This window comes from Halostagnicola sp. A56 (genome assembly GCF_000691505.1).
GTDB lineage: Archaea > Halobacteriota > Halobacteria > Halobacteriales > Natrialbaceae > Halostagnicola.
This window is the reverse complement of the sequence record NZ_JMIP02000014.1, coordinates 55,976-280,639: the sequence shown is the minus strand read 5'-3', so window position 1 is coordinate 280,639 and position 224,664 is coordinate 55,976. Positions and strand designations below refer to the sequence as shown.

Below are 224,664 nucleotides of genomic sequence, written 5' to 3'. Positions count from 1 at the left end.
ATCCGCGCGCCGTCCGCGAGATCGAATCCCGCGACCCCACAGCCGAGGGCGGGGATCACGAGCGACTCGCAGGCGAGGTCGTCGGCGGCCTCGAGGCTGTTTTGGGTCGCGTTCCGAACGCTCTCTGCGGTCGCCTGCCCGTCGCCGTAGTGGGGCATCGCGGCGGCGTGGATCACGTACTCGGCGTCGAGGTCGTAGCGTCTGTGATGGCCGTGTCGCCGAGGTCGGCGGGGCCGTTGGCTTTCGCTTCTCGGTTCAGGTCTTCGCCGCCACCCCGGTGCAGCGCGCCCGCGACGCCGGAGCCCATCTCGAGGCTCGTGCCCGCAGCGTTGATCAGCGCATCGGCGGACTGGCTGGCGATATCTCCCTGAACGATGTCGAATTCCATGGGCGAGGGGCGGACGGCCAGCCGTTTGAAAGTGGGCCACGCGAATCACGGTCGAGCCGACCACGATCTTAGGCCGACCAAAACCTTTTTAGATTTAGGGTCGCCTAACTCCACGTGATGGACGCCCCCGTTCCAGAACAGGATACTGACACCGAACGCGTCGAGGCCGAATCGCCGACGGTTATCTCATCTCACGAGCCCCGACCAGGCAAGCTAGTCGTCACCGAACGAAACAACACGGACGGCTGGATCGCGAGCGATACAGCCGTCGATCTCGAGCCGTAGTTGATCGGTCGGTAGTTTCGGTCGATCGATCGATACTGTACCAATCGGGACCGACTCCCCGGAAGGCTTCACCGACTGCTGAGTTCGGTATCTCTGTCTTACGGACACGATCGGCAACAAAAAACGCTCGTAGAATCTGCGACCGTTGGTTCTTCGCAGGCGTTTAGTGGGTCGCTTCTTCTAAGACCAGCGTGTCGTCCTCGAGGTAGTGTTCGAAGTGGTGGCCGTCGTCTTCGAGTTCCACTAGGATCTCTCGGAGGATCTCGGCCGTCGCGTAGTCGCCGAGGTTCTCCGCGAGTTCGATGCTATCGCGCATCGACTCGATGATGTCACCGTACATCTCGAGGTCGTTCTCGAACATCGTTCGGATGTCATAGACGTCCTCGCCCTCGAACTCGACGGTCGCACGCTCCTCGAGGTTCGTCGGCCCCGATACCGGAACGCCGCCGAGGGCCTGTGCGCGCTCTGCCATCTCGTCTGCGCCCTCTTCTGCGTGCTCGTAGGCTTCCTCGAGGAAGACGTGGAGGTCAAGGAACTCCGCACCCTCGACGACCCAGTGGTGTTTCTTGAGCTGGTGATACAGGACGTACGCGTTCGCGAGTTCCGTGTTCAACGCGTCGACGACCTGTTCGGCTTTCTCACGGTCAAGTCGAAGCTCGTTCTCCTCGACGTGATCTGCCTGCTGTCGGACGGTCTTTTGGGTGCTCATCTCGTTTCTACATACAGGAGCATTCCACTTAAAGCTTCCCCATGGAGGAATTTTTCTTTGGGTAGCCAAAACTTATGTTGTCTATTGCCGACCGATGGTTCGGGTAACCCCCTCTCGAACGTGACTTCTCGGTTAGACAGACTGTAACGGACAGATTGCCGTTTTTTCACGCTTGAGTAAATATTTTCAAGGTGGAGGTCCTAGAGGGAGGTATGGCAACGAGGACAGCACAGCGGACGGAGCGGATCTACGTCGACGGCGACTGGCTCGAGACCGGCGCATCGATTTCGGTCTCGGACCTCGCCGACGGCGGGACGTTCGCAAACGTCGCCGCAGCGGGGCCGGCCGAAGCGCGTAACGCACTCGCGGCCGCACACGAGGTGAAACCGACGATGCGTCAGACGACCGTCGTCGAGCGCGCCGAGTGGTGTGAAACCATCGCGGATGGCTTGCGCGAGCGCGAGGAAGAACTCGCAGAGATTATCGTTCGCGAGGCGGGCAAGCCGATCTCCTCGGCGCGCGGCGAAGTTGGTTCGGCCGCGGAACGCTTCGACCGGGCCGCGGAGGAAGCTCGAAACATCGTCAGCAAAGGCGAATTCCGCGAGGGCTCGACGGCGGGCCACGAGGGCTGGCAGGCGATCGTCAAACACGAGCCGATTGGCTCGGTCCTCTGTATCACCCCGTACAATTACCCCCTCGCGACGACCGCGCTACAGGTCGCGCCGGCGCTTGCGGCGGGCAACAGCGTGTTGCTCAAGCCTGCGAGCAAGACGCCGATTTCGGCCGCGATCCTCGCGGAAGTCATCGCCGACGTCGACGGCATTCCCGAGGGCGCGTTCAACTTCGTCCCCGGCGAGGCGAGCGTCATCGGCGACATCCTCACTGGCGACGACCGCATCAACGCCATCGCGATGACCGGTTCGTCGGGCGCGGGCAAACACGTCGCAAAGGAAAGCGGCATGGTCAACCTCCACATGGAACTCGGCGGAAACGCCCCCGCCATCGTCTTCGACGACGCCGATCTCGAGGAGGTCGCCGGGGCCTGTACGTCGGGCTCGCTCAAGTACGCCGGCCAGCGCTGTTCGGCTGTCTCGCGCGTCCTCGTCGAGGAGTCGGCCCACGACGACCTCGTCGAGCGCATCGACTACAACATGAGCACGTGGCAGGCCGGCGACCTCTTCGACGAGGACACCGCCTTCGGGCCGCTGATCTCCGAGGACCAGGCCGAGTGGGTCGAGGAACTCGTCGAGGACGCCGTCGAGAAGGGCGCGGATCTGGTCCGGGGCGGCACCAGAGAAGCACCCGACGGCGTTCCGGACGAACTCGGCAGCCAGTTCTTCGAGCCGACGCTGCTGGCGAACGTCCCCCACGATGCCCGGATCGTCGACGAAGAGCAGTTCGGTCCGGTCGCCGTCGTAACCACCTTCGAGGGCCGCGAGGAGGCCCTCGAGATCGCCAACGGCTCCGACCTCGCGCTCGACGCCGCCGTGTTCACGAGCGACTACAACCGTGCGATGGACGTCGCAGAGCGCGTCGACGCCGGCGGTGTCCGAATCAACGGCGCACCGAGCCACGGACTTGGTGACGTCCCCTTCGGCGGCAACAAGGATTCGGGCATCGGCCGCGAAGGCATCGACGCCTCGATCCACGAGATGATGCGCAAGAAGAGCATCGTCCTCTAAGCCGGATCGCGCCCGCGAAACGCCGCTGTCGCTGTCTTTTCTCAAGGTTTCTCGAGGGTTCGTTCAGAGTCTGAAATACATGAGACAAACTACGACCGACCATCCGCCCCGGTGGCGCGCGCTGGTGGGCCGCTCGCGGCCCACCGAAGCCGCGCGAGGGCGGCGGTGAACGGCGAGGGCTTCACTTCGTTCAGCCCTCGACCAGTGAGCGGTGAGCGAAGCGATCCGCGAACGGCGTGAACCGCCGCGGCTGGGGAGGACGAGGTCGTGACGAGTGAGAAGGTGTGATTGATCTACTAGTTGGTGTTCGTCACAAACGGACAAGCGGACCACATCACACATCCGCTCGAGAGACTAAACTGTCACCGAGAGCCGCTCGAATCGTCACCAAAGACCGCTCGGTTCGCCGTATCTACTCGCTTCGAAGTTCCGCGACGTGGTCGATTCGCCGTTGAACCAGCTCGGCTTTGCCGATGTCGTGGCGCATGTGCAGTCCCTCCTCACCGGCGACGGCGAGTGCGTCCTCGGCGATTTCCTCCGCTTCGCTGATCGAGTCCGCGACGCCGACGAGCGCGAACGACCGCGAGGTCGTCGTGTAAATGCCGTCCTCGCGTTCGTCCACGCTCGCGTAGTACAGCAGAGCGTCGCCAGCGCTCTCCTCGTCGACCTGCACCTTGGCTCCGGCGGATGGGTCAGTCGGGTACCCCTCCGGAACCGCGTACTTACAGACTGTCGCCTGCGCTGCGAACTCGAGTGCCGGCGGCTCGTCGCCGTCTCGAGCGGCCACGAGGATATCAAGCAGATCCGTCTCGAGCACCGGCAGCGTGTTCATCGCCTCCGGGTCGCCGAATCGGGCGTTGAACTCGATGACTTTCGGCCCCTCGGCGGTCAGCATGAACTGGCCGTAGAGAATGCCGCGATAGTCCTCGAGGGCGTCGACCGTCGCCTCGATGATCTCGACGGCGTCGGCGTAGTCGGCGTCGGTCATGAACGGCAGTTCGAACGTCGCGTCGGTGTAGGATCCCATCCCGCCGGTGTTCGGCCCCTCGTCGCCCTCGTAGGCGCGCTTGTGGTCCTGGACAGCCGGGGCGGTCTCGAGGCCGCCGTTGGCGACGAACGCCTGGACTGTGAACTCCTCGCCAATCAGGCGCTCCTCGAGGACGATCCGGTCGTACTCCGACTCGCGGATGTACGCCTTGCCCTCCTCGGAAGTCACCTGATCGCCGATGACTTTCACGCCCTTTCCGCCCGTGAGCCCGGCGGGTTTGATCGCGAGGTCGCCGTCGTATTCGTCGATGAATTCGCACGCGGCGTCCATGTCCTCGAACGTCTCGAAGTCGGGACAGCCGGGGATGTCGTTGTCCGCCATGAACCGGCGCTGGAACGCTTTGTCCGTCTCGATTTTCGCGTCGGCTTGCTTCGGCCCGAAGGCGTAGACGCCGACGTCCTCGAGCGCGTCCGAAACGCCCGCGTCAAGGGGCGCTTCGGGACCCACGACGGCGATCGTGGCTTCGATTTCCTCGGCATAGTCTGCGACCGCCGCCGGGTCGGTCGTCTCGAGCGTTTCGAACTCGGCCGCGAGTCGAGCGATACCCGGGTTCTTGTTCCCCGCGCAGGCGGAGAGCTTCGCCTCGCTTTCCGCGAGTTCGCGAGCGATCGCGTGTTCGCGCCCGCCGCCGCCGATCAGCAACACGTGTTCGCGCATGTTCGATAGCCGGACGCACGAACCTGTAAGCGTTGCTCTTTTCGCGGCGGCAATATCGACACGTTTGTGCACAATCCAGCCGGCGGCGCGTACACCACGGCCGGCAGCGTTCCGCGGGGCGGTGTCCGTCGCGGTCGGATCGAACGCTGTGACAATCACAATCTACTAACAACATCGTCGCGTATTCGCGCTCGTGATGCGCGTATGAGCCGGTGGAAGCGTGACTTCGCGAGCGGACTCATCGTCCTGGGTCCGATCCTCGCGACTCTGTTCATCTGTTACGTGCTGTATTCGTTCATCGCGAACCTCCTGCCCGGCGTCCTGATCAACGCGGAGTTCCTCGAGGGATTCTTCCCGACCGTCGGAGAGCCGGCCCGGCAAGAACTCGCGCGCTTTCTGCGAGTCGTGGTCTTTCTGGTGCTCCTCACCGCCGTGATGATCGTCGTCGGCCCGCTGGTCAGAACGAAACTCGGAGCGCTGTTCGAGGACCTCGTCGATTACGGCGCCAATCGCGTTCCGGGCCTGCGGCTGGTCTACAACGCGTCGAAAACCGCGACGGAAACGACCGTCGGCGAGAACGACGCGTTGCAGACGCCGGTCAAAGTCGAAACGTGGAAGGGGGCCCGCATGACTGCGTTCAAAACGGGTCGAAACACCGAGAGCGGGAACATGCGGCTTTTCGTTCCGACGTCGCCGAACATCGCGAGCGGCTTCGTCGTCGAGGTCTCGCCGGAGCAGGTGACGACGCTCGACGAATCCCTCGAATCGGCGCTCACTCGAGTCGTCAGCGCCGGCTTCGGGGACGCCGACAGCGCCAATACGAAACTGCGGGAGGGAACCGAGATTAGGGTCATCGACGAGATGAACATGGATCGCGACGAGAAGTGAGCGGCAGCGCGGTATCGAGCGTGAGCGGTGCTACGACGACGGGTGGTGGACAATAGCGCCAGCCCAAGTCGCCATACTCGCGGAATCGCCTCGGCCGACCTACGCGAAAAACAGCGGCGGCCGTCGCTGATCATCACGCTCGTCCGAATCCGCACCGGATTCGACGGCCTCGCCCGAACCGGTGTGATCGGGAGTCCCACTCGAGTCGCCAGCGGCGTCGAGCAGCCGATCGAGTACGTCGATCGCCACACCGCGGTGTAAGGGCTGGTTGTCGTTCCCGCACTGTTCGTCCATCACGCAGGCCGGACAGCCGTCGATTCGCCCGCACTCACAGTCGGTGATGTGTTCGCGCGCACGCCGTGCGATCCGCTCGAAATTCTCGTAGATCGAGCGCGAGAAGCCCAGGCCACCCTCGATTCCGTCGTAGATGAACCAGCCGCTCGAGGGCGTCTCCTCGAGTCGGGCCGCGGTCGCCCGAACCGTCGCCCGCGCCGCGGCGAGGTTCTTGGGTTCGTCGTCGGTCGACGCGCCTGCGTGGGCGGCTTCGGACGGGGAAACGGACCGGTCGTCCGCCGCCTCGGGATCGAGGTGCGAGTCGATCGTCAGCGTCGCGAGCCCCCCGAGGTCGCGTTTGTCGACCATGAGCTCGAGCGGCGCGACGCCGATCGTGGCGTGTTCCGCCGCGTGGAGCCCGGCGGCGTAGCCCAGATGCGGGCTGTCGGCGAGCTCCGAGTCGAGCCCGGGGACAGCGAAGTCGCGGTATTTCTCGACGAGCTGTCGTTCGACCCTCCTGGGGACCTCGAGCCAACACAGTTGGGTCTTCATCGAGAGCGGCGGGTTATCGGTCGGAACGCCCTGCGCCCGACGCTTACCGCCGTGCACCCCGACCTCGTCGTAAGTGCCGTGGTAGACCAGTACCCGACCGCGCCCGTAGTGGAGCGTAAAGTCGCCGACGTCGCGGCTTTCTTCAGAGACGGCGTCCAGCACCGTCACGTCGCTTCGCGTGACCGTGTAGTAGTCCACGTCGGTCGGCCGCACCGTGACGTGCGGAGTGGGGCCGTCGTGAACCACGTCAGTGACTTCGTACTGGCGTCCCTCGTGGAGTCTGACAGCACCCTCGTGAAAGTCCCTGTAGACGCGTTCGCGCGCGAGCGGTTCCATCTCCGGATCGTGTTCCTCGTCGACACCCTCGGCGAGTCGAACCTCGTACTCCTCGCCGCGAGTCGCGTAGAGCGAGATCGTCGACTGGGGACGGGGTGGCCCGCAGTAGGAGATGCCCGTCTCGAGCGCGCCGGTCACCTTCCCCGCTCGCCGCCACATCTCGAGGCCGCGCTCGATACGCTCGCGATCGGCGAACGACCCGACGTCCCTTTCGGCGATCGCGAGTTCGTCCGCCGAACACAGCAGGTGCTGGGCGAAGACCGCGTCGTTCTCGATGTCCGCGACGGCGTCCTCGATGTCTGACTCGAGCAGGAACTCGGGATTCGAGACCACGTACTGATCGAGCGTTCGGTGCTCGGCGACGAGTACCGAGAGCGCTCGGTCCGTTCCCCGCCCCGCGCGGCCGATCTGCTGCCAAAAGGACTGGCGCTGGCCGGGATACCCCATCTGGACCGTCGCGTCGATCTCGCCGACGTTGATCCCGAGTTCGAGCGCGTTCGTCGAGGCGACGCCGTCGAGCAGCCCGTTCTTTAGCTGGTGTTCGGTCCCGTGGCGTTTCGGCCTCGAGTGGCCCGCGTGGTAGGGTTCGATTGCGTTTCCCCGTTCGGGGTCCGTGTAGTACCGACTGCGGTCGGTCCGGTGCTTGCTCGCTCGCTTGACCGAGAGTTCGGCGAGCTTTCTCGAGGGCGTAAATAGGAGCGTCTGGGCGTCGTGATACGCGAGGTGCGAGAGGAGTTTCGGGGCCTCGACGGTCGCCGGAACGCGTTCGAGGACGCCCGAATCCGAGTTGGACCCGTCGTCGGGAACAGTGCTCGAATCCTCGCTATCGTCGGGAACGGCGTCAACGTCCGCACCGTCCTCGAGACCGTCAGTTTTGTCTTCGCGCGGTCGAGGCGGCGGGTTCCAGAGGACGATATCGCGCGGGCCCCGCGGTGAGCCGTCCTCGTCGACGACCGTCACCGGTTCGTCGATCAGCGTCTCGGAGTGTTCTCTAGGATTGCCGATCGTCGCGCTCGTCAGGGCAAACTGCGGCTCCGAGCCGTAGTACTCGAGAACCCGCCGAAGCCGCCGGAGGATCCAGGCGACGTGCATACCGTGGACGCCCGTATAGGTGTGAGATTCGTCGATGACGACCAGATCGCACGCCGAGAGGAATCGCGCCCAGCGGTCGTGGTCGTGGAGGTACGTGTTCACCCCCGCGAAGTTCGAGATGATGACGTCCGCCTCCTCGCGGATCTGCCGTCGCTCGCTCCCGCGTTCGGTGTCCCCGTCGTAGACCCGCACCGTGATGTCCAGGCCCAACTGGTCGTAGAAATCGTTGAGTTCGCGCTCCTGATCCCGCGAGAGAGCCTTCGTCGGGTAGAGAACGTACGCCGTCGAATCGGTCGATTCGGAACCCGTCGGCTCGCTCTGGGCCTCGAGATAGTTCCGAGCGATCTGAAGCGCGTAGATCCGCGTTTTGCCCGAGGACGTACTCGTCGCGATGCAGACGTTCTCGCCGCGCTCGAGCGCCTCGAGGGCCGCGGCCTGGTGGGTATAACAGTCGTTCTCGAGCGGCGCAGCGAGTTCGGGTCGTAGGAGGGTTTCGTTCGGGACCGTCTCCGGGTCGCGCCCCGGCCGCTCGAGGACGGTCGCGTCCGCCGAGTCGCGATACCGCGGAAACGTCTCGTGGACCTCGTCGCCCGTTATCGTCCCGTCGATGCGCGTCCCGCCCGTTCCGTGCTCGGGGTTCGTCATTTGGCTTCTCCCCGCCCTGTGACTTCCCACCGTACTGGAGTTCCCTCTCTCCATTGCCCTCGAGCGGTGTCTCTCGAGCGCTCTCGAACCGCTCTGGCACGGGGCGTTCGATACGATTCTGACGATCGCGTTCGGTCCGCTCCGAACGATCGCGTTCGATCCGTCCCCGACGCTCGCGTCTTCGCGGTTCGCATCAGAAATCACCGAGTCCGGTCTGTGACCCGCCTCGAGAGCGGTCGTTCGTCGTCGCGATCCCGTCTGCACCCGCGGTTCCTGCGAGTTCGGCGGCCGTCGGAGCGTCGCGGAGCCGCTCGTAGACGTGCCACAACGCCCGGCAGTCGTCCTCGCAGTAGGCCTCGTGGCGGTCCCACTCGAGTTCCGCGCCGCTTCGAATAAACCGCTGGTACGCGGCGGCGGTTCGTGCGCCGTCGAGGCCGGTGGCCGCATCTTCGTAGCCGAGCGCCGCCGAAACGTCCTCGAGCGCGTTCGTCCGACCGGGGAGGACGGCGTTGTCGTCGCGGACGGTCCACCCGTAGAGATCCAGCTTCGGAACATCACCCCACGTATCGAGGAATTGGGGGACGTATCGAGCGAGAAACGACTCGAGGTGCCGGTAGTCAAAGCGCCAGCCGTTCCAGGTGAGAAGCGCCCGGTCCGGGTGGACGCCGAACAGCCAGTCGCAAAACGACTCGAGAACGGCGCTCGGGTCCGTCGGGTCCGAGCGCTCGACGAAGGCGCGGTGCTCGTCGGTCGCGGGATCGTACGCGCCGATCTGCCAGATGATCGTTGGCGAGAGGCCGTCAGTTTCGATGTCGAGACACAGCGGCGGCCGCGGGCGATCCTCGGCGGGGAGGGGTTCGTCCGAAAGTCGACGCGGCGCTCCCGACTCGAGAACCGTCGCGTGCTGGTGCATCCGCACCGCCGTTTGCCGGCCGATCCCCGACATCGACGCGAGCGTTTCGATCGACGTCTCGAGGAGGTCGGACCGATTCGTTACGCCGCGGCCCTCGAGTTTGTCGACGGTTTTCGGGCCGACGCCGGAGACGGCCTCGAGCCCGAATTCGTCCGCCGCGAGCGTCTCGATCGGCCCTATGTTGCGGTTCTCGAGATCCCCATCGGGACCGGCGCCGACGGCTATCGACGAGAGCGACCCCGCGGATCCGTACCCCCTCTCGGGAGCCGGTTCCGACGATTCGGACGCCGACCGTGGTGTCTACCGTCGATTCCGTTTTCGAATTCCCGCCGTCGACCCCGACGCCGACGACAGCACCATCGTCCGCCACGAGCCGCCAGCGTTCGTCGTAGCCGGCGGGGAGTCCGCCGGTTAGCACGGTCGTCGTTTCGCCGGCGGGCAACGCTGCGGACAGTTCGCTTCGGCGGGCGAGGTCGGTCTCGAGCGCCGTCGGGCGAACCGTCGTCGTCACGTCGTCACAGACCACGGCGGCGACCGAGGGATCGGTCTCGAGGCGGCGTTCGAGTGCCGGTTCGGCGTCGACCAGCGCATCGGCTCCGCGTGCGGTGAGGAGCGACTTCGAGCCGATATCGTGTCGTCGAACCGGCTCGGCGGCGTCCGCCAGCGGGGGGTGGACGACCGGCACCTCGAACACGTGGCGGGCGCGCGCGTCGGCTTGCGGCGCTCGAGAGGGGCCGGGGACGAGCACGAGGTCCGGGGCGAAGTACGCTCGAGCGTCCTGTAACGCAGCGAGCGATCGCCTCGAGAGCACCTCGGGCGAAATCGAGAGCACGCGGGACCCGTCTCGGTTGCTCATTGGTCGCCGGAAGACGGGCCGCAAGTATGAGCGTTGTGAGACCGCGGTGAAAGTAACCCACGAGCATCCCGCCTCTCTAGTGTCCCGCTCTTCGAGCGTCCCGTCCGAAACCGAAGCGTCGATCCTCGACCGCCGGAACCGAATCGATTTTGGGATCCCCGCCGAAACGGAGGGACAATGCGTCAGTACCTCGAGCTGGTCGAGTCGGTCCTCTCGGGCGGGACACACAAGCCGAATCGGACCGGCGTCGACACAATTTCGTCGTTTAGCGAGCACTACGAGGTCGATCTGCAGGCGGGCTACCCGCTGTTGACGACCAAGGCGATGGACGGCTACCGCTGGAACTCGATGATCCACGAGGTCTGCTGGTACCTCTCCGGCGAGGAACACGTCAGAAACCTCCGCGAGGAGACGAAGATCTGGAACGCGTGGGCCGACGACGCCGGACATCTCGACACCGCTTACGGTCGTTTCTGGCGACGATATCCGGTCCCGGACGAGACGGGACAGCTCGAGGGCGAGTCCTGGCCCGAGGACGGCCATCAGTGGGTAACCGAAGAAGCAGACGGGCGGCGAACGTTCGATCAACTGCAGTACGTGATCGACACGCTCTCTGAGAACCCGAACTCGCGACGGCTCGTCGTCAACGCCTGGCACCCGGCGAACGCGGCGGTCTCGACGCTCCCGCCGTGTCACTACACCTTCGTCTTCAACGTGCAGGGAGACCGGCTCAACTGCCACCTCACGCAGCGCTCGGGCGACATCGCGCTGGGGGTGCCCTTCAACATCGCCGCGTACGCGCTCCTGACGAAGGTTGTCGCCTCCCAGACCGGCTTCGAACCCGGGACCTTCGCCCACACGGTCGTCGACTCGCACGTCTACTGCGGTCGCGGCGAGCGCGGGGAGTGGTACGCAGACAACCTCGAGGCGCTGCAGTCGCGACTGGCAACTGTTGACGAGCCCGAAGAGTACCGGGACGTGAAATCGTGGCTCGAGTCGACCGCTCCGGCCGAGGCCGAGGGAGACGAGCGCCTCGACCACGTTCCCGGACTGCTCGAGCAACTCGCCCGCGAACCGCTCGAGCGACCGACGCTCTCCGTCGCCGATGTCTCGATCGATGAACTCACCGCCGAGGACGTCACGCTCGAGGACTACGAGTCCCACGACGGACTCGAGTTCGCGGTCGCCGAATGAGCGGGGAAGACGGACGGGCCGCCGAGAGCACCGCCGCGACGAACGGAACAGATTCGAACGGCGCGGGCGCGCTCGAGACCGACCGCGAACTCGTCGGCATCGTGGCCGTCGCGGACAACGGCGTCATCGGCAGGGACGGCGACATGCCGTGGCACATCCCAGCGGACCTCGAGCACTTCAAGGAGACGACGATGGACCACCCGGTCATCATGGGTCGGGTCACCTACGGGGGGATTCTCGAGGCGCTGGGCGAACCGCTCCCCGGCCGGACGACGGTCATTCTGACGAGCCAGGATCTCGAGACGCCCGAGAACGCCGTCACGGCCGCCGGACTCGAGGCGGCACTCGAGGCGGCCGAGACCGCCGCGCGAGAGCGTCACGACGACGCCGACCGGATCTTCGTCGCGGGTGGGGCGACCGTCTACGGGCAGTTCCTGCCCGCGCTCGACCGGTTGATCGTCACGGAGGTACACGAGGAGCCGACGGGCGACACCACCTTCCCGTCGTGGGACCGGGCGGCGTGGGACGAACTCGCTCGAGACGAACGCGACGGGTTCGTGTTCGTGGAGTACGGCCGACGAGCGCGCGAAACCGGCCAGCAGAGACGATAGCCTGTCAGGAGGAGGTCGGGCGTCGTATCGTCGACGAGGTCAAATCCGTCGGATTCGTTTCGAGGTGGTCGTCGTGTTCGTTTCAGCGTGGTAATCGGTAATTTGGCGCTCCGCTGCAGGCCGTTTGCCTCGCGGTTGGCCCCGTCCACCGACTCGATCACTGTCGAGGTGGGCGACCGTTCCGGCGAATCGAATCATCCGTCGGAACCTCGAGAGGGAGACCACCATCGGCTGGCCACGACGGTCAGGTCGGTCGGTCAGTGACGCGATTCGACCGGTTCCGGGTGGTGATTTCCGGACGAACAGTCCGCGTAAATCGTCTGTTTTGTTGTGAGAACGTTCCGGACCAAGTCACGGTTGTCGCGTGGAGGGTGTTTACGGCGTCTATCGCGGCCGAATCGTCGGCTCTCGAGGGTCGTTCGCCGTCGATAACTCGCCCGTCTTCGTTCGTTCAAGCGAACGACGAGGGCCGCGTCGAAACAGGTACCTACAGTCCAGTTTCGACCGACAAACGATCGTTGCTCGTCGCCGCCGTTGTCGAGTCACGAATCGGCGTAATACGGAGGAAGAAACGCCAACGAAACTGTCTCGGGAGAGAAAGCGAGCGTAGACGGTGAAACGATAGCCCGCACTTATGCGAAAATTGGGTCAAGAACCGTCTACCCCGAAGAGGGGAACTCAGAGTGAGAGACATGACAGACCAACCAGATAGCGGACTGTTCGACGACACGCGACGATCGTTCATGAAAAAAGGAGCCCTCGCGGCGGGCGCGGTCGCGCTCGGAACCGCAGGTGCGAGTACCGCGGCCGCCCAGGACGACAGTGACGGCGAAGTAATCGTCCACGCTGAAGATTACAACCCCGGCGTCGAATTCACCGTCGCCGCGTCGCTGACCGACAGTGCGAGAGACGATCTGCTCGATGAGACCGGAGCGGCCGACGAGTTCGACACCCCAGACGACTGGGACGCGTACATCATCAACTACGACCTCGGTGGATCCGCTCCATCGATGGGGGTCATAATGTCGGAGAATGCCGACCTCAGTCAGGGTGATAGTGATACGATGGGTGAGGACGGTGAGTTCCGTAACCCGTCGCTCGCGATGGTCGAAGCGACTCTCGGAGCCTCCGGTAATGGCGGTAACAGTAACGGTGGCAACGGAGGCAATGGCGACACTGGTACCGACGGCGGTGACTCCGGCGCTGGTAACGAGAGCGACGGCGGAATGGATGGCGACGGCGGTGGCGGCGGTGGCGGCGGCAACTAGCTCCACCACTCGTCCAGTTCTTTTCGTCTCGCTTCTTTTTATGGGGTACCGCCGCGCTCGAGAGCCCTGATGCTGAAGCACTGCCATTCCTCTCTGTTCGTGGCATCCAGTAACGCGTCCCCGATATCCGATCACCCGTTTCTTTTATCCACGTCGACCGTAGCCTCGACTATGACGACCCCAACCCGCCGGAACCGGCTCGAGGACGAACAGAGCCCGTATCTGCGCCAGCACGCGGACAACCCCGTCAACTGGCAGCCGTGGGACGAGCAGGCTCTCGAGACTGCACGCGAACACGACGTGCCGATCTTCCTCTCGATCGGCTACTCGGCGTGTCACTGGTGTCACGTCATGGAAGACGAGAGTTTTTCCGACGATGAAGTCGCCGAAGTTCTCAACGAGAACTTCGTTCCGATCAAGGTTGACCGCGAGGAGCGCCCGGACGTCGACAGCGTCTACATGACCGTCTCCCAGGTCGTCACCGGCCGCGGCGGCTGGCCGCTCTCGGCGTGGCTCACGCCCGACGGAAAACCGTTCTACGTCGGGACCTACTTTCCGAAGGAACAAAAGCGAGGTATGCCGGGCTTTCTCAACTTACTCGAGAAGACGAGCGAGTCGTGGGCCCAAGACCGGGAGGCGATCGAAAACCGGGCCGAAAAGTGGACCGACGCGGCCAGAGACCAACTCGAGGGGACGACGAGCGGCGAGCGGGCCGACACGGGCGAATCGACGCCGCCCTCGAGCGACACGCTCGAGAGCGCGGCGCGGACGGCCCTGCGGAGCGTCGACCGAGAGTTCGGCGGCTTCGGCTCCGACGGCCCGAAGTTCCCGCAACCGGGTCGACTCCACATCCTCGCTCAAGCGGCCGATCGGACCGACCGGGACGGCTACCGCGACGCCCTCGAGAAGACCCTCGACGCGATGGCCGCGGGCGGACTCTACGACCACGTCGGCGGCGGGTTCCACCGCTATTGCGTCGACCGCGACTGGACGGTACCCCACTTCGAGAAGATGCTCTACGACAACGCCGAAATTCCGCGCGCGTTCCTCGCGGGCTACCAGCTGACCGGCACCGAGCGCTACGCCGAGGTCGTCGAGGAGACGCTCGGGTTCGTCGAACGCGAACTAACCCACGACGAGGGCGGCTTCTTCAGCACGCTCGACGCCCAGAGTCTCGACGAGGACGGCGATACGGAAGAGGGCGCGTTCTACGTCTGGACCCCCGAAGAAGTCGAAGCCGTGCTCGAGGACGAACGCACCGCGGAACTCGTCTGTGCGGCCTACGACATCACCGCGTCGGGGAACTTCGAGGGATCGAACGTGCTGAACCGCAACGCGACCCTCGAGGAACTCGCCGAGGAGTTCGACCTGGACGAACGGGAGGTCGGCCGGCGACTCGAGAGCGCGCTCGAAACGCTGTTCGACGCGCGCGAGGAACGGCCCCGTCCGAACCGCGACGAGAAGGTCCTCGCCGGCTGGAACGGGATGATGATCTCCGCGTTCGCCGAATCCGCGCTCGTCCTCGGCGAGGATTCCGACGCCGACGCGGCGATCGATGCCCTCGAGTTCGTCCGCGAAACCCTCTGGGACGAGGAGACGGGTCGGCTCTCGAGGCGGTACAAAGACGGGGATGTCGCCGTCGACGGCTACCTCGAGGACTACGCGTTTCTCGCTCGCGGGGCGCTTCACTGCTACGAGGCGACCGGTGACGTAGATCACCTCGCATTCGCGCTCGAACTGGCCGAGACCGTCGAGGCCGAGTTCTGGGACGCGGATCGAGAGACGCTGTATTTCACCCCCGAACACGGCGAGTCGCTGGTGGCACGACCCCAGGAACTCGACGACAGTTCGACGCCGTCGTCGATGGGCGTCGCCATCGAAACGCTGCTCGCACTGGACGGCTTTACCGATTCGCCGTTCGAGGAGATCGCGGCCGGCGCGCTCGAGACCCACGCCGACACGATCGAATCGAACCCGCTCCAGTACGCAACGCTGTGTCTCGCCGCCGACCGACTCGAGAACGGCCTGCTCGAGATCACGGTCGCCGCCGAGGAACTGCCCGACGCGTGGCTCGATCGGCTCGGCGATCGGTACCTCCCCGAGAAACTCATCGCGCAGCGACCGGCCACCGATGCCGAACTCGAGTCGTGGCTCGACCGCCTCGGTCTTGCGGACGCGCCGCCGATCTGGGCCGCCCGCGAGGCTCGAGACGGCGAACCGACGCTGTACGTCTGTCGAGATCGGGCGTGCTCGCCGCCGACGACAGATATCGAGGAGGCGCTCGAAGTCCTGGCGGAGAAACGCCGAGAGACAGAACTAGACGGTATCGACGAGGACGACGTTCCGTTCTGAGCGGCCGGTCTGATTTCGTCGCGGACGATCACGCGGCGGTGAAAATCAGTCGGCTCGAGTGTCGACTTAAGACTAATTTGCGGGCTCGAGCCTCTCGAGCGATTAGTTCGCCGGCTCGAGCGTCGCCTCGAGTTGCTCGGCGAGCCAGACCGCAGGCGGTTGGTCTTCCGATTCGACGAACCGGGTGACTTCCTCGCCGTCGTCGTCGAACACGACGATCGTCGGGATGAACTCGATGTCGTACTCGTCGACGCCGGGACCCTGCTTGTCCTCGTCGAGAGCGATTTCGTCGATCCGGTCGTCGGGGACATCCGCAGCCTCGAGGGCCGCGCCGAAGTCGGGCAAGAGCGCGCGACAGTCCTTACACCAGTCGCCGCCCCAGACTTTGTAGGTCAGTTCGTCGCGGTAGGATTCGAGCGTTTCGACGGTCCCCTCGTAGGACGGCGCGTCCCACGTCGGGTTCGGTTCCATGGTCTCGAGACTCATGGGCACACGTTGTGGATCGGGACGCTTAACCGCCGTGTTTCTGGCAGGCGTTTCCAGTTACTGTTCGATCCACTTGATCGAACAGCCCTGCGAGGGCTTCCACTCGAGGTCGACGGACTCGCCGGCAAGTACGGCGTCGATCGCCTCGCGGATCTGGAATCTGGTCGGTTCGTCCTCGGGGTTCAACGCGTCGTCGAGTCGCCCCTGATAGGCGAGGCGGAACTCGCCGTCCCGATTCTCGAACAGGAACGGATCGGGGGTACAGACCGCGCCGTAGGCCTCGGCCACCGACTGGCTCTCGTCCCGCAGGTAGGCGTCGAAGTCGATCGGCCCCTCGCCCGCGTACTCGCGCATCTTCTCGAGTGAATCCTCGGGGTACTCCTCGGCGTCGTTCGGGTTGATGCCGACGACGGCGACGTCGTCGTACTCGGCGGCCAGTTCGTTCAACAGGTCGAACTTGGCCTGGGCGTACGGACAGTGGTTGCACGTAAAGACGACCAACAGCGCCTCGTTGTCGGCGAAGGACTCGAGCGAGTACGTCCCGCCGTCGGCTCCCTCGAGTTCGAACGACGGGGCGGTGTCGCCTTCGTCCAGTTCGGTCTCGGATTCTTTCAGGACCATATCCGGAGGGTATTACTCGTCGGGCCTTAAGCGTCGGGTTCGTCGCTTCTGCGGGTTGGGTCGACAGGTTGAAATCACCGAGCTACTCGCTGATAGTGACCCTGCGAAGTCGTCTGCAGGCGAAGGAGGCCGAACGCCTCGAGGAACCCTTCGAAGGAATTCACCGCAGTCGCCAAGTGTAAACCCGAACTCGGTCACGTTTCTGTATGCATGCGTCCCCCACTGAGTACTCTCCGCGAGCGCTCTACGCGGAGGCCGATGCCTTCGTCCGTGCGTGTTACGCAGAACTCGGCCGCGAGTCCGAGATCGAGGACCGACTCGACGAGATAGCCGATGAGATCGAGCGGCGAGGCCGGTACGAGCACACGTCTTTCGAGCTCGAGCACGGCGCGAAGATGGCCTGGCGCAACAGCAACCGCTGTGTGGGCCGCCTGTTCTGGCAGCAGCTGAACGTCGCCGACGCGCGCGATTGTGGGACGGCTCGAGCGGTACACGAGGCCTGTTGTAGACACCTCGAGCGGGCGCGCAATGGGGGCAACATCAGACCGCTGATCACGGTGTTCAAACCGATGATCGACGGGGAACACCAGGTCAGGCTCTGGAACTACGAACTGTTACGGTACGCCGGATATCGAACGGAAGATGGCATCGTCGGCGATCCCGACGAAATCGAGCTGACCGAGTACTGCCAATCGCGCGGCTGGGAGGGCGAAGGAACTCGATTCGACATTTTGCCCCACGTGATACAGGTTCGAGACGAGCAACCGGAGCTGTTCGAGGTTCCCGAGTCGGTCGTCGGCGAGGTGCGACTTCGCCACCCCGAGTACGAGTGGTTCGAGGATCTCGGCCTCAAGTGGTACGACGTCCCCGTCGTCACGAACATGCGCTTGGAAATTGGCGGCATACACTACACGGCCGCCCCGTTCAGCGGCTGGTACGTGTCGACGGAGATCGGAGCGCGAAATCTCGCGGACCGCGATCGCTACGATATGCTGCCGGCCGTCGCCGAGCGGCTCGGGCTCGATACGCGCAACGACCGGACCCTCTGGAAAGACGAGACGTTAGTCGAGTTGAACCGCGCGGTGTTACACTCCTTCGCCGAAGACGGTGTCCAGATCGTCGATCACCACACAGTGACCGACCAGTTCGAGCGGTTCGAGGAAAACGAAGCCGCGGCCGGACGGGCCGTGACTGGCGATCGATCGTGGTTGTTGCCACCGATGAGTCCGGCGACGACGCACGTGTTCGAGAACGACTACGATAACACCGTCGAGAAACCGAACTTCTTCTATCAGGACCCTCCTGCGGGACTAACCGAGCGACGGGAATCGCTCGGTCGGTGAGCGGGATCGACCACGGGCGCATCGCCTCCGTGGAACTCCTGGGGGATTCGCATCTGCGACCGGGGCGTGCCGCCGCGGTTTCGAACGGATGCCTGTTGACGACGACTCACATATTTGTATCCCCCACGACATTCACGACGTATGAAGTCACTCGAGGTCACCGACGAACAGTACGCCTTCGTACAGCACCTCCGCGAGGAAATATCCGAACAGGTCGTCGGGAAATACGGTCACGTTCGCGAGAAAGACGCCGTCCAGTTTCTGATCGACAATCTCGACGGCGACCTCGAGATCGAGGGCGAGTTCGACGCGGCGGACGTCTCGGCGGATCCACTCGAGGACGCCAGCGAGGGCGACCGGCTCGAGGAAGTCTCCTACGACGAGAGCGATGCCGACGCCGAAGCGGACGGCGACGGCGCTGAATCCGATGGAGGAGACGGCGAATCGGACGGTGAAGACGACGCCGGACCGGACGCCGAGGACGACGAATCGGCGGACGGAGACGACGCCGAATCGGACGACGACGAGATCGACGAAAACGACGATGAATCCGACGAGGGCGACGGCGCGGCCGACGACGACGAGATGCTAGACGAGATGATGAGTCTGCTCGAGACCCACGACGACAAGTGGGAGGAGTCAGATTCCGGCGACCACCGCTACAGCGTCGAACTGCCGGACGGGTCGACCGAGGACGTCCAGACCAAAGACGACGTGCGAGCAATTTTGTTCAAGAACTACCGCTGAGCGCGGGTGGGTCGGGTCCGGAACACGTCGAGCCGTCCGTGTATGTGAACCACCGACACGAGTCCGGAAGAAATTTACTCGCGCTCGCGCATCCGTCCGTATGAGCGAACGCGAAGTTCTCGAGTTGCTCCGTGAGAACGCGCGATACAGTACCGCGGATATCGCGCGAATGACCGACCTCGAGGAGTCGGCGGTCGAGGCGACGATCGAATCGCTCGAGGAGGCGGGCGTAATTTGTGGCTACCAGCCCGTCGTCGACTGGGACGAACTCGAGGACGAACGGGTCCGCGCGGAAGTCGAGTTGAACGTCATGCTCGACCGGGAGACGGGCTACGGCGACATCGCGGAACGGCTCGCGCGATTCCCGCAGGTGACGGCCCTGCGACTGGTCAGCGGCGACTACGACTTCGACATGGAAGTCGAGGGCGACTCGATCCGCGAGGTGTCTCAGTTCATCAGCGAGAAGGTCGCGCCCGTCCCCGAGATCACCCAGACGGTCACCCACTACGTGATGACCTCCTACAAGGAAAACGGGATCGAACTCGGCGACGGCGACGACGACGACCGGCTGTCTGTGTCCCCATGACGATCGACCTATCCGAACGCGTCGAGTCGGTGGGCCCCTCCGGGATCCGCCGCTTTTTCGAGATCGCAGAAGAGCGCGACGACGTCATCTCACTCGGCGTCGGCGAACCAGACTTCTCGACCCCGTGGGCCGCCCGAGACGCCGCGATCGCCTCCCTCGAGCAGGGGAAAACCTCCTACACCGCGAATCGGGGGAAACGCGAGCTTCGCGAAGCCATCTCAGGGTACGTCGACGATCGCTTCGACCTCGAGTACGGCGCAGACGAGGAGATACTCGTGACGGCCGGCGCGAGCGAGGCGGTCGATCTGGCGTTTCGGGCCGTCGTCGATCCCGGCGACACGGTGGCGATCGCCCAGCCGTCGTACATCTCCTACGAGCCTGGCGTGATCTTCGCCGGCGGCGAGGTGCTCCCGGTTCCGACCCGCGAGGAAGACGACTTCCGGCTCACCGTCTCCCAACTCGAGGCCGCCGGGGCGGCCGACGCGGACGTGCTCGTCATCTGTTATCCCAACAATCCGACGGGAGCGATCATGACGCGCGAGGACCTCGAGCCGGTCGCGGCCTTCGCGCGAGAAAACGACCTGACGGTGCTTGCCGACGAGATCTACGCCGAGTTGACCTACGACGGAGAACACACCTCGATCGCCACTCTCGAGGGGATGCGCGAGCGGACCATCGTCTTCAACGGGTTCTCGAAGGCCCACGCGATGACGGGGCTTCGACTGGGCTACGCGCTCGGTCCCGCCGAGACGATCGGCGCGATGAACCGGATCCACCAGTACACGATGCTTTCGGCGCCGACGACGCCCCAGTACGCCGCCCTCGAGGCGCTCGACACCTGCGCGGACGACGTGCGGGAGATGGTCGAGCAGTACGACCGGCGGCGACGATTCGTCCTCTCGCGCTTCCGTGAGATCGGCATGCCCTGTTTCGAAGCCAAGGGCGCGTTCTACGTCTTCCCCGAGGTGCCGTCTGGCTGGAGTTCGGAGGAGTTCGCCGAGACGCTGCTTGAGGAACAGGGCGTCGCGGCCGTTCCGGGCGACGTGTTCGGCGAAGGTGCTGCGGGTCACCTCCGAGTATCCTACGCGACGGGACTCGAGGACCTGAAGGAGGCGCTGAATCGGATCGAGGCGTTCCTCGAGGAACACGAGCCGATCGCGAGCAGCGCCGATCCGTAGCAAACCCGGCAAGTCGCCACGTTATTGCGCGTTCGATCCGTTCGCGGGAGTATGGCCGAGTATCGTCCCCTGCCGGAGGACGGAATGGAGACCTTTTTCGAGTACACGAACTACGCGTTCGCCCCGCAACGGGGACCGATAGCGTACGATCCGGACGAGCACGAGACGCCGCGGTTGTCCCTCGGATCGCCGCGCGGCCTCTACGAGGGTGGCGACCGCGACGGCAAGCCGAGCGTCGTCTGCCGGCAATACTGGCTCGAGGCGACCGTCCGCGGTGAACCGCACCCGGTCGCCGGACTCGCGTCGGTCGCGTCACCCCCGGAATCGCGTCGAAAGGGCATGGTCCGGATGCTGCTCGAGCGCTCGCTCGAGGAGTACCGCGAGCGGAATCGGATCCTATCGGTCCTTTGGCCGTTTCAGTACGATTTCTACCGGAAATACGGCTGGGAGACAGCCAACAAGCGCGTGCGCTACGCGTGTCCACCGAACGCGCTCGCGTTCGCGACTGCGGCGGTCGACGACCCGGAGTTCGTTGCCGTCAGTTCCGACTCGTACGACGCACTCGATGACGTGTACCAGCGACACGCGAGCGAGTACGCCCTCTCGATCGAACGCGACGAGGCGTGGTGGCGCCACCGCGTGCTCTCGAACGACGGTCCGGATCCGTTCGTCTACGTCCTCGAGCGCGACGGCTCACCCGCTGGATACCTCGTGTACACGGTCGACGGCGAGGAACAAGGCTCTCGAACGATGTCCGTACAGGAACTCGCTGCGGACGACCACGATGCCTACCTTTCCCTGCTTTCGTTCTGTCACACGCACGATTCGCAAGTCGACGCCGTCGAACTCCCCGGACCGACCGATTCCTCGCTGCTCGATCTGACGCCGAACCCGGAGGCGGTCGACTGTACCGTCGAAACCGGGCCGATGGTCCGAATCGTCGACGTCGAGTCGGCGCTCTCGAGCGTCGCGTATCCGGACGCAGGCGTATCCGAGCGACCCCGTCGACTGACGCTCTCCGTCTCGGACCCGCTTATCGAGTGGAACGACGGGACCTTCTCCCTCGAGGTCTCGAGCGGAGAAGCGACCTGCGAACGAACCGTCGGCGAAGCCACCGTCGAACTCGATGTGGGCGCGCTCTCGCAACTGCTGGTCGGAACTCGGTCTGCCGCCGACCTCGAGCGGGTCGGGCGGCTTCGAGCGGAGTCTGCGAACGAACTCGAAGTGCTCGAGTCGCTCTTTCCCGAAACCGAGGTCTATCTCCGGGAGCACTTCTGAGCCGGCTTCGGAGCGATACGGATATCGTCGTCGCTCGAGCAGAACTGTCAGAATCCGTGTAGAAAACGATCTCGTGCTCGAGTCGAACCGTTCGAGACCGAATCCGCCTCGAACGGACACCAGGACGGAGCCGAATCAGTCGTCCGACTCGTAGTGGTCCCCGGCGGACGAGGGCATCTGGGTCTTTCCGACGAAGACGAGCACGACGAGTACGATCACGTAGGGGAGCACTCCGACCAGTCTCGTGGGAATTCCGATGTCAGAGGTCCGTTGAATACTGAGCTGGATCACCTCGAGGCCGCCGAACAGGAACGACGCGAAGAAGGCGCCGATCGGATTGTAGTTGCCGATCAGGTACGCGGTGAGGCCGATGAAGCCGCGTCCGTTCACCATCGTTTCGCCGCCGCCGGTGAATTGGCCGACTCTGAGAGCCAGTGCAGCGCCGCCGATCCCGCAGTACACGCCGGAGAGAACGGTTCCGACGTACCGAACCAGTTGCACGTCGACGCCCGCCGTATCGAGCGCTTTCGGGTCTTCGCCGCTCGCTTCGATCCACAGCCCGAATCGCGTTCGATTGAGGACGTACCACGTGAGCGGGCCCGCTACGATGAGCAACATGACGGGCGGCCGCATCACGAATATGTCCCCGAAAACGGGGAGATCTGCGAGACCCGGAATCGCCCATTTTGAGAACCCGTCGACGCTGGGACTGTTCACTTGGCCCCAGACGATGGTGCTCGCGAACGGGGCGAATCCGAGCGCGATCAGCCAGACCGCGAGCCCCGCGATGACCTGATCGGCCTTGAATTCGATGCAGGCGATCGCGAACAGGAGCGCGACCACCGCGCTGGCGACGATCGCGAACCCGAACGCCAGCCAGACGTTCGCGCCGATCGGCGTCAGCGACAGCGCGTACATGCTCGCGACCGCGCTGAACGCGCCGATGATGAGCAGTCCCTCGAGACCGATGTTGATGATACCCGCTTTTTCGGAGAAGATTCCGCCCAGCGCGGCGAACCCGATCGGGACCGTAAACCGCAACGCCATCGCTATCGACGACGCGTCCACCGGCCCGAAAAGCCAGAGACAGGCCACGGCCACGACGGCGAGACCGGCCCCGGCGTACAGCATTTCCTGTCTGGAGACCGAGACGCTCGAGACGTTCACGCTTGCTCACCTCCGCTGGTTGCGGGGGTGTCGGAGCCGAAGCCGGATCGTTTTCCGATCAGTCGGAAGAACTCGGGCATCGCGATGAAGAGGATGATCAGGCCCTGTATGACCTCGACGAGTTCGGTCGGCACGCCGAGCGAGAGATTGATCGCGAGGCTCCCGCTTTTGAGCGTCCCGAACAGGAGCGACGTCGGAATGATACCGATCGGATTGTTTCCGGCGAGGATCGAGACCGCGATGCCGTCGAAACCGAGCGACGGGATACCGGTTTGCCAGCGGTACTGGGCCATCATGACGTACATCGCGCCGGCGACGCCGCCGAGCGCGCCCGAGAGCGTCATGCTCGTCACGATGTTTCGTTCGGCGTTGACGCCGCTGTACTCGGCCGCAGTCTCCTGTATTCCGCTCGTGCGTAGTTCGTACCCTATCACGGTCTGCGTGTACAGGAGCGTGATCCCGATCGCGACAAGGAGTCCGGCGCCGAGCGCGAAGAAAGAGAAGCGCGAGCCGTCGATAGCCGCAGGGAACTGCGCAACCGCCGGAATCGTCTCGGTCAGGACCGAGTCGGACGAGGGGTCACCGACGTGGTTGTTGACGAGATAGAACGCGATGGCGGTCGCGATGAAGTTGAGCATGATCGTCGTGATCACCTCGTGTGCGTCCGCGTAGGCTTTCATCACGCCGGGAATCATCCCCCAGAAGCCGCCGACGACAGCGCCCGCGGCGATGCCGGCCGGAATCACGACGATCGTTCCGATCGCGTTGTTGGGAACGAACGGACCGAGCCAGAGAACGGTCACGGCGGTCGCCAGCGCGCCCAGTACCATCTGTCCCTGCGTCCCGATGTTGAACAGGCCGGCCCGGAACGCCACGGCGACCGAGAGGCCGGTAAACAGTAGCAGCGTCGTTTCCTGTAAGGTCTGTCCGAGGCTGATCGGGGAGCCGAACGCGCCCTGGAGCATCGTCGAATACACCTCGATCGGATTGTAACAGCCGTATCCGACCCCCGGAATGAAGACGACGGGGCTGTTACAGGTGGCGACGAACCCGGAGACGAAAATCAACACTGCGCCGAGTACGAGCGCGAAAACCAGCGACGCGACGCTGATGAGAAGGCGCTCGAGCGGCGAGGCGTCGACGAGTCGATCGAGCGTCCCGGCGAGCCGATCACGAAGCCCGCTCATGCGGACTCTCCTCCTCGAACGCGCGCGCTCTCGGCGGTGATCCCGGCGGGCTGCTCGCCGGCCATCAGGAGGCCGAGTTCCTCTTCGCTGACCGCGTCGGGATCGACGACAGCCACGATTTCGCCGTCGTGCATCACCGCGAGTCGATCAGAGAGCTGTCTCACTTCGTCGAGTTTCGAGGACACCAGCAAGATCGCCGTCCCGTCCGCCCGAAGGTCGAGCAGTCGGTCGTGGATGAACTCGATGCTGCCGATGTCAACGCCGCGAGTCGGTTGGGACGCGACCACCAGCGAGGGGTCACGCTCGAACTCGCGGCCGACGATGAACTTCTGCTGGTTGCCGCCCGAGAACGAGTGTGCGTCCGCGCTGGGGTCCGGCGGCCGGACGTCGTATTCGTCGATCACGTCGTCGACGTACTCCTCGGTGCTCTCCCAGTCGATTCGAAACCCGTTCGAGAATTCGGGCAGGCGTTGACAGCCGAGCAGCCCGTTTCGCCTGAGATCGTAGTCCATGACGAGGCTGCGCTTTTGTCTGTCCTCCGCGATGTAAGCCATTCCCATCCCGATTCGGTCGCTGCGCGAGGCGGTGGTAATCTGCGAGCCGTCGAACGTGATCGTCCCGCTCGAGGGCTGGTGCAGTCCCGTGATCGCTTCGATGAGTTCGGACTGTCCGTTTCCGTCGACTCCGGCGATCCCGAACACCTCGCCCTCGTGGACGGCGAAGTCGACGTCCGAAACCGCCGTCACACCGCGGTCGTCCTCGACGCTCATTTCCTCGACTTCGAGGATCGGGTCGCCGCGTTGAGCCGCTGGTTTCTCGAGGTCGAGTAGCACGTCTCGCCCGACCATCATCCGCGCGAGTTCTTCCTGGGAGGCCGCTGCCGACGAGACGGTTCCCACGAGTTTTCCGTCGCGCAAAACGCTAATCTCGTCGGCCGCTTCGAGCGCCTCGCCGAGTTTGTGCGTGATGAAGATTATCGTCTTCCCCTCGGCGATCAACTCCTCGAGGATGTCGAACAGGCCCTCGACCTCCTGTGGGGTGAGCACCGCCGTCGGTTCGTCGAGGATCAGAATCTCGGCGCCGCGGTAGAGCGCCTTGAGGATCTCGACGCGCTGTTGTTCGCCGATGCTGATCTCGTCGATCTGTGCGGTCGGGTCGAGGTCGAAGCCGTACCGCTCTGCGAGGGCTTTGGTCTCCTCGATGGCTTGTGCACGATCGGTCGCGAATCCGCCCCATTTCGTGGGTTCGTTTCCCAGCACGACGTTCTCGGCGACGGTCATCGTATCCACGAGCATGAAGTGCTGGTGAATCATGCCGATACCAGCGTCCATCGCGTCGCTGGGCCCGTCGAACTCGTGGCGGACGCCGTCGATGCGTACGGATCCCTCGGTCGGTTCGTACAACCCGTACAGTACGTTCATCAGCGTCGTCTTGCCGGCTCCGTTCTCGCCGACGAGGGCGTGGACGGTCCCCCGATCGACGGCGAAATCGATGTCGTCGTTCGCGACGACGCCAGGAAACCGCTTCGTGATTCCGTCCATGTGGACGGCGGCTGCACCGGGTCTCGCTCCGTCGGCCGACTCGTCGTCAGCAGACATGGTCTCTAGGAATCGTCAGTCGTCGTCGGAACGTCTATTTCGCCGTCGATGATCTGCTGACGGGACTCCTCGAGCGAACTGGTGACGTCTTCGGGGAGTTCGCCCTCGAAGTCCTGTCCGATCACCGCGGCGACGCCCTCTTCCTCGAGACCGAGATCGTTGGTCGTTCCGCCTTCGAACGAATCCTCGACGACCGACTGGATCGATTCGTAGACGGCGTTGTCGACTCGTTTGACCATGCTGGCGACGATCACGTCGCTGAACGATTCGGAGCTGATCGACTGATCGTCGTCGACGCCGATCGCGAATCGGCCGTTGGACTGGGCCGACTCGAAGACGCCGCCGCCCGTGTTGCCCGCGGAGTGGTAGACGACGTCGGCCCCGTCGTTGTACATCCCGTTTGCGATCTCCTGTCCCGTCGAGGAATCGTTGAAACTCCCCGCGTAAGCCCTCTGGACATCAATGCCCTCGACGGCGTGTTCCGCACCCGCGATGTATCCCGCCTCGAAGCGCTCGATGAGCGACGATTCTCGGCCGCCGACGAAGCCGACGACCGATTCGTCGGGGTTTGACTCGCCGCCGCCGTGTGCGTACTCGATTTCGGTCAACATTCCAGCGAGCTGCCCGACGAGGAACGAACCTTCGTGTTCGCGGAAGACGTAACTGATGACGTTGTCAGCGTCGACCGTCGAGTCGACGATCATGAACTGCTGATCGCTAAACTCCGCAGCGTTCTGTTCCAGATCTGTTTGGTGATCGAAACCGATACAGCAGACGAGGTCGATGTCCTCCTGGCGCGCGAACTGCCGTTGCATCTCGTTCATATCGCCGACCTCCTCGGGTTCGGCATCCTCGTAGGCGATGTCGAACTCCGACACCGCCTGCTCGACGCCCGCATTCGCCATGTCGTTGAACGATTCGTCGCCCAGTCCCCCCGTTGAGTAGACGATACCGATGGTGACGTCGGCCTCGCCTGAGCCGTTTCCATCGTTCACGAGGCAACCGGCAAGCCCCGAAGTTGCGCCCACGCCGACCGACGTCAGGAATGTTCGTCGTCGCATACTGAATACGGATTAAACGGAACCATCTTATACTTTCTGGACCAGCTGTTGTTCATCTAAACTCGTATTCGCGATTACAGTTGACGTATCCGCAACGAGCCGAAGTGAGATTCGGAAAATACATTATTAAATGTGGATAATTGTGTGGTTTCGGCACAAATCCCGCATACGATCGTGGATATAGCACAGAGATGATGGTTTTATAATTTGTTCTCGTTTTGCCCAGACTGGAGACACTTCAAAACGAACGCAACCGTCCCGACGGCTACGAGAACTCCATCGAATCCATCCGCCGACGGACCGAAGAACACGGGCGACCGAGAGCTAGTTGTTCGTGACAGGAAACGCCACGGTAAACACCGACCCGGTACCGGGTTCCGAATCGACGTCGATCCACCCGCCGTGGCGCTCGACGATGCGCTTACAGAGCGCGAGGCCGATTCCGCTGCCGCTCTCCTCTTCGGCGTCGTGTACCCGTTGAAACACCTGAAAAATTCTGTTTTCGTTCGTCGATTCGATTCCGATCCCGTTGTCTCGAACGCGAAGTAGCCACTCGTCTCCGTCCCGCGTCGCCGAGACATCGATGCGGGGCGGCGACTCGCCCGAGTACTCGAGCGCGTTGCTCAGGAGGTTCTGAAACACCTGTCGTAACTGGTTGCCGTCCCCCTCGATGACGGGGAGCGAACCCACGGAGATCTCCGCGTCGGTCTCTTCGATCTGAACCATCAGGTCTTGCCGTGCGTCCGCGAAGACATCGTTCAGATCGACGAGATCGAACGAATCACCGTGCGTCTCGACGCGTGAGTACTCGAGGAGCCCGTCGATCATCTCGCGCATCCGTTCGGCACCGTCGACGGCGAACGCGAGAAACTCCTGTGCGTCGTCTTCGAGATCGTCTCCGTACCGTCTATCGATCAGGTTCAGATAACTCGTGACCATCCGAAGCGGTTCCTGCAGGTCGTGACTCGCCGCGTAGGCGAACTGCTCTAGGCGCTCGTTCGAGCGCTCGAGTCGCTGCTGGTACTCCTTGCGCTCGGTAATGTCACGAAAGTACACCGAAACGCCAGTGTCCGAGGGGTAGATGTTCCCCTCGATCCAGTTCCCCAGCGGTTCGTGGTAGTGCTGGTAACTCGTCGGTTCGTTGGTTTCGATGGCGGTCTCGAAGCTCTCGCGGACATCCGGATCGTCGGTCGCCTCGGGAAACATCTCCCAGAGCGTGTTGCCGAGCAGTTCGGCTTCGGAGTGTTCGAGGAGTTCCTCCGCGCGGTCGTTGACGAGCGTGTACCGAAGGTCCTCGTCGAACGCACAGAACGCGTCGTCGATCCGGCCGAGGATCTCCTCGAGTTTCCCCTCGAGTTGCTTGCGGTCGGTGACATCCGTGAGCGCACAGATAGCGCCCTCGAACGAGTCGTCGTCGAACACGGGCAGACAGTCGACCGACAACCAGACCCGGTTCCCGTCGTCGTTCGTGATGCCGAGCAGTTCCTCGGTGACCGGTTCGCCGGTTCGTTTCACACGGGTGTAGGGAAGTTCGCTCACCGAAACGGCGTCCCCGTCCGGGCCCGCGAACCGCCACGATTCCTCGTCGACGCATCCCGGAAGGTCACTCGCGGGACCACCGAGAGCGTCCGCGGCGTACTCGTTTGCGAACACGATCCGACCGTCCGCGTCGATCGCCGTGATTCCGACCGGGCACATCTCGAGGATTTGCTCGTCCGTCAATACTCCACCACGTTTCGACTTCGATTCTCCATCCGCGAGCGCCGACGCGAGGACCCGTGCGACGTTCTCGAGAAAGCGGGCGTCGCGTTCGGTGAAGGCTCGTGGCTCGGTCGCGTACGTGCCCAGAACACCCCACGGTTCGGAGCTCGAACCGATTCGAACGGCGAGCGCGCTCGCGATGTCACGGTCGACGAGACGTACAGGGGCAGAAAAACGCTCCTCGAGTTCGAACTCGGGGACGAGGACCGGCTCGACAGCACACAGCGTATAGCCGACGTAGGAATCGGGCGTCGTCGAGAGCATCGTCGGATCGACCAGTTCGGGGCCCGGCCCGATATCGACGCGAGAGCGCAACTGCCCGACATCCGAGCGAAACTCGAGGACGTGACAGTGATCAGCATCGAGTGACGCACGAATTGCGTCCGCCGCGTGCTCGAGCAACCGACCCGGATCGTCGGTTTCGATGGCGCGCGAGCCGAGTCGCGAGAGAACGTCCTGCTGTTGAACTCGTGTCTCGAGTTCCGTACCAGCCACAGATGAAGAACCCATTTTGGACACAATACAAGCCGGTTGCGGTAAAGTATTTCCACTATCAAACAGAATATCCAAAATTTGTACCATATGTGTTCAAATTTCTCCATATACGTGAAATATATAATGCCAATCCACTTCTGAGCAGGGCGGTCGACGACCGATCGAATAATTAGGTTCGTTCTAACTCCTCGATCGGCTGTCCGCGAAGGCGCTGAATTCGTCGCCACTCGAAGTACGATTCGTTCCTGCTGAACAGATCGGGTGATTCGCCGTCCTGCGTTATCATTCCGATTTCGGCGAACCACTTCAGGTACTCTCGAGCGGTCTCCTTAGAAACGTCTGCATCTTCCGCAACGGTAGCGACGCGTGTCGGTTCGTACAGTTGAATAGCGACGGCGTAGACACGATCCTTGGTCGATTCCGTCGTTCGCTGTTCCGTCCACTCAGTCGCGACCGATGGAGGCTCCCTACCGGACTCGTCTCGATTCATTCCGTGAGCAACATACGACCGTTCGCAGTATATAATTTGTGGTCGCTTCATATAATATGCGTATCCGGGGAAGGGTGGTGAGCGGTGATATTCGCACGGGACTCCAAGCCAGTGAACGACCCCGGCCACAAGGGCCGGGACCTCTTCATGGTTCCATCAGAGTAAGGAGACGATCCTCACCGGAGTCGACGATACGCTCGAAGGAGGACCGAAGCGGCGGTCCCCACGCCGGGAATTCGCGAAGAAAGGGCGGCGGCGCCGAGCAGTACGAGGCCGCCAGCCCGCCGGCCCTTCGCAAATTCGGCCATCGCGTCGATTACTGTCGTGACGGTGCTCGCTTTCTTGAGCGTCTCCGCTCGAGTATCGGCAGTAGACATCAGTACGGATTATCCAAAGCGTCTCCCAGAAAAACGCCCTTGGCCTGCACACGCAAGGTATCTCGACGGTAACGCTGTCCCGATTTGTCGACCAGTGCTCTCGGACACGACTGCGAGGAGCCGTGCTTGACTCCAGTGCCCAGCCCGCAAACGCTACTCGCTGCCGGTCTCGAGCACGCCGTCCGCGGCGATCCACTCGGTGAGGCTCCCCTCGTAAAATCCGATATTCTCGTAGCCGAGCGCCCGGAGGACGACGTAGGTGTGGCTGATCCGCCGCGCCGTGTTACAGTAGAGGATAATCTCACGATCGGGCGTGATGCCGTGCTCGGAGAGTAGCTCCTCGAGTTCAGCCTCGGGCTTGAGTCGCCGCGTCTCGTCGTCGACGACCTCCCGCCAGTCGAACCGAACCGCGCCGGGCAGGCGAGCCTCCTCGTACTCGTCTTGTTCGCGGGTGTCGACAAAGATTGCGTCGCGCTCGAGCGCGGCTTCGACTCCCTCGAGGTCGATCAACGGGCTCTCCTCGGTGGAGAGTGGATCCGGCTCGTAGCTCGAGGGCTCGAATTCGGGCTCGTCGCTCGTCGTCTCTCGCTCCCGATTCCACGCGCTGAAGTCGCCGTCTAAGAGCCGAACGTCCTCGTGGCCGTAGACTCGTGCGGTCAGCACGAATCGGGCGGCGAACACGCCGTGCATGTCGTCGTAGGCGACGATGGCGTCGTCGGGTTCGATGCCGGCGGCCTCGAGGAGGTCGGCGAACGCCGCCGCGCCGGGGAGCGTGCCCGGCTCGTCGCTGTCCTCGTCGCGATAGCTGTCGAACGGAACGTTGACGGCACCCGGAAGGTGTCCGATAGCGTCGAACTCCCAGGCGTCTCGCACGTCGACGAGGCGAACGGACGGATCCTCGAGGTGCGCTTCGGTCCACTCCGGCGAAACGACGTAGGCGTCGTCCATTAAGGAAACCATCTCGACGCAGACTCGAGAGGTCACCGGTTCCGGCACCGCTCTCATCGGTGCCGAGGTTGTGGCAAATATATCCGCATCAGTGGTCGACCGATTCATCGTCTCTCCGGTTGCAGAGAGACGAAGGGCTGAAAACATCGAATACGGTCGTTTCAACCGCATACGATCGTTCGTCGCAGACCAATCCGGCAAAATATTCCTGTAAAATGAAGCGGTGACTGCATTATCCGGTTAGAAGGGGAACTATGTGGGGCAGGTTCCTACGGGTGTGTATGGCAACAGAATACGCCAACGACGTACTCGTAACGGCTGGCTGGGTCGAGGACCGACTCGACCAGTTCGAAAGTGACGATTCCGACCTTCGACTGGTCGAAGTCGATGTCGACACTGAAGCGTACGACGACGCCCACGCGCCGGGCGCGGTCGGCTTCAACTGGGAGACCCAGCTTCAGGACCAGACGCGACGGGACATCCTCGAGAAGGAAGACTTCGAGGACCTACTGGGCAGTCACGGCATCTCCGAGGACTCGACCGTCGTCCTCTATGGCGACAACTCGAACTGGTTCGCCGCCTACACCTACTGGCAGTTCAAGTACTACGGCCACGACGAGGTCTATCTGCTCGATGGCGGCCGCGAGTACTGGCTCGAGAACGACTACCCGACGACCGACGAGGAGCCGGACTTGTCGGCCGTCGAGTACGACGCGGCCGGCCCGCGCGAGAGCATTCGCGCCTACCGCGAAGACGTCGAGAACGCGATCGAGCGCGGCGTTCCGCTCGTCGACGTTCGCTCGCCCGAGGAGTTCCGCGGGGACATCCTCGCGCCGCCAGGACTCCAGGAGACGGCCCAGCGCGGCGGCCACGTCCCCGGCGCCCAGAACATTTCCTGGGCGGCGGTCACCGACGACGACGGCCTGTTCAAGAGCCAGGAGGAGCTCGAGGAACTGTACGCCGAGAAGGGCATCGACGGCGACGAGACGACCGTCGCCTACTGCCGAATCGGCGAGCGCTCGTCCGTCGCCTGGTTCGCACTGCACGAACTGCTCGGCTACGAGGACGCCGTCAACTACGACGGATCCTGGACTGAGTGGGGTAATCTCGTCAACGCGCCGGTAGAGACAGGCGAGGCCGAGTAACCAACGGGAACGAGGCCTCGAGAAGTCGAACGGGGAACGAAGTGACCCGTGAGACAGGCGAAGCCGACAACTGAGCGAAGCGAAGGCGTTCGCCTCGAGGCGAAGCGGTGACCGAGAGGGAATCGCGGACCGGACGAAGCCGACTCGCGTCTGGTAACGCCTAGAACACGTATTTTTCTTCGACGTCGCTCGGGAGAACGACTTTGAGGTCGCCGTCCGATTCCATCTCGCTGAGCGTTGCCATCGTCTCTTCGAACGAGTCGAGACGGTCGTCGTCGAGTTCGGTGTAGTAGATGGTCGTGAGTCCGTTCATCTCGGCGGTTCGCTCGAGCAACTGTTCTGCATCGTCTGTATCCGGGTTGCCGACGCGCGGACAGAGGGCCGTGTTGGTGACCTCGCCGCCGACGCCGTATCCGTTCGCGAACCCGAGATCGTGATGGCTCTTGACGGCATCGACGGCGGCTTCGTCGAAGCGGCCGAGCGGGTACGCGAAGTAGCCCGCGCCGTCCTCGAATCCGTTCTCCTCGAGCCACTCGACGCCCGACTGGATCTGGCCGGCCGGATCGTCGGACTCGGTCAAGTCTGCGGTCGTCGCCGACTGGCTAGCGATGGTCCAGCCGTCGTCGTGGAGTTCCTCGAGCTGTCCCAGATCCATGCGACCGTCGCCTCCGACGTAATCGGTGTTGACGAACGCTGTCGCCGGAATGTCGTACTCCTCGAGGACCGAGTAACCCTCGGTGTAAATCGTCTCGTGGCCGTAGTCGAACTGCACCAGCACCGTCCCTGTCTCGAGGCGCGGTACGAAGTAGAGGTCGTCACACCAGAACGTCCGCTCTTTCTCGGTGCCTGTCCAGGTCGTGATCTGAATGGAGGTGATCTCGGAGAGCGTCGGGTCGCCAACGATCTTGCTGACGCCGAAGTTGTACCGAACCAACGGAAGGTCGGGATCGACGCGTCCGCGATACTCGATCCGGTCACCGCTGTCGTCCGACAGCTGAATAATCGGGTTCAACTCGACCTCCGAGGCGACCGCCATACCGGGAACCATATCGGAGAAGTCCTGCGGGGAGTCGAACGTTCGCGAGATCATCACGCCCTCGTCGGACATGGACGCCTCGAGCTTGACCGACTGGGAACCGACAGCCGATCGGTCTTCGTCGGCGGACATGGTTCCTTGCTTCGTGAACCAGTACTCGAGGTCCTCGAAGTCGTCGAAGGTTCCGGTCTCGTCGTCGGGGCCGTCGCCGCCGTGGTCTTCGGGCGTATCGTCGTTCGGATCGTCCTCGCTTTCGTCGTCCGAGTCGTTTCCCGAACCCGCACAGCCTGCGAGTGCGACCGCACCGGCCGCCGTCACGAGATACGTTCGTCGTTTCATTGTGCATTCGAGAATAGTTTTGATAAGGTGATTGTTATCGCGTCGTTACTGTCCCCGAAGCCAATTAAAGGAGGTGCGTACCGGACGGTAGGGTCCGCAAAACGACGGCGGTACGTTACGGCACCTGCGTGGAAAAACGACGGCGGCGCGTACGGCACCTGCGTGGAATCGACACGACACACCTAACTCGCCGCCGGTCGAAACGGGAGCCATGACGGATGCCGAGACAGTCCTCGACCGCGTTCGCGAACACAACCAGACAGCCCTATCCCGACTGGGATCCTCGAAGTCGCTGTATGCAAGCACGGACGGCGACATCGACACCGAGCCCGTTCTCGAGGCGACCGCCGACGCCGAGTACGCCGCGTGGCAGACCTTCGACGAGTGGGCGGCCGATGAGTCGGACGAGCAAGCACGCGAGGCGTTCGAAACGACGGCCGACGAGGAACGAAACCACTACGAAACCGTCTCTGAGCGACTCGAGGAGTACGACCCGGACGAAGTCCCCGCGCTCCACGAGTACCTCCGCGGGCTCGAGTCGACGATCCCTCGCGCCGGCGCGTTCGCCGGCCGCATCCTCGCGAGCAAGCGCTCGAAAGAGCAGGTCGTCGGCTTCTTCGTCGGTAACGCCGACCCACAGAGCGCACAGCTGTTTCGCGAGTTCGGCGACGATCTGGACGACCAACTCGAGCGGGTAAGCGACCTGCTCGAGGCAGTCTGTGACGGCGACGACGACTGGGATCGAGCAGAAGAGGCCGCGACCGACGCAATCGAGGCCGCCTACGGCGAGTACGTCGAGAGCCTCGAGGCGATGGGCGCGAACCCGAAGCCCGTCTGCTGATTCGAAACCGATTCGATCGTTTTTCGCCCGCTCAGACGCCTTCGAGCGTCTCTCGGAACTCGTGGATCGAGTCGAGGGCGTCCTCGACGCGGTCCGCGACCGTACCGCCTTGCTCGTCGGCGATTTCGTTGAGGATGTGTTCGTGACGAGCGAGTCGGCCGTGGTCGGGGCCGCGGTCGGCCGTCGCGAGCTGTTCGAGTTTCGTCGATTGCGTTTCCAGTCGGTCGCTGGCTTCGTCGCTATCTGCCGCATCCGCCGCATCCGATAGTGACTGGGCCGCCGCTTCGAGTGCAGTTCGTGTCATTGGTACAGAGTAGCGTTCTCGCTCGAGGGACATAGCTGTTGGAGACTTCGATCGATCGAAGTGACGTACGCGAACCGCGTCACTCGAGTCGAACCGACCGAGCGCCACTCGAGACCGCACACTCGACGTCGAGTCAACGAGTCGGATCGCCGAACTCTCACTCGAGTCGCGTCACCCGGCCCTCGAGATCGATCTCATCGACGATCGCAGGGGAGAATTCGGCGACGGAATCGAGGAAGTTCGTTTTGTAGCTCGCCGGACCGTTGTACGACAGATCGGTCGCGCGTTCGCCGGCGAGTCCGAACGCGAGCGTCCCGAAAAGCGCTCCCGCGCGGTTGTCTTCGAGTGCGCCGCAGAACGCGGCGAGGGTCGCGCCGAGCATACAGCCGGTGCCGACGACCTCGCCCATCATCTCGTGGCCCGCGGCGACGCCGACGGCGCGATGGTGGTCTACGACGATATCTTCGACGCCGGAGGCGACGACGACCGCGCCCGTCGAATCCGCGAGCGAGCGAGCCGTCTCGTCGATGTCGTCGTAGTCGCCGATCGATTCGACGCCCTTGACGTCCGCCTCGACGCCCGAGAGCGCGCTGATCTCGCCGTAGTTCCCCTTGATCGCGGCGAAGTCGACTTCCGAGAGGAGTCGCTCGGCGACGGCCTTTCGGGACGACGTCGACCCGACGCCGACCGGATCGAGGACGACGGGGATTCCGCGGTCGTTCGCCGCCCGTCCGGCCTCGATCATCGCCTCAACTTTGTACTCCTCGATCTGCCCGGCGTTGATGAGAACCCCGCCCGCTATCTGGGCCATCTCGCCCGCGTCGCCGGGCGAATCGGCCATGACCGGCAGCGCGCCCCAGTGGAGGATGAGGTTCGCCACGTCGTTCATCGTCACCTGATTCGTCAGCGCCTGGACGAGCGGTTCCGCCTCCTGGAGTCGCTCGAGTGTCCGCCCGAGGTCCGTACTCGTCGCAGTACCGAGTTCGGTCATCGAGTATCACCTCCATCGACGGCCGCCGGTCCGTTTCCCGGCGGGCCGTCGGTCGTCCGGGCCGACTCGACGGCTTCAGAGAGCGATTCGGTCGCCGCGCGCGGGTCGGCGGCCGCCGTGATCTGGCTGATGACCGCGACGCCCGCCGCGCCCGATCGCACGACCGGCCCCGCGTTCTCGGCGGTTATGCCGCCGATGCCGACGACCGGAATCGACACCGCGTCGACGACATCGCGAATCCGATCGGGGCCGACGCCGTCTTTTGACTCCTCGACGTCCTTCGAAGACGTACCGTAGATCGAACCGACGCCGAGATAATCCGCGCCGTCGGCTTCCGCTTTCGTCGCCTCCGCAACCGTCGAGGCCGAACAGCCCACGATCGCGTCGGGTCCGAGCAGGTCTCGAGCGACCGCGATCGGGAGATCGGACTGGCCGAGGTGGACGCCATCGGCGTCGATCGCCCGCGCGAGGTCGACACGGTCGTTGACGATCAGATCGACGCCCGCCGCGTCGGTGAGTTCCCTGCACTCGAGGCCGATCTCGTATCGATCCCGCGCCTCGAGGCCCTTGTCTCGGAGCTGGACGGCGTCGATCCCGCCGTCGATCGCAGCCCGGACGATCTCGGGTGTCGATCGGCCCTCAGACAGCGACGACTGGGTGACGAGGTAGGTTCGCCACATCGATTGATTCATGGGAGATATCATGAGGTGGTCGGGTAAATCGCTTTGGACGGCACGCGGCGGCGGGTAGCAAGTCGGAGCGGGACCGTTAGGCCGACTCGAGGTGCGTTTCACCCGTCGCAACCAGTTCCGCCCAGTCGGGCGAGTCGCGAACGTCTGGAAGCGGGGTTGGACGGGAGGGGGTCTCGGGTTTCGTCGCAATCGGCCGTCGCCACCAGCGCACGTCGTGCCACTCGCCCTGCGTGTATCCGATCCGCGGGAAGTCGACTAACCGCTCGAAGCCGAGGCGTTCGTGAAATCGGACCGTCTCCGGGTTCGGCAGCGTCGTCACGGCGTAGGCGTCACAGACGCCCTGGCGCTCGAGAATCGCGAACAGCGACGCGTACAGTCCGCGGCCGACCCCGTCGCCGCGAGCACCGTCGGCGACGTAGACGGAGAGTTCGACGACCCACTCGTAGGCCCGACGCGGGCGCAACGCGCTCGCGTAGGCGTAGCCGACGACCTCGTCGCGTTCGCAGACGAGCCACGGATAGCGCTCGAGCGTCGACTCGACGCGCGCTGCCACCTCGGCTTCGGTGGGGACCGTTTCCTCGAACGTCACCGCCGACTCCTCGCAGAACGGGGCGTAGATGTCGCGAATCGCGTCAGCGTCAGCGAGCGTCGCGATTCGAATTGTAGACGCCATACCCTCACTTCCGCCCGTCCGTCGATAAGTCCACTGCACGGGAGGTTGGACCGGTCAGCGTGGGCAGGAGAAACGCGGCAAAACCGAAGAAATCGAACGGAAGCGGACCGATTAGTGACCGTAGTCGTGCGGATTCAACTCGGTGCCGTAGTTCTCCGCGTGATCCGTATAGTCGATGAACCGAGGCGCGTCGGGATCGAACGGTCGTTCGAGGCTCTCGAAGGCCTTTTTCTTGTCCCAGCCCTGGAGCTTACCGACCGCGGACTTGTCCTCCAGATCGTGGTAGTCCAGATCGGGTTCGGTGATCTCCCAGGCTTTCATGCCCTGTTCGGTTCGAACGATAACGCTCGAGTACTCGTCGGAAGAACCGACCGAGCCGACGGTGAGGTCGGCACAGAAGCCGGTGAAGTCCGCACACTCGTCACAGCCTTTGAGCGCGGCGTCGTGGAAGTTCTCGATGTCCTCGTCTAAGATCATCTCGCCGTCGTGGTCGTAGACCATGAGCTTGCCGTGGAGGACGTCCATCTTGCCGATCTCGTCGGGGGAGATGCCGCGCTGGTCCTCCAACTGCTCGCCCATGAGGCTGTAGTAGTTGAAGTTCTTCGTACACATCAGCGCGATTGTGTAATCGACCGCGCGGATGCCCTCGTTTTGGGCCTGATAGTCCCACTCGAAGTCCTGCAGCGCGCGGATCCCCTCGATCTCACACGGCGTTCCGACGAGCGCGAGGCTAAGTTCGTCGAACGGCTTGTCCGGGAGCTTATGCTCCCACTGCTCGAGGTCGAGGTTGCCGAGCGCCAGCGTCTGGTTGTATATCGTGCCGGCGTTCTCGATCAGATCCTCGTGGCTCGTCGCGAGGTAGCTTTCGGCCTTCCAGGCTTCCTCGTCGCTCTCGGTCGCGATGAGCGCGCCGTCGATCTCGCCAGCCTCGAGGAGGTGCGAGAGGACGGTCGTGACGACGCCGCCGTCCTGTGCACCCTCGGTCCAGTCCTCGTCGACCCGGGCGGAGAACTCCGTGATCGGGTCGCCGGCGCCCTTGACGTTGTCGTCGCCGCCGGTGATCTTCCACTGGCGCTCGTAGCGCATGCCGCCGCGGGGACAGAAGTCCCAACAGAGCGAACAGCCCGTACACATCTTGACCAGTTCCGGCAGGCCGTCGTCGCCGACGCCGATCGAGTCCGATGGACAGGCGGCGACACAGGTTCCACACTGGATACAGCGGCCGTCGTCGATGACTGCCTCGTCCAGTTCCATGAACCAGGTCTTCTCGTCCGGCGTCTCGATGTCGTTCATCTCCGAGCGGATCGAGTACTCGGGCGTCTCAAGGTCGACGCCGTCGGGAACGCCGACGCGCTCGTCTGGCGAACCGTTGTCGACGTCCTGACTGATCCCCTCCGCGGGGTCGGTGAACTCGAGGTCGCCGAGTTCGCCCATCTCGTCGACGTTCGCGACACCCGCACCGTCGGTCGCGACGGTCTTTTCCTGCGTTTTCTCGCCGCAGGTACAGGTGTTGGGTGAGCAACTGCCACCAGCGCCATCGGAATGGCCGCTTGCACCATCGGCTGCGGGCTGAATCGCACCCTCTCGAGCGTTGTCGGTGACGGCTCGCGACCGCGGCGCGTGGCCGGTGGTCTCGGGAACGATTACGTCTTTGTCGCCGTCGTCACTGTCCGATTCGGGAACGCCCGGGAACGGCTGGTCCTCGCCGCTCGTTCGCTCCGAGGACTCGCTTCGCTCGTTCTCGCCATCAGTCCCCATGGGCAACACCTCCTGCAACGGGAGCGTCGGCCTGTTGCATGATCGAGCGTAGCCGGTCGTTGTCGACGCGGCGACACCAGGCGTAGAACTGCTCGTCGTCGTACTTTTCGTCGGCGTAGGCGTCGAACAGTCGCTCGAGCGCCGGAATCACCGAATCGGCCGGAACCGCGTGTTCGATCCAGTCGAGGAACTCGTTGTCCGTACCGAGCGAACCGCCGAGGCCGAAGTCCATCCCTTCGACGAGGTTGTCGCCCTCTTCGTTGGGTGAGTCGTCGCCCTCGAGTTTGACGGTCTCGCCGCGGAAGCCGATGTCCGCGATCTGGGGCTGTGCACAGGAAGCCGAGCAGCCCGACATGTGCATCCGGACGACCTCGAGGTCGTCGGGCGTGTCGATGCGCTCGTCGAGTTCTCGAGCCCAGCGCTTGGTACGCTTTTTCGTCTCGATGATCGCGTAGTTACAGAACTCGTTGCCCGTACAGCCGACCGCACCGCGGGAGAACGGGCCGGGATCCGGCTGGTAGTCTGCGGCGAAGGGCTCTGCGAGCAGATCCTCGACGTTCTCCTCGGGGATGTGCGTGATGAGGAAGTTCTGGTCGGTCGCGAGGCGAACGGAGGCCTCCTCGGTGCCGTATTTCTCCGCTGCGCGGGCGGCTTGGGCGAACTCGTCGCCACCCATCCGGCCAGCGATTACGTTGAAGCCGACGTACTGCAGACCGTCCTGTTTCTGGTCGTGGACGCCGACGTGGTCGCCCTTGTAGCCGACGGTCAGGTTCTCGCCAGCGGTAGGCAGGTCGATCGTACAGCGGTCGCGGATGGCTTCCTCGAACTTTTCCGGACCGAGTTGCTGGACCAGATACCGCATGCGGCAGACGCCGCGGTTGTTGCGGTCACCGATCTCCTTGAACGTCTGGGCGACGGCGCGACAGAACTCGACGGCGTCTTCGGGTCGGATGAAGGCGTCGAGTTCCGATCCCATCCGCGGGCCGTCGGAGAGGCCGCCGCCGACGCGGGCGTGGAATCCGTAGAGGTACTCGCCGTCTATTTCCTTTTTCGCGGGGACGAGTCCGATGTCGTTGATCTGGGACTGTGCGCAGTCGTGGGCACAGCCGGTGATCGTCATTTTGAACTTCCGCGGGAGGTTGGCGTACTCGCGGTTCCCGGTGAAGTAGTCCGAGACCGCGTCGATAACCGGCTGTGCGTTAAAGCACTCGTGATCGTCGAGTCCGGCCGCGGGGCAGCCGAGGACGTTTCGAGCGCCGTCGCCACAGCCCTGTACCGTCGTCAGGCCGACCTCGTCGTACCGGTCCCACATCTCCGGGACGTCCTCGACGCGGATCCAGTGTTTCTGGATGTCCTGTCGGGTCGTGATGTCGAGGTACGCGTCGCCCCAGAGTTCGTTCTGCTCTTCGCCGCCGTACTCCTCGGGAGCGACAGCGAGGTCGTCGGTGACCTCGCCGATGACCTCGGCCTGCTCCGGCGTGAGTTTTCCACCGGGGACCTTCGTTCGGATCATGAAGTAGCCCTGCTGCTTCTGGGCGTACATGCCGGCCCACTTCAGCCGTTCCCACTCACCGTCGCCCGCTCGCTCTTCGATCTCCTCGAAGGTGAGTTCGTCCTCGGCGTACTCGTAGACGTCGTCGATGACATCGAGGGGGTGTTTATTCTGTTTGTATTGCTCTGTCGTGTTCACGCAAACCACCGCCGTGTCAGAAGACGAGTAGCCGCTACCGTACTCGAGATAACTGTCGCGCTCATCGGGTATCGGAGACTAGCACCCGACTCCTATACCCTTCCGCAATCAGGCGAACCCTGACGGGGCTAGGCTAATCAGGAAAATGTTGCCACATCCGGCCGCCGGGTGAACGAACGGAATCCTCGAGGCAAACGCGACGAGTTCGGTGGTGATCGGTGTCGGCCCGAGTTTAGACCGATTCCCGGACGAATTTTCCGGTAAATGCTACGGGTCGGCGTGTCGACTCGAGAGACGGTCGTCTGCGGAATCACGTCCGTCAGCGTACACAGCGGTTACTCGAGCCACTCTCGCTCGAGGTAGGTCTCGAGGCGATTGAACGAAACGTCGAACTCCGCCCGGAGGTCGTCGATCGGCGACTCGTAGCCCGCGTCGTTGAACCACTCGAACATCACGGCGAACTCCTCGCCCTGGCTCTCCTCGACGTCGTCGATCGAAAGGTGCTGGGCGCGAACGGGTCGCTCGAGCGCGTCGGCGAATCGAATCGCCATCGCGCGAAGCGGGAGTTCGTCGCTCGCTAGTTCGTAGGATTCACCCTCGTGTTCGCCGGGGTCTGAAAACACCGCCGCGACGAACGCCCCCAGATCTTCGATGTCGAGGATTTGGAGGGGGTTCGAGGGTTCGAGACCCATCGCGAGCGTGCCGTCTTCGATGGCGTCACGAAAGCCCTCGAAGTTCTGGGCGAAGAAGACCGGACGGACGACCGTCGCTGGAATACCGTGGTCGTCGATCAGCCCCTCGATCTCCCACTTAGAGTCGAAGTGCGAGATTCCGGTGTCGCGGTCGGCCCCGCCGACCGACGAGAAGACGAGATGCTCGACGCCTACTTCGTCGATCAACTCGACCGCGTTTCGTCCCTGGGCGACCTCGTCGTCGTAGCCGTGCTCCCAGTAGTTAGTCATCAGAAAGACGCCATCGGCCTCCTCGACCAGCGGCTCGATGGTGTTTTTCTCCGCGAGCGACCCTTCGACGAGTTCGGCCCCCCGCTCGGCGAGGTGGTGAGACTGATGCTTGTCCTTGTCTCGAGTCAGCGCGAGGACCTCGAAATCCCGCTCGAGGAGGTGCCGGGCGACGGCACCGCCTTGCGTTCCCGTCGCTCCCACGACGAGGACTGTGTCGATAGCCATGGCGGGCGAGGTACACCGCTCGAGAGTAAGAAGCTACGCCGGGCGCTTGCAACCACGGCCTCGAGCGAAAGGAAGAGCAGGAAAACGAATAGAGAACCCCTGTGATCCAATGGAACGAACCGAAGTTGTCACACTGTGCCGGCGAAGCCACGTGCGGTGGCGCGCGCTCTATCGCGGGTCGCGATAGCGATCCGCGACAGAAAGCCGTGCGAGGGATGAGCGAACGAGGGAACGAGTGAGCGAATCGGCTGGGGAGGGTGTGGAAATCAGTGTTGCCAGCGATAGTAGTGTTCAAGACTCTAGCAGCAATCCGTGTCGAACAACTCGAGACACCTCCTACTCATTCGAGGAGACATTATTCCCGGGCTGAAACAGTAGTTATATGACACTACAAATCATTGCAGCAAATGGAAGCCAAAACTCCACGGAAGGGGGCGTTTCGTATTGAAATGCCCCGGGTGGTAGTGACACCCGAGACGTGGCTTCCAACCCCTTAGAGGATCGGTTGCCATGATTGGATATCTTCTCCGCGGGCTTAAACATCCCGTCCGACACATGGCCCGTTACGAACAGGCCCACCCCTCACACACCCAGTCGATCGACGAAGTGCTCTATCTCGCGCTCGGGGGCAAACGCATCGAGCGACGGCAACTCGCTCACTGCTACCAAATCGCAAATCACATGAAAGACATCTACGCCGACGACATCACCCTCTCTGTAGGTCCCGGCGAGAAACTGCTTTCCTTCCTCGAGTCGTCGCTCGCGGCTGCTGTCGCGGATCGGCCGGAAACGCCCTCGAGGCCCGGCCTCGAGCGAATATCGTCGAGTTCCGACCCCGAAATCACGGCCGTAAACGCCGCGTTCGCACTAGCGCTGACCGAACGCCACGACCTCCTCGAGGGCGACCACCGACTGTACGACCTCGCCCACGCCGCCGCGATGGACGCACCGAGAGTCGATTTCGAGGGGTTCAGACGGCGCTTTCGCGAACTCGCCGAGGAACCCGACTCGAGCGCCTACAAGCAGGTGCTGGTGGACGCGACTCGATCCTATGTCGGCGACGAGCAGAAGGCAGCGGACTAGTTCGTCGTCTGTAATAGTGCGCTATTGTCCGCAACACCGTACTGCGAAGACGACGCGTTCGTGAAGACCAGTCGGTGGAACGCGAACGCAGTCGCTCCGCGCCATGAAAAATCGAAAAAGACGTCTCGAGCGTTAGCGTGCGGCGGCCGCGACGCGCTCTTTCTCTTCTTTCTGACTGATCGCGTACGTCTGGACGTCGTAGTCTGCAGCGCCGATGAGTTGGCTCGCGATCGCCTCTTCGGCGGGCGTCGAGGTCTTGAAGGAGTTGCTCTGAACGCCGTCTGCGATGAACTTCAGCGCCTGGTCGACGCGGCGCTGGGGCGCGACATCGACTGCCTTCGGGACGGAGATGCCACCGTATTTCAGGCGAACGGTCTCCTCTCGAGGTGCGGCGTTTTCGACGGCCGAGACGAGCACCTGGACCGGGTTCTCCTCGGTTCGGTCGTGGACGATGTCGAAGGCGTCACGGACGAGGTTCAGCGTCTGCTGTTTCTTGCCCGTGTTCTCTTCGGTCTGCATCAATCGGTTGATAAAGCGCTCGACGATCGAGATCTGGGACTTCTGGAACTGCTTGCTCGCGTGACGGCCGGCAGTGTGTGCGACCGGCGTGACGTTGATGTATCGCTCGGTCGAGGGGTCGCCGTACTCGATCTCGGTGACACTCCACGTGCCGAAAAGCTGCGCCGAAACGTCGGAACCGCCCGCAGGGGCGTCCGGATCGGGTTGGTCTTCTGCGGCCATGATTATCGCACCGGTTTCTCCGCGTTTCCGCGAACGAGTTCTTTCATCGCGACGCCGTTTACCTTGTTGACCTTGTAGTTGACACCCGAGAGGTCGCCCATCGCACGACCCTTCGCGCCACCGATACCGGCGATGGTCACTTCGTCGTGCTCGTCGATGAACGAGATGGCACCGTCACCGGGACAGAACGCGGTGACCTGCTTGCCGTTCTTGATGAGCTGGACTCGGACGCACTTTCGGATCGCCGAGTTGGGCTGTTTCGCCTCGATACCGACCTTCTCGAGGACGATCCCGCGAGCCTGCGGGGCACCCTCGAGGGGGTCCGACTTCTCACGAAGTCCGCGTGCACGACGCGCGTAGTCAGAGTCGGACCACCGCTGGTTCTGGCGGTCCTTCTTGAGCTTGCGCGCGGCGTATTTGCCGTTTGCCATGTACGTCGGTATCCGACGGAGGCACTTAAGCATCCCCTTTTGGAGTCAGCGTTACGCCTCGAGAACGCTCGACGTACCCCCCTCGCGGATTCTGAGCGCGTTTCGGGGGGCGAACTGGACGGAGAAGACGCAGTTTTCGTCCTGGCTCGGACACCACACTCGAGCGATTGGAGAACCGAGCGACGGAATCGACCACGACGGAGAAAACGAGGAAGTCGGACCTGGAGACCGATTACAGCAACTGCACGTCGTCGAACTCGTAGTGACGAGCCGCCAGGGTTCGCGCCCGATCGATCGTCTCGCCGTCCGAACCGATCGCGACGCCGCGGTCTTCGTCTGCGACCTCGACGTAGGCGACGCGGTCGTCGTTCTCGCTGACGGTCACGTTGTACACCGAGGCGGGTGCCAGCGTGTTCGCGACGAAGGTCTCGGGGTCGTCTGCGTCCTCGACGAGTCGAACCGATTTCCCGATTCGCTCCTCGAACCGCGTCACGTTCCGGCCGCCGGGACCGATCGCCTCGCCGAGTTCGCCGCTCGCGACGACGACTACCACCGTTCCGTCGTCGATGAGACAGTCCTCGCCCGGCGCCCCGGTTACGTCTTCGAAGATCGAGAGGTATCGACGTGGCTCGTCCTCGAGAGGGCGGGCCATCAGTCGGCCTTGCTACTGGGCCCTGTCGATCCCATCCGGAGCTCGACGTCCCCGGTGCCGAGCTTGATCGGCTTGCCGACGATGACGTTCTCGGTAACCCCGTCGAGTTCGTCGATCTCGCCGTGGATCGCCGCGTTCAGGAGGTGGTTGACCGTGACCTCGAACGCCGCGCGGGCGAGCACGGAGTCTTTCGACCCGGAGATGCCGTGCCGGCCGATCGACTCGATGGTTCCCTCGTTGGTCATCATGTCGGCGACGAGCATCAGGTGACGGACGTTCACGTCGTCGAGACCCTGCTCGGCGAGCGTGTTGTTCGTCTCCTCGATGATCGTCTCGCGTGCGGCCTCGATACCGAGATTGCGATGGATCTCGTGGATGTTGTTACACGTGGTTCTCGAGGCGTCGACACCCTCGATCGCGAGCGCGTCGCCGAAGGCCGATCCCTCGGTGTAGAGGATAAACTCCTCGCTGCCGTCGTCGAGTTCCTCACGGCGGATGACGACGCGAGAGACCTCTTCGATGCCCTTAAACGTGATGTCCCGAAGCTCCTCGACGAGTTGCAGGAGATCACGGTAGGAGGGCTCTTCGGGACCGAACTCGATCGTCGTTCCCTGCTGAATCGCCTTCACGCCGAGGTTGTCCTCGATGATCTCTGCAACTTCTTCGGCCGTGATCATCCGTTCCTCGAGCGTGTCCTGGTTCAGCGAAATCTGGACGCGCATGTCCGCGACGTTCGTCGAGACGTCACCGAGTGCGAGGATCTTCGTCGCCTCGAGCTTCCAGACGACCTCGTGGGCCTTCTCTCGCTCCGTGGCGTACTCGTCCTCGAGGTACACCGTCATCATCGGCGTATCCGGCGTCTTCCGGGCGTCGACGAGTTCGATGAGCCGGGGCAGGCCCTGAGTCACGTCGATCTCTGCGACACCCGCGTAGTGGAACGTGTTCATCGTCAGCTGCGTTCCGGGTTCGCCGATCGACTGCGCGGAGACGGTGCCGACGGGGTCGAGCGGCTCGACCCGCGTATCGACGTACTTGTTCTCGACCGCGGTGACGATGTCGTTTATCTGCTCGTTCGTGAGCGCGTCTCGCGCCTCGAGCGTCTCGTAGACGTTGTCCTTGAGCCGGCGAGGCAGATCCGAATCCTCGACGAGAACGATCGTATCCTCGCTCACGTCGTAGGTGATTTCAGTCATCGGAGGTCACCTCCGCGCCGTCGAGCAATCGACGACTGTCCGCGTGCTCGGAGAGGTTCGTCGTCTCCTGTTTCGGGCCGATGAACGCCGCCTTCTCGGCGTCGTCCTCGAACTCGGCCTCGACGATACGATCGGCGATGCCCTCAACGTCGACGGCGTGTTCCTCGCCGGAGCCGACCTTGACCGGCGAGGTGCCGTCCTCGCCGAACTCGAACTGCACGATCGTATCGCTCGTGTCGCGAACAGTCCCGTCGTACTGTGCCTCCAGTTCCGAGAGCGCGTTGATGAGCCGGCGCTGGAGGTAGCCGGACTTCGACGTCCGGACTGCCGTATCGACCAGCCCCTCGCGGCCACCCATCGCGTGGAAGAAGAACTCACGCGGCGTGAGTCCCGCAGTGTAGGAGTTTTCGACGAAGCCGTGTGCCTCCGCGGAGAGGTCGTTCGGCTCGTAGTGGCTGAGGGTCCGATCCTCGTAACCGCGGTTGATCCGCTCGCCCCGAACCGCCTGCTGGCCGACACAGCCGGCCATCTGCGTGAGGTTGAGCATCGAACCACGCGCACCGGAGTTGGCCATGACCACGGCGGGATTGTCCTCCGTGAAGTGCTCTTCGGCGATATTACCAGCGTTGTCACGCGCCCGCGAGAGCGTCTGCATGATCTTCATTTCGAGGGTCTCGTCGATCGTCCGGCCGGGCAGACTCTCGAGTTCGCCCGCCTCGTAGGCGTCGATGAGTTCCTCGACGCGGTCGTTTGCGTCGAGGATCGTCTCGTCGATGCGATCCTGAGCCTCCGACGGAATCGTCTCGTCGTCGATCCCGATAGAGAACCCGAAGTGCATGATCGCACGCATCGCCAGCGTCGAAATCTCGTTGATGAAGACGCGAGCGCGGGTGTTTCCGTACTGCTTCGTGATGGTGTCGACGATCTCGCCACCGAACTCGCCGACCTCGTCTTCGGCGATGGTTCCCTCGATGAGCTGTCCGTCCTCGATGATGACGTCCTCGCCGATCGTTCCGATGAACTCGAGATCGAGATCGTTCGGCAGGAGTTCGGAGAAGACGTCCCTCGGACGCTTCCACCCATGGACGTACCCATTTTCAAATCTACTATCGAAATCGACGACTCGAAAATCGCTGCAGTTCCGGCGACAATTCGAGCGCAAGTAGCCGAGTACGAGCGTGGCGATCGACAAGCGTTCGACCTCGAGATCGCCACACCCGACGGAATCCTCGGCGATGTAATGGACGCGATGGCAGAAATCCCATACGGGGAGACGCGATCCTACGGCGACCTCGCGGCGGCCCTCGAGACCAGTCCGATCGCCGTCGGGCAGGCCTGCGGGCGAAATCCCGTGCCGATACTCGTCCCCTGTCACCGTGTCGTCGGGAGCGACGGAAGCCTCAACGGCTACTCGGCGGCCGACGGCGTCGCGACGAAACGGCGACTGCTCGAGCACGAGGCTCGAGGCCAGGAGACGGTACAAACGCGATTATCGAACGATTCGTAGAAATCGCGGGTCAGTCGGCGACGAGGTGCGGCCGGTCTGAAAGCCAGCCAGTTGCTACCGGTGCGAAACCGACCGGTTGCTACCGGTAGGAAAGCTCGAGCTCGCGTGCGCGCTCGAGTAAGTCGGCCTCGTAGTAGTCCTCTGTCTGTGCCGGACGCGTGCTATCGATCGCTCGCACCTGCTGGACGGTGTTGCGGAAGGTTTTGAACGTCGCCTCGTCGACCATCTGCCCGTCGATGGTGACCGCGCCGGTGCCCTCGCGTTTTGCCTCGTTGAACCGCTCGATCTTGTGGACGTCGCGCTCGAGTTCCTCGGGCGTCGGCATGTGGATCGTGTTGGCCTGAACGGTCTGTTTCGGATAGAGCGACCAGGAGCCGTCCAGCCCGAGTTTGGCCTCGTGTTCGACCTGATCCGCGTAGGCGTCGGCGTTGTAGTAGGTCAGCCCGGCGCGTTCTTTGAACAGGTCGTCGAACGGGCCGCCGATCGAGAGCAGGTCGCCGGCGCTGGCTTCGTTCGAGAGCGCCTCGAGGAGACCGTCCCAGCGGGGCATGCCGTCGCCCAAATTCCGGCCGCCGAGTTCGGCCGCGTAGTCGACGGGGCCGAAGATCAGCGCGGTGAGTCTCGAGTCCGCACCGAATTTCGCGATTTCGCGCAGGTCCGAGCGAGCGCGGCCGGTCTCGACGATGATCGAGAGCCCGATCGAGCCGTCCGCGTAGCCGTGTTCGGCTTCGGCCTCCGCGACGACTTCCGCGGCGCGTTTCACGTCCTCGAGGCGACCGACCTTCGGCACGACGACGCCGTCGATCTCGTCGCCGATCTCGGCGACCAGCCGGTCGATCTGGTCGCGCCCCTTCTCGCAGTACTCCTCGTCCTCGTAGCTCCACTCGACGCGCGGCCAGATCTCGCCGGGGAACTCGTACTCGGGGACCAGTTCGATCGTGTTCTCGAGGCCCTCCGCTTTCATGTCCGGCGCGGTCCCGTCTTCCATGTCGGGGACCAGCCAGTCCGGTGCCTGGAACCCCTCGGACTCGAGGGCCGAGACGAGGTACTTCGCCGAGTCGTCTTTCGGAACGGCGGCCGGTGCGGTCTGGAACGTACGGCAGAGTCGGATGTCGTCTGTCATGTTTGTGGTATGTCTGTGTGGGATTTCGGGAGCCATCGACAGGCTCGGTTAGTTACCGGATCGCTTCTGAATCTCCGCGGTTCGGGTGCCGGAGTAGACCGGTTCGTCGTCCTGATTGAACGCGATGTGCTCGAAGCGGACGGTGCCCGCCTCGGGCGAGTCGGCGTCGTCTTCGGCCTCGAGCACGCGCGTGAACGCGTAGATGGTGTCGCCGCTGGCGACGAACGTGTGGAACCGTTCGTCGTCGAAGCCGACCTCGCGCCAGGTCCGCTCGTCCGAGCGGGCGTGCCCGAGCGCGGTCGAGCGCGTGACGTCGCCGTAGGTGACGATGCCGCCCGATGGCGAGTCGCCCATCACGTCCGCGTTGTGGTGTTGCTTTGCCGTGTTGAGCGTCGCAAGCGGCAACGACGCGACGGTCACGTCGTCCTGCGTGCGGCCGCGCTCGTGGCGATACGCGACCGCCGCGTCGCGGCCGTCGGCGTCCTCGAGCGCCGCGGCGAAGTCCTCGAAGTAGCCCCCTTCGGGCGTCACGAACTCGGCGGGGAGCCCGTCGTCGGGGTCGTCGTCCGTCGACGTGGCCCCTGCTGAGCCGCCGTCGGTTTCGACAGGCTGACGACGCGGGATCATGTTCGTGCGCTCGTACGAACAGAACACGTCGCCGGTTTCGGCGTCGAGGCCGCGCGTTCGCCAGGTGACGATCCCGTACTGCGGACGGGAACTCGAGGTGACCCTCTCGAGGACCTCGCTCTCGACGCGGAGCTCGGTGCCGGGATAGACCGGGGCTTCCGGAAACCGAACGTTTGTCCGCCCGAGGAAGTACCCGCCCTTCTCGCTCAGGTCCTCGACGGTGATCCCGAGCGTCGCGGCGGTGAGGTAGTCGGGGTGGATCGGCGGTTCGTCGAATCCGCGAGCGGCCGCGGCGTCGGTCCGCCAGTAGGCCGGGTCGTGGTTCAGCGTCTGGCTCATCCACGACTCGTTGCCCCACCTTGTCAGCGTGAGGCCGGGATCGTGCTCGATGCGGTCGCCCTCGGAGAAATCCTCGAAGCAGTTGCCCTTCTCCTTGGTTTCGGCCCGCTCGAGCGCCCGTGCGAACGTCTCGGCGTCGGTCCACTCAGTCATTGGCGGTCACCTCGTCGACGGGAACATCGGGATCAGCATCCGCCCGCGTCGCCCGCTCCCGTCGCGCGATCGTTCGGCGCATCTCGTTCTCGACGATCATGTAGCCCTCGTCGAAGCCCATACCGGGCTTTGCCAGCACCTGTGCGGCGTTCGTCGCGAGCGCGACGTGCGCGCAGGCTCGAGCGGAGGTCTCGGTCTCGTTGCAGGTGCCTCCGAGATAGGCTCGCGTCTCGGTTCCCTCGCAGTACCGAACCGCTTGTCCGCTGCGATGGATGCCACCTAGGTCGGGCGTCTTGATCTGGACCACGTCAGCCGCCTCGGCGTCGACGAACGCCCGCACGTCCTCGAAGGTGTTACACCACTCGTCGGCGACGATGTCGACGTCGACGCCGGCGTCCGCCAGTCCGTCGCGCAGCTCGGCCATCGCGTCGATCTGGCTCGCGCGGTCACCCGCGTCCATCGGCCCCTCGATCTGAATCGGGTACGGGGCCGCAGCGTCCTCGAGCGCCCCGAAGTACTCGATCACCTCGTCGCGGTCGTAGGGCGCGTCGAATATCTCGCCGATCATGCCGTAGACGTCGATGTGGAATCGAGGATCGTAGTCCGCGGGCCCCAACTTTTGGGACCGCTCGACGAGCCACTCGACGTACTCGAGCAGGGTCTCGCCGTCCTCGCCGATCTTCTCGACGCTGTTGATCAGCGCGTGGGGCAGGACGGGGACGCCCTTGATGAACATCTTCTCCGTGTTCGTGTACCGATCGTCGCCGGACTGTCCGAAGACGGGAACGGGTTCGGTCGCCGGTTCCGTCTCGAGCGCGTCGGCTAGCACGTCGGTCCGCGTGGTTCCAGCCGCGTGTGCAGCCGCACCGAGCAACGCCTGCGAGACGCCGTATCGAATGGCGGTGTGGAGCCGATCGCCGCCGATCTCGAGTTCCTCGAGGCGTTCTGCGTTCTCGAGGAACCGACTCGCGTCCCGACCCTCGAGGATATCCGCGACTGGGCCCTCGATGACGTCGGCGTACGCGTCGGCCCGAAACAATGGATCGCGGCCGCCGGCACCCGAGTACTGCACCGCCGCGCAATCCCCCCGAATTTCGGTGCCGTCGGCGAGTTCCACGTCGACGATGATCGACTCGCCCGCCTGCCGGATCTCGTCGAACCCTTCGGTCACGGGCTCGCCGTCGTAGGTGAACCCGTCGTGTTCGGCTCCGGCCTTGATCGCCCGCTGGTCGTCGAAGAAAAAGCCCGAGTAGCCGGGCGTCGCGTGGACGGCGTCGATCTCCATCTCAGGCACCCCCCTGTGGCCGGCCGATGAGTTTGCCGTCGCTGATCGCGTCGACGTCGTCGGCGACCATCCGGAACGACTGGTCGCGCCCTTCGGTGTCGGCGCGCTGTGAGAGCCGGGCCTTGTGGATCTCCTTGATGTCGTCGTCCATCGCGAGGTCTGCCCACTCGAAGATTCGCACCCGGCCATCGTCGTCGCGGGCTGGCAGCACCGCGCCCGCCGCGCTGTCGCTGGGCGCAAAGGGCACGTCGAGCGCGCCCGAGTCGAACGCTTGTATCGTTCCCTGCACGACGTCGCCGTCGCCGTGTTCGAAGATGGTGTCCATCAGACACCGCGTCTCTCGCTCGATGAGGTCCTGTTCCTCCTCGATACCGTCGATGTCGATTTGTTGCTCGATAGCCATGTCGATGACCTGTCGCGTGGTTCGCAGCCCCGCGGAGTTGGCCTCCTTCGTCGGAACGCCTTGGAACTCCTGGGGCGACTTCGTGATGACCTTGTCCGGTTGTGCGATCGAGGCCGTCATACCGCCGAGACTGATGACGCCGTTAGCCCGCGCCTCGTCGGGCGGGAACCCGCCCATCCACTCGTGGAAGACGGTCGTGACGACCACCTCGTCGGGGAGGTACTCGTTGCCCAGCTTCTTCAGGGCGTTCAGCGCCGCCACGTCCTGGACGATGTTTCCGACCTGCCCGTAGCCGAGGGTGATCGATCGCACGCCCTGCGTGGCGGCGAGTTTCCCCTCGACCAGCATGATCGCGATCGCGATCGACGGCGGCACGAGCGTTCCCGTCAGCGGGCCGAACGGCTCGCGGTTGATCCGAACGCCGCGCTCGGTGTAGGCCCCCGCGATCCGGTCGACGAACTGCCACTTCTCGATGGTCTCCTCGAGCCCGTGGCGTTTCGTGTATGGGATGTTGTAGGAGATCGGCCCGCCCTCGAAACTCTGGAAGCCGCCGGCGAAGGTGATCGCCGCGAGCAGCCGCGCGTCGGGCGTGCCGTGGCGGACCTCGATCGGCGCGTCGATGGCGTCGATGAGTTCCCGGCAGCCCTCGACGCCGTGGTTGACCGCCGGGAAGCCGTTGAGCGTATCCTCGCCGGTATCTCTGGCTTTCTCGAGGCCCTCCTGGGCCTTCTCGTACTCGTTGTCGCGTGTGTACGAGTCGATGGTCGTTGGGAGGAGGTCCGCCTTCCCCTCCCCATGGAGGTACTCGAGGAGTTCGACCTGATCGTCGAGTCGGGGAACGCCGGCTCGGGGCTGCAAGAGCGGTTTGTCCGCAGACTCGAGGACGTCCGCGAACCGCTTTTTGGGGGGCAGCGATTCGTGGTAGTCGATCGCTTCCTCGAAGTCGACGGCGTCGCCGGTCGACCAGTTCGATCTGATTTCGTCGTCGATGCGCCGTAGCTCGTCGGCCGAAATTCGTTCGTCTCGTATCATTTACCAACGGATCATTAGGAGCTGATAGTCGCTCGTTCCGTCTCCGGCGTCTGCTGTCTGAGATCCCGCGTCAGGGCCGCGACCGCCTCCTCGGTGTCGGTTTCCGAATCGAAGACGCGGTCGAACCCGAGTGCCTCGAAGGTCGCTCGCGTCTCCTCGAAGTCGTCCTGGCCGACCGCGAGGTTGCCGCCGATGTACGTCGTCGCGTCGATGTCGGCGGACTCGAGCGTCTCGTGGAATCCCTGGCAGTCCTGCTCGGCGTGCCCGTAGAGCGAGGATACGAGTACGGCCGCCGCGTCGTGCTCGAGTGCGGCCTCGGCGAACTCCTCCTGGGAGGTCTGTACGCCGAGGTTGATGACGTCGAATCCCGCTGCGTCGAATGCCTGCTCGAGTATCGTGATGCCGACGACGTGGGCGTCGGAGCCGATCACGCCGAGGACGACCGTTTGGGACATCGTACCCGGATCGATGGGACACCGGGACATAAACTTAATGATCTTCCATGATAATATTCTTTAAACATCCTTTCATCGTCCCCGTGTGACACAACCACAACATCATGATTAATAGCAAAGGTTATTGGGGCGTGCCGGAAAGACCGACGTATGGGAGCGCTGTCACACCTTCGCGTGTTGGATCTCACGCAGGTCCTCGCAGGCCCGTACTGTACGATGTTGCTCGCGGACATGGGAGCCGACGTCGTCAAAGTAGAGCGTCCGGGCGGGGATATGATCCGCTCGAATCCCCCGTTCGTCGACGACGGAAACGAGGAAGCCTACGGCGGGTACTTCCAGAGCGTCAACCGGGGCAAGCGGAGTATCGAACTGAATCTGGGTGACGACGCCGATCGAGCGGACTTCCTCTCGCTCGTCGAAGAAGCCGACGTCGTCGTCGAGAACTACCGATCGGGGACGATGGAGAAGTACGACCTCGGCTACGAAACCCTCCGAAAGTACAACCCGGAGCTGATCTACTCCTCGATCCGCGGCTTCGGCGACCCGCGAACGGGTGAATCCCACCGACAGGGCCAACCCTCCTTCGATCTGATCGCGCAGGCACTGGGCGGGGTCATGGAGACCACCGGTCAACCCGACGGCCCGCCGACGAAAACCGGCCCCGGCGTCGGCGACCTCTTTACGGCGACGCTGAACTGCATCGGCATCCTCGCGGCGGTCACCCACCGCGAACAGACCGGCGAGGGCCAGTACGTCGACACGGCGATGTACGACTCGATGATCAGTTTCACCGAGCGCGCCGTCTACCAGCAGTCGTACTCCGGGGACGCGCCGACCCGCCGCGGGAACGCCCATCCGACGCTGTTTCCCTACGACGCGTTCGAGACCGACGACGGCTACGCCGTCATCGCCGCGTTCAACGACAACCACTGGGCGGCCCTCTGTGACGTGATGGACCGCGAGGACCTCGCCGACGCGTATCCGACCGCCGGCGAACGCCTCGAGAACCGCGAGGCGCTTCGCGAGGAAATCGCCGACTGGGCGCTCGAGCAGACCAACGACGAACTCGTCGGAAAACTCGAGGGAAGCGTTCCGGCCGCACCCGTCCAGACCACCGAGGAGATCTTCGACGATCCGCACGTCCACGCGCGAGACATGCTCGTACCGGTCGAACAGCCCGGCGCCGACCGCGAGGTCGAGATCGCGGGTAACCCGATCAAAATGAGCGAGACGAACCCGGCGCCGCACGGTCGCGCACCGCTGCTCGACGAGCACCGCGAGGAAGTGTTGAGCGAAACGGCCGACGCCACGGCTGCCGACGACTGAGCGGTGAATGCTTCGTTTTCGTTCCCAACCGGACTGTAAAGCGATAGCTCTCCGGCCTCGAGGGCCGGACCGACGGCGTCGCGACGGAGACGGAGAGTAATCCTTTTGCGGGTCCCCCGCACACGGTCGGGTATGAGCGACAACTGGCCGGTCGATCCCGACGGCGAGGAGGGAAGCGACGGAATGCGCAAGTACGACATGCGGATCATCGCGGACAAGGTCGACGAGGAGGCGGACTTCCCGATGGACCCAGACGAGTTCGTCGCGGAGTACGGCGAGTACCCGATTCGGATCAACTACAGGACGGTCGTCCCGATGAGCGACATCTTCGAGTACGTCGACGCCGAGGAGTTCGATACCATCGTCGACATGCACAAGGCGGTCGGGAACGCGATGCGCGCCGGCGGCTTCTGGGAGTACCACCCGAAGGGATCCTCTCCGGAGAAGAAACACGCGTGAGCCAGCGGCCGACGCGGGCGAGGTGACCATCGCCGACGACCGAGCGGACGACATGGGCGGAGTGGCCCTCGCCAACGAACGACAGATCACGCGGTCGACGATCCCCATCACGGATCTGGATTACGTATCACTTATACGAACAGGTTCGAAACAACGGACACAGTGACTAATACGCAGGTTACGCTCGTTCAGATCGATAACTACGGCCCGTGGACGGTGACGCCCGAACCTCGCCGCGAAGCCGACCTGCAGACGATGCAGTCCCGGCTGTACGCGGATATCTCGCAATTCGTCGGCAACCACGGCGGCTACACCTTCTTCACGCGCTTTGACAACATGATCGCCGTGACGAACGGCCTTTCGCTCGAGGACCACGCCGTCTTACAGGAGTCCGTCGGCAACCGATACCCGGTCACGCTCAGCCTCGGCGTCGCGACGGGGACCAGCCCGATTCAGGCCCTTTCCGACGCGACGGAACTGGTTCAGGACGCGGGCAGCGCACAGGACAAACACCGCCGGGAAATCCTCGACGGCCGCGCCGTCGCGGACGAGCACGGAACCGACGACGACGTCCAGATCGCCCACTTCGACGTGATCAACGCGACGGGAAACTACACGGACGAACTCAACGCCTTCGACACCTTCATCGAGATCGAACAGGGCTACGCAGAACTCATGCGACACATGCGATACGCCCACGACAGCATCTCGTTTTTCGTCGGCGGCGACAACATCATCGTCGTCTGTCCTGATCTCGAGCGACCCGACTACCGCGAGGCGATCGGTCACGTCGAGGCGGAAGCCGGCGTCGAACTCCAGGTCGGCGTTGGCCGAGGAACGTACGCCCACGAGGCGGGAATGGGAGCGAAACACGCCCTCGAGACCTGTCGGGCCGACGGAACGCGCGTCGAACTCGAGTGGGAGTAGTCGCCTTCGACACGTATCGGACGGGAAGCGAGCCTGCGATGGTCGTTCGGACGAGAAACGGGCCCGCGATGCTCGTTCGGAGGGCGAATCGAGTACCAACCTGAATCGTTCGCTCGCGCCGCGATTAAATGTGGCGGAGGTAGCTTTTAGAGTCGCTATGCGTATTGTTCACACATGGAACCGGAACTATCGGTCTCGGAGGTTCTGACGACGGAGTACGTGGGCGTCAGCGAGTCAGACACCGTTCTCGGGGCGGTTCGACTCATGCGCGAGGAGCGAGTCGGGTGCGTGCTCGTCCTCCGCGGGTCGGAGCCGGTCGGCATCGTCACCGAGTGGGACGTGCTCGGACTCGTCGCCGCGGAGGAAGCCGTCGGGGAGACGACCGTCGACACCGTGATGTCGACGCCCGTCATCTCCGTCGCGGGCGATCGACCCCTCACCGACGCCGCCGATCTCATGGCTCGAGAGAACATTCGAAACCTCCTCGTCGAAGCGGAGACGGACGTCCTCGGCGTCCTCACCCAGCGGGACGTCATCGCGGCGGCCGGATCGTTTCAGGCCACCACGTCGCGATCGGTGAGTGAATCTCGACCGGCGGACGAGTCGCTTACCGGTGGCGCGTCGATCACCGAATCGATGGCGTCGCAATCGGGAGCTGACACGGAGATCCGCCCGAACGGCGGGGACGAGTACTCGACGCAAGGCATCTGTGAAGCCTGTGGATCGCTCGCGGACTCGCTGTGGGAAACCAACGGCCAACTCGTCTGTGCGGACTGTCGGTCCGTCTGAGGACGACCGGTTCGATCCCGACGGCGACTGCGAAGAGCTGTCAACCACAATCACACTCTCAGACCGATAGAAAGACCTTTCGGGGGAGACGATGGAGGGTCGATAATGATCGAGACCCTCGACGATCTGGACGTCGAAGGGACGACCGTGGGCGTCCGCGTCGACATCAACAGCCCGATCGGCGACGACGGCTCGCTCGCTGACGATGCGCGGTTGCAGGCCCACGTCGATACCCTCTCGGAACTACTGGACCGCGGCGGTCGCGTCGCGGTTCTGGCCCACCAGGGCCGACCCGGAAGCGACGATTTTACCGGACTCGAAACCCACGCGTCACATCTCGCGGATCTGCTCGAGCGTCCCGTCGGCTACGCCGACGTCACCTTCAGCGACGCCGCCTGCGAGCTGGTCGAGTCGCTCGAGAACGGCGACTGCGTCGTCCTCGAGAACACCCGCTTCTACAGCGAGGAGTACATGGAGTTCGAACCCGAGCGCGCGGCGCGGACCCATCTCGTCGAGGGGCTGTCGTCGGTTCTCGACGCGTACGTAAACGACGCGTTCGCCGCCGCACACCGCTCCCAGCCGTCGCTGGTCGGCTTTCCGATGGTACTACCGAGCTACGCCGGGCGCGTGATGGAGAGCGAACTCGAGGTTCTCGGTTCGATCGAAGAGACGCCGGAACCCCGAGTCTACGTGCTCGGCGGGGCCAAAGTCTCGGACTCGATCGACGTCGCCTGGAGCGTCCTCGAGAAGGACCTCGCCGACCACGTGCTGACCGCGGGCGTCGTGGGCAACGTCTTTCTGATCGCCGACGGCGTCGACCTCGGCGACGAGAGCTCCGATTTCATCTACGACGAAGGCTACTGGGACGAGATCGACCGCGCTCGAGACCTCCTCGACGCCTACGGCGAGCGGATCGCGCTGCCACGCGACGTTGCAATCGACCGAGACGGAAAGCGCTACGAACTGGGGATCAACGCGCTCCCACCCAAGAACGACGAGGGGGCGCTCGACATCGGCAGTTCGACGCTCGCGTATTACGAGCGCATCCTCTCGGACGCCGGAACCGTCATCCTCAACGGACCGGCCGGCGTCTTCGAGGACGAGCGGTTCGAGACCGGCACGCGCGGACTGTACGAAGCGGCGACCGATGTCGACACCAGCATCGTCGGCGGCGGCGATACCGCCTCGGCGCTGCGATCGCTCGGGATCGACGGCTTCTCGCACGTCAGCACCGGCGGCGGCGCCGCCCTTCGGATGCTCACCGCCGAACCGCTCCCCGCCGTCTCGGCGCTCGAGCACGACGAGCGAGTCAGTGAATGACCGCGGACGAACCGGTCGTCGAACCCGCGACGACGGCCGACCTCGAGTCGATCGTCGCCCACTGGGTCGCCCTCGCCCGCGACCAGCGCGAGTACGGCTCCTACATTCTCCCCGACCAGAACCGGGACGCGATGCGCGAGATTCTGGCGGCCCACAGCTTCGACGGCCGATTGCTCGTCGCTCGAGTCGACGACACCGTCGCCGGGTTCGCGTCGTTCTCGATCGAGGAGGGAGCACTGTCGCTTTCCTCGAGTCGCGCGTTCCTCTCGAATCTGTACGTTCGACCGGCCTATCGCGATCGGGGAATCGGAACCCAACTGCTTCGGACCGTCGAGAACGCTGCCGCAGCACGCGGAGCCGACGACCTGATTCTCGAGACGATGGCGGGCAACGAGGCGGCGCGGCGGTTCTATCGTCGAGCCGGCTACGAACCGTTTCGCGTCGCGATGGAGCGATCCCTCTCCGATCGAACCGAAAACGATACACACTCAAAGGGGGACGAATAACCACGTGATAGGGCCAGGGGAGCATGGGTGGTTCATGCACTCGACTTGTAATCGAGACTCCCGGGGTTCAAATCCCTGCTCTGGCTTGCTGGTGCCGGTCAATGGCTCTGTCTGGCTTACGATGATTTCGATGCTGGTATCGCTTCTTCCCGAGTCCGACGCAGTTTCGCCGAGAATCGTCTTTGCGGTCAACTATCCCCCGATATCGGTCCGCTGCGTTTTCAATACGCATGAAATTGCGGATCGAGGCGAGTCTGTGTGCGAGGGAAATAGTTATTAGGTATTACCGTTAATAACTAATTGCCCATCCAGATTTCCCCCGATCTGGAGGCTACACAACTCCCCCTACACTCTTCCCCACTTTTCTGCCGAAGCAGACGAGTAACCGACAGCGCGAAAGTCCGTCCGGACTCGAGCGTTGGGTACTATCCCAGCCTCTCAGTTCCGTGCGATCATTCGATACCGGAAGGCGAGATAGCCCAATACGAGCACGAACGCACCGGCGTACAGCCACGAGCCGGTCATGCCCGCGTACACCAATGCGCAAGCGTTGAGAACGATCCCGAAGAGATAGATCGGTTTGAGTCGGTTTAGGTCCATTGAATAGACCGTCACACCGGAGAGACGAGTCTTTGTCGGAACGTCTCGTCCAGCCGGCCAGCCGAGCAAATCCGGTACTAACAGCCGAGTTGACGTTCTCTGTCCTAGTTCTGACGGGATTGCAAATTAACGTCCGGGTAGACACATACGTACACTAGCGAACAGAATCATCCACTGGGGCCGGGTACAGGCCACAGGATTTATACCGGATCGTGGTAAGGGTGGGTTCAATGCTGCTTTCAGTCGATCGGTCTAACGAACGAACGGGGCAATCACTGAGCTTCGAGATTATCGCTGCGATCGCGGAGAAAGAGGGCGTCGAGCCGACGGCGATCGAGCCGCCAGAGTACGAGCCGCTGTACGAGGTTCTCAATCCGGAAGCGCTCGACGCGCTGTTCGCTCCTCGAGAAGACGGAACCCCGCGTTCGAAGGGCCGAGTCGAATTTCCCTACTGTGGATATCGGGTAACGGTCTCGAGCGACGGCGAAATAACCGTCTGCGAGTAGTCACCGTCTACAACCCTCTGAGGCACGGTACGGGTGAATTCTCGTTCCGGCTCAGTTTACGAGGGATCGCTCTCGAGGCGGGTCCGCAGCGCCGGTGGTATCGGACTCGCCTGCCCGCTCTCGCGGTCGACGAAGACTTGAACCGACCGGGCGGTCGCCGCTCGCGACCCGTCCGCGTTCAGTTCGTACTCGATCGGGATGCTCGAGGTGCCGAGATCGGCGACCGTCAGACCGACTGTCACGGCCTGTCCCGCCTCGATCGGCGTTTCGTATTCGATCTCGAGCGACGCCAGGACCGTATCGAGGTCGACGAGCGACCGTCCGACGACATCGGTGAAGTACGCCTCGCGGGCTTGCTCGAGGTACGTCGCGTAGATCGCGTTGTTTACGTGACCCATGAAATCGACGTCGCGGAGCCGGACGTCGACGGCCGTCTCGTAGGCGTACTCGCTCATTCTACTCCACGATACGGACCGCGGGGAGCTATAGGCACCGATCTATCTCACACGCTAACAGTTCGCCTCGAAGACGGTTTCGTGGAGGCGGGAGGAAACGATCTCCATCAACGGCTCGAGATTCGCCGTGTCGTCGCGGTTGTACTCGATCAGCGTCTCGAGGGCTGCCTCGTCGCCGCGTTCGTACTCGTGCCAGAGGCGAACGGCGTCCCGCCCGGAGAGGTCGGGTTTGTCCCGGTCGATGCCGAGATCCCGTTCGATCTCCTTGAGGCCGCCGTCGAACCCGAGTTTCTTGCACGGATACATGAGGTCGACGTGCGGAAGCGAGACATCGACGTCGTAGCAGGTCTCGAGAAACGGCACGTCGAATCGCTTTCCGTTGAACGTGACCAAAAGCGAAGCCGCCTCGAGTTCGGTCTGCAGTCTGCCGGCAGTGAGATCGTCGCCGTTGACGAACGTCTTCGTCTCGCCGCCGCGGTGGACGCTGACCGTCGTCACGTCGTCGGTCGCCGAACTCAGTCCGGTCGTCTCGATGTCCAGAAAACACGCCTCGTCCACGACGTTCTCGTAGAGCCGCCAGTGACTCGAGTCGGGGAACGCGTCCGCGAAAAACGACATGTCGCCGCGGGACAGGTGCGTCGTTCCCTCGTCGATAAACGACTCGATCCGATCCGCGAGGGTGTCGCCCACGACCTCGCCCTCGAATTCGTCCCAGTGGGTGACGCCGTTGGCCCAGAGTCGCCGTTCGGTCGCCTCGCCGACTCCCTGAACCGGGATGAAACTGTTCTCGATTTGCACGTCTGTGCAGGGGGGTGGAGGGGACAAAAACGCTTGGATCGCCGGCCTCGCGACTCGAGGGCGGCCTCGAGGAGTCGACGCGTCGGTTCCACTGGAACGTCCCGGTCGTCAGTTCGTCTCCGCCTCAATCCTCCGCTGTCCCCTCTTCGATGCTCCCGCGTTCTCGCATCATCGACGTGCCGCGATCGATCCAGCGTCGGCGATAGTAGATCGCGCCGAGGTAGATAACCCGGAAGACGAAATCGAGGACGATGGCGACGTAGGCCGCGACGACGCCGTACTCGAGGACGACGCCGAACGCGTAGGTGACCCCGAGCAGGAAGACGAAGGTGCCGATCACGCGGGCGATAAACGGAGGGACGGTTTCGCTTCCGCCCCGGAGCGATCCGGCGAGCGCGAGGTAAGCGGCGATCAGGACCGCGGCGATCGCGTAGGCCCGCGCGAACTCGCTCGCATAGGCCACCGTCCCCGGATCGTCCGTGAACACGAGGACGAACTGCTCCGCGAAGAAAAACAGCACCAGACAGAACCCGCCGACCGTCAGCGTGCTGAGGGCGGTCGCGGCCAGACCGTTGTAAAACGCCGTCTCGGGTTCGCCGCGGCCGAGCGACTGGCCCACCAGGATATTCGACGCGACGCCGTAGCCGCGCGCGAGCGGCGAGGCGACCTGCTGGTACATCCGTCGACCGATGTGGTAGGCGGCGTTGACTTCGGTACCGAACGCAAGCAGGATCGCGTTGAACGGGAACTCGGCGAACATCTCGGTGAGTCCCTCGGCGATTCGCGGCCAGCTGATGCGGAGAAGCTGTTTCGTGATGACCAACTGACTCGGAACGACGTACTGAATCGGGCTGTGCGGCGATCGGAGTATCACCAGAAACGTGAGCGCACCGAGCGTATCCGAGACCGCGGTCGCGAGCGCGATGCCGACGACGCCGAGTTCCGGAAACGGCCCGAGACCGAGCGCGAGTCCGACGGTCACGACGATGTTGATCGCGTTGACGGCCCCGTTGACGTACATCGGCGTCGTTGTGTCGCCGGTGCCGTGGATCGACCGGGCGGCGATGAAGTTGACGTGAATCGCCGGCGCCGAGAGCATGACGATCAGCAGATAGGTACTCCCGTACTCGATCACGTCCGCGAACGCTCCCTCCTCGGCGAGCGAGCCGAGAATCGAGATCGCGAACTCGTTTCCGAGGAGACCAAACACCACGAAGGGGATTCCACCGAGGATCCCGATCAATAGCGCCTGCGACACCGCCTGATCCCTGTTCGCGTCCGCCTCGGCGCCGGTGTCCTGACTCGAGAGGGCGATCGCGCCGTCGCCGATGCCGATCCCGAATCGAAGGGGGAGGCGAGCGTAGATGTCCGCGAGGCCGACCGCGGTGATCGCGGCGGGCGAAAACAGGCCCGCGACGATCAGGTCCGTCGTCCGCATCAACGTCCGGAGGACCTGCTCTGCCATCACCGGCCACGATAGGCCGAACACGCGCTTCCAGACCCGAAAGAGCCGTCGGCTGATCACCGAGAGGACGACGAACACGCGTTCGAGTTCAAACGGTCGAAAAGTAAGTATTGAGTTGGCGGAAACGTGACCCGGAAGCGCGTCGCCCCGAGCGCGGATTCGACGCCCGTTCCGTGGGCCGGCGCGGTCAGCCGGACTCGTTCTCGAGCGTCTCGGCGTCGGCAGCGGACGATTCCGCGTCCGATCCCGTTCGTTCGGACGCCCGGCTGTGATCGTCGGTTCCGAAGATCCGCTCGCGAATGCTTCGTGTGTGACTCTTCTCCGCGAGGAGTACCGAACACTCGACTTCGTCCAGCACATCGATGACGAGCGACCCGCGGATGAGACGCGAGACGAGGCCCTGTTCGGTCGCGCCGATCAAGAGCATCGTCGCGTCGGCAGCGGCCTCGGTGATGCGCGTCTGAATGTCGCCGGTTTCGACCCGGATCTCGGCGTCTGCGAGGTCGTGATCGGTGGCCCACGCCCTGAGGAACTCCTTGCCGTGTTCGCGGTCCTCGGCGACGTGAAACAGCGTCACCTCGGCGTCGAACTGGTCGCGCAGGGTGTGTGCGACCGCCGCCGCCAGGTCCGAGTCCGGTCCGCCGGCAGTCGGCAGGAGCACTCGAGACGGATCGAAGCCGCGGTCTCGGAACACGAGGAAATCGCTCGGAAGCGAGTGGGCGAGTTCGTCGATGGCACCCTCGGCACGCCCGGGCGCACCGTGGGAGTCCGGACCCCAGCCCATGACCGTCATGTCCACACCGTAACGGCTCGCGGTGTCGAACACCTCCTCGAACGCGCGGTGAGAGAGGACGACGTGGGTTTCGATGTCCGCTCCGTAGGTCTCCGCGTCGGCCTGTGCCTGCTCTAAGAGTTGCTCCGCGGCCTCGTAATCGCCCTGCTCTCGAGCGCTCTGGAGCGAGGTCTGATCCGGAATCTTCTCGATGTTCACGGCGACGACGGTTCCGTCGCGCTCGTTCGCGATGGCCGAGGCCAGCGTTATCAGGTGGGTTTCGTTGCTCGGGTTCGCAAGCGGGACGAGCACGCGGTAATCGCTCTTGTCGGGCTGGACTGACGTGGCGGCCGAGACGGCCGCGTCGGGAAGTTCGTCGGATCGGTCGAGAATCCAGCCGGCGAGGACGCCGGCGGATTCGACCTTCTGACGGGCGTAGACGAGATACCAGACCGCCGCAAAGACTACGAACAGCATCGACAGGAGGACGATCTGTGGATTGATGTACACGATCAGTGCGAACGAGGTAACCGCTCCACTACTCATGGTGGATCACCGTCCGTACTTGAGCGACCGCTGGTACCGACTCCGCCCGCGGGGACGATTGCCGTCCGCCACGTTCGATGGCAGATACCGCGCGAATCCGTTCGAACGTCCGACAAATCCGTCGATCGGATGTGACGCGACTGTCGACGAACCGACCAACCGAATCTCCTGAGAGTCAATATAGGAGTTCGGCGGCGGAGGGGAGTTGAACCTTTTGCATTGGTTGTGCAACCGACGGATTCGATCGCCTCTCCGACACATCCGAACGCAACGGCCAGGAAGGACGACGGCGATCAGGGAAGGACGACGACGGGAAACTCGCTGTCGGAGACGAGTCGGGAGCGAACGCGACCGGAGACGAGATCGAGCCACCGGCCACCGCCTCGAGAGGCGAAGACGATGGCCGAGGCGTCGACGTCCGCGGCGGCGTCGTTGATCGTTTCCACGATGTCGGTTCCGTACAATACCTGCGTGTCGACCGTGATACCGTCGGTCGCCGCCGCCTCCTGAAAGGCGTCGAACATCTCTTCGGCGTACTCCTGCCGTTGTTCGACGCCCGCTTTGTCCGGAGCGCCGCCGGCTTTCTCGATGACGTTGACGACTGTAACGTCTGCCTCCTCCTCGAGGAGGTACGGTCGCAGTTTCTCGTACGTCATCGTCGCGTCGTCGGGATTCGCGACCGGAACGATCGGTTGGTCTAACAGGGGGGCTACCACCGGTGGTCACCTCGTGGCTCGACTGGCTTCGTGAGAGCGCACATACCCGTACGTTCGTCCCCGTGGTCTTAGTTGGTTGTCTTCGCCTCGTCCTGATGGGTGCCCGTTTTGTCCACGCGCCGTGATCGACACTGATCCGCCCCCGCGCCGTGACCGCCATTGGTCCCCGCGCCGTGACCGCCATTAATTACCCGCAGCCGCACCGCCACCGTTTCGACTCGAGACGAAATCGGTCACGGCTCCGAGACGGTGGGAAACAACGAAACCCATTACCTCCTTCGGTCAGTAGGTCGAGCAAGACCGGTATCGCGAGGATGGATCACCAATGGACCCGTTCACATTCCTAGGCGTCGATATTGCACTGTTTTTACTCATCGGGCTTCTCGCGGGTGCTCACTGTATCGGCATGTGCGGGCCGCTCGTGACGATCTACGCCAGTCGAATGGACGGCGGGGGGAGCGACGACGCTCGAGCGGGCGGACACCTTTCGACGTACGAGGTTCGCCAGCACGCGCTGTTCAATATCGGGCGCACGGCGAGTTACACGCTCATCGGGGCGCTGTTCGGCGCGCTTGGAAGCCTGTTTTTCGTCACGACCGAGTCGCTGACTCCGGTCGTCGATCTCGCTCGCGGCGGCGTCGGCGTCCTCATCGGTGCCTTCGTCGTCGCAATCGGAATTTACTACCTCCTCGGGCGCACGACCGGCGGGATTTCGATCCCCGGCCTCGAGCGCGTCAGCGGCTGGCTCGCGAGTCACGTCGATCGACTGGCGAACGGTCCCGGCATCGTCGGGCTCGGCGCCGTTCACGGATTGTTGCCCTGCCCGATCCTCTATCCAGCCTTCCTATACGCGTTCGCGACGGGGTCGCCGCTGGGGGGCGGACTCGCGCTCGCCGCGCTCGGCGTCGGAACGATTCCCGCGGTCTTCGCGTACGGAACCGTCATCGAGGCCGTCGACGCGGTTCACCGCCGCCGGGTCCATCGTCTGCTCGGCGTCGCGTTCGTCGCGCTGGGATACGTCCTGTTCGCACACGGACTGATGAGTCTCGGCTACCACATTCCACATCCGATGTTGCCGTTTTACGACGGCCTCGAGGCGACCACGATGACGGGCTCTCACCACTGACCGATGACCGCTAATCGCGTTTCGACCACGAACCGCGCATCGACCGATCCATGACGGAAACCCACTCGTCGGCCGACGGCTGTACGCTCTGTGATCTCCCAACGGAGGGGGTCGACGTCAGCGACAGCGACGGCAACGCGTTCTGCTGTGTCGGCTGTCGGGACGTCTACGAAGCGCTGGGCGATGTCGACGACCTCGAGGCCGACGACGTTCGCCAGCGGCGGGCGGAATCCGAGGAAGGAGGCGATACGCTCGAGACCGGACGGGACGTGCCGGACGACCACGAGGCGACGTACCTCGAGGTCGACGGGATGCACTGTGCGACCTGCGAGGCGTTCATCGAGTCGGCCGCGGAACGAACGGACGGAGTTAGCAACGCCAGCTCGAGTTACGTGACGGAGACGGTTCGGATCGACCACGACCCCGAGGCCGTCTCCGAGTCCGACCTGCGAGATTCGATCAGCGGACTCGGATACAGCGCGTACCCTCGAGACGACGCGTTCAGCCGACGACAGGCAGATAACTGGGCGATCGGCCGGGTCATCGTCGGCGTGTTGATGGGAATGATGGTGATGCTCCAGTACGTGGTGCTCATCTACCCCGTCTACTTCGGCGGCCTGTTCTACGACGAGGGGACGACGACGTTCATCGAGGACGCGTTAGCCCACGAGAGCGCGATAATATTCTACCTCGTCATCGCCGCGCTGACGACGATCATCCTGGTCGTGACCGGCAAGCCGATCCTGCAGGGCGCCTACGTCAGCGCGAGGACTCGCCAGCCGAACATGGACCTGCTCGTCGCCATCGCAGCCGTAAGCGCGTACCTCTACAGCACGGTCTCGGCCATCACCGGCGGTCCGCACATCTACTACGACGTGACCGTCGCTATCATCGTCATCGTCAGCGCCGGGGGCTACTACGAGTCCTCGATCAAGCGCAAGGCGACAGAACGACTCTCTGATCTGACCGCCGTCCAGGTCGATCGGGCCCGACGCGTCCGTCGCGGTTCTGCCGCGGATGCTGAAGCGCCCGATTCGGGGGCCGAAGACGAGCACGTAGGGGAGAACGCGCAGCTCGAGGCGGACTCGTCGCTCGAGGAACGCGACTCGATAGCACAAGAGGTCCCGCTCGAGGACCTCGAGGCGGGCGATCAGGTCCTCGTCCGAACGGGCGAGCGGATTCCGGTCGACGGCGAGGTTGTCGACGGCGACGCCGCGGTCGACGAGGCGGTCGTCACTGGCGAGTCGCTCCCCGAGCGAAAGTCGGTCGGCGACGAGGTCGTCGGTGGATCGATGGTCGCAGACGGCGCGTTGACCGTTCGGGTCGGTCCCGACGCGACGAGCAGCCTCGACCGGATCACCGAACTCGTCTGGGACCTCCAGAGCGGCACCCACGGCATCCAGAAACTCGCCGACAAGTTGGCGACGATCTTCGTGCCGGTCGTCCTCGCGCTTGCAGTCGTCGTCGTCGCCGTCCGCCTCGCACTCGGCGCGGGCGTCACGAAGGCGTTGCTCGACGGACTGACCGTTCTGATCGTCTCCTGTCCCTGTGCGCTCGGACTGGCGACCCCGCTCGCGGTCGCCGCCGGCATCCGGGACGCCCTCGAGAACTCGATCGTGGTCTTTGACGACAGCGTCTTCGAGCGCATCCGCAACGCCGAGACGATCGTCTTCGATAAGACCGGAACGCTGACGACCGGCGAGATGAGCGTCGTCGAAACGATTTCGGACGCTTCGACCGACGACTCGGTCCCCGACGTTTCGATCGACGGCTCGAGTCTCGATTCCGCCCTCCTCGAGAAAGCCGGGGCGCTCGAGTCCCAATCGTCCCACCCGATCGGACGGGCGATCGCGACCGCCTGGGATCAGCCGAGACGGGTCACCGACGGCGGAACGTCTCGAGAACGAGCGGAGGTCCCGGACGACGGCAGCGACGGTCGCGAACTGACGGCGTACGAACGGGAACAGCGGCGAACGGCCGACGATTCGTCCGACCCACAGGGCGACGCGTCGGCCGATTCGCTGGGTGACGAGCCGACCGGTTCGCTTGGCAACGAGCCGGGCGGTTCGCCGGCCGACGACCTAGCTTCGGCGGGCTCGGGCGACCACTCCGTCGAGTCCTTCGAGAGCCACCGCAACGGCGTCTCGGGCGTGGTCGACGGCGAGGAGATCGTCGTCGGGCACCCGGACCTGTTCGCGGCCCGCGGCTGGACGGTGCCAGATTCGATCGCAGAACGGATCGAAAGCGCTCGAGAAACCGGGCGCGTTCCGGTCGCCGTCGGCCGCGACGGGGCGGCCGAGGGCGCGATCGTCGTCGGCGACGAACTCCGCGCGGAGTGGGACGAGACGCTCGCTGCGATTTCCGAGGCCGGTATCGACGTCGTCGTGCTGACCGGCGACGACGCTCGAGCGGCGGACCGATTCCGCAAGGAGGACGCTATCGATCGCGTCTTCGCCGGCGTTCCGCCGGAGGGGAAAGCCGAGACAGTCGAACGACTGAAACAAACCGGCGAGACGGTCATGGTCGGCGACGGAACCAACGACGCGCCGGCGCTGGCGGCCGCAGACCTCGGGATTTCGCTCGGCGGTGGCACGGCGATGGCCGCCGACGCGGCCGACGTTGCGCTCGTCGACGACGACCTCTCGTCGGTCGAGACGGTCTTCGACCTCGCTCGAGCGACCGACCGGCGCGTCAAAACCAACATCGGCTGGGCGTTCTGTTACAACGGCGTCGCGATTCCGCTGGCCGTCGCGGGCGTTCTTAACCCGCTTTTCGCCGCGCTCGCGATGGGGACGAGCAGCCTGCTCGTGGTGGCGAACTCCGCGCGATCGCTGCTCGAGGACGACTAACCGGCAGTTTCCATCATAACCACGGGAACAGCACCCGCCGAATCCGGCCGAGAATCGACTCGCCGCCGTGGCGAACGCGGAGCGTCGTTCCCTCGGCGTCGAAGCTGAGTTCGTTCGCCGGGAGCGTTTCGCCGTCGGGGAACCGTATCTCGCGGTCGTCGGCCGGAACCGGTCCGCCCGTGCTGGTCCCGAACAGGCTCGACGACTGGAACGTCGGCTCGGTTACGGGTGCATCGTACTCGATCGTGTAGACGGTGGTTCCGTCGTCCTCCGAACGCTCCCAGTCGACGATGTCGCGCTCCGGCGTCGTTCCGATCATTCTCGATCAACTGGTCGGGGAAAAGACATTCAGAGACTTATATGTCACCCACACGGTTCGACCGCAGCTACTCGGCCGCGGTCGTCACGTCGAGGAAGACGTCCTCGAGTGTCGAGTCGTCGCCGGTTTCCATCCGTTCGACGAGTTCCTCGGGAGTCCCCTCTTCGACGAGTTCGCCCTCGTAGAGGATGCCGACCTGGGTGGCGATCCGCTCGACGACCGGGAGGATGTGCGTCGACAGGAACACGGTCGTCCCCGAATCCGCGAGTTCGGTGATGACCTCCCGCACAGTCCGCGCCACGCGGGGATCGAGCCCGGAGGTCGGTTCGTCCAGAAAGACGACGTCCGGTTCGTGCATGATCGCCTGTATCAATCCGGTCTTCTGGCGCATTCCCTTCGAGTAGGTCACGACCCGGTCGTCGGCATCCGCCGCGAGGTCGAGTCGCTCGAGCAGCGGTTCGATGCGCTCGTCGATTTCCGCGGGACCCATCCCCCGTAACCCGCCGTGGTACTCGAGTTGCTCGCGAGCCGTGAGTTCCTCGTGGATCGGCGGCGATTCAGGCAGGTAGCCGATGTGTTCGACGAGTTGCTCCCGATCGGTGATCGGGACCCCCGCGACGCGACCAGAGCCACTGGTCGGTCGAATCAGCGCGGTCAGCATCTTTATCGTGGTCGTCTTCCCCGCGCCGTTTGGCCCGAGAAAGCCGTACACGGTTCCCGGTTCGACCTCGAGAGACAGGCCGTCGACGGCCGTGGTCCCGTCATATTCTTTCGTCAGATCGTTCGTGGAAATCGACTGGTGGTCACTTCTCTCAGCATCTGTTCGTTGGACGGTCGCTCTCGATTCCTTGATTTCGGATTCGTTCGTTTCGTCTGTCATCGGAATTCACCTGAGCTGGTACTTCTGATACCGGTGTACCGCTATCTGGAACGCAATTCTCGAGACAACGATTGCGAGAAGTATCGTGAGAAAGAGCGAACCGAGACGGATGGCACCGGTCGGCATCCCGGTTCGAAGCGCTATCGTGCTCTCGTATACTCGTGCGGAGTTCCCCAGCAAGGCAGGAACGGCGGTCATTGTCACGATTGAGAAGCTATAGGCCATTCGGATGAACGCCGATGAACCCTGTTCCGCATACACTGGTGCGTTAGTGAAAAACCCGGAAACAGGGCTGAACCGGTCGCGATCGACGCCCATCTCGACTGCGAGGCTGACCGTAGCGGTACACGCACAGAGGGTTACGCCAATGAGAGCGAGCGTCACGGTCTTGAGAAAACTGGCAGAACTGAGCAGGCCGAGTGGAACAACGACGGCGGTGACGATCGGAACGCCGGGAACGAGTGCAGCGACGAGAAAGCCGCCGACGAACTGTCGTCCACCGATCGTCGTCAAGAGCATGGGAAGAACGCGATATTTGACCCCGATCGGATCCGATCCGAAGGCAAAGCCAGTCACGAGTCCGAGCGCTATCACCAGAAACAAGAAAAGCGGCGTTCCAACGATAGTGAACATCGGCATCAGTATTATACCCATAAAAAAGACGACGTATGCCGTGTATAGAACCCCTTGCGGGGAGCGTCGCTCCGTGAGCCACCGTTCTCGAGCAACGGTCAGCGTGGCACGCGAAACGTAGTCCCCGAGCAATTTCTCGAGCCTTCCCTCTGTGACGAGCGAGTGCGAGCCGTGGGACCCCGTGGACCCACTCGCTTCTCGGACCCAGAGTCGCTCGACGAGAACCGTCGTCAGACCCACGAGGAGCGGTACCGTCAGCGCGAGCGTTCCGACCGCAGCCAGTGCGCGAAGGCTGTCGGCACCGAATCCGGTCGCACCGAGGAATGCAAGGTCGACGATCCATGTCATCGGCAGCGAGTCGAACCGCTCGAGCAGGGACGCGACCGGTACCGACGTCGAATCGAGGACGAGCCACGCGAGGAGCACCGGGACCCAGCCGAACACGACGAGCAGATCTCTGTAGAAGTTTCCTCGAGCCAATCGTCGGCCGACGAGTTGTGCGGCGAGTCTACCAGCCACGCCGACGCCGACGGCCAGCGCTGCGATTCCCGTGATCGCGACGAGCATCGTCGGCGCGACCAGTGGCGACCGGAGTCCGATTGCGGTGCCGACCGCTACGCCTACGGCCGGTCCGACGAGAAAGACGCCGATACGGGCGAAGACGAACACGAGCAGCCCCAGCGCTGGCACTCTCGTCGGAACGGTCGTCAGGAGAAAGCCGGGCTCGAGGCCCTCGAATCTCGCGTGCGTGACGTTCGAACTTCGCAACGCGAGCGCTCCGAACAGGAGGCCTGCACCGATTCCCAGCAAGTCGATAGGGATCGATCCACTCGCCGCGAACGACACCCCCGCGGAGCGAGAGGCCGCCCCGAACACGACGGCGAGTGCTACCGTCGTGACAAGGGTCACTCGTCGCCGCGTGCGCTGCGTTCCGGCCGCCGCTTCCCGTCGACGGCGTCGCCACTCGGTCCGTGCGATCCGGGCGCTCGCTTTGATCCATGCCTCAGCCATTTCCTAGTTGAAACGTCACGTAGAGATTTGTGTTATATCCATCAGGAGTGTTGTCGAGGCCGGTGTATATTCTTTCTCATCGGGTGTGAGAAATCTCGAGGCGATATCTTAGGAGGGAGTGTTATAGAACAATTCGCAAGGGTTCTTCTCACTCATTTGGATCGAACAGTCGTTCCCTACAGTTACGAATTGACCGCTGCGGTAAAGTTGGTTCCAGATCATCTCTTATGTAGCCGAACGAGGCCGACACACATGAATTAATTCAGTAAATCTTTCAGAGGAAGAAATGCGCTAACGGCGCGCCATCCTTTCGAGCGACGCAATCGTTCACGGTGTGAAATTTATTCATAGCCCGAAACGCATTTCTATCGAGGGGACAAACGACGCGTATGGACCGCGCACTCGAGGAGATCGAATTTCTCGCGCTCTCTCCGAACCGGATCGCGGTGTTGAACGCGCTTCGGAACGCGCCGGCGACACGGCGCGAACTCGAGGACTCGACGGGGGCCTCACAGCCGACGCTCGGGCGCATCCTTCGGGACTTCGAGGACCGGAACTGGATCGCGAGGACGGACGAGGGCTACGACGTGACCGCCACCGGACGGCTCGTCGCGGCCGGCTTTACGGATCTCCGAGAAATCGTCGAGACGGAATTGACCCTGCGGGACGTGGTTCCGTGGCTGCCGACCGACGAGATGGACTTCGACCTGCTCGCGCTCAGGGACGCGACGATCACCGTTCCGTCCCAGACGCGACCGGGCGCGCCGGTCAGCCGGGTCACGGAGACGATTCGAGGTGCGGATTCCGTTCGAATCGTCTCCCACGCGTTCAACGAGCGGAGCCTCGAAACGATCCACCGGGGCGTCAGCGAGGACGAACAGCGCTTCGACGGCGTCTTCTCGACGACCGCGATCGACGCCCTCGCGGACGACCCGTCGCTCGGGGACCTGCTTCGCGACCTCCTCGAGACCGACCGGGCCGCGGTTCGCGTCGTCGACGGCGATGTTCCCCACGCCGTGACTATCGCCGACGACGTGCTCAGTCTCATGGTTCGAGACGACGACGGGGTGTTGCAAGCGGCGCTCGACACCGACGACGAACGGGTTCGCGCGTGGGGACGGGACCTCCACGAACGCTACTGGGACCGGGCGCGGCCGCTCGAAGCGAGCGACCTCGAGTAGCGGCGACGAAAGTGGGGCTGGAGACCGCTCAGTTCTCGAGGCGCTCTCGAGCGGCGGCGATTACGAGCGGAAGGGAGATGGTCGCGTCGCCGTAGACCGAGACGTTCCGGGCGTCTTTCTCGAGTTTGCCCCACGAGCGCGCCTCCTCGAGGGTGGCTCCCGATAGGCCGCCGGTCTGCTTTGGGTCCATCGTCAACTGGACGGCGTAGTCGTAGGCCCCGGGCGTGACGAGCATCGTCTGGAGGGTGAAGTTCTTTGGGACGCCGCCACCGACGACGAACGCGCCCGCCTCCTCGGCGTCGTAGGCGATGTCGGTCAGCGCAGTCATGTCGGCGAGCGCGTCGAGCGAGAAGTCGCTCGTCTGAGAGTACATCCACGCCTGCAGGCCGAGCACCGAATCCTGAATCGCCGGGCAGTAGATTGGCACGTCGTTCTCGTAGGCCGCGGCGGCGATACCGGGTCCCTCCGCGATATCTTCGCGCTCGTTTACCGCTGCATTTGCCCGCCCGAGTTCTTCGGTCAGTCGCTGGATGGGGACGACGCCCTCGGCCTCGAGCGGCGGGAAGACCTCCTCTCGCAGGTGGGACTCGAACGTGGCGAAGAACTCCTGTGGCAGGTAGACGTTGTAGATCCGATCGACGCCCTCGTCCCGCAGCGTCTCGTCGTGTTCGCGCTCGGTCTTCCCCTCGGCGGTCACCGAGCCGTGGTGGTGTTTGCCCCCGATCGCCTCGATGCTGTCGTGGGTCAGGTTCGCCCCGGTCGTCACGAGCGCGTCGATGTAGCCGTCCCGAATCAGATCGGCGACGATGCGTCGCATTCCGGTCGGTACCATCGCGCCCGCGAGGCCGAAGAAGACGGTCACGTCGTCGTCGAACATCGCCTCCGTGACCGAGACGGCCTCGTGGACGTTCGCCGCGCCGACGCCCCCGTTCCCGTATTCGTCTGCCAATTCGCCGACGGTCATCCCGGCTCGAGCCTCGGCGTGGCCGATCGGGTCGTGGGAGAACGTCTCTCGGCCCTCGTCCGACCCGTGGGCGTGCTCGCCATCGTGGTCGTCCTCGTCGTGCGCGTCAGCGTGATCGTGCTCATCGGTCATACTCGCGGATGGGAGACCGATCGTGTTGAACGCCGCGGTTCGGCGCTCGAGGGCGACGGCTCGAGTCGTTCGATACCGATTTCGGGACAACCGAGCAATCAGCGACGTTGCTGACGGGTTTTCGACTTCCGAAGTGGAAGAGCCACCCGAATCGCGCAGTTACTGATACCGGTCTCGGTCGCAAACCAACCAGCCGTTCTCGGTCTCGAGTTCGGCGACCTGTAACACCGTCTGTCGCGCGCGGTCGTCGTCGACCGTGTATCGGCGACCGTCTCCCGACTGGTGGACGTGATAGAGGAGGTACGCCCGGCCGTCGACGACGAACACGTCGGGGTGGCCGCCCTCGTAGTCGTCGCCCGGCCGCTCGCCCGCGTCGGTGAGGAGTCGGTCGGACTGGGCGGTCCACTCGTGTCCATCGAGTGAGCGATAGACGCTTAGACCGTCCCACGAGTCAGTCAGCAACCAGTAGTAGCCTTGCCACTCGAAGACGATCGGTGCCTCCTGGGCCTGATCCGCGAGGACCGGCGTTTCGCGGGCGGTCCACTCGTAGAGGTCCTCGCTGTCGGCCGCGTAGATGTACGCGTCGTCGGCCTCGTCTTTGTACCACATGCGCCAGGTGCCGTCCTCGAGTCGGTGGACGTCGGCGTCGATGACGTACTCGGAAGAAAGCGAGAGCGTACGTTCGACAGTCCACTCCCAGCAGTCCTCGCTCGTGCAGTGGACGATGTAGCGCGGTCCCTCCCACGTCTGTGGAACGCCGGGCAGATAGCTGACGTAGAGGTGATAAATTCCGTCGTGAAAGAGGATTTCGGGCGCCCAGTGGGTGTTATGACCGGGTTCGATCTCGAGTTCGAGGGTGCCGCGGTAGCAGAATCGACCGCTGTCGGTCGCAGTTGCGACGCCGATCTCCGAACCGTGAATCCACGCTTTCCCCGGCACGTCGATGTTCGATCGACGCTGGGTGTAGAACAGCCACCACTCGCTGTTTTCGCGGTGCCACATGATCGACGAATCCGCCGCGCCGTCGAAGATCGGATCGCGGAACAGCGGTGCGGGTGCGTTCTCGATCTCGAACGACGGAGCGTCGGGTGCCAACGGGTTCCATGCCATACCGCTGCAGGATCGGCCGGACACCGAAAGTATTTCGTTCGCTACTTGTCGTCGAGTTATCCATCAGCCACGGGCACACACCCAAATCACAAGCCGGTCGGCACGTCGAGATACGTCGTCTCGAGGCCCCACTCCTCGACCAGTTCCTGAAGCGACTGCACGCCGAACGTTTCGGTCGCGTAGTGGCCCGCCAGCACGACGTTGATACCCGCCTCCTGGGCTTCGTGGTAGACCTTCTGTTTTCCCTCCCCGGTGACGAACGCGTCGACGCCCGCGTCGACGGCGTCCTCGAGCCAGTCGGTGCCGCTGCCGGTGACGATCGCGACCTCGGATATCTCCTCGGGCCCGAATCCGAGGCCCCGAACCTGTCGATCGCCCGTATCGAGTTCGGACTCGAGGCGGTCACAGAGCGATTCGAGCGAGAACGACTCGAGGGCGGTCCCGCGCTGGCCGATGTACTCCGGGCCGAGTTCGCCGAACGGCGAGCGGTTCTCGAGGCCCAACACGTCGGCGACCCCGGCCGCGTTACCGTGGTCCTGATGGCCGTCCAGCGGGAGGTGCGAGACGTAGAGTGCAACGTCGTTCTCGATCAGCGGTGCGATGCGGTCGTACTTCCGACCCGTCACGCGGTCGAAGCCGCCCCAGGAAATCCCGTGGTGGACGACAAGTGCGTCGGCACCCGCGTCGACCGCCCCCTCGACTGTTTCGGCGACGCCGTCGACGGCGAATGCGACGTGCTCGAGTTCGCCCTCGTCGGGGCCGACCTGGAGTCCGTTCGCGCTCGCATCGATATCCGCGTAATCGGCCGTCCGGAGTTCCTCGTCCAGTCGAGCCGAGAATTCGGCGAGTTCCATGCACGGCGATTCGAACTCCCGAGACTTGTAAGTGTGCGTCGAGAGTGCCGTCGCCAGAGGGCTGGGCCGCTATCGTCGGATGAGTATCCGCCCGCTGAGAAACGGATCGCGGGCGAGAAACGTCACTCCCCTCGGTCGGCGGCGGCCGAAAACACGAACTCCCGGAGGAGCTTTCCGGCGAGGGCCGCCGCCTGGCCGTCGTCGCGGTCGTTCACTTCGACGAGGTCGAACCCGCTCGCAGCGGGCGCGACGGCGCGCACGACCGAGCGGAGTTCCCGCGGCTCGAGGCCGAACGGCTCCATCGTGCCGGTTCCCGGCGCGAAGGCGGGATCGGCGGCGTCGATATCGACGCTGAGGTAGGCGTCCCGTCCGTCTATCATCGACTCGAGGTCCGGAGCCGAGCCGGATTCGGTGGGAGAGTCTGCGGTAGACTCGAGTGCCGAGTCGGACCCCGAAACCGCCTCCGGCGGAACGACCGTTACGTCCGCGGCTTCGGCGCGCTCCCACTCGGCCTCGCTGCCAGTTCTGGCCCCGATAATGATCGCCTCCTCGAGTGAGTCGACAGTCTCGAGGATGCGCCGGGTCACGGCGGCGTGAGACAGTTCGTTGCCGTCGTAGCCGTCTCGGAGGTCGAGGTGGGCGTCGAGACAGACGAACACCTCGGGTTCGACGGCGCGAACGCCGGCCAGCGAGACGGTGTGTTCGCCGCCGAGCAACAGGGGGACGGCGTCGTCCCAGACCACGTCGGTGAGCGTTCCCTCGAGGAACTCGAGGTACTCCGCCGCGTCGTCCCACGCGCGAACGTCGCCGTCGTCGAAGACGCCGAGCTCGGAGAAGTGCTGGTCCGTTCGGCGGTCGTAATCGTCGTAACTTTCGGAGAAGGTTCGAACGCGACGGGGACCAAAGCGGGTCCCCGGTTGAAAGGTCGTCGAGGCGTCCAGGGGCGCACCGACGACCACGAAATCCGCGTCGGGCTCTCGCCCGCTCGTCTCGGCTCGTCGGTAGTCGGCCGCCCCGGGAAACATTAGACGATCTTCCGCTGGTCTTCCATCTCGAGGTATTCGATGTTCTCGTCGGGCGAGACGTCCTGATCGTCGGGGACGCGCATCGTGATGGTCTCGTAGGTCTCTAAGTCCATTACCTGCATGTCGCCGCCGTCGACGGAGACGATCTGGCCTTGTTTTCGCTCAATGATCGGGACCCAGATCTTCGCGTCGACCGGCTGGGACAGCGATCGCTTCTTGCCGTCGAAGACCCCCTCAGCTTCGATTCGGGCCTTTGCGCTGCCGTGTTTCCCGGGCTTTGCCGTACTGTAGGCGTTGATGTTACAGGGCACATCGTCAATGACGACGTAGCTACCTTCCTGGAGATCGCGAACTTCTTGCTGCTGTTTCGCCATACGCCGGGATAATCAACCGAACGGCATAAACCGTTTGGATCGGACGAGCGACCCGACCGTACACCTGCTCTCGAGACAGTAAACGCGAGCCGAGGAAGTGGTAACTGGGTTACCAGCCGAACCCATCACCCTCGGTAGGAATCTCGAGCGGGCTCGCCGGCAACTCGTCGGTGATCTCGGGGACGTTGTACGCCCGCGGCGCGACATCGTTCGGCGTCTCGGGGTAGTACAACGAGGCCAGCGTCTGAATCTGTGTCCGACCGACGCCGAGTTCGAACTGGCCGCCGCCGTAGAGTCGAACGCCGCGTTCGTCGCAGAACGCGATGGTCTCGAGCAGAGACTCGAGCGAGCCGAACCGGGAGGGCTTGATGTTGAGCCAGTCCGGTTCCCAGGGGAGCGCTTCGATGTCCTCGAGGCCGTGGATCGGCGCGTCCCAGGAGACCCGATCGCGCACGTCGGGGTCGTCGAAGAGGGGCTCGGTCTCGGCGGTCAGGGCAGGATCCTCGACGATCGCATCGGGGAAGGCCTCGAGCACACGGCGATACAACGTCGGATCTGCGGGCACGTCCACGTCGGTTCCCTCGTACTGCCCCTTGAGGTCCAAAATCCGAACCGATGCCGCGTCTGCGACTGCCGCGACGAGCGAGTCGTCCCACTCCGGTGTCGGATCGAGTTTGAACCCGAGGTCAGGAACGCGTTCGCGCAGTCGCTCGAGTCGGTCCGTCGATGGCGGCTCACCGAGGCGGGTGCTGGCGACGAACCGAACCGGCTCGAGCGAGCGCTCGAGTTCGGTGCCTAGATCCGTCCCCGCCTGCCGGAGCGCCAGATCGAGCGCGGCGCTCTCGAGCCCCCAGCGACGGTAGTTCCGGAACACCTCGCGGTCGGGAGCGCCCGCGGGAAAGAGGTCCGCGTCGGCGAGGCGGGCCGAGAAGGAGTCGATCGTGTACTCGCCGGTGAGATCCGGGAGTCCGGTCTCGGCCAGCGCGTGGTGTTCGTCCGTTTCGTAGGTGACGTCCTCGCCCGTCCCCGTCACCGTTCGGCCGTTCTCGGCGGGACCGGAGAGCGAAAACAGCGTCGTCACCCGGGTAAAATCGCTGGTCGTCTCGGCCTCGAGTCGCTCCGTCGAAACCGAGTCGATCTCGACCGACAGATCGGCGATTCGATCGTAGTCCATGGTCTCACGAGGGGAGCCAGCGGGATATGGTTTCACCCTGTCGAGGTACTATCGCCCCGTCCTGGCCTGTGCCCCGACGCAACGGCCTCGAGTCACTTCTCGCGCTGGCGCTGCCGGAACCGCTGTTTGGCGAACTGCGGTTCCGCTTTGAGCCCGCGTCGCTTGCGGAACGAACGGTACAGTTGCACCGTCACGGCCGCCCCGAAGACGGCGGCAACGATCGACGCCTCGGGCGCGCCGAGCGCGTAGAGGACGCCCATCGAGAACAGCGACATCGTCAGCAACATCCCGTAGATGAGCCGCTTTGCCAGTACGGCGAAGACGTTCTTCTCGTCCTCGAGCCCGACCCGAACGTAGAGGTCGTCCCGATCGATTCGATCGAGCGTTCGTTCCGCCTTCGGCGCGATTCGGGTCAGGGATTCGCCCGACCGCCGGAGCTGCTCGCCGGTTTCCTCGAGGTACTTGCGGATCGACTCCTCGCGATAGCCCTCCTCGGTGAGGTAGTCGGTCGCCGTCGAGATGAAGTCGAAGTCTGGATCGAGGGTGAGACAGACGCCCTCAACGACCGTCGCGACCCTGAGGACGAGCGCGAGGTTCTTCGGCAGTCGGAAGGGGAACTCGTAGATCGAGTCCTCGATCTGGCCGACGATCTGCTGGACGCGGTACTGCTCGACGGCCTCGCCGCGTGCGTTCTGGATCGCCAGTTCCATCACCTCCGCCATCACCGCGCGGTCGGCGTCCGGGCTCAACGTTCCGATCTCGACCAGCGCGTCCAGTATCGCGTCGATGTCCTGATTCGCGACCGCGACGTAGAACTCGACGATCTTCTGCTGGACGAACTCGTCGACCGACCCCGACATCCCGAAGTCGTAGAAGACGATCGTGCCGTCGTCGGTCACCGAGAGGTTTCCGGGGTGGGGATCGGCGTGGAAGACGCCGTCGTCGATGATCATCTGCAGGTAGGCCCGTTCGAGGGATTTCGCGACCTCGCCTCGGTCGATCCCCTTCGCGTCGAGTTCGTCGACGTCGTTGATCTTCGTCCCCTCGACGTACTCCATCGTCAGCACGCGCGGCCCGGAGTGGCTCTCGAGCACCGCCGGGATTCGGACCTGCTCGTCGCCCGCGAAGTTCGCCTTGATCTCTTCTAACATCCGCGCCTCGCGCTCGTAGTCCATCTCCTCGCGGATCGTCCGCGAGAACTCCTCGGCGAGGTTCCCGAGGGAAAACGACCGCGATTCGTCGACGAAGTACAGCAGGATCGGCATCGACCACCGGATCACCCGGAGGTCGGTCTCGACCAGCGTCTCGATGCCGGGGCGGCGGATCTTGACCGCGACGTCGCGCTCGTCGATCCGTCCGCGATACACCTGTCCGAGGCTGGCCCCGCTGATCGGGTCGGTGTCGAAGGCCTCGAAGCGCTCGTCTACCGGTCCCAGTTCCTCCTCGAGGACGACTTTCGCGTCCGCCCAGTCGGCCGGCGGAACCTCGTCCTGCAACGACGAGAGGACCTCGATATACTCCGGCGGGAGGATATCCGGGCGGGTCGAGAGCAACTGTCCGAGCTTGATAAACGTCGGTCCGAGCGTCAACAGCGACTCGAGCAGGACTTCGGCGCGGTGTTCGTGGGTCTCCGGATCAACTCGCCTCGAGCCGCCGAACAGGAAAAAGCGCCGTCGATCGCGGACGTAGGCGACCAACAGCGGGAGAAACTGCCACGCGACGACGACGAACCGCCGATACGCGCGGAGAGTCGACAGATCAGGCCACCTCGCGTTAGGCGTCCTCCCCGGCGACGACGTCGATCGTCGTCTCCGCCGTGGCCTCGCGCTTTGGCAGAGTCACCTCGAGGACGCCCCGTTCGACGGTCGCGCTCGCGCCGGTTTCGGTCGCGTCGTCGGGTAACGGAAGCGAAACGTCGAGAAACAGCGATCGGTTCTCCTCGACGTAGCGGTAGTCGTCGTCCACCGATTTCTCGCGGCTCGCGTCGATTTCGATCTGTCCGCCTGCGACGGCCACCTGGAGGGTTTCGGCGGAGACGCCCGGGACGTCGAGAACGAGCAGGTACTCGTCGTCGCTCTCGAGAAGATCGAAAAAGACGTCGTCGGAAAGGTCACCCAACGCCTCGCGAAGCGTAGACATGGTATGGTCACACGTTAGGACGCGGATACGAAAAAGCCCGCGGTCGCGGGGCGTGTCAACGGGCGTCAGTCGCTGGTCTGAACGTGGTGTCGCGGTTCGGCTGTCGTCGACGAGTGCTCCGGTGTGGCGGTTCGGCTGGTCCAGGCGCCGCCGGCACCGGCGACGGCCGGACCGAGACCGCTCACGATCGAACTGACGATGAGGCCGCCGAAGTCGATCGAGAGGTCGGTACCGATCGAATAAAAGATCACGAACAGGATCACACACGTGATCGTTCCGACCCACATGGCTATCGCGCTGGTCAGATAGGCCGTCCGATCATCCGTCTGAAGGGTCCAGCCGAAGTAGACGCCGATGAAGACGGCGACCAGTGCGGCAACGATCGGAACGTCGACCCCCGGAAACGACTGTGCGCTCACCACACTCGAGTCGATAATTGGTTGGTCGACGATGTCGCGGAAGATGACGACCAGTCCCGCACCGACACCGGCAAACGCGAACAGGATCGCGACGAACTTCGTCCACTGTTTGACGATCGGTTGTTGTGCGAGGTCGACGATCGAGTCGCCGTCTCCGCCGTGTGCTGGAACCGTGGCAGTCTCGGTCTCGTCTGTTGATTCGGTCGTGTCATCGGATTGTACCATATCCGTTCACTCAACAGTCAGAGTTTTTGAACCTTCTGAATTAACTGAAGTTCTGTTTGCTGTAGGTTTATTATTCGAGTGCAAAAAGCGGCCGATAGCAGCCCGAAATGTGGCGAATTCGACTCTCATGCTCGAGGGTTCGTGAGTCACCGACATACCGCTTCCGGACCGGATTTCGAGACGGAAGCCGAGATGACAATAGTAATACAACTGGCCAGTAAATTAAAATGAATACGATATAGGATTGGTATTATAATGTCCGAGAAGGAAGGATACATGGGAGAACGTACCACAGAACAACGATACTCACGGCGGCGGATCGTCGCGGCCGCCGGCGGAATCGTCGGCGCTGGCATACTGGGAGCGGGCGCACAGACCCAGATCGTTCGCTCACAGGAAGCACCGCCGAGCGGAACCGATACGGACGTCTACGCGGAAGGGTGCGAGGACGTCGATCACTGGGAACTCACGGTAGAGGAGGCAAACGAAGACTGGAGCGCTCGAGCGGATCCGAATCTGTATTGTTCGGTCCCGTGTTCGTTGACCGATACCGATAACGTCGCGATCGGCCAGCAAGTCCGGATCGGCAACGGAACCGGCGAGTTCGAAAACGCGGTCTACACCGTCGCGTCGGAACACGAAACCGATGAGACGCTCTGGCTGACCGCGAGCGGGCTCGACCGGATCGACGCGAGCGACTCGGAGACGGTGACGCTCGGATCCAGCGCGATCCATCCGAGCTACAACACCCGCCAGGGCGGGGAACTCAACGACGAGTACGTCGAATATCTGGTCAACGGCGACGATGGCGGCGACGGAAGCGACGTCGTCGTCCTCGCACCTCACGGTGGCTACATCGAGTACGGTACCGATTTTCAGGCGGAGCAAGCGGCCGAATCGATCGGCGCGACGGGGTGGATCTGCTCGGGCTTCAACGCGGGCGGCGGCGGGTTCGACCGCTGGCACACCTACTCCACCGAGATCCACCGGCGTTCGTTCCCCGAACTCGATTCGCTGCTCGAGCGCGAGTTCGAGTGGGGCGTCGCCTTCCACGGCTACGCGAACAGCGAGATACTGGTCGGCGGCACCGCAGACGAGTCGGACAAAGCCATCGTCGTCGAGACGATCGCCGATCTGCTCCCCGAACAGACGGTTTCTGCCGTCGACCGAGACGCCACGGAGTACACCGGCGCGAACCCGGAGAACGTGCTCAACGATCTCGCACCGATCGGTCAGACCATCCAGATCGAACAGCCCACCGACGTCAGAGAGAGCGACTGGTCGGTCGTCGCCGAGGGCGTTGTCGACGCACTCGAGACGATCCGCGGGTGACACGATACACTCGAGACGATCCGTGAATGAGACGTCTCGCGCGGAGACGATAGTTTAAACCGCGGGACGGCACAAGAGCGTGTAATGAACGTCGAGGAGCTGTCGGGGCTCCCGCCCGGGGCGCTCGAGCACTTTCGAAACGAGGGTATCGAGGCGCTGTATCCGCCCCAGGCCGAAGCCGTCGAGTCGGGGATTCTCGAGGGAGAGAGTCTCGTCGCCGCGGTGCCGACCGCAAGCGGGAAGACGATGATCGCGGCCCTCTCGATGCTTTCGGCCGTCCAGCGCGGCGGGAAAGCCCTCTACATCGTCCCGCTTCGCGCCCTGGCAAGCGAGAAGAAGGCCGAGTTCGATGCCTACGAGGAGTTCGGCGTGACGACCGGCGTCACGACGGGCAACTACGAGTCGACCGACGAATGGCTCGCCACGAAGGACCTGATCGTCGCGACCAGCGAGAAGGTCGACTCGCTCGTGCGAAACGGCGCGGACTGGCTCTCGGATCTCACATGCGTCGTCAGCGACGAAGTTCACCTGATCGACGACCGGAACCGGGGCCCAACCCTCGAGGTGACCCTCGCCAAACTCCGAGAACTCAACCCCGGCCTCCAGACCGTCGCGCTCTCCGCGACGGTCGGCAACGCCGACGAAATCGCAGACTGGCTCGAGGCCGACCTCGTCGACACCGACTGGCGGCCGATCGACCTCCAGATGGGGGTCCACTACGGCAACGCACTGGAGTTTCACGACGGCTCGACGAGAGAAGTCCCCGTCGAGGCTCGGAGAAGCAAGAAGCCGCGCTCGTCCGAGACATCCTGCAGGAGGGAGGCTCCTCGCTCGTGTTCGTCAGCTCGCGCCGGAACGCCGAAGCCGCCGCGCGGCGACTCTCGCAGGTCTCGAGTCGCGAACTCACCGACGAGGAACGATCGGAACTGTCGGAACTCGCCGACGACATCCGGGACGTGAGCGACACCGAGACGAGCAAAGACCTCGCCGACTGCGTCGAGCGCGGGGCCGCCTTCCACCACGCGGGGCTCGCGAGCGAACACCGAACGATCGTCGAGGACGCCTTTCGGGACCGTCTGCTCAAGATGATCTCCGCGACGCCGACGCTCGCGGCGGGGGTCAACACCCCCGCCCGTCGCGTCATCGTCCGCGACTGGCGGCGGTTCGACCCAACTGCGGGCGGTATGTCGCCTCTGGACGTGCTCGAGGTCCACCAGATGATGGGCCGGGCCGGTCGGCCGGGGCTCGATCCCTACGGCGAAGCCGTCCTGCTGGCGAACAGCCACGACGAACGCGAAGAGCTGTTCGAGCGGTACGTCTGGGGCGATCCCGAACCCGTTCGATCGAAACTCGCAGCCGAACCCGCACTTCGCACACACGTCCTCGCGACCATCGCCTCCGGCTTCGCGCGAACTCGCGAGGGACTGCTCGAGTTCATGCAGGCGACCCTTTATGCGAGCCAGTCGACGGAGGGAAGCCGACTCGAGTCGGTCACCGACGACGTGCTCGAGTACCTCGAGTCGAACGACTTCATCGAGCGCGAGGGCGGGGCCGCGACGGCGGGACTCGAAGCGGCCACGGGGTCAGCCTCCGGGTCCGAATCCGAGTCTGAGCCCAGGTCCGAATCCGGGACCGATGCGTTCGTCTCCGCGGCCGAGCTGACGGACGAATCCGCCGACGGAACCGATACGAACTCGACGGCGGACGGCACCACGGTCGACCTGACCGCGACGAGTCTCGGCCACACCGTCTCGCGGCTCTACCTCGATCCGATGACCGCCGCCGAAATCGTCCACGGCCTCGAGTCGGCAGAGGACCGACCGACGGCGCTCGGGCTCTACCAGCTAATCTCGCGCACGCCGGACATGTACGAGCTCTACCTCCGCTCCGGCGAGGACGAGACGTTCGGCGAGCTCTTTTACAAGCGTGAGACGGAACTGCTCGGCGACGCACCCAGCGAGTACGAAGACGCCCGGTTCGAAGACTGGCTCGCCTCGCTGAAGACGGGCAAACTGCTCGAGGACTGGGCCGACGAACGGGATGAAGACCGGCTCACCGACGAGTACAAGATCGGGCCCGGCGACCTCCGTGGGAAGGTCGACACGGCAGAATGGCTGCTCGGCGCGGCCGAATCGCTCGCGAACGAAATCGGGAGCGAGTGGACCGTCGCGGTTCGGGAGGCCCGCGCCCGCGTCGAACACGGGGTCAGCGAGGAACTGCTCGAGCTCGTCTCGGTTCGGGGCGTCGGCCGCAAGCGTGCGAGACAGCTCTACGACGTCGGCATCGAAGGTCCCGCGGACCTCCGAACCGCCGACAAGGGCGTCGTCCTCGCGGTGCTCAAGGGAGCGAAGACCGCGGAGAACATCCTCGAGAACGCCGGCCGCGAGGATCCGTCGATGGACGGCGTCGAGCCCCGAACCGATCTCGAGGGCGTCGAGGTGACGACGAACCGTGGCGGGAGTCGAGCGACGAGCAGCGGAAACGACGGGGCGGACGAGTCCGACGACGATCAAGCCAGCCTAGGTGATTTCTGATGGAGGTGCTCGAGGGACGGCTCGCGGTCGCGGATCTCGACGCGTTCGTCGCTCGGCTTGGCGAACTGAGCGACCGCCACGAGGTGACGATCCAGGCCTTCGACGCGACCTATCTCGCGGGTCGGCGTCACCTCGAGCGATCGGTCGGACTGGCCGACCGCGCGCTCGAGCGCGGCGAGAACGTCGCTCGCGATCGGGCCGTCGAGATCCTGCTGTACGCCGCCGGGCGTAGGCAGATCGACCGCGCGCTCGAGATGGGCGTGGGCGAGGGCAACAATCGCGTCGCGGTGCTGTTCGATGCGGCCCGGACGGCGAGCAGAGCGCGGAAGCATGCGCCGCCGAGGCGTTCGCAGACGCCGAGCAGTTCGAGCCCGAACCGACGCTCGCGACGGCCGCGGAGAGGGGACGTGAGACGCCACACAGGACACCCGAGGCGCCCAACGAGAAAACACTCCAGACGTACTTCGATATCACCGACGCCGAGCGCTCGGCGACCGATGCGAGTCTCGAGGACCTGGTCTGCGAGCGGGTCGCGTTACTCGAGGTCGAGAAGTAGCCGACGAGAGCTGTGCCGTTCTCGAAACGCTCGTGAGCCTCTTCGACGCAGTCGCTCAGTCGTCGCCCTCGAATCGGGCGCGTCTGGACTCGTTCAACGCATCACAGATGCCGCCCTGTCCGGACATGTTGACCTGCGCGAGTCGACCACGTCGGTGGACGAGTTCGAAGTCATCGGGGTCGATCGGTTCCCCTTCGGGCGTCCGGAAGAGGATATCGTCCGGGTGCGTCCCGACCCCCGTCTCCCGTGCTTTCTCGAGGTAGCTCTCGATCGGCTCGATCGGCGCGGTCGCGGTAAATCCCCGGTCGGAAAGCTCGACTGCGGCGACACCGGCCGACTTGTCGCACTCGACGTCTCGCCGTCGCAGCGAAACGATCCGGGCCGGCTCGAGGCCGACTCCCAGCAGCGCTTCGATCGCGTCGTACTGGCGGGCGACTCGAGCCTTTTCGTCGAGTTGGGCGCGAACGTCCTCGATTCCGCCGTCGGCGTCGGGGAACGAGGCTTCGAAAGAACGGCGCTCGTTGACGCCACGATTGATCTCGGTCTCGTGGAGGTGTTCCTGCAGGACGATTTCCACAGTCTCGACGTTCGAAAGCGCTTCGACGGCGTCGCGGGCCTCGGTCGCCATCATCCAGGCGAACGCCGGCGAACACCACGCCGTCGGGAGGGTAAATCGCACCGTCACCCGCGGCCCATCGATCTCGATCTCGTCGACGTACTCGAGTTCGACGATCGAGCGGTCGAGCTCGGGGTCGGTCACCCGCCGGAGACGATCGCAGACGGTGGCCCGATCCGGGCCGTTCGAGGCGTCGTGCGGCGTGCTCGAGTTCGACGCCATCAGTCCGCTGCCGCCGGTTCGCCGCCCGCGTAGTGGTCTGCCAGTTCGAACGTCTCGGTGATCTCGTCGTCCCGGAAAGCTCGTTTTTTCGCCTCGATGTCGATGTCGTAGAGCTCGGCCGCGTTCTCGCCCATCACCTTTCGTTTGGTCTCGAGGTCCCACTCGACGCCGTACTCGGCGCGGTCTTCGGGCGTGAGTTCGGCTTCGATCACCTCCTCGACGAGCCAGTCTGGGTTCCAGAGGGCATAATCCGAACCGAAGAGAACCCGATCCTCGCCGAGCCACCAGAGCAGTTCGGACATGATCTCTGAGAACTTGCCGGGTCGGTTCTGGGCGAACGGGGCGGCGACCGCGAGCCCGCCGTAGACGTTCGGCTCCTGACCCGCGATCCAGCAGAAATCGTCCAGCCGCGGGAGACCGACGTGTTCGACGACGAAGTTCAAGTCGGGGAACGACGACGCGGCGTCGTCGACGTCCTTGACGTCGAACGCGTCGCGGTTGAGGGGCCGGATCGTCGGTCCCTTGTGGGGGTGGACGTTCTCGATGCCGAGTTCCGCACACTTTTCGAGGAAGCGAAACGCCTCCTCGCTGTCGAGTCGCCAGCCTTTCGAGTCGCCGCGCCACTCGGCGGTGTAGAGTTTGACTCCCTGAAGGTCGTATGTCTCGTCAAGTTCCTCGAGGTACTCGAGTCCTTCCTCGCCGTCGCGCGGGTCGAAGGTGCCGTTGAGGACGAACCGGTCGGGATAGTCCATCGCGAGTTCGGCGTTCTGTTCGGTCGTGTTAAACCCCTCGTCGTAAAAGTCGGTCAGGTACGTCGGCTGGAAAATCGCCATGTCCGCGGCCGCGTTTCCGAACAGGTCCTCGAGCATTCGTTCGCTCCCGTACTGTCGATACTCGTCGATGTCCCACTGCAGTTCCTCCGGCGTGAACGACGTGTGGTAGTCGTAGAAACATTGGATGAACTGCTCGCCGCCCTCGTGGATGATGTTCTTCTCGCTCGCATCCCACAGGTGAACGTGCGAGTCGATGACGAAGATCTCCTCGCTGCCGTGGTGATACATTGTGCATTGTTATTTGTTATCATTGTCTATCACTCTTTTTCAGCACTGGAAGTAAATCCCGCTATGTGAACGCTCACAGACGGTAGAACGTCGTTTCACCGCGAACGAGCGAAGGATTTTGGCAGAGTACGGTGAACTGTCACAGAGTACCATGCAAGCAGCACGCCTCCACGAATACACCGACGACATGAACGACGCCCTCACCGTCGAGGATATCGATCGTCCCGACCTCGAGCGCTCCGACCACGTGCTCGTCGAAGTCGCCGGCGCGGGCTGGTGTCAGACCGACAACCACGTCATCGAGGGGATGTGGACGGAGTACGTCCCGCAGGAACTCCCGATGACGCTCGGCCACGAGAACGCGGGCGTCGTCGCCGAGGTCGGCGACGAGGTGACGCTGGTCGAGGAAGGCGATCCGGTAATCTGTCACCCCGTTCAGACCTGCGGTATCTGTCGGCCCTGCCGCCTCGGCGAGGACATGTACTGCGAGAACAGCGCGTTCAACGGGCTCACGACCGACGGCGGGTTCGCCGAGTACCTCCAGACCAACGAACGCGCGGTCATCCCGCTGCCGGACGGGGTCGATCCGACCGAAATCGCGCCCCACGCCGACGCCGGAATTACGGCCTACCACGCCGCGAAAAAGGCGGTCCGCGAACTGAACCCCGGCGACACCGCCGTCGTCGTCGGCGTCGGCGGCCTCGGTCACATCGGCCTGCAGTGTCTCGAGGCGATGAGCGCCGCCGATGTCGTCGCCGTCGACATCAAAGACGAGGCGCTCGAGCTGGCCGAACGCCTCGGCGCGACCCACACCGTGAACTCGAGCGAGGAGGACCTCGCCCAGGTCGTCGACGATCTCACCGACGGCGGCGGCGTCCAGCAAATCCTCGATTTCGTCGGCTCGGACGAAACGGCTAGCTACGCGACGGAAATCGCTTCTCAGGGTGGCGACCAGCACGTCATCGGCTACGGTGGCCACATCCACGAACCGTGCCAGGCGCTGGTCAACGGCGAGGTCTCGCTCAAGGGAACGCTGGTCGGGCGCTACGCCGAACTGCAGGAACTCGTCGCGCTCGTCGACCGTGACCTCGTCGAACTCCACACCAGCAGTTACGACCTCGGGGAGATCAACGATGTCGCCGAAGCGCTCGAGCACGGCGAAATCGAGGGCCGAGCGGTGATCCTGCCGCCGTAAACGAATCCAGCCTCTCGCTCGAGGCGAACCGACACCACGTTCTTGTCGTCGCCGACCGAACTCGGAGACACGTATGGCCACGCTCGAGGATCCGATCGACATCGGCGGCGTGACGGTCCCCAACCGCCTCTACCGCGCCCCGCTGCTCGAGTGTGCGGGGAACGGTCCGGACGCCGTCGACGCGCTTATCGACGACCTCGAGCCCGCTGCGGCGTCTGGGGTCGGACTCATCTGTCAGGGCGCGACCGTCGTCCGCGGTGAGGGCGGGTGTGCCGCGCCGGGGATGACGCGCGTTCACGACCCCGAGTTCGTCTCCCGACTGTCGCGGCTCACGGACCGGATTCACGAGCACGGGAGTCGTATTTTCATCCAACTCGAGTACGGCGGTCTCCGGAGCATGGAAACGTGGCACGCCGAGTACCGCACGGAGAATCCTGATCTCGAGCAGCTCGCGGTCTCGAGGCCGCCGTGGCAGTTGCGAGCGCTGGATCGATTGGGGTTGCTCTCGTTCGATCCCCACGTGCTGAGCACCGACGAAGTGTACGAACTGGCCGCGGACTTCGGGCAGGCTGCTGCGCGCTGTGTCGAGGCGGGCTACGACGGCATCCACCTCGCTGGCGCGAACATGGGCATCATCCAGCAGTTCCTCTCGCCCTTTTACAACCGCCGCGAGGACGAGTTCGGCGGCAGTCCCGAGGCTCGCCTCGAGTTCCTCGCGCTCGTCCACGACGAAATCCGCGAGCGAGCGGGCGACGTTCCGCTGGTGACGAAAGTGCCGGCCGAAACCGCCGCGCCGCCGTGGCCGATCGTCGAGCGGCGACTCTCGCTTGAGGACGGGATCGAGATCTGTCGCCGCCTCGAGCGAATCGGCTACGACGCCGTCGTCCCCGTCACCGCGTCGGTCGTCTGGGACATGAGCATCGTCCGCGGGGCCTACCCCGACCGAGCGTGGGAGAACGAGGCGATGCGTGCGGGCTACGACGCTGCGTTCGGCGGCCCCGCTCGTCGTCGTCTCGTGGCGGCGGCGAACTGGGTACAGTCCCTACAGTACGACTTCGAATCGGCCTGGAACGAGCCGTTCTGCCGACGGGTTCGCGACGAGGTTTCGATTCCGGTCCTTGCGGAAGGTGGCATTCGAGAGCGTGAAACCATGGATCGACTGCTCGGCGGGTCGAGCGCCCGAGGGACAGGTTCGACTCGAGGAGCAACCTCGAGCGGGCGGGGGGACTCGACCGACCGAACCGCGACGAGCCAGTCCGAGCCGCCGGCCTGCGACATGGTCGGCATGGCCCGACCGTTCTACGCCGAACCGAAACTGGGTGCGCGGCTGCTCGAGTCCGACTCACCCGTCGCTCGCGTGCTGTGTGAAAGCTGTAACAACTGTACCGTGCCGCAGGTGACCGGCGCGCCCGGCATCTGCCGAACGCCGTCCGTGCTCAGAGACCGGGTGGAACTCGAGCGGGCAGGTGCATACGAGCAGGACTGATCACACTCGCTTAACTGTCGGCGGTGATCGGTTCGGTCGTGAACTCCTCGAGCGTGCCCTCGACGGTGTAGTCGGGTGCCTCAACGATTAGTTCGGTCTCGGCGGTGACGTCCGGGAACCGAATCTCGGTCTCGTAGGTGCCGTTGGACTGGATCGTCGCGACTTCGTAGTTGCTGCCCTCGACCGTGGAGATATCGACGTATTCGCCCGCGTTGGACGCATCGGCTTCACCCTCGATCGCGTGCGTTTCGACGTTCGCGTTCTGATCGTTTTGTTCGGTCGGGTACTCGGCGTCTTCCCACCCACCGTACCCCTCGTCGATCGCGTACACGTTCTCGAACCCCTCGGATTTGAGCTCCGCGGCACGCTGACCGGCGAGCGTGTGCGGACAGCTACAGTACGTGACGATCCGCGTGTCGTGTGCCCACTCGTCCGTGGGATCGGTCCCGTCGCCGCCGACTGCGGGGCTGTAGACCGCGTCGGGAATGTGGCCGGCATCGTACTGGCCCATCCCGCGCGTATCGACGAACCGGGCCTCCTCGTTTTCGTACCACTCGTAGGCCTCGTCGACGGGGACGAGCGGGACATCCGTTCCCTGAAACGATTCAGTTTCGTACCCCGATCCGTCGTCGGTGCTCCCATCGTCGTTGCTCGTGCCATCAATTCCGATGTCGTCGAGACACCCCGCGGCGATTCCGAGCGAGCCGCTCCCGGCGACGGCGAGAAACGAACGTCGATTCATACAATCAACTATAGGCCGAATTCAAATAGGTGTTCCGGTGGATCGTATTACTCTCGGCACCCCTTCGTTTCGACTGGAGAACACGATACCGCGTCCTGATGGTGCTCGAGTTGAAACGGAGAAGTAGTCCATCCTGGATTCGAACCAGGGTCTCGGCCCCCAGAAGGCAGAAGGATTGGCCACTACCCTAATGGACTTCGTGCGACCATTAGTTGGGGTGGGCATAATTTATCGCTTTCGGTTTGGCATCTGCGAATGCAGGGACGGAACCGGGATTTCGAAAACGGTACCGTTCCGATGATGGTTGCCGAGGCGGGGGTCAGGCCGAGCGACTCGTACTGCGCTTTCGACGGCGACTCCTCGAGTCGATCGGCAGCCTGCGCCAACGCCGCGATGCAGTCCTCGACGGTCGTCACGGGCATCTGGCCGCGGTATCGTATACAAACAATCTGCTCTCGGGGACGTCCCCGTGAAAGAGTGCGAACCGCGAGTCCGAACCGATACCCCTTTTCCGCTTTCGCGCGCACCCTCGAGTATGTACGTTGGACGCTTCGTCGTCGTTGGCCCCGATGTGGGCGCGTACCGCGTCTCCTCGCGGTCGTTCCCGAACCGCAAGATCACCGCTCGAGAAACGGCGTTGACGGTCGGCCCGACCGACGACGCGCCGGAGACCGACAATCCGTACGTCGCCTACAACTGTCTGCGCGTCGTCGAGACGCCGACGGGGGAGACCGCCGCCTTCGGCAACGGCTCGCACGTCGATCCGATCGCGGAGAAACTCGAGCGTGGGTATCCCGCACGCGACGCCCTCGCGACGAGTCTGCTCGCGCTGGATTACGAGAAAGACGACTACAATACGCCGCGAATCGCCGCGACGATCGGCGACGATGGCGAGGCGCTGATCGCGACGGTTCGGAAGGACGCCCTTCGCGTCGAGACCGTCGAGGAACCGACGCTCGTGGCGACCTACGAGACGAACGCGCCGGAACCGTTCGCGTTCGAGGCCGCGAGCGCCGAGGAAGCCGCCAGCGAGGCCTACGACCTCGAGTTCGAACACGCCGTCTGTGCGGCCGGCGTCGCCCGCACCGACGACGGCTTCGAGATGGCGATCGAGAACGGCGAGTAACGCGCGGCGTATTTTCTGGAGCGAACCGAACCGTGCTGGAGCCACCGAACCGCAGGAAGCCTCAAACGGCTCGAGCGAGTTAGTCGTCCCATGAACGTCGGGCTCATTTCCGACATCCACGGCAATCGAATCGCCCTCAAGGCCGTACTCGAGGACATGCCGCCGGTCGACGAACTGGTCTGTGCGGGCGACGTTGTCGGCTACAACCCGTGGCCGGCCGAGTGTGTCGAGGCCTTACGAGCGGGTGCGATACTCAGCGCCGTGGGAACGCGGGCGGGCGCGCCCCGCGACCGCGACGTGCCGACGGTGCTGGGAAATCACGACGCCGCGGTCGCAGAGGGATCGACGTTCCGATTCAACGGAATGGCCCGCGCGGGCGTCGAACACGCGCGATCGACGCTGACCGACGACCAACGCGACTGGCTCGCGGCCCTGCCCGAGAAACGCCTCGCGTTCGACGGCCGACTGAAACTCGTTCACGGCCACCCCGACGATCCGGACCGGTACACTCGACCCGAGGACTTCTCGCCGCGGTTGCTCGAGGACGAGGACGTGCTCGTGCTCGGGCACACTCACGTCCAGCACGTCGAGACCTACGCCGAGGGAATCGTCGTGAACCCGGGCAGCGTCGGGCAGCCTCGAGACGGCGATCCGCGGGCGGGCTACGCGGTCGTCGACCTCGATGCCATGACCGTCGACACGCATCGCGTCGAGTACGACGTCGAGAGCGTCCAGGCGGCAGTCGATGATGCCGGACTTCCCGACCGAATCGGAACACGACTGGCTCGCGGGAAGTGAGTTCGTAGACCGTTCGACTGTGGGCCGGAATAGCGTGCGCGAGCGCGGAAATCGAGATTTCTCGAGGAACGCGACCCCGAAGGGATTTTGACCCGGCCGTTCGTCAGGTGGTTGTATGATACCCGCCAGCCACACCGGCCGTATCGACGAAAATCGACGGCGAGTTGCTGTGGCGCGGTGTCGTCGAAGTGACCGGACCGAACGGCTGTGGCCCGGAACCGGCGTTGCTCGCACCCGACCGAGCGGAGGGGACTACGAGAACCGATGATCCGGCAACTGCGCGAGGACACGCGAGCCATGTGCGAGCGCGATCCCGCCGCGACCGGCTGTCTCGGGGTCGCGCTCTGTTACTCGGGTTTACACGCCGTCTGGGCACACCGGATCAGCCACCGGCTCTGGAACGCGGGGTTCGAACTGCTCGCTCGAGTGTTCTCTCAGCTGGTTCGGTTCCTGACCGGCGTCGAAATTCATCCCGGCGCGTCGATCGGACGCCGTTTGACGATCGACCACGGAATGGGCGTCGTCATCGGCGAAACGGCCGATATCGGCGACGACGTGCACATGTACCACGGCGTGACGCTGGGCGGTGACACCAACGAACCGGTCAAACGCCATCCGACGCTCGAGGACGGCGTTCAGGTCGGTGCGAACGCGACGCTGCTGGGCGACATTACGGTCGGCGAGAACGCGGCGGTCGGAGCCGGGTCGGTCGTCACGGGCGACGTCGAAAGCGAAACGACCGTCGTCGGGGTTCCGGCCGAACCGGTCGAGTAGCTGCTGTCTTACACGGCACCTACCGTTGCTCGTCGTCGACTGTCCCGTCCGATCCCGGCGGTGTTCCTTCGCCCGTGACGCCGTCGTCTTCCTCGAGATCCGCGTCTCCTTCGTCAGTATCGCTGGGGCGACTGCCGTCGGAATCCGTGCCGTCACCGGCTGCCTCCGGCCCCGGATCGGAGGTGTAGGCGAGTTCCAGCGTGAGTTTCGCGGTGCAATCCATCGCGCCCTCGTCGAGTTCGGTCTCGTCTTCTCGCTGGTCGAGGTAGCCGTTACAGCGGTTGTGCTCGACGACGTTCGTCAGCGTCGCTGCCGAGCCACACTCCGGGCAGTCGATGTAGTAGTTTCCGTCGTCGTTTTGGTGCCACGCGTCCGGCTCGAGTTCCATCCGGGCGACGCCCTCCTGATCGCTCATGGCTGTTGATAGGACGGTGGGACGGGTAAATGCGAACCCGGCAAACGCAACTAGGCGGGGTATGATCGCGACTGTGCACAAAAGCGGAACGAGCCGGCTTCAGACCAGCGGAACGAGCCGGCTTCAGACCAGCGGAACGAACCGGCGTTAGACAAGTGGCTCGAGCAGTTCCTCCCCGGCAGTGAGCAACGTCGCGACCCGGTCCTCGTCGGTCGCCTCGGCGTAGACTCGCAACACCGGCTCGGTCCCGCTCGGGCGGACAAGCAGCCACGAGCCGTCCGCGAGCAGGAGTTTGAACCCGTCGGCGGTGTTAACGTCCTCAACAGCCGTGTCGGCGACGGCGTCGGGAATCTCAGCCTCGAGATCCGCCAGCACCTGTGCTTTCCGTTCGTCGGGGCACGCGACGCTGGTCTTGTCCTGAACGACGGTCCCGTGGGTCTCGAGCAACCGGTCGACGCGCTCGTCGATCGGTTCTTCGTCGTGCATCGCAGCCGCCAGCAGCGCCAGCAAGACGCCGTCTTTCTCGCGGACGTGGCCACGAATCGTGAACCCGCCCGACTCCTCACCGCCGACGAGGGCATCGTGGTCGGCCATCGCCTGCGCGACCCACTTGAAGCCGACGGGCACCTCGTGGACGGACGCGTCGTGAGTGTCGGCGATGCGGTCGACGAGGTACGTCGTCGACACGGTTCTGACTGCGGCTCCATCGGCCGACTCGAGCAGGAAGTCATAGAGCGCGGCGAAAAACAGGTTCTCGTCGAGGTAGCCCCGCTCGGGCGTGACGACCGCGAGCCGGTCGGCGTCGCCGTCGTTCGCGATCCCGAGGTCGACGCCTGCAGCGTCGGCGCCGTCACCGTCAGCCTCGTCGCTCTCTCCGTCAGCCGTCACCAGTTCGATCAGTTCTTCGAGGTTCTCGGGTGCGGGTTCGGGACCGGTTCCGCCGAAGTCGGGGTCGCGCTCACAGCGCAGTCGCTCGACGGACGCTCCGGCGCGCTCGAGGAGGGCGTCGGTCGTGTCCCGGCCGCTTCCGTGCATTGCGTCGTAGGCGACGGTGATCCCTGAGACATCGATCGGCGTGCCGGTCGTCCGCTCGACGACGTCCATCGCGGCCTCTGCGTGGGATTCGGTGAAATCGACCTCGCGGGCGCTGCCGTGCTCGGAAGTCGGCAGCGGGTCCGGTTCGGCGAGTCGGTCGGCGACGGCGTCCATCACGTCCGGAAGCGCGGGGGCTCCGTCCTCGGGGATGAACTTGACGCCGTTGTACTCCGGCGGGTTGTGCGAGGCGGTGACGACCAGCGCGCCGGCGAGGTCCCGATCGACGATGGCGTGTGCGACGAGCGGCGTGGGTCGGTCGCGCTCGCTGAGCAGCACGTCGAACCCGTTCGCACAGAGCACGCGCGTGAGTTCCTCGGCGAACCCCCGCGAGGTTTCCCGAGCGTCGTAGCCGACGGCGACGGGTGCCTCGAGTCCCTCGTCTCTGAGATACGTCGCGACCGCCTGTCCGACCATCCGCACGCGAGGCGTCGTGAACTCCTCGAGCGTCGCCCGCCAGCCGTCTGTGCCGAACGAAATCGTCTCCATGGCGCGAGTTTCACCGGCCGGTGCGAAAAAAGCGACGGCGTTCGTTCGAATCGCCTCGATTCGGCCCGCGGTGGTTCGGATCGAACGGGGGATCGTCGACCCGGTCGTCGATGGCGTTTTCACACCCGGGTTAGTACCTCGAGCTATGACGACTGGTCCCACGATCCTCGCTGTCTCCGGAAGCCTCAGATCGGAGAGCTATACCAGAACGGGGCTCAAGTACGCCCTCCGGGCTGCCGAGGAGGCGGGTGCACGAACGCGCTTGCTCGATCTTCAGGAGTACGACTTGCCGCTCTACGATCCGGATATCGACGGACAAGGCGACGGCGACGAGGTGAAACGACTCGTGCGCGAGGCGGACGCAGTCGCCCTCGGAACGCCGGTCTATCACGGGTCGTACTCCGGCGCGCTGAAGAACTTCCACGACTACTGCGGGTTCGACGAGTACGAGGATACCACCGTCGGACTGCTCGCGACCGCCGGCGGCGGGAGTTACGGCTCGACGCTCGATCACCTCCGGATTACCGTTCGAGGCGTCCACGGCTGGGTGTTACCCCACCAGGTCGGCATCCGCAGCGCATCCGGGAAGTTCGAGGCCGATCCCGACGCCATCGACGGACGGGCCTTCATCGACGATAGCCTACGGGATCGAGTCGAGAAACTCGGCCGGATGCTCACTGACTACGCCTTCATCGAACCGGCCGTGAGTTCGCCTCGAGCGGCCGACGAGACCGAGTGACAGCGACTATATACGTCCGACAGCTTCCCTCCGATATGAACGTACAATCTCGAACCGGTTCGTCCGCGGAGGTTTCCGCCGGCGTGAAACTGCTCGCGGGAGTCATGGGACTCTGTGCGTGTGCGCTCGCCGGATTCGGTTTTGTCGCGGCCATCCTTCCCGGCTCCGGGCAGGGAACGGGACCGACGCTGCTCGTGACCGCGCTCGTGCTCGGAATGGGCGTGGGCATGCTCGTGCTCGCCGCTGGCCTGTGGCTTGGCGCGTCGTGGGCGTGGACGTGCGGCTGTCTGCTCTACGTCGGGAACGCCTTCGGCGGACTTTCTACCGGCATCAGGTCGGCTGACCTCCCGGTACTCGCCGGCGGTATCGTCTCCGGGCTCATCGCGGCGTACCTCTACCGCGAGCGCGAGCAGTTCGGGGTCGAATTCGGCCAGTAGCGTACAGCGTACCAAAGGGCAGAACGCGGCTCACTCGAGTCCGACTAACCGCTCTTTTTCGACCCGCGAGCGCTGTTTGATCTCGTACTCGCGGGACATCGCGGCCGACTTCGAGTCGTAGCGCTCGCGGTAGACGACTTCGACTGGCGTTCGCGCTTGCGTGTACTTCGCACCGTCGCCCGCGTTGTGCTCGGCGACGCGGCGTTCGAGGTCCGTCGTGTAGCCGGTGTAGAGGCTCCCATCGGCACACTCGAGGACGTAGACGACGTGGTCTGTCATCGCGTATCGATTCGTCGACGCCGACAAAAAGCGTCCGGACCGAAACCGGGCGGTTCGAGTATCGAAGCGTGATCGACGCTGCTCCGGTAGAGCGCGCGGCGACCGGATCAGACGCTTCGAGCGCGCTCTCGAGCAGCTTCTGCGATTCCTGCGTTCGCCGAGCAGCTAACGCACGCGTGAATCTCGCCGTGTTCGTCTGCAAACACGCGAGCGAACCGTTCCGACACGTGCGCGCTGCAGTGGTTACACTGTGGCATGGTAGGCCGGCGTTCGCCGGTACCCGAAAATAATGGGTACTACACTAAATATCCTTCCATCAGCGAAGTATTCGTTTTCCAGTTCCAAAGAATATTTTCGAGTTTCAGCATTCACCTCGCCCGTCGAACGCTCACTCGCGCTCGACCGTGCCAGCGGCTCGATCGACGGCACGCGCGATGAGCGACGCCTGCGCCCCCGCGATGAAGCCGGCGTCGATGTTGACGACGGACAGCACGGTACAGGACTGGAGCATTCCGGCGAGGGCCGCCTCGCCGTCGCCGCCGTAGCCGTAGCCGCTCGAGACGGGAATCGCGATGACGGGGGCGTCGACCAGTCCGGCCACGACTGTCGGCAGCGCCCCCTCACGTCCGGCGGCGACGACGACAACGTCCGCTGATCGTACCCTGTCGGTCTGGTCGAGGATGCGATCGAGCGCCGCGACGCCGACGTCGTCGATCCGGTCGACGGTCGCCCCCGCGTCCTCGCAGACGACCTGTGCCTCGTCGGCGACCGGCCCGTCGACCGTCCCCGCGGTGACGATCGCGACGGTCGCCTCGAGCGAGGGGCGCTCGTACGACGACGACCGAACGAGCGCGGACGTACTCCAGCGCTCGATGGTCGCCCCGGTCTCGGCGTCCTCGACTGCGGCCTCGAGAACCCGGAACTGTTCGTCCGAGAGACGGGTCACGAGCGCCCGCCCCGTCGTCTCGAGCGCGGTCGTCGCCAGCGACGCGACGGCTTCGGGCGGTTTGCCGTCGGCCAGAATCCCCTCCGGAATGCCGCGGCGCTGTCGGCGCGTCGCATCGAATCGTCCGGCGTCGTCGGTGACGTACCCAGCGAGCTCAGCTTCGGCCTCCGCCGGGGAGAGAGAGCCCTCCGCAACGGCTTCGAGAAGTTCGCGCATAGTCACCTCTCGTCGGTGCAACTACTCGAATCCGTCGGCACGAGTTCCGAACCGACTCGAGGGGCGCGCGCGAGCGAGGTTTCGGCGCATTTCGCCAATCCTCGCCCTGCCGGCTATTCATCGGACATATATTTTCCGGTAAAGCGGGGTGGCGGAACCGACGAACTGGCCCCTGCAGCCCCCGTATTGGCGGTAGTAACCGGAATTATTATAAGGGGGAAACGGAAACGAGTATTTCGTATGGCAGATCTGATCGTCAAAGCCGCCGTAAAGGAAGCGCTCGATGACAAGAACGTCGCCTCGGACTTCTACGAAGCACTCGACGAGGAAGTCGACGAGCTTCTCGAAGACGCAGCACGACGTGCCGAAGCGAACGACCGGAAGACGGTCCAGCCGCGCGACCTGTAAGGCTCGCTCGCGAATTTTCATTTCTTCGCCGTCGCTCGAGAGCGGCGCACCTGTACACTGTCTATCCGAAAACAGCGTACCCTACACCATCCACTCGAGAACGACGCTATCGGCGTGAGTCGACTGTGCAGGAACAATCCTGTCCGATACGTCAGCCAACATACCCCAGTAAGCGGCCGCTCAGTGCTCGCGTCGCTCCTCGAGGTACTCCTTCGTCCGCCCGAGGACGACGTAGTCGGTCGACTGCAGCTCTGAAATCGACGCCGAGCCCGTGACGAACATCGCCGTTCGAAGCTCGAGCGAGAGCGTCTCGATCAGGTCGACGACTGCCTCGGTTCCCTGCCCGGCCGGCGCGAGAAACGGTTTCGCCAGGCCACCGGCGCGAGCGCCCAGCGCGATCGCTTTCGCGATGTCGAGGCCCGATCGGACGCCGCCGCTCGCGACGACGCAGTCGTGCGATTCCGCTGCCTCGAGCGTGCTGACCGCGGTCGGGACGCCCCAGGCGCGAAACAGCTGTCCGATGCCCTCCTGTCGGTCCGCACCGACGGCGGCGGCCCGGTAGGACTCGATGCCCGACCACGTCGTTCCGCCCTTGCCGGCCACGTCGATGGCGTCGACGCCCGCATCGGCGAGCCGTCGAGCGACGTTCCTCGAGATGCCGTTGCCCGTCTCCTTGACGACGACGGGGACGCTCAGTTCGCTCGCGACGCGTTCGATCTCCGCGAGACAGCCCCGAGCGTCGATGTCGCCTTCGGGCTGGACGGCTCCTGTAAGAAGTTCAGGTGGATCGCCATCGCGTCGGCGTCGATCATCTCGACGGCTCGCTCGACGTCGCCGACGTCGTACTCGAGCAACTGCGCCGCGCCGACGTTGCCATAGAGGACGGCGTCGGGTGCGACCTCGCGGACGACCGTGTAGGACTCGAGTAAGTCCTCGTCGGTTAGCTCGAGTCCGGCGCGCTGGCTGCCGACGCCCATTGCGATTCCGGTCTCCTGGGCGGCTTCGGCGAGCGCCCGGTTGAGCTTCGTGGTGTTGGGATGGCCGCCGGTCATGCTCTCGATCACGATCGGCGCGGCCAGTTCGTGCCCGAACAGCGTCGTCGTCGTGTCGATTTCGTCGCGATGGATCTCGGGAAGCGCGTCGTGGACCAGATCGATATCAGCGAATCCCGTCCCCGACGTCTCGACGTCTTCTTCGTGAATGATGCGGATGTGGTCGTCTTTCCTGTCGGAAGTCTCGGGCATCGGTTCGTCTCTACTACGGGAGTTACGATAGGAGATTGAAAAGGTGTCCCTTCGGGGTGGCTCCTGTCGTCCGCGTTTCACGACGGCGAGGGCCGACCCAGAACGTTTTGTCGAACGATACCGTCTCTCACTACTATGTACCGACTCCCGCTCGTCGCGTTTGGCTTGCTCGAGGCGGCTTTCCCGGATCGGATCGTCGCGTCGGGGGAACGACTCGCCTTCGACAACCCCGGCGAGGGACGGCTCCGGTCGTGGACGCTCCCGATGGCGCGACTCGAGGGACTCGTCTTCTGCTGGCTCGTCCTCTCCGGTAAGACGAACGCGCCCGCGATCACCCGAACCATCGGGATGATCGGCCTGCCGGCCTTCCTCGCCCCGCGACGGTTCGTCACGCTCGCGCTCGAAACGGCCTACGAGAACCCGGCGGATCTCGAGTTGAAATCGTGGGTCGTTCCCGCGACGCGGTTGCTCGGGGTCTGTTACGTCGCCGTCGCGTTGTTCTCCCAGCGAGCACGGACCGCGACTAATCAGCATCTCGATACGGCCGAGTAATCGAAACCAGTCCATTCCAGTCGTCGATCACGTCGAATTCAACCGTCTTGTGACGGATCAAAGAAATATTTATGCACGCCTTCCATGGCTATCGTATGGATACCTCGCCATTGCGAGCCGTTCTGGTTGGCACAGCCATCAGTGTCGCGACCTACCAACTGTTTTCACCCAGTTGGCACATACTCCTCGTAGTCGGCTGTCTGTACGCCGCGACGGCGTATTTTCACTTCGCGACCGACGCCTCGCTTTTCAGCCGAACGATCTCGTTCGAAGACAGGAAAACGGCAGTTGCCCACGGCGTCGGCTTGTTCGGACTGGCAATGAGCCCAGTCGCGTTCGGACAGTACTACACTAGCGCCGACATCGATCCGGTGTTTTTGCTCTGGTTCGCCGGCCTGATTGCCTTTCTGCTCCTCGCTGCAGATGCAGCACTGAACCAGCCCTCGAGTCGTCCGGAACCTGACTTCGATTCAGTTCAGTAGTTCGCTTGAATCTATTCTCCAGATCCCCTCCAAATCAGCTGTACCGGCGACACCGACAGGGCGAAGCCGTCGAGACCGTCTCGTCGACGGTGTCAATCCGACCCCGACTCGTCCCCTCCAGGCGAAACGGAGGGGATCGCTGACTGCTCGCTATCGAAGTCGTTGAGTCCCTCGAGGCGAAACGAAGGGGTCCGACGGGGAGTTCGGGACACGCCGCCGGAGCGTCCTCGAGCGACCGGGGCCGCTCGAGTTCGACGATCAGCGCGACTCGAGTCCTCAGAGCGGCACGAACTCGAGGGCGATCCACGCCAGACAGGCGGCGTAGATCGGAATCGTCAGATTGTCGTCGACGATGTAGGTGCGGATCTCGAGGGTGACGCCGTCGGCCAGTGTCGCGCCTACCGCGGCGGCCATCGCGGCGACGAGTCCCATGAACGGCACCGCGATCACCGTCGAGACGAGAAACATCGTGACGAGGACCTTCGGGGGTTTGATCCGCTGGAGGCTGTTGTCGGAGACCGCACCGCTGATCGGGTCGCCGAGCGCGAGCATCAACATCGCCGGGAGGGCGATATCCGGTTCGAAGACGACGACGACGGCGGCCATGCTGATCATGTACAGCGCGTAGGCGGCGGGGTTGTCCTGTTCGTACTCGCGGGTGAGCACGTCGTAGAGTCGCCAGTCGAGGCCCACCTGCAGCCGCAGGAACTCGAGGACGAGCGCACCGGTCGCGAGGACCACCATGAGGGCCTGAAACCGGGGCCACGTCAGCCCGAGATCGAGGGCAGAAGCGAGCAAGTAGAGGGCAACCAGTCCGGAACCGCTGGCGTGGACCAGTCGTCGCTTTAGTTCGTCGGCCATCCCCTGAAACCTCGAAACACGTGACCTTCAGTTCGTCGGTTACCCGTCACAGCGTTTATTCCCGGACGAGTTACCGTTCCGCCTCGAGGTCGTCGAACGCGACTTCGCCTGCCCGAAGCGCCGTGAGCGTGTTCGCGATCCCATCGATCGGCAGGCGTTTCTGGTCGGTCGAGTCGCGCTCGCGAACCGTGACGGTGGTTTCCTCGTTTTCGAGCGTCTCGTAGTCGACGGTCACACAGAACGGCGTGCCGACCTCGTCCTGTCTGCGATACCGCCGGCCGATGTTCCCCGAGTCGTCGTAGGTGACCGCTAATCCGGCCTCCCGCAGCGTCGAGGCGACCTCCTCGGCCAGCTCCTCGAGTTCGTCGTCGTTTTGCAGCGGGAACACGCCGACGAACGTCGGTGCGACCTCCGGCTCGAGTCCCAGGTAGGTCCGCTCCTCGCCGGCGACCTCGTCCTCGCGGTAGGCGTGGTGGAGGACGGTGTAGACGAGTCGGTCGACGCCGAAGGAGGGTTCGACGACGTGGGGGACGATGTGTTCGCCGGCCTCGGTCTGCTCCTCGACGGCGAAGCCCGTCTTCTCGAGCGGGATCTCGTGGGCCTCGCCCTCGAGTTCGATCTCGACGGTCTCGTTCTCGAAGGCCGCCCGATCGCGTTCTGCGAGGGCCTCGAGTTCGTCCACGACGGCCTGCGCGTCGCCGCCGAACTCCGGACCCAGGTAGCTCATGTCGGGGTCGACGGTCGCGCGCTCGACGGTTTTGGGCTCGTCGTACTGCCGGAAGACCGTAAAGCGGTCCTCCGAGTGCTCGGCGTGTTTCGAGAGGTCGTAGTCGCTGCGGTAGGCGAACCCGGCCATCTCGATCCAGTAACCGGAAGACGACTCCGTCGACTTCCGTTGTTCGGAATCTTGCGATTCCTCACTCCCGTCAATCAACGCCTCGGCGTCCCAGCAGTCGGCGGCGTAGTGGGCGCGCTCGCCCGCGAGGTGCTGGCGGAACCGGAACCGGTCCATGTCGACGCCAACCGCGTCGTACCACGGTTTGGCGACGCCGAGGAAGTAGCCCACCCACGGACTCGCGATCGTCCCCGATTCGACCGCCTCGCCGATGGTCGTCCGGATCTCTTCGCCGTCGTCAGCGTTCTGCTCGTCCGCTGGGTACAGCGTCACTTCGACGTCTTCGACGGCCTCTAAGTCCGGCTCGTCCGTTTCGGGGTCGATGAAGTACTCGAGTTCGGCCTGGGTGAACTCGCGGGTGCGGATGATCGATCGCCGCGGACTGATCTCGTTGCGGTAGGCTCGGCCGATCTGAGTGACGCCGAACGGCAGCGTGTTCCGGGCGTACATTTTGATATACATAGCAGTACCTCTGAATAGCAGAGAGAATTCACAGCAGCTCTAATCGATCGTAGAGCCTCGTTGTCCCGCACCGGGTCTCTATCTCGTCGTTTTGTGGCTGTGGGCACTGATCACGAGCGTGGTACGATGGCGGACAGGTTGAGATACGAGCAGACGAGCTTTATTTCGACAGACGGCGTCCTCTAAGGTGATCGAACGGATGAAGACCCAGTACTACGTTGCAACGAGCATCGACGGGTATCTCGCCGATGCCAATAATTCTCTCGACTGGCTTTTGCGATTCGGAGACGTCGAGGGCGTGAACGACGATTACTCCCGGTTCGTCGATCGAGTCGGTGCCATCGCCATGGGGTCGTCGCTTGATACTGGATCAGTTCTAAATACCAATCCACTCTATAAATAACTCGTAAGTTATGGAGATACCATACGCTCCAAGGACATTTCTTCTCACAAACAATTAAGCGGCCAAGGACACAGACTGACACGCATAGGGCACAGATAATCCGCATCGAATCGCGAGACTCGGTCGGGTACGGCCGATCGATCAGTCGGGTAGACTAACGACCGCCGGAATGCCGAACCCGTTCGGACCTCGAAAACCGTATGTATTCACTACTATACATGTCTAGTCCCGTATGAAGATCGGTGGGGTTGGGTGAGTGCCGGCTGCGAGTTCAGCGCAGGGCGACGGCGACGGCCGTACGCCAGAGAACGAGGACGACGAGACCGAAACCGGTGATCACGAGATTGAACGGGAACGCGCCACCACCCTCGAAAAGCGGCGACGAGCGGATGATCAGGCCGAGATTCGCCCCGGCGATCCAGGCCAGAGCCGTGTATCGGACCGCTCGAGTCGGATCGGCGTAGGTTTCCTTCGCATAGAGGCCGGCCAGCAGAGCGGTTATCGTCCACCCGATGAGAAACGGGGTGATCGGCTCGAGCGCGCCGAGCGGGTTCGCCAGCGGATCCTCGCTATGGTGGAGGTACCCGTACGTGACGAGGCCGGCGACTGCGACGATATCGACCGCCACAATGCCGAGCCGTTCGCGCGAAAGGACGGCCGAGACGGTTCGTCCTCGAGTATCGGTGCTCATGTCTCTCACTGGGTCCCCATACCTATTGTGTCCCACGGTTTCCGCGGTGAGCGTGACTGAGGCTACGGAGACGACTCGAGAACCACGAAAGACAGGAGGAGGGGTCTCGGCGAGGGAGCCGAGAGTCGTCCAACGGACAGTGCCGACGTGCGAGGGCAGGCCTCGCACGGGGAGGTATCCGTGCCGGCGCGTATTTGTTACTGGTTGCTTTCGACGCGACAGTGTGTCTACACTACTGATCGACGGGTAGTACGGGCGGCCTACCGCCACGACAACTCGAGCGGTGGCTCGCGTGCCGGCGGTGAGAAACACACGGGGGGCGTCAGTGACTCAGAGCGGGTCGACGAGATCGGCGAGCGCAACAGCGGGATCGTCCGCTTTCGCGACGCCGCTCGCGAGCAACACGCCCTCCGCACCGAGATCCCCGGCGGAGACCACGTCCTCGCCCGTGCTGATTCCCGCGCCACAGAGGACCGAAACGTCGTCGTCGACACTGTCGGCCGCGGCGACTGCATCCTCGACGATGTCGGGATCTGCCTGACTGACCGGCGTTCCCGTACCGATGAGTTCCGGCGGCTCGACGGCGACGGCGTCCGGTCCGAGTGCTGCACTCCCAGCGATCTGTGCGGGATTGTTCGCACAGACGATGGTCTCGAGTCCGGCGCGCTCGGCGGCGCGAATCGAGCCGTCGATATCCGCGAGTTTCAGCCGCTTTTCGGAGTGATTGATGAGCGTTCCCTCGGCACCGACTTCGGCGAGCGATTCGGCCAGCGCGTGGCCCGTGTTGCTGCCGTGGTCGATCGGATCGACGTGCTGGGCCCACGTCTCGACGCCCGTCGCGGCGACCCGCTCGACGTGAGCGGCCTGCGGTGCAACGGCGAGTCGTGCGTCGGTTTCCTCGTCGACGTCGCGAACGGCTTCCGCGACGGCGACCGGGTCACACGGATACGTCTTCAAATTGACGAGGATGAACATACCCGAGACAGGCCCGCGAGAACGGAAAGAGGTTTCGACAGTCGTGCGGATCGATGGGTCGACGAAACGGTCCGAAGTACGACTATGATCGAGAGGTGTACCGCCGAAGCGAGTCCGATCAGTCCTTTCGCTTGACCACGTCGCCGAGGGTGTAACTCCCGCTCGCGGAGCCGCCGTCCCAGTCGGCGTCCTCGCTCGAGCCGACCTCGCCGGAGAGGCTCACGTCGAGGAACTTCTCGAGTTTCGACTGCACGCTGTCGGTCGGGAGCGTATCGCCGCGCTCGAGTTTGGTGATGAGACTCGCCTTCTCGTTGAGTTCGTTCGCGAGTTCCGACTGGCTGAGTCCCTTCTGTTCGCGAGCCTGACGGATCCGGTCGTCGTAGTCGGTCGCGATCTCGTCCATGTCGTCGAACATGTCCGTCCGGCGGGTCGACCCGCCGGAACTCGCGGAACCGCTCGAAGTCGAACTCGAGGCGTTGGCGCTCGAACTCGAGCCCGAAGAGCCGCCGGAGCTCGAACCCGTCGAATACTTCGTCGACGTACTCGAACTCGAGGAACCCGTCTTCACCTCGGTGCCGAAATCTGTGCAATCCGAACACACGTCAAGCTTGGCACCCTCAACTTTGATCGTTTTCGGGGACGACGTCTCGGCGCCACACATTTCGCACTGAACCATGAGAGAGTCTATATTCCGGCGCGTGATAAACCATGCGGCGAGCATCGAGGCGACAAAACGAGCGCTTCGCTCGAGGATCACTTCGAGCGCACCGCGATCAGTCGAGCGCCGACCAGGAGTAGTAAAACCGCTGCAGTGCAGTGAGGTGTCCGACGACGCCGAGAAAGACCAGCAGCCAGCCGACGACGGTGAGTCCACCTGGTGTCACGTCAGCGAGCGGGTAGGCGAGAAAGCCGACAGCGCCGATGATCGCGAGCCGATCTGCTCTCCCGACGAGGCCGCCGTAGACCCGGTCCAGACCGACCGCCTGTGCCTGCGTCCCGAGGTAGGAGGTCATCACGACTCCGGTGACCGCGAGGAATCCGAGGACGTAGTCCTCGATACCGGCGGCCAGTCCGGCGATGACGACGATGTCGGCGTACCGATCCAGCACGTGATCGAGCAGGTCACCGCCGGCGGACGCGACGTCTTGCTCGCGCGCGAGCGCGCCGTCGATAATATCCAGCCAGCCGTTGACGAAGACCAGAAACGCCGCGGCGACGAACCAGATCGGATCGCCTCGACCGCCGAGCGCGAAGGCGACGGCCGCCGCGATAGCCATACCGAACGCCAGTACGCTGACCCCGTTCGGCGTCATCCCGATCCGATCGAATCCCTTGACGAACGGATCTAGGAATTTCGAGATGTACGGCCTGAACTGATCCAGCGTCATGTGAGATACCCCACGAAGTCGACTTCGCCCGCGGACGGCTCGCGCTCGCCCGTCACGACCGCACAGAGTGCATCGGCGACTTCCTCGGGCGTCCGATTCGTCGTGTCGATCTCGTAGACCGACTCGAGGCCGTGCCGATCGACGGTTTCGCCGAGGATCACGTCGAGCGCTTCGCTTTCGGCGTTCTCGCTCGCTTTGGCCGCCGTCTCGCCGCGGTCTGCGAGTCGCGTTTCGAGCGTTTCCGGCTCGCATCGCAACACGGCGACCCGGTCGGCGTCGAAGTGGTGTGCGAGGTGCGACTCGATCAGCACGTCGTCTCGTCCCTCGAGCCACGCCTCGAGCGCGTCCATGTCCGCGACCTTGCTCTGTCGGTCCTCGTCGACTTCGGTGTACAACGCCTCGTCTTCGAGCACCTCGTTCAAGTGGACGACCTCGAGGGTCGAATCGCCGATATCGAGCCGATCGGACGGCGAATCTCCCGCGGCCGCTCGAGCCGCCAGCGCGTCCGTCGCGGTGGTTTTTCCGGTTCCGGGGGTTCCAGTCACGGCGACTCTCACGAGTCGGACACCTCCGGCGCGTTCGGGTCCGCGGCGTCCTCGACCGTCCCGCCCTCGGGGAGTCCGAGATCCGCGAGGACCCCGTTCAGCGTCTCGACCGCGCGTTCGGTTTCGGCGTCGGTCCCGCAGGTGATCCGGATACATCCCGGTAGACCGAAACTCGTGCAGTCGCGGACGATGACGCCCCGCTGTTGCATCTCCTCGGCAACGGTTGAAGCGTCGCCGACGGCGACGAGGACGAAATTTCCCTCACTCGGCCAGACGTGCGCGTCGATGTTCTCACGCATGTATTCGCGCGACTCGAGGGTCGTTTCAACGGTTCGCTCGACGTGCTCGTCGTCGTCGAAGGCCGCGAGTCCAGCACGGCAGGCCAGTTCGCTCGCCGCGAAGGGGGTGTTCACGCGCGCGTAGGCATCACCCCACGCCTCGGGAACGACGGCGTAGCCGAGTCGGACCCCGGCGAGGCCGTAGGCCTTCGAGAACGTTCGCACGATCGCGACATCGTCGCGAGCGTCGTACCCGTCGCGACCCTGGGTCAGCGCGAGCGCGCTGTCGACCCCGGCGAACTCGCCGTAGGCCTCGTCGACGACGACGAGGGTTTCCTCGGCGGTTTCCTCGGCGATACGCTCGATTTCCGCGAGTTCGATCGTCGTACCCGTCGGGTTGTGCGGGCTCGTCAGGTAGACGACCCGCTCGCCGTCGTAGGCCTCGAGCACGGGGTCGGCAGTCTGTTCGAAGTCCGAAGCGCGCTCGAGGGCGTAGGTCTCGACCGCGCCGTGGTGGAATCGGGCGCTCATGCCGTAGTAGGCGAAGCCCGGTTCGGGGACCAACACGGCGTCGTCGGGTTCTAGCATCGCCCGGTGGAGGTAATCCAGCGCGCCGTCGCCGCCGTTGGCGAGCCACACCTGCGAGTCGTCGACGCCCCACTCGGCCGCGATAGCCGCGGTGAGGTCCGCGTGGGCGGCTTTCGGATAGGCGTTGACGCTCGAGGCGGTCTCTCGGATAGCCTCGACGGCGGCGGGCGAGGGACCGTGGGGGTTCTCGTTGGAGGCGAGTTTGATGAATTCGGCGGGATCACGCCCGAGTTCGCGGGCGACCTCCTCGATCCCCCGACCGGCCTGGTATGCGACGTGGTCGGACAGATCGCGCGGTTGCATACGGGAATCCAGTTTCCCGCGGCTCTTAAGGGTGCTTACATGTGATCGCTCGCGCCTCCTTCGAGACACTGACCCCTATGCTTGCAATCGCTCGAGACGCTCGAGCGAGTCCGCGTCGGCCGGATCCTTGTCGTGGCGCACGCCCTGAAACCGCGGAAAGCGAAGCGCGTACCCCGAGGAGTACGTCGGCGAGGACTGAACCTCCTCGTAGCCGACCTCGAAGACGACCTCGGACGCTAACTCCACTTCCTGTCCTTCCTCGGCCGCGATGTGGGGCTCGAGCAGATCCGTCAAATCCGCTAACGTCTCGTCGGTGATCCCCGTCGCGACCTTGCCGACCGTCTCGAGGGACTCGCCGGAGTCGTCGGTACGAACCGAGAGTTCGAAGGTGCCGAGGAAGGTCGCGCGTCGGCCCTCGCCCCACTCGGCCCCGGTCACGACACAATCGAGCGTCTCCACGTCGGGTTTTCGCTTTCGCCAGTGTTTCCCGCGCCGCCCCGGCGAGTACGTCGAGTTGGGATCTTTGAGCATGATCCCCTCGTGACCGGCCTCGAGCGCGTCGGCGTCGATCGCCTCGATCTCCTCGGGATCGTCCGTTCGCCAGAGCAGCGAGAGCCCCCGAATCTCGCCGGGAGACTCCACAGCAGACGCCTCCTCATCCGCGAGCAACTCGACGAGTCGGTCGTGTCGATCCGTAAGCGGCGACTCGAGCAAATCCGTCCCGTCGGCGTGGAGACAGTCGAAGAACACCGGCTCGACGGTCACGTCCTCGCGGGCTTTCGCGACATCGTGTTTCCGTCGGAAGCGCTTGAGCACTTCCTGAAAGGGAAGCGGCGACCCCGACTCGTCGACGGCAACGACCTCCCCGTCGAGGATGGCCGGCCGATCCAGTCGCTGCTCGGCGAACTCGACGACCTCCGGAAGCGCGTCCGTCACGTCCTCCATGTTCCTCGAGAAGACGCGCGTCTCGGACGTGGACGCGCTCGGTTCCCCAGCGCCGGGGTCGTAGTGAAGCTGCACTCGCGCGCCGTCGTACTTCCACTCGACGGCGGCTTCGGGCCACTCCTCGAGGCGTCGGTCACCGTCCCCGTCTGGGCGAGCATCGCCTGCACCGGTCGGCCGACCTCGAGGTCCATCGCGTCCAGTCCCTCCCGGCCCTCCTCGCGAGCGACTCGAGCGACCCGGCCGTAGTCGTTCGACACCTGCAAGGCGCGTTCGACCCGCTCGGTCGGCACGTCGAACGCGGCCGCGATGGCGTCCCGCACGGTGCCCTCGCCGACGCCGATTCGCATCTCCGAGAGGACGAGTCTGGCGAGGTACCTGGCTTCCTCGCTCGCACAGCGGTTGAACAGCCCGAAGAGGATGTCGATCTTCCGGTCGGCGCTGCCGTCGCCGTCCGCCGCGGCGAGATCGCGAAGCGTTCGATCGACCTCGCGGACGGTGAGCGCGTCTTCGTCCGCACCGCCGGCTGATTCGGTGAACGCGCCCAGTCCCTGCTGGCCACCGTACTCGTAGCTCGCGGCGACCTCGCCGATCTCGCCGAGGTCCGCAAGCCGATCCTCGACGTCGGCCGGACCGACGTTCGTGCCGGCGGCCCGAGCGATAGCTTCGTAACACGAACTCGGGCCGATATCGAGTGTGGTTGAGTCCCACGCCGGAAAGACCCGCCCCTGTACGAACCGCACGAGTATTTCGAGTTCGTCCGCGGCCCGGTCGCCGTCCCCCCGTTCGTCACTCGAGCCACCTGCCGCACTCTCCTCGAGGAGGGCTCGGACGAGGTCGACGATCTCGAGATCCGCTGGCTCGGCTTCGATCGCGGCGGCCCGCTCCGTGAACGTGGCGAACTCCATCGGCGGTGGCTACGCAGTTGGCCGTGTTAAACGAATTGACTGGCGCGACGGCGGAACTCACGCTCGCGGAAGCGGTCTCGTTCGCCGTCGGCCGCTCGCGAGGACCGACGGTGTGACAGCGCCACCTGCGCCGTCTCGATGGGCGTGCCTTCAAGGCAGTCGGGCACTCACTCGCAGGTATGCCAGAGGAGGAACTCGCTGCGCGGGTCGCGGACGTACTGACGGTCGATGCCGAGGAGTTTCGCTCTCGGGCCGAGGCTGACGCCGAAACGATTATCCAGGCGATCGACGACGGGGTCTTCGACAACCCGCAGGCGATCGTTGGCCTCGAGTACGAGTTCTACGCGATCGAATCCGAGGCGTGTTCGCTCCGCCGGGTACCCCGCCGGCTCCTCGAGTTGATCGGGTTCGAGAAGGAACTCGGACTCCACAACGCGGAGATGACGACGAGCCCGCAGCCGCTGAACGCAGACGGGCTTCGAGCCCAGGAGTCGGAGGTCAAAGCCCGCCTGCGGACGGCCCTGGACGTCACCAACTCGGAGAGGATGCGCCTCGTCAGCGACGCCATGTGGACGATCCCGCCCGAGGGCGAGGACGCGACGACATACCTCACGGATAGCGTCGAACGGACGGTTGCCAACGGGAGCGACGACAGTGAAGCGACCGGGCAAGGAGACGGCCAGCAGATCCGAATCGCGACGAACATGAGCGACTCGGGCCGGTACCACGCGATGGCCAACACCGACCGCGCCCAGTCGGCCGCCATGGAGATCGACGCCCCGAACGTGTCTCTCGAGGCCGACACCGTCATGCCCGAGAGCCTCATCACGTCGATCCAGCCCCACTATCAGGTACCCCACGCGATCGACCTCCCGCTGTATTTCAACTACGCGCTTCGCATCGCCGGCCCGCTGCTCGCGCTCGGCGTCAACTCCCCGTTTTTCCCCGCGGACTGTTACGACGAGGGCGTCGCGCCCGAGGACGTCCTCGCGGACGCGTGGATGGAACACCGAATCAGCGTCTTCGAATCCGTGCTCAACGAGCGCCACACCTCTGAGGGGAAGGTGCGGTTCCCACGCGACCTGGGGCAGGTCGAGGAGGCGATCGAGCGGATCGTCGAGGACGACACGCTCGTGCCGATGCCAGTCGAAACCGGCGACCGCTTCGACGACCAGTTCCCGCACTTCCGACGCAAACACGGCACCTACTGGCGCTGGGTCCGGCCCGTCTTCGACGGCGCGACGCGCTCGGCGGCAAACGCCCGCATCGAGTTCCGCCCGATCCCCGCCCAGCCGACGGTTCGGGATTCGGTCGCCTTCCAGGCCGCTTTCGCCGGACTGCTCGAGAGCCTGGTCCGCCTCGAGCACCCGGTCTACGAACTCGACTGGGAACACGCCCACGAGAACTTCTACGCGGCGATGCAGTCGGGGCTCGACGCGAACATGACGTGGATCACCAACGATGGCAAGGAGACGACCGACACGTTCGAATTGTACGACGACCTGCTGGCCCACGCGGAAGACGGACTGACCAACCGCGGACTCACCGAGGAAGAAGCCGCAAAGTACCTCTACCCACTCAGACACCGCGTCCGGCAGGGACTCACGCCAGCGCAGTGGAAACACGATCGAGTGCGTCGCGCGCTCGAGGAAGGCGACGACCTCGAGACGGCGATCGAGTCGATGCAACGCGCGTACGTCGATCGACAATCGGAGACGCTTCTCGAGGGAAGCTTCGCGGATTGGGCGGGCGAGTGAGCCGCGGCCGGGTCCCCACGGAACGGCCTGAAAGGGACTAAGTACCGCCGGACGCGTGTGTGCGTATGGTTACGTTCCTCTCCGGCGGTACCGGGACGCCGAAGTTGCTCGACGGAGTGGATGCCGCATTCTCACCGGACGACGTGACGGTCGTCGTCAACACCGGCGACGACATCGAACTCGGCGGATTGCTCGTCTGCCCGGACATCGATACACTACTCTTTCAGGGCGGCGACGTGCTCGACCGCGAGACCTGGTGGGGGATCGACGGCGACAGCCACCGAACGAACGCCGAACTGCTCGAGATCGCCGACGCGGCGGACCTCCCGACCGGCCCGCAGTACCTCCCGGACGACCGACAGACCGCCGGTCGAGCGATCGCCGACTGGCGGCGCTTTTCGGGCGTCGGCGAATTCATGACGATCGGCGACCGCGACCGCGCGGTCCACATCACGCGAACCAGCCTCCTCGATCAGGGACGGAGCCTAAGCGAGGCGATCGCGTCCCTGGCGTCGGCGTTCGAGGTCCCGTTCGATCTGCTGCCGATGAGCGACGATTCCATCGCCAGCCTCGTCCACACCGAGGACAGGACGATGCACTTTCAGGAGTACTGGGTCGGATGGAACGCAGAACCCGCGGTCGAGGACGTCGAGTTCCGAGGATCTGACGACGCAGACCCCGCCCCGGGCGTGCTCGAGGCGCTCGCGGATCCGGTCGTGATCGGGCCGTCGAATCCAGTGACCAGCATCGGCCCGATGCTTTCAATTCCGGGGTTCGCCGACGCGCTCGGGCAGACGCCGGTCGTCGTCGTCTCGCCGTTTCTCGGAGACGAAGCGTTCTCCGGCCCCGCCGGGCAGTTGATGGACGCCGCGGGCGCGGAGCCCTCGACCGCCGGACTCGCGGAGACCTACCCGTTCGCCGACGCGTTCGTCGTCGACGAGGCCGACGACACCGAGTTCGACCAGCCCACGATTCGAACCGACATCAGGATCGACTCGAGTGACGACGCCGAACGCGTCGTTCGAACGGTGGCGAACGCCATCGAACGGGTCGAGTGAACCAGTATGTTCTCCCCACCACTCGCGCTAGCGAGTCTCAGCGGTGAGGCGGACGCCGACTGGGCGCGGACGGGCGCACCGTTCGCCGGCTGTGCGTTTCTCGGCGGCATCGCGATCGACGAACGGTCTCGGACGGCGGCCCGTGAACTCGTCGAGCGCGACCGCAACGAGTTCCTGCCGGCGGACCCGTTCGCGTTCGTCGACCGCCAGCTCGAGGCCCTCGAGTCGGTCCCGATGCGGCCTGCGGTCAACGTTCGAACGACGACGGCGGAAGCACTCGTGCCCGCCGCTCGCGTCTGTCGGGATCGAGAGGCGTTGCTGGAGATCAACGCACACTGTCGACAAGACGAGCTGTGTGCCGTCGGCTGCGGCGAGCGACTGCTCGCCGACACGGACCGCCTTCGATCGTACGTCGAGACGGCGACCGAGACGGGGGCGACGACGGGCGTCAAAGTGCGTGCGGAGGTTCCCGGCGTCGACTTGCCGACGCTCGCGAGCGAACTCGAGGACGCCGGCGCGGCGTTCGTACACGTCGACGCGATGGATTCCGAGTCGGTAATCGCCGACATCGTCGCCGAGACGGGCCTGTACGTCATCGCGAACAACGGCGTTCGCGACGAGCCGACAGTTCGCGAGTACGCCGATCACGGGGCCGACGCGGTCAGCGTCGGCCGGCCGAGCGACAACCCGATCGTCCTCGAGCGCGTCCGAAACGCCGTCAACTCACACCTCGGTCTCGAGCGGGGATCGGTCCCGCGATGAGTCCACCGGGCTATCCGTGCGTTTCCAACAAGTCCTAAGCCGCCGGCCGACAGAGTCGACGACAGTGCATATGCGAAGCGCCTCCCAGAACGCGGAACTCGCGCTGTTGCTCGAAGTCGCCGGAACGCCGAAACCGGGCAACGTCGATCGGCACCGGGACCTCGAGGATCTGCTGTTCGAACACTTCCTCGCGGGTGCAGTCGGGGCACAGAACGGCCTCCGAATGGCCGCGTCGGGCGAGTCGGTCGGCCCGTCGTTCGAACGCGCCGTCGAAGGGATGGCCGAACAGGGCGGGGGGAACACGCAGTTCGGGGCCCTGTTGTTGCTCGTTCCGCTCGTGAAGGCGGCAGGCGACGGACTCTCGCGGTCGGCCGCCGAGTCGGTCGTCGCGGACACCACCGTCGCGGATGCAAAAGCCTTTTACCGAGCGTTTGAACACGTCGACGTCTTCGTTTCCGAACCCGACCCCGAACTCGAGGCACTCGACGTTCGACGCGGAAGCGGCGCCGCTCCGGCGCTCGAAGAGCGGGGGCTCACGCTCCGCGACGTGATGGATCGAAGCGTTCCCGGCGACGACGTCGCTCGCGAGTGGGTGACAGGGTTCGAGCGCTCGTTCGACATCGCCGATAGAATCGCTGGGGCGCGAGGTCCGATCGCCGACCGCGCCGCGAGTGCCTTTCTGGCCGCCCTCGCGGAACGGCCGGACACGCTCGTCTCGAAACGCCGCGGCGAGGAGACCGCGACGAACGTCGTGAATCGGGCCGCCGAGTTGACTCGAGCCGACGGCGAGGCGGCCGACCGGGAGGCAGTCGAATCGTTCGCCGACGACCTGGTTTCGCGAGGGATCAATCCGGGCACGACCGCGGATCTGGTCGCCGCCGGGTTGTTCATCGCTCTCGAGAACGAACTGGTCGAACTATGAGCGGCGCTGGCGACAGGGTGGACAACCACGACAACGCCGAGTGGCCGGTCACGCTCGAGGGCGTGACCGAAACGGTCGTCACCACGCTCGGACCCAACGGTCGCTGGAACGCCGCTGCACTTGGACTGTTCGCCGAGCCAGAGCCAGCAGATTGGGACAAATACGGGACCGGAACGAAGCACCAGCACGCCAACGAGGCGAGTGAGCACGATATCAGCGTGACCGCGCGCACGTGGGGCAACACGAGAACGCGGCGCAACTTCCACAGACAAGGCGTCGGCTACGTCCAGTTTACGCGCGATCCCGTCGACTTCGTCGACGCCGCGCTCTCGATTTTCGAACTCGAGGAACCGACACTCGAGTCGGCAGACGCGTGGGTTCGGGTGTCGGTCGAGCGAATCGAGTCCGGGACCGAGGACGGAACGCGGTGGGAAGCGTGGCGACTCGACCCGCTCGAGTCGGCCGTCGAAACCGAAATTGTGCCGACGATAAACCGCGGGTTCGGTGCTGTCGTCGAAGCGACCGTCGCCGCCTCGAGACTCGGGGTCGAGGGCTACGACGAATCCGTGCTTCGTGATCGCCTCGAGTACTACGAGTCGGTCGTCGACCGGGCCGGCAGCGACCGCGAGCGGGAGGCGCTCTCGCGTGTACACGAGCGCGTGAACTGGTAAAACGGCACCATCGGTCTGTTGCCGGGAGGGTTTCGGGGAACGTCTGGGCATCAGGTGTGACCGTGATCGGATCAAAAGGGAGCAAATTAAGGCCCTCTAGACGGAACCGTCCACTATGGCAATCAAACCGGCCTACGTCAAAAAGACGGGGACGCTCCTGCTCGAGCAGTATCCGGACGCGTTCACGACCGATTTCGAACAGAACAAAGACAGCGTCGAGAAGCTGACGAACATCGAATCCAAGGGCGTACGAAACCGCATCGCCGGCTACGTCACGCGAAAGAAAAGCGGTCAGGTCGCGGCCTGAATTTTACGGCACGTAACTCGCGGCGCTCGAGACTAAAGATCGACACAGCGTTCGCTCCGGGAATCGCTCCGATAACTGGATCCGATACAAGAGGCGTCTCGAATCGAACACTGTAGTTCAGAGCCGGGTAAGAGGTTAGTGTCCCTGGTCTCCGCGCACGCCGGGTTCCATGTACGCGCCGACAAACAGCGCGGCGACCCCGAACGCGAAGGCGAACGCGAGGAGAACGATCCCCTGCAACAACGGCTCGCTCATCGGTTCGACGCCCTGCACGACCATTCCACCCCCCATGTACCCCTCGTACCCCGCGAACGCGCCGAAGAGGATACTGACGACACCGACGACAGCAGCGCCGATACCGAAGCCGCCCTCGAACGGCCCGATTGCCGGCGAATCAGCGGTCGATTCGCTCATCGGGACCACCCCGCCGAGCGAGCGAGTGACTGGCCGGAACAGGCCGAAACGCGACCATCGTCGATCCGGGTCGCCGCGATCGAACGCGTGTGAGTATCGTGGTGCATTTAACGTACTGTTTGGCTCCGTTTTCTTAATCTCTTCTATGCGCTCCGGGTGTCGCCCGATTTTGCTCGTGGAACACCGATCATGTTCGTCCGTCACAGCACCAGTATGCGAGTGAAATCCAAACGGTTTTGCGCACCCAAACCCGAGGTGCGGAAAATGACTGTACGTGTAGGCGTTCTCGGTGCAACGGGCGCTGTCGGCCAGCGACTGATCCAGCTACTCGATCCGCATCCGTCCTTCGAAATCGCGGCGCTGACGGCGAGCGACTCGAGCGCCGGCCGGTCCTATCGCGACGCGGCGAAGTGGCGCGTCGACTCCCCGATTCCGACCGACGTCGCGGACATGACGGTCCAGGCCACCGAACCGAGTTCGGTTCCGGACGACGTGGACCTCCTTTTCTCGTCGCTCCCCTCGAGCGTCGGCGCAGAGGTCGAACCGGACTTCTGTAACGCGGGGTACGTGCTCTCGTCGAACTCCTCGAACGCGCGGATGGACGCGGACGTTCCGCTCGTCATTCCGGAGGTCAACGCGGACCACCTCGACTTACTCGAGGTCCAGCGCGACGAGCGCGGCTGGGACGGCGCGATGGTCAAAAACCCTAACTGCTCGACGATCACCTTCGTTCCGACGCTCGCCGCGCTCGCGCAGTTCGGCCTCGAGAGCGTCCACGTCTCGACCCTGCAGGCCGTTTCGGGGGCGGGCTACGACGGCGTCACGTCGATGGAGATCATCGACAACGCGATCCCCCACATCGGCAGCGAGGAGGACAAACTCGAGACCGAATCGCGAAAACTGCTTGGCGACTTCGACGGTGCTTCCCTCACGGAAAACAGCGTCGAGGTCGCGGCCTCGTGTAACCGTATCCCGACCATCGACGGCCACCTCGAGAACGTCTGGGTGGAAACGGACGAGGACATCTCGGCCGACGACGCCGCGGCGGCCATGGAATCGTACCCGCCGCTCGAACTCCCCTCCTCGCCGGACCCGCTCATCCACGTCTTCTCGGAGCCGGACCGGCCCCAGCCGCGGATGGACCGAACGCTCGGCGGCGGCATGGCGATCGCCGCGGGCGGTATCCGCGAGTCGCCGTTCGGACTCCAGTACAATTGTCTCGCACACAACACCATCCGCGGTGCCGCCGGCGCGAGCGTGCTCAACGGCGAACTGTTGCTCGAGAACGGCTACCTCTAGATCGTCCCGGCGCTGGTTCTCGAGGTGTGACGAGACACGATTTTGGACGATTCGAAGAGCCCTGGCTACGTACTCGCGAAGGGGCCCAGTAGCTACGTGGGTGAAGAAAATGCGGGCGGCGCAGTCTCGGACTACTCGCTACTCAGATCGGCGTCGACTCGGAGTTCGGAGTCGGTGACCGTCACGACGTTATCGGCGGGAACCTGGATATCGTCCTCGCCGGCTTCGCCGAAGCCGAGACTCTGGATCCAGGCGTTCGTGAGATTCGGTTCGGGGTCGACGAAGGCGACCTGTTCGATGGCATCGACCTCGGTGACGATACCGATCTGTTCGCCGCGGATGTCCATGAGGAACTTCCCTTCGTCTTCCGTCGAGAGGACCGTCATAGTCGGTATACGCTTTCGGTTATGCAAGTAAATACATTGGGGACCAGTAGCTGGAAAATTCCGAGTCGGGCCACGTCGCGTCTCCGCCCGCTCAGAGCGAAACGCGGTTCTCGAGGTCCGCGTCCCAGCCGGATCGCTCGATCCGCTCGACGTTCGCCGCGACGATATCCGCGAGTCGCTCGTAGTACTTCGGCGTGTGCCCCGCGTTGTGGGGCGTGATCTGGACGTTCCCGAGCCCCCAGAGCGGATGGTCTTCCGGGAGCGGTTCTGGATCGGTCACGTCCAGCGACGCACCGCGGATCAAACTCGAGCGCAGCGCCTCGACGAGTGCGTCCGTGTCGATCACGGGTCCGCGCGCGACGTTCACGACGACCGCGTCGGGATCGAGCGTGACGAACTCCTCGTGACCGATCAGTCCGCGAGTGGTGTCGGTGAGCGGGCAAGCGAGCACGAGGTAGTCGGTTCGAGCGAGCGCCGCCTCGAAGGCGTCCGTTCCGAACCCGATCACGTCGTCTGCGGGGCCGCCCTTCTCGGGGGAGTACCGCACGCCGACCGTTTCGACGCCGAACGGCTCGAGACGCTGACAGACGGCCTCCCCGATCCCGCCGAGTCCGACGACGGTGACGGTCGAACCCTGGAGTTCGGTGGCCTGGTAGTGACGCCATTCCCGCCGTCGCTGGCGGCGCTGGGCCTCGTGGAACCGTCGGGTGAAGTGCAGTATCACACCGAGGACGTGCTCGCCGATGTTCGGTCCGTGGACGCCCGAGGCGTTCGTCACGCGAACCCCGCGCTCGCGGAGTTTCTCGAGCGGCAGGTGGCCGGTCCCGGCGTACGCACAGGCAAAGACCTCGAGGTCTTTTGCTTCCTCGAGCAGGTCGTCCTCGAGAGTCATGCCGGTCGCGAAGGTCGCATCGCGGATTTTCTCGCGCTCTTCGGCGGGCGTGCGAGCGAGTTCGACGGTTCGGTTCGGAAGTCGCTCCCGTAGCGTCTCCGCGTACTGTTCGACCGGCATCCCGTGTGTTCCCCGTCGAAGGACGAGGACGTCGACGTCGTCGGCCATACGCGTGCTGTCGTGCGGTGCCGTCAAAAACGTTGGTTCCGACCGATCTTTCAGGACAGCGGATACGAATTTCAGGCAGTTTAATATGGCTCGCAGACTCCGAACGGAGTATGGAACACGTCGACGTCGCGATTGTCGGTGGCGGACCCGCAGGGGCGGCCGCCGCCGAACGGGCCGCCTCCCACGGCGCGGAGACCGTCCTGTTCGAACAGGGCGTTCCGCGAGAGGACCGCGCCGAAGTCGGCCCCGATTCGACCGACGCCGCGGGAATGCTCGATTACTGGATCGACATCATGGACTTCGACTTCGAGGAAATTCCCGACGAGGTCGTCCTTCAGGAACTCGAGGGAACCGACTTCGTCGGGCCGACCTCGTCGATCCAGTTGAACACCACCGGCATGGACGCCCCCTACCCGAACTTCGGGTACACGTTCCATCGCGCTCGCATGGACGACTGGCTCCACGAACGCGCCGCCCACGCCGGCGCGGAGCTGCGGGTCGGAACGGGAGTCAAATCGATCGAAACTGACCTCTCCGGGCCGTCGCACACGCTCGCCCTGTCGAACGGCGACGAAATCCGAGCGGAGTACGCGATACTCGCCGACGGACCGCAGCGACGCATCACCCTCGACGCGCTCGATCAGTTCACGAAGCCGGGCTCGAGCATGAGCGAGTACCTCTCGCCGCCCGAAGCGAACCACATCGCCTACCAGGAGTATCGCGAGTTCCCCGAGGAACTCTTCGAGGAGGACCGACTGAAGTTCTGGTGGGGGTATATGCCCGGCGAAACCGCGTATCCGTGGGTGTTCCCCAACGACGGGACGGTCGCCCGCGTCGGGCTGACCATGCCTATCGGAATGACCCTCGAGGACGTCGACTCGCCCAAGTCGTACAAACTGCTTCGCCCCTCCGACGACGGCATTCCGTCGGGCTCGGAGTACATTCGCCGGTTGCTCGAACTCGAGTACGGTGACGAGTACGACATCGAGGAGGATTTTCCGCTCGTCGAAGACCGGGGCAAGTCGAAGGGAACCGAAACCTACCCGATCTCCTCGACGCGTCCGATCGAGTCACCCGTCGGCGCGAACGTCGCCGTCGCTGGCGGCGCGATGGGAACGACCTCGGCGTTCCACGAGGGCGGCTACCACGTCGCCGTCCGCACCGGAAAGATCGCCGGGCGACTCGCCGCGACGGACTCGCTCGAGAACTACAACGCGGTCTGGAAACGCGCGATCGGCGACGAGATCCGTCGCAACGTCGCGTTCGCCGACATCGTCGCTGAGTACGAACCGGACAACTGGGACTGGGCGTTCGAGACAATCGGAAAGATGCAGGGATCCGCGGACGACGGCTCGATCATTTCGAACCGCTACAGCGCCGGTCTCGGCGCGGCCAAAATACTCGGCGCGTACAAGAAACGCCAGTTCGCCTACCGAAACGGGACGTACGTGCAGTTCGACGAAGACCAGTACGTCTACTAGTTCTCGAGGCGCAAACTCGGATCCAGCGGCGGCGTTCGACGGGAGAGTTTAAACCCGCGGCTGTGCTAGCTCGAGTGCGCGCCTCAAGTCCCCGTTCGAGTTTACCCACACGGGTGCGATGATCACACGGCGAACCCGGGCGCGCGACACCATGGTGGTACGGTCCACCGGTCTCGCGGTCCAAACCGCGACACGGATGGTGAGGCCGTCTAACTCACCCGCCCGGCACGAGGGTTAGCCAGCCGACGCGGCGCGCCGCCACGGGATGAGGCTGGACGTTAGTGTTCCGGGCGTACATTTTGATATACATAGCAGTACCTCTGAATAGCAGAGAGAATTCACAGCAGCTCTAATCGATCGTAGAGCCTCGTTGTCCCGCACCGGGTCTCTATCTCGTCGTTTTGTGGCTGTGGGCACTGATCACGAGCGTGGTACGATGGCGGACAGGTTGAGATACGAGCAGACGAGCTTTATTTCGACAGACGGCGTCCTCTAAGGTGATCGAACGGATGAAGACCCAGTACTACGTTGCAACGAGCATCGACGGGTATCTCGCCGATGCCAATAATTCTCTCGACTGGCTTTTGCGATTCGGAGACGTCGAGGGCGTGAACGACGATTACTCCCGGTTCGTCGATCGAGTCGGTGCCATCGCCATGGGGTCGACGACGTACGAGTGGCTCCTCGAGCACGAGAACTTACTGGAGCATCCAGAAAACTGGCCGTACGAGACCCCAGCGTGGGTGTTCAGCACTCGAGAACTACCGTCGGTCGAGGGTGCGGACATCCGCTTCGTGCAAGGGGGTGTTGCGCCGGTCCACACGAATATGGTAAAGACCGCAGATGGCGAGAACGTCTGGCTCGTCGGCGGTGGTGAACTCGCGGGACAGTTCTACGATCACGGGCTACTCGACGAGATTCTGCTCAGCGTCGCTCCCGTCACGCTCGCTTCGGGTGTGCCGCTATTGCCGCGTCGGATTACCGAACCACCCCTGAAACTAGTCAACGTAGAGAAACGGGAGGACGTTTTTGCAGTTCTGACCTACGAGGTGCACGAGTCCACCGGGAAATAATCGATAGAACTTTTGTATGGGCTACGGAGTTCCTGCAAAATCACGATACCGACTCTCGAGCCACTGGAGTGCACGTGACCAATCAGCGAACAGCAGCAAGATGCTGCGACTCGTCTGATTCAAACCCAGATAGATATTTCTCCTCACGCGATTGTTCGGAGAAATATGCGTTGGCTGGGATTTGAACTACTCCTGAGAACCTGCTCGCAAGCTCGCAGAACCTCAGTATAATTCAAATCCAGTGACTACCGTCGCTCACGAGTTTGTTCGCGACAGAAGTGCGTTGGCTGGGATTTGAACCACGCCGAGACGATCACCTCGCTTCGCTCGGTGCTGCGACTCGTCTGATTCAAACCCAGATAGATATTTCTCCTCACGCGATTGTTCGGAGAAATATGCGTTGGCTGGGATTTGAACCCAGGTTGTGACCATGGCAAGGTCACGTGATACCACTACACTACCAACGCCCTGCTACACTTCTGAATACATCGGGTGGGATGTATAAGGGTTGCGAATCGACTCGCTCTCGAGAGACAATCACACGACGGCGTCGATCTTCCGGCCTCGAGCGCCAGCCCGCTGGAAACCGCCGAATCGGCCGAAAAACGGCGCTCGACCGAACGCGTTGGATGTGGTAACTATGCGTGTGGCTGATACGCACGAATTCGAGACTGTCAGAGGGTCACAGCCGGAAACGATTCCGCTACCCTTTTAAGATCCCATCAGGAAATATCGCTACAGTCTAGTGACGAGGCGCCGAAGCGTCACGGTATGACCACACGCGTACTCGTGCCGTCGTCGATCGCTCGAGAAGCCGAGGACAAACGCGAGGCGACTCGCAAACTCGGATACGTCGCTCGCGCGGCGACGATCTTTCGGGCGGATCGCCTGATCGTCTTCCCGGACCGGGAGGGCGAAACGGGGAAATTAGACGGCGGGTTCGTACGCACCGTACTGCGGTACGCCACGACGCCTCCGCATCTCCGAAAGGAGATCTGGGGCAAACGGGACGAACTGGAGTACGTGGGCGTCTTACCGCCGCTCCGCGCACCGTCACAGACCGGCTCCGAATCCGACGATTCGGGGTCGAAAAGATACGGAATCGTGACCGAGGTCGGACCTGATCAACGCGTCCGGGTCAATTGCGGACTGCAACACCCGATCTCTCTGAACGTGCCGTCGGAGATGGCACTCGAGCAGGGAGAGCGCGTGACAGTCAGGATCTCTTCGCGACGACCGGTCCGTGCGAAAATCGTCGGCAAGCCCACACAGGGGTTGTCGATCGAGCAAACGGACCTTTCGGCGGCTCTCAGCCGTGAGGATGCCGGCGTTCGAATCGCAGCTTCCCGGTTCGGTGAAGCGCTCACCGTGGGGAAACTCGAGACGCTGGCCGGACGAATCGAGCGGGACGGTCTCACCGTCGCGTTCGGCGCGCCCGAGAGAGGGCTGCCGGCAATCCTCGGCATCGACGCCGACACCGTGCGAACGGATGGTGTCGCGCGACTCGATGCCGCGGACGACGCAGACGTCGAACCCAACGGCGATCCGGGGTTCGACCTCTGGCTCAATACGGTTCCGAACCAGGGAAGCGACGTCGTGCGAACGGAAGAAGCGCTGTTCGCCACGCTCGCTTCCCTCACATTGAGAGCGTGATAGAATGCCACAACCAAACGCACCACGCAAAGGCTCACTCGGGTTCGGTCCACGACAGCGTGCGACCAGCGAGGTCCCACGATTCAACTCGTGGCCGGACGACGATGGACAGCCAACGCTCCAGGGCTTCGCGGGCTACAAGGCCGGCATGACCCACGTGGTAATGGTCGACGACGCCGCTAACTCGACGACCGAGGGAATGGAGACGACCGTTCCCGTCACCATCGTGGAGACGCCGCCGATGCGCGCCGTCGCTCTGCGTGCGTACGAAGACACACCGTATGGTATCAAGCCGATAACCGAGGTCTGGACCGACGAGTTCGACGACGATCTCGATCGCGTTCTGGACCTTCCCGGAGATGACTACGACGTCGAGGCTGCCGAAGCCGACGTGCGCGACCTGTTCGAGCAGGGCCGCGTCGACGACGTTCGCGTCATCACCCACACAGTACCCGGTTCCGTGCAGTCGGTCCCGAAGAAGAAGCCGGACGTCATGGAGACGCGCGTCGGCGGCGGTTCCGTCGAGGAACGTCTCGAGTTCGCACTCGAACTGGTCGCCGACGGCGGCGAGCACGTCCTGAACGACGTCTTCCGTGCCGGCGAGTACGTCGACGCAAGCGGCGTCACGAAAGGGAAAGGGACGCAGGTCCTGTCAAACGCTGGGGCGTCCAGAAGCGAAAGGGCAAACACGCCCGGCAGGGATGGCGTCGCCGCATCGGTAACCTCGGTCCGTGGAACCCGAGCCGCGTTCGCTCGACGGTTCCACAGCAGGGACAGACGGGCTACCACCAGCGAACCGAACTGAACAAGCGCCTCGTCGACATCGGCGACGGCGCAGACGCGACGGTCGACGGCGGCTTCGTCAACTACGGCGAAGTCGACGGACCACACGCGCTGATCAAGGGCTCGCTCCCCGGGCCGAACAAGCGTCTCGTACGCTTCCGCCCGGCGATCCGACCCGGAGACCAGCCGCGCCTCGATCCCGAGGTTCGGTACGTCTCCACCGCATCAAACCAGGGATAACCCATGCAGGCAACAGTACGCGACCTGGACGGTGCAGACGCAGGGGAAATCGAGCTCCCGGCGGTCTTCGATACGCAGTTCCGCCCGGACCTGATCGCCCGTGCCGTCCGCACGTCACAGGCCAACCGAAAACAGGACTACGGCGCCGACGAGTTCGCGGGCATGCGCACGCCCGCCGAATCGTTCGGTAGTGGCCGCGGCATGGCCCACGTTCCGCGAGAGAACGGACGCGCTCGACGCGTTCCACAGGCTGTCTCGGGACGAAAGGCACACCCGCCGAAAGCCGAAAAAGACCAGACTGAATCGATCAACACGAAAGAGAAGAAACTGGCCGTCCGCAGCGCGATCGCTGCGACGACCGACGCCGAACTCGTGGCCGAGCGCGGCCACCAGTTCGACGACGACGCCGAACTCCCGCTGGTCGTCAGCGACGAGTTCGAGGACCTCGTCAAGACGAAGGAGATCGTCTCCTTCCTCGAGGAAGTCGGCATCGACGCCGACATCGAGCGCGCCGACGAGGGTCGAAACGTCCGATCCGGACGCGGGACGACCCGTGGCCGCAAGTACGACACGCCGAAATCGATCCTCTTCGTCACCTCGAGCGAGACCGGTCCGTCGCGGGCCGCTCGCAACCTCGCTGGTGCCGACGTCGCAACCGCCGCCGAAGTCAACGCGGAGGACCTCGCGCCGGGCACCCAGCCAGGCCGACTGACGGTCTGGACCGAAAGCGCACTCGAGGAGGTGGCAGACCGATGAAATCGATCATCGACTACCCGCTCGTCACCGAGAAGGCGATGAACGACATGGACTTCGAGAACAAGCTCCAGTTCGTCGTCAACGTCGACGCCACCAAACCGGAGATCGAAGACGTCGTCGAGGAGCGCTTCGACGTCGGCGTCACCGACGTCAACACGCAGATAACGATGAACGGAACCAAGAAAGCAATCGTCAAACTCTCCGAGGACGACGACGCACAGGAAGTCGCCTCGCGAATCGGGGTGTTCTGAGAATGGGACGACGAATTCTCGGACAACGACGCGGACGCGGGACGCCGACGTTCCGCGCTCCCTCACACCGGTACAAGGCAAAGCTCGAGCACAAAAAGCCCGAGGACAGCGACGTCGTTCGTGGGACGGTCGTCGACGTCGAACACGATCCAGCCCGCTCCGCGCCGGTCGTCGCTGTCGAGTTCGAAGACGGCGATCAGCGACTCATCCTCGCGCCGGAGGGCGTGACGGTCGGCGACGAGATTCAGGTCGGCATCTCCGCGGAGATCAAGCCCGGGAACACGCTCCCGCTGGCGGAGATCCCCGAGGGAGTCCCGATCTGTAACGTCGAGGCCAATCAGGCGACGGCGGCAAGTTCGCCCGCTCCTCTGGGGTCAACGCAGACCTGATCACGCACGACCGCGACGCGGCGGTCGTACAGCTTCCAAGCGGCGAGGTCAAGCGCCTCGACCCGCAGTGTCGTGCGACCATCGGCGTCGTCGCCGGTGGCGGTCGAACGGAGAAGCCGTTCGTCAAGGCAGGGAACAAATACCACAAGATGAAAGCGCGAGGCACCAAGTGGCCTCGCGTCCGCGGTGTTGCGATGAACGCGATCGACCACCCCTTCGGTGGCGGTGGCCGCCAGCACCCCGGCAAGCCCAAGTCCGTCTCGCGGGACGCACCGCCGGGACGGAAGGTGGGCGACATTTCCTCGCGCCGAACCGGCCGAGGTGGTGACAAATGAGTTCTGACTACCGAACCGGCCGTGAAGGTGAGTTCACCTACCGCGGCCACACGCTCGAGGAACTGCAGGAGATGGACCTCGATGATGTCGTGGAACTGCTACCCGCTCGCAAGCGGCGAAGTATCGAACGCGGCCTTTCGGTCGAGCAGGAGAAACTGCTCGAGAAGGCCCGCGGGAAAGACGAGGAGACGACAGCGAACGCGCCGATCCGTACGCACCTCCGGAACATGCCGATCCTCCCGGAGTTCGTCGGGCTCACGTTTGCCGTGTACAACGGCCAGTCCTTCGAGCGCGTGCGAGTCGAACCCGAGATGATCGGTCACTATCTCGGCGAGTTCCAGTTGACCCGGACGTCCGTCGAACACGGACAGGCCGGCATCGGTGCGACTCGCTCGTCGAAGTTCGTCCCACTGAAGTGATCAACGCATGGGAATCAACTACTCAGTCGACGCCGACCCGGATTCCACCGCGAAGGCGATGCTCCGGGAGCGTCACATGAGCCACAAGCACAGTAAAGAGGTCGCACGCGAACTCAAGGGTCGAACCGTTGGGGACGCACAGGCGTACCTGCAGGATGTCATCGACGAGAACCAGTCGGTCCCGTTCCGTTCGCACAACAGCGGCGTCGGACACCGATCGGACATCGACGGCTGGGACGCTGGCCGCTACCCGGAGAAGGTAAGCGAAGAATTCCTCGACCTCTTAGAGAACGTCACCGCGAACGCGGAACACCAGGGGTTCGACGGGGAAGCGATGGAGATCGTCCACGTCGCCGCCCACAAGGTCGGCGAATCCGTCGGCCGGAAGCCGCGAGCGATGGGACGGGCCTCGTCGTGGAACACGCCGCAAGTCGACGTCGAAATCGTCGTCGAATCGGCAGACGCCGCCGACGAGGGAGGTGAGAACTAAATGGCAGACGAACACCAATTCATCGAAAACGGCCTACAGCGATCGCAGATCGACGAGTTCTTCGAAGAAGAACTTGGTCGTGCGGGCTACGGTGGCATGGACGTCGCCAAGACGCCGATGGGAACCCAGATCGTTCTCAAAGCGGAGAAACCTGGGATGGTCATCGGCAAAGGCGGCGAGAACATTCGGAAGGTGACGACGGCCCTCGAGGACCGATTCAACCTCGAGGATCCGCAGATCGACGTTCAGGAGGTCGAAGAACCCGATCTGAACGCCCGAATCGTCGCCGACCGACTCTCGAACGCACTCGAGCGCGGCTGGTACTTCCGCAAGGCCGGTCACACGACGATCGACCGGATCATGGAAGCCGGTGCGCTCGGTGCCGAGATCGTCCTCTCTGGAAAGGTGACGGGCGCACGCTCGCGCGTCGAGAAGTTCAACCGCGGCTACATCAAACACAACGGCGAACCCGCCGAAGAGGTCGTCGACCACGGCCAAGGCGTCGCGGTCATGAAACTCGGCACCATTGGCGTTGATGTCAAGATCATCCCGCCGGGAGCCGAACTCCCCGACGACTTCCAGATCCACGACGATATGGATCCCGAAGAGGTCGTTCCCGATGCCGTCGAAGCGAACGAAGGCGTCGAAGAACTGCTCGAGGGAGAGCCCGAGGCAGACGAGGCTGCGGAAGCTGACGAGGACGAGGATGCTGCGCCAGAAGCCGACGCGGACGAGTCTGACCTCGACGAGGAAGTCGTCGAGGAGGTCATCGAAGAAGAAGTCGAATCCGAGGAGACCGACGCAGAGGCCGGCGATTCCGCCGAGGATGTCGAGGAAGACCTCGACGAACTCGAGGAAGATGTCGAAGCCGAAGCCGAGGAGCTCTTAGACGAGATGGAAGCGGCGGATGACGAGGACGCCGAGGAGGGTGATTCCTGATGGCGATCCTCCACGTCGCAGAGGTTCGTGACATGACGGCCGCAGAACGAGCGGCGGAACTCGAGGAACTCGAGACCGAGTTGCTCAACCAGAAGTCCGTCCTCGCGGCCGGCGGTGCGCCGGAGAATCCGGGTCGCATCGGCGAACTGAGCCGCACCATCGCGCGGATCAAGACGGTCCAGCAGGAAGAAGGCGACTTCGAGGACGATGCGTCTTCGAGCGGTAGCGATGAAGCCGCGGCCGACACAGACGAATAACGAAAGAACGATGGCACTCACACCAGAGACACTCCCACGACACGAACTCAACGGACTTCCGGTCCGCGTCGTCGAGAGCGACGACGAGGGACGGGAGGGCCTCGAGGGCCGCGTCGTCGTCGAGACGATGAAGACGCTCTCGATCGAGGTCTGCGTTCCGCCTGAGGCGGAACGCTGGCGAGACTGTTCGACAGTCGAGCGTGAGGACGGAGCGTCTCGAGTGGTGATGGTGCCGAAATCGGGCACGGTGTTCGAGTTCGCGATCACAGATGAAGCCGCCGGGGACGAGAAGTCCTCGGGGACTGCGTCCAAACTGGCCGACACTCAACCCTCGTCTTCCGACGAGGACCGAGCTGACGGATCTACCGTTAGCTGTCGTCGCGCCGCCCCCTCGCGGGACGGCCGCAACGACGCTGGCGAGGGCGTAGCCTACGTTACGGTCGATGGATCGCGGCTGCTCTCACGACCTGCCCGACGAACAGAAACGTCAGGTGATTCACCATGGCAATAGGACTAGACGTAACAACGCCTCCGGAACCAGAAAACCCGGAGGAGTACGACTACGAGAAGTGTCCGTTCTACGGCGAGCTTTCCGTTCGAGGACAGATCCTCGAGGGAACGGTCGTCTCGACGGACATGGACAAGTCCGTAGTCGTCGAGCGAGAGTACGACGTGACGGTTCCGAAGTACGACCGTCAGATGAAACGTCGCTCGCGCATTCCGGCACACGTGCCGGGCGTGCTCGAGCCGCTCTCGGTCGGTGACACGGTCAAGATCGCAGAGACCCGACCACTGTCGAAGACGAAATCGCACGTGGTCGTCGAAGTAACCGAAGAAGCGACCGCCGAGGACCTCGCCGAGTTGACCCGTCAGAGCGAACCGGAACGGGAACTCTCGGCCGAGGACGTCGCCACGGACGCGGACGAAGACGAAACCGACGGTGATCAGTGATGGAGGCGATGAAAGCCGACGTCACCCAGGGACTCAAGAAGGGGTCGCTGGTCACGTGTGCCGACAACACCGGCGCGCGGGAACTCAAGATCATCAGCGTTTCGGGCTACCACGCACCAAGAGCCGCCAGCCGAAGGCGGGAATCGGTGACAAAGTGACCGTCTCGGTCACGAAGGGTACCCCCGAGATGCGCCGACAGGTCCTCGAGGCCGTCGTCGTTCGCCAGCGGAAGTCGATCCGCCGGCCCGACGGCACGCGACTGAAGTTCGAGGACAACGCGGCGGTCATCATCGACGAGAACGAAGAGCCCCGCGGCACGGAAATCAAGGGCCCGATCGCCCGCGAAGTCGCAGAGCGCTTCGGAGCAATCGCCAGCACGGCAACGATGATCGTATAGACAATGAGCAAACAACCACACAAACAACGAAACGAAACTGCGCGTGCCCCGCTTCACCAGCGACAGAAGCAGCTTCACGCCACCCTTTCGGACGATCTTCGCGACGAGTACGACACGCGTCGAACCCGCGTCAACGCGGGCGACACGGTCGAAGTCATGCGCGGCGATCACGCCGGAGAGGAGGGTGAAGTGCTGCGTGTCGACCTCACCGAGCAGGTGATCCACGTCGAGGACGTGACGATCGAGACGGCAGACGGCGAGGAAGTGCCGCGGCCGCTCGAGTCCTCGAACGTTCGCATCACCGAACTCGATCTCGAGGACGACCGACGCGAGGCGCGCCTGGAAGGTGAGACTGCATGAGCAACCATCAGAAACGACTCTCGGTACCGAAATCCTGGCCCGTCGAGCGCAAGACCGAGACGTTCACCGTCAAGGCCGGCGCCGGCCCGCACGGTGAAGCGGGCGTTCCGCTGGTCGTTCTCCTGCGGGACGTTCTCGGCTACGTCGACTCGAAGAAAGAAGCGCGCTACGCGCTCTCGGAGGACTCGATCCTCGTCAACGGCGACGCGATCAACGACGAACAGCGCCCGATCGGCATGTTCGACATCGTCGCGTTCCCGGACCTCGAGGAGTACTATCGAATCTTCCCCGATGAGGGCGGTCGACTCGCGCTGACCCCGATCGACGCCGACGCGGCCGATAGCCGCCTCGGCAAGATCGAAAACAAACAACAGGTCACGGGTGGGAACACCCAGTTGACGCTGCACGACGGAACGAACGTTATTGTCGACGACGAGTACAGCGCGAAAGACTCGCTTGTCATCGACAACGACGACAAATCGGTCGTCGCGCACTTCCCGTACGAAGAGGGCGAACTCGTGACGGCCGTTCGCGGCAACCACGCCGGCAAGATCGGTACGATCGAGAACATCGAAGTCACGAAAGGAAGCGGATCCAACATCGTGACTGTCGAGACCGACGACGAACTGTTCGAGACCGTCGAGGAGTACGTCTTCGTCATCGACGAGAAGTTTACGGGCGACGACGCGTCGTCGAGTGACGCGAGCGGTGCAACCGCGAGCGCGGGTGATGACGAATGAGCGAAGCGAGCGACGCCGAGTTCCACGAGATGCGCCAACCGCGCGTCGAAAAGGTCGTCGTCCACATGGGCGTCGGCCGCGGTGGCCGCGACCTGGGGAAAGCCGAAGACATCATCGAGGAAGTCACCGGCCAGCAAAGCGTTCGAACGCAGGCCAAACGGACCGAACCCGAGTTCGGAATCCGCGAGGGAGAGCCGATCGGTACCAAAGTCACGCTCCGTGACGACGACGCGAACGAATTCCTCGAGACGGCCCTGGCTCTTGCCGACCTCTCGGCGAACCAGTTCGACGACACGGGGAACTTCAGTTTCGGTGTCGAGGAACACACCGACTTCCCGAGTCAGGAGTACGACCCGAGTATCGGGATCTACGGGCTTGACGTGACCGTCAACCTGGTCCGACCGGGATACCGCGTCTCGAAACGCGACAAAGCGACCCAACAGATTCCATCGCGACATCGACTGACACCCGAGGACGCGATCGCGTACCTCGAGGGCAGTTTCGACGTCGACGTGGAGGAGTCCACAGATGAGTGAAAGTGAAAACGATCGAACGGGCGAACACGCCGAAAAGCGCACGGGCCAGATCGAGGCCTGCCAGCGCTGCGGTCGAAAGCAGGGACTCGTCGGCAAGTACGACATCAACCTGTGCCGGCAGTGCTTCCGCGAAATCGCCCGCGACATGGGATTCAAGAAGTACAGATGACAGGGAATAATCCGCTCAGCAACGCGCTTTCGGGGCTCGACAACGCGGAGGACGTCGGGCACCTGAGCCACGAGGTACAGCCCGCCTCGAACGAAATCGGCAGCGTGCTCGAGGTCTTTTACGACCGCGGGTACATCGACGGATTCGATCTCGTCGACGACGGAAAAGCCGGTACGTTCGAAGTCGAACTGAAAGGAGCGATCAACGAATGTGGGCCCGTCAAACCCCGCTATGCCGTCGGTGCCGATGAATTCGAGAAATGGGAGAAACGGTTCCTCCCGGCTCGAGACTTCGGGACGCTCGTCGTCACGACGAGCAGTGGCATCATGAGCCACTACGAGGCACGCGAGAAGGGGATTGGAGGGCAGGTGATCGCATACGTCTACTAACAATGCGAGTTGAACTGGAAATTCCCGACGAAGTAACCGCCGAGGTCGACCATCTCGACGTGACCGTCGAAGGTCCGGAAGGCACCATCACGCGGCGCCTTTGGTATCCCGACGTAACCGTCGAGGTCGAAGACGACACCGTGGTCATCGAAAGTGACAACGAGGACGCGAAAACGAACGCGACCGTTGGCACCTTCGAGAGCCACATCCAGAACGCCTTCCACGGCGTGACCGCGGGCTGGGAGTACAAGATGGAAGTCTTCTACTCTCACTTCCCGATGCAGGTCCGCGCCGAAGGCAGCGAGGTCGTCATCGAGAACTTCCTTGGCGAGAAGGCAGAGCGACGAACGACTATCCACGGTGACACCGACGTCTCCGTCGACGGTGAGCAACTCACCCTCGTCGGTCCCAACAAAGAGGACGTCGGACAGACCGCGGCTGACATCGAACAGCTGACGAAGGTCAAAGGAAAGGACACCCGCGTCTTCCAGGACGGGGTCTACATCACCGAAAAGCCGGCAGCCGGAGGTGCCTGATAGATGGCAGACGACGAACACGCAGACGACACTGACGAACAGGCTCCCTCGGACGCAGGCGACGAGCCAGAAGAACTCGAGAGCATCAGCGGTGTCGGTGCGAGCAAGGCCGACGCGCTTCGCGATGCCGAATACGAATCCGTCACGGACGTCAAAGAGGCGTCCCAGGACGACCTCGCCGAGATCGACGGTATCGGCAACGCGCTCGCCGCGCGTATCAAGGCCGACGTCGGCGACCTCGAGGTTTCCGAGGAGACCGAAGCCGAGATCGAAGACGAAGACGCCGAGGAGGACATCGACGAAGACGTCGAGACGGAACTGCAACCGCGCGGTCTCGTCGAGAAGACGCCGGAGCTCTCGGAAAACGAACAGCGGTTGCTGAACCAGCGCAGCGCTGAAGGCAAACCGCAGTTCAACCGGCAGGACTACCACATGAAAAAGCGGACGCCCGAATCCTGGCGACGCCCGCGCGGTCAGCTCTCGAAGCAGCGCAAAGGCGTCAAAGGAAAGGGGCCGAAGGTTCAGGCCGGCTACCGAACGCCGAAAGCCGCTCGAGGCAAGCATCCGAGTGGCTTCGAAGAGGTCTACGTCGAGAACACGGACGACCTCGAGGGTGTCGACGGCGATACTCAGGCGGTTCGGATCGCCTCCTCGGTCGGCGCTCGCAAACGCGAGCGGATCGAGGAACTCGCCGAAGACGATGGCGTTCGCGTGTTGAACCCGACCTACGTGGAAGTCGAAGTGGAGGACGAACAATGACCGATCTTTCCGCACAGAAACGACTGGCATCCGACGTCCTCGACGTCGGCAAGAACCGTGTCTGGCTCGATCCCGACGCCCAGTCCGACATCGCCGAGGCGATCACGCGTGACGAAATCCGCGACCTCGTCGATCAGGGCGTTATCCAGGCCGAGGAGGCCAGCGGGAACTCCCGCGGACAGGCCCGTGAGCGCAACGCGAAACGCGCGTACGGCCACCAGAACGGCCCGGGCAAGCGCCGCGGCAAGAAGGGCGCACGCCAGAACGAGAAAGACGAGTGGACCAAACAGATTCGCGCACAGCGCCGAAAGCTCCGTGAACTCCGCGATAAAGGCGAACTAACGCCGACGCAGTACCGTCAGCTCTACAAGAAAGCGGGCGGTGGCGAGTTCCGAAGCGTTCGGTACCTGTTGAACTACATCGACGACAACTACGGTGACCAATAATGGCGACAGGACCACGATACAAAGTACCGATGCGTCGTCGCCGTGAGGTCCGGACGGATTACCACCAGAGGTTGCGCCTGCTGAAATCGGGCAAGCCCCGCCTCGTTGCTCGCAAGAGCAACAAGCACACTACGGCGCAGCTGATCTCCCCCGGACCCCAGGGCGACGAAACGATCGCGAGCGCACACTCGAGCGACTTAGCCGAGTACGGCTGGGAAGCACCGACGGGAAACATTCCGGCGGCGTACCTGACCGGCCTGCTGGCCGGCAAACGCGCAGTCGAATCCGATCTCGAGGAGGCGGTCCTCGATATCGGTCTGAACACGGCGACGCCCGGCAACAAGGCCTTTGCCGTACAGGAGGGTGCGATCGACGCCGGTCTCGAGATTCCCCACAACGATAGCGTCCTCGCGGACTGGGAGCGAACTCGCGGCGAACACATCGCTGAGTACGCTGAGAGCCTCGACGAACCGCTCTACAGCGGCGAGTTCGATGCGACCGAACTACCCGAACATTTCGATGACGTACGAGAGGCGATCCTAGAATGAGTGGAAACGACTACGACGACGGCTGGCAGCCGGTCACCCGTCTCGGCCGGAAGGTCCAGGAGGGCGACATCGACACGATGGACGACGCCCTCAACACGGGGCTTCCCCTGAAGGAACCCGAAATCGTCGACCAGCTCCTCCCCGGACTGGACGACGAGGTTCTCGACATCAACATGGTCCAGCGCATGACCGACTCCGGACGGCGGGTAAAGTTCCGCTGTGTCTGTGTCGTCGGCAACCGCGACGGATTCATCGGGTACGCCGAGGGACGAGACGATCAGGTCGGCTCCGCCATCCAGAAGGCGATCGGTATCGCAAAGCTCAACATGATCAAGGTCCCGCGCGGTTCGGGATCCTGGGAGGACCGGTCCGACGGCCACACTCGCTGACCCACCAGACGACCGGCAAAGCCGGCTCCGTCGAGGTCGAACTCATCCCCGCGCCGGAAGGCCTGGGACTGGCGGCGAGTGACACGGTCAACGCCGTCCTCGAGCTCGCGGGCATCGAAAACGCCTGGACGAAAAGCCACGGTAACACCCGAACGACGGTCAACCTCGCGAAGGCGACCTACAACGCGCTCGAGAACGCCTCGCAAGCGCGCCAGCCCGAGGTGATCGACGGATGAAAGCCGTCGTACAGCTTCGCGGCGAGGTAAATCGGGAGACCGAAGTCGACGACACGCTCTCGATGCTCAACATCCACAACGTCAACCACGCGACGTTGATCCCGGATACCGACGCGTACCGGGGAATGGTGACGAAGGTAAACGACTTCGTTGCCCACGGCGAACCGGACCAGAACGTCCTCGAAACGCTGCTCGCGAACCGAGCGGAACCGCTCGAGGGCCGTCAGTCCGATGTCGACGAGGAGTGGCTCGAGGAGAACACGGAGTACAGCGACTTTAGCGAACTGGCCGAATCGCTGCTGGCCGAAGAGACGACGCTTCGCGAGGAAGGTCTCTCGCCGACGCTTCGATTGCACCCGCCGCGGGGCGGTCACGACGGCCTCAAACACGCCGCCGCAGAGGGTGGCCAACTCGGAAAACATACAACCCAGGAGATTAACGACCTCCTAGAATCGATGCGATAACCATGACGAGTAAAAAACGACGCCAACGCGGTTCGCGAACGCACAGTGGCGGCTCCCACAAGAATCGTCGGGGAGCCGGCCACCGCGGCGGACGCGGTCGCGCCGGGCGCTCAAAACACGAGTTTCACAACTACGAACCGAAGCACAAACACGGCTTCAAACGACCGCAGGGTATTCGCGACGATGTCGTCGAAATCGACGTCCAGAAGCTCGACGAAGACGTCGCACTCTACGTCGCGGACGACCTCGCCGACGAATCCGGTGACGGCTACGAAATCGATGCCCGTGATGTCGTCGAAGACGGTCACGAGGCAGACGTCGTAAAAGTCTTGGGCACCGGTCAGGTCCGGAACACGCTCACGATCACGGCCGATGCCTTTACCGATGCCGCTCGAGAAAAACTCGAGGACGCGGGCGGAGAGCCGGTTCTCTCCGAGCGCGCGCAAGCGGCTGCGGACGCTGAAGCCGACGCCGACGAATCAGACGAGGAATAACATATGGGATGGAAGGAAGCCGCCGAACCGGTTTTGACGCGGATGCCGACAGTGCGTCGTCCGGAGGGACACGTTCCCTTCAAGCGCAAGCTCGCGTGGACGGCGGGCATCCTCGTGTTGTATTTCTTCTTGACGAACATCGACTTGCTCGGCGCTGCGAGCGGACAGGATATCTACGGTCAGTTCCGCTCGGTCATCGCCGGTGCGCAGGGCTCGCTGCTCCAGGTCGGTATCGGCCCGATCGTCACGGCCAGCATCGTCATGCAGTTGCTCGGCGGTGCGAATCTGCTCGGTCTGGACACGGACGACCCCCGGGATCAGGTCCTCTACCAGGGACTGCAGAAGGTACTCGTCGTCGCGATGACCGCGCTGACGGCGCTCCCGATGGTGTTCGCCGGCGGCATCCTCCCAGCCCAGCAGTCGCTGCAACTCGGCGGCTTCGCGTTCTCAGCGACGGAGATCAAACTGCTGATGTTCGCCCAGGTCTTCGCCGGCGGGATCCTCGTCCTCTACATGGACGAGGTCGTCAGCAAGTGGGGGATCGGAAGCGGTATCGGGCTGTTCATCATCGCCGGCGTCAGCCAGCGGCTGGTCGCCGGATTCATCCAGCCCCAGGCCGGCGGGTTCTTCTTCGACTGGTATCGCATCATTACCGGCGAGATCGCCGTCGGTTCGGTCTTCAGTAGCGACGGGCTGAGCACGATCCTGCTCAATCAGGGACAGCTCCTCGCACTATTTACGACGATTCTGATCTTCGCAATCGTCGTCTACGCCGAGTCGGTGCGCGTCGAAATCCCGTTGAGTCACTCTCGAGTGAAAGGCGCTCGCGGCCGCTTCCCGGTGAAGCTCATCTACGCGAGCGTCCTGCCGATGATCCTCGTTCGCGCGCTGCAGGCGAACATCCAGTTCATCGGCCAGATCGTCCAAACGCAGGTTGGGATGCCGAGCGTACTCGGCGTCTACAGTGGATCAACCCCCGTTTCCGGGTTCTTCTACTACGTGTCGCCAATTTACTCGCCCCAGGACTGGATGTGGTGGACCGCGCAGGTCGACCAGGCATGGTGGATGGTCATGATCCGGGTCAGCGTCGACCTCTCGTTCATGGTCATCGGCGGGGCGATCTTCGCGGTCTTCTGGGTCGAGACGACCGACATGGGCCCGGACGCGACGGCCCAACAGATCCAGAACTCGGGGATGCAGATTCCGGGCTTCCGACAGAACGTCGGCGTCATCGAGAAGGTCATGGAGCGGTACATCCCGCAAGTGACTGTCATCGGCGGTGCGCTCGTCGGGCTGCTCGCCGTCTGGGCGAACATGCTCGGCACCATCGGCGGGGTCGACGGGACCGGCCTCCTGCTGGCCGTCTCCATTACGTACAAACTGTACGAGGAGATCGCAGAAGAGCAGATGATGGAGATGCACCCGATGATGCGCCAGATGTTCGGCGGCGGCGAATAACCGCCACCTCGATCGGACGACGCTTTTTCTTGTCTCTCGATTTCTCGACGCGGCCCAACGATCCGAGAGCGCGACGTTACTCGTCCTCGAGCGCGTGCCAGGACAGTCGCGGGTTCCGAGCGGCACTCGTCTGGTCGATCCGACGCGCAGTCGTTCGTTCGGGCGCGGCCTCGAGGACCTCGTCTCCGTCTTCGGCGACGGCATTGAACGCGGCCGCGAGCTGGTCGAGCGTCTCTTTGCTTTCGATTTCGGTCGGTTCGGTCATGAGCGCCTCGGAGACGATTTCGGGCCACTTGGTCGTCGGCGGGTGGACGCCGTAGTCGAGCATTCGCTTTGCGACGTCGGCAGCGTCTTGCTCGCCGGCGCTGGCGACGAACTCGTGGTGGAACGGACCGTAGGGCACGTCGTACTCGATCTGGCTTGCGAGATAGTTCGCGTTGAGGACGGCCTTCGCGCTCGAGTCGGCGAGGCCGCCGTCTCCGAGTCTGGCGATGTACGCGAACGCCTTCACGAGGACGAGCCAGTTGCCCTGATAGCCATGGACGTGGCCGATCGAGTGCTCGGGAGAAAACAGTTCGTAACCGCCGTCTGCCTCGCGAACTCGTGGTTCGGGGAGGAAGGGAGCGAGTTCGGAGACGACGCCGACCGGTCCGGCACCCGGCCCGCCGCCGCCGTGTGGCGTCGCGAAGGTCTTGTGGACGTTATAGTGCATCACGTCGAAGCCCATATCGCCGGGGCGGGCCCGACCGAGCAGCGCGTTCAGGTTCGCGCCGTCGTAGTACAGCAGACCGCCGGCGTCGTGGACCATTTCGGCGATGCGTTCGATATCGCGTTCGAACAGCCCCAATGTGTTCGGGTTTGTCAACATCAGCGCCGCCGTGTCCTCCGACAGTGCGGCCTCGAGCGCCTCGAGGTCGACCCGTCCGTCCTCGTCGTTCGGCAGGGAGACCACGTCGTAGCCGCCGAGCGCGGCGGTCGCGAAGTTCGTTCCGTGGGCGCTCTCGGGGATCATCACTTCGCTGCGGTCGCCCTCGCCGTTGTGCTCGTGGTAGGCCGCGGCGACGCGGATACCGACGAACTCGCCGGCGGCCCCCGCGGGCGGCTGAAGGGTCACGGCGTCCATGCCCCCGATGCGACCGAGCAAATCTTGCAATCGGGCGAGCACCTCGAGGGTTCCCTGAATCGAATCGGCCGAGCGGGCCGGATGGACGAGCGCGCTCGGGAGAGCCGCGACGTCTTCGGTGAATTTCGGATTGTACTTCATCGTACAGGAGCCAAGCGGGTACGGACCGCTGTCGATCCCGTAGATCATCTGGGAGAGGCGCGTGTAGTGGCGAACGAGTTCCGGTTCGGACGGGTCGGGGAGTTCGAGGTCGTCCCTGGTCAGGTCCTCGGGCAGCGGGGAGTCGTCGATCTCGACGCACGTTCGATCTTTCTCGACGAGCAAGGGCTCGTAGACGCCGTTTCGAACGTATCGGGCCTGGTCGTACCGCGAGCGGCCGCTCGGGTCGGCGCGTCCGAGCGGTTCCCCGGCGCTGTCGTCGCCCATCAGAGCACCCCCTCGAGGGCGTCGACGAACGCCTCGAGTTCGACATCCCTGACGCCGGCGACGCAAATCTGTAGTTCGTGTTCGCCGACGACGTGGACCGCGAAGCCGTCTCGCTCGAGGTCGTCGGCGATCGCTTTCGCCGGTTGGTCGACGTGGGCGACGAACTCGCGGAAGTGGCGCCGGTCGTGGACGGGCGCTTTGGCGCCGACGAGGGCGTCGACCCTCTCGGCGAGCGATTCGGCTCGAGTGACGCTGCGTTTCGCGAGTTCGATCATCCCGTCGGGTCCGAGTGCCGCCGCGTGGATCGCCGTCCGGAGCGCGACCCACGCCTGATTCGTACAGATGTTGCTGGTCGCGCGCTCGCGACGAATGTGCTGTTCTCGCGTCTGGAGCGTGAGCGTGAAGGCGCGTCTCCCCGTCGCGTCTTCGCTCGCACCGACGAGCCGACCCGGAACCTGCCGAAGGTACGACTCGCGGGTCGCGAACAGTCCGAGTCCCATTCCGTAACTCGCGGGCAGTCCGAGCACGCTCGCGTCGCCGACAACGACGTCCGCGCCGATGTCGGCCGGTTTCTGGAGCAACGAGAGCGCGATCGGGTCGGTTCCGAGGACGAACAGCGCGTCCGCGTCGGCGGCGACCGCCCCGATTTTGCGGAGCCGTTCTTCGATCGTTCCCCGAATCGTCGGATTCTCCGCGTAGACCATGACGGTCTCCTCGTCGAGCGTCCGCTCGAGCGCCTCGAGGTCGACGGTTCCGTCCGCACACGCGTAGGTTTCGACGGTGAGATCGGTGCCAGCAACGTAGTTCTCGAGGGTGCTCCGTCGGCCCTCGCTCAGGAGTTCGGGAACGAATACGCGATGGCCCGAGGCCGTTCGCACTCGCTTTGCGAGCGTGGCCGCTTCCCCGAGCGCACTCGCGGCGTCGTACATCGAGCAGTTCGCGACCTCGAGACCCGTCAGTTCGACGAGCAGCGACTGGTACTCGAACAGCGCCTGCAAGAACCCCTGTGAACTCTCGGGCTGGTACTGCGTGTAGGAGGTCAGAAACTCCGAGCGATCCGCCAGGTGGTCGACGACCGACGGGACGTAGTAGCCGTAGTGGCCCCGTCCCAGCAGTTCCGTCAGGTCGTCGTTACGCTCGAGTATCGACCGGACCAGTCGGCGCGTCTCCCGTTCCGTTCGGGCGTCAATTCCGTACTCGCCGTCGTACCGGACCGCCTCGGGAACGTCGAAGAGCGCTTCGACCGTGTCGGCCTCGACCGCGTCGAGCATCGCCTCGAGGGTTTCGCCGGTGTGGGGTGCGTACGGACTCCCCGATGCCTGTAATCCGTTCATGGGTGAGAAAGGTCACCGAGGCACAAAAACCGTGTTCCGCTTTCGGCTCCCGTCTCGTCGAACGGAGACGTGCGTGAACGGAGAGCGGATGTGGAGTCATAGCAGACTCGTTCAAATCGAAGCGAACTGGCCGCAAAACCCATCTGCAGGATCTTCCTCGACGCCGCCCGGCCCGAACAGGGGGGTTCAGTTGTTCCCTCGAGCCGTCGGTTTAGTCGACCTCGCTGACTACCGACGACGCGGTCGCCGGGCTTACTCGAGGTACCAGTCGATTACTCGACGTACTCGTACTCCCGTTCGCCCATCCGACCCCAGCCGCCGAAGACGAACTCGCCGGCGGGATCGGTCATCGGCTCGATATCGACGTCCATATCGTGGTTGTGTGCGTCATGGATCTCCTCGTAATCGTCCCAGGTCAACTCGTATCGATCCGCGAGTTGCTCGTCGAGATTGAGCGCTTCGATTTCCGCTTTCCACCCGTTCTGGACGACTTCCGTGTGGATTTCGGCCTGCGCACCGCTGCCGTAGGAGCCGACCGCGAGCGTCTCTCCGGTGATGTCTTCGCCCTGCTCTGCGGCGTATTTGAGCGCGCTGATCCGGGCGACGTGGACCGAGCCCGTATACCAGTTGCCGACCTCTCGAGCGACCGTCAGCGTCGGGTCGATCGTTTCGGCGTACCACTCCTGGTAGCGGTCGGTCTCTTTGAGGCCGTCCATGTACTCCCGGAGCGCATCGCGGAACTCCTCGTCGGTTTCGAACGCCTCGGAGCGCGGTTGCCGGCCGATTTCCTCGGCGAGTTCGTCTTCGACGGCCGTATCGCGGATGATGTGACGGTAGGCCAACATCGCGGCCTTGCGAACCATGCCGGGGAACGGCGTGTGAAACGGCACGAACCGAACGTCGTCGAGGTGGAGTTCGCCCGCGACGCTCTGGTAATCGACCAGCGCTTCGCGCATACGAGCGAGGTACACCTGCACCGAGCGCTTACCGTCGACGCTCGGGAACTGCTGGTTGGGCTTGAGAAAGTCCGTCTCGTCGGCCGAGCCGTACCCCTGCTCGGTCGAGAGCGTAACGAGATCCGGGTCTTCGGTGATATAGAGTGCCACCGCGCCCGCCCCCTGGGTCGCCTCGCCGGGGTCGTCTCGAGCGTACAGCGCCGTGTCGGTCGCGATCACGAGCGCCCCGCGGCCGCGATTGCGACCCGCGCGGATCCAGTTGTACGCGTCGTCGAGACTCTGGGTGCCCGCGATGCAGGCGAACTTCCGCTCGCCTTTGTTCGCGTGGTGGAAGTCGCCCTCGAAGACCGACTCGAGACAGCCGGCGATGTACGTCGAGACCGGCTTGGAGTTGTCGAAGGCGCTCTCGGTCGCGACGTCGATCCGACCGATGTCGTCGGGCTCGAGTCCCTTTCGTTCCATCAGTCGGTGAGCCGCGTTGGCACCCATCGTGACGATGTCCTCGTAGCTGTCGGGGAACGAACTGGCGTTCAGTCCGAGCCCTTTGGTGTATTTCTCGGGGTCTTCGCCCTTCTCGGGTGCGAACACGCCGGGTAAATCGAGTTTGAGGTTACCGGTCCAGATTTCGACGGCGTCGATACCGACTGCGGTCATACGTCGATACTGTGTGTCGTGATACATGGTATTGTCGTTTACTGTTTCGACGACCGTCGATTCGACTTCGTTCGCTACCGCGAGTCAGACGACGGGCTCGATTCCTCCTCATGACGGCCCTGTCCGGCGGATTCGGTCCGGAACGTGCGGACAAACGGTCCGGCAAGCAAGGCGACGATCGCGAGGAGACAACCGACAGTGACGACCGCGCCCAGTTGCCCGAGGCCGCGCGTACTGACGGTCGCGGCCGACGATCCGACCACGACCGCCGCGACCGTCCACGGGAGTTCGCCGAGCACCGTTCCGACGACGAACTGGGGATATGAGACGCCGCTTCCGGCGGCGGCGCAGGTCGCGACGTCCGACGGAAGCGGCGCGAGCCTCGAGGCGACCACCCCGCGAATCGGCCCCGCCGTTCGATAGTATCGACCGATTGCGCTTCCGGCTCGATCGAGAGTCTCGCCGAACGGCAACGTCTCCAACGACTCCGTCGTCGGGTCGGAGACGGCCCACCGTACCGCGAAGAAAACCGGCGTCACGGTGACGACGACGCCGACGAGTGCGATCGGCACTCCGAACGTCACGCCGAGGCCGTAGCCGACCACGAACGAAAGCGGCGTCGTCGGCCAGGCGAACAGCGGCCGAACGAGATACAGCCCCGCGAGTACGAGGGTGAACCGGACCGGATCGCCGGCGATCGACTCGAGAACGGCGCTCGCTCCGCCCGGCGAGATCAACGCTCCCGCCGTAGCGATCGCGCTCACGAGGAGCGCGCCTGCGATCGCACGCCGCGGGAGCCGCGTCATCGACCGACGTTTTGGCTCGATTACCGAAGGTTTTGTGTCTCGCGACCCGGGACACAACGCTTATTCGCCTTCGCAGGCCAGCACTCATCGATGGACGACCGCGTCGAACGGGGACTGGCCATACTCGAGCGACTCGAACACGAGTCGCTATCGCTCGCCGACGCCGTCGACCGGCTCGAGATCGTGACCGCCGATCCGACGGTGACCAGAACGATCCTCGACGAGGCGGAATTGCGAGGGATCATCGAACGCGACGACGGCATCATCCGCCCGAAGAGTCGCCAGTACGTCAGTTTCGGCGAAGACGTGATCACGAAAGAGGGCGATTTCGAATGTCAGCGCTGTGGGTCCGGGCTCTCGACGGGTCACTTCCTCGACCTCGAGGCCGGGGAGATCGGTCCCTTCGGTTCTTCGTGTATCCGAAAAGTAACTGGACGCGAGTAAGTGAGCGAAGCGCGAGCCCCGAATCGGTAGCCGCTATCGTCCCTGTCGGAGTTCCGTGATGAGCTGTTCGATGGTCTGTTGTTGTTTCTCGAGCATCGCCGTCTGCCTCGCGACCGTCTCCTCGAGTTCGTCGAGTCGCTCGAGCAGTTCCGGATCGGTGCCCGCCGTCGCGGCCGTAAAGCCGCTCTCGCCGAACGAGGGGGACGCCGCCGAATCGGTGCCCTCAGTCGCGTCTGCTTCCAGATCGTCCGACAGGTCGGCGGTTTCGTCCGTTTCGGAGCCCGACGACCGATCGGCGGTCTCGAGGTGCTGGTCCGAGGCTCCGTCTCGGGACGAACCCGCCGCGAGCGGGTCGACCTGCCGTGAGTTCTCGTCGGGAGCGGTTTCGACGGCCGACCGCTGGTTCGATCTGGCGTCCACCTCGGTGGTCGCCTCGGCACTCGAGGCCGTGTTCGAACCGACGCGCGTGTCTGGATTCGAACCGTCACTCGACACGGCGTTCGAATCGGCGTCCGACACCGCGTTCGAACCGGCGCTCGAGGTCTGGTTCGCGTTCGACGCGTCGGACGACCCGTCTGCAGATTGGTGGTCCAACTCCTCGGGCGTCGGCGGGTTCGCATCGAGCGGGTCGACACCTTCGCCAAAGGCCGTCGCAGGGTCCTCGCTCGGTTCTGGTTCCGTCTCGTGACCGACGGCGTCGTTTAGCTGAACCAGCGAATCGACGCGTGATAGGCAAACAGCGCTCGCTCGAGGCGCTCTCGGAGGTCAGCCGCCTCGTCGTTCGGCGCTTTGATCCGCTTCGGTCGTCCCTCGACTTCGAGAACGATCTGGGTGGCGACGCTGCCGTCCTCGAACGAGAGGTTGGTCACGTCGTCGAAGTGATACTGCTCGAAGTCCTCGTCCCACACGGCCTCGCCGATGTGTTTGACGAGTCGGTCGCTGGTGACGATCAGCGTGAGTTCGCTGAACCGGTAGGCCTGGATCACTTCCTCACCCGCGTCTGAGATGCCGTTGCCGTTCAACACGCCAGCGACGAGCGGCGTGAGCACGTCGTCCGTCGACCCCGACGGAACCGTGAACTCTCGAGTGCCGTCGAGGGCGTACTCGAGCGTGAATCGCGTCTTTCGTCGCCCGTCTGAAATCGTCAATCGGTCGGCGTCGTGGGGGAACTCCTCGACCGATTCGTCGCTCAGCAATCCGTCAGCACGATAGATAATCGAGTCCGTCGGCGTGATGAAGAGCTCGTCGTCCCCGCCGAGCGAGACGCGCGTGACGATCTCTTCGGTACCGAGAGTAGACTGTACAATGCCGGGAACGCTCATATGTCCGCTGTTCGCAATGACCTGTGATAAATCCGTGGGTAGGTCGGGTCTACTATGCGGGCCGAACGCACGCACGACGCGAATGAGAAGGTTAAAGAAAGGGACCGCACTACGAGAGAACGAGCCCGGGTGGCTTAGCTGGACATAGCGCCGCACTCATAGGGTTCAGAGATTCGGTGCGGTTTCGCCTTGGAAGCCTCCGTGTCCCTCGAGGACTCTGCCGAGCCTCGGACCTGGGACATGCGGAGATCGAGGGTTCGGAGCCCTCCCCGGGCACTCATCAGATTCTTTACATGCCCACGTAAAAACACCCCGTTCAGCGGGTGTTTGTGGGACTTCCGTTACTTCCGATACTACTAAGAGTATATCACATGCCGCGATATCGACGGCTAACGGGGGTGTTTCTGCGTGAGCTCCCAGACGAAGATCTGCGCAAAACGCGGTGGGGAGAACGCCGCCTCCGAAGTCGTCCAGGCGATCCCCGAGATCGAGCACGTCGGCGACGACGTCGACGTCCATATCGATGCGCGAGCGCTAGCGGCGATCGAGGCCGACGACCTGCTCCAGATGGCAGACTCGCTCTCGGCCATCGAGAGTGGCACCGATCTCGAGATCAAGTCGGTGATGGTCGTCTACGGCGAGAGTCAGACCCGCGGACGGTACTACCTCCGGAAGGGACAGCACGAGTACCTGCTCGAGCAGGATGCGGTCTACCTCTTCGCCGTCTGCGAGCCCAATCCCAGCCGGTCGATCATCGCGATGAAGCTGGTGCCGGCGGCGGAGGTCGACGAGCTGGTGTCGTCCTGGATCGAAGCCGACAATCGGCCCGACTACGCTCAAATCGCGTGGAGTCGGATCTTCGATCCCGAGGAGATCGAACGAGGTGGTCGGCGATGAGCGCCCAGAGCGACGATCCATCGGAGCCGGCCTGCGGAGCACTCGGCTGCCACGAGCGCGCCGATGTCGTCATCCGACACCCCACGTACGGGAAACGAACAGTCTGTGACAACTGCACTGGCGGCTATCCGGTGATCCGCCATGTCTGAAACGGACACCGCATCGGACGCGATGGCGATCTCCCAGCGAGCACTCGGTCACTGTCTCGAGATCGACGACGAGCTCGCCACCATCGATAGCGAGTTCGATTCCATCGACCAGCGCCTCGAGGACCTGGAGCGTGATCTCGATGAGTGACGGTCCAGACGTTAGCGCTTCGGACGCCCTCGAGGTCGCACAGCGAGCGATGCACCGATGCACCGACCTCGAGGACGATGTCGAGGACCTCACCCAGGAGAAACGCGACCTGAAGGACCGACTTACCGCACTGGAGCTCCGATACCAGGAGTTCGACGAGGATCAATCGTACGACGATCTCGGTCGCGATGGTCGTGTCGGTCGCGTTCGCGAGCACGCCTTCGAGCGAGCCGTCGACGGCCACGGTCGGGCCTCCCTCGATTACAACGACATCATGTGGAGTGTGTTCGACGGCGAGCCCAGTGCGGACTACTGCTACAAGCTGATGCGACTCGCCGCGAGCGCCCCGGGATTCGAGTACAAGAACCCCTCCGGGAAAGGCAAGCAACTGACCGTCGACGCAGCGGAGGCTCGAACTGGCGCTTCGTTTTCGTCCGCGAAGAAAACGGATTCGGAGGGGCTGGTCTAAGAATGACTTCCTTCCAACGAGGAATCCCACCTCCGTTTCACCCAGTGTAAATGTAGTTGTAGTGTAGTGTGTAAACAACTGTCGACTACCGTGAGGTCTACCGAATCCGACGCCGTCCGACGCCGTCTCTGGCGTCGGGGTCCGGCTAATTCGGTTTTCTTCGCGGACGAAAACGCGCCGTCACGAAAATGCCACAAACTCAATCCGACGACACATCGAAACCTCTCGCCGATCGCCTCGGAGACTTCCTCCGGCGGTACTACAGCGAGGAGGTCAAGCAACTCGCACAGCACTATCCGAAAGAGAGCCGGTCTCTCGAGGTCGACTACGACGATCTCTATCAGTTCGATCCGAACGTCGCCGACGACGTCCTCTCGCAACCGGAACAACTGCAACGCTACCTCGAAGAGGCGCTGCGCGTGTACGACCTCCCGATCGACATCTCACTCGGGCAGGCCCACGTACGCGTGCATAACCTCCCGCCGGAGTACACGTACTATCCAGGCGAGTTCTCCCCTTCGAAACACCTCGGGGCCTACCGAGGGATCCGTGGCGAGGTGACGAAAGCGACTGACGTCTATCCGAAAGTCGAAGAGGCGGCGTTCGAGTGCCAGCTTTGCGGCACGCTCAATCGGATCCCACAGTCGGACTCGGACTTCCAGGAACCGCACGAGTGCCAGGGCTGTGAGCGACAGGGACCGTTCCAGGTCAACTTCGACCAGTCGGAGTTCGTCGACGCACAGAAACTCCGCATCAAGGTCCCGCCGGAGCTCGCCGATGGCGCTGGCCAGAAGATCGACGCGTTCGTCGAGGACGACATCTGTGGCGAGGCGACGATCGGCGATCGCGTCGTCGTTTCCGGAACGATCCACTTCAACCAGGAGACCTCGGGGAACACGAAGAAAGCCAAGTTCGACCCCTACCTTGAGGGGGAACACATCTCGATAGAGGAGACGGACCAACAGGATCTGGACGTCTCCGCCGAAGAGCGCTCCCGGATCGAGGACCTCGCCAACGGCGCGGAAGGCCCGCCGCTCGAGGTCGCTGCAGAAAGCCTCTCGACGAAGGTGTTCGGATACGACACGGAAAAGAAGGCGCTGATCCTCGCGATGGTGTCGGGAGACCGAATCGAATACGCCGACGGTGACTCGGACCGATCCAACATCCACGTCCTCCTTATCGGCGATCCCGGCACAGCGAAGTCGAAGCTGATCGCTCGCGCCCAGGACCTCGGCTGGCGGACTGTCGGTGTGACGAGCCGTCGGGCAACAGGCCCTGGCCTCACGGTCGCAGCCGAGCAGGACGATTTCGGCGATGGCGACTGGACGCTGAAAGCCGGCGCATTCGTCAAGGCCAACGGCGGGACAGTTTGCGTCGACGAGCTCGACGACATGAAGCCAGACGTCCGGGCGTCGATGCTCGAGCCGATGAGCAACCAGAAGATTAACGCCTCACTGGCCGGCGAAACGGCTACCTTTCGGACCGAGGCCGCAGTGCTCGGGGCTGCCAACCCCCGGGACGGTCGCTTCGATCCCTACGAACCCATCCCGGACCAGTTCGACCTCCGGTCTGATCTCCTCTCCCGGTTCGACCTCATCTTCACCGTCCAAGACGTCCCCGACCAGGACGACGACCGGGAGATCGCCGACCACGTGTTGGACTCGCGCGATGCCGCAAAGCGAGATGAGCAAGGCCTCGAGGTCGACGACGAGATCGAGCCACCAGTCGACCCCGAAATCTTCCGCAAGTGGATCGCCGTCGCGAAGCAACAGCCAGCGCCACCGTTCGCATCGGACAACGTCAAGGAAACACTCCGGAGTAGCTTCCTCGAACTGCGTCGCCTCTACGACGTGAAGGACAACTCGCCCGTTCCCGTCACCTTCCGGAAGCTCGAGGACGTCGTCCGCGTCGCCGAAGCCATCGCGAAGTTCGAGCTCTCCGAGGTCATCACGGAACGTCACGCACGCATCTGCACCGAGATCGTGGGTTCGTCGATGGAGGATATCGGCAAGAACGAAGACGGGGAGTTCGACGCCGATGTCGTCGAATCGGGCTCATCGAAGAGTCAGAAGGACCGAATGCGAGTGATTCGGGACTTCATCTGCGATGCCCAGGACGAAGCTGACGACAGCATGGTCGCGATCGATACCGTGACTGCCTCCCTCGAAGACAGCCACGACTACGATCCGCACCGTGTCGAGTCCGACATCACGAAGATGATGAACAAACACGGCACGGCGATCGAGCCCCAGACTGGCTACGTTCGGTTCATCGGAGGTCGGTGACGATGTCTTCCGGATCGCATCAGGCTAGAGCAGATCGGCGCAAAGAGTCTAAGGCCATCTACGAGCAGGTCGTTCGAACCGTCGACTACCAAAGCGGCCAGATCCAACCGCCGCTCGCGAGCAAGCCCTCGGTACTCGGACTTCTCTCTCGAGGTCGCTACGGCCTCAATAAGATCAATCGAGCGATCGTGGCCGCTCGTTCGAATGACGATCTGTTCGTGGTGGCGGGATCGGATGGCCGGGTCTGGATCGGTATCAACGACCGGTGGATACTCCGCGAGAAGATCGCACAACAAACTAGTATTATGTTAGGTTATGTATTAGCGAGAACATGTATGCAATCGATACGACTGGCAACCCAATGGATCCCAGCAGAACCACAGACAACGGTTGATGGATTCGACCAATCGAGTAGCTCTCCGAGACGACCGGGTTTCTCTCTGGAGAAACGAACGGCGGCCATCTCGACGGAGGCCCAGGCGTGACGGATCCCGCTTTGCGCGACCAATTCAGGCCATCTGATCACCCGAACGACCACTTCTTGCTGACGACTGTCGTCGGTGCCGCACCCAAACCGAAGTGGCACAACCGCGCTCGAGACCTGTTCGAAGACCCTGAAGCTGACTTCGGTCAATCGGAGTGGGAGGAAGCTAAAGATGATGCTGCCCGGCTCATCACGACCGAACACGAACGTTCGGGGCTGGATGTCATCACCGACGGAGAGATGCGGCGCAACGAGATGGTCGAATACTTTGCAGAGCGGATCGAGGGCTACGAGTTCAACGGCCTCGTGAAAGTTTGGGGACACAACTACTTCGACAAACCGAGCGTGCGTCGCGAGGTCGAATACGACGAAAGCTGGCTCGTCAACGAATATGAGTTTACCAGCAAGGTTGCCTCCAAACCAGTCAAAGTTCCAATCACTGGCCCATACACGCTCGCCACATGGTGTTTCAACGAAGTCTATGAAGACGACGCGGAACTCGCCGCGGCAGTTGCTAAGTTGGTCAACACAGAAATTCGAAAACTCGTCGACGCTGGTGCGCGATACATTCAGATCGACGAAGCCGCCCTCGCGACGACGCCCGAGGACTACGCCATCGTCGGCGACTGTCTCGAGACGGTCGTCGATGGAATCCCCGAAGATGTCTACATCGGCCTCCACGTCTGCTACGGGGACTACTCCCGGATCTATCCCGAGATCCTCGAGTTCCCAGTCGACGAGTTCGACCTCGAGCTCAACAACGGCGACTACGACCAACTCGAGGTGTTCAAAGAACCGACATTCACGAAGAATCTCGGCTTCGGCGCCGTCGACGTACACACTGCCGAGGTCGAGTCCGTCGAAGAAATCAAAGCCAACATCAAACACGGCCTCGAGGTCGTTCCACCCGAGCGGCTGACGATCAGCCCAGACTGCGGGCTGAAACTCCTCCCGCGAGAGATCGCCTTTGGCAAGATGAAAAACATGGTGCAGGCGACTCGAGAGATCGAAGCCGAACTCGACGCCGGTACGCTCGAGGTTGCTGACTGAGGTGTCGGTCTCAGCAACTGATCGGTTTCGCTCTGGCTCGATAGACAACACTCAACCAACCTCGGCTTTGAATCGACCCAAAATCCGAACGCTGAAAGCCCGACAGTCCAACCGGAGGCTATGGGAACGCCACGCGAGACGCGGACCGAGCAGGCCGCAGCAATCGTCGACCGGCTGGAGGAGACCTACCCCGACTCGACGATTTCGCTTCGGTACTCGAACCGACTCGAGTTGCTGATCGCGGTCATCCTCTCTGCCCAGTGTACGGACGAGCGGGTCAACAAGGAGACCAAACCGCTGTTCGAGACCTACGACGGCCCGGAAGACTACGCGAACGCGCCACAGGAGGAACTCGCCGAGGCGCTGAACTCGATCACCTACTACAACAACAAGGCAGAGTACATTCGCACCGCCTGTGAGAAAATCGTCGCGGAACACGACGGCGAGGTTCCGGACACGATGACCGATCTCACCGACTTGCCGGGCGTCGGGAGAAAGACGGCGAACGTCGTCCTCCAGCACGGCCACGACATCGTCGAGGGGATCGTCGTCGACACGCACGTCCAGCGGCTCTCGAGGCGGCTGGGGCTCACCGAGGAAAGCTACCCCGAACGCATCGAGGAAGATCTGATCGAAATCGTCCCCGAGGATTACTGGCAGCAGTTTACACATCTCTGTATCGACCACGGGCGAGCGATCTGCTCCGCACAGAATCCCGATTGTAGCGACTGCGTGCTCGCTGACATCTGTCCGTCCGAGAAAGGTGATAGCGAGATCGATCTGGCGTCGGGTGACGTCTGGTAACCGCGTCTGCGTGTCAGCGTCGTCGCTCGACACACCGTCGGCTTGCGTGTTCCGGCCGCGCGCTTTTGTTCGAACTCCAGTTAGCCCATCACAGGAGGTGGCTTGTATGTCCGAAAAAGACGAACACGGGCGAGACGTCGAACTGGCAAAAGAGGATACGACGGCCGAGGAAGACGAGGAGCTCACCGAGGAGGAAAAGGAGGCCCGAGAGCGGCGAGACGAGGAACAGCGCCGGCAGGATATCGAACACAAGTCGGTCGAGCGCGAGAACGAGGCGCTGGAGCAGGAAAATCCCGACAACCACCGGGACGAAGAACCCCACAACAGCTAGGGGATGCATCCGTCCAATCGCCGGGTCTCGAGTATCAGCGCCGCTATTCGTCCGGAATCAGGAGCGTCGAGAGCGTCCCATCCGCGGTAATGTGGACGCGCGTGTCGACGGTAATCGTATCGAGCGTTCGCCCGTCGACCGACACCGCGACGGCACTCTCGTCGCGTTCGACCGAGAGGGTGAGGTCGTCGTTTGGGAGCACCCAGCGATCGGTGTGAGTGTCGAACGGAGCGATCGGTGCTGCGACCACGGCCTCGATCGCTGCCGAAAGTATCGGCCCGTCGACGGCGTTCGCGTAGCCGTGACTGCCGACCGCCGTCGCGACGACGACGCCGTCGGCGCGAAACTGGTCGATCGACTCTCCCTGACTCTCGATACTGAACTCGGAGATTCGAGCCGGTTCGTCGGTGGCGAGCGTCACGTCCCAGAGCGCTCGATGGCGCCGTCCATCGCCGATCCGAACCGCGAGAACCGGGTGGACGCGAACGCGCGCGTCGCCCTCGAGAACCGTTCTGACCGCGTCTGTGAGTGAATTCCGGCGTGTCCCATCGATCTCCGTGCGACAGTCGACCGGAAGCACGGGCACGTCGATACACGCTCCCGACTGCAGGAGTCCGAACAGCGCGGCGTCGCCGAGTGCGACAACGAAAGACGGGTCCGCTCTACAGACCGTCTCGACCGAACCGGGTACGACCGAGCCGCCGTATTCTGCGAGGATGCCCTCGAGCGACTCCTCGAGCGAGGGCTCGTCTGCCGACGAATCCGAGCCCGTACCGACGACGCCGGCGACCGGCTCGTCGCCCGCAGTCCACGCGGCGGATTCCATAGCCGTCAGTTCCCGCGGCCCGACCAAAAACGTGCGGATGTGCGTTCAGTTCCCGTCGCTGTCGTACGGCCAGTCGCCCGTTATGCGCATCCCTTCGGCCAGCCTCTGTTCCTCGAGATCGGCGGCTATCGCGTCGGGAGCGCGGTGATCGATCGTGACCGCGTCGCTCGCGAGGTGGACGACGAGTTCGGTCAACAACACGGCCTGTTCGCGTAGCGTTCGTTTCTCGAGTTTCTCGAGCGTGTCGGCGTAGGTGTGGCCCCATCCCCGACCGACCTCGTCGGACGTACTTTTGACGTGATAGCCCGGTACGCCCCACTGAACGAACGGCCAGTGATCGCTGTGCGGGCCGAGGCCGGGATCCGTCTCGATCGGGTGGTCGAACCAATCGGAAACCATCTCCGCCGCGGACTCGAGGCCGTCGAACCCGTGACACGTAAGCGAGAGCGTTCGATCGCCGACGACGCCGTCGTTGTTGACGACGGCGACGATGTCGTCGTGGGTAGCTTGCTCGGCGTAGTGTTCCGACCCGACGAGACCGACCTCCTCCGCGCCGTAGGCGACGAACTCCACTCGCGTCTCGAGGTCGTCTTCGCGCCGAGCGAGGGCGGTCGCCAGTTCGACGACCATGGCGGTCCCGGCACCGTTGTCGAGCGCCCCCTCGGCGATGTCGTGTGCGTCGACGTGGCTCGTCACGAGGACCCGGTCGTCCGTTTCAGGGCCGAGTTCGGCGTGGACGTTCTGGCTCGTCGCGTCGCCGACATCGGCTTCGACCTCGATCGTGATCTCTTCGCCGTCGAACCGGCGGGCGAGACGCGCGCCGAGTTCGCTCGAGACGCCCAGCGCTGGAATCTCACCGATCGGATCGGCCGGCGTTCCGACACTTCCGGTCGGCGGCAGACAGCCCTCGACGTGGTTTCGGTAGATGAATCCGACCGCACCGCTGTCGACCGCGTGGTAGTACTTCTCTCGCCGGTGGACGTAGCGCTCGTAGTGATCCGGCACGTCGCTTCTGACCATGACGACCTTCCCGTCTATATCCGTCTCGGCGAACGATTCCGGGAGCCCGTATCCGAGGTCGATCAGTTCGGCGGTGGCGGTCGCCGACGGACTCCGCGGGAGCGCGATCGAGGCATGCTCGAGGCCGAGCGACGACGAGGACCCTTCGCTCCGAATCGAACTCTCGCCGCGGGTCCACCCCTGCACGCCGAACGACTCGAGGCGCGCGTTTCGCGCGCCGGCGTCGGCGAGCGCCCTCCGCGTCCGTTCCGCGGCCTCGCGCTCGCCGTCGCTGCCCGCCATCCGAGACCCGATGTCGACCAGTTCCTCGAGGTGATTCCAGCCGGCGTCGCTCGTGAACGTTTCGCCGATCCACGTGCTCATGGCGACGTCTACGCACTCGAGGGTGTAATCTTTCGGGAATCGTCGATACGAGTGCATATCCGTCAAGAACCGTCACCGTGGGTGAGAGTCCGTCGAAAATCGTCGCCGCGGATCGGATGCCGTCGCGTCCGGCGGGCTCGTGGCCGAGAGTGCGCTACGATTTTACCCCTCGCCTACTCGTCGTCGGGCTGTAACCGTTCGGTGGTTTCGACGAGCGGGTGGCGCGCGTAGTCGACGACGTCGATATCGTTGATTCCCTCGAGGTCTTCCTTTGCCGCCGTCTTCGCCATTCCGAGGTCGATCTCGCGGTCGACCACGATGACGTACGCGTCCATCTCGTCGATCGATAACCGATCTGCAGCGAGCACTCGATGATGGCCGTCGGCGAGCAGCAACGTCCCGTCGTTATCGATGACGACGAGCGGTTCGGCCAACCCGTTCTCGAGTTCGTAACGCCGCCCCTCGAGTTCGTCGGCGTAGACCCGTCCCTGGGTCGGAATCAGGTCCGCCAGCGGAACCGTCCGCCGCTCCTGTGTGAGGTCGATTTCGTGGATCTGCTCTAAGGTCCGGATCAGCTTTCCGACTTTCTCGGGGGTGGCCCGCTCGATCTGGCTCCGGATCACGTCGGCGTTCGAAACGATCCCCACGAGGTTGCCGGCGTCGTCGACGACGGGGAGTTTCTGGATCCCCGACCGCAGGATAACGCGAGCTGCGTCCGTCAGTTTCATTTCGGGATGGGCGACCAGAATATCGGTCGTCATCACCTTGAAAATCGGCTCGTTGTCGTCGGCCAACAGGAGATCCCGCGCGCTGATGAACCCCTCGACCCGACGCCGGTCACAGACCGGAAAGCCGCTGTGCTCGTCGCTCTCGGCGATCCGCGATGCGACGTCGAAGACGGTCGAATCGGGCGATACGGTTTCGACCTCTCGTGTCATGTACTCTTTGACCGGCGGTTTCCCCTCCGGAACAACGTCCATACGCGTTCGTTCGCTGCCGGACCGCAAAAGTACTGTGCGTTCCGGCCGTTCCGGGATCGAGTTGCTTCACGCCGACTCGCCGTCGTTTCGCTCTCCGTCGTCCGGCTGAAACAGCCACTCGCTGGTCCGGTCGTAGGCCCCGACCGGCGTGCCGGGTCGCGTCCGAATCGCTTCGAAGAAGCGATCGGTGATGACCTCCTCGATGACGCTGAAGATCGAGTTCAGTTCGTCCTCGTCGTCGGCCCCGCCGAGAATGCCGATCTCGAGCTGTGCGCCGGCCATGTCGGCGTGGCCGCCGGCGCTGCCGATCGGATCGAACGCGTCCCGGAGCGTCTCGCCGAGGTCGACGTTGCTCGCTCGAGATCGGGCCGACAGGAATACCATCTCGTCGCGAAACCCGAAGACGAGCGTCGTACTCACACCGTCCATCGCAAGGAGCTGATCCGCCGCCTGAGGCAGCGCGTCTCGGTCCGCGATGCGCCCGACGCCCGCGACGGCGACCGACTCGCGTTGGTCGCGGTTCTTGATCGCGCGGGCGATGATCTCGAGCGTGTCGCCGCCGATCGTCGGCTGTTCGATCTGGTCGATTTTGGTCTGATCGACCGCCGGCAACAGCGTCGAGGCCGCCTCGAAGTCCATCGCCGAGACCTCGCGAGCGAAGTCGTTGGTATCGATCCGGATGCCGTAGAGCAACGCCGTCGCGATCCGCGATCCGATTTCGAACCCGAACCGCTGTAGGTACTCGGTCATGATCGTACTCGTCGCGCCGGCCTCCTCGCGGAGATCGACGAACTCGCCGGCAACGGGCCCCCGCGGCGGGTGGTGGTCGATCACGATGTCGACGTGGAGTTCTTCGGGGAGTTGGTCGTTGACGCCGGGGCGGGCGTGATCGACCAGCGCGAACGCGTCGTACATCCCGAGGGGATCGTCTCGCGTGAAGTTCGCGAGCTCTAACTCGAGGAGGTTCACCATCGCCCTGTTCTCCTGGTGGGAGATATCGCCGAAGTAACACGCGTCGGCCTCGAGGCCGACGCGCTCTGCGATCTCGACGAGCGCGACCGCGCTCGCGATGGCGTCGGGATCCGGGTTGTCGTGCATGAACACGCCGAGCCGGCCGTTGATGCTCGAGAGTTGCGCGCGGAGATCAATCGCGTGTTTCGCCGACCGGCTGGCCGTTTTGTCCACGATGTCTGCAGCCAGCGCGTCGGTCGGGTCGACGATCCTGTCGGCTCGCGATTCGAACGCCTCACGATCGGACGCCGTCGCGTTTCCGCCGAGGTAGGCGACGATCGAGGCGACCGGAAACCGCTCGCGGGTCCGCTCGAGTGCGGTCCGGTTGACGTCGGTCCGATCGCCCGCGATGAAAATCTCGTCGGGCGTCTCGAGCCCGTCGAGGACGGCCGGATCGGTCGGGTCGTCGAGACGCGCCGGAACGCTCTCGTCTCGAAGTGTCTCGACGAGGCTCGGAGCGTCCGCGATGACGAGCAATCGGCCGTCACTGGTCGCGAGTTGCTCGACGATCGGCTGGCCGACGGAGCCACAGCCGAGCACGAGCCGAAAAACCATACCGCGGATTGTGACTCCTGCGGATAAAAGCTACCGGGTTTTAGGCGACGATCGCCGCAGCGGCGTCGACGGCGACGTCGGCGACCGGGCCGAACCCGGGCAGGACGACGACGGTCATCACGGCCGCGAAGACGATCGCGGCGTAGAGCCCGAGCGGTTGTGAGAGTGCGTCGCGCTCACCGATCGGCTCTTCGATCCAGAGCGCCTTGATAAGCCGCGAGTAGTAATACAGCGACAGCGCGCTGTTTATCACGAGCGCGGCGGCGACGGCGAACATTCCCGCGTCGATCGACGCAGTGAATAGGAAGTACTTGCTGAAGAAGCCGCCGAAGGGCGGGATTCCGGCGAGGCTGAACATGAACACCGTCATGGCGGCACAGGCGACCGGCGCCTTCGCCGACAGCCCGTTGTAGTCCTCGAAGGTCCGGCCGACGCCCCAGTACTCGGCCAGGCCGACGAACAGGAACGCGCCAGTGTTCATGAAGCCGTAGACGAATAGGTGCATCAGCGCCGCACCCATCACGACATCGTTTACGCCGGCTCCGAGTCCGGCCAATCCGATCAGCGCGTAGCCGGCGTGACCGACAGAGGAGTACGCCAGCATCCGTTTTACGTTCTCCTGAGTGGCCGCTGCGAAGTTCCCGATCGTCATCGTGGCGATAGCCAGCACCGTAAACAGGACTGACCAGTCGATGCCGATGACGGCGGTCGTGGTCTCGAGCGGGAACGCCGTCGTGAACACGCGGAACGCGATGACGAAGCCGGCGGCCTTCGAGGCCGAGGAGAGAAACGCCGCGATCGGCGCGGGTGCTCCCTCGTAGGCCTCGGGCGCCCAGAAGTGGACCGGAACGCTCGCGGTCTTGAACGCGAAGCCGCCGAGCAACATGAGGATGCCAAGTCCGAGCAGCGGCCCGTACCCCGACTCGAGGTTGTTCGCGATCGCCTCGAGTTGCAGGAAGCCGGTCGCGCCGTAGACGAGACTGATCCCGTACACGAAGATTGCCGAGGAGAGCGCTCCGATGAGGAAGTACTTCAGCCCGGCTTCGATGCTGCCGCGGTTGTCCTTTAAGATCGCGACGAGCGCGTAGGACGGCAGACTCGTGAGCTCGAGAGCGATGAAGATGGTGACGAGGCTGTTCGAGGCTGCCATCGTCGCCATCCCGGTCGCCGCAAGCAGCGTGAGCGAGTAGTACTCGGCCTGGTAGGTGTGGCCCTCCATGTAGTCGTAGCTCGCGACGGACACGAGCGACGTGACGGTCGCGATGACGACCATGAAGAACAGTGCTAGCTGATCGACGACGAGCTGGCCCTCGTGGAGTTCGATGACGCCGAATCCGCCGTCGACCTGGGGCGTTCCGACGCCCGCGAGCAGGAACCAGACAGCGACGGCGAGCGCGACGAGCGACCCCGCGGTCGCCGTCCCCGCGAGCAGCGTGCGGTTCGTTTTCCGCGGATCGATGCTATCGACGGCAAAGAGGACGAGGGCGGTCGCCACCAGCACGTACACCGGCGCGAGTCCCGCCCAGCCGGCGAACTCTATCGGCAACATCACCACTCACCCCCGTTCTCGAGGATTGGATCGACTGCGTCGGTTATCATGTCGAAGATCAACTCCGGTGCGACGCCGAGTGCGATGATGATCGCGAGCAACACGAACATCGGCGCGATGTCGTGTAGCGGCGCGCGACCGATTTCGTAGTCGGTCTCCAGCAGATACGGTCCGAAGACGGCCCGCTGGAGCGCGAACAGCAAGTAGCCGGCCACGATGACGATGCCGAACATCGCCACCGCGGTGATAAGCGGCGCGTACTCGAGGAACTCCGAGCCGAACGAGCCGAAGAAGATGAAGTATTCGGCGGCGAATCCGCTCATCAGCGGCAGGCCCATGTAGGCGAACGAGCCGGCGATGAGCACGCCGACGGCGAGAGGCATCTTGTCGGCCAGCCCGGACATATCGGTGAGCATCCGGGTGTGGGTCGCGTTGTAGATGACGCCGACCGCCATGAACATCAGCCCCGAGACGAGGCCGTGTGAGACCATCTGGAAGGTCGCACCGCCCACGCCGAACTGGGTGAACGCGACCAATCCGAGGATCACGTAGCCCATCGAGGAGACAGAGGAGTACGCGACCACGCGTTTGAGGTCCGTCTGTGCGAGCGCCAACAGCGCGCCGTAGATGACGCTGATCGCGGCGATGGCCGCGATCGGGACGGCGAACGCGCTGATAACTTCCTCGGGGAACATCGTGAAGTTGAACCGCAAGAGCGCGTAGGTCCCCATCTTCAGCAGGACGCCCGCCAGCAGCACCGACGCCGGTGTCGGCGCTTCGACGTGGGCGTCCGGCAGCCACGTGTGGAACGGAACGATCGGCACCTTCACCGCGAACCCGAGGAACATCGCGAGGAAGACCGCCGAGGCCAGCGACGTGCCGCCGAGGCCGAAGATTTCCGCCTGCGGGCCGGTCTCGAGCATCGCCGTCGTGATGGCGGGCAGCGCGAACGTCGTCACGTCGAGGCTGAACACGAGCGTGACGAACGCGCCGAACATCACGAGCGACGCCACGTTCGTGTAGACGAAGAACTTGATCGCGGCGTACTTCCGGCGCGGGCCGCCCCAGATCCCGATCAGCAGGTACATCGGGATCAGGACCGCCTCCCAGAAGATAAACCAAAGGAAGAAATCGAGCGCCGTGAAGACGCCGATCAGGTTCGCCTCGATGAACAGGAGTAGTCCGTAGAACTGCGACTCTCGGTCGTCGATGGGTGTCCACGAACTCACGATGGCGAGCGTGATCAACACCGTCGTGAGGACGACCAGCGGCAGGCTGATGCCGTCGAGGCCGACGAACCACGAGATGGTGTACTCGCCGAGTCGAATCCACTCCGTCGAGGATTCGAAGGCGATCACGCCGCCGTCGGCGAGCAAGGCGTTCCCGCTGCCGTCGAACGCGGTGAACATGTAGACGCTCAGCGCCGCGGGCACGAGGCTGATCGCGAACGCGAGCTTTCCTGCGATACGATTCGGCGCGACGAACGTGACGAGCGCGCCGAGCAGTGCGACGCCGATTAGTAACTCGATCATCATACGAACCACCCTCCGTACACGCCGAGGACGACAAGTAACCCGACGAATCCGCCGACTATCAACGCGGCGTAGTTAGTCACGATTCCGGTCTGGATCCGCTTGATCCAGCCGCTTCCGAACAGGCTCACGCTCGAGACGCCGTCGACGACGCCGTCGATGACCGATTGGTCGAACCGATCGGCCGTTCGGGCGACCGGCAGCGTCAGGCCCTCGGCGAGCCACACCTGGAACTCGTCCTGGTAGTAGTTACTTCGGAGGAGTTCCCGAACCGAACCCAGCCGCTGAGTGTGCTGTGCGGGATCGGAGCCGCTGTAGAGCGTCCACGCCAGTCCCGCACCACTCAGAGCCAGTCCGAGCGAGAGCGCCGCTCCGACGAGCAACGTCGTCTGTTCGGAGCCAGCGATCGCTCCCGTCTCGTGGGCCAGCGTGTCGCTGTAAGCACCGTATGTCAGCTCCTCGAGGCCGCCGTAGTGGCCGTCGAGCCACATCTCGAGGAACATGATATCCATGTCCAGTAGCTTCCCGACGGGTGCGAGGTTCGCGATTCCGGCAGTCAGCGAGAGAAGGCCGAGGACGATCAGCGGCGCTTTGACGCTCCAGCCGATGTCGTGTGGGTCCTCGGCCGCTTCCGAGCGCGGCTCTCCGTGGAACGTGAGAACCACCATGCGGAAGGTGTAAAAGCCGGTGAAAAAGACCGCGATGAGCCCCATCGCGTACGCCGCGAGGTAGAGCTGGTTCTCGAGGCCGAGGATGAGCGCGTCGTAGAGGACCTCGTCTTTGGACCAGAAGCCCGAGAACGGGATGATTCCGGCGAGCGCGAGCGCGCCCGCGAGGAAGGTGTAGTAGGTGACGGGGGCCTTTTCTTTCAGTCCGCCCATCTTCCACATGTTCTGTTCGTGATGCATGAGGATGATGACGGCACCGGCACCGAGGAACAAGAGCGCCTTGAAGAAGGCGTGGTTCATCAGATGGAAGACCCCGGCGACGTAGCCGCCGACGCCCAGCCCGAGCATCATGTAGCCGTACTGGCTGATCGTCGAGTACGCCAGCACCTGTTTGATGTCATCTTTGACGACCGCCATCGACGCCGCGAACAGTGCGGTAAAGCCGCCGACGAAGGCGATGATGCCAAGCGCGGTCGGCGAGAGCGCGTAGTACCCGAACATCCGTGCGACGAGGTAGACGCCGGCCGCGACCATCGTCGCCGCGTGGATGAGCGCCGACACGGTCGTCGGGCCTTCCATCGCGTCGGGCAACCAGGTCTGGAGCGGGAATTGCGCGGATTTGCCGATCACGCCGCCTAACACGAGCAGGCCGGTGATCGTGATCCACGTCCGGGCGTCGAACCCGAACAGCGTCTCGCCGCCGTCTAAGGCGGCCTCCGCCTGGGCGACGAACGAGTTGTCGCCTGCGAACGCGAGCGTGCCGAACGTCGCGCCGATCGCGACGACGCCGACGAGGAAGAAGTAGTCACCGAAGCGGGTGACCAGAAACGCCTTCTTCGCGGCCGAGGGCGCGGACTCGGTTCTGAACCAGAAGCCGATCAGGAGGTACGAGCAGAGCCCGACCAGCTCGAAGAACATGAACGCCATCAGCAGGTTGTCCGCGTAGACGAACGCGAGCATGCTGAACGTAAACAGGCCGAGCTCGGCGTAGTATCGCGGCAGCCCCGTCTCGCCCTCGGCGTTCATGTAGCCGAGGCTGAAGACGTGGACGAGCAGCGCGATCAGCGAGACGATCACGAGCATCAGCGCCGAGAGCGGATCGATCAGGATGCCGAACGTGAACTCGATCCCTTGGGCGGCGCTGTGGCCCGCCGTCTCGCCGGCAGCCCACTGGTAGTACGTTTCGTGGTGTACCTCGCCGCTCGCGACGGCCGCCAGCATCAACAGCGAGAGGCCGAGGGAACCGGCCGTCGCGAAGATACCCGCGATGGCACCCTTCTTCGGCATCGCGTTGCCAAAGCAGAGTGCGACCACGAAGGCCGCGAGCGGGAGCAGTGCTATCGCCGGTGCGTAGGTAAAGATCCCTTCCATCTTCTTACCACCTCATCGTCGACGGGACCGTGACGTCGACGTCACGGAAGTTGCGATACAGTACCAGGATGATGCCGAGGCCGACGGCCACTTCCGCGGCCGCCAGCGCCATCGTAAACAGCGCGAACACCTGTCCCGTGAGGTTGCCGTGATAGAACGAGAACGCGATCAGATTGACGTTCGCCGCGTTGAGCATCAACTCGACGGACATCAAGAAAAGCAACGCGTTCCGCCGCGTGAGCACGCCGAACAGCCCGATACAGAACAGGGCCATCGACAGCAGGACGTAGTGCTCGATCCCGACGCTCACGCGCTCTCACCTCCGTCAGTGGAGCGGGCGTCGCCATCGGCGGGTTCGCCCGTCGTGTCGTCTGTCGACGGCTCCGAGTCAGACCGAAAGCGCTCGCCACCGTCGGTCGCCGCTCCGAGATTCCCGCCACGGCTGGTTCCCGCCTGCGTCGAACCCGGTTCCGCGTCTGCCGTGGCACTCGAGAGCGCCGCGACCGTCTGGCCCTCGTCTTCGCGTTTGGCGAGGACGAGCGCGGCGTCGAGTGCGGCGTCCAGTACGATCGCGATCAAGAGGAACGAGACGAGGAACGGTTCGGTGTTCGTCATCGGCCCCTCGGTCGGCTGCAAGGCTTCGAGATCGAACAGCGCGTAGCCGATTTCGGCGGTGATCGATGAGACGCCGGAAAACCCTTGCAGCGATCCGGAAAACGTCGTGTTGAACACGACTGCGGCCATCAGGCCGAACAGGGCCACTGCGAGCAGACCGGGGACGAGGGTCTTGCCGAGTCGTAGCTTCGGACGCGTCGTCACGACTGGCTCACCTCCGTCTCGTCGATATCGGATGTCTCGTCCTGAGTCAACATCACGGCGAACGTGATGAGGATGAGCACGCCACCCACGTAGACGAGGATCTGCATCATCGCGACGAACTCCGCCGCGAGCATGATGTAGTACACTGCAACGCTCAACAGCGAAATACCGAGTGCGAGCGCCGAGTGCCAGGGGTCCTCGAAGAGGACGACCCCCAGTGCGCTCGAGAGCGTAATGGCCGCGAACAACGCGAAGGCGATCGTTTCCATCATTGGTAATCGACCTCCCCTTCGCCCTCGCCGATCCACGCGCCCCGATCGGGTTCTCGGGACTCGAGCGGGTCGATGTCCTTGTACCACGGGACCGCCTTGAGCTGTTCTTTGTTGTAGACGAGGTCGTTTTTCGTATCGCCTGTGAACTCGAAGTTCTGGGTGAGCAAAATCGCGTCGACGGGACAGACCTCCTCGCAGAGTCGACAGTAGATACACTGGCCGATGTGGAGGTTGTACTGTTCGCCGTTTCGCTTGTCGTCCATCACGATCTGAATCGTATCGTTTGGACAGACGTTCTCACACTGGCGACACCAGATACAGCGTTCCTGACTGAACTTGTGGACGCCGCGAAACCGCGGCGAGACATCCGGCGCAGTTTCGGGATACTCCACGGTGAACGTAGAGCCATCCAGCGCGTGTTTCATCGTCGTTGCCATCGATTTGAGTATCCCAATCATGCTATCAGCCCCACGATAATCGCGGTGAGCAACAGGTTCGCGAACGAAAGGACCAGCAGGCCCTTCCAGCCGATTTCGATCAACTGGTCGATCCGGACCCGCGGCACCGCAGAGCGGAGCCACTGGGTCATCATGAAGACGCCCCAGATCTTGAGCAGGAACCAGACGATTCCTAAGAACGCGGGTCCGGGTCCGGCCGGTCCGCCGAGGAAGATCGTCGCGATGATCGCACCGCCGAGGAAGATGTGTAAGAACTCCCCGAGGTAGATCAGGACGAAGTAGACCGAGGAGTACTCCGTCTGATAGCCGGCGACGATCTCGGTCGGTGCCTCCGGCGTGTCGAAGGGGTTGCGCCCGACCTCCGCGAAGTTCGCGATGAGGAACAACACGAACGCGAAGGGATTGACGAGCGCGTACCACTGGGGAATTGAGACGACCCCGAGATCGATCAGCGCCTGCGACTGTGCCTCGACGATCGTGCTCATCTGTAGCGATCCTGCGAAGAGCACGACCGACATCCCCGTGACGACCAGCGGAATCTCGTAGGCGATGTTCTGTGCGACCGCGCGAAGCCCGCCCAGTAGCGAGTACTTGTTCGACGATGCGTAGCCCGCCATCACCAGTCCGAGACTCGCGATGCCCGAAACGGCGAAGACGTACGCCAGCCCGACCTCGGGATCCGCGAGTTGAATCCCGGTTCCCATCGGGATCACGGCGAACCCGAGCATCGCCGAGGAGGCGACCACGATCGGTGCGACGTCGTAGGCCGGTCGGTCGACATTTTCGGGAATGATGTTCTCCTTCGAGAGCAATCGAACCGCGTCGGCAACGATGATGCCGACGCCGGCCGGGCCGATCTGGTTGACCGCGATCCGGTCAGTGAAGGCGGCGGTGATCTTCCGTTTCGCCCACGGCCCGGCGAGGCCGGTCATCGCGAGCATCAAGTTGCCGACGATGAAGGCCGCGAGAAACGCGGCGATCAGCTCGCCCGCCACACCGAACTCGCCGAGTCCGGTGAGGTCACCGATCCGCTCGGGGAGCATTGGCTCGCCCACTTGTAATACCATTTCGGGCGCGCCCCGGCTCATCGATCCACCTCGCCGAGGACGATATCCAGGCTGCCCAGGGAGGCGACCAGGTCAGGGATGTACTCTCCCTGTACCATCTGCTCTAAGACCGAGAGGTTGTGGTAACACGGGCTCCGAATCTTGAAGCGGCCGGGCTTGTCCGTCCCGTCCGATCGGATGTAGATTCCGAGTTCGCCCTTCGCGCCTTCGACGGCGCGGTACACTTCGGTATCGGGATCAGGTTTCAGCGTCCGCGGCACGTTGGCCTGAACCTCCCGTTCGTCTTCTGGCCACTCCTCGATCAAGTCGAGACACTGTTCGATGATCTTCGCTGATTCCTCGACTTCCCGCATCCGGACGAGGACCCGGCTGTAGTTGTCACAGCCGTCCTCGGTGACGACGTCCCACTCGAGATTTTCGTAGTAGCCGTAGGGGTCGTCGCGACGGAGGTCGTAGTCGATCCCCGAACCGCGTGCAACGGGGCCCGTACAGCCGTACTCTTTGGCGACTTCGGGCTCGAGAATCCCGGTGTCAACACAGCGGATCTGGAAGATCTCGTTGGTCGTGAGCAGGTCGTTGTACTCGTCGACCTTCGCCGGGAGTTCGTCGAGGAAGTCCCGCGTCTGTGCGATGAACTCCTCGCGAGGTTCGGGCAGATCCCAGGCGACGCCGCCGAGTCTGAAGTAGTTGAACATCAGCCGCTGACCGGTCAGGTCCTCGAGAATGTCCTGGATGACCTCGCGGTCGCGGAAGGCGTACTGAAAGACGGCCGTAAAGTCGCCGTAGACATCCAGCGCGAAGGTCCCGAGCGCCAGCATGTGCGAGGCGATTCGACAGAGTTCCGCACCCATCGTCCGGATGACCTGCGCGTACTCTGGAACTTCGATATCCGCGAGATCCTCGGCCACTCGAGCGTACGCCCACTCGTTTAGCAGGCCGGAGGAAACGTAGTCCCAGCGGTCCGGGTAGGGCATGATCTGGTGGCGGTAGGTCCCTTGCTGGCACATCTGCTCCTCACAGCGGTGCAGATAGCCGATGTCGGGATCGACGTCGAGGACTGTCTCGCCATCTAGCACCGTCTTGATGTGCAAGACGCCGTGGGTCGCCGGGTGGTGTGGCCCCACGTTGAGGAACATCGTGTCTGACTCAGAGTCGATGTGGTCCGGCTGAATCGGGTTCTCGTACTCCGAGAGGGTGACGACCTGCGGTTTCGTCTGATCATAGTCGAGACTCAGCGGGTGGCCCTGCCAGGTCTCCGGCAGGAGGATCCGACGCGGGTCCGGGTGGCCCTCGTAATCGATGCCGACCAGGTCGAACGCCTCGCGTTCGTGCCAGTCTGCGGTCCGAAAGACCGGTTCCGCGGACTGGCTCGTCGGTTCGTCGAGGGTCGTCGGGACGACGACGCTGACCTCCTGGGTCGGGTCGACGTACTTTTTCATGTGGTAGATCGACTCGTACCGGTCCTCGTACTGCTGTGCGGTGAGACAGGAGAGGTGGTCGAACCCGGCTTCATCGCGCAGATCCGCGAGGACGTCCTGGACGTCGTCGGGGTTGATGACGAATCCCGGCGCGTTCAGGTGATCGTCGCGTGCGATCGCGCGATCGCCGATCAGCGCCTCGAGTTCGTCCTCGGTGGTTTCTGCGGTTCGTGGCGGTTCGATGTCCGTGCTCATGGTGAATCAGCCCAGTTGTATCGCATGACGAGGTCGTCCTCATCGATCTCACTGGCCAGTTTCTGGACGAGTTCGTCCTGTGGTAGGTCGCCGAACTGCTCGAGTTCGTACGGTTTGACGACGACGGGGGACGATTCGCTGTTTTTGATCCGTTCCTGGAGTTTTAGAACTCCGTACACGAGCGCTTCCGGCCGCGGCGGACAACCCGGCACGTGGATGTCGACGGGAATGATCTCCTCGGCACCCTTCACGACGTTGTAGCCCTCCTGGAAGGGGCCGCCGGAGATCGTACACGATCCCATGCCGACGACGAACTTCGGTTCGGGCATCTGATCGTAGACGCGTTTCATCCGCGGGCCGAACTTCGAGACGATCGTTCCGGGGACGATCATCACGTCGGCCTGTCGCGGCGACGCCCGGGGAACGCCCGCACCGAAGCGATCGATGTCGTGTTTGATCGCGTACGTGGACATCATTTCGATGCTACAGCACGCGATTCCGAACTGCAGCATGAACATCGAGTTCCCGCGGACCCAGTTCATGAACTGGTCGAACTTCGTGAGGATAAACGGCGACGCGCCGAAGGCCTCCCGAAGCTTCGAGTTGAATCGGTTATCGAGCCCCTCGCCGATCCGTGCGTCTCGGGTGTCGGTCGAGGGTGCGGTACTGTCGTGTATCTGTTGGCGTGGTTCGTTGCTCATGGTCGATCAGCCTCAGTTTCGACCTGGTACGGGCTTCGTGCCCACTGTACTGCACCGCTGCGCCACGCCCAGGCGAGTCCGACGAGGAGGATTGCGACGAACACCAGCATCGGACCGAGTATCTCGAGAAGCGACACGGCATCCGATTCGACGGCATCCAGATAGACGACCGCCCACGGGAACAGGAGGACGGTTTCGATGTCGAAGACGAGAAAGAGAAGTGCGACCATGTAATACTGGATGTTAAACCGAATGCGTGTCCCACCGGTCGGGACCTCGCCACTCTCGTAGGTGGCGCGTTTGCTCGTTTCGGGAACGCTTGGCCGAATGAGATACGACACCGCCATCATCGCGAGCGGAATCAGTAATCCCACGAGCGCTAGCATCCCCACAGCGATCCATTCATTCATCTCCGTAACGTTCGCAGGTTCAAACCGCACGCATATAAGGGTTGATTCTTGCGCTTTCCGGTTGATTTGCACGGAGACGGCCGTACGGATGGGTTTCAGCGACGAACAATCGTCCACAAATAGCTCCTGACCGAGACCCAATGGTAATGAGTCGTTGGCCGCCCGACTCGGCTCGACCGGATCTTTACTGAGTAGTGGACCGATACGCCGCGACACCGTCGTCGTGGAGGGCTCGAGACACCGTTCCAACCTCCGATTGGAGCGACTCGTGGTAGGCGACGAGTCGGTCTCGGATGTCCTCGTGTTGCCGTGCGAGGATCTGGGCGGCCGATAAGGCGGCGTTGAACGACTTTCCCGCGTCAACCGCGACGAGCGGCGCACCCGTCGGCATCCCGATCACGCTGTCGACGGACTTCTCCTGAACCGGCACGCCGATGACGGGGAGCGGGTACGCGATCGACGCCGTCATGTTCGGGAGGTCGGCCGACTTCCCGCCCGCGCCCGCGATGATAACTTCGATCCCGCGTGCCTCCGCCGTCTCCGCGTAGGCCGCCATCAGATCCGGCGTTCGATGCGCGGAGGTCACGTACGTCTCGAAGGTGAACCGCTCCTCCGGAGCGCTCTCGTAGTCGGTCTGTTCGGCGAAATCGAGTTCTTCGACCAGGGCGTCGTACGCGCCGGGGCGGCGACCGCCGGTCATCATCACCTCGAGATCCGAATCGCTCCCCATGACGACGCCGATGTCCGGAGTCTCTTCGGCCGGGCGGTCCTGTGTCGCTTCCTCTCGAAGCCGGTCGATGAGGGCTGTCACGGATTTTGCCATTACCGAGGCTACCGCGTTCGAGGTAGTTAGTCCGTCCGAAACGTCACCGCATCTCGCAGGGATCGAGCGGTCTCGAGGTGGGACTCGAGGAGGTCGTCGTCCGTTCTTTCGCGCGCAGAATCGTCGCCCCCGGTCGTCGACCGGTCCGTCGTCGACGACTCGAAGTCGATGGCGTCGCCCGAACTGACCGTCACGTGGCCCATCTTCCGGAGCGGTCGGGCCTGCGCTTTCCCGTACCAGTGGAGATGAGCCGCCGGCGTCTCGAGGATTCGGTCGACATCGTGCAGGGTCGCCTCCTGGTTCTCGTCGACATCGCCGAGCAGGTTCGTCGAGACTGTCGGAGAGCGAAGGGCCGTCGAACCGAGCGGCCAGCCCAACACGGCGCGAACGTGTTGCTCGAACTGCGAGCTCTGTGCGCCCTCGATCGACCAGTGCCCGGAGTTGTGCGGGCGGGGCGCGATTTCGTTGAGCAATAGGTCGCCGCCGCGGGTCTCGAACAGTTCGATCCCGTAGACGCCGCGGCCGTCCATCACCTCGAGTACGTTCGTCGCGAGTTCCGTCGCTCGCGCTCGGACTTCGGGGTCCGAACGGGCGGGAACCAGCGTCTCGCGGAGGATCTCCTCCTCGTGGACGTTCTCGCCGACGGGGAACGTCGCCGTCTCGCCGTCGCCCTTGACGGCGATGACCGACACCTCGCGGGTGAAGTTCACGAACGACTCGACCATCGCCGGTCCGGCGACCGACTCGAGGGCCGTCTCCGCATCAGCTTTCGAGTCGACGGGGACGTTGCCACGCCCGTCGTACCCGCCGGTTCGGGCCTTGAGCATCACCGGCGCGCCGTAGTCGTCGATGGCTGCCCGAACGTCGGCCGCGTCCTCGACGGCGCGAAACGGCGGGACCGGGATCCCGGCGTCGGCGAGTTCGCGCTTCTGGACGAGCTTATCGTGGATCGTCTCGAGCGTCGACGGTTTCGGGTGAACCGGCGTTCCGGTATCCTCGCTCACGCGCTCTAAGACGTCCTGATCGGCGAGTTCGATCTCGAAGGTCAGTACGTCGGCCCCGTCTGCGAGTTCGGCAATCGCTGCTTCGTCGTCGAAGTCGGCGACGATCTGGTCTCGAGCGAGCGATGCCGCGGGACAATCCGGCGTCGGATCGAGTACGATCACGTCGACGCCGAGCGGGCCGGCCGCCTCGGCGAGCATCCGTCCGAGTTGGCCGCCGCCGACGACCCCGAGCGTCGGTCCTGGCGACTGTAACGTCGTCATCGAGCGGCGGTTGTCCGCGACTCCGCTTAAGGATTGGCAATCGGCCAGGGTCAATCGACGCCCGGTCAGTAGACACGGATCGACCTCGGTTCGAACCGCCTCGAAGTCGCGCGAGAACGGTACCTCTTTTACCCGCCCTCACTACCGCTGGCGTATGACCGCGCTCGGAGTGGTGGTCGCGGAGTTCAACCGCCCGATCACCGAGCAGATGGAACGAGAGGCGCTGGAAGCCGCACGCGCGGCGGGCGCGACGGTCGACCGAACCGTTCAGGTCCCCGGCGTGTACGACGCGCCGCTGGCGGCCGACCGGCTCGCCCGCCGTGAGGCGATCGACGCCGTGGTCGTCGTCGGCGCGGTGATCACCGGCGATACCGATCATGATCAGGTGATCACCGACGCGACGGCCCAGCAACTCTCCGACGTCAGCCTCGAGCGCGACACGCCCGTTACACTCGGCGTAACGGGTCCCGGTATGTCCGCCGCAGAAGCGCGCGAACGGGTCGAGAACGCCGCGAAAGCAGTCGACAGCGCGCTCGACCTCGTCGAGGAACTTCCCGATTCGGACCCGAACACCGACGGTCCCGATCGGAACACCGATTCAGACGTAGACACCGATTCAAACGGAGATCACCAATGACCCTGGAATTCACCGACCGCGTAACCCGAGTCGAACCGTCAGCAACGCTCGCGATTTCCGCGCTCGCGACCGAACTCGAGGCCGAAGGCAAAGACGTCGTCGACCTCTCCGTCGGCGAACCCGACTTCCCGACGCCAGAGAACGTCATCGAGGCCGGACAGGACGCGATGGACGCCGGCCACACCGGCTACACGACCTCCGCGGGCATCCTCGAGCTCCGAGAGGCGATCGCCGACAAACTGGCCGACGACGGCCTCGATCACGGGCCCGAGAACGTCATCGTCACCCCCGGCGCGAAGCAGGCGCTGTACGAGATCGTGCAGGCACTGATCGAGGATGGAGACGAAGTCGCACTGCTCGACCCCGCCTGGGTCTCCTACGAGGCGATGGTCAAGATGGCCGGCGGCGACCTCACTCGGGTCGACCTCTCCGCACACGACTTCCAACTCGAACCGGCGCTCGAGGACCTCGGCGATGCCGTCTCGGACGACACCGAACTGCTGATCGTCAACTCGCCGTCAAACCCGACCGGCGCGGTCTACTCCGACGCGGCGCTCGAGGGCGTCCGCGATCTGGCCGTCGAACACGACATCACCGTCATCTCCGACGAGATCTACAAGGAGATCACCTACGGCGTCGAGCGACGAGCCTGGGCACCCTCGAGGGGATGGCCGACCGGACGATCACCGTCAACGGCTTCTCGAAGGCCTACTCGATGACCGGCTGGCGACTGGGTTACTTCGCCGGTCCCGAGGAACTGGTCGATCAGGCGGGCAAACTCCACAGCCACTCGGTCTCCTCGGCCGTCAACTTCGTCCAGCACGCGGGTCTCGAGGCGCTCGCGAACACCGACGAGGCGGTCGTCGAGATGACCGAGGCGTTCGAGCACCGCCGAGACCTCGTCGTGGAACTGCTCGAGGACGAAGGCGTCGACGTGGCGGTTCCCGAAGGCGCGTTTTATATGATGCTCCCGGTCGACGAAGACGATCAGGCGTGGTGTGAGGGCGCGATCGAAGACGCCCACGTCGCGACGGTTCCCGGCAGCGCGTTCGGCACGCCGGGTTACGCCCGTATCTCCTACGCCGCGAGCGAGGAACGGCTTCGCGAAGGGATCGGCCGGTTGGTCGAGGAAGGCTACCTGTAACGGCGAACGAGGGTATTCGACCGGCACAGTGTTCGAAAGTACACGCATGTCACGGATAGGCCTCTCCTGACCGGTGAGAACCGATGTCCGGGAGCCGGTCATAATCGTTATTAAGACATGCTCGAGCAGTGAGGACCGCTCGAGGACATCCGTCAGGTCCGGAGTGATGTGCCACGAAGTCTGTCCAGCGGGTGTTTCGATCCAGATCACTGGCCAGCCTTCGTGTAGATACCAGCCTGCGGAACCCGGCCACCCGATTGCGGCCAGCCTCGCGAAGCCGATCACGAGCAGATTGCGATCGTGATAGACTTCGTCGATACGCTTCTCGTCGGGTGGAGGGTCTTCAGAACCCATACTCGATAGGACTCGAGAAAGGAGATAGCAATCAGGAATATCATAGTCTCGTACTGGTGAGACTAATGTTTAAACAGATTCAGTGCCTGTTAGGAATGTAGACATGCCGATCCATCAGTTGGTTCAAGTTGGTAGAACGTCGGGCGGTGTTGTGCTCCCGAAGAGCGAACTTCGGGCGCTTGGATTGGTCGGTGAAGAGGGCCGCGTGAAAGACCAGCCTGTACGGGTAACGCGGACGAATGAAGGGACATGGGAAGTATCTGTGATCGATCCAGATAATTATCCAAGATAGAGGAGCAAAACATAATGATGCAGGGACATTAGCGTGGACAATACACTAATTATTGCCAGATTCTAATCTCTTCCGCATTGTTGGTTCGACCCGTCGTACGAATCTCTCAACCGGAGTTCGCGCACAGCCAAACCCGTCGGAAGCGAGAAAACAAGAGCCGATTGGAACGAGTTCTTTATCTCGTCGGGTGGCTTTCAAGACCCGGATAGGAGACACGTGCGACCCGGCCATGGCTTTCGAGGAACCGGGCAACTGCCATCGCGTTCCGCTCGTGGTGTTCCATCCGTGCGGGCAGCGTCTTGATGCCTCGAGAAACGAGGTAGCAGTCGAACGGCGACAGCATATTCCCGAGCCCGACCCGCTGTGCGAACGCCAATTGCTCGAAAACCGCGCTATCGTCGGTGACAACGGCGCCGCCGATCGAGTCGGAGTGTCCGTTGAGATACTTGGTGGTGCTGTGAACGACGAGGTCAGCACCCAGTTCGAGCGGGGCCTGGTAGTACGGACTCGCAAAGGTGCTGTCGACGCCGAACAGAATATCGTGATCATCGGCGATGTCGGCTATCGCTTGGATATCGCACACCCTGATCAAGGGGTTCGACGGTGTTTCTGCCCAGATCAAGTCGGTGTCCGCGCTGACCGCATCGGCGACGTTATCGGGGTCACGCGCGTCGACGAAGTCGATGACAACGCCGAGATGTCCAGCCACGTGTTCCGTGAGCAGTTTTTCAGTTCCGCTATAGATGGAGTCCGAGGAGACGACGTGGCCTCCCGGAGGGACCAGCGACAGCATCGTCGTCGCTGTGGCGGCCATTCCGGAGGCGAACGCCAATCCGTGCTCGCCGCCTTCGAGGCGGGCTAACTGCTCCTCGAGGGCTGCCCGCGTCGGGTTGCTCTCGCGCGAATAGTCGTGTTCATTGGCGTCCTGTCCGCTGGTCCACTCGAACGTACTCGAGAGGTGGATCGGCGGGATGACATCGTTCGTTCCACCTCTGTGAGGATGGGTTTCGGCTGCGCCGACTGCGATGGTTGCGAATCGATTCCCGTCGGATTGGTTGTTGTGTCGTGTCATCGAATACTCTCCACGGGACCCGCCCGGGCCCGATTTAGCGGGGTGCTCACAGGAACGTTTTCAGTCGCGAGGGATAGGCGTGAAGTTCCCGGCGAGGGTGGCCAGAAACCCAAATCCGCCTCGGACGTGGGTCAGCGAGTCGTTGGTTGCTACCCGTTGTATGCTCCGAGGGAAGCGTCTTGCTCGCGTGAACGAGTGAATAGTCCTACAGTATTAGCCGGGTACGATCGAAACCCGTTCACGCGCGGGCTGAGGCCAAACTCGAACCGGACGCCACGTAAGTCGCCCCCAGTTCCTCCCGACCGGTGATTAGCTCAGTAGACGATCAGTGCCAGATAGAGTTGCCCGAACCCAGCGGCGATCATCATTCCGCCCGCCAGCCGTTTCAAGTGACCCGAATAGGCGGCGAACCGACTCGCACTCGCCACGAGGCCCATCCCGGTCGCGACCGTCACCGCGACCATCAAGGTGACGACGGTGCCGACGTAGGTTATCAGGACGAGAGCCGCCGTCTCCGTCGGTAGCGACACCGACCGAGCAACGACTGCGAGAAAGACGGGGGCGACGCACCCGGCTCCCGCAAGCGCGTACCCCGCGCCGAAAACCCCGAACCCGACGGCGCTCGAGCGCCGTTCCGGCAGTGGAACCGACAGCGAGGGCGCGCGACCAACCAGAACGAGTACACCGAAGACCACTAACAGCCCGCCGACGAGTGACTCGAAGATCGTCAGCCGCGAGATTATCGATTGACCCAGCCAGAACGTCCCACCGATGAGGACAGCGAACGTGCCCAAGACACCGATACCCGCGACGACGCCTCGAACGGTCGCCCCGACGATCGACGCGTTCTCCCCGTCAGTCCGGCTGGCGTAAAATCCGACGTATCCGGGCAACAGGGGATACGCACAGGGGCTGAAGAAGGTCGCAAGGCCAGCGGTGAGCGCGAAAGCGACCGTCGACAGCAGTGAGGCGTCGATCATCTCTCCGCCTCGAGCGCCAGTTCGATTCCCGCCACGAGTTCGTCGGCGGTCTTGACGCCCGCATCCGACCACTGAACCCGCCCGGACGAATCGATCGCGACGGCGGACGGATACCCCCCGGAGAGATACTGCGCTGTCAGTTCCGCGGTCGGGTCGAGTCCGAGGAGCCAGTTTCCGTCGTGTTTCGTCCACCAATCGACGAGTTCTTCTTCGGTGACGGACGAGCCGATCGCCTCGTTCGTGACCGATATGAACAGCACATCGTCACCGAGGCGCTCGTTGACCGCAGCGAGCGCGGGCATCTGCTCAATACACGGCGGACACCACGTTCCGAAGAAATCGATGAACGTCGCTCGATCGGTCGCCGGAACGCGAACTTCACCGGCCTGGCTGCCCGGTGCGTCGACCGTCTCGATCGTCATCGGGTCAGCAGTCGTCGCTTCGCCGCCGTCCGAGTCTTCCGAGCCGTCGATTCCGTCGAACGACGGTAGGCCACGAACTGCCAATACCCCGGCTCCGCCGACGATACCCAGACTTCCCACACCGGTAAGCACGTCTCGTCGTCGCATCTATCCGTTCACCACCGTTTCAAGGTCGTCCACTACCTCCGATGGCGGAACGGTCGCGCCGTCCGGATAGACACGTTCGACGAGTCCCCGCTCGTTAACGAGAAAAATATAGGCAAAGTGAGGGAACATGTAGTCGAGATTCTCGTACTCGTCGGCATCCCGCTTCTCGAGCGGTAATCCAAACTGTTCGGTCACGATCTCCTCGCCGTCGTCGTATCGTTCCGGCCGGAGGAAGTGCCAGTTCTCGGCGTCGTCATCGATTCCCTGTTCGTCAGCGTACGTTTCCAACACGCTCTCGGTGTCCCGTTCGGGATCGAACGTCATCGCGAGGAAAGCGATCGAATCGCCGTAGCCCCGTTCGGCCGCTGCTTCCTGTGCCCGTCGTAACCGCAGTAGCAACGCCGGACAAACGCCGTCGGGACACGACGTGTAAAAGAACGTCAGCAGAATGGATCGATCACCTTCGAACTGATCGGTCGAAACGGTCTGGTCGGAAAGCGGATCGGGAACCGAAACCGATGGAACGTCGTCACCGTAACTCGGGTGTGACGCCTCGCTCAGGTCCTGCTCTGGCGGTCCGAGAACCACTCCGTCGGGTCGTTTTCGATCGCTATTTTCACTGGTTCCCGCACGAGCGCCGTCACTGTCCGGAAGCGAGTCGAGACACCCCGCAGCGGCGGCGATGCTCGAGACACCGATCGATTGGAGATACCGACGCCGATTCATAGGTTGACGTTGCGGTGGATGTCGTAAATTCAAACCGGCGATTCGCTGGGTCAGCGAAACCGCAAGCGACAATCGTCGCTCGAGAGTGGCGAACGAGCAACGGTTGGGATTACTTCGTCAGCGACAGCAGAATAAGCACCATACCGCTCGAGACGATAACTGCCTGAACGAGGGCAGCAGATGCAATTGTCGTCCCGAATACGTGGTAGATGAGTCCCTCGCAGATCGCACCGGCACCGATGAAGACGAACCCGCCGGAAACGTATAGCATCGGCGTTTGATCGTTTCTCCGATAGCCGTGATACGCCAGATACGCGACGAACAGGCTGAGAACGAGTGTGAACAGTTTGGCGAGTAGAAACGACGGTTCCATCACTCGTCACCCCGGATACCGCTCCACAGCGACGTGAAGTTGTCGGCAAGTTCGTCTCTCGTTTCGATCGCCAGCGATAGTTCTCCGTCGGCGATTTCCATGTGGAGTTCCTCGAGCGCCGTTTCGAACTCGCTACGGTGTGATCCATCCGAGTCGACCGTTCGTCGTTCCTCGATGAGGCCGTGGTCTTGTAGTTTCGAGACCCGGCGATAGACGGTCGCGAGCGAGGCGTCACACTCCTTGCTGAGCGCCTTCGCGGTCATCGGTCCATCTCGATCAGCCGTGAGGAGGATCTCCCGCGCGTACTCGTCTGCGAGGATCTGGAATATCTCCGCCGAATTCGAGGGACCTCCGTGTTGCACACGATAAATCCCGTCTTTGAACGCCAAATAGGCCACGATTTGCTGGTTCAGCAAAACACCAATATCGTCTTATATGCGGTTTCGAGGCTCAGATCGCGGCCACCGGAGTTGTACCGAAACGATCCCTAGAGGAATACGACCGCGTCGGGGTGTACAATACGACCGCGTTGGGGTGTACAATACGACCGCGTTGGGGTGTACAATACGACCGCGTCAGGGTGTACAATACGACCGCGTCAGGGTGTACAGCGCTGACACGACCGTTTGTGGCGAGAATAGATGAGTCCGATCAACACCGAAACGGAAAGCACTCCGAGCACCGGTCGGAGCGGATCGAAGTACGTCATGAGCGCCGACGAACTGAACAGCGCGAGCAGGGCGACGTTACAGACCGGACAGCCGACCGCGAGGAATCCGCCGACGAGACCGCCGAAAACCCAGCGGTCTTCGTTCGCTAACTCGTCGGGTTCTCCCCCGGCGGTCTCCTCGAGATCGGATTCCGGTCCCGGAGTCACGACCCGCTGTGCGGTGTAGACGCCCGCCAGTGCCGCGGTCAGAATCAGAAACAGGTAGTCGGTCGGCGTCCGCGGGACCATTCGCACGTACAGCGGGTTCGGAATAAGTCCGGTGACGAGACCGAATAGCGCGAATACGCCGACTCCAGCGGCTACACCCCATCCCATCGCTCGTCGGTCCGATCGGATCGATCGGAGCAAGCTACCGGCTATCATTTCGACGCCCCCGTTCCGATTGTACGCCGGTCGAGACGATTCACCCAGTTGAGAGAAAACAACAATACCACAACTCCGGTGCCACGAACCACGGTATCGTCGGACGAGAGTAACGCGACACTCGCGTAAACGAAGCCCATCGCAACCCGCGGCGTTTCGAACGGAGACGAGATCGCTGCGCCAAGTTCGACCGGATAGCCTCGAGTCGGATAGCTTTTCTCGGTCATCTAACTGAACCGAGGGACGACTCTCTGAAGTCACCACCTCCGATTTGCTGACTCAGCGAATCGACGAGTCCGTTGCTCGACCGTAGCGACTCTGAAAGGGGCCTTCGTGCCGATGATACATCGCGACCGATACCGAACTCGTTTCAGGGAGGGGTGACGCCGCGTCGTCAGCGGTGTACCGATCGTCGACCGGCGGGCCGTCATCGCCAGATCGGCTTGCCTTCCGGTGGACGATACAGAGTTGGGAACGGCACCGAGTTGAGGAACAGCACCGAGTTGGGACACGATACCGAGTCGAGCATCGTTCGCGTCCGGTTCGACGCCGTCGATGAGCGAGTGGACATTCTCGAGAATCGTCCGAACGAGCCCCCTACCGCGAGAGTGCGAACCGCGCTGTCCGGAGGGACTCGCTGTTGTCGTCTTCCCAGTGTCTTCGCCGTTCGGTGACGGACAAACATAACTCATAAGCCGTTCTGTTGCTAACCGAGAGTTGCGAGCGAAGTCCCGTGGTGTAGTGGCCAATCATCTGAGCCTTTGGAGCTCAGGACGGCAGTTCGAATCTGCCCGGGACTATCAACTCGGAAGTTCGAATCCCCGAGTCGGATCGTCCGTTTGACGCGTTACTCGCTGTACCGATCCGTTTGCGTCGTTACAGTATACACGCGACTCGCCACACAGAGCCGTTTTCAAGAGATAGTTCGCGAGGACACCCGCTCGAGGCCCGTCTCCCAGATACCCTGCGTAGCGACGGCGGAACCGACGGGTAGGCAGTTCCACAACCTTCTTATAAAGAACCTGACTGGACTGAATTATGAATGGTTCTGCGTTGCGGCGGCGGGAGGTCCTCGCGACAGTATCGGGCAGTTACGTCGCTCTCGCAGGGTGTACAAGCCGATCTGGCTACGGCACTGCGTACGGTCGGAGGTACGGAGCGGAGTAACCGTGGCGGATCAGACACCTCGTCTCGGACTGGGCACGTTCGAGCAGGGCGACGACTGGGACCACACCGATACGGTCGAAGCGGTCGATCGACGGACGATCGTCCACGGTCCGATCGTCGAGCGCCCCGCGGAAGGCGAGTACGACGACGAACTCTACCATGCGACCGACCAACGGATCACCTGGCGCTGGGACGCCTCGAGCGGCGACTGGATCCACTTCGGCGGCCGCGGGAGCGCCGACCAGCCGGTCCCGGGAACGAGTCACTTCGAGACGGTCGACGCGGTCCACGGGCGCACCGCGGAGACCCCCGTCTGGAACGTCGAGGCCCACGGCATCGAGGGCAACGGGACGACCGAGGTCGGACAAGCGGTCCACGAACTCTTCAAGGCGGTCGCCAAGGCCGGCGGCGGGATCGTCTACTTCCCGCCCGGCAGATACCTCCTCGAGCGGACGCCGCTGGTGGGCGACGACACGATCGTCGTGGGCGCCGGTCGCTCGACGGCCCTCGAGGGAGTACGACCCGACGGGGAGGAAGGGAGAGCGCTCATCTCCAATCGGGGATACGACGCGGGCGGGTACGACGGCGCGTCGAACTGGGGAATCTGCAACGTTCGGATCGACACCCCGGAGACGACCGGAATCATGCCCGCACACGCGAAAAACGTCCGACTGGAGAACATCTACGGTGATTACACCTACAACCACCACATCGACGTCGTCTCGTCGAAAAACGTCGTCGTCGACGGCTACTGGGCGACTCGAGGCGGGGAGAGCGGTTCGGACGCGCCGGTGCAGTTCGACGCGCAGTACTCGGGGGCGTCCTGGAACGGCGTGTGGGACGGCAGCGAGTACAGTCTCGCCGAAGACGACGACACGCCGACGAGGAACTGCACCCTCACGAACTTCGCGATCGAACCGGAAAACAGCCCCGAGTACGGCGTCCAGCTCCACCACGGGACCAACGAGTCGATCACGATCGCGGACGGCTACATCACCGGCTGTCAGTATACGGCGATCAGAGCAGACTCCGGCGAGGTCGTTTCGGACCTGAAAATCGACGGCGTGTCGTGTATCGACAACGCGAGAGGGATCACGCTGGGCCAACTCGAGAGCGGCCGACGTGCGCTGACGATCAGTAACACGACGATCAAAACCGACGACGGCGATCGAGCCGCCGGATCGGGGCTGTACGCCGCCGGGTTCGACGGCGCTGCGATCTCGAACGTCACCGTCGACGGACCGTTTACGAACGCGATCATCTTCGACGACATGGACGACCTGAAGATGAGCACCGTGACCGCGACGGGGGCGGACCATCAGGCGTTTCGGTTCCGAGAGAACGTCGACGCGACGCTTACGGCCGCTCGAGCGGCGGACTGCGGGACCGTCGGCATCTACGTCGGCCCCGACAGCAGCGTGGCCTACGGCGGCATCGCGTTCGACGACGTCGGGACGCGGGTCGATGTCGAGGGGGAGACCCAAGCGTGGTACTCGTCTTGAGACGTTCGAGCGATTGCATTGGTTCGGCAAACACGTCCTCGGATACTGTCGGAAATTGTTATTCTTCGTCCGATTGGGGTTCGAGTTCCCGTTTGCGAAGGGTTGGGATGTGATATCAGGCCAAGGGTTATTCGTGCGCCCCTCCTGTCCTAGGATATGTACGCTCCCGAACTCATACCGTTCATTACCGTTCGATCCGTTCCGCTCCAACTCGAGGACGTTTCGGGGGTCGCCCTCGCCGGCGGACTCGTCCTCATGCTGGCGATCGTCACCGTCTGGCAGATGGTCGAAATCGTCGACGCCTACGACAGAGGTGCGCTGACGGTCTTCGGCGAGTACCGAAAGCTCCTCGAGCCGGGTCTGAACATCGTTCCGCCGTTCGTCTCTCGAGTGTATTCGTTCGATATGCGGACCCAGACGCTCGACGTGCCGACCCAGGAGGCGATCACGCGGGACAACTCGCCGGTGACCGCCGACGCCGTCGTCTATATCCGCGTGATGGACGCAAAGCGCGCGTTCCTCGAGGTCGACGACTACAAGCGAGCCGTCTCGAACCTCGCCCAGACCACCCTCCGTGCCGTTTTGGGCGACATGGAACTCGACGATACCCTCAGTCGGCGAGAGCGCATCAACGAGCGGATTCGGACCGAACTCGACGAGCCGACCGACGAGTGGGGGATTCGCGTCGAGAGCGTCGAAGTCCGCGAGGTGACGCCGTCTCGAGAGGTCCAGGGTGCGATGGAACAGCAGACCTCCGCCGAGCGCAAACGCCGCGCCATGATCCTCGAGGCCCAGGGTGAACGTCGCAGCGCCGTCGAGAAAGCGGAAGGTGACAAACAGAGCCAAATCATCCGCGCGCAGGGTGAAAAACAGAGTCAGATCCTCGAGGCCCAGGGTGACTCGATTTCGACGGTCCTTCGCGCCCGGTCGGCTGAATCGATGGGCGAGCGAGCGGTTATCGACAAGGGGATGGACACTCTGACCGAGATCGGCCAGAGCGACTCCACGACGTTCGTGTTGCCCCAGGAACTCACCTCGATGGTGGGTCGGTACGGCAAACACCTCACCGGCAGCGACGTCGAGTCCGACGGCACCGAACTCGACAGCCTCGAGTTCGACGAAGAGACCCGCGAACTGATCGGCCTCGACGACATCGCCGAGATCATCGGCGAGATCGACGAGCAAGCCGAGATGGACGTCGAAGCGATGGAACAGCAAGCCCGGGCGATCAAGGAAGGGAAGGGCTCGGTGGGGGGACCGAACGCCGAACCCGAAACGGCCGGTGCCGATAGCGATACGGACGATTAGCCGCTCACGAGGGGGACTACCGCCGGTCGTGGAGAGGACCTCAACCGCTCGCGAGGAGGACCTTCGCCGATCGCGTAGCGGACCGCCGCCGCGACCGATCTCACTGATGATTTTTCTTCGCTCGGAACGTAGTTCCGGGCGATTCGTATGATCTCTCGCGTTCTCGTTCCGATCGACGATTCCGAAATGGCGACCTATGCCCTCGAGTACGCTCTCGAGGCGTATCCCGACGCTGAGATTACCGCGTTGCACGTGGTCGGCGTTCCCTCGGCGATGTGGGGCGAGGCGTCCGGCATCGCCCTCTCGGACGACATAGAGGAGGCGGCGAAAGACCACGCGAAGGTCGTCCTCGAGGACGCGCGCGAAACCGCGGCGACGTACGACGCGGAACTCGCGACCGACATCGAACTCGGCCATCCGGTTCGGGCGATCCTCGAGCGAGCCGACGACTTCGATACGGTCATCATCGGCGCGCACAGCGGGACGCTCTCGGAACGGCTGTTCGTCGGGAACGTCGCCGAGAAGATCGTCCGACGGTCGCCCGTTCCGGTGACGGTGGTTCGGTGACTCGGGTCGGTGCCTGCCGTTCGGAGATGCAGTTGCGAAGTTCCGAGACGCGGTGGCGAACAATGATATAGCCGGCACGCCCACGTGGAGACACGGACCCTTCGATAATGACCAGCCACTACGATCACGCGCAGGTACAGGAGTTTTGGCAGTATATCTGGGAGCGCGACGACGTGTACGAGCTTTCTCCGGATGCCGTCGATCCGACCTACGTGCTCGGCATGTTTCCGTACACGTCCGGGACGCTTCACATGGGCCACGTCCGCAACTACGCGATTACGGACGCCTACGCCCGCTACCGGCGGATGAACGGTGACGACGTGCTCCACCCGATGGGGTGGGACGCCTTCGGACTGCCGGCAGAAAACGCCGCCCACGAACGCGCGAGCGACCCGGAATCGTGGACGCAGGCCTGTATTCGACGGATGCGCGAGGAACTCGAGACCATGGGCTTTGGCTACGACTGGTCTCGGGAGATAACGACCTGCGAACCCGAGTACTACCGGTGGAACCAGTGGCTGTTCAAGCGACTGTACGAGGAGGGCCTCGTCGAGTACGAGGCGGCCTCGGTCAACTGGTGTCCCGATTGCGAGACGGTACTCGCCGACGCACAGGTCGAGGTGCGGTCTCACGAGACGAGCGACGAAGTCGACGGAGCCGGCGACCGCGAGAACCGAGACGCACAGACCAGGGTCTGCTGGCGGTGTGAAACCCCAGTCGGTCGCCGCGAACTCGATCAGTGGTTCTTTACGATCACTGACTACGCGGAGGAGTTACACGACGGACTCGACGAACTCGAGGGCTGGCCAGACGGCGTCAGGCAGATCCAGCGTAACTGGATCGGGAGACAAGAGGGCCACCGCATTTCGTTCGAGGTGACGGCTCCCGACGATGACGCGGCTACCGACTTCGAGTCCGTCGACGTGTTCAGCACGCGCCCGGAGACCGTCTACGGCGCGACGTATCTCGCGCTCTCGCCGGGTCACGAACTCGCTCGAGCGGTCGCCGACACCGACGAAACGGTCGCGGCCTACGTCGCCGATGTCCGCGAGCGAGAGCCCGAGTCGGTCGGCTACGACGGCGTTCGAACGGATCTGACCGCGGTGCACCCGCTCACGGGAGCGGAGCTCCCGGTCTACGTCGCCGGATACGTCCTGAAAGACGTGGGAACGGGAGCCGTCATGGGCGTGCCGGCGCACAACGAACGGGATCACGAGTTCGCTCGAGCACACGACCTTCCGATCGAGCGCGTCGTCGTCCCGGACGGCGAGTCGGTCGACGCCGAATCCGAACCCCATCTCGGCGACGGACTCCTCACGGGCAGCGGCGAGTACGACGGGCTGTCGTCGTCGACTGCCGCCGAACGGATTCCGGCCGAGCACGAGGCGTTCGAGGCGGACGTGACCTACCGGCTCCGGGACTGGCTGATCTCCCGCCAGCGCTACTGGGGAACGCCGATTCCGGTCGTCCACTGTGAAGACTGCGGCCACGTGCTGGTTCCCGACGAGGAGCTGCCGGTCGAACTGCCCGAGTTCGTCCGGACGACGGGGAACCCACTCGAGGCACAGGAGTCGTTCGTCGAGACGACGTGTCCTGATTGTGGCGGCCCCGCCCGGCGTGAGACGGATACGATGGACACATTCGTCGACTCCTCGTGGTACTTCCTGCGCTTTCTCTCGCCCGATATCGACGACGCGCCGTTCGACGCCGAACTGGCCGACGAGTGGATGCCGATCGACGTCTACGTCGGCGGCGACGAACACGCCATACTGCACCTGCTGTACATCCGATTTTTCACGCGCGCGCTCGCCGATCTGGGGCTGCTCGAGATCCGCGAACCGGTCGAGCGGCTCATTAGCCAGGGAACAGTGCTCTACGACGGCGAGAAGATGTCCGCCTCGAAGGGCAACACCGTCGCACCCCAGGAGTACGGCGCGGAGACGACGCGGCTGTTCGTCCTCGCCGCGGCCCACCCAGAGCAGGACTTCGAGTGGACGGCGAACGACGTTCGCGGGGTCTACGACCTCCAGCAATCGCTGTACGGGATGGCGACGGCGTTCATCGACGAGACCGACACGCGACTCGAGCGACGCGAGCACGACGAGTACGTCGACCGGGAAATCGACCGAACGATCGCGACGGTGACCGACGAGTACGAGCGGTTTCGTTTCCACCGGGCGGTCTCGGAGATCCAGGGATTGGCTCGACTGTTGCGGCGGTATCGCGGCTACGAGCGGCCACAGGAGGAGGTCTACCGGCGGGGGCTGTTGACCCTCGCGGCGTTGATCGCGCCCATGGCCCCCCACCTCGCGGAGGAACTCTGGAACAAACTTCGCGGCGACGGACTCGTCGTCGAAGCCGACTGGCCCGACCCCGACCGCGACACCGACGACGCGCACGTGGAGCGCCGACTCGTCGAGACGACGCTCGAGGACGTTCGAGACATCGTTGACGTGGCCGAGATAGAGGCGGCCGAACGGATCGAACTCGTCGTCGCGGAGGACTGGAAGTACCGCCTCGCCGATCGTCTCGCGGCGGCCGAACCAGCGGACACCTCGGAGCTAGTCGACCGCTTTGCGACCGACGACGCCGTCGACGCCGGCCGGACGGCTATCGACGCGTTCGTCGACGATCGGAACCAGCGCCACGGCGAGCTCGATCCGCTGACCGACGCGGACCGCGAACGCGAGGTACTCGAGCGCTCGCGGTGGTTGCTCGAGGACGAGTTCGACGCGGCCGTGACAGTCCGGCAGGCGACGGAAGCGAGCGAACTCGCGGCGAAGGCGAAGCCGGGCAAACCGGCGATCGATATTCGATGAATTCACGACCGCCATAGCGGGAACTGGAGTCGTTGACGACTGCTTCATATCAATCTGTAGTTGAGTTTGTCGGATCGTGGGATTCGATACCGATAGCGGAACGCTATTTTGGCGTTCGTTCGGTGTCTCTCCCGGTAAACAGATCAAATCTCGAGAATATGTTCGATAGAAGGACAGTTTTATCTCATCGGATAGTAACTATCTGACAGGATGGCAAACGGCGGAGATACGGCCGACACCTCGATTCGGACGGCAACGAGTCAGGCAGTCGTGGAAGCGGTCGCGACTGCGGAAGGGATTCCGCCAGCGGAGTTGTGTCCGCCGGAGTACGAGCCGTTACACGACGTGATCGATCCGGAAGCGCTCGACGCACTCTTTGCACCTCGGAGCCACGGCGGACCCCGACCCGGTGGGACTGTGACGTTTACGTACTGTGGATACGACGTCACGGTCGAAACCGACGGAACCGTTCGGCTCGAGTAACCCGTAATTCTCTGTGGGCTGTTTGCGCCGATCGGTCGATCGATCCGTTTCGACCGAACCCGACGAAAGAGTCCTCGAGGTCGAGTCTCGTCTGGAAAAGCAAGACAAATACGCGATCTATCCCAAGACACAGCCATGGCTATCGCGGCTGCGCGACGACGGCTCCGGGAACGTCCTCTCGAGACGACGGTGCTCCTCTCGATTATCGGCTACGCGCTGGTGATCGGGACGTTCGTCCTCGATCTGCCCATCTACCCCGATCTGACCCTCTCGCAGGTGAACACGCTCTCGCACCTGACCGCGATCATCAACGCGGTGACGACGGTGTTGCTCGTGTTCGGCTGGTACTGGATCAAAGTCGGCGAGATCGAGAAACACCGCGCGGCGATGGGGAGCGCGTTCGTCTCGATCATGCTGTTTCTTGTGGTTTACCTCCTTCGCGTCGGCGGCGGCAGCGGCGAGAAGTCGTTCGTCGGACCGGACCTCGTCACGTACGCCTACCTGATCATGCTCGCGATCCACATCATCCTCTCGATCGTCGCCGTCCCCGTCGTTCTGTACGCGTTGGTTCTCGGACTCACTCACACGCCCGCGGAACTCCGAGAGACCGCCCACGCTCGCGTCGGTCGGATCGCTGCCAGCGCCTGGATCTTGAGTCTCGTGCTGGGGGTCGTCACCTACGTCTTGCTCAACCACGTCTACGATTACGAACTCGCGGCGATGATCGTTCCGATCGGGTTCTGAACGAGCGTCTCTCCTTTCGGTTCTGGTCAACCGCTTACCAGCCGGCAGGCTAAACGGTCAGTCCGTACGCGGGATCGAGTACGCACCGAACCCGAAGGCGACGACCGCGAGCACCGCGAGGATACCGAGATTCGCGAGTGCAGGCTCGAGCCCGAACACCGATGCGGTCCCCCCGTCGGGATACGTCGCGGCTCGTACCCCGCGGGAGAAGTACGTCAGCGGCGAGAGGTTGACCAGCGGCCCGAACCAGCCGGGAAGCTGCTCGAGCGGGATGAACGTCTCCGAGAGAAAGAGCAGCGGGAGGCCGATGGCGTTGCTCGCCGCGACCGCGCCGTCCTGTGAGTCGGTGTAGCTGCCGAGCATGGAGCCGATCCCGCAGAAGCAGACGACGCCGACGAGAATGTACGCGACGACGAGCGGGGAGAACGCGATTTGTGCCCCCGTCAGAACCACGACGAGCACGAGAATCAACAGACTCGCGAGCGCGATGATCGCGGCGTTGACGAGCGTCTGGCCGAGCAGCCACTCCGAGCGCGTCACCGGCGTCGTCGCGAGCTTTTCGAAGCGGTTGCCCTCGCGGTGGCGAGCGACTTCGCTGCCGAGGCGCGAAAACGGCGTGAAGAGGACGACGACGGCGAGGTAGCCGGGGACGTAGTACGCCGCCGGCTCCGCGAACAGCCCGCCGCCGGTCGGATCGGTCTGGATCAGCGCGCCGAAGATGACGATCAGGATCACCGGGAAGAAGAAGGTGAAAAAGACCGCCGTGCGCCGTCTGACGAACGCCCGCCACCCGGCGCTGGTCTGGGCGCGAACGCGTCCGAGCCGACTCATCGGCTCCCCTCCGCGGATCGGTCCCGAGCGCCCTCGAGTTCGGCGTTGGCCACCTGTCCTTCGAGTTCCCCCTCGAGCGATCCCGAGTGGCCCGTTCGAGCGGCTTCCGCGTCGTCGGCGAGTTCGAGGTACGCGCGCTCGAGGTCCGGTTCCGACCAGGTGAGACTGGTGTACTCGATCTCCTCGGCCTCGAGCACGTCGACGACGGTCCCGATGGCGGTCGGCGAAATGGCTTCGAAGACGAGCGCGCCGTCTCGAGCGTCGATCTCGGTAGCATTGATCTCGGCCACATCGGTCTCGGCGGCACCGATTTCAGCCGCATCGGTCTCGGCCTGACGACCCTCGAGCCCGTCGAAGAGATCGGTCGAGACCCGTTCCGCCGTTTCTATCGTGAGCCGACTCGCGCCGCCGTACTTCTCGACCAGCGTCGCCGGCGGCCCGGACGCGACAAGCGAGCCGTCGGCGAGCAGCCCGACCCGGTCGGCCAACCGCTCGGCCTCGGCCATGTCGTGGGTGGTGAGCACGACCGTCGTTCCCTCCGCCGCGAGGCCTTCGATCAGTCGCCAGACGGTTCGCCTGCCAGCGGGGTCGATACCCGTCGTCGGTTCGTCGAGAAAGAGCACATCGGGGTCGTTGACCAGCGCGCTGCCGACGCAGACGCGCCGTTTCTGGCCGCCCGACAGGTTCTCGTACCACGTCTCGCCCGCGTCCGCGAGCCCGACATCGGCGAGGACGGCCTCGGGGTCGCGCGCGGCGTCGTAGAGCCCGGCGTAGTACTCGAGCAGTTCGCGCGCGCTGAGTCGATCCGGCGGGGAGAACTCCTGCGGGAGGACGCCGAGCCGGCTCTCGTCGACGGCCGTCGGTTCGCGCTCCCACAGCCGCGCCGATCCAGCGTCCGGGACCGTCGTGCCGGTCAGCGAGCGAACGAGCGTCGTCTTGCCGGCCCCGTTGGGCCCGATGAGGGCGAATATCTCGCCGTCCGCGACCGAGAGCGAGACGTCCTCGAGGGCGACGGTCTCGCCGTACGTCTTCCTGAGACTCGAGGCCTCGACTACGGCAGTCATGCGTGGCGATAGCCACCCGTTCGGGGTAAGAGGTTCGATTCGGCCGCTCGCCGGCGAGCGGCCGGCAGGTCCGCGGGTCTTGGACACCGCGACATATTTGTGAGCTCGCACCCTCCGATTTCGCCACCAGCTATGATGGAGCAAGCGGAACGAGTGCTGCGTCGGGACCCCGTGATGGCGGAGCTCGTCGACCGGTACGACCCGTACGTCGAACCGGACTGGACGGCCTTCGAACGGCTGTGTATCTCCATTATCAACCAGCAGCTGTCGACCGCGAGCGCTGCCGCGGTCCGAGAGCGGGTCTTCGAGCACTTCGACGGCGAACTGACGCCATCTCGGGTGCTCGAGGCCGAGGAACCCCCGCTTCGAGAGGCGGGGCTCTCGACGATGAAAGTCGAGTATCTGAAAAACGCCGCTCGAGCGTTTCGGGAGAACGACTACACGCGATCGGGGCTCGAAGACCACTCCGCCGAGGAGGTACGCAACCGGCTCACCGAGATCAAAGGAGTCGGCGAGTGGACCGCGAGGATGTTCCTGCTGTTCGTGCTCGAGCGGCCTGATATCCTTCCGCTGGGAGACCTCGCCGTTCGTCGGGGGATCGAACAGCTCTACGGCGACGGCGAGGAGCTCTCGCGTGATGAGATGCGCGAGATCGCGGAGCGCTGGCGTCCGTACCGGTCGGCCGCGACGCGGTATATTTGGGCCGAGTACGAATCCGACGACTGAAAATCCGGGAGCTGTGGCGTCGTTTCTCGCGCGATAAAGCGCCGTCTAGCGCGAAAACCGTTACACGGCAGATAAAGAGCACCGTCCGCATGCGTACCGTTATACCGCAAATAGAGCGTCGTCCGTCGCGCGTCCTCTCACCCCTCGAGCAGCGACCGCGAGGAGTTCGCCAGGATGAGCAGGCTCGTCGTCGCCACGGCTGCGGTCGCGAAGAACGGGTTCAGCGCGCCGACGAGAGCGAGCGGGATCACGAGCGCGTTGTAGACGAACGCCAGCCCGAGGTTTTGCCTGACTCGTCGTCGGGCGGCCCTCGAGAGCGCGAACGCCTGTTCGACCGACGCGAGGTCGTCGTCGACGATCGCCAGATCGGAGGCGTCGGAGGCGAGCGCCGTGCCGCTCCCCATCGAGATGCCGAGGTCGGACCGGGCCAGCGCCGGCGCGTCGTTCGTCCCGTCGCCGACCATCGCCACGCGACCGTCTTCCTGGAGTCGACGGATGGCCGCGGTCTTTCCGGTCGGCGGCACGTCCGCGAGCACCCGATCGACGCCCGGATGCCGGTCGAAGAAGTCGGTCGCGCGTTCGTCGTCGCCGGTCAGTACGACCACGTCGATCCCGTCGTCGCGCAATTTCGTGACCGTCTCGTCCCACTCCGCTCGCAGTTCGTCGCCGACGATAACGACGCCCGCCGCGTGTCCGTCGACGCCGACGACGACGGGGAGCCGGCCGAACCCGCGGGCGTCCGCAACTCGAGACTCGATCGCATCCGCGAGTTCCCAGCCCCGCTCGCCGAACAGATCGGGGTGGCCGACGAGTATCCGTCGACCGTCGACGACCCCCTCGACGCCCGCGTCGTGGGTCTGGAACTCTTGGACCCGTCGATCGTTGGACGCCGAATCGAGGTCGTCGCCGCCGTCCGGTCGGTCGAGCGCCGCCGTCGAACCGTCCTCCTCGTCGGCGAACGCCCCCGAATACTCGTCCTCGGCGGCGAACACCGACGCGAGCGCCGTCGCCGCCGGATGGGAGGCGCGCCGTTCGATCAGTCCGGCGGCCGCCAGCACGCCGTCAGGCGCGTCCGCCTCGAGGACGGTCATATCGCCGGTCGTGAGCGTCCCGGTCTTGTCGAAGACGACGACGTCCACGGCGCGAAGCCGCTCGAGGACGGTCTCGTCGAAGACGACGATCCCGCGTTCCATCGCGTCGGCGATGCTCGAGGCGACCGAAAGCGGCGTCGCGAGCGCAATCGCCCACGGGCTCGCGACGATGATGGCGAGGAGCGAACCCATGACGACCCCTGTCGGCCCGTCGCCGAGGACGAAACGCACCGCACCGACGAGAACGGTGACCGCGACGACCAGCGGGACGAACGTCTCGGCGAGGTCGTCGGCCCGACGCTGGACGCCGTGGGCGGCGCTCTGGACGTTCCAAACCGCCTGCGTGAGTCGGTCGATGCTGCTTGTGGTTTCGTCGCCCACTCGCACGACCGCGGCGTCGCTCGTGACGACCGACCCCCCGATCACGGCGTCGCCCGGCGCTTTCGACACCGGGAGCGATTCGCCGGTGACGACCGATTCGTCGACCGTACACGCGCTCTCGACTAACACGCCGTCGACCGGGATTCGCTCCCCCTGGCGAACCAGCACTCGGTCGCCAGCCTCGAGCGCGTCGACGGGGACGTCGTCCGGCCCGTCGTCCTCGAGACGCCGGGCCCGGTCGACCTGCGAGATCGTCAGTTCGGTGAGTCGGTTCATCGCGCGGCGCTTGACCGTCGACTCGTAGTACACGGCGGCCATCACCGTCGCCGCGACGACGATGGTAAGGTCGTAGTAGACGTCGTTCCCGCCCAGTAGCACGGAGGCCGTGCCGTAGACGTAGGCGCTTATGATCGTCAACGCGGCGAGTACGTGCGTGTTCGGTTCGCGTAGTTTCAGGCTGACGTACGCACCGCGCAGGAGGGGCATCCCGGTCAGGTAGAGGACGACGCCGGTCAGTACGGTAAAGAGGCGCACGAAGAGCATGCTATCGAACGTGTCGAACGCTCCCGCGTACAGCGACAGCAGCCACCAGTCGCTGATCGAGGAGAGATAGACCGGGTACAACACCGCGACGAACGGAACCAACAGGAAGGTTCCGAAGACGATGCCGACGACGTACCGGACCTCGAGCATGTCCTCGCTTCTGCGCTTTCTGATCCCGGTCATCTCGCGCGACCGACGGGTCGTTCCGGTACCGGATGCGCCCGTTTCAGATTCGGCGGTCGCATCCGAGCGGCGGTACGCCGTGTATCCGACTCCGCTCAGCGCGTCTCGAAGGGCGGTCTCCGAAATCGCCTCGGGATCGTGATCGACCCGCACCGTCTCGGTCACGTAACTCGCCGCGACGTCCTCGACGCCCGCCTGCGCGGCGGCAACGGCCTCGAGGAACGATTCGCACGAGGCCGAGTGCATGCCGTCGACGCGGTAGAACGTTCGAACGAATTCGCCCGTCGATCGTTCGCCGGGAACCGCCGAATCGGCCCCGTCGATCGACTCGGGTCGATCGCTTGACTCAGAGCTAGCGGTCGACTCGGATGGTTCGCTCGACTCGAAGGGACCACCGGGCGCGCCGAGTTCGTCGTACGCGCCGCGACACCCCGACGAACAGAACCCGTCGGGGCGGGAGTCGGTGGCCGATCCGTCGACCGATCCGACTGTGGACTCCGCCAGCGTCGCTCCGCAGAAGCGACAGCGCTCGCGGTCCGCTCGAGGGTCGCTCACACGGTGTTCGTTGGGTTGGCGAGCTACAAATACTGCCGGTGTTCGATCGCGGTGATGCCGACTACTCCTCTTCTTCGGGCGTGTCTGGCGCGTCTCGGTCGATGCGCTTGCTCACGTCGACGCGGTAGTTCCCGAGGATGTCCCGGCCGAGGAGAACGGGGTAGTCCATGTGGCCTCGGTCTTCGACGCTGGCGGTGACCGTGTGGCGGTTGCCGCCGACGCCGACGACGATGTCGACCACCGGCCGGCTCTTGGAGGTCTTCGAGCTTCCCGACTTGACTCGAGTGACCGATTTGATCGGCCCGGCACCGATGTCGGCGGCGAGGCTGGTGTCGATGCTCGTTCGCGTGGCTCCGGTGTCGGATTTTGCCAGCACCGATTTCGACCCGCTCGTCCCCGAGAGGACGACTTCCTCGGTATAGCCGATCGTCGCCGGTTCGTCGTTGGTCGTCGCGGGCTCCGGCGGCCGCGCCGAAGGCTCCGTATCGTCGAGCGTTCGGCCGAGTTCCTCGACGCGGTCGTCGTCGACTGTGCCGCCTGCCCGTTCGATAGCGAGTTTCGCGATGTGCGGAGCCGGGCTGACCCCCGTCGCCTCGTACAGTCCCTTGAACCCGGCCGTGGGGTTCACCTCGAGGACGTACCAGCCTCATCGCCTTCGACGAGGTCGACGCCCGCGTAATCGAGTCCGATGGCGTCTGCAGAGTCTCGAGCCATCTCCGCCGCGACGTCGGGGAGGTCGTCCGTCGCGTCTTCGACCGCTCCGCCGAGTGCGACGTTCGTTCGCCAGTCGTTGTCCGGCGCGTACCGGTACATCGCGCCGACGATTTCGCCGTCGACGACGTAGACGCGCAGGTCGCGGTCCGGTCCGTCGCCTTCGCCGATGAGTTCCTGTAAGAACGCGTATCGGTCGCCGACCTTCGCGTTGACCATGTCGTCGGGGCCGACCTTCCACGTGCCGCCGCCGTGGGTTCCGATCGCGGTCTTGTAGACGGCCTGCTCGCCGTACTCGTGTCGGGCGGCGTTGAGTCGGTCGCTACTCAGCGCGAGCAACACGTTCGGAACGCGAACGCCGTTTGCCGCAAGCGTCCCCGCCGTCGAGAGTTTGTGAATCGCGGTCAGCACCGATTCGGGACTGTTGAGCATCGGGACGAGCGGCGAGAACGTGTTGATCAGACCGAGTTCTTCGCAAGGCTGTTCCGTATTCGAGAGAAGCATCCGGTTCGCGATGATATCGACGTCGGGCTCGAGGACGACCGATCCGTCGGCCACGCGTACGCTCGTGTTCTCCTCACGGAGCCACTCGGTGTCGTGGCCCAGCGCCTCGACCGCGTTGAGGATCGCCTTCGTCTCTTTGCTCGTGTGAAGACTGAGAACACCGACCGTTACGGAATCTGCCGTAGTCATACTCGACAAACACCGACTACCCGCAAAAGCGTTTATAAAATTATCGGCCAATGGTATGTGTGAACGAGTCCATTCATCGTTGCCATCCAAGCGGTCCCGTATCGGCGATTACGTCTTCCGCGTTGATCTGATATTTTCGTTCGGGTCAACCGCAGTCAGTCGAGATCCGCGTTCACGTGACGACCGACTGAATCTGCTGGAGGTCGAGCAACCCACTCGCGACCGCGAGCGCCCCCCACGTGACGACCCCCACCGCGATCGCGCCGACCAGCATGACGAGACTCGAGATCAGCGGCGTGACCAACAACACGGCGACGGCCATCACCCCGGTGATCCCGCAGATGCGACCGAACGAGCGCGCGAGCGACTCGAGGTGCAGGGTCAGTTCGCTGTGGACGATATACAGGTTCACCAGCACGTACACCGTGTGGGTCGCGACGGTCGCGATCGCCGCGCCGACGACGCCGATCGTCGGGATCAACGCGATATTGAGCAGGAGGTTCGCGGCCGACGTTGCGCCCTTCGCGATCGCGCGGGAGCGGGCGCGACCGAGATAATCGAGGCTATCGCTCGTGAGATTCGTAATCGTCTGGAGCACGATAAACAGCGAGAACACCTGCACGATCGGGACAGCGCCAGCGTACTCGGCTCCGAACACCATCGTCATGAGCGGTTCGGCGACCAGCGCGAGCCCCACTGCCGCCGGGACGTAGAGCAACATCGCGTTCGTCAACGCCGTCTCGTAGATTCGTCTCGCCTCCTCGAGTTGTCCCGCGACCTTCTGCTCGCCGAAGTTGGGCGAGATCGTGAACCCGAGTGACTCCGCGGGAGCGAGGAGGAAGTCGGAAAGCTGTTTCGCGAGCGTGTAGAACGCGACGGCGACCGGATTGAGAAAGAACCCGACGAGAACGATGTCGATCTGTTTGTCGACGACGTTCGCGCTTCGTGTCGCCGTCAGCGGGACGCTGTACTCGAGTACGCGCCGAGAGAGCCCGTCTTCGAACTCCGCTACCCCTTCGTATTTCCGGTAGACGGTCCGATAAAGCCAGACGAGGCCGACGGCCGCGGCGATCGCGTAGCCGACGATGTAGCCGAAGAACGCGCCGAGAGCGCCCAGCCCTGCCAGAACGAACAGAACGGCGAACACGAGTCGAGCCGCCCCGCTGATCGCCTGAATCGCGGCGCTGTAGACGAGTTCGTTGTACCCCTGGAAGACGATCTGCGCGAAGACGTTGAACGAGTTGACCGTGATATAGACCACGCCGGCGGCCAGAAACGGCGCGGCTCCGGGGTCGCCCAGCAGACTCGCGATGTGCTCGTGAAAGAGCAACAGCGTGTACGCGACGATCCCGATCACGATCAGCTTCGCCGTGACGGTGCTCCGCAGGAGGTGTGGAATCTGACCGGGGTCGTCTTCCCGATACTCGGCGACGTACCGCGCGGCCGACTTGCCAAGGCCGACATCGGCGAACAGCTGTACCACCGCCAGTATCCCGATCGCCCAGTACAGTTCGCCGTAGCCCGCCGGATCGAGTAAGTACCTGGCGAGGACGAGCATCAACAGCGAACTCGAGACCATGTAGACGCCACGAGCGACGAGCGTCGCTTTGAACCCGCGGACGATGTGCGCTTGTCTATCCATGTGCGAACTGCTCCGAGCGAGATAACGGACTGGCCGCCCAGCCCGTAGCTGCTCGATATCGTCACGAACGGCCTTTCTGGGGATTGTAATGGACGAACAACAGCCGGAAACTTCATGCTACACTGACCACTCCTCGCTCCGAAACGTCCCCGCGGCCACACTGTCGTCTCGAACTAACCACTTCGGTGGTCGAACGTGCTACCGTTCGGTGATCGAACGCACTACGGTGATCGAACGCGTTAGAAATGGCGACCCCGTTCGAGTTCCGCAATTGCACTCGCTCGAGATATCGAACGCGTTATAGATACGACGCGTCCCAGCGGGTCGCCTTCCGCCGGTTGCCACAACTGTTGCACTCGATCCGACCCATGGTGTCCATCGCGTTGTCGATCGAGTCACAGTTCCCACAGAGCCAGCCGTAGCGGTCCTCGAGTTCGTCGGTGCCGTAGGCGGGGGTAAAACGGCGATTCCGAGCCGCGAGCGGCTTCGCCGTAGCTCACGTACACGTTCTCGCCGTCGATTTCGCGTTGGTCGACCGCCTTCCAGTCCTCGTCGGCTTCGGTGTCGGATTCGACGTAGATGTTCTCGGCAAAGGTTTCGTCGCCGATGTCGACCTCGCGCTGTCCCGCCCGTTCGAAGCCGTGATCTTCGTAGAAGCGGTTGCCGCCCTCGTTGTCCGCGAGGACGAAACACCGGACCTGATCCGCGCCTTCCTCGAGCAGACGCTCCCGCGTGCGGACCAACAATCGGACGCCCATTCCGCTCGATCGGTGATCGGGGTGGACGTGCAACCAGAGGAGCTGTCCGGTTCCGTATCGCTGTCCTACGAGCACGCTCTGGGAGAATCCCGCGATCTCGCCGTCGCGTTCGACGACGAGAAACAGCGTGTGGTCGTCGCGAACGTCCTCGGCGAAGGAGTCGCCGTACCACTGCTCGAGAGCGCCGGCGACCGTTTCCTCCGACAGAAAGTCCGTGTACAGCGACTCGAGCGAGTCTCGTGCGACTCGGCGAATCTCGTCGACGTCTTCCTCGGTTGCTTCACGAAAGTCCATGCCTCATACTAGCATGGCATCGTACAAAACATATGCCATCGGGGGAACGTTCGCCGGTTGGTTCCGTCGGCAGAATACGTTTTATATCTGGACCCGACAGGGAGAACATGACCGATACTCGTCCCGACGATCCACCCGATATCGAGTCGAACGATTCGACCGACAACGACGTCTTCACGTACAACGGCGGTCGCGTCGATCCCGGGGAATCCGTCAACATCAGATACGGCATTAGTGAAACGTATCTGGGCGATCCCGTTCGGATCCCCGTAACGGTCGTCAACGGTCAGTACCCGGGACCGACGGTCTTTCTCTCGGCCGCGGCCCACGGCGACGAACTCAACGGGATCGAGGTCGTCCGTGAGGTCGCACACGACTGGGACCACGCGGAGTTACACGGGGCGCTGGTCTGTTTGCCCGTGATGAACGTTCCCGGATTCCTCGCTCAAGAGCGGTACCTGCCAATTTACGACCGCGACCTCAACCGATCGTTTCCGGGCAGAGAGGGATCGACGAGCGCGCGCCGGATGGCCCACCGAATCTTCACGAACTTCATCGAACCCTGCGACCTCGGGCTGGACTTTCACACCTCGACGCGCGGGCGGACGAACATGCTTCACGTCCGGGCCGATATGGACCACACCGACATCGTCCGGCTGGCGAACGCGTTCAGTTCGAACGTTATCATCGACGGACAGGGGCCGTCGGGAACCCTCCGTCGCGAGGCGACCGACACCGGCGTCCCGACGATCACGATCGAGATGGGCGAGGCCCACCGCTTCCAGCGCTCGCTCATCGATCGCGCCCTGACCGGCGTCGCGAGCGTCTGCGCGGAATTCGGCCTCCACCGGGACTCCGCCGTCCACTGGCCGGGCTGGCGTATCCTGATCGACGACACCGACGAGAAGACGTGGCTGCGCGCCGACGCCGGTGGGATGGTCGATATGAAACACGGCCGCGGCGAACTCGTCGAGGAAGGCGACGTGATCTGTACGATCACCGATCCGTTCAAAGAAGAGGAGGACATCGTTTCGGTCGAAGCGCCGTTTACCGGCCTGATCGTCGGCGTTCTCGAGAACCCCGTCGTCTATCCCGGCAACCCGCTCTGTCACCTCGTCGGACTCGAGCCCGAGACCCGGACCGCCCTCGAGCGCGAGCGGACGGACGTGGATCCGCTGTTGCGCTATCTCGAGTGATCCGCGGCGGGGGTTCGACCACTATCGTTCTCGACCGTCGATTCCGACGGTGCTCGAAACTGCTAACTAGCGCGTTCGGAACTGACGACCGTCTCGGAGTATGCAGGTCGGTCGTTTATCGACGGCGATCACGACGCCACAGGCATGAGCGAACGAAGCGACCGGTTCCTGATTCTCTTGATCGCGGCGACCGGACTGCTCGTACTGCTCGTCGGCTGGGAACTGGCTATCGTTGAGGCGCTCCAGCGGGACCTCGCCGGCCGCGTCGAGGTCATTCTATACGCCGCCGTAATCGCCGTGTTCTTGTTAGTCGGGGTCGGTGCGTGGATCGAAACCAAACGGATCGACGAGAATCGAGACTAAGACCGGCTGACACGTCGGCCAAAACATGAAAAACAGTGGAACGTGACTCGGCGGTATGGCTCAGGAAGCGAACTGCCCGCACTGCTCGGAAGATGTGATGGTTAACATCGACTGGACCATCCTTCGAACGAGAAAGAAGCCCCCGACGGTCACTAGCGACTTCTCGAAATCCGCGGTGTGTACCGAATGCGGCGAAAAATTCGCTTGCAAGGTCGACACGCCGTATTGAGCGACGGGACGCGTATCTCCCTACCGGTTCGGCCCGTCGCGATATCTCGTTTCGGCTGAACTAACCGACAATTGGCAAGAACTTTAAAATAGTTCTTCTCTAAACAACGAAATGGGGCAGGGAGATATAGGCACCTTTGCCGAACGGTATTCGATACCGACGTTCCCATACCCCGAACTGATATATGTCGAAAAGGCCTCCCCCGGCCTTTTCTACGACATGGTGTCTGATCGCGGGTGTCTCTCGCTACTGCGAACGCGCTCTCTCAATAGAACAGAACACCTTCCAGCTCTGGGGTTAGTACCGTGACAGCTTCGGAATCGTCGATCGGCTCATCCCCGATTCACTCCCCTGTGAGTTGTATTTTTCCGGTTTCGTCGCCCAACTTCGAATCCAAGAAGTAACTTCTATACCCCCGCGGGCTAACCCACCATATGAGTGTATGAGTCAGTCTTACAATCGCGGTCTCATCGAGGACTTCGGCCGGTGGAAGGAGTTCTCGGCTGGGATGTGGGCGTGGATTTTCCACAAATTCACCGGGTGGATGCTGATCGGCTACCTGTTTACCCACATCGCCGTGTTGAGCACAGCAATCGGTGCGGCGAACGGACAGATGATGATGGTCGGCGGTGAAGAGGTGAACGTCTTTACGGGCACGATCCAGGGCCTCGAGGGGCTCTTTATCGTTCGCGTTCTCGAGGTCGGACTCCTCGCGGTCGCAGTCTTTCACATCCTCAATGGCGTGCGACTGCTGATGGTCGATCTCGGGATCGGTCTCGAGTCTCAGGACAAGAGTTTCTACGCGTCGCTGATCTTGACGGGTGCGATCACCGTCGCGAGCGTTCCGACGTTCCTCTCGGGGGTGGGCTTCTGATGGCGGAGCGTTACTCCTCGTTCACGCCCGGCGGAACCGGTTGGCTCCTCCAGCGGATCACCGCCGCATTTCTGGTCGTCGTCCTGGCGTTTCACTTCTTCCAGTTGCACTTCGTGACTCACGCCGCCGAGGTCACCTTCGCGGGGACTCAGGCGCGAATGGAAAATCCAGGGTACTTCCTCGCGATGGTGCTGTTCCTGATTACGGCCGCGTTCCACGGCGTTAACGGCATCTACAACGCGCTCGTCAACCAGGGACTCTCCGGAACCCCGAAGAAAGTCGTCTTGGCTATTCTCACACTCTCGGGGCTCGCACTCGTCGCACAGGGTATCTACGTCGCGATCGTCATGGCGGGAGGGAGCATTTCATGAGCACACAACAGCAAGAACAACCCGACACGCAGGAAGCACCGGCCGACCCCGAGATGAAAGGGGCCGAGTCGCCCCAGCAGGAGCGACTCGAGAAGAAAGAACAGGGACTGGCCGAAGCCGAATCGGTCGACGAATCCGACGTCGAGGGCGAGTCGGTTCACCTGAAGGTGTTCCGGTACGACCCCGAAGTGAGCGGCAAACAGGAGCCGCGATTCGACGAATTCCATGTCCCCTTCGAGAAGGGGATGACCGTTCTCGACGCGCTGATCTTCGCGCGCGACGAGTTCGACTCGTCGCTTACCTTCCGACACTCCTGTCGGCAGGCGATCTGCGGATCGGACGCCTTCTTCATCAACGGCTCGCAGCGACTGGGCTGTAAAACCCAGATTTCGGCCCTTCAACAGCCGATTCGCGTCGAACCGCTTCCTCACCAAGAGGTCGTCAAGGACCTGGTCGTCGACATGGATCATTTCTACGACCAGATGCACGCCGTCGAGCCCTACTTCCAGCAGGAAGACCTCCCCGAGGGTGAACTCGAGGAGCAACGACAGGACCGAGAGAACCGCGAGAAGGTCAAGATGTCCACGCGCTGTATCTGGTGTGGCGCGTGTATGTCCTCGTGTAACATCGCGGCCGGCGACAACCAGTACCTCGGTCCGGCGGCGATCAACAAAGCGTACAAGTTCGCGATGGACGAACGCGAGGACGAGGAGATCAAAGAGCACCGACTTCGGATCTTAGAGCAGGAACACGGCGTCTGGCGCTGTCAGACCCAGTTTTCCTGTACGGAGGTCTGTCCGAAAGACATCCCCCTCACGGAGCACATTCAGGAGCTCAAACGTGAGGCAGTCAAGAAGAACCTGAAATTCTGGTAAACCATGTACGAACACGACGTAATCGTGGTCGGCGCGGGCGGTGCCGGCCTCAGAGCAGCGGTCGCGGCGCACGAGGCGGGAGCGGACGTGGCGATGGTCACGAAGCTACACCCGGTTCGAAGCCACACCGGCGCGGCGGAGGGTGGTATCAACGCCGCGCTTCGTGAGGGCGACGACTGGGAACTCCACGCCTACGACACGATGAAGGGCTCTGACTACCTCGGCGACGCGCCGGCGGTCGAAACGCTGGCCCAGGACGCCCCTGAGGAGACGATTTCCTTAGAGCACTGGGGGATGCCCTTCTCTCGAGAGGACGACGGCCGCGTCTCACAGCGACCGTTCGGCGGTCTCTCTTTCCCGCGGACGACCTACGCGGGCGCGGAGACCGGCCATCACCTGCTGCATACGATGTACGAGCAGGTCGTCAAACGGGGCATTCAGGTCTACGACGAGTGGTACGTGATGAACCTCGCGACCTCCGACGAACCCGATCCGAACGATCGGACCTGCCACGGCGTCGTCGCCTACGACGTCCAGTCGGGCACCGTCGAGGGATTCAAAGCGAACGACGGCGTGATCCTCGCGACCGGCGGTCCCGGACAGGCGTTCGATCACACGACCAACGCCGTCTCCTGTACGGGCGACGGTCACGCGATGGCATACCGTGCGGGCGTACCGCTCGAGGACATGGAGTTCATCCAGTTCCACCCGACGACGCTCCCCTCGACCGGCGTGCTCCTCTCGGAAGGTGTTCGCGGTGAGGGCGGCATTCTCTACAACGACGAGGGCGAGCGGTTCATGTTCGAGTACGGTTACGCGAACAACGACGGCGAACTCGCCTCTCGAGACGTCGTCGCGCGGGCCGAGCTGACGGAAGTCAGCGAGGGACGTGGCGTCGAAGACGAGTACGTCCACCTCGACATGCGCCACCTCGGCGAGGAGCGAATCATCGACCGTCTGGAGAACATTCTCCACCTGGCGGAGGACTTCGAGGGTGCCGACGGACTGGTCGAGCCGATGCCGGTCAAACCCGGCCAGCACTACGCGATGGGCGGCATCGAAACCGACGAAAACGGCGCGACCTGCGTCGACGGACTCTACGCGGCCGGCGAGTGTGCCTGCGTGTCCGTCCACGGCGCGAACCGTCTCGGCGGAAACGCGCTCCCCGAACTCATCGTCTTCGGCAAGCGGGCGGGCTATCACGCCGCTGGCGGCGATCTCGGCGAGGCCGAGATCGATACCGGTTACACCGATTCCGTCGAGGACGAAGACGACACCGAGTTCCCCGTCCAGCCGGGTTCGGCCGGCCTCGAGCCGACGGGCGACGACGTTGCGGCCGACGGTTCCGGACAAGTCGCCGACGCAAACGGCGTGCTCGAGCGAGCCGTCGAAACCGAATCCGAACGCATCGATCGGCTGATGAACAAAGACGACGGCGTCCAGCACGCCGAAATCCGGTCGAAGCTCCAGAAGGCGATGACCGACTACGTCAACGTCTTCCGGACCGAAGAGGGCATCAAGCAGGCCCTCGAGGTCATCCGCGAGTGCCGTGAGGAGTACCGCGATGTCTACGTCGCAGACCCCTCGACGACGTTCAATACCGACCTCCAGATGACATACGAGACCCGGAACCTGATCGACGTGGCCGAGACGATCGCACTCGGCGCGCTCGTCCGCAACGAGTTCCGCGGTGCCCACTGGCGACAGGAAAACCAGATCCGCGACGACGAGAACTGGCTCAAACACACGCTGGTCTCCTGGAACGGCGGCAAGCCGTCGATCTGGTACCGGCCGGTCCTCCTCGAGGGCGAGGACAAAACCTACGAGCCGAAAGAGCGCAGCTACTGAATCTCGAACTCGTTTTCGCGAACTGGGCCCATCGCACAGGCGGTTGCTCACGTCTTTGGAAGCCGGCGTTCTGTCTCGAGGTGGGCTTGTCCGGTCGCTTCTACCAGCCGATGGCCTCTACCATGTCCACGCCGACGCGAGATGTTCGATGACCTTGTATCCGACGTAGATCCCGATGATACCCATGATTCCGGGGAGCTCCGGCGGAGCCGGAATCGGGACGTTGAGAAATCGGAACAGTGCGCCGGTCGCCACCCCGACCAGGAGTGCGATGACGGTAAGTTGGGTCGACATTCACCTCTTACTCGCAAATCAGTGGACAAAAATTGCTCCGTCTGACCTTCCCGGCCGTCGAAGCCCTGATACCCGATACCAGTGAACAATGGTTCGACGATTCCCGAAATCGACCACGCAGGCGGGCGTCCGCCGACGTGACCGATATCGACGACCGACGAACTCCGCTTCGACACGCCGCAGTCACCCCTTTCCCCAGTCCGTTTTCGACGATCGTTGTAGTATGGATTTATTATCGTCGAAACAGACAGCATCGAGTATGACACGCTCAGCGACGACGACTCTCGACGCGTCGGTTCCGACCGATCTCGACTCCGCGCGGGCCAAACTCGTCTACCTCTATCTCGCCGCGACCGGCGGCGCGACCGCTGACGACCTCTGTGACGATCTCGAAGTCACGAAGGGGACCGTCCTCTCGATTGCGGGAACCCTTCGAGAGCGCGGCTATCTCGAGCGACGGGACGGCCGGTACGAACTCGCGTAGGTGTTTCGACAGCGCCTCGAGAGAAAGGGCGCGCCCAGCTCGTGGCGTTCGTTGATTACAGTTCGATTCGTTCGACGAGCTGATCGCGATTCTCGTTCGTGTTGACGGCGACGATACGGATCTCGTCCTCGAGACCCGATCCGCGCAGTTTGGCTTTCAGGAGATTGTCGACCTGGTAGACGCCGGCCGCGTTCGTCATCTCGATCTCGACCATGACTGGTCGCCCTTCGCCCTCGTGTAACGACACGCGGTTGATCGCCTGGCTCGAGAGTGTGTTGATTCCGCGCCCACCCTGCTCGTAAGGGATCCGCGAGCGCCCGCGTTCCATATCCAGTGCGTCCGCGACGCGAATAATGCCGCCTTCGGTCGTCAGCGGCGTCTCGGCGGTGTGATGACAGATGATCGCGTGGAGAATCTCGCCTTTCATTCGAACGCAGTCCGCGAGGTCGTAGAACTCCGGTAACACCCGGTCGAGGATGTCGGCCGCGAGCGGGATCGAGTAGTAGGCATGCTGGTCGCGGTGGACGACGTGACCGACGTCGTGTAACGTCGCCGCGAGGACGATGATGACCGACTCGTCGGCTTCGGCGAGGCCCTGCTGGCTCGCGCCGTTGAACTCGACGTTGCCCGCTTTGAGCAGGTCGTACAGACAGAGCGCGCGGTTGCGAACGATCTCGATGTGTTTCGGACCGTGGTCGTTGTACCGTTTTCGATCGACCGCGTTGACGTTCTGGGCCTCGAGGTAGGTCTGGATCTCCTCGTCGGTCGTGACGAACTCGAGCACCTCGTTGCACTTGTCGTCGGGAAAGTGATGTTCGTCGTCGGGAACGTAGACGCGGCGCGTGTCCTCGGTCACTGAAGCGTCGCTCATATGCGGTGGTCGCCGGCGGAGTAAAAAAGCCCTCCGCCAATCGAAATCGTTCGACTGGCGGCCGATCGGATTCGAAGGTCGTCGATCAGGACGCGTCGGCGACCGCGTCCTCGACTTCGGCGTACTCCGGTTCGACGCCCGGATCGTCCGTCACCCACGAGTAGGCGACTTCGCCGTCGCTGTCGACGACGAACACGGAGCGCTTGGCGACGCCGTGAACGCCGAGGTCGTCGAAGTCCATGCGGATGTCGTAGTCGTCGATGGTTTCCTTTTCGAAGTCGCTGAGCAGGCCGAACTCGAGGTCGTTCTGGTCGCGGAACTCGTTGAGCGAGAACGGGGAGTCGACGCTCACGCCGTACACCGTCGCGTCGAGGTCGTTGAACGCCGAGAGGCGGTCCTGAAACGTACACATCTCGGTCGTGCAGACGCCCGTGAACGCGCCGGGGAAGAACGCGAGGACGATCGGGCCCTCGTCCGCGAGCCGATCCGAGAGCGTAAAGGAGTCAATATCGCCGTTTGCGAGCGGTGCCGTGAAATCTGGTGCAACGTCGCCGGTTTCTGGCATCACTCGAGGTTGTACGTTGAGCGAAAAGACAGTTTCGTTCGCGAGACAGTCTCTCCGTGCGTTCGATCTCGCTGTGTAACTGAGTACGATTCGCGTTCGCAACGGATACTGTTCGTCCGGGCCCGATAGTCACGCCCTACGCTCCAGTCGGGGACCGAATTCTGGTGCCTGACTCGCCATCCACACTCTCGGTCTCGCACCAACGTCCACGCTCTCCCGTGACGCGTTCGTCCGAGTCGGTGTTCACGGGTCCGGGTAGCGACCCAGCGGCTCGATCGGACTCGACACGAGCGCGCTCGAATTGCAGTACCGTACCATCGACGGTCCGCCGTCGAGTGATCGAAGATGCCCCCAGGCGGTACAGTCCCCTCACGCGGGCATTCAGGCACTCGTTGCCTAGCTATGTGGTCCAAAAAGGTTATAATTGCCAGCGGATAAGCCACGCATAGAGATGGCACTCGAAACTGCACCGCTGTTTGCTCCCATTCCAGGGGGGACGGAACTATTAGTCATCCTTTTCATCGCGATTTTGCTCTTCGGAGCGAACAAGATCCCAAAACTCGCTCGGTCGACGGGAGAGGCGATGGGCGAATTCCAGAAGGGCCGTGAAAAGGTTGAAACTGAACTCGAGGAGATGCGAGAAACCGGTACCTACGACGACGTAGACGACGAGGAGGACGAGGAATCCGACTTCGTCGATACGGAGCCCGTGACTTCCGACGACGAGACCGATTCGGACACCAACACGGAGACGGAAACGCAGTCGAACTGACCTGTTTCTCGAGCAGGGCGTGTGGCCTAGCGGAGAGGGCAGGAGGTTCCTAACCTTCTGATCGTGGGTTCGAATCCCGCCACGCCCGTGCAGCGAGCCACGAAGTGGCGAGCGAACCGGCGTGGCGGGATTCGAATAAGAGAACGGCGAGCGAAGCGAGCCGTTCGCGTCGTTCGAATCCCGGCCGCACCCACTTTGCTGTAAGTAACTGCGAGGAGTGAAAACGACACCTCGACATTCGAACACGATGACGGCGAGCGGAGCGAACCGTTCGCGTCGTTCAAACTCACGTACCAGTCTACGCTGTATCTCCGTTCGTCGTACGACAGACACACGATTCGAAGTTGGTCGCGCTTGTGCGGGCGAGCGAGGTCCCGGAGTTCGGCTCGAGTCCCGTGTTGTGACTCGAGTCACAGGACCACCTACCGGCCGAGTTTTCGAGACCACTCTCGAGCGTGGCTGGTACCGAAAAGCGCTCGAAGACTGGGTTCCTCGAGATTAGTCGTCGACGTCGAGTACAGTTAGCAACTCCGCGTGATCGTTCGGGTCGGCCTCGAGATCGGGCGAGTCCTCGAGCAGGCGATCTGTGAAACGACGTCGGGCGGCCGGATCGCGAACGATCTCGGCCTGAAGGGAGTCGACTTTTTCGCGGTCCGCGCTCGCGCTGCGGTTGATCCACATTTTCAGGTACTCGAAGAAGACGTCGTCGTCGTTTCTGGGTGCGACGTCCTTGGTCGCCTCCGTGGCCCATTGTTCGACTTGCATCACGATCGCCTTTCGGTGTGCCCACGGCAGGTCGACGAGCCGGTCGGTGTCGACGCCGACGAACGACTCGGCCGCGGCGATCGCCTCGACCGTCGACGAACCCGAGTTGCCGGATTCGTGGTCCCGGTCGCCCGCAGCGTCTGCCACGAGGGTGTCAACCGTCTCCCAGCGTCGAAGCGGGATTTCGCCCCCGCGCTCGGTCCGGTAGAGATAGTAGCCGAACGCCGAGAGCAACAGCGACGTGAAGATCGTCGGAAACGCCGCCAACAGGCCGATCATGATGATCATCGCGCCGTGTGGACCGCGGGGTTTGTACTCGAACGAACGTGAGCCGATCGAGTCGCTCTCGAGGACCGCGGAAATCCGCCTGTCGGTACCGCTCTCTCCCCCGTCGGTATCGTCCCCCGTTCCGGCGGAACGCGAGCGTTCGGAACGGATACCTGCCGGGCCCGCGTCGCTGGATGCCCTCGAGTCGAGTCGGTCCGTCTCGAGTCGGGACTCGAGATGGTCCTCGATCGACCGGTGGACAGCATCGGGGTCAGCGGCGTCGTACTGACTCGTCTTGCTCGCCGGCGCTTCCTCGAGTGTCGACCGAGTGTACTCGAGACGCGCGGTTCGGTCGCTCATAGGTGTACCGAGAGAACTCCGCTGTATAAGGGTGTTCAGTTATTCCCGGGGTCCGGGAGTACCGGTCACGCGTCGGGGATCGTAAACTCGCTCGCACCGCAGTGACAGCCCTGTGGTGAGCCGATCGCGTACACGGACCCGTCCTCGAGCTTGCGTACGGCGTGGTAGGCGCCACACGCGGTACAGACGCCGAGTGTCTTCGTTACCGATGGCTGTCGTGACATACACCAACGACTCGAGCGCGGGGTAATGTAACGGTCCGATTGTTGCAATCGATCGATAGTGTTGCTCGAGCGAAATTCACTTTAACGGAACTATCACCTCAATTGCTCGAGTTGCAAGTAACGCAGTAAGATCCGGTCCGACGGCTAGTACGGCCGAAACACGCCTATCGGTCTGGTCGGACCGACCTGACACCGTTCGAACGACGTTTCGAGCCGATTCACTCGTTCAAATGCGATCGATACCCTTTCGGCTCAAACCCGCGCCGACAGATGACGCGCTTGCGTCCGACGCTTACGGCGCTCACTTCGTCGTCGTTTTCCATGTCGTCGATGACGTCCATCAGGTGTTCTTGAGTCCAGCCGGTTTCCTCGAGGACGGTGTTCTCGTCGACGCGGCCGCCACGCTTGACGAGCATTCTGAGAACCTTGTCTTCGTCAGGTAGTTCCCGTTCGTCGACGCCGTACTCCACCTGTTCGGCGTAGCTCAACGTTTCGTCCGCGTCGGTCGCCGAGCGGTCGGTCTCGTCCGCAGACGACCCCTCGGACGTGCTTGCGTCGGATTCGTCGCTCTTCCAGAGCGACGACAGCCGGGTCCATATCGCGTCAAATGGCATCTGTATTACCCTCCACAGAGATACTCGTTGGTCAGGCGTACTTCTCCCGTCGTCTTGTGTTTTTCGCGTTTCATATGTGGTCCTCGTCGCTGTAATCGGTCTCGTCTACGGTGACGCCCAGGACGGCGAAAGCCGACAGCCTTGCGACGTGCAAGGTGACTACGTGGTCGTGGGTTTCGACAGGTCAGCGGTCACAAACGTGTGCGAACCTCTCGCACGATACCGTCGACATCGTAGCCGTCGGTCGATTTGTCGAACACGACGTCGCCGTCGCATCGGACGACGAACACGCCGTCGGCACCCGTCTCGAGCGTGACCGACTCCAGTTGCCGACCGAACGACGTCAAGAGCGCACGCTGGACGTCGATCGCCCGCGAGAGGAACCCGCACGGGACACAGTATTCGATTTCGACCGTTGCCATGGGCGTCCGTTCTCGACCCTGCTACAAATCATGCCGGGTCTCGTGCCATCGGGTGACTGCGAGTCGCGGCTCACCGACGACGGCTTCGGTAGCGCTCGACGAGGTGCTCGAGCGTTTCGTGGTGGTTCGTCGTGTGCGGCGCGGTCAACGGCGAGATGCTGATGCGTCCGTTGACGACGGCGTGGCGGTCGGTCCCTGGCGGGTCGGAGATCGATCCGGGATCCATCTCCTCCCAGACGCGGTCCCGGAGTCGAATCGAGCCGTCGTTCATCGTGGCGTCCATCTCGTAGCGTTTCGACGGACGGGTGATCTCGACATCCGCCGGCGCCCCGTCAGGCATCGGCACGTTCACGTTGAGATACGCCGCGTGCTCGAATATCGCCGTCTCGAGGGCGTGCTCGGCGAGAAAGGACGTGATCCGGGTCGCCTCCGCGAACGACTCGGACTCGAGGACGATCTCGTCGAACGAGCGGTCGCCGGTCGCGGGGACGTACAGCGAGGTCGCGATCGCGGGCACGTCGAAGAAGGCTGCCTCGACGGCGGCGCTGATCGTTCCAGATCGGCCGAGTACGTACTCACCGAGGTTCGCACCGCCGTTACAGCCCGAGACCACGAGATCGGGTTCCGGACCGAGTTCGGCCAGCCCCGCGACGACGCAGTCAGATGGCGTCCCCTCGAGCGCGTAGCCGAGTTCGTGATCGAACACGTCCGCCTCGTGGGAGATCGATCGGCCGACCGCGCTCTGATCGGAACGGGGCGCGACGACGGTGACGTTCGCGACCGCAGATAGCGCGTCGTAGAGCGCCCGAATGCCGGGGCTGTCGATCCCGTCGTCGTTCGTCAGCAGGATCTCGAGGGCCATGTCGGTTCGCTCGAAGGGAATCAGGAAAAGCCCACCGTTTGGGAGCGTGGCTCAGACGAGGCGGTCGACGACGGTCTCTTCGTCCACGACGAGGTTGTACGCGCCTTCGTCGTCGTTCCAGAGCGCGAGCGTGCCGTCGAACGAACAGATCTCCCCGTAGTCGGCTTCGATCAGCGCGCGGTTCATCGCCGTCTCGTTCGTGAGGACCGCGTAGTGTTCGACGTCCTCGCTGCCGTCGCTGATCTTGAAAACGGGATTGGCCGAACCCCGCCCCTCGTCGTCGCTCAGCGAGTGGCTCAGTTTCGCGGCGACGAGGTCGATTCGGTTCGGCACGTGGCGGTCCATCTCGGCCATCTTGGCCCACGACCCCGACTCGAGCGACAGATCGATTTCGCGCTTCCCGTCGCGTCGCAGAATCGAAGCGGAAAACTGGACGTCGACGTTGACGAACTCGCCGGGCGCGTACGCCTCGTCGGTTTCGTTGGCGGCGTCCTCGAGCCGTCGTTGAAACGTTGGGACCGCGAGGTCGGGTCGAACGTCGAACGACCAGCCGCGATCGGACGGCCGCTCGCCCGGCCAGAGTCGAACGGCGGGCCCGAAGACGGTGATCGATTCGCCGTCACCGTTCGACGGGTCCGCCCGTAGCCACTCGAGCGTCTCTCCGGCCCCGACCGCGTCGTCTTCGACCCGCCGCTCGAGTCGGCGAAGCTGGATGCTCGTCTGCTTGTCCGCCGGGGCGATCGCGACCACCGCCCCGTCGGGCGCGAGCACCTCCATCGCGGATCTGAGGACGATCTCCGGCTCCTCGAGTTCGCTCAGGACGTTCCCGATCACGACGAGGTCGAAGCCGTCGTCCGCTCGCGTCGGATCGAACGCCTCGCTGCTTGCGGCCGCCGGATCGAACGTCTCGACGGTCGTCCGATGCACCGTCGTGTGGACGTTTCGGCCCGTCTCCTCGAGGAGTTCCTCGAGCACGTCGGCCGCGGCGGCGCTCGGCTCGACCGCGTGGTACTCGAGCAGCGAGTCGTCGGGTAGGTACTCCGCCAGTCCGAGTGCGGGGCCGCCGACGCCGGCGCCGATATCGAGCACCCGGAGGTTTCGTTCGAGCAAGCCACGCGTCGCCAGCGAATCGAGGGCGTACTGCGCGGCGGCGTAGTAGCCCGGCAGGTGGTAGATCGCGTACCCGGCCGCGACGTCTTCGTCGTACTCGACGGGCGCGCCCTCGAGGTACTGTGCTTTGAACCGGCGGATCGTCGAGCGGAGGAGATCGCCCGCCGCGCCCTCGGCCCAGTTCGGCCCGTACCGGTCCGCCAGAAGCGATTCCACCCGCTTTTCGTACGCCGGCGGAAACCGCTCGACGGGTCCCCGACGGGGCGAAATCGGCTCGTCACCCGCGGGGACGAAGGTGCCGTCCTCGCGCTCTAACAACTCCAGATCGGCCGCCTGTTCGCGCAGATCCTGCCGGACGACGGCGGGGTGGGGCGTGTCCTCGACGTACTCGCAGATCTCTTCCGGATCGATCGGTCTGACGTTGCGGAGGTACTTCGCGTTCGACCGGACGGCCTCGCGTCGCTCGCTCACGTTCATTCTGGATCGCCTCCCTCCTGGTTCGCGTCGGCGGCGTCGGCGATCCAATCCCCGTCCGCAACCGACCCCGGCGTCGTATCCCCGTGCCACCGCTCGGCGATCGATTCGTACAGCCGTTCGAACTCCTCGCCGTCCGCCTCGGCAATCTGTGCCGCGGCATCGGCGACGGCGTCCGCGCCGGCGAAGGTCCGCTGAATCTCCCCGTAGACGTGGGGCGTTCCGCCCGTCACCGTCTTCGCGAGATCCTCGAGGCCGTCGTAGACCGGCGTTTCGAACCCGTCGGGAACCTCCCGAGCGGCGAGTGCGAACGCGAGGACCGCCGCGTGGGTCCGGGCCTGAATCGTCTCCATGGCCTCGTCGTGTTCTGCGACCGTCGTCTCGAGCAGGTCGTTTCCGGCATTTGTGAGGTCCTCGAGCAACCGCTCGGTCGTCCGCCCGCTCGATTCGCGGACGACCGCGACCGTCCCCGGCGCTCGCTGGGGGGCGAAAAGCGGGTGGAGACTGGCGCGCTCGATTTCGCTCGCGTGGGCGTTCATCGCCTCGACCGGGGCCGCCATCACGCCCGACACGTCGATGATCACCCGCTCTGCGATCGGCGCGTACTCGGCGACGGCCTCGCCGACGTGGGCCATCGGGACGGCGAGACAGACGGCGTCGTACCTCCCTTCGTTCTCGAGATCTGCGACGCGTCCGTTCGTCGCCGCCGCGGCGTCCGCCGCAGCGTCGGGATCGATATCGGTGTACGCGACCGAGGCGTCGACGGCGCTGCCGAACCAGGTCCCCATCGATCCCCCGCCGACGATCAGTACGTCCATCGGAACCCACTACCCGCCGACGTTGCAAAAACGGTTCGATCGACGCCGTGTCGGGCGTTCGAAAGCGTACGAGGGCGGTCGAGTCGTCGACAAATCCTTGGCACTCGCCAGTCGGAAGGCGGCGTTCACCGATCGACGGACCGAACCGAGGAATGGTTCTTTCACCGTGGCACCCATCCCTGGGGGTATGTACGACTCGATTCTCGTGGCGACCGACGGGAGCGACGACGCCTCGGCCGCCGTGCGAGACGCCGTGTCGCTGGCTCGAGCGCTCGAGGTCCCGCTGTACGGCGTCGCCGTCGTCGAAACCCGGACGGCCTACGATACCGGCCTCGTCGATCCCGAGGAGGCCGAAGAACGGCTTCGGGCTCGGGCACGGGATTCCCTCGAGTCGCTCGAGCGGACGGCGTCCGACGCGGGCGTGTCGGTCACCACGTCGGTGCGGAGCGGGCCGCCGCACGAGGAGATCCTTGCGTACGCCGACGAACGCGACGTCGGCCTAGTCGTCGTGGGCTCGCACGGCCGGTCGTCGTTTCGACGGGCGCTGCTCGGGAGCACGGTCGATGCGATCCTTCGGCTCTCCGAGCGACCTGTGCTCGTCGTTGACGACGAGGACGACGCTGCGGGCAACTCGAGCTAATGGCCGCTCCCGAGGCGTCACGGGGGCGGTTCGGTCGGGGCGAAGGTTTACTGTCGTCGTCGTGAATTACCACACTATGACACTACTCGCCCCCTACGACGGGTCGGAGCTTGCGACCAGCGCGCTCGAGAAGGCGACCGAGTTCAGCGACATGCTTGACGAGGAACTCGTCGTCTTGACGGTGATTCCTGACGACGCGGAGTACGCTCAGGAACGCGGCTGGATCACTCGAGGCGAGCCGTTCGACGCCGGCGCCATCGCCGACGGTATCCGCGACCGTGCGCTGTCGGTCGCGCCGTCGGCGACGTTCCGAACCGAGCGAGTCGACTCGGACGAGCCGACCGCGACGGCGACCACGGACGTCGTCCGCGCGATTCGACTCGTCGCCGGGGAGCTCGAGGCCTCCGTGGTCTTCATCGGCTCGGAGAACGCCGGCTCGGTCATCGCGCCGCTCTCGAGCGTCGGCAGCCCCGTCGCAAACGACCAGCGCTACGACGTGTACGTCGTTCGGCACACGGACTGAGTCGGATCGGCGGTCGGTCGGCGAGCGCGACGGCCCAGGACGTTCGCCGGCGGAGCGACGAAACCGGCAAGAAACGCGCCGGTCGACAGAACGTTTATTCGTCTCTCGTCCGTCGATTGGAACAAGATATGGTCGACCCGAACGGGTGGGACCGAGACGTGTCTGCGCCTACCGGCCCCCAACACAGCCCGCCGGATTCGTTCGTCTCGCAGGCGAACGTCTCCGACGCCGACGTGTACGCGACGTTCGAAGATACCTGGCCGGAGTGTTGGGAACGGGCGGCCGAGTTGCTCGAGTGGGACCGATCTTACGACACCGTTCTCGAGACGGAAGACGCGCCCTTTTACCGCTGGTTCGACGGCGGTCGGCTCAACGCGTCGTACAACTGTCTCGACCGCCACGTCGAGTCGGGGCGGAAGAACCACGCCGCGATCCGCTGGGAGGGAAAACACGGCGAGACGCGGACCTACACCTACCGGGACCTGTACGTCGAGGTAAACGAGTGTGCCGCGGCGTTGCGGTCGCTCGGCGTCGAGGAAGACGACGTCGTGACGATCTACCTCCCGATGATCCCGGAGCTGCCGATCGCGATGCTGGCATGTGCCCGCATCGGCGCGCCGCACTCGGTGGTGTTCGCCGGGCTCTCGGCCGACGCGCTGTCGACGCGGATGGACGCCGCCAGTTCGGAGTACCTGCTCACCTGCGACGGCTACTACCGCCGCGGCGACGCGTTCAATCAGAAGAGCAAGGCCGACAACGCCGTGATCGGCCTCGAGCAGGACGTCGAGACGGTCGTCGTCGATCGACTCGGTGAGGACCTCCCCCACGTGCTCGGCGAGAACGAACGGGACTATCACGAGCTGCTCGAGGAGTTCTACGGGGAGACGGTCGAGCCAGTCTCGCGCGACGCCGACGACATGCTGTTCGTGATGTACACCTCCGGAACGACTGGCGAACCGAAAGGCGTCGTCCACGCGACCGGGGGGTACCTGACCAACGTCGCTTGGACGAGCCACGCCGTTCTCGACATCAAACCGGAGGACACCTACTGGTGTGCCGCGGACATCGGCTGGATCACCGGCCACTCTTACATCGTCTACGGCCCGCTCGCGCTCGGGACGACCACCGTCCTCTACGAGGGCTCTCCCGATTACCCCGACCGCGATCGACTCTGGGAGATCGTCGATCGAAACGCGGTCGACGTCTTCTACACCGCGCCGACGGCGATCCGCGCGTTCATGAAGTGGGGCGAGGAGTACCCGAATCGGCACGATCTCTCCTCGCTGCGTCTACTCGGGAGCGTCGGCGAGCCGATCAGTCCGCGTCCGTGGGAGTGGTACTACGAGCATGTCGGCAACGGAGAGTGTCCGATCGTCGACACCTGGTGGCAGACCGAAACCGGTGGGATCGCCGTCTCGACGCTCCCGGGGGTCGACGAGATGAAACCCGGCGCGGCCGGTCCGTCGCTTCCCGGAATCGACGCTCAAGTCGTCGACGCCGGCGGCGAGCCAGTCGAACCGGGCCAGGCGGGCTACCTGACCCTCGCCCAGCCGTGGCCCGGGATGGTCGAGACGCTTTACGAGGGCGACGACCGGTTCGTCGAGGAGTACTGGCGGCGATTTTCCGACCCCGAGTCCGGCGAGTGGATCTACTTCAGCGGCGACGCCGCTCGCGTCGACGAGGACGGCTACATCACCGTCCTCGGCCGGGTCGATGACGTCATCAACCTCGCGGGCCACCGGCTGAGCACGATGGAAATCGAGGGGGCGATCGCGGACACCGACGGCGTCGCCGAAGCGGCCGTCGTCGGTCGGACCGCGGACTCGAGCGATACCGAGATCTACGCGTACGTGAGCACCGAGCGCCGCGTCGACGACGAGTCGGCCGTCCGTTCCCGGGTCGAATCGAGCATCGAGAGCGCGATCGGTCCGCTCGCGCTGCCGGAAGCGATCGTCTTCACGCCGGAACTGCCCAAGACGCGTTCGGGGAAGATACTCCGCCGACTCTTAGAGGACGTGGCGAACGGCGAGGAACTGGGCGATACGAGCGCCCTTCGAAACCCCGAGATCGTCGGCGAAATCCAGTCCGCCTCGCGGGAGTGACGGAACCGAAACCGGACGTGTGGGTCGTTTCGTCTCTCTAGAATCCGCGAAACGAAACTCGAGAACTGATTCGCTTCCGTCGAGCGAGCGAGTGAGAAGGGGACGATTCTGGCGAACGAGCCGATACTACTATGTTCGTCGTCGTAGAAAGCGCGAAGTATGACGGTCGCGGAGCCCGATTCGCCGACGCTGACGGTCAACCAATACGATCGGCTTCTCGAGGCCGCGGAGACGTATCGAGAAGCGCTCGTCGTCAGGCTCTGTGGGGAAGTCGGCGTTCGTCCCGCCGAACTCGCTCGACTCTCGAGCGACGACATCGATCGAGTCGGGACCGATCCGCCGCGATACTTGCTCAGGATTCCGGCCGAAGAGAGCGAGTCGTCCGCAGATTGCGAGGCCCACCCCGGCCAAACTCGGACCGCCTACCTTCCGACCGAAATTCAGCGCGAACTCGAGCGCTACGTCCGGAGCAACGGTATCGGGGACGCGGAGCGGATTTTTCCGGTGACGCCGCGTCGCCTCCAGATGCTCGTCGCCGACGTCGCCGACCGGGCGGGCGAACGCGCAAACGACGAATCGCTTTCGTCCGTCTCCTCGAGCGACCTCCGGCGATACTTCGCGCGGTCGTCGCTGGTCGATCACGAGATCGATCCGCGGGTGGTAAAGATGGCCGGGGGATGGCAGAGCTTCGAGGCCCTCGAGTCGTACCTCTCCGAGCCCACGGACGAGGCGATCGTCGAGGCGTTCGAAATCGTCGAGGATCGATCGGAGTCGACACAGGATTCGACGACGCTGGGAGACGACGCGCTCGTCAGGTCGATGCTTGCCGAAACCGATCGGTACGCGCTCGTTCGGCTGGACGAGGCGGGCTACGTCGAGCGGTGGAACCGAAGCGCCGCCTCGACGTTCGGATACGACGCCAGCGAAATCGTCGGCACGCACGCTTCTATCTTCTACGCCGAGGAGGACGCGAGCGGCGATGCCATCGCGCGGAAGCTCGCGGACGCAACGCCGGAGTCCCCCCACGAGGACGATACCGGGTTCGTCTGTCGGGACGGAAGTAGGTTTCGAGCGACCGAACTCGTCGTCCCCACAGCCGACCGAGCGGGTGGGCACGAGGGCTACGGCCTGTTCGTCCACGACGTTTCCACGTATCACGAAAAACTCGAGTCAGAACGCTCGAGGAACGATCGACTCGAGGGATTCGACGCGGTCGCCCGCCGGTTCCGGGCCGTAGCCCGGGGACTCCTGTCGGCCTCGACCCACGACGAGGTCGAGACCGAGTGCTGTCGCGCTTTCGTCGACGGGCCCGCCTATCGATACGCCTGGATCGATCGGACGGCTCGAACGGGTACACGGACGAACTGGCGCACCTCGAGCGCCATTAGTCCCGGGGAGGCCGATCGGTTGCGGCCCGATACGTGGAGCGACGGAGCCGCGACGGCCGACGTCCATCGCGGATCGGACACCGGCGGACTCGACGGCGAGTCGGCCTCGCACTCGAGCGGTCGATCCGTCCGTTTCGACGGTGAGACTGACGACGCGAGCGGTTCCAGTGAGACGCCGGCGGCCGGGTCGGAAGGCGAGCCGCCAGCCGAACGGACGGTCGTCGCGGACGTCGCTGGACGGGTCGACGAAGAGTACGTCGAGGGAACCCTCGCCCGCGTTTGCGTCTCGTACGGCGATACCGTCTACGGGACGCTCTCGGTCGTCACAGAGCGCGATGACGCCTTCGACCGGGACGAACTCGACTGGCTCGAGACGATCGGTCGGCAGGTCGGGTACGCCATCGCGGCCGTTCGCCGGCGCAACCTCCTGCTGTCGGATACGGTCGTCGAACTCGAGTTCGTCTGCCGAGACGAGCAGTCGTTCTTCGTCGACGCGTCCGCCCAGCTCGATTGCCGGTTCGAAATCGACTCGTTCGTCCCCGTCTCCGAGTCGACGCAGCTCTACTACGTGACGCTGCAGGACGGCTCTCCAGCCACGGTGTTCGAACTGGCCGAATCCGATCCGGGGATCGGCGACTGTCGGTTGATCGAAACCTACGAGGACGGCTGGCGCGTCGAGTTCATCGTCGAGGGGTCGTGTCCGACGCTGACACTCACCGAGTACGGCGTGACCGTTCTCGAGGCCGTCGTCGAGAACGGGGAGGCGACCATCGCCGCCGAGTGTGCGGGCGGTACCGATCTCCGGACGATCGTCGACGGGTTGCGCTCGGTCTTTCCGGACTCCGAACTCGCCGGCAAACGCGAGGTCGAACGGACCGTCCAGACGGCCGCCGAGTTCCGTAACGGGCTCGCGGATCGACTCACGGACCGGCAGGAATCGGCTCTGCGGGCGGCGTACTTCGGCGGGTACTACGACTGGCCCCGAGAGAGCACCGCCGAGGAGGTCGCGGACGCGATGGGCGTTTCCTCGCCGACGCTGCACAACCACTTGCGGAAGGGACAGCACGAACTCCTCCGGACGTTTTTCGACGCCGCCAGCGAGTAGCGGTCCGTCGGGTACGATGGTCGTCTCGCGAGCGGAGTTTACCCCTTACGTATCTAGACTCGAGACCGAGTATCCGCCGTGATTGCTGATAGCATACCGTATGCCGTCCACTCACGATCGTGCGTCTCGGCTGTCGACGGCGTCGAAACATCGGATTCCGATAATTGTGCTCCGACAGCTAAGAAATTAATGATATATAGTTATGTTATTGCGTTGTGGTTTTACACAGCTAGATACTCCGTTTAGTACCCTGGTTCGTCATTGATTGGGTGTACCATGACAGACGAGAACGTCGATCTCGAGGTGCGCCTCGAAGAACAGGAGGCCTTCGAGCCACCGGAGTCGTTCGTCGAGCAGGCGAATGTCTCGGACGAGGGGATATACGAGGAGTTCGAGGAGAACTGGCCGGAGTGTTGGGAACGAGCAGCCGACATGCTCGAATGGGACGAGGAGTACGACGACGTACTCGTAGACGACGATGCACCCTTCTACGAGTGGTTCACCGGTGGACGACTGAACGCGTCGGCAAACTGTCTGGACCGACACGTCGAAGCCGGTCGCGGCGACAGCGTCGCGATCGAGTGGGAGGGAGAACTTGGTGAGACGCGTACGTACACGTACGATGACCTCCTCGAGGAGGTTGAGGAGTTCGCCGCGACGCTTCGCGATCTCGGCGTCGAGGAAGACGATGTCGTCACGCTGTACATGCCGATGATTCCGGAGCTGCCGATCGCGATGCTCGCGTGTGCCCGACTGGGTGCGCCGCACTCGGTCGTCTTCGCCGGCTTCTCGGCCGACGCGTTGGCCACCCGAATGAACTCGGCCGACAGCGAGTATCTCGTCACCTGTGATGGGTACTATCGCCGCGGGGACGCGCTCGATCACATCGAGAAGGCAAACGAGGGTCTCGCAGGCGTCGACCACGAGGTTTCCGATGTCGTCGTCGTCGACCGACTGGGCGACGAACTCGAGCACTCGCTTTCCGACAACCAGCACGATTACGACGAACTCGTCGCGGAGTACGCGGGCGCGTCGGTCGAACCGGTTTCGCGCGACGCCGAGGACATGCTGTTCCTGATGTATACGTCGGGAACGACCGGGAAACCGAAGGGCGTGAAACACACGACCGGGGGGTACCTTTCCTACGCCGCTTGGACGAGCCACGCCGTCCTCGACATCGAGGCCGACGACACCTACTGGTGTTCGGCCGACATCGGCTGGATCACCGGCCACTCCTACATCGTCTACGGCCCGCTCGCGCTCGGGACGACCTCGGTGATGTACGAGGGAACGCCGGATTACCCGGAGAAAGACCGCATGTGGGAGATCGTCGAGAAGAACGATGTCGACATCTTCTACACCGCGCCGACGGCGATCCGCGCGTTCATGAAGTGGGGCGCCGAGTACCCACAGGGATACGACCTCTCCTCGCTTCGACTGCTTGGGACGGTCGGCGAACCGATCAATCCGCGCGCCTGGAAATGGTACTACAAACACATCGGCAATGAGGAGTGTCCGATCGTTGATACCTGGTGGCAGACTGAAACCGGCGGCATGATGATCACGACGCTGCCAGGAGTCGGCACGATGAAGCCTGGATCGGCCGGACCACCGCTGCCGGGGATCGACGGACGGATCGTCGACGTCGACGGAAACCGGGTCGAGCCCGGTAACGCGGGCTATCTGACGGTCGATCAGCCGTGGCCCGGAATGCTTCGCACACTCTATCAGAACGACGACCGCTTTATCGAGGAGTACTGGTCCGAGTACTCCGATCCCGATTCCGACGAGTGGGTCTACTTCCCCGAGGACGGCGCGAAGATCGACGATGACGGCTACATCACCGTCCTCGGCCGGGTCGACGACGTAATCAACGTCTCGGGCCACCGGCTCGGGACGATGGAGATCGAAAGCGCAATCGTCGGCGTCGAAGGCGTCGCCGAAGCCGCCGTCGTCGGCGGCGACCACGAGGTCAAAGGCGAGGCCGTCTACGTCTACGCCATCACCGAAGACGGCTACGAAGAGGGCGACGAACTCGAGGAGCGCGTCGTCGAGGGGGTCCTCGAGTCGATCGGCCCGATCGCGAAACCGGAGGAGGTCATCTTCACGCCGGAATTACCGAAAACGCGCTCGGGCAAAATCATGCGACGACTGTTAGAAGACATCGCGAGCGGCAACGAACTCGGGAACACCTCGACATTGCGAAATCCCGAGATCGTCGACGACATCGCTGCACAGGTCGATAGCGACTAAGACAACCCGCTCGATTTTCGAAAATACCACTCGAGGGGGAACTACAATTCACAGACATATGCCAGATAATAACACTCACGATACGACTGACAAACAGGCTGCAACGGACGGGGGGGTCGCCGGACAGGCTGGCCAATCCCATCGAAATACGGACTACCTCAGTTCGGAAGTCAATCTATTGAACCCGAGCACGCCGTTCATGCGCGATCACCTTCGCATCGTCTGGACGGGATTCGTCATCTGGGTACTCGCCGTGTTCGGCCCGGTGACGGCGACATACGTCGCCACCGACGCGATGACGGTCCAGATGCCGGTGCTCGGCTTCCCGCTTCATTACTTCCTCGTCGCGTTCGGTGCGCCGACGAGCGCGTTGATCCTCTCGTTCTGGTACTCACGCAAGCGAGACGCGTTAGACGAGAAGTACGGCATCGATCACGCAACCGTTGAGGGCACTGACCACGGGAGCGCCGATGCGGCGGCCGCCGACGGGGGTGTCAACGAATGACGGGCGTCTCGTTCGTGCCGCTTCAGGAGAGTCTCCTTCCGGAGTCGCTCAACATCTCGTTCAAGCTCCTCCCGGCCCTGCTCGTCCTCGGGATGCTCGGACTGTTCCTCGCTATCGGCTTCGTCTTCCGTGTGGCCGACACCGAAGACATGTGGGTCGCCGGCCGTTCGATCGGGAACTTAGAGAACGGGATGGCGATCGGTGCGAACTGGATGTCGGCGGCGTCCTACCTCGGGATGGCGGCCTCGATCGCACTGGCGGGCTTTTACGGGCTCGTGTACGTCGTCGGCTGGACGACGGGGTACTTCATCCTGCTCATCTTCATGGCCGCGCAACTGCGCCGGTTCGGCAAGTACACCGCGCCGGACTTCGTCGGCGACCGCTTCAACTCCGACAGCGCGCGCGCCATCGCGGCCGTGACGACGTTCCTCATCGGCTTCGTCTACGCCATCGGGCAGGCGAAGGGGATGGCCCTGGTCGGCCTGTACATCTTCGGCGACTACGGCGGCCTCATTCCCGGCCTCGACGGCTACCAGGTGATGGTCGTCGCCATGATGGTCATCACCGTCGGCTACCTCACCCTGTCGGGTATGATGGGGGCGACGAAGAACCAGGCCGTCCAGTACATTATCCTCATTCTGGCGTTCGTCGTCGGCCTGTTCGTCGTCGGCTACACGAACGGCTACTCGACGGTGCTGCCACAGCTCGAGTACGGAATGTTGATAAACGACCTCGGGAGCGAGTTCAGCGAACCGTTCGCGACCTCGGGTTACTACCTCTGGATCGCGACGACGTTCTCGCTGATCGTCGGGACCTGCGGACTACCCCACGTGCTGGTGCGGTTCTACACGGTCGAGAGCGAGCGGACGGCTCGCTGGTCGACCGTCTGGGGACTGTTCTTCATCTGCATCCTCTACTGGAGCGCCCCCGCGTTCGCGGCGTTCGGGACCGACCTCTACAGTCAGAACGTCGGCCCGACCTACGGCGATCCGGGGATGACCAGTGCGGCCAGTGAAGTCATCGTCGTGCTAGCGGCCCAGCTGTCGAACCTGCCCCAGTGGTTCGTCGGCATCGTCGCAGCCGGCGGTATCGCGGCGGCCATCGCGACCGTCGCCGGGCTGTTCATCGCCGGTTCCTCGGCGATTAGCCACGACATCTACACGAACATCATCAACGAGGACGCGACCCAGCGCGAGCAGATCCTCGTCGGTCGCCTCTCGATCGTCGCGCTCGGCGTGCTGACGACGCTCGCCGCGCTCGACCCGGCGTCGTCGATCGCCGCGCTCGTCGGCTACGCGTTCGCGCTGGCCGGCTCCGTGCTGTTCCCGATGTTCTTCCTCGGAATGTGGTGGGAGAACGCAAACCGCCAGGGCGCGCTCGCCGGCATGATCACCGGACTGGTCGGCTGGTCGATCCCGATGATAAACGAGATCGTCCCGAACTACGTGGGCGGCCTCGAGGCCCCGCTGTCGACGGGTCTGGCACAGTTGATGCCCGCGATCGGCTCGGCGCTGATCACCCTGCCGATCGTCTTCGCCGTCACCATCGTCGTCTCGCTGGTGACCGAGGAGCCGGACATGGAGACCAAGCGGATCGTCCGGCAGTGTCACAGCCCCGAGCCGATGCGCCAGCAACAGACCGCAGAAGACGTCGTAACCGACGGGGGCGAGACCCCCGCGGACGACTAGACCCATGTACGATAGAATACTCGTTCCGACCGACGGTAGCGACACGGCCGAAGAGGCGGTCGAGCACGCGCTCGATCTCGCCGACAAGTACGGGGCCGAAGTTCACGCCCTGTACGTGGTCGACACCAACGCGATGAGTCTCAGCCTCGGCGGCGAACAGCTCGACCGAATCGAGCAGGGCAACTACGGCGAGATGGACGAAGTCCGTGAGCGCGCCGAGACGGCCACGGGCTACGTGGCCGATCGCGCCGCCGAACTGGGGATCGACGTCGTCGAGCACGTCTCGGCGGGACGACCCCACGACATGATCGCCAACTACGTCACGAGCAACGATATCGATCTCGTCGTCATGGGATCGCACGGACGCACCGGCGTCCGTCGGGCGCTGCTCGGTAGCGTCACCGAGCGGACCCTGCGGTCGACTCGCGCTCCGGTACTGGTCATCGACAGCGACGAGGAATAACGCGGCTCGAGCCTTTTTTAGCGGCACCGAGTATCGAGGGCGACAGTGGCGACCGTCGTCGTTCGCATCGACAACAGCGACGGACGGTGATTTCCGATGCCACTCGCGTGACTACCGATCCTGCTGGCGGATCGCCAGCTCGACGTTCCACACGAAGCCGAAGTAGGCGACGATCCCCGCGAGCATGAGCATGTAGTACACCCACGTCGGCGGCTCGAGGAAGTAGGCGACGACTTCGACCAGCGTCACCCAGACGACCGCGAACGCGAGGTCGGTCAGGATTCCCCACCGCTGTTCGCGCGCAGTTCGCAGCCACTCGCCGGCCCCGGTCATCGGCCGCTCACCCGACGGTCGAATCCGTACATCGCGTGATTCGTTCGCAGTATCACGAAAAAAGGCTATCGACCCACGACGGCGTCTACGCTTCACCGCACTCGACTCGTCTGCGAGACCGTCGTAGCCTCTCGAGCGAGTACCGCGCGATCCAGTATTCGGTAGCGACCAACGGTCGAAAACGAAACCGCCTAACCGCATCCGAATGTAGCTACGCGCATGCACGACGACAGCGAGGTCGCCGTCCTCCGGCTCGGTCACCGGCCCGGACGCGACGAGCGGATGACGACACACGTCGGCCTGACCGCGCGGGCGCTCGGCGCCGATCGGGTGATCTTTCCCGATAATGCCGGCCAATCGCTCGAGACGGTCGCGGACATCACCGACCGCTTCGGCGGCCCGTTCGACGTCGAACTGACTGAGTCGCCGAACGCGATCATCCGAAACTGGGAGGGAGAAGTCGCCCACCTGACGATGTACGGCGAGCGAATCGAGACCGTCGAGGAGGGGATCCGACGCGCACATTTCACGGACGACCGCCCGCTGTTGCTCGTCGTCGGCTCCGAGAAGGTCTCCTTCGACGTCTACGAAGCGGCCGACTGGAACGTCGGTGTCACCAACCAGCCCCACTCGGAGGTCGCCGGGCTGGCGGTCTTTCTCGACCGACTCTACGAGGGCCGCGAGTTCGACAGAGAGTGGGAAAACGCGGACCGACGCGTCGTTCCCAAAGCGACCGGCAAACGCGTCGAATCAGTCGACGAGTGAGTCGCGAACGGGTCGATTGGCCACTCGAGTTCGAACGAACGGCCGGCCTCCACGCGGTGGCGAAATCGCCCGGCTCCGTCGTCGCTCAAAAGACTTAATGGTCGCATACTATTAGGAGTAGCTAATGGCTTTTGAGGACCTGCTCGAGGATCCAGTCATCCAGAAGTACTTACACGAGCTGGTCGGTCCAACGGGGATGCCCGTCGCGGCGGCGCCGCCGGACGGGGAAGTGACCGACGAGGAGCTCGCCGAGGAGCTCGATCTCGAGTTAAACGACGTTCGTCGGGCGCTGTTTATCCTGTACGAGAACGACCTGGCTACGTACCGCCGCCTCCGCGACGAGGACTCGGGGTGGCTCACCTACCTCTGGACGTTCGAGTACGACAACATTCCGGAGAACCTAGAAGAGGAGATGCACCGGCTGCACGAGGCGCTCGAGGACCGCCAGGAGTACGAACGGAATCACGAGTTCTACCTCTGTGAGATCTGTTCGATTCGCTTCGAGTTCGGCGAGGCGATGGACTTCGGCTTCGAGTGCCCAGAGTGCGGATCACCTGTCGAATCGATGGACAACGACCGCCTCGTACACGCGATGGACGACCGACTCGCCGCCCTCGAGGACGAACTCAATATCGACGCCTGATGGTAGTACTCGCAACGAAACTCTACGTAAGCGGTGATGCACGCGAGCGAGCGACGGATTCGCTTCGTTCGCTGGTAGAAAACGAGATCGGCGACCTCTCAGTCGAGTTCGAGGTCGGCGTGCGCCACGACGATTTCCCCTCAGTGACGATCGAGGGCGAGGACGCCGTCGTCGCTCGAAACGTCCTCCGCGAGGAGTTCGGCGAGATCGTCCCCGACCTCGAGGCCGGCGAAACGTACGTTGGAACGCTCGACTCGTGGGACGACGACGGGTTCGTCCTCGACGCGGGACAGCCGGTTCGGATCCCGGCCGAGGAAATGGGACTGGGTCCCGGCTCCCCGACGCAGGTCCGCGAACGGTACGGACTCGTCCAGCATATGCCGTTGGAGTTCGTCTACGGCGACGATGGTGACGGCGAAGACTCGACCCCGTCGCGTCTTTCCGAGGACGAACGCGACCGCCTTTACGAGTGGACCCGCGGCGACGGTCGACTGAACGTCAACAGCGCGACCCGCGGCGAAGTTCGGGCGACGCTCAACCGCGCCGGCCACGCGCAGGATTACATCACCGTCGAACGGCTCGGATTACTCGAGCAGAGCGTGATCTGCCCGGAAGACACCGATCCGCCGGGACTGCTCTCGAGCGTCGGCGAGTACCTGCCCGCAGAGCTTCGGTGTGTCGTCCCGTAACCAGCCATGAACCGACGCCTCGCTTTTGGAATTATTGTCGTGGCGTTACTCGCGACTCTCGCGGGCTGTTCGGCGTTTAACGGGGGAATATCCGACGAAGAACTCGATCGCGAAGGGGACTACGACGATCTCAGAGAGAGCAACGCAACCGCCAGGATCGACGTCGACAGCGGCGAGTTCCACTATCTGATCGCGAGCTACTGCTGGTTCATCGGTTTCCAATCGGTGTTCTGCGCTGAACCAGAACGGGTTACTGCAGGAGAATAGGACGAACTCACTGCGGCAAGAAGTAGATGAACCCACCGTATCCGGCGACGAGCACGAGTCCGTCGAGTCGCGTGAGCGTTCGCCCGTAGCTCATCATCGCGACCAATACGAGGGTGAAGACGATGAGCGCGGGAAACTCGAACTGGATCGTACTCGTCGCGATCTGGATCGGGGTGATGAGCGCGACGATGCCGAGGACGGCCAAGACGTTGTAGATGTTCGATCCGACGACATTGCCGATCGCGAACTCGGTCTCGCCTCGAGCCGCGCCGATCGCCGAGGCCGCCAGTTCGGGCAGGGAGGTCCCGATGGCGAGCACCGTCAACCCGATGAACAGCTCCGAAAACCCGAACGCCTCCAGGAGCCCCGTCCCGCCCTCGATGAGCCACTGCGAACCGACGACGAGCGCGATCAGTCCGGCGAGGACGAACGCAACGTCTTTGAGCGCGATTCCGTCGCCCGAACCGGGCTCGTCGACCGCTGGCGTCTGATCGGCGTTCGTCGAATAGACAAGATAGACGGTGAAGCCAGCGAGAACCGCGATCAGGAGCGTCCCCTCGAGTCGGCCGATGACCCCGTCCACCCCGACGCCGACGAGCAAAACGGCGGCCAGGACCATGAACGGGACATGTCGCTTCATCGCGACCTCGCTGACCGAGAGCGGCTTGATCAAGGCGGAGACGCCAAGGACCAGGCCGATGTTCGCGACGTTCGACCCGAGGACGGTCCCGAGCCCGATATCGGTCGAGACGTCGAACACGCCGGTGATCGCAACGAAGAGTTCGGGGGCGGTGGTCGCGAACGCGATGACGGTCACGCCGACCGTCGCGGCCCGGAGTCCGACTCCGAGCGCGAGCCGACCCGCGCCGGCGACCAGTAGTTCAGCACCGGCGTAGAGGGCGACGATACCGACGACGAGCAGGGCGATCGGGACGAGAAGCTCCGAACCGGCGGGCATACCTCCGGCTTCTCGAGAATCGCGTATAAGCCGTCCGAAACGCGACTGGTCCGGCCGCCAGAAACGCGACTAGCCCAGCGATAAGGTGGCTCTTCGATCGGGACAGTCCCATTAGCGGCTATCCGACGACGAACGCGTCGAAGTCACACTCGTTATATCCCCGCCGTCACGAGCGTTGGTATGCACGTCTTCGGTCTCATCGGCAATCCGGTCGGCCACTCGCTTTCGCCGCCCATGCACGAGGCGGCCTACGACGACCTCGGCCTCGAGGGGCGGTACGTCACCTTCGAACCCGATCCGAACGAACTCCAAACCGCGATCGAGGGTGCGAACGCGCTCGGCGTTCGCGGGCTGAACGTGACGATCCCGTTCAAGCGGGACGTCCTCGAACTCGTCGAACCAGACGACCTCGCGAGTCGCATCGGGGCCGTCAACACGATCGACTTCTCCGGAGCGGCGCCGACGGGCCACAACACGGACGCCGTCGGCGCGATCAGGGCGCTTCGAGACCACGACGTCGCCCTCGAGGGCGCTCGAGCGGTGGTCGTCGGCGCCGGCGGCGCGGGACGCGCGATCGCGTTCGGGCTGGCCGACGCCGGCGCGACCGTCGATATCGCGAATCGCACGGAGTCGACCGCCCGCGAGCTGGCCGAGTCGGTTTCGGGGGCCACCGGTCACGGACTCGACGCGCTCGGCGATCTGCTTTCGGACGCCGACGTCCTGATCAACGCCACGAGCGTCGGGATGGAGTCCGACGAGTCGCCGGTACCGGCCGACGCGCTCCACGGCGAGTTGGCGGTCATGGACGCCGTCTACCGGCCGCTCGAGACGAGGCTCCTCCGGGATGCGAAAGCCGTCGGCGCGACGACGGTAGACGGCGGGTGGATGCTGCTCTACCAGGGCGTCGAAGCGCTCGAGATCTGGACCGGCGAAGACGCCCCCGTCACGGCGATGAACGAGGCGCTCCGTCGCTGCCTGTCGGTAGATTTCACTCCCTAGATCGAACGGGTTTAAGTGAGCGAGTCAACAATGATCGCACAATGGGACTCCTGCAGAAGCTGAAGTCGGTGCTCGGTCTCGGTGACTCGGGATCCGAACGGTCACGCTCTCGAGACGTTGGCGTCACGATCGAACGTGACCGAACCCAGACGGACGAGAGCCCCGAGGAGGCCGCGGCGGCGGACACGACGGCCTCGAGTTCGACCGGTTCGATGACCCAGTCACCGGAGTCGGCCGACGAAGCGGCCGAACCGGCCGAAGCGACCGGCCCGACCGACGAGGACGCGACGCCGACGACCGAAAAGACACCCGAACAGGGCGACCGGGCACCGTCGCCTCCCGCCGACGCCGACGAAGAGAGCGAGGATGCTGTCACGGACGACGCCGAAGATGTCGCCGCGGACGACGGCGAGGACGCTACCGCTGAGGATGGCGATTCGGCGGCCGTGGACGACAGCAACGAGGACGACGGCAACGAGGCGGTCGAGGACGATGGCGACGCGGAGAGCGATTCGACCGCCGGAGACGACGGAACCGGCGACGAAGCCGCGGCGGCAGACACGACGGCCTCGAGTTCGACCGGTTCGCTGACCCAGTCACCGGAGTCGGCCGACGAAGCGGCCGAACCGGCCGAAGCGACCGGCCCAACCGGTGCGGACGCGAAACCGACGACCGAAAAGACGCCGTCGGACGGCGAGCCGGCTGACGACGCCGAACCGGGAGTCGACGAGGAGACGGCGACCGAGCCGGAAGTCGACGGCGAGCCGACCGACTCGATCAAGGGGATCGGGCCGGCCTACGCGGATCGACTTCGCGAGGCGGGCGTCGAGACCGTCGACGACCTCGCGGCCGCCGACGCGGGCGAACTGGCTGCCGAGACGGACATCTCGGAGACGCGGTTGCAGGGCTGGATCGACAGAGCCGAAGTCCGATAGTTCCCGAGCGGCAGTTCGGTGACGAGTCGAACCAGCCCCACCGTCGCGGAACGTGGCTACCTGCTTAGCCGCCCGCCTCTTCCCGCACCGATTGCTTCGCAGTGTCGGCTCTTGCTATCGCGCGCCGACTCGAAACGTTGCTGTCCCGCGTTCTTTCCGACCGTCGTCGGTTCGAAACCGCAAAATGATTAGCTGGGTGGCTCCTTCTCACTTTCATGACCGAACCGCGGGTCGTGACCTCCCTCGAGTCCGTTCAAGACGCCGTCAGGGCCGCGGAAACACGCTTCGAGGACAGTCCAAACGGCTCCGGGCACGCCCCGAGAGCATCCTCACTCGAGCGCCCGCCTCCGAGACGGCGGGCGAGCGAACCGATTCGAACCACCGAAACGCGCGAGGCGACTCCATCTCGCTTTCGGTCGGCAAACGCCTGATCCGAAACTTCTGTGAACTGGCGGCCGAGTACGACTCGAGGTAACAGAACGCATGTCCGAACACACAGCGGGCGACGCTCGAGACGACGCCGACGGCGCTGGCCCGTCCGGCGAACCGACCTACCACGTCGACGGCGAACTCGTCCCCGCGTCTCGCGCGACCGTCCGCGTGGACGATCGCGGCTTTCGCTACGGCGACGCCGCCTTCGAGACGCTGCGAGCCTACGGCGGGACTCTCTTCGAGTGGGACGCCCACGCGGCTCGCCTCGAGGCGACCTGCGACGCGCTCGAGCTAACTCACGGGCTCTCGCGGGCGGATCTGCTCTCGCGGATCGACGAGACGCTTTCAGCGAACGACCTCGAGGACGCCTACGTCAGGCTGTCGATCACCCGCGGCGTCCAGCCGGGCAAACTCACACCCGACCCTCACGTCGATCCGACGGTCGTCGTCTACGTCGGGTCGCTGCCGCGGGGCGGCCTCGAGGGCGACCCCGTCTGGCACGGCCCGGCGGCGCTCGAGACGGTCGAAACGCGCCGAGTCCCGAACGACGCCGTGCCCGCCGCGGCGAAGACCCACAACTACCTCAACGGGATTCTGGCGCGCCAGGAACTCGAGAGTGGCGACGAGGCGCTCCTCCGCGACGGTGGGGGGTACGCCGCCGAAGGGGCGACGAGCAACGTCTTCTTCGTCGAGGACGGCGCGCTGTACACGCCGACGACCGACGGTCCCGTTCTCCCCGGAATCACCCGTCGGGTCGTCCTCGAGTGCGCCAGGGATGCCGACATTCCCGTCGAAGAGGGCCGATATCGGCCCGAACGACTCCGGAACGCGGATTCGGTTTTCCTGACGAACACGACGTGGGAGCTGCGACCCGTCGCCTCGATAGACGGCGTCGCACTCGAGGGCGACAATTCGGTGGGCGAGAACGGCCCGGTGGGCGACGATCGGATTTTCGAGGCGCTCTCGAGGATGTACGACGAGCGCGTCGAGGAACGGTGTTACTGACGGTCGGGGGTTCGTCCGACTCCACACGTCGATCGCCCGTACAGCTTCGATTCGAGCTCC

Annotated in this window: 215 protein-coding genes, 6 tRNA genes and 21 pseudogenes (1 of these 242 running past the window's edge); 119 read left to right on the top strand and 123 right to left on the bottom strand. The window is 63.7% G+C overall.

Translation table 11 applies throughout. From position 1 onward, the window contains the following. Positions 1-388 (bottom strand): annotated as a pseudogene (locus tag EL22_RS03255) (macro domain-containing protein); its annotated part reaches 112 nt to the left of the window's first position; the annotation flags it as partial. Between the two features lie 117 nt (positions 389-505). Between EL22_RS03255 and EL22_RS17850 the strand changes: the two are divergent. Beyond that, positions 506-673 (top strand): hypothetical protein, encoded by a 168-nt coding sequence (locus tag EL22_RS17850; RefSeq protein WP_169732117.1) that lies wholly within the window; start codon positions 506-508, stop codon positions 671-673. 163 nt (positions 674-836) lie between these two features. Here the strand turns inward: EL22_RS17850 and dpsA are convergent, their stop codons facing one another. Next, positions 837-1,382, bottom strand: coding sequence for a DNA starvation/stationary phase protection protein DpsA (gene dpsA, locus EL22_RS03250; protein ID WP_050050134.1), 546 nt, complete (start codon positions 1,380-1,382; stop codon positions 837-839). Positions 1,383-1,594: 212 nt separating this feature from the next. Here dpsA and EL22_RS03245 point away from each other — a divergent pair, with 212 nt between their 5' ends. Next, the gene (locus EL22_RS03245) at positions 1,595-3,064 is read left to right on the top strand and encodes an aldehyde dehydrogenase (protein WP_050050133.1); all 1,470 of its coding nucleotides are present in this window, start codon (positions 1,595-1,597) and stop codon (positions 3,062-3,064) included. 412 nt (positions 3,065-3,476) lie between these two features. On the opposite strand, the gene purD is transcribed toward EL22_RS03245, so the two are convergent. Then, on the bottom strand, positions 3,477-4,769 hold the full coding sequence (gene purD, locus EL22_RS03240) for a phosphoribosylamine--glycine ligase (RefSeq protein ID WP_050050132.1): 1,293 nt from the start codon (positions 4,767-4,769) through the stop codon (positions 3,477-3,479). Positions 4,770-4,973: 204 nt separating this feature from the next. Here purD and EL22_RS03235 point away from each other — a divergent pair, with 204 nt between their 5' ends. After that, the gene (locus EL22_RS03235) at positions 4,974-5,657 is read left to right on the top strand and encodes a DUF502 domain-containing protein (protein ID WP_050050131.1); all 684 of its coding nucleotides are present in this window, start codon (positions 4,974-4,976) and stop codon (positions 5,655-5,657) included. A 99-nt stretch (positions 5,658-5,756) separates the two neighbouring features. Here the strand turns inward: EL22_RS03235 and EL22_RS03230 are convergent, their stop codons facing one another. The 3 genes and pseudogenes from EL22_RS03230 to EL22_RS19110 all read right to left on the bottom strand — a co-directional run. After that, entirely contained in the window at positions 5,757-8,555 is a 2,799-nt protein-coding gene (locus tag EL22_RS03230; RefSeq protein ID WP_050050494.1) for a DEAD/DEAH box helicase, read from the bottom strand. Between the two features lie 193 nt (positions 8,556-8,748). Further along, positions 8,749-9,468: a ribonuclease H-like domain-containing protein gene (locus EL22_RS19115; protein WP_343123179.1), complete on the bottom strand. Its 720-nt coding sequence runs from the start codon at positions 9,466-9,468 to the stop codon at positions 8,749-8,751. 51 nt (positions 9,469-9,519) lie between these two features. Continuing rightward, a pseudogene (locus tag EL22_RS19110) lies at positions 9,520-9,639 on the bottom strand (hypothetical protein); the annotation flags it as partial. A gap of 862 nt (positions 9,640-10,501) precedes the next feature. Here EL22_RS19110 and thyA point away from each other — a divergent pair. The 4 genes from thyA to EL22_RS03195 all read left to right on the top strand — a co-directional run bounded on the left by thyA (position 10,502) and on the right by EL22_RS03195 (position 15,749). Beyond that, positions 10,502-11,518: a thymidylate synthase gene (gene thyA / locus EL22_RS03220; RefSeq protein ID WP_050050130.1), complete on the top strand. Its 1,017-nt coding sequence runs from the start codon at positions 10,502-10,504 to the stop codon at positions 11,516-11,518. Next, entirely contained in the window at positions 11,515-12,129 is a 615-nt protein-coding gene (locus tag EL22_RS03215) for a dihydrofolate reductase (RefSeq protein WP_050050129.1), read from the top strand. Before thyA ends, EL22_RS03215 begins: the two co-directional genes overlap by 4 nt. 692 nt (positions 12,130-12,821) lie before the next feature. Continuing rightward, positions 12,822-13,397: a calcium-binding protein gene (locus EL22_RS03200; RefSeq protein ID WP_197075832.1), complete on the top strand. Its 576-nt coding sequence runs from the start codon at positions 12,822-12,824 to the stop codon at positions 13,395-13,397. A 171-nt stretch (positions 13,398-13,568) separates the two neighbouring features. Further along, the gene (locus EL22_RS03195) at positions 13,569-15,749 is read left to right on the top strand and encodes a thioredoxin domain-containing protein (protein WP_050050126.1); all 2,181 of its coding nucleotides are present in this window, start codon (positions 13,569-13,571) and stop codon (positions 15,747-15,749) included. A 102-nt stretch (positions 15,750-15,851) separates the two neighbouring features. Here the strand turns inward: EL22_RS03195 and EL22_RS03190 are convergent, their stop codons facing one another. Next, complete coding sequence (locus tag EL22_RS03190) at positions 15,852-16,235, bottom strand: thioredoxin domain-containing protein (protein ID WP_050050125.1); 384 nt, start codon at positions 16,233-16,235, stop codon at positions 15,852-15,854. A 57-nt stretch (positions 16,236-16,292) separates the two neighbouring features. Then, positions 16,293-16,856, bottom strand: coding sequence for a thioredoxin family protein (locus tag EL22_RS03185; protein WP_050050124.1), 564 nt, complete (start codon positions 16,854-16,856; stop codon positions 16,293-16,295). Positions 16,857-17,062: 206 nt separating this feature from the next. Between EL22_RS03185 and EL22_RS03180 the strand changes: the two genes are divergently transcribed. The 5 genes from EL22_RS03180 (at position 17,063) to eis (ending at position 21,988) form a co-directional block, all read left to right on the top strand. Then, complete coding sequence (locus EL22_RS03180; protein ID WP_050050123.1) at positions 17,063-18,199, top strand: nitric oxide synthase oxygenase; 1,137 nt, start codon at positions 17,063-17,065, stop codon at positions 18,197-18,199. A 141-nt stretch (positions 18,200-18,340) separates the two neighbouring features. Next, positions 18,341-18,946 (top strand): hypothetical protein, encoded by a 606-nt coding sequence (locus EL22_RS03175; RefSeq protein ID WP_050050122.1) that lies wholly within the window; start codon positions 18,341-18,343, stop codon positions 18,944-18,946. Positions 18,947-19,046: 100 nt separating this feature from the next. Then, positions 19,047-19,532 (top strand): Lrp/AsnC family transcriptional regulator, encoded by a 486-nt coding sequence (locus EL22_RS03170; RefSeq protein ID WP_050050121.1) that lies wholly within the window; start codon positions 19,047-19,049, stop codon positions 19,530-19,532. Beyond that, positions 19,529-20,710, top strand: a complete 1,182-nt coding sequence (locus tag EL22_RS03165) for a pyridoxal phosphate-dependent aminotransferase (protein ID WP_050050120.1) — start codon at positions 19,529-19,531, stop codon at positions 20,708-20,710. The genes EL22_RS03170 and EL22_RS03165 overlap by 4 nt, the downstream gene beginning before the upstream one ends. Positions 20,711-20,761: 51 nt before the next feature. Further along, on the top strand, positions 20,762-21,988 hold the full coding sequence (gene eis / locus EL22_RS03160; protein WP_050050119.1) for an enhanced intracellular survival protein Eis: 1,227 nt from the start codon (positions 20,762-20,764) through the stop codon (positions 21,986-21,988). A gap of 135 nt (positions 21,989-22,123) precedes the next feature. Here eis and EL22_RS03155 read toward each other — a convergent pair whose 3' ends face one another. The 8 genes from EL22_RS03155 to EL22_RS03120 all read right to left on the bottom strand — a co-directional run bounded on the left by EL22_RS03155 (position 22,124) and on the right by EL22_RS03120 (position 31,072). Then, complete coding sequence (locus EL22_RS03155; RefSeq protein WP_050050492.1) at positions 22,124-23,119, bottom strand: ABC transporter permease; 996 nt, start codon at positions 23,117-23,119, stop codon at positions 22,124-22,126. 32 nt (positions 23,120-23,151) lie between these two features. Beyond that, positions 23,152-24,342: an ABC transporter permease gene (locus EL22_RS03150; protein ID WP_050050118.1), complete on the bottom strand. Its 1,191-nt coding sequence runs from the start codon at positions 24,340-24,342 to the stop codon at positions 23,152-23,154. Next, on the bottom strand, positions 24,339-25,940 hold the full coding sequence (locus EL22_RS03145; RefSeq protein WP_050050117.1) for an ABC transporter ATP-binding protein: 1,602 nt from the start codon (positions 25,938-25,940) through the stop codon (positions 24,339-24,341). Before EL22_RS03145 ends, EL22_RS03150 begins: the two co-directional genes overlap by 4 nt. Positions 25,941-25,945: 5 nt before the next feature. Continuing rightward, positions 25,946-27,001 carry a BMP family protein gene (locus EL22_RS03140; RefSeq protein WP_050050116.1) on the bottom strand — a complete coding sequence of 352 codons (1,056 nt, stop codon included), beginning with the start codon at positions 26,999-27,001 and terminating at the stop codon, positions 25,946-25,948. A 324-nt stretch (positions 27,002-27,325) separates the two neighbouring features. Continuing rightward, positions 27,326-29,272 carry an ATP-binding protein gene (locus EL22_RS03135; RefSeq protein WP_197075831.1) on the bottom strand — a complete coding sequence of 649 codons (1,947 nt, stop codon included), beginning with the start codon at positions 29,270-29,272 and terminating at the stop codon, positions 27,326-27,328. Positions 29,273-29,426: 154 nt separating this feature from the next. Continuing rightward, on the bottom strand, positions 29,427-29,747 hold the full coding sequence (locus tag EL22_RS03130) for a hypothetical protein (protein ID WP_050050114.1): 321 nt from the start codon (positions 29,745-29,747) through the stop codon (positions 29,427-29,429). A gap of 176 nt (positions 29,748-29,923) precedes the next feature. Further along, positions 29,924-30,124 carry a hypothetical protein gene (locus EL22_RS03125; protein WP_050050113.1) on the bottom strand — a complete coding sequence of 67 codons (201 nt, stop codon included), beginning with the start codon at positions 30,122-30,124 and terminating at the stop codon, positions 29,924-29,926. A gap of 153 nt (positions 30,125-30,277) precedes the next feature. Beyond that, positions 30,278-31,072, bottom strand: coding sequence for a sulfurtransferase (locus EL22_RS03120; RefSeq protein ID WP_050050112.1), 795 nt, complete (start codon positions 31,070-31,072; stop codon positions 30,278-30,280). A gap of 281 nt (positions 31,073-31,353) precedes the next feature. Between EL22_RS03120 and EL22_RS03115 the strand changes: the two genes are divergently transcribed. After that, positions 31,354-32,217, top strand: coding sequence for a sulfurtransferase (locus EL22_RS03115; protein WP_050050111.1), 864 nt, complete (start codon positions 31,354-31,356; stop codon positions 32,215-32,217). 160 nt (positions 32,218-32,377) lie between these two features. On the opposite strand, the gene EL22_RS03110 is transcribed toward EL22_RS03115, so the two are convergent. Then, positions 32,378-33,592 carry a polysaccharide deacetylase family protein gene (locus tag EL22_RS03110; protein WP_050050110.1) on the bottom strand — a complete coding sequence of 405 codons (1,215 nt, stop codon included), beginning with the start codon at positions 33,590-33,592 and terminating at the stop codon, positions 32,378-32,380. 211 nt (positions 33,593-33,803) lie between these two features. Here EL22_RS03110 and EL22_RS03105 point away from each other — a divergent pair, with 211 nt between their 5' ends. After that, complete coding sequence (locus EL22_RS03105; protein ID WP_050050109.1) at positions 33,804-34,433, top strand: hypothetical protein; 630 nt, start codon at positions 33,804-33,806, stop codon at positions 34,431-34,433. 31 nt (positions 34,434-34,464) lie between these two features. Here EL22_RS03105 and EL22_RS03100 read toward each other — a convergent pair whose 3' ends face one another. From EL22_RS03100 to EL22_RS03070, 7 genes are all read right to left on the bottom strand, one after another. Then, entirely contained in the window at positions 34,465-34,737 is a 273-nt protein-coding gene (locus EL22_RS03100; RefSeq protein WP_050050491.1) for a hypothetical protein, read from the bottom strand. A gap of 157 nt (positions 34,738-34,894) precedes the next feature. Next, positions 34,895-35,728 carry a hydroxyethylthiazole kinase gene (gene thiM / locus EL22_RS03095; RefSeq protein WP_050050108.1) on the bottom strand — a complete coding sequence of 278 codons (834 nt, stop codon included), beginning with the start codon at positions 35,726-35,728 and terminating at the stop codon, positions 34,895-34,897. Further along, on the bottom strand, positions 35,725-36,420 hold the full coding sequence (thiE, locus tag EL22_RS03090; RefSeq protein ID WP_050050107.1) for a thiamine phosphate synthase: 696 nt from the start codon (positions 36,418-36,420) through the stop codon (positions 35,725-35,727). Before thiE ends, thiM begins: the two co-directional genes overlap by 4 nt. A 76-nt stretch (positions 36,421-36,496) precedes the next feature. Further along, complete coding sequence (locus EL22_RS03085; RefSeq protein ID WP_050050106.1) at positions 36,497-37,093, bottom strand: GNAT family N-acetyltransferase; 597 nt, start codon at positions 37,091-37,093, stop codon at positions 36,497-36,499. 111 nt (positions 37,094-37,204) lie between these two features. Then, positions 37,205-38,851 carry a Coenzyme F420 hydrogenase/dehydrogenase, beta subunit C-terminal domain gene (locus EL22_RS03080; RefSeq protein ID WP_050050105.1) on the bottom strand — a complete coding sequence of 549 codons (1,647 nt, stop codon included), beginning with the start codon at positions 38,849-38,851 and terminating at the stop codon, positions 37,205-37,207. Next, complete coding sequence (locus tag EL22_RS03075) at positions 38,841-40,541, bottom strand: nitrite/sulfite reductase (protein ID WP_050050490.1); 1,701 nt, start codon at positions 40,539-40,541, stop codon at positions 38,841-38,843. The genes EL22_RS03080 and EL22_RS03075 overlap by 11 nt, the downstream gene beginning before the upstream one ends. Positions 40,542-40,876: 335 nt before the next feature. Further along, the gene (locus EL22_RS03070; RefSeq protein WP_050050104.1) at positions 40,877-41,728 is read right to left on the bottom strand and encodes an NmrA/HSCARG family protein; all 852 of its coding nucleotides are present in this window, start codon (positions 41,726-41,728) and stop codon (positions 40,877-40,879) included. A gap of 540 nt (positions 41,729-42,268) precedes the next feature. On the opposite strand from EL22_RS03070, the pseudogene EL22_RS03065 reads away from it, so the two are divergent. Beyond that, a pseudogene (locus EL22_RS03065) lies at positions 42,269-42,811 on the top strand (DUF5781 family protein); the annotation flags it as partial. A 132-nt stretch (positions 42,812-42,943) separates the two neighbouring features. Here EL22_RS03065 and EL22_RS03060 read toward each other — a convergent pair. The 5 genes and pseudogenes from EL22_RS03060 to EL22_RS03040 form a co-directional block, all read right to left on the bottom strand. Next, positions 42,944-43,552: a 30S ribosomal protein S7 gene (locus tag EL22_RS03060; RefSeq protein WP_050050103.1), complete on the bottom strand. Its 609-nt coding sequence runs from the start codon at positions 43,550-43,552 to the stop codon at positions 42,944-42,946. 2 nt (positions 43,553-43,554) lie between these two features. Then, positions 43,555-43,983 (bottom strand): 30S ribosomal protein S12, encoded by a 429-nt coding sequence (locus EL22_RS03055; protein WP_050050102.1) that lies wholly within the window; start codon positions 43,981-43,983, stop codon positions 43,555-43,557. A 232-nt stretch (positions 43,984-44,215) separates the two neighbouring features. Further along, positions 44,216-44,635: a NusA-like transcription termination signal-binding factor gene (locus EL22_RS03050; protein WP_050050101.1), complete on the bottom strand. Its 420-nt coding sequence runs from the start codon at positions 44,633-44,635 to the stop codon at positions 44,216-44,218. Then, positions 44,635-45,828 carry a DNA-directed RNA polymerase subunit A'' gene (gene rpoA2 / locus EL22_RS03045; protein ID WP_050050100.1) on the bottom strand — a complete coding sequence of 398 codons (1,194 nt, stop codon included), beginning with the start codon at positions 45,826-45,828 and terminating at the stop codon, positions 44,635-44,637. The genes EL22_RS03050 and rpoA2 overlap by 1 nt, the downstream gene beginning before the upstream one ends. Continuing rightward, positions 45,821-46,891: pseudogene (locus EL22_RS03040) on the bottom strand (DNA-directed RNA polymerase subunit A'); the annotation flags it as partial. The pseudogene EL22_RS03040 and the gene rpoA2, both read right to left, overlap by 8 nt. 18 nt (positions 46,892-46,909) lie before the next feature. Here EL22_RS03040 and EL22_RS03035 point away from each other — a divergent pair. Then, positions 46,910-47,335, top strand: coding sequence for a methylated-DNA--[protein]-cysteine S-methyltransferase (locus EL22_RS03035; protein WP_050050099.1), 426 nt, complete (start codon positions 46,910-46,912; stop codon positions 47,333-47,335). Positions 47,336-47,414: 79 nt separating this feature from the next. Here EL22_RS03035 and citE read toward each other — a convergent pair whose 3' ends face one another. Genes citE through glmS form a run of 5 tightly spaced genes read right to left on the bottom strand, consistent with a single transcriptional unit; the run spans position 47,415 to position 52,752 of the window. Next, entirely contained in the window at positions 47,415-48,458 is a 1,044-nt protein-coding gene (citE, locus tag EL22_RS03030) for an L-malyl-CoA/beta-methylmalyl-CoA lyase (protein ID WP_050050098.1), read from the bottom strand. A gap of 48 nt (positions 48,459-48,506) precedes the next feature. Next, on the bottom strand, positions 48,507-49,577 hold the full coding sequence (gene mch / locus EL22_RS03025) for a 2-methylfumaryl-CoA hydratase (RefSeq protein WP_050050097.1): 1,071 nt from the start codon (positions 49,575-49,577) through the stop codon (positions 48,507-48,509). After that, positions 49,570-50,862 carry a methylaspartate ammonia-lyase gene (locus tag EL22_RS03020; RefSeq protein WP_050050096.1) on the bottom strand — a complete coding sequence of 431 codons (1,293 nt, stop codon included), beginning with the start codon at positions 50,860-50,862 and terminating at the stop codon, positions 49,570-49,572. Before EL22_RS03020 ends, mch begins: the two co-directional genes overlap by 8 nt. A 1-nt stretch (position 50,863) precedes the next feature. Beyond that, positions 50,864-52,297 carry a methylaspartate mutase subunit E gene (locus EL22_RS03015; RefSeq protein WP_050050095.1) on the bottom strand — a complete coding sequence of 478 codons (1,434 nt, stop codon included), beginning with the start codon at positions 52,295-52,297 and terminating at the stop codon, positions 50,864-50,866. Positions 52,298-52,311: 14 nt separating this feature from the next. After that, positions 52,312-52,752: a methylaspartate mutase subunit S gene (gene glmS / locus EL22_RS03010; protein WP_050050094.1), complete on the bottom strand. Its 441-nt coding sequence runs from the start codon at positions 52,750-52,752 to the stop codon at positions 52,312-52,314. A 150-nt stretch (positions 52,753-52,902) separates the two neighbouring features. On the opposite strand from glmS, the gene mct reads away from it, so the two are divergent. The 7 genes from mct (at position 52,903) to EL22_RS02975 (ending at position 58,165) form a co-directional block, all read left to right on the top strand. Further along, the gene (gene mct / locus EL22_RS03005; protein ID WP_050050093.1) at positions 52,903-54,078 is read left to right on the top strand and encodes a succinyl-CoA:mesaconate CoA-transferase; all 1,176 of its coding nucleotides are present in this window, start codon (positions 52,903-52,905) and stop codon (positions 54,076-54,078) included. 132 nt (positions 54,079-54,210) lie between these two features. After that, positions 54,211-54,537, top strand: a complete 327-nt coding sequence (locus tag EL22_RS03000) for a DUF5785 family protein (RefSeq protein ID WP_050050092.1) — start codon at positions 54,211-54,213, stop codon at positions 54,535-54,537. 162 nt (positions 54,538-54,699) lie between these two features. Continuing rightward, a complete protein-coding gene (locus tag EL22_RS02995) occupies positions 54,700-55,464 on the top strand; it encodes a GTP cyclohydrolase III (protein WP_050050091.1) in 765 nt (254 codons plus the stop codon). Positions 55,465-55,638: 174 nt separating this feature from the next. Beyond that, positions 55,639-56,253 carry a cyclic nucleotide-binding/CBS domain-containing protein gene (locus EL22_RS02990; RefSeq protein ID WP_050050090.1) on the top strand — a complete coding sequence of 205 codons (615 nt, stop codon included), beginning with the start codon at positions 55,639-55,641 and terminating at the stop codon, positions 56,251-56,253. A gap of 105 nt (positions 56,254-56,358) precedes the next feature. Further along, positions 56,359-57,573 (top strand): phosphoglycerate kinase, encoded by a 1,215-nt coding sequence (locus tag EL22_RS02985; RefSeq protein ID WP_050050089.1) that lies wholly within the window; start codon positions 56,359-56,361, stop codon positions 57,571-57,573. Continuing rightward, positions 57,570-58,079, top strand: coding sequence for a GNAT family N-acetyltransferase (locus tag EL22_RS02980; RefSeq protein WP_050050088.1), 510 nt, complete (start codon positions 57,570-57,572; stop codon positions 58,077-58,079). The genes EL22_RS02985 and EL22_RS02980 overlap by 4 nt, the downstream gene beginning before the upstream one ends. A 12-nt stretch (positions 58,080-58,091) precedes the next feature. Next, a tRNA-Thr gene (locus EL22_RS02975) sits at positions 58,092-58,165 on the top strand. A 352-nt stretch (positions 58,166-58,517) separates the two neighbouring features. On the opposite strand, the gene EL22_RS17845 is transcribed toward EL22_RS02975, so the two are convergent. After that, positions 58,518-58,679: a hypothetical protein gene (locus EL22_RS17845; protein ID WP_197075830.1), complete on the bottom strand. Its 162-nt coding sequence runs from the start codon at positions 58,677-58,679 to the stop codon at positions 58,518-58,520. A gap of 230 nt (positions 58,680-58,909) precedes the next feature. On the opposite strand from EL22_RS17845, the gene EL22_RS02970 reads away from it, so the two are divergent. Beyond that, positions 58,910-59,185 carry a HalOD1 output domain-containing protein gene (locus tag EL22_RS02970; protein WP_050050087.1) on the top strand — a complete coding sequence of 92 codons (276 nt, stop codon included), beginning with the start codon at positions 58,910-58,912 and terminating at the stop codon, positions 59,183-59,185. A 56-nt stretch (positions 59,186-59,241) separates the two neighbouring features. Here the strand turns inward: EL22_RS02970 and EL22_RS02965 are convergent, their stop codons facing one another. From EL22_RS02965 to EL22_RS02940, 5 genes and pseudogenes are all read right to left on the bottom strand, one after another. Continuing rightward, positions 59,242-59,640 (bottom strand): thioesterase family protein, encoded by a 399-nt coding sequence (locus EL22_RS02965; protein ID WP_050050086.1) that lies wholly within the window; start codon positions 59,638-59,640, stop codon positions 59,242-59,244. Positions 59,641-59,694: 54 nt separating this feature from the next. Beyond that, positions 59,695-60,438, bottom strand: a complete 744-nt coding sequence (locus tag EL22_RS02960; RefSeq protein WP_050050085.1) for a ribonuclease H-like domain-containing protein — start codon at positions 60,436-60,438, stop codon at positions 59,695-59,697. A 124-nt stretch (positions 60,439-60,562) separates the two neighbouring features. Beyond that, the gene (locus tag EL22_RS02955) at positions 60,563-61,981 is read right to left on the bottom strand and encodes an MATE family efflux transporter (RefSeq protein ID WP_050050084.1); all 1,419 of its coding nucleotides are present in this window, start codon (positions 61,979-61,981) and stop codon (positions 60,563-60,565) included. 109 nt (positions 61,982-62,090) lie between these two features. Next, positions 62,091-63,212 (bottom strand): annotated as a pseudogene (locus tag EL22_RS02950) (universal stress protein); the annotation flags it as partial. Positions 63,213-63,514: 302 nt separating this feature from the next. Then, positions 63,515-63,937: a universal stress protein gene (locus EL22_RS02940; RefSeq protein ID WP_050050081.1), complete on the bottom strand. Its 423-nt coding sequence runs from the start codon at positions 63,935-63,937 to the stop codon at positions 63,515-63,517. Positions 63,938-64,262: 325 nt separating this feature from the next. On the opposite strand from EL22_RS02940, the gene EL22_RS02935 reads away from it, so the two are divergent. Both EL22_RS02935 and EL22_RS02930 read left to right on the top strand, forming a co-directional pair. Continuing rightward, on the top strand, positions 64,263-65,063 hold the full coding sequence (locus tag EL22_RS02935) for a sulfite exporter TauE/SafE family protein (RefSeq protein ID WP_050050080.1): 801 nt from the start codon (positions 64,263-64,265) through the stop codon (positions 65,061-65,063). Between the two features lie 50 nt (positions 65,064-65,113). After that, a complete protein-coding gene (locus tag EL22_RS02930; RefSeq protein WP_050050079.1) occupies positions 65,114-67,912 on the top strand; it encodes a cation-translocating P-type ATPase in 2,799 nt (932 codons plus the stop codon). A gap of 13 nt (positions 67,913-67,925) precedes the next feature. Here EL22_RS02930 and EL22_RS02925 read toward each other — a convergent pair whose 3' ends face one another. The 3 genes from EL22_RS02925 to EL22_RS02915 form a co-directional block, all read right to left on the bottom strand. Next, a complete protein-coding gene (locus EL22_RS02925) occupies positions 67,926-68,231 on the bottom strand; it encodes a hypothetical protein (protein ID WP_050050078.1) in 306 nt (101 codons plus the stop codon). Positions 68,232-68,298: 67 nt separating this feature from the next. After that, the gene (locus EL22_RS02920) at positions 68,299-69,111 is read right to left on the bottom strand and encodes an ABC transporter ATP-binding protein (RefSeq protein ID WP_050050077.1); all 813 of its coding nucleotides are present in this window, start codon (positions 69,109-69,111) and stop codon (positions 68,299-68,301) included. Between the two features lie 6 nt (positions 69,112-69,117). Further along, positions 69,118-70,755 (bottom strand): hypothetical protein, encoded by a 1,638-nt coding sequence (locus tag EL22_RS02915; RefSeq protein ID WP_050050076.1) that lies wholly within the window; start codon positions 70,753-70,755, stop codon positions 69,118-69,120. 389 nt (positions 70,756-71,144) lie between these two features. Here EL22_RS02915 and EL22_RS02910 point away from each other — a divergent pair, with 389 nt between their 5' ends. After that, positions 71,145-71,936, top strand: coding sequence for a winged helix-turn-helix domain-containing protein (locus tag EL22_RS02910; protein WP_050050075.1), 792 nt, complete (start codon positions 71,145-71,147; stop codon positions 71,934-71,936). 28 nt (positions 71,937-71,964) lie between these two features. Here EL22_RS02910 and EL22_RS02905 read toward each other — a convergent pair whose 3' ends face one another. From EL22_RS02905 to EL22_RS02865, 9 genes are all read right to left on the bottom strand, one after another. Then, positions 71,965-73,032: a deoxyhypusine synthase gene (locus EL22_RS02905; RefSeq protein WP_050050489.1), complete on the bottom strand. Its 1,068-nt coding sequence runs from the start codon at positions 73,030-73,032 to the stop codon at positions 71,965-71,967. Between the two features lie 159 nt (positions 73,033-73,191). After that, entirely contained in the window at positions 73,192-74,142 is a 951-nt protein-coding gene (locus tag EL22_RS02900; protein WP_050050074.1) for a family 43 glycosylhydrolase, read from the bottom strand. An 86-nt stretch (positions 74,143-74,228) separates the two neighbouring features. Beyond that, positions 74,229-74,996, bottom strand: a complete 768-nt coding sequence (locus EL22_RS02895) for a Nif3-like dinuclear metal center hexameric protein (RefSeq protein WP_050050073.1) — start codon at positions 74,994-74,996, stop codon at positions 74,229-74,231. Positions 74,997-75,118: 122 nt separating this feature from the next. Next, positions 75,119-76,021, bottom strand: coding sequence for an arginase family protein (locus EL22_RS02890; RefSeq protein ID WP_050050072.1), 903 nt, complete (start codon positions 76,019-76,021; stop codon positions 75,119-75,121). Beyond that, positions 76,021-76,395: a translation initiation factor IF-5A gene (locus EL22_RS02885; protein ID WP_050050071.1), complete on the bottom strand. Its 375-nt coding sequence runs from the start codon at positions 76,393-76,395 to the stop codon at positions 76,021-76,023. Before EL22_RS02885 ends, EL22_RS02890 begins: the two co-directional genes overlap by 1 nt. Positions 76,396-76,504: 109 nt before the next feature. After that, complete coding sequence (locus EL22_RS02880) at positions 76,505-77,569, bottom strand: enolase (protein ID WP_050050070.1); 1,065 nt, start codon at positions 77,567-77,569, stop codon at positions 76,505-76,507. 92 nt (positions 77,570-77,661) lie between these two features. Continuing rightward, a complete protein-coding gene (locus tag EL22_RS02875) occupies positions 77,662-79,266 on the bottom strand; it encodes an AarF/ABC1/UbiB kinase family protein (RefSeq protein WP_050050069.1) in 1,605 nt (534 codons plus the stop codon). A gap of 76 nt (positions 79,267-79,342) precedes the next feature. Beyond that, positions 79,343-79,708: an Hsp20/alpha crystallin family protein gene (locus EL22_RS02870; RefSeq protein ID WP_050050068.1), complete on the bottom strand. Its 366-nt coding sequence runs from the start codon at positions 79,706-79,708 to the stop codon at positions 79,343-79,345. A 65-nt stretch (positions 79,709-79,773) separates the two neighbouring features. Further along, a complete protein-coding gene (locus EL22_RS02865; protein ID WP_050050067.1) occupies positions 79,774-80,352 on the bottom strand; it encodes a hypothetical protein in 579 nt (192 codons plus the stop codon). A gap of 276 nt (positions 80,353-80,628) precedes the next feature. Here EL22_RS02865 and EL22_RS02860 point away from each other — a divergent pair, with 276 nt between their 5' ends. From EL22_RS02860 to cgi121, 3 genes and pseudogenes are all read left to right on the top strand, one after another. Next, positions 80,629-81,684, top strand: a complete 1,056-nt coding sequence (locus tag EL22_RS02860; RefSeq protein WP_231587866.1) for a poly-gamma-glutamate hydrolase family protein — start codon at positions 80,629-80,631, stop codon at positions 81,682-81,684. 84 nt (positions 81,685-81,768) lie between these two features. Continuing rightward, positions 81,769-84,218: pseudogene (locus EL22_RS02855) on the top strand (ATP-dependent DNA helicase). Further along, a pseudogene (cgi121, locus tag EL22_RS18380) lies at positions 84,218-84,774 on the top strand (KEOPS complex subunit Cgi121). The pseudogenes EL22_RS02855 and cgi121 overlap by 1 nt, the downstream one beginning before the upstream one ends. Positions 84,775-84,829: 55 nt before the next feature. On the opposite strand, the gene EL22_RS02845 reads toward cgi121, so the two are convergent. After that, a complete protein-coding gene (locus EL22_RS02845) occupies positions 84,830-85,612 on the bottom strand; it encodes an iron-sulfur cluster assembly protein (RefSeq protein ID WP_050050064.1) in 783 nt (260 codons plus the stop codon). Next, positions 85,612-86,673: an amidohydrolase family protein gene (locus tag EL22_RS02840; protein WP_050050063.1), complete on the bottom strand. Its 1,062-nt coding sequence runs from the start codon at positions 86,671-86,673 to the stop codon at positions 85,612-85,614. Before EL22_RS02840 ends, EL22_RS02845 begins: the two co-directional genes overlap by 1 nt. A gap of 151 nt (positions 86,674-86,824) precedes the next feature. Here EL22_RS02840 and EL22_RS02835 point away from each other — a divergent pair, with 151 nt between their 5' ends. Both EL22_RS02835 and EL22_RS02830 read left to right on the top strand, forming a co-directional pair. Continuing rightward, the gene (locus EL22_RS02835) at positions 86,825-87,868 is read left to right on the top strand and encodes an NAD(P)-dependent alcohol dehydrogenase (RefSeq protein WP_050050062.1); all 1,044 of its coding nucleotides are present in this window, start codon (positions 86,825-86,827) and stop codon (positions 87,866-87,868) included. 73 nt (positions 87,869-87,941) lie between these two features. Continuing rightward, complete coding sequence (locus tag EL22_RS02830) at positions 87,942-89,354, top strand: NADH-dependent flavin oxidoreductase (RefSeq protein ID WP_050050061.1); 1,413 nt, start codon at positions 87,942-87,944, stop codon at positions 89,352-89,354. A 10-nt stretch (positions 89,355-89,364) separates the two neighbouring features. On the opposite strand, the gene EL22_RS02825 is transcribed toward EL22_RS02830, so the two are convergent. Next, positions 89,365-90,096 (bottom strand): rhodanese-like domain-containing protein, encoded by a 732-nt coding sequence (locus EL22_RS02825; protein WP_050050060.1) that lies wholly within the window; start codon positions 90,094-90,096, stop codon positions 89,365-89,367. 124 nt (positions 90,097-90,220) lie between these two features. Then, positions 90,221-90,293, bottom strand: a tRNA-Gln gene (locus EL22_RS02820). 338 nt (positions 90,294-90,631) lie between these two features. On the opposite strand from EL22_RS02820, the gene EL22_RS02815 reads away from it, so the two are divergent. The 3 genes from EL22_RS02815 (at position 90,632) to cysE (ending at position 92,794) form a co-directional block, all read left to right on the top strand. Next, positions 90,632-91,222 carry an IMP cyclohydrolase gene (locus EL22_RS02815; protein ID WP_050050059.1) on the top strand — a complete coding sequence of 197 codons (591 nt, stop codon included), beginning with the start codon at positions 90,632-90,634 and terminating at the stop codon, positions 91,220-91,222. A gap of 90 nt (positions 91,223-91,312) precedes the next feature. After that, positions 91,313-92,020, top strand: coding sequence for a metallophosphoesterase (locus tag EL22_RS02810; protein WP_050050058.1), 708 nt, complete (start codon positions 91,313-91,315; stop codon positions 92,018-92,020). Between the two features lie 264 nt (positions 92,021-92,284). Next, entirely contained in the window at positions 92,285-92,794 is a 510-nt protein-coding gene (gene cysE, locus EL22_RS02805; RefSeq protein WP_050050057.1) for a serine O-acetyltransferase, read from the top strand. Positions 92,795-92,813: 19 nt separating this feature from the next. Here cysE and EL22_RS02800 read toward each other — a convergent pair whose 3' ends face one another. Beyond that, positions 92,814-93,209, bottom strand: coding sequence for a hypothetical protein (locus EL22_RS02800; protein WP_050050056.1), 396 nt, complete (start codon positions 93,207-93,209; stop codon positions 92,814-92,816). Positions 93,210-93,356: 147 nt separating this feature from the next. Further along, a complete protein-coding gene (locus EL22_RS02795) occupies positions 93,357-94,790 on the bottom strand; it encodes a phosphoglucomutase (protein ID WP_050050055.1) in 1,434 nt (477 codons plus the stop codon). A 145-nt stretch (positions 94,791-94,935) separates the two neighbouring features. On the opposite strand from EL22_RS02795, the gene EL22_RS02790 reads away from it, so the two are divergent. Both EL22_RS02790 and EL22_RS02785 read left to right on the top strand, forming a co-directional pair. Continuing rightward, positions 94,936-95,529, top strand: coding sequence for an NADPH-dependent FMN reductase (locus EL22_RS02790; protein WP_050050488.1), 594 nt, complete (start codon positions 94,936-94,938; stop codon positions 95,527-95,529). Positions 95,530-95,564: 35 nt separating this feature from the next. Then, entirely contained in the window at positions 95,565-95,966 is a 402-nt protein-coding gene (locus EL22_RS02785) for a hypothetical protein (protein ID WP_050050054.1), read from the top strand. Positions 95,967-95,996: 30 nt separating this feature from the next. Here EL22_RS02785 and EL22_RS02780 read toward each other — a convergent pair whose 3' ends face one another. From EL22_RS02780 to larB, 3 genes are all read right to left on the bottom strand, one after another. Next, a complete protein-coding gene (locus EL22_RS02780; protein WP_050050487.1) occupies positions 95,997-96,245 on the bottom strand; it encodes a GIY-YIG nuclease family protein in 249 nt (82 codons plus the stop codon). A 107-nt stretch (positions 96,246-96,352) separates the two neighbouring features. Further along, positions 96,353-96,502: a hypothetical protein gene (locus tag EL22_RS17835; RefSeq protein ID WP_197075829.1), complete on the bottom strand. Its 150-nt coding sequence runs from the start codon at positions 96,500-96,502 to the stop codon at positions 96,353-96,355. Between the two features lie 131 nt (positions 96,503-96,633). After that, positions 96,634-97,407 carry a nickel pincer cofactor biosynthesis protein LarB gene (gene larB, locus EL22_RS02775; protein WP_050050053.1) on the bottom strand — a complete coding sequence of 258 codons (774 nt, stop codon included), beginning with the start codon at positions 97,405-97,407 and terminating at the stop codon, positions 96,634-96,636. A 240-nt stretch (positions 97,408-97,647) separates the two neighbouring features. On the opposite strand from larB, the gene EL22_RS02770 reads away from it, so the two are divergent. Beyond that, complete coding sequence (locus EL22_RS02770; RefSeq protein ID WP_005578700.1) at positions 97,648-97,815, top strand: DUF1931 family protein; 168 nt, start codon at positions 97,648-97,650, stop codon at positions 97,813-97,815. Positions 97,816-97,995: 180 nt separating this feature from the next. Here the strand turns inward: EL22_RS02770 and fni are convergent. Then, positions 97,996-99,059: pseudogene (gene fni, locus EL22_RS02765) on the bottom strand (type 2 isopentenyl-diphosphate Delta-isomerase). A 135-nt stretch (positions 99,060-99,194) separates the two neighbouring features. On the opposite strand from fni, the gene EL22_RS02760 reads away from it, so the two are divergent. Continuing rightward, the gene (locus EL22_RS02760) at positions 99,195-99,611 is read left to right on the top strand and encodes a hypothetical protein (RefSeq protein ID WP_050050052.1); all 417 of its coding nucleotides are present in this window, start codon (positions 99,195-99,197) and stop codon (positions 99,609-99,611) included. Between the two features lie 95 nt (positions 99,612-99,706). Further along, positions 99,707-100,093, top strand: coding sequence for a hypothetical protein (locus EL22_RS02755; RefSeq protein WP_050050051.1), 387 nt, complete (start codon positions 99,707-99,709; stop codon positions 100,091-100,093). A 276-nt stretch (positions 100,094-100,369) separates the two neighbouring features. Here the strand turns inward: EL22_RS02755 and EL22_RS02745 are convergent, their stop codons facing one another. The 9 genes and pseudogenes from EL22_RS02745 to ligA form a co-directional block, all read right to left on the bottom strand. Next, positions 100,370-100,954 (bottom strand): dolichol kinase, encoded by a 585-nt coding sequence (locus EL22_RS02745; RefSeq protein WP_050050049.1) that lies wholly within the window; start codon positions 100,952-100,954, stop codon positions 100,370-100,372. A 70-nt stretch (positions 100,955-101,024) separates the two neighbouring features. Next, a pseudogene (glyS, locus tag EL22_RS02740) lies at positions 101,025-102,305 on the bottom strand (glycine--tRNA ligase); the annotation flags it as partial. 680 nt (positions 102,306-102,985) lie between these two features. After that, the gene (locus EL22_RS02730; RefSeq protein ID WP_050050047.1) at positions 102,986-103,405 is read right to left on the bottom strand and encodes a DUF3054 domain-containing protein; all 420 of its coding nucleotides are present in this window, start codon (positions 103,403-103,405) and stop codon (positions 102,986-102,988) included. Positions 103,406-103,735: 330 nt separating this feature from the next. Then, positions 103,736-104,380 (bottom strand): triose-phosphate isomerase, encoded by a 645-nt coding sequence (gene tpiA / locus EL22_RS02725; RefSeq protein ID WP_050050046.1) that lies wholly within the window; start codon positions 104,378-104,380, stop codon positions 103,736-103,738. A 118-nt stretch (positions 104,381-104,498) separates the two neighbouring features. Continuing rightward, on the bottom strand, positions 104,499-105,056 hold the full coding sequence (locus EL22_RS15825; protein WP_082146676.1) for a multiprotein bridging factor aMBF1: 558 nt from the start codon (positions 105,054-105,056) through the stop codon (positions 104,499-104,501). Between the two features lie 97 nt (positions 105,057-105,153). Further along, positions 105,154-105,768 (bottom strand): CDP-alcohol phosphatidyltransferase family protein, encoded by a 615-nt coding sequence (locus EL22_RS02710; RefSeq protein ID WP_050050043.1) that lies wholly within the window; start codon positions 105,766-105,768, stop codon positions 105,154-105,156. Beyond that, positions 105,765-106,325, bottom strand: coding sequence for an adenylate kinase family protein (locus tag EL22_RS02705; RefSeq protein WP_050050042.1), 561 nt, complete (start codon positions 106,323-106,325; stop codon positions 105,765-105,767). Before EL22_RS02705 ends, EL22_RS02710 begins: the two co-directional genes overlap by 4 nt. After that, a complete protein-coding gene (hisC, locus tag EL22_RS02700; RefSeq protein WP_050050041.1) occupies positions 106,322-107,482 on the bottom strand; it encodes a histidinol-phosphate transaminase in 1,161 nt (386 codons plus the stop codon). The genes EL22_RS02705 and hisC overlap by 4 nt, the downstream gene beginning before the upstream one ends. Positions 107,483-107,557: 75 nt before the next feature. Further along, positions 107,558-109,332: pseudogene (gene ligA / locus EL22_RS02695) on the bottom strand (ATP-dependent DNA ligase LigA). 179 nt (positions 109,333-109,511) lie between these two features. Here ligA and EL22_RS02690 point away from each other — a divergent pair. The 6 genes from EL22_RS02690 (at position 109,512) to EL22_RS02665 (ending at position 114,809) form a co-directional block, all read left to right on the top strand. Continuing rightward, a complete protein-coding gene (locus EL22_RS02690) occupies positions 109,512-111,089 on the top strand; it encodes a hypothetical protein (protein ID WP_050050040.1) in 1,578 nt (525 codons plus the stop codon). A 65-nt stretch (positions 111,090-111,154) separates the two neighbouring features. Beyond that, positions 111,155-112,147, top strand: a complete 993-nt coding sequence (cofD, locus tag EL22_RS02685) for a 2-phospho-L-lactate transferase (RefSeq protein ID WP_050050039.1) — start codon at positions 111,155-111,157, stop codon at positions 112,145-112,147. Between the two features lie 6 nt (positions 112,148-112,153). Beyond that, a complete protein-coding gene (locus EL22_RS02680; protein WP_050050038.1) occupies positions 112,154-112,909 on the top strand; it encodes a dihydropyrimidine dehydrogenase in 756 nt (251 codons plus the stop codon). A 70-nt stretch (positions 112,910-112,979) separates the two neighbouring features. Further along, complete coding sequence (locus EL22_RS02675; protein WP_050050037.1) at positions 112,980-113,831, top strand: triphosphoribosyl-dephospho-CoA synthase; 852 nt, start codon at positions 112,980-112,982, stop codon at positions 113,829-113,831. After that, entirely contained in the window at positions 113,828-114,502 is a 675-nt protein-coding gene (locus tag EL22_RS02670) for a DUF447 domain-containing protein (protein ID WP_050050036.1), read from the top strand. Before EL22_RS02675 ends, EL22_RS02670 begins: the two co-directional genes overlap by 4 nt. Positions 114,503-114,617: 115 nt before the next feature. Then, positions 114,618-114,809, top strand: coding sequence for a 30S ribosomal protein S17e (locus EL22_RS02665; protein ID WP_049952737.1), 192 nt, complete (start codon positions 114,618-114,620; stop codon positions 114,807-114,809). 135 nt (positions 114,810-114,944) lie between these two features. On the opposite strand, the gene EL22_RS16995 is transcribed toward EL22_RS02665, so the two are convergent. Further along, entirely contained in the window at positions 114,945-115,223 is a 279-nt protein-coding gene (locus tag EL22_RS16995) for a hypothetical protein (RefSeq protein WP_156184031.1), read from the bottom strand. Positions 115,224-115,487: 264 nt separating this feature from the next. Between EL22_RS16995 and asd the strand changes: the two genes are divergently transcribed. Next, on the top strand, positions 115,488-116,522 hold the full coding sequence (gene asd, locus EL22_RS02655) for an aspartate-semialdehyde dehydrogenase (protein ID WP_050050034.1): 1,035 nt from the start codon (positions 115,488-115,490) through the stop codon (positions 116,520-116,522). Between the two features lie 131 nt (positions 116,523-116,653). Here the strand turns inward: asd and EL22_RS02650 are convergent, their stop codons facing one another. Both EL22_RS02650 and EL22_RS02645 read right to left on the bottom strand, forming a co-directional pair. Further along, positions 116,654-116,908, bottom strand: a complete 255-nt coding sequence (locus EL22_RS02650) for a hypothetical protein (RefSeq protein ID WP_050050033.1) — start codon at positions 116,906-116,908, stop codon at positions 116,654-116,656. 91 nt (positions 116,909-116,999) lie between these two features. Beyond that, complete coding sequence (locus tag EL22_RS02645) at positions 117,000-117,968, bottom strand: D-2-hydroxyacid dehydrogenase (protein WP_197075828.1); 969 nt, start codon at positions 117,966-117,968, stop codon at positions 117,000-117,002. A 110-nt stretch (positions 117,969-118,078) separates the two neighbouring features. On the opposite strand from EL22_RS02645, the gene EL22_RS02640 reads away from it, so the two are divergent. Then, complete coding sequence (locus tag EL22_RS02640) at positions 118,079-119,449, top strand: NAD(P)/FAD-dependent oxidoreductase (protein WP_050050031.1); 1,371 nt, start codon at positions 118,079-118,081, stop codon at positions 119,447-119,449. 509 nt (positions 119,450-119,958) lie between these two features. After that, positions 119,959-120,522, top strand: coding sequence for a dihydrofolate reductase family protein (locus EL22_RS02635; protein WP_050050486.1), 564 nt, complete (start codon positions 119,959-119,961; stop codon positions 120,520-120,522). A gap of 396 nt (positions 120,523-120,918) precedes the next feature. On the opposite strand, the gene EL22_RS02630 is transcribed toward EL22_RS02635, so the two are convergent. Then, positions 120,919-120,989, bottom strand: a tRNA-Gly gene (locus tag EL22_RS02630). A gap of 304 nt (positions 120,990-121,293) precedes the next feature. On the opposite strand from EL22_RS02630, the gene EL22_RS02625 reads away from it, so the two are divergent. From EL22_RS02625 to secY, 25 genes and pseudogenes are all read left to right on the top strand, one after another. Beyond that, positions 121,294-122,175, top strand: a complete 882-nt coding sequence (locus tag EL22_RS02625) for a putative RNA uridine N3 methyltransferase (RefSeq protein ID WP_050050030.1) — start codon at positions 121,294-121,296, stop codon at positions 122,173-122,175. Positions 122,176-122,179: 4 nt separating this feature from the next. Continuing rightward, a pseudogene (locus EL22_RS02620) lies at positions 122,180-123,198 on the top strand (50S ribosomal protein L3). Positions 123,199-123,201: 3 nt separating this feature from the next. Next, positions 123,202-123,954, top strand: coding sequence for a 50S ribosomal protein L4 (gene rpl4p, locus EL22_RS02615; RefSeq protein WP_050050028.1), 753 nt, complete (start codon positions 123,202-123,204; stop codon positions 123,952-123,954). Continuing rightward, entirely contained in the window at positions 123,951-124,205 is a 255-nt protein-coding gene (locus EL22_RS02610) for a 50S ribosomal protein L23 (RefSeq protein WP_050050027.1), read from the top strand. Before rpl4p ends, EL22_RS02610 begins: the two co-directional genes overlap by 4 nt. A gap of 2 nt (positions 124,206-124,207) precedes the next feature. Then, a pseudogene (locus EL22_RS02605) lies at positions 124,208-124,929 on the top strand (50S ribosomal protein L2). Next, positions 124,926-125,348: a 30S ribosomal protein S19 gene (locus EL22_RS02600; RefSeq protein ID WP_050050026.1), complete on the top strand. Its 423-nt coding sequence runs from the start codon at positions 124,926-124,928 to the stop codon at positions 125,346-125,348. Before EL22_RS02605 ends, EL22_RS02600 begins: the two are co-directional and overlap by 4 nt. 7 nt (positions 125,349-125,355) lie before the next feature. Next, complete coding sequence (locus EL22_RS02595) at positions 125,356-125,838, top strand: 50S ribosomal protein L22 (protein ID WP_050050025.1); 483 nt, start codon at positions 125,356-125,358, stop codon at positions 125,836-125,838. After that, positions 125,839-126,777, top strand: a complete 939-nt coding sequence (locus EL22_RS02590) for a 30S ribosomal protein S3 (protein ID WP_050050024.1) — start codon at positions 125,839-125,841, stop codon at positions 126,775-126,777. It begins immediately after the preceding gene. Continuing rightward, complete coding sequence (rpmC, locus tag EL22_RS02585) at positions 126,777-127,034, top strand: 50S ribosomal protein L29 (protein ID WP_050050023.1); 258 nt, start codon at positions 126,777-126,779, stop codon at positions 127,032-127,034. The genes EL22_RS02590 and rpmC overlap by 1 nt, the downstream gene beginning before the upstream one ends. A gap of 10 nt (positions 127,035-127,044) precedes the next feature. Then, the gene (locus EL22_RS02580; protein ID WP_050050022.1) at positions 127,045-127,545 is read left to right on the top strand and encodes a ribonuclease P protein subunit; all 501 of its coding nucleotides are present in this window, start codon (positions 127,045-127,047) and stop codon (positions 127,543-127,545) included. Then, positions 127,536-127,985, top strand: coding sequence for a 30S ribosomal protein S17 (locus EL22_RS02575; protein ID WP_050050021.1), 450 nt, complete (start codon positions 127,536-127,538; stop codon positions 127,983-127,985). The genes EL22_RS02580 and EL22_RS02575 overlap by 10 nt, the downstream gene beginning before the upstream one ends. Then, positions 127,985-128,382, top strand: a pseudogene (locus EL22_RS02570) (50S ribosomal protein L14). Before EL22_RS02575 ends, EL22_RS02570 begins: the two are co-directional and overlap by 1 nt. Positions 128,383-128,385: 3 nt before the next feature. Next, positions 128,386-128,742, top strand: coding sequence for a 50S ribosomal protein L24 (gene rplX, locus EL22_RS02565; protein WP_050050019.1), 357 nt, complete (start codon positions 128,386-128,388; stop codon positions 128,740-128,742). Next, the gene (locus tag EL22_RS02560) at positions 128,739-129,482 is read left to right on the top strand and encodes a 30S ribosomal protein S4e (protein ID WP_050050018.1); all 744 of its coding nucleotides are present in this window, start codon (positions 128,739-128,741) and stop codon (positions 129,480-129,482) included. Before rplX ends, EL22_RS02560 begins: the two co-directional genes overlap by 4 nt. Beyond that, positions 129,479-130,018, top strand: coding sequence for a 50S ribosomal protein L5 (locus tag EL22_RS02555; protein WP_050050017.1), 540 nt, complete (start codon positions 129,479-129,481; stop codon positions 130,016-130,018). Before EL22_RS02560 ends, EL22_RS02555 begins: the two co-directional genes overlap by 4 nt. Next, positions 130,011-130,187: a 30S ribosomal protein S14 gene (locus EL22_RS02550; protein ID WP_050050016.1), complete on the top strand. Its 177-nt coding sequence runs from the start codon at positions 130,011-130,013 to the stop codon at positions 130,185-130,187. Before EL22_RS02555 ends, EL22_RS02550 begins: the two co-directional genes overlap by 8 nt. Further along, positions 130,184-130,576 carry a 30S ribosomal protein S8 gene (locus EL22_RS02545; protein ID WP_049953238.1) on the top strand — a complete coding sequence of 131 codons (393 nt, stop codon included), beginning with the start codon at positions 130,184-130,186 and terminating at the stop codon, positions 130,574-130,576. The genes EL22_RS02550 and EL22_RS02545 overlap by 4 nt, the downstream gene beginning before the upstream one ends. Positions 130,577-130,578: 2 nt before the next feature. Continuing rightward, positions 130,579-131,112, top strand: coding sequence for a 50S ribosomal protein L6 (locus EL22_RS02540; RefSeq protein WP_050050015.1), 534 nt, complete (start codon positions 130,579-130,581; stop codon positions 131,110-131,112). Between the two features lie 3 nt (positions 131,113-131,115). Continuing rightward, positions 131,116-131,871 (top strand): 50S ribosomal protein L32e, encoded by a 756-nt coding sequence (locus tag EL22_RS02535; RefSeq protein WP_050050014.1) that lies wholly within the window; start codon positions 131,116-131,118, stop codon positions 131,869-131,871. Next, complete coding sequence (locus EL22_RS02530; RefSeq protein ID WP_050050013.1) at positions 131,868-132,317, top strand: 50S ribosomal protein L19e; 450 nt, start codon at positions 131,868-131,870, stop codon at positions 132,315-132,317. The genes EL22_RS02535 and EL22_RS02530 overlap by 4 nt, the downstream gene beginning before the upstream one ends. Continuing rightward, the gene (locus tag EL22_RS02525; protein WP_050050012.1) at positions 132,317-132,865 is read left to right on the top strand and encodes a 50S ribosomal protein L18; all 549 of its coding nucleotides are present in this window, start codon (positions 132,317-132,319) and stop codon (positions 132,863-132,865) included. Before EL22_RS02530 ends, EL22_RS02525 begins: the two co-directional genes overlap by 1 nt. Next, positions 132,862-133,490 (top strand): annotated as a pseudogene (locus EL22_RS02520) (30S ribosomal protein S5). Before EL22_RS02525 ends, EL22_RS02520 begins: the two are co-directional and overlap by 4 nt. Then, the gene (locus EL22_RS02515) at positions 133,487-133,954 is read left to right on the top strand and encodes a 50S ribosomal protein L30 (RefSeq protein ID WP_050050010.1); all 468 of its coding nucleotides are present in this window, start codon (positions 133,487-133,489) and stop codon (positions 133,952-133,954) included. The pseudogene EL22_RS02520 and the gene EL22_RS02515 overlap by 4 nt, the downstream one beginning before the upstream one ends. 2 nt (positions 133,955-133,956) lie before the next feature. Beyond that, a complete protein-coding gene (locus EL22_RS02510; RefSeq protein ID WP_050050009.1) occupies positions 133,957-134,448 on the top strand; it encodes an uL15m family ribosomal protein in 492 nt (163 codons plus the stop codon). Positions 134,449-134,451: 3 nt separating this feature from the next. Beyond that, positions 134,452-135,906, top strand: coding sequence for a preprotein translocase subunit SecY (gene secY / locus EL22_RS02505; protein ID WP_050050008.1), 1,455 nt, complete (start codon positions 134,452-134,454; stop codon positions 135,904-135,906). A 76-nt stretch (positions 135,907-135,982) separates the two neighbouring features. Here secY and gcvPB read toward each other — a convergent pair whose 3' ends face one another. The 4 genes from gcvPB to EL22_RS02485 all read right to left on the bottom strand — a co-directional run bounded on the left by gcvPB (position 135,983) and on the right by EL22_RS02485 (position 141,205). Next, on the bottom strand, positions 135,983-137,455 hold the full coding sequence (gene gcvPB / locus EL22_RS02500) for an aminomethyl-transferring glycine dehydrogenase subunit GcvPB (protein ID WP_050050007.1): 1,473 nt from the start codon (positions 137,453-137,455) through the stop codon (positions 135,983-135,985). Beyond that, on the bottom strand, positions 137,455-138,789 hold the full coding sequence (gene gcvPA, locus EL22_RS02495; RefSeq protein WP_050050006.1) for an aminomethyl-transferring glycine dehydrogenase subunit GcvPA: 1,335 nt from the start codon (positions 138,787-138,789) through the stop codon (positions 137,455-137,457). The genes gcvPB and gcvPA overlap by 1 nt, the downstream gene beginning before the upstream one ends. A gap of 272 nt (positions 138,790-139,061) precedes the next feature. Then, a complete protein-coding gene (gene hmgB, locus EL22_RS02490; protein WP_050050485.1) occupies positions 139,062-140,399 on the bottom strand; it encodes a hydroxymethylglutaryl-CoA synthase in 1,338 nt (445 codons plus the stop codon). 74 nt (positions 140,400-140,473) lie between these two features. After that, entirely contained in the window at positions 140,474-141,205 is a 732-nt protein-coding gene (locus EL22_RS02485) for a TVP38/TMEM64 family protein (RefSeq protein ID WP_050050005.1), read from the bottom strand. A 90-nt stretch (positions 141,206-141,295) separates the two neighbouring features. On the opposite strand from EL22_RS02485, the gene EL22_RS02480 reads away from it, so the two are divergent. Continuing rightward, a complete protein-coding gene (locus EL22_RS02480; protein ID WP_050050004.1) occupies positions 141,296-141,649 on the top strand; it encodes a DUF5830 family protein in 354 nt (117 codons plus the stop codon). A gap of 33 nt (positions 141,650-141,682) precedes the next feature. On the opposite strand, the pseudogene EL22_RS02475 reads toward EL22_RS02480, so the two are convergent. After that, a pseudogene (locus EL22_RS02475) lies at positions 141,683-142,971 on the bottom strand (hypothetical protein). Between the two features lie 123 nt (positions 142,972-143,094). Here EL22_RS02475 and EL22_RS16990 point away from each other — a divergent pair. From EL22_RS16990 to EL22_RS02440, 9 genes are all read left to right on the top strand, one after another. Continuing rightward, positions 143,095-143,247 (top strand) — tRNA-Met (locus EL22_RS16990). Positions 143,248-143,379: 132 nt separating this feature from the next. After that, positions 143,380-143,868, top strand: a complete 489-nt coding sequence (locus EL22_RS02470; protein WP_082146641.1) for a hypothetical protein — start codon at positions 143,380-143,382, stop codon at positions 143,866-143,868. Continuing rightward, positions 143,865-144,017 carry a hypothetical protein gene (locus EL22_RS17830; protein WP_197075827.1) on the top strand — a complete coding sequence of 51 codons (153 nt, stop codon included), beginning with the start codon at positions 143,865-143,867 and terminating at the stop codon, positions 144,015-144,017. The genes EL22_RS02470 and EL22_RS17830 overlap by 4 nt, the downstream gene beginning before the upstream one ends. Further along, complete coding sequence (locus EL22_RS16985; protein ID WP_156184030.1) at positions 144,010-144,165, top strand: hypothetical protein; 156 nt, start codon at positions 144,010-144,012, stop codon at positions 144,163-144,165. The genes EL22_RS17830 and EL22_RS16985 overlap by 8 nt, the downstream gene beginning before the upstream one ends. After that, positions 144,158-144,634, top strand: coding sequence for a hypothetical protein (locus tag EL22_RS02465; protein ID WP_050050003.1), 477 nt, complete (start codon positions 144,158-144,160; stop codon positions 144,632-144,634). Before EL22_RS16985 ends, EL22_RS02465 begins: the two co-directional genes overlap by 8 nt. 188 nt (positions 144,635-144,822) lie before the next feature. Then, positions 144,823-146,919 (top strand): minichromosome maintenance protein MCM, encoded by a 2,097-nt coding sequence (locus EL22_RS02460; protein WP_050050002.1) that lies wholly within the window; start codon positions 144,823-144,825, stop codon positions 146,917-146,919. 481 nt (positions 146,920-147,400) lie between these two features. Then, complete coding sequence (locus EL22_RS02450; protein ID WP_050050000.1) at positions 147,401-148,453, top strand: methionine synthase; 1,053 nt, start codon at positions 147,401-147,403, stop codon at positions 148,451-148,453. 120 nt (positions 148,454-148,573) lie between these two features. Continuing rightward, the gene (nth, locus tag EL22_RS02445) at positions 148,574-149,257 is read left to right on the top strand and encodes an endonuclease III (RefSeq protein ID WP_050049999.1); all 684 of its coding nucleotides are present in this window, start codon (positions 148,574-148,576) and stop codon (positions 149,255-149,257) included. 106 nt (positions 149,258-149,363) lie between these two features. After that, positions 149,364-149,588: a hypothetical protein gene (locus tag EL22_RS02440; protein ID WP_050049998.1), complete on the top strand. Its 225-nt coding sequence runs from the start codon at positions 149,364-149,366 to the stop codon at positions 149,586-149,588. 43 nt (positions 149,589-149,631) lie between these two features. On the opposite strand, the gene EL22_RS02435 is transcribed toward EL22_RS02440, so the two are convergent. The 17 genes from EL22_RS02435 to EL22_RS02355 form a co-directional block, all read right to left on the bottom strand. After that, complete coding sequence (locus tag EL22_RS02435) at positions 149,632-150,414, bottom strand: NAD(+)/NADH kinase (RefSeq protein WP_050049997.1); 783 nt, start codon at positions 150,412-150,414, stop codon at positions 149,632-149,634. 45 nt (positions 150,415-150,459) lie between these two features. After that, the gene (locus tag EL22_RS02430; RefSeq protein WP_050050483.1) at positions 150,460-151,797 is read right to left on the bottom strand and encodes a M28 family peptidase; all 1,338 of its coding nucleotides are present in this window, start codon (positions 151,795-151,797) and stop codon (positions 150,460-150,462) included. A gap of 173 nt (positions 151,798-151,970) precedes the next feature. After that, positions 151,971-152,777 carry a CBS domain-containing protein gene (locus EL22_RS02425; protein ID WP_050049996.1) on the bottom strand — a complete coding sequence of 269 codons (807 nt, stop codon included), beginning with the start codon at positions 152,775-152,777 and terminating at the stop codon, positions 151,971-151,973. A 66-nt stretch (positions 152,778-152,843) separates the two neighbouring features. Next, the gene (locus EL22_RS02420) at positions 152,844-154,343 is read right to left on the bottom strand and encodes a DHH family phosphoesterase (protein ID WP_050049995.1); all 1,500 of its coding nucleotides are present in this window, start codon (positions 154,341-154,343) and stop codon (positions 152,844-152,846) included. Positions 154,344-154,383: 40 nt separating this feature from the next. Continuing rightward, a complete protein-coding gene (locus EL22_RS02415; RefSeq protein WP_050049994.1) occupies positions 154,384-155,892 on the bottom strand; it encodes an NADH-quinone oxidoreductase subunit N in 1,509 nt (502 codons plus the stop codon). Then, positions 155,892-157,427: a NuoM family protein gene (locus EL22_RS02410; protein WP_050049993.1), complete on the bottom strand. Its 1,536-nt coding sequence runs from the start codon at positions 157,425-157,427 to the stop codon at positions 155,892-155,894. The genes EL22_RS02415 and EL22_RS02410 overlap by 1 nt, the downstream gene beginning before the upstream one ends. Then, a complete protein-coding gene (nuoL, locus tag EL22_RS02405) occupies positions 157,424-159,463 on the bottom strand; it encodes an NADH-quinone oxidoreductase subunit L (protein ID WP_050049992.1) in 2,040 nt (679 codons plus the stop codon). The genes EL22_RS02410 and nuoL overlap by 4 nt, the downstream gene beginning before the upstream one ends. A gap of 4 nt (positions 159,464-159,467) precedes the next feature. Next, entirely contained in the window at positions 159,468-159,773 is a 306-nt protein-coding gene (nuoK, locus tag EL22_RS02400; RefSeq protein WP_049952188.1) for an NADH-quinone oxidoreductase subunit NuoK, read from the bottom strand. Next, positions 159,770-160,282: a hypothetical protein gene (locus EL22_RS02395; protein WP_050049991.1), complete on the bottom strand. Its 513-nt coding sequence runs from the start codon at positions 160,280-160,282 to the stop codon at positions 159,770-159,772. The genes nuoK and EL22_RS02395 overlap by 4 nt, the downstream gene beginning before the upstream one ends. Next, a complete protein-coding gene (locus EL22_RS02390) occupies positions 160,279-160,554 on the bottom strand; it encodes an NADH-quinone oxidoreductase subunit J (protein ID WP_050049990.1) in 276 nt (91 codons plus the stop codon). Before EL22_RS02390 ends, EL22_RS02395 begins: the two co-directional genes overlap by 4 nt. Continuing rightward, positions 160,551-161,012, bottom strand: coding sequence for an NADH-quinone oxidoreductase subunit I (locus tag EL22_RS02385; RefSeq protein WP_049952191.1), 462 nt, complete (start codon positions 161,010-161,012; stop codon positions 160,551-160,553). Before EL22_RS02385 ends, EL22_RS02390 begins: the two co-directional genes overlap by 4 nt. After that, complete coding sequence (locus tag EL22_RS02380) at positions 161,009-162,100, bottom strand: complex I subunit 1 family protein (RefSeq protein ID WP_050049989.1); 1,092 nt, start codon at positions 162,098-162,100, stop codon at positions 161,009-161,011. Before EL22_RS02380 ends, EL22_RS02385 begins: the two co-directional genes overlap by 4 nt. Next, a complete protein-coding gene (locus tag EL22_RS02375) occupies positions 162,097-163,752 on the bottom strand; it encodes an NADH-quinone oxidoreductase subunit D (protein WP_050049988.1) in 1,656 nt (551 codons plus the stop codon). The genes EL22_RS02380 and EL22_RS02375 overlap by 4 nt, the downstream gene beginning before the upstream one ends. Then, the gene (locus EL22_RS02370; RefSeq protein WP_050049987.1) at positions 163,749-164,453 is read right to left on the bottom strand and encodes an NADH-quinone oxidoreductase subunit B; all 705 of its coding nucleotides are present in this window, start codon (positions 164,451-164,453) and stop codon (positions 163,749-163,751) included. The genes EL22_RS02375 and EL22_RS02370 overlap by 4 nt, the downstream gene beginning before the upstream one ends. Next, positions 164,450-164,863, bottom strand: coding sequence for an NADH-quinone oxidoreductase subunit A (locus tag EL22_RS02365; RefSeq protein ID WP_050049986.1), 414 nt, complete (start codon positions 164,861-164,863; stop codon positions 164,450-164,452). The genes EL22_RS02370 and EL22_RS02365 overlap by 4 nt, the downstream gene beginning before the upstream one ends. Before the next feature lie 184 nt (positions 164,864-165,047). Beyond that, entirely contained in the window at positions 165,048-165,686 is a 639-nt protein-coding gene (locus tag EL22_RS02360; protein ID WP_050049985.1) for an AIR carboxylase family protein, read from the bottom strand. 26 nt (positions 165,687-165,712) lie between these two features. Beyond that, positions 165,713-166,951: a 5-(carboxyamino)imidazole ribonucleotide synthase gene (locus tag EL22_RS02355; protein WP_050049984.1), complete on the bottom strand. Its 1,239-nt coding sequence runs from the start codon at positions 166,949-166,951 to the stop codon at positions 165,713-165,715. Between the two features lie 154 nt (positions 166,952-167,105). On the opposite strand from EL22_RS02355, the gene ribH reads away from it, so the two are divergent. Continuing rightward, the gene (ribH, locus tag EL22_RS02350) at positions 167,106-167,588 is read left to right on the top strand and encodes a 6,7-dimethyl-8-ribityllumazine synthase (protein WP_050049983.1); all 483 of its coding nucleotides are present in this window, start codon (positions 167,106-167,108) and stop codon (positions 167,586-167,588) included. Continuing rightward, positions 167,585-168,732: pseudogene (locus tag EL22_RS02345) on the top strand (pyridoxal phosphate-dependent aminotransferase). Before ribH ends, EL22_RS02345 begins: the two are co-directional and overlap by 4 nt. Before the next feature lie 126 nt (positions 168,733-168,858). Here the strand turns inward: EL22_RS02345 and EL22_RS18375 are convergent. The 8 genes and pseudogenes from EL22_RS18375 to EL22_RS02310 form a co-directional block, all read right to left on the bottom strand. Then, positions 168,859-169,086: pseudogene (locus tag EL22_RS18375) on the bottom strand (hypothetical protein); the annotation flags it as partial. Positions 169,087-169,562: 476 nt separating this feature from the next. After that, positions 169,563-170,450: pseudogene (locus tag EL22_RS02340) on the bottom strand (trans-sulfuration enzyme family protein); the annotation flags it as partial. 314 nt (positions 170,451-170,764) lie between these two features. Beyond that, positions 170,765-171,430, bottom strand: a complete 666-nt coding sequence (locus tag EL22_RS02335; protein ID WP_050049982.1) for a cytochrome c biogenesis protein CcdA — start codon at positions 171,428-171,430, stop codon at positions 170,765-170,767. Next, entirely contained in the window at positions 171,427-171,999 is a 573-nt protein-coding gene (locus EL22_RS02330) for a TlpA disulfide reductase family protein (RefSeq protein WP_050049981.1), read from the bottom strand. The genes EL22_RS02335 and EL22_RS02330 overlap by 4 nt, the downstream gene beginning before the upstream one ends. Then, positions 172,000-172,725 carry an SCO family protein gene (locus EL22_RS02325; protein ID WP_050049980.1) on the bottom strand — a complete coding sequence of 242 codons (726 nt, stop codon included), beginning with the start codon at positions 172,723-172,725 and terminating at the stop codon, positions 172,000-172,002. It abuts the gene before it with no gap. 109 nt (positions 172,726-172,834) lie between these two features. Beyond that, positions 172,835-173,098, bottom strand: a complete 264-nt coding sequence (locus EL22_RS02320; RefSeq protein ID WP_050049979.1) for a hypothetical protein — start codon at positions 173,096-173,098, stop codon at positions 172,835-172,837. Further along, positions 173,098-173,460: a helix-turn-helix domain-containing protein gene (locus tag EL22_RS02315; RefSeq protein ID WP_050049978.1), complete on the bottom strand. Its 363-nt coding sequence runs from the start codon at positions 173,458-173,460 to the stop codon at positions 173,098-173,100. The genes EL22_RS02320 and EL22_RS02315 overlap by 1 nt, the downstream gene beginning before the upstream one ends. A gap of 236 nt (positions 173,461-173,696) precedes the next feature. Beyond that, a complete protein-coding gene (locus EL22_RS02310; RefSeq protein ID WP_050049977.1) occupies positions 173,697-174,191 on the bottom strand; it encodes a hypothetical protein in 495 nt (164 codons plus the stop codon). 727 nt (positions 174,192-174,918) lie between these two features. Here EL22_RS02310 and EL22_RS02300 point away from each other — a divergent pair. The 7 genes from EL22_RS02300 to EL22_RS02270 all read left to right on the top strand — a co-directional run bounded on the left by EL22_RS02300 (position 174,919) and on the right by EL22_RS02270 (position 182,781). Beyond that, positions 174,919-174,991, top strand: a tRNA-Gln gene (locus EL22_RS02300). 369 nt (positions 174,992-175,360) lie between these two features. Further along, the gene (locus EL22_RS02295; RefSeq protein WP_050049975.1) at positions 175,361-176,860 is read left to right on the top strand and encodes a glycosyl hydrolase family 28-related protein; all 1,500 of its coding nucleotides are present in this window, start codon (positions 175,361-175,363) and stop codon (positions 176,858-176,860) included. A gap of 156 nt (positions 176,861-177,016) precedes the next feature. Beyond that, complete coding sequence (locus tag EL22_RS02290) at positions 177,017-178,168, top strand: SPFH domain-containing protein (protein WP_050049974.1); 1,152 nt, start codon at positions 177,017-177,019, stop codon at positions 178,166-178,168. Positions 178,169-178,315: 147 nt separating this feature from the next. Next, positions 178,316-178,735 (top strand): universal stress protein, encoded by a 420-nt coding sequence (locus EL22_RS02285; RefSeq protein ID WP_050049973.1) that lies wholly within the window; start codon positions 178,316-178,318, stop codon positions 178,733-178,735. A 107-nt stretch (positions 178,736-178,842) separates the two neighbouring features. Continuing rightward, positions 178,843-181,554, top strand: a complete 2,712-nt coding sequence (gene leuS / locus EL22_RS02280; RefSeq protein ID WP_050049972.1) for a leucine--tRNA ligase — start codon at positions 178,843-178,845, stop codon at positions 181,552-181,554. Between the two features lie 210 nt (positions 181,555-181,764). Next, positions 181,765-182,037, top strand: coding sequence for a HalOD1 output domain-containing protein (locus tag EL22_RS02275; protein ID WP_050049971.1), 273 nt, complete (start codon positions 181,765-181,767; stop codon positions 182,035-182,037). A gap of 135 nt (positions 182,038-182,172) precedes the next feature. Next, complete coding sequence (locus EL22_RS02270; RefSeq protein WP_050049970.1) at positions 182,173-182,781, top strand: DUF420 domain-containing protein; 609 nt, start codon at positions 182,173-182,175, stop codon at positions 182,779-182,781. A gap of 57 nt (positions 182,782-182,838) precedes the next feature. Here the strand turns inward: EL22_RS02270 and EL22_RS02265 are convergent, their stop codons facing one another. After that, positions 182,839-183,612: an ABC transporter permease gene (locus EL22_RS02265; protein ID WP_050049969.1), complete on the bottom strand. Its 774-nt coding sequence runs from the start codon at positions 183,610-183,612 to the stop codon at positions 182,839-182,841. Beyond that, entirely contained in the window at positions 183,609-184,676 is a 1,068-nt protein-coding gene (locus EL22_RS02260; RefSeq protein WP_050049968.1) for an ABC transporter ATP-binding protein, read from the bottom strand. The genes EL22_RS02265 and EL22_RS02260 overlap by 4 nt, the downstream gene beginning before the upstream one ends. Before the next feature lie 132 nt (positions 184,677-184,808). Here EL22_RS02260 and EL22_RS02255 point away from each other — a divergent pair, with 132 nt between their 5' ends. Continuing rightward, positions 184,809-185,402, top strand: coding sequence for a DNA-3-methyladenine glycosylase (locus EL22_RS02255; protein ID WP_050049967.1), 594 nt, complete (start codon positions 184,809-184,811; stop codon positions 185,400-185,402). Positions 185,403-185,539: 137 nt separating this feature from the next. Here the strand turns inward: EL22_RS02255 and EL22_RS02250 are convergent, their stop codons facing one another. The 4 genes and pseudogenes from EL22_RS02250 to EL22_RS02235 all read right to left on the bottom strand — a co-directional run bounded on the left by EL22_RS02250 (position 185,540) and on the right by EL22_RS02235 (position 192,253). After that, positions 185,540-188,155, bottom strand: a complete 2,616-nt coding sequence (locus EL22_RS02250; RefSeq protein WP_050049966.1) for a cation-translocating P-type ATPase — start codon at positions 188,153-188,155, stop codon at positions 185,540-185,542. Between the two features lie 61 nt (positions 188,156-188,216). After that, positions 188,217-189,559 (bottom strand): annotated as a pseudogene (locus EL22_RS02245) (RimK/LysX family protein). A gap of 172 nt (positions 189,560-189,731) precedes the next feature. Continuing rightward, positions 189,732-191,201: a flippase gene (locus EL22_RS02240; RefSeq protein ID WP_050049965.1), complete on the bottom strand. Its 1,470-nt coding sequence runs from the start codon at positions 191,199-191,201 to the stop codon at positions 189,732-189,734. A 298-nt stretch (positions 191,202-191,499) separates the two neighbouring features. Next, positions 191,500-192,253: pseudogene (locus tag EL22_RS02235) on the bottom strand (GNAT family N-acetyltransferase). 107 nt (positions 192,254-192,360) lie between these two features. Here EL22_RS02235 and EL22_RS02230 point away from each other — a divergent pair. The 6 genes from EL22_RS02230 to EL22_RS02205 all read left to right on the top strand — a co-directional run bounded on the left by EL22_RS02230 (position 192,361) and on the right by EL22_RS02205 (position 198,009). After that, on the top strand, positions 192,361-193,449 hold the full coding sequence (locus tag EL22_RS02230) for a succinylglutamate desuccinylase/aspartoacylase family protein (protein ID WP_050049964.1): 1,089 nt from the start codon (positions 192,361-192,363) through the stop codon (positions 193,447-193,449). Between the two features lie 144 nt (positions 193,450-193,593). Then, positions 193,594-193,812 carry a hypothetical protein gene (locus tag EL22_RS02225; protein WP_050049963.1) on the top strand — a complete coding sequence of 73 codons (219 nt, stop codon included), beginning with the start codon at positions 193,594-193,596 and terminating at the stop codon, positions 193,810-193,812. 671 nt (positions 193,813-194,483) lie between these two features. Next, on the top strand, positions 194,484-194,915 hold the full coding sequence (gene sdhC / locus EL22_RS02220; protein WP_050049962.1) for a succinate dehydrogenase, cytochrome b556 subunit: 432 nt from the start codon (positions 194,484-194,486) through the stop codon (positions 194,913-194,915). Next, a complete protein-coding gene (locus tag EL22_RS02215; protein ID WP_050049961.1) occupies positions 194,915-195,286 on the top strand; it encodes a succinate dehydrogenase in 372 nt (123 codons plus the stop codon). The genes sdhC and EL22_RS02215 overlap by 1 nt, the downstream gene beginning before the upstream one ends. Further along, entirely contained in the window at positions 195,283-196,161 is an 879-nt protein-coding gene (locus EL22_RS02210; RefSeq protein ID WP_050049960.1) for a succinate dehydrogenase/fumarate reductase iron-sulfur subunit, read from the top strand. Before EL22_RS02215 ends, EL22_RS02210 begins: the two co-directional genes overlap by 4 nt. A gap of 3 nt (positions 196,162-196,164) precedes the next feature. Next, entirely contained in the window at positions 196,165-198,009 is a 1,845-nt protein-coding gene (locus EL22_RS02205) for an FAD-binding protein (protein WP_050049959.1), read from the top strand. Positions 198,010-198,109: 100 nt separating this feature from the next. Here EL22_RS02205 and EL22_RS02200 read toward each other — a convergent pair. Next, positions 198,110-198,303, bottom strand: a pseudogene (locus EL22_RS02200) (XapX domain-containing protein). Positions 198,304-198,562: 259 nt separating this feature from the next. Between EL22_RS02200 and EL22_RS02195 the strand changes: the two are divergent. Beyond that, complete coding sequence (locus tag EL22_RS02195) at positions 198,563-198,787, top strand: helix-turn-helix domain-containing protein (protein WP_050049958.1); 225 nt, start codon at positions 198,563-198,565, stop codon at positions 198,785-198,787. A gap of 55 nt (positions 198,788-198,842) precedes the next feature. Here EL22_RS02195 and EL22_RS02190 read toward each other — a convergent pair whose 3' ends face one another. Together EL22_RS02190 and EL22_RS02185 are read right to left on the bottom strand one after the other, a co-directional pair. After that, the gene (locus tag EL22_RS02190; RefSeq protein ID WP_050049957.1) at positions 198,843-199,658 is read right to left on the bottom strand and encodes an HD domain-containing protein; all 816 of its coding nucleotides are present in this window, start codon (positions 199,656-199,658) and stop codon (positions 198,843-198,845) included. Between the two features lie 85 nt (positions 199,659-199,743). After that, positions 199,744-200,223, bottom strand: a complete 480-nt coding sequence (locus EL22_RS02185; RefSeq protein ID WP_050049956.1) for a redoxin domain-containing protein — start codon at positions 200,221-200,223, stop codon at positions 199,744-199,746. Positions 200,224-200,674: 451 nt separating this feature from the next. Here EL22_RS02185 and EL22_RS02180 point away from each other — a divergent pair, with 451 nt between their 5' ends. Beyond that, positions 200,675-200,995: a twin-arginine translocase TatA/TatE family subunit gene (locus EL22_RS02180; RefSeq protein WP_050049955.1), complete on the top strand. Its 321-nt coding sequence runs from the start codon at positions 200,675-200,677 to the stop codon at positions 200,993-200,995. Between the two features lie 15 nt (positions 200,996-201,010). Beyond that, a tRNA-Arg gene (locus EL22_RS02175) sits at positions 201,011-201,083 on the top strand. 410 nt (positions 201,084-201,493) lie between these two features. Here the strand turns inward: EL22_RS02175 and EL22_RS02170 are convergent. The 7 genes from EL22_RS02170 to EL22_RS02145 form a co-directional block, all read right to left on the bottom strand. After that, positions 201,494-202,387: a hypothetical protein gene (locus tag EL22_RS02170; RefSeq protein ID WP_050049954.1), complete on the bottom strand. Its 894-nt coding sequence runs from the start codon at positions 202,385-202,387 to the stop codon at positions 201,494-201,496. 65 nt (positions 202,388-202,452) lie between these two features. After that, on the bottom strand, positions 202,453-202,611 hold the full coding sequence (locus tag EL22_RS16980) for a hypothetical protein (protein ID WP_156184029.1): 159 nt from the start codon (positions 202,609-202,611) through the stop codon (positions 202,453-202,455). A gap of 218 nt (positions 202,612-202,829) precedes the next feature. Continuing rightward, a complete protein-coding gene (locus EL22_RS02165; protein ID WP_050049953.1) occupies positions 202,830-203,225 on the bottom strand; it encodes a hypothetical protein in 396 nt (131 codons plus the stop codon). Positions 203,226-203,416: 191 nt separating this feature from the next. Beyond that, positions 203,417-203,647 carry a SelT/SelW/SelH family protein gene (locus EL22_RS02160; protein WP_050049952.1) on the bottom strand — a complete coding sequence of 77 codons (231 nt, stop codon included), beginning with the start codon at positions 203,645-203,647 and terminating at the stop codon, positions 203,417-203,419. 70 nt (positions 203,648-203,717) lie between these two features. Beyond that, positions 203,718-204,509, bottom strand: a complete 792-nt coding sequence (surE, locus tag EL22_RS02155) for a 5'/3'-nucleotidase SurE (protein ID WP_050049951.1) — start codon at positions 204,507-204,509, stop codon at positions 203,718-203,720. A 51-nt stretch (positions 204,510-204,560) separates the two neighbouring features. Continuing rightward, entirely contained in the window at positions 204,561-206,090 is a 1,530-nt protein-coding gene (locus EL22_RS02150; RefSeq protein WP_050050482.1) for a small ribosomal subunit Rsm22 family protein, read from the bottom strand. 2 nt (positions 206,091-206,092) lie between these two features. Then, positions 206,093-206,911, bottom strand: a complete 819-nt coding sequence (locus EL22_RS02145; RefSeq protein ID WP_050049950.1) for a prephenate dehydrogenase/arogenate dehydrogenase family protein — start codon at positions 206,909-206,911, stop codon at positions 206,093-206,095. Between the two features lie 187 nt (positions 206,912-207,098). Between EL22_RS02145 and EL22_RS02140 the strand changes: the two genes are divergently transcribed. The 8 genes from EL22_RS02140 to EL22_RS02105 all read left to right on the top strand — a co-directional run bounded on the left by EL22_RS02140 (position 207,099) and on the right by EL22_RS02105 (position 217,578). Continuing rightward, the gene (locus EL22_RS02140) at positions 207,099-207,551 is read left to right on the top strand and encodes a universal stress protein (RefSeq protein ID WP_050050481.1); all 453 of its coding nucleotides are present in this window, start codon (positions 207,099-207,101) and stop codon (positions 207,549-207,551) included. 76 nt (positions 207,552-207,627) lie between these two features. Then, entirely contained in the window at positions 207,628-208,074 is a 447-nt protein-coding gene (locus tag EL22_RS02135) for a universal stress protein (protein WP_050049949.1), read from the top strand. Between the two features lie 128 nt (positions 208,075-208,202). After that, on the top strand, positions 208,203-210,176 hold the full coding sequence (gene acs / locus EL22_RS02130) for an acetate--CoA ligase (RefSeq protein WP_050049948.1): 1,974 nt from the start codon (positions 208,203-208,205) through the stop codon (positions 210,174-210,176). 159 nt (positions 210,177-210,335) lie between these two features. After that, complete coding sequence (locus EL22_RS02125) at positions 210,336-212,669, top strand: bacterio-opsin activator domain-containing protein (RefSeq protein WP_050049947.1); 2,334 nt, start codon at positions 210,336-210,338, stop codon at positions 212,667-212,669. Between the two features lie 276 nt (positions 212,670-212,945). Then, complete coding sequence (acs, locus tag EL22_RS02120) at positions 212,946-214,922, top strand: acetate--CoA ligase (RefSeq protein WP_050049946.1); 1,977 nt, start codon at positions 212,946-212,948, stop codon at positions 214,920-214,922. A 58-nt stretch (positions 214,923-214,980) separates the two neighbouring features. Next, the gene (locus EL22_RS02115; protein WP_050049945.1) at positions 214,981-215,427 is read left to right on the top strand and encodes a DUF4212 domain-containing protein; all 447 of its coding nucleotides are present in this window, start codon (positions 214,981-214,983) and stop codon (positions 215,425-215,427) included. After that, positions 215,424-217,115: a VC_2705 family sodium/solute symporter gene (locus tag EL22_RS02110; RefSeq protein ID WP_050049944.1), complete on the top strand. Its 1,692-nt coding sequence runs from the start codon at positions 215,424-215,426 to the stop codon at positions 217,113-217,115. The genes EL22_RS02115 and EL22_RS02110 overlap by 4 nt, the downstream gene beginning before the upstream one ends. 4 nt (positions 217,116-217,119) lie before the next feature. After that, the gene (locus tag EL22_RS02105) at positions 217,120-217,578 is read left to right on the top strand and encodes a universal stress protein (protein ID WP_050049943.1); all 459 of its coding nucleotides are present in this window, start codon (positions 217,120-217,122) and stop codon (positions 217,576-217,578) included. Between the two features lie 111 nt (positions 217,579-217,689). Here EL22_RS02105 and EL22_RS02100 read toward each other — a convergent pair whose 3' ends face one another. Then, the gene (locus tag EL22_RS02100) at positions 217,690-217,911 is read right to left on the bottom strand and encodes a hypothetical protein (RefSeq protein WP_050049942.1); all 222 of its coding nucleotides are present in this window, start codon (positions 217,909-217,911) and stop codon (positions 217,690-217,692) included. Between the two features lie 219 nt (positions 217,912-218,130). On the opposite strand from EL22_RS02100, the gene EL22_RS02095 reads away from it, so the two are divergent. The 4 genes from EL22_RS02095 (at position 218,131) to EL22_RS02080 (ending at position 220,275) form a co-directional block, all read left to right on the top strand. Next, positions 218,131-218,676, top strand: coding sequence for a tRNA (cytidine(56)-2'-O)-methyltransferase (locus EL22_RS02095; RefSeq protein ID WP_050049941.1), 546 nt, complete (start codon positions 218,131-218,133; stop codon positions 218,674-218,676). Positions 218,677-218,800: 124 nt separating this feature from the next. Next, positions 218,801-219,319 (top strand): transcription factor, encoded by a 519-nt coding sequence (locus EL22_RS02090; RefSeq protein ID WP_050049940.1) that lies wholly within the window; start codon positions 218,801-218,803, stop codon positions 219,317-219,319. After that, entirely contained in the window at positions 219,319-220,008 is a 690-nt protein-coding gene (locus tag EL22_RS02085; RefSeq protein ID WP_050049939.1) for a DUF2110 family protein, read from the top strand. The genes EL22_RS02090 and EL22_RS02085 overlap by 1 nt, the downstream gene beginning before the upstream one ends. 39 nt (positions 220,009-220,047) lie before the next feature. After that, the gene (locus tag EL22_RS02080) at positions 220,048-220,275 is read left to right on the top strand and encodes a hypothetical protein (RefSeq protein ID WP_050049938.1); all 228 of its coding nucleotides are present in this window, start codon (positions 220,048-220,050) and stop codon (positions 220,273-220,275) included. Positions 220,276-220,282: 7 nt separating this feature from the next. On the opposite strand, the gene EL22_RS02075 is transcribed toward EL22_RS02080, so the two are convergent. Further along, positions 220,283-221,233 carry a calcium/sodium antiporter gene (locus EL22_RS02075; protein ID WP_050049937.1) on the bottom strand — a complete coding sequence of 317 codons (951 nt, stop codon included), beginning with the start codon at positions 221,231-221,233 and terminating at the stop codon, positions 220,283-220,285. 180 nt (positions 221,234-221,413) lie between these two features. On the opposite strand from EL22_RS02075, the gene EL22_RS02070 reads away from it, so the two are divergent. The 4 genes from EL22_RS02070 (at position 221,414) to EL22_RS02055 (ending at position 224,604) form a co-directional block, all read left to right on the top strand. Beyond that, complete coding sequence (locus EL22_RS02070; protein ID WP_050049936.1) at positions 221,414-222,232, top strand: shikimate dehydrogenase; 819 nt, start codon at positions 221,414-221,416, stop codon at positions 222,230-222,232. 41 nt (positions 222,233-222,273) lie between these two features. Beyond that, positions 222,274-223,167, top strand: coding sequence for a helix-hairpin-helix domain-containing protein (locus EL22_RS02065; protein WP_050049935.1), 894 nt, complete (start codon positions 222,274-222,276; stop codon positions 223,165-223,167). Positions 223,168-223,351: 184 nt separating this feature from the next. Then, on the top strand, positions 223,352-223,642 hold the full coding sequence (locus tag EL22_RS02060; protein WP_050049934.1) for a hypothetical protein: 291 nt from the start codon (positions 223,352-223,354) through the stop codon (positions 223,640-223,642). Positions 223,643-223,650: 8 nt separating this feature from the next. Continuing rightward, a complete protein-coding gene (locus tag EL22_RS02055; RefSeq protein WP_050049933.1) occupies positions 223,651-224,604 on the top strand; it encodes an aminotransferase class IV in 954 nt (317 codons plus the stop codon). Positions 224,605-224,664 lie beyond the last annotated feature (60 nt).

Excerpts from the sequence above, each read along its gene's own strand:
- EL22_RS02800 (WP_050050056.1), bottom strand. The coding sequence starts at position 93,209 with ATGAGCGATCAGGAGGGCGTCGCCCGGATGGAACTCGAGCCGGACGCG.
- EL22_RS02355 (WP_050049984.1), bottom strand. The coding sequence starts at position 166,951 with ATGACGACGTTACAGTCGCCAGGACCGACGCTCGGGGTCGTCGGCGGC.
- EL22_RS02555 (WP_050050017.1), top strand. The coding sequence starts at position 129,479 with ATGAGCGAAGCGAGCGACGCCGAGTTCCACGAGATGCGCCAACCGCGC.
- EL22_RS02890 (WP_050050072.1), bottom strand. The coding sequence starts at position 76,021 with ATGTTTCCCGGGGCGGCCGACTACCGACGAGCCGAGACGAGCGGGCGA.
- EL22_RS02830 (WP_050050061.1), top strand. The coding sequence starts at position 87,942 with ATGGCCACGCTCGAGGATCCGATCGACATCGGCGGCGTGACGGTCCCC.
- EL22_RS03125 (WP_050050113.1), bottom strand. The coding sequence starts at position 30,124 with ATGTCTACTGCCGATACTCGAGCGGAGACGCTCAAGAAAGCGAGCACC.
- EL22_RS02535 (WP_050050014.1), top strand. The coding sequence starts at position 131,116 with ATGGCAGACGACGAACACGCAGACGACACTGACGAACAGGCTCCCTCG.
- EL22_RS03165 (WP_050050120.1), top strand. The coding sequence starts at position 19,529 with ATGACGATCGACCTATCCGAACGCGTCGAGTCGGTGGGCCCCTCCGGG.
- EL22_RS02135 (WP_050049949.1), top strand. The coding sequence starts at position 207,628 with ATGACACTACTCGCCCCCTACGACGGGTCGGAGCTTGCGACCAGCGCG.
- EL22_RS02180 (WP_050049955.1), top strand. The coding sequence starts at position 200,675 with ATGGCACTCGAAACTGCACCGCTGTTTGCTCCCATTCCAGGGGGGACG.
- EL22_RS02480 (WP_050050004.1), top strand. The coding sequence starts at position 141,296 with ATGGACGACCGCGTCGAACGGGGACTGGCCATACTCGAGCGACTCGAA.
- EL22_RS02125 (WP_050049947.1), top strand. The coding sequence starts at position 210,336 with ATGACGGTCGCGGAGCCCGATTCGCCGACGCTGACGGTCAACCAATAC.
- EL22_RS03215 (WP_050050129.1), top strand. The coding sequence starts at position 11,515 with ATGAGCGGGGAAGACGGACGGGCCGCCGAGAGCACCGCCGCGACGAAC.
- EL22_RS02610 (WP_050050027.1), top strand. The coding sequence starts at position 123,951 with ATGAAATCGATCATCGACTACCCGCTCGTCACCGAGAAGGCGATGAAC.
- EL22_RS02745 (WP_050050049.1), bottom strand. The coding sequence starts at position 100,954 with ATGGCCGACGAACTAAAGCGACGACTGGTCCACGCCAGCGGTTCCGGA.
- EL22_RS03055 (WP_050050102.1), bottom strand. The coding sequence starts at position 43,983 with ATGGCAAACGGCAAATACGCCGCGCGCAAGCTCAAGAAGGACCGCCAG.
- EL22_RS02460 (WP_050050002.1), top strand. The coding sequence starts at position 144,823 with ATGCCACAAACTCAATCCGACGACACATCGAAACCTCTCGCCGATCGC.
- EL22_RS02845 (WP_050050064.1), bottom strand. The coding sequence starts at position 85,612 with ATGGCGTCGAACTCGAGCACGCCGCACGACGCCTCGAACGGCCCGGAT.
- EL22_RS02465 (WP_050050003.1), top strand. The coding sequence starts at position 144,158 with ATGAGTGACGGTCCAGACGTTAGCGCTTCGGACGCCCTCGAGGTCGCA.
- acs (WP_050049946.1), top strand. The coding sequence starts at position 212,946 with ATGACAGACGAGAACGTCGATCTCGAGGTGCGCCTCGAAGAACAGGAG.
- EL22_RS03135 (WP_197075831.1), bottom strand. The coding sequence starts at position 29,272 with ATGGGTTCTTCATCTGTGGCTGGTACGGAACTCGAGACACGAGTTCAA.
- hmgB (WP_050050485.1), bottom strand. The coding sequence starts at position 140,399 with ATGACCGCAGTCGGTATCGACGCCGTCGAAATCTGGACCGGTAACCTC.
- surE (WP_050049951.1), bottom strand. The coding sequence starts at position 204,509 with ATGGCCCTCGAGATCCTGCTGACGAACGACGACGGGATCGACAGCCCC.
- EL22_RS03170 (WP_050050121.1), top strand. The coding sequence starts at position 19,047 with ATGAGCGAACGCGAAGTTCTCGAGTTGCTCCGTGAGAACGCGCGATAC.
- EL22_RS02920 (WP_050050077.1), bottom strand. The coding sequence starts at position 69,111 with ATGACAGACGAAACGAACGAATCCGAAATCAAGGAATCGAGAGCGACC.
- EL22_RS02140 (WP_050050481.1), top strand. The coding sequence starts at position 207,099 with ATGTACGACTCGATTCTCGTGGCGACCGACGGGAGCGACGACGCCTCG.
- EL22_RS02780 (WP_050050487.1), bottom strand. The coding sequence starts at position 96,245 with ATGACAGACCACGTCGTCTACGTCCTCGAGTGTGCCGATGGGAGCCTC.
- EL22_RS16980 (WP_156184029.1), bottom strand. The coding sequence starts at position 202,611 with ATGTCACGACAGCCATCGGTAACGAAGACACTCGGCGTCTGTACCGCG.
- EL22_RS02145 (WP_050049950.1), bottom strand. The coding sequence starts at position 206,911 with ATGGACGTACTGATCGTCGGCGGGGGATCGATGGGGACCTGGTTCGGC.
- EL22_RS02710 (WP_050050043.1), bottom strand. The coding sequence starts at position 105,768 with ATGACGCTGGATCAGTTCAGGCCGTACATCTCGAAATTCCTAGATCCG.
- EL22_RS02965 (WP_050050086.1), bottom strand. The coding sequence starts at position 59,640 with ATGAGCGAGTACGCCTACGAGACGGCCGTCGACGTCCGGCTCCGCGAC.
- EL22_RS02270 (WP_050049970.1), top strand. The coding sequence starts at position 182,173 with ATGGCTATCGCGGCTGCGCGACGACGGCTCCGGGAACGTCCTCTCGAG.
- EL22_RS02070 (WP_050049936.1), top strand. The coding sequence starts at position 221,414 with ATGCACGTCTTCGGTCTCATCGGCAATCCGGTCGGCCACTCGCTTTCG.
- EL22_RS02210 (WP_050049960.1), top strand. The coding sequence starts at position 195,283 with ATGAGCACACAACAGCAAGAACAACCCGACACGCAGGAAGCACCGGCC.
- EL22_RS02285 (WP_050049973.1), top strand. The coding sequence starts at position 178,316 with ATGATCTCTCGCGTTCTCGTTCCGATCGACGATTCCGAAATGGCGACC.
- gcvPA (WP_050050006.1), bottom strand. The coding sequence starts at position 138,789 with ATGAACGGATTACAGGCATCGGGGAGTCCGTACGCACCCCACACCGGC.
- EL22_RS02835 (WP_050050062.1), top strand. The coding sequence starts at position 86,825 with ATGCAAGCAGCACGCCTCCACGAATACACCGACGACATGAACGACGCC.
- EL22_RS03155 (WP_050050492.1), bottom strand. The coding sequence starts at position 23,119 with ATGCTGTACGCCGGGGCCGGTCTCGCCGTCGTGGCCGTGGCCTGTCTC.
- EL22_RS02840 (WP_050050063.1), bottom strand. The coding sequence starts at position 86,673 with ATGTATCACCACGGCAGCGAGGAGATCTTCGTCATCGACTCGCACGTT.
- EL22_RS02065 (WP_050049935.1), top strand. The coding sequence starts at position 222,274 with ATGGGACTCCTGCAGAAGCTGAAGTCGGTGCTCGGTCTCGGTGACTCG.
- EL22_RS02190 (WP_050049957.1), bottom strand. The coding sequence starts at position 199,658 with ATGAGCGACGCTTCAGTGACCGAGGACACGCGCCGCGTCTACGTTCCC.
- EL22_RS02525 (WP_050050012.1), top strand. The coding sequence starts at position 132,317 with ATGGCGACAGGACCACGATACAAAGTACCGATGCGTCGTCGCCGTGAG.
- EL22_RS02230 (WP_050049964.1), top strand. The coding sequence starts at position 192,361 with ATGACCGATACTCGTCCCGACGATCCACCCGATATCGAGTCGAACGAT.
- rpmC (WP_050050023.1), top strand. The coding sequence starts at position 126,777 with ATGGCGATCCTCCACGTCGCAGAGGTTCGTGACATGACGGCCGCAGAA.
- EL22_RS02510 (WP_050050009.1), top strand. The coding sequence starts at position 133,957 with ATGACGAGTAAAAAACGACGCCAACGCGGTTCGCGAACGCACAGTGGC.
- EL22_RS02310 (WP_050049977.1), bottom strand. The coding sequence starts at position 174,191 with ATGATAGCCGGTAGCTTGCTCCGATCGATCCGATCGGACCGACGAGCG.
- EL22_RS02795 (WP_050050055.1), bottom strand. The coding sequence starts at position 94,790 with ATGGAGACGATTTCGTTCGGCACAGACGGCTGGCGGGCGACGCTCGAG.
- thiM (WP_050050108.1), bottom strand. The coding sequence starts at position 35,728 with ATGACCGAACTCGGTACTGCGACGAGTACGGACCTCGGGCGGACACTC.
- EL22_RS02515 (WP_050050010.1), top strand. The coding sequence starts at position 133,487 with ATGAAAGCCGTCGTACAGCTTCGCGGCGAGGTAAATCGGGAGACCGAA.
- sdhC (WP_050049962.1), top strand. The coding sequence starts at position 194,484 with ATGAGTCAGTCTTACAATCGCGGTCTCATCGAGGACTTCGGCCGGTGG.
- EL22_RS02260 (WP_050049968.1), bottom strand. The coding sequence starts at position 184,676 with ATGACTGCCGTAGTCGAGGCCTCGAGTCTCAGGAAGACGTACGGCGAG.
- EL22_RS02410 (WP_050049993.1), bottom strand. The coding sequence starts at position 157,427 with ATGATGATCGAGTTACTAATCGGCGTCGCACTGCTCGGCGCGCTCGTC.
- nuoL (WP_050049992.1), bottom strand. The coding sequence starts at position 159,463 with ATGGAAGGGATCTTTACCTACGCACCGGCGATAGCACTGCTCCCGCTC.
- EL22_RS02330 (WP_050049981.1), bottom strand. The coding sequence starts at position 171,999 with ATGCGACGACGAGACGTGCTTACCGGTGTGGGAAGTCTGGGTATCGTC.
- EL22_RS02650 (WP_050050033.1), bottom strand. The coding sequence starts at position 116,908 with ATGACGGTCCTCTCGACGGAAGACGAAGGGAAGTTCCTCATGGACATC.
- EL22_RS02990 (WP_050050090.1), top strand. The coding sequence starts at position 55,639 with ATGGAACCGGAACTATCGGTCTCGGAGGTTCTGACGACGGAGTACGTG.
- EL22_RS02600 (WP_050050026.1), top strand. The coding sequence starts at position 124,926 with ATGAGTTCTGACTACCGAACCGGCCGTGAAGGTGAGTTCACCTACCGC.
- EL22_RS03020 (WP_050050096.1), bottom strand. The coding sequence starts at position 50,862 with ATGGAGATCGACGCCGTCCACGCGACGCCCGGCTACTCGGGCTTTTTC.
- EL22_RS02985 (WP_050050089.1), top strand. The coding sequence starts at position 56,359 with ATGATCGAGACCCTCGACGATCTGGACGTCGAAGGGACGACCGTGGGC.
- EL22_RS03015 (WP_050050095.1), bottom strand. The coding sequence starts at position 52,297 with ATGATACGAGACGAACGAATTTCGGCCGACGAGCTACGGCGCATCGAC.
- EL22_RS03200 (WP_197075832.1), top strand. The coding sequence starts at position 12,822 with ATGACAGACCAACCAGATAGCGGACTGTTCGACGACACGCGACGATCG.
- EL22_RS03190 (WP_050050125.1), bottom strand. The coding sequence starts at position 16,235 with ATGAGTCTCGAGACCATGGAACCGAACCCGACGTGGGACGCGCCGTCC.
- EL22_RS02195 (WP_050049958.1), top strand. The coding sequence starts at position 198,563 with ATGACACGCTCAGCGACGACGACTCTCGACGCGTCGGTTCCGACCGAT.
- thyA (WP_050050130.1), top strand. The coding sequence starts at position 10,502 with ATGCGTCAGTACCTCGAGCTGGTCGAGTCGGTCCTCTCGGGCGGGACA.
- EL22_RS02640 (WP_050050031.1), top strand. The coding sequence starts at position 118,079 with ATGGAACACGTCGACGTCGCGATTGTCGGTGGCGGACCCGCAGGGGCG.
- rpl4p (WP_050050028.1), top strand. The coding sequence starts at position 123,202 with ATGCAGGCAACAGTACGCGACCTGGACGGTGCAGACGCAGGGGAAATC.
- EL22_RS02665 (WP_049952737.1), top strand. The coding sequence starts at position 114,618 with ATGGCAATCAAACCGGCCTACGTCAAAAAGACGGGGACGCTCCTGCTC.
- EL22_RS02690 (WP_050050040.1), top strand. The coding sequence starts at position 109,512 with ATGCCAGAGGAGGAACTCGCTGCGCGGGTCGCGGACGTACTGACGGTC.
- EL22_RS02730 (WP_050050047.1), bottom strand. The coding sequence starts at position 103,405 with ATGAGCACCGATACTCGAGGACGAACCGTCTCGGCCGTCCTTTCGCGC.
- EL22_RS02090 (WP_050049940.1), top strand. The coding sequence starts at position 218,801 with ATGGCTTTTGAGGACCTGCTCGAGGATCCAGTCATCCAGAAGTACTTA.
- EL22_RS02865 (WP_050050067.1), bottom strand. The coding sequence starts at position 80,352 with ATGGTACAATCCGATGACACGACCGAATCAACAGACGAGACCGAGACT.
- EL22_RS02970 (WP_050050087.1), top strand. The coding sequence starts at position 58,910 with ATGCTGCTTTCAGTCGATCGGTCTAACGAACGAACGGGGCAATCACTG.
- EL22_RS03195 (WP_050050126.1), top strand. The coding sequence starts at position 13,569 with ATGACGACCCCAACCCGCCGGAACCGGCTCGAGGACGAACAGAGCCCG.
- cysE (WP_050050057.1), top strand. The coding sequence starts at position 92,285 with ATGATCCGGCAACTGCGCGAGGACACGCGAGCCATGTGCGAGCGCGAT.
- EL22_RS02575 (WP_050050021.1), top strand. The coding sequence starts at position 127,536 with ATGGCAATAGGACTAGACGTAACAACGCCTCCGGAACCAGAAAACCCG.
- secY (WP_050050008.1), top strand. The coding sequence starts at position 134,452 with ATGGGATGGAAGGAAGCCGCCGAACCGGTTTTGACGCGGATGCCGACA.
- EL22_RS02290 (WP_050049974.1), top strand. The coding sequence starts at position 177,017 with ATGTACGCTCCCGAACTCATACCGTTCATTACCGTTCGATCCGTTCCG.
- EL22_RS02905 (WP_050050489.1), bottom strand. The coding sequence starts at position 73,032 with ATGACCGATGAGCACGATCACGCTGACGCGCACGACGAGGACGACCAC.
- EL22_RS03035 (WP_050050099.1), top strand. The coding sequence starts at position 46,910 with ATGGACGTACCCATTTTCAAATCTACTATCGAAATCGACGACTCGAAA.
- EL22_RS03235 (WP_050050131.1), top strand. The coding sequence starts at position 4,974 with ATGAGCCGGTGGAAGCGTGACTTCGCGAGCGGACTCATCGTCCTGGGT.
- EL22_RS02170 (WP_050049954.1), bottom strand. The coding sequence starts at position 202,387 with ATGAGCGACCGAACCGCGCGTCTCGAGTACACTCGGTCGACACTCGAG.
- EL22_RS02110 (WP_050049944.1), top strand. The coding sequence starts at position 215,424 with ATGACGGGCGTCTCGTTCGTGCCGCTTCAGGAGAGTCTCCTTCCGGAG.
- EL22_RS02785 (WP_050050054.1), top strand. The coding sequence starts at position 95,565 with ATGAACGTACAATCTCGAACCGGTTCGTCCGCGGAGGTTTCCGCCGGC.
- EL22_RS03115 (WP_050050111.1), top strand. The coding sequence starts at position 31,354 with ATGGCAACAGAATACGCCAACGACGTACTCGTAACGGCTGGCTGGGTC.
- citE (WP_050050098.1), bottom strand. The coding sequence starts at position 48,458 with ATGACAGACGACATCCGACTCTGCCGTACGTTCCAGACCGCACCGGCC.
- acs (WP_050049948.1), top strand. The coding sequence starts at position 208,203 with ATGGTCGACCCGAACGGGTGGGACCGAGACGTGTCTGCGCCTACCGGC.
- EL22_RS02815 (WP_050050059.1), top strand. The coding sequence starts at position 90,632 with ATGTACGTTGGACGCTTCGTCGTCGTTGGCCCCGATGTGGGCGCGTAC.
- EL22_RS02185 (WP_050049956.1), bottom strand. The coding sequence starts at position 200,223 with ATGCCAGAAACCGGCGACGTTGCACCAGATTTCACGGCACCGCTCGCA.
- EL22_RS02085 (WP_050049939.1), top strand. The coding sequence starts at position 219,319 with ATGGTAGTACTCGCAACGAAACTCTACGTAAGCGGTGATGCACGCGAG.
- larB (WP_050050053.1), bottom strand. The coding sequence starts at position 97,407 with ATGCGCGAACTTCTCGAAGCCGTTGCGGAGGGCTCTCTCTCCCCGGCG.
- EL22_RS02530 (WP_050050013.1), top strand. The coding sequence starts at position 131,868 with ATGACCGATCTTTCCGCACAGAAACGACTGGCATCCGACGTCCTCGAC.
- EL22_RS02680 (WP_050050038.1), top strand. The coding sequence starts at position 112,154 with ATGTTCTCCCCACCACTCGCGCTAGCGAGTCTCAGCGGTGAGGCGGAC.
- EL22_RS02580 (WP_050050022.1), top strand. The coding sequence starts at position 127,045 with ATGGCACTCACACCAGAGACACTCCCACGACACGAACTCAACGGACTT.
- EL22_RS02420 (WP_050049995.1), bottom strand. The coding sequence starts at position 154,343 with ATGGTTTTTCGGCTCGTGCTCGGCTGTGGCTCCGTCGGCCAGCCGATC.
- EL22_RS02255 (WP_050049967.1), top strand. The coding sequence starts at position 184,809 with ATGATGGAGCAAGCGGAACGAGTGCTGCGTCGGGACCCCGTGATGGCG.
- EL22_RS02540 (WP_050050015.1), top strand. The coding sequence starts at position 130,579 with ATGCGAGTTGAACTGGAAATTCCCGACGAAGTAACCGCCGAGGTCGAC.
- EL22_RS02215 (WP_050049961.1), top strand. The coding sequence starts at position 194,915 with ATGGCGGAGCGTTACTCCTCGTTCACGCCCGGCGGAACCGGTTGGCTC.
- EL22_RS02435 (WP_050049997.1), bottom strand. The coding sequence starts at position 150,414 with ATGGAATCCGCCGCGTGGACTGCGGGCGACGAGCCGGTCGCCGGCGTC.
- nth (WP_050049999.1), top strand. The coding sequence starts at position 148,574 with ATGGGAACGCCACGCGAGACGCGGACCGAGCAGGCCGCAGCAATCGTC.
- EL22_RS02105 (WP_050049943.1), top strand. The coding sequence starts at position 217,120 with ATGTACGATAGAATACTCGTTCCGACCGACGGTAGCGACACGGCCGAA.
- EL22_RS16995 (WP_156184031.1), bottom strand. The coding sequence starts at position 115,223 with ATGAGCGAATCGACCGCTGATTCGCCGGCAATCGGGCCGTTCGAGGGC.
- gcvPB (WP_050050007.1), bottom strand. The coding sequence starts at position 137,455 with ATGGGCGACGACAGCGCCGGGGAACCGCTCGGACGCGCCGACCCGAGC.
- EL22_RS03185 (WP_050050124.1), bottom strand. The coding sequence starts at position 16,856 with ATGGTCCTGAAAGAATCCGAGACCGAACTGGACGAAGGCGACACCGCC.
- glmS (WP_050050094.1), bottom strand. The coding sequence starts at position 52,752 with ATGTCCCAAACGGTCGTCCTCGGCGTGATCGGCTCCGACGCCCACGTC.
- EL22_RS19115 (WP_343123179.1), bottom strand. The coding sequence starts at position 9,468 with ATGCACCAGCACGCGACGGTTCTCGAGTCGGGAGCGCCGCGTCGACTT.
- tpiA (WP_050050046.1), bottom strand. The coding sequence starts at position 104,380 with ATGTTCATCCTCGTCAATTTGAAGACGTATCCGTGTGACCCGGTCGCC.
- rplX (WP_050050019.1), top strand. The coding sequence starts at position 128,386 with ATGAGCAAACAACCACACAAACAACGAAACGAAACTGCGCGTGCCCCG.
- EL22_RS02935 (WP_050050080.1), top strand. The coding sequence starts at position 64,263 with ATGGACCCGTTCACATTCCTAGGCGTCGATATTGCACTGTTTTTACTC.
- EL22_RS03145 (WP_050050117.1), bottom strand. The coding sequence starts at position 25,940 with ATGTCTGCTGACGACGAGTCGGCCGACGGAGCGAGACCCGGTGCAGCC.
- EL22_RS15825 (WP_082146676.1), bottom strand. The coding sequence starts at position 105,056 with ATGGTTCAGTGCGAAATGTGTGGCGCCGAGACGTCGTCCCCGAAAACG.
- EL22_RS02755 (WP_050050051.1), top strand. The coding sequence starts at position 99,707 with ATGGATACCTCGCCATTGCGAGCCGTTCTGGTTGGCACAGCCATCAGT.
- thiE (WP_050050107.1), bottom strand. The coding sequence starts at position 36,420 with ATGAATCAATCGATGTGGCGAACCTACCTCGTCACCCAGTCGTCGCTG.
- EL22_RS02160 (WP_050049952.1), bottom strand. The coding sequence starts at position 203,647 with ATGGCAACGGTCGAAATCGAATACTGTGTCCCGTGCGGGTTCCTCTCG.
- purD (WP_050050132.1), bottom strand. The coding sequence starts at position 4,769 with ATGCGCGAACACGTGTTGCTGATCGGCGGCGGCGGGCGCGAACACGCG.
- EL22_RS03105 (WP_050050109.1), top strand. The coding sequence starts at position 33,804 with ATGACGGATGCCGAGACAGTCCTCGACCGCGTTCGCGAACACAACCAG.
- eis (WP_050050119.1), top strand. The coding sequence starts at position 20,762 with ATGGCCGAGTATCGTCCCCTGCCGGAGGACGGAATGGAGACCTTTTTC.
- EL22_RS02645 (WP_197075828.1), bottom strand. The coding sequence starts at position 117,968 with ATGGCCGACGACGTCGACGTCCTCGTCCTTCGACGGGGAACACACGGG.
- EL22_RS02810 (WP_050050058.1), top strand. The coding sequence starts at position 91,313 with ATGAACGTCGGGCTCATTTCCGACATCCACGGCAATCGAATCGCCCTC.
- EL22_RS03100 (WP_050050491.1), bottom strand. The coding sequence starts at position 34,737 with ATGACACGAACTGCACTCGAAGCGGCGGCCCAGTCACTATCGGATGCG.
- EL22_RS02485 (WP_050050005.1), bottom strand. The coding sequence starts at position 141,205 with ATGACGCGGCTCCCGCGGCGTGCGATCGCAGGCGCGCTCCTCGTGAGC.
- EL22_RS17845 (WP_197075830.1), bottom strand. The coding sequence starts at position 58,679 with ATGGACCTAAACCGACTCAAACCGATCTATCTCTTCGGGATCGTTCTC.
- EL22_RS03180 (WP_050050123.1), top strand. The coding sequence starts at position 17,063 with ATGCATGCGTCCCCCACTGAGTACTCTCCGCGAGCGCTCTACGCGGAG.
- EL22_RS02760 (WP_050050052.1), top strand. The coding sequence starts at position 99,195 with ATGTACCGACTCCCGCTCGTCGCGTTTGGCTTGCTCGAGGCGGCTTTC.
- EL22_RS02825 (WP_050050060.1), bottom strand. The coding sequence starts at position 90,096 with ATGAATCGACGTTCGTTTCTCGCCGTCGCCGGGAGCGGCTCGCTCGGA.
- EL22_RS02055 (WP_050049933.1), top strand. The coding sequence starts at position 223,651 with ATGTCCGAACACACAGCGGGCGACGCTCGAGACGACGCCGACGGCGCT.
- EL22_RS02880 (WP_050050070.1), bottom strand. The coding sequence starts at position 77,569 with ATGGACTACGATCGAATCGCCGATCTGTCGGTCGAGATCGACTCGGTT.
- EL22_RS02205 (WP_050049959.1), top strand. The coding sequence starts at position 196,165 with ATGTACGAACACGACGTAATCGTGGTCGGCGCGGGCGGTGCCGGCCTC.
- EL22_RS02675 (WP_050050037.1), top strand. The coding sequence starts at position 112,980 with ATGCGAAGCGCCTCCCAGAACGCGGAACTCGCGCTGTTGCTCGAAGTC.
- EL22_RS02115 (WP_050049945.1), top strand. The coding sequence starts at position 214,981 with ATGCCAGATAATAACACTCACGATACGACTGACAAACAGGCTGCAACG.
- EL22_RS02900 (WP_050050074.1), bottom strand. The coding sequence starts at position 74,142 with ATGGCATGGAACCCGTTGGCACCCGACGCTCCGTCGTTCGAGATCGAG.
- EL22_RS02545 (WP_049953238.1), top strand. The coding sequence starts at position 130,184 with ATGACAGGGAATAATCCGCTCAGCAACGCGCTTTCGGGGCTCGACAAC.
- EL22_RS17850 (WP_169732117.1), top strand. The coding sequence starts at position 506 with ATGGACGCCCCCGTTCCAGAACAGGATACTGACACCGAACGCGTCGAG.
- EL22_RS02240 (WP_050049965.1), bottom strand. The coding sequence starts at position 191,201 with ATGGATAGACAAGCGCACATCGTCCGCGGGTTCAAAGCGACGCTCGTC.
- EL22_RS03085 (WP_050050106.1), bottom strand. The coding sequence starts at position 37,093 with ATGGCGTCTACAATTCGAATCGCGACGCTCGCTGACGCTGACGCGATT.
- EL22_RS03110 (WP_050050110.1), bottom strand. The coding sequence starts at position 33,592 with ATGAAACGACGAACGTATCTCGTGACGGCGGCCGGTGCGGTCGCACTC.
- EL22_RS02165 (WP_050049953.1), bottom strand. The coding sequence starts at position 203,225 with ATGCCATTTGACGCGATATGGACCCGGCTGTCGTCGCTCTGGAAGAGC.
- EL22_RS02320 (WP_050049979.1), bottom strand. The coding sequence starts at position 173,098 with ATGGAACCGTCGTTTCTACTCGCCAAACTGTTCACACTCGTTCTCAGC.
- EL22_RS16985 (WP_156184030.1), top strand. The coding sequence starts at position 144,010 with ATGTCTGAAACGGACACCGCATCGGACGCGATGGCGATCTCCCAGCGA.
- hisC (WP_050050041.1), bottom strand. The coding sequence starts at position 107,482 with ATGCAACCGCGCGATCTGTCCGACCACGTCGCATACCAGGCCGGTCGG.
- EL22_RS03070 (WP_050050104.1), bottom strand. The coding sequence starts at position 41,728 with ATGGCTATCGACACAGTCCTCGTCGTGGGAGCGACGGGAACGCAAGGC.
- EL22_RS02225 (WP_050049963.1), top strand. The coding sequence starts at position 193,594 with ATGAGCGAACGAAGCGACCGGTTCCTGATTCTCTTGATCGCGGCGACC.
- EL22_RS02100 (WP_050049942.1), bottom strand. The coding sequence starts at position 217,911 with ATGACCGGGGCCGGCGAGTGGCTGCGAACTGCGCGCGAACAGCGGTGG.
- EL22_RS02375 (WP_050049988.1), bottom strand. The coding sequence starts at position 163,752 with ATGAGCACGGACATCGAACCGCCACGAACCGCAGAAACCACCGAGGAC.
- EL22_RS02095 (WP_050049941.1), top strand. The coding sequence starts at position 218,131 with ATGCACGACGACAGCGAGGTCGCCGTCCTCCGGCTCGGTCACCGGCCC.
- EL22_RS02625 (WP_050050030.1), top strand. The coding sequence starts at position 121,294 with ATGACCACACGCGTACTCGTGCCGTCGTCGATCGCTCGAGAAGCCGAG.
- EL22_RS02895 (WP_050050073.1), bottom strand. The coding sequence starts at position 74,996 with ATGGAACTCGCCGAATTCTCGGCTCGACTGGACGAGGAACTCCGGACG.
- EL22_RS02325 (WP_050049980.1), bottom strand. The coding sequence starts at position 172,725 with ATGAATCGGCGTCGGTATCTCCAATCGATCGGTGTCTCGAGCATCGCC.
- asd (WP_050050034.1), top strand. The coding sequence starts at position 115,488 with ATGACTGTACGTGTAGGCGTTCTCGGTGCAACGGGCGCTGTCGGCCAG.
- EL22_RS03060 (WP_050050103.1), bottom strand. The coding sequence starts at position 43,552 with ATGGCCGCAGAAGACCAACCCGATCCGGACGCCCCTGCGGGCGGTTCC.
- EL22_RS03230 (WP_050050494.1), bottom strand. The coding sequence starts at position 8,555 with ATGACGAACCCCGAGCACGGAACGGGCGGGACGCGCATCGACGGGACG.
- EL22_RS02590 (WP_050050024.1), top strand. The coding sequence starts at position 125,839 with ATGGCAGACGAACACCAATTCATCGAAAACGGCCTACAGCGATCGCAG.
- EL22_RS03080 (WP_050050105.1), bottom strand. The coding sequence starts at position 38,851 with ATGGGGACTGATGGCGAGAACGAGCGAAGCGAGTCCTCGGAGCGAACG.
- EL22_RS02560 (WP_050050018.1), top strand. The coding sequence starts at position 128,739 with ATGAGCAACCATCAGAAACGACTCTCGGTACCGAAATCCTGGCCCGTC.
- EL22_RS02595 (WP_050050025.1), top strand. The coding sequence starts at position 125,356 with ATGGGAATCAACTACTCAGTCGACGCCGACCCGGATTCCACCGCGAAG.
- leuS (WP_050049972.1), top strand. The coding sequence starts at position 178,843 with ATGACCAGCCACTACGATCACGCGCAGGTACAGGAGTTTTGGCAGTAT.
- EL22_RS03050 (WP_050050101.1), bottom strand. The coding sequence starts at position 44,635 with ATGGCCCGCCCTCTCGAGGACGAGCCACGTCGATACCTCTCGATCTTC.
- EL22_RS02860 (WP_231587866.1), top strand. The coding sequence starts at position 80,629 with ATGGGAGAACGTACCACAGAACAACGATACTCACGGCGGCGGATCGTC.
- EL22_RS02360 (WP_050049985.1), bottom strand. The coding sequence starts at position 165,686 with ATGGCAAAATCCGTGACAGCCCTCATCGACCGGCTTCGAGAGGAAGCG.
- EL22_RS02440 (WP_050049998.1), top strand. The coding sequence starts at position 149,364 with ATGTCCGAAAAAGACGAACACGGGCGAGACGTCGAACTGGCAAAAGAG.
- EL22_RS03000 (WP_050050092.1), top strand. The coding sequence starts at position 54,211 with ATGAGCGACAACTGGCCGGTCGATCCCGACGGCGAGGAGGGAAGCGAC.
- EL22_RS02425 (WP_050049996.1), bottom strand. The coding sequence starts at position 152,777 with ATGGACGTTGTTCCGGAGGGGAAACCGCCGGTCAAAGAGTACATGACA.
- EL22_RS02430 (WP_050050483.1), bottom strand. The coding sequence starts at position 151,797 with ATGAGCACGTGGATCGGCGAAACGTTCACGAGCGACGCCGGCTGGAAT.
- EL22_RS02925 (WP_050050078.1), bottom strand. The coding sequence starts at position 68,231 with ATGATCGGAACGACGCCGGAGCGCGACATCGTCGACTGGGAGCGTTCG.
- EL22_RS17835 (WP_197075829.1), bottom strand. The coding sequence starts at position 96,502 with ATGCCACAGTGTAACCACTGCAGCGCGCACGTGTCGGAACGGTTCGCT.
- mct (WP_050050093.1), top strand. The coding sequence starts at position 52,903 with ATGGGAGCGCTGTCACACCTTCGCGTGTTGGATCTCACGCAGGTCCTC.
- EL22_RS02265 (WP_050049969.1), bottom strand. The coding sequence starts at position 183,612 with ATGAGTCGGCTCGGACGCGTTCGCGCCCAGACCAGCGCCGGGTGGCGG.
- EL22_RS02380 (WP_050049989.1), bottom strand. The coding sequence starts at position 162,100 with ATGAGCCGGGGCGCGCCCGAAATGGTATTACAAGTGGGCGAGCCAATG.
- EL22_RS02870 (WP_050050068.1), bottom strand. The coding sequence starts at position 79,708 with ATGTCTACGCTTCGCGAGGCGTTGGGTGACCTTTCCGACGACGTCTTT.
- cofD (WP_050050039.1), top strand. The coding sequence starts at position 111,155 with ATGGTTACGTTCCTCTCCGGCGGTACCGGGACGCCGAAGTTGCTCGAC.
- EL22_RS02060 (WP_050049934.1), top strand. The coding sequence starts at position 223,352 with ATGATTAGCTGGGTGGCTCCTTCTCACTTTCATGACCGAACCGCGGGT.
- dpsA (WP_050050134.1), bottom strand. The coding sequence starts at position 1,382 with ATGAGCACCCAAAAGACCGTCCGACAGCAGGCAGATCACGTCGAGGAG.
- rpoA2 (WP_050050100.1), bottom strand. The coding sequence starts at position 45,828 with ATGACTGAAATCACCTACGACGTGAGCGAGGATACGATCGTTCTCGTC.
- EL22_RS02275 (WP_050049971.1), top strand. The coding sequence starts at position 181,765 with ATGGCAAACGGCGGAGATACGGCCGACACCTCGATTCGGACGGCAACG.
- EL22_RS02385 (WP_049952191.1), bottom strand. The coding sequence starts at position 161,012 with ATGATTGGGATACTCAAATCGATGGCAACGACGATGAAACACGCGCTG.
- EL22_RS03130 (WP_050050114.1), bottom strand. The coding sequence starts at position 29,747 with ATGAATCGAGACGAGTCCGGTAGGGAGCCTCCATCGGTCGCGACTGAG.
- EL22_RS03140 (WP_050050116.1), bottom strand. The coding sequence starts at position 27,001 with ATGCGACGACGAACATTCCTGACGTCGGTCGGCGTGGGCGCAACTTCG.
- EL22_RS02770 (WP_005578700.1), top strand. The coding sequence starts at position 97,648 with ATGGCAGATCTGATCGTCAAAGCCGCCGTAAAGGAAGCGCTCGATGAC.
- EL22_RS02980 (WP_050050088.1), top strand. The coding sequence starts at position 57,570 with ATGACCGCGGACGAACCGGTCGTCGAACCCGCGACGACGGCCGACCTC.
- EL22_RS02915 (WP_050050076.1), bottom strand. The coding sequence starts at position 70,755 with ATGGCTGAGGCATGGATCAAAGCGAGCGCCCGGATCGCACGGACCGAG.
- EL22_RS02790 (WP_050050488.1), top strand. The coding sequence starts at position 94,936 with ATGACGACTGGTCCCACGATCCTCGCTGTCTCCGGAAGCCTCAGATCG.
- EL22_RS02550 (WP_050050016.1), top strand. The coding sequence starts at position 130,011 with ATGAGTGAAAGTGAAAACGATCGAACGGGCGAACACGCCGAAAAGCGC.
- EL22_RS02365 (WP_050049986.1), bottom strand. The coding sequence starts at position 164,863 with ATGAATGAATGGATCGCTGTGGGGATGCTAGCGCTCGTGGGATTACTG.
- EL22_RS02390 (WP_050049990.1), bottom strand. The coding sequence starts at position 160,554 with ATGATGGAAACGATCGCCTTCGCGTTGTTCGCGGCCATTACGCTCTCG.
- EL22_RS02415 (WP_050049994.1), bottom strand. The coding sequence starts at position 155,892 with ATGTTGCCGATAGAGTTCGCCGGCTGGGCGGGACTCGCGCCGGTGTAC.
- EL22_RS03175 (WP_050050122.1), top strand. The coding sequence starts at position 18,341 with ATGAAGTCACTCGAGGTCACCGACGAACAGTACGCCTTCGTACAGCAC.
- EL22_RS02335 (WP_050049982.1), bottom strand. The coding sequence starts at position 171,430 with ATGATCGACGCCTCACTGCTGTCGACGGTCGCTTTCGCGCTCACCGCT.
- EL22_RS03245 (WP_050050133.1), top strand. The coding sequence starts at position 1,595 with ATGGCAACGAGGACAGCACAGCGGACGGAGCGGATCTACGTCGACGGC.
- mch (WP_050050097.1), bottom strand. The coding sequence starts at position 49,577 with ATGACTGAGTGGACCGACGCCGAGACGTTCGCACGGGCGCTCGAGCGG.
- EL22_RS03150 (WP_050050118.1), bottom strand. The coding sequence starts at position 24,342 with ATGAGCGGGCTTCGTGATCGGCTCGCCGGGACGCTCGATCGACTCGTC.
- EL22_RS02075 (WP_050049937.1), bottom strand. The coding sequence starts at position 221,233 with ATGCCCGCCGGTTCGGAGCTTCTCGTCCCGATCGCCCTGCTCGTCGTC.
- EL22_RS02885 (WP_050050071.1), bottom strand. The coding sequence starts at position 76,395 with ATGGCGAAACAGCAGCAAGAAGTTCGCGATCTCCAGGAAGGTAGCTAC.
- EL22_RS02930 (WP_050050079.1), top strand. The coding sequence starts at position 65,114 with ATGACGGAAACCCACTCGTCGGCCGACGGCTGTACGCTCTGTGATCTC.
- EL22_RS02910 (WP_050050075.1), top strand. The coding sequence starts at position 71,145 with ATGGACCGCGCACTCGAGGAGATCGAATTTCTCGCGCTCTCTCCGAAC.
- EL22_RS02635 (WP_050050486.1), top strand. The coding sequence starts at position 119,959 with ATGAAGACCCAGTACTACGTTGCAACGAGCATCGACGGGTATCTCGCC.
- EL22_RS02670 (WP_050050036.1), top strand. The coding sequence starts at position 113,828 with ATGAGCGGCGCTGGCGACAGGGTGGACAACCACGACAACGCCGAGTGG.
- EL22_RS17830 (WP_197075827.1), top strand. The coding sequence starts at position 143,865 with ATGAGCGCCCAGAGCGACGATCCATCGGAGCCGGCCTGCGGAGCACTC.
- EL22_RS02370 (WP_050049987.1), bottom strand. The coding sequence starts at position 164,453 with ATGAGCAACGAACCACGCCAACAGATACACGACAGTACCGCACCCTCG.
- EL22_RS03120 (WP_050050112.1), bottom strand. The coding sequence starts at position 31,072 with ATGGACGACGCCTACGTCGTTTCGCCGGAGTGGACCGAAGCGCACCTC.
- ribH (WP_050049983.1), top strand. The coding sequence starts at position 167,106 with ATGACCGCGCTCGGAGTGGTGGTCGCGGAGTTCAACCGCCCGATCACC.